Source organism: Pseudomonas citri, from assembly GCF_025336485.1.
GTDB lineage: Bacteria > Pseudomonadota > Gammaproteobacteria > Pseudomonadales > Pseudomonadaceae > Aquipseudomonas > Aquipseudomonas citri.
In genome coordinates this window covers 57,248-287,933 of record NZ_JAODAB010000004.1, presented here as the reverse complement: position 1 = coordinate 287,933, position 230,686 = coordinate 57,248, and the positions used below count along the sequence as shown (strand labels likewise).

General features: G+C 56.4%; 172 protein-coding genes and 28 pseudogenes. 124 read left to right on the top strand and 76 right to left on the bottom strand.

Translation table 11 applies throughout. The features are described 5' to 3' along the window. Positions 1-56: 56 nt before the first annotated feature. From ahpC to N4Q37_RS06870, 3 genes are all read left to right on the top strand, one after another. Positions 57-620, top strand: coding sequence for an alkyl hydroperoxide reductase subunit C (ahpC, locus tag N4Q37_RS06880; protein WP_260956273.1), 564 nt, complete (start codon positions 57-59; stop codon positions 618-620). Between the two features lie 129 nt (positions 621-749). After that, entirely contained in the window at positions 750-2,315 is a 1,566-nt protein-coding gene (ahpF, locus tag N4Q37_RS06875; protein ID WP_260956271.1) for an alkyl hydroperoxide reductase subunit F, read from the top strand. 393 nt (positions 2,316-2,708) lie between these two features. Then, positions 2,709-3,488 (top strand): hypothetical protein, encoded by a 780-nt coding sequence (locus tag N4Q37_RS06870; protein ID WP_260956269.1) that lies wholly within the window; start codon positions 2,709-2,711, stop codon positions 3,486-3,488. Here the strand turns inward: N4Q37_RS06870 and N4Q37_RS06865 are convergent. The 3 genes from N4Q37_RS06865 to N4Q37_RS06855 all read right to left on the bottom strand — a co-directional run bounded on the left by N4Q37_RS06865 (position 3,485) and on the right by N4Q37_RS06855 (position 5,167). Next, positions 3,485-4,081, bottom strand: a complete 597-nt coding sequence (locus tag N4Q37_RS06865; RefSeq protein ID WP_260956267.1) for a hypothetical protein — start codon at positions 4,079-4,081, stop codon at positions 3,485-3,487. The two genes, N4Q37_RS06870 and N4Q37_RS06865, sit on opposite strands and share 4 nt — an antisense overlap. A gap of 40 nt (positions 4,082-4,121) precedes the next feature. Next, positions 4,122-4,469 (bottom strand): hypothetical protein, encoded by a 348-nt coding sequence (locus tag N4Q37_RS06860; protein ID WP_260956265.1) that lies wholly within the window; start codon positions 4,467-4,469, stop codon positions 4,122-4,124. Between the two features lie 242 nt (positions 4,470-4,711). Further along, a complete protein-coding gene (locus N4Q37_RS06855) occupies positions 4,712-5,167 on the bottom strand; it encodes a helix-turn-helix domain-containing protein (RefSeq protein ID WP_260956264.1) in 456 nt (151 codons plus the stop codon). Positions 5,168-5,341: 174 nt separating this feature from the next. Between N4Q37_RS06855 and N4Q37_RS06850 the strand changes: the two genes are divergently transcribed. From N4Q37_RS06850 to N4Q37_RS06840, 3 genes are all read left to right on the top strand, one after another. After that, the gene (locus N4Q37_RS06850; RefSeq protein ID WP_260956262.1) at positions 5,342-6,070 is read left to right on the top strand and encodes a metallophosphoesterase; all 729 of its coding nucleotides are present in this window, start codon (positions 5,342-5,344) and stop codon (positions 6,068-6,070) included. A gap of 207 nt (positions 6,071-6,277) precedes the next feature. Further along, positions 6,278-6,583, top strand: a complete 306-nt coding sequence (locus tag N4Q37_RS06845) for a hypothetical protein (protein WP_260956260.1) — start codon at positions 6,278-6,280, stop codon at positions 6,581-6,583. Positions 6,584-6,703: 120 nt separating this feature from the next. Continuing rightward, positions 6,704-7,162 (top strand): DUF6957 family protein, encoded by a 459-nt coding sequence (locus N4Q37_RS06840; RefSeq protein ID WP_260956258.1) that lies wholly within the window; start codon positions 6,704-6,706, stop codon positions 7,160-7,162. 76 nt (positions 7,163-7,238) lie between these two features. Here the strand turns inward: N4Q37_RS06840 and N4Q37_RS06835 are convergent, their stop codons facing one another. Further along, positions 7,239-7,547, bottom strand: a complete 309-nt coding sequence (locus N4Q37_RS06835) for a hypothetical protein (RefSeq protein ID WP_260956256.1) — start codon at positions 7,545-7,547, stop codon at positions 7,239-7,241. 496 nt (positions 7,548-8,043) lie between these two features. Between N4Q37_RS06835 and N4Q37_RS06830 the strand changes: the two genes are divergently transcribed. The 3 genes and pseudogenes from N4Q37_RS06830 to N4Q37_RS06820 all read left to right on the top strand — a co-directional run. Further along, a complete protein-coding gene (locus tag N4Q37_RS06830; protein WP_260956253.1) occupies positions 8,044-9,264 on the top strand; it encodes a HipA domain-containing protein in 1,221 nt (406 codons plus the stop codon). A gap of 1,589 nt (positions 9,265-10,853) precedes the next feature. Then, positions 10,854-11,027, top strand: coding sequence for a hypothetical protein (locus N4Q37_RS06825; protein WP_260956251.1), 174 nt, complete (start codon positions 10,854-10,856; stop codon positions 11,025-11,027). A 325-nt stretch (positions 11,028-11,352) separates the two neighbouring features. Continuing rightward, positions 11,353-12,537 (top strand): annotated as a pseudogene (locus N4Q37_RS06820) (ShlB/FhaC/HecB family hemolysin secretion/activation protein); the annotation flags it as partial. Positions 12,538-12,576: 39 nt separating this feature from the next. Here N4Q37_RS06820 and N4Q37_RS06815 read toward each other — a convergent pair. Further along, a pseudogene (locus tag N4Q37_RS06815) lies at positions 12,577-12,933 on the bottom strand (3-methyl-2-oxobutanoate hydroxymethyltransferase); the annotation flags it as partial. A 277-nt stretch (positions 12,934-13,210) separates the two neighbouring features. Between N4Q37_RS06815 and N4Q37_RS06810 the strand changes: the two are divergent. Beyond that, on the top strand, positions 13,211-14,179 hold the full coding sequence (locus N4Q37_RS06810; protein ID WP_390897903.1) for a methyl-accepting chemotaxis protein: 969 nt from the start codon (positions 13,211-13,213) through the stop codon (positions 14,177-14,179). A gap of 263 nt (positions 14,180-14,442) precedes the next feature. Here N4Q37_RS06810 and N4Q37_RS06805 read toward each other — a convergent pair whose 3' ends face one another. From N4Q37_RS06805 to N4Q37_RS06790, 4 genes are all read right to left on the bottom strand, one after another. Continuing rightward, a complete protein-coding gene (locus N4Q37_RS06805; RefSeq protein ID WP_260956397.1) occupies positions 14,443-16,617 on the bottom strand; it encodes a DEAD/DEAH box helicase in 2,175 nt (724 codons plus the stop codon). Positions 16,618-16,660: 43 nt separating this feature from the next. Continuing rightward, positions 16,661-17,956, bottom strand: coding sequence for an ATP-binding protein (locus N4Q37_RS06800; protein ID WP_260956248.1), 1,296 nt, complete (start codon positions 17,954-17,956; stop codon positions 16,661-16,663). Next, positions 17,953-20,370 carry a tellurite resistance TerB family protein gene (locus N4Q37_RS06795; RefSeq protein ID WP_260956246.1) on the bottom strand — a complete coding sequence of 806 codons (2,418 nt, stop codon included), beginning with the start codon at positions 20,368-20,370 and terminating at the stop codon, positions 17,953-17,955. The genes N4Q37_RS06800 and N4Q37_RS06795 overlap by 4 nt, the downstream gene beginning before the upstream one ends. Before the next feature lie 302 nt (positions 20,371-20,672). Next, a complete protein-coding gene (locus N4Q37_RS06790) occupies positions 20,673-21,104 on the bottom strand; it encodes a hypothetical protein (RefSeq protein WP_260956244.1) in 432 nt (143 codons plus the stop codon). A 407-nt stretch (positions 21,105-21,511) separates the two neighbouring features. Between N4Q37_RS06790 and N4Q37_RS06785 the strand changes: the two genes are divergently transcribed. After that, positions 21,512-21,877, top strand: coding sequence for a histone-like nucleoid-structuring protein, MvaT/MvaU family (locus tag N4Q37_RS06785; protein WP_260956242.1), 366 nt, complete (start codon positions 21,512-21,514; stop codon positions 21,875-21,877). 322 nt (positions 21,878-22,199) lie between these two features. Here the strand turns inward: N4Q37_RS06785 and N4Q37_RS06780 are convergent, their stop codons facing one another. From N4Q37_RS06780 to N4Q37_RS06720, 13 genes and pseudogenes are all read right to left on the bottom strand, one after another. After that, positions 22,200-22,829, bottom strand: coding sequence for a hypothetical protein (locus N4Q37_RS06780; protein WP_260956240.1), 630 nt, complete (start codon positions 22,827-22,829; stop codon positions 22,200-22,202). A gap of 498 nt (positions 22,830-23,327) precedes the next feature. Next, positions 23,328-23,663 (bottom strand): hypothetical protein, encoded by a 336-nt coding sequence (locus tag N4Q37_RS06775; RefSeq protein ID WP_260956239.1) that lies wholly within the window; start codon positions 23,661-23,663, stop codon positions 23,328-23,330. 162 nt (positions 23,664-23,825) lie between these two features. Continuing rightward, positions 23,826-24,620, bottom strand: a complete 795-nt coding sequence (locus N4Q37_RS06770; protein ID WP_260956237.1) for an ABC transporter ATP-binding protein — start codon at positions 24,618-24,620, stop codon at positions 23,826-23,828. An 11-nt stretch (positions 24,621-24,631) separates the two neighbouring features. Next, complete coding sequence (locus N4Q37_RS06765) at positions 24,632-25,393, bottom strand: ABC transporter permease (protein WP_260956235.1); 762 nt, start codon at positions 25,391-25,393, stop codon at positions 24,632-24,634. A 9-nt stretch (positions 25,394-25,402) separates the two neighbouring features. Then, positions 25,403-26,164, bottom strand: a complete 762-nt coding sequence (locus N4Q37_RS06760; RefSeq protein ID WP_260956234.1) for an ABC transporter permease — start codon at positions 26,162-26,164, stop codon at positions 25,403-25,405. A 202-nt stretch (positions 26,165-26,366) separates the two neighbouring features. Then, positions 26,367-28,829, bottom strand: a complete 2,463-nt coding sequence (locus N4Q37_RS06755) for a TonB-dependent receptor plug domain-containing protein (protein WP_260956232.1) — start codon at positions 28,827-28,829, stop codon at positions 26,367-26,369. A gap of 123 nt (positions 28,830-28,952) precedes the next feature. Continuing rightward, positions 28,953-31,217, bottom strand: a complete 2,265-nt coding sequence (locus tag N4Q37_RS06750) for a TonB-dependent receptor (RefSeq protein WP_260956230.1) — start codon at positions 31,215-31,217, stop codon at positions 28,953-28,955. A 473-nt stretch (positions 31,218-31,690) separates the two neighbouring features. Beyond that, the gene (locus tag N4Q37_RS06745; RefSeq protein ID WP_260956229.1) at positions 31,691-32,749 is read right to left on the bottom strand and encodes an ABC transporter substrate-binding protein; all 1,059 of its coding nucleotides are present in this window, start codon (positions 32,747-32,749) and stop codon (positions 31,691-31,693) included. Positions 32,750-32,882: 133 nt separating this feature from the next. Further along, positions 32,883-33,935 (bottom strand): ABC transporter substrate-binding protein, encoded by a 1,053-nt coding sequence (locus N4Q37_RS06740; RefSeq protein WP_260956227.1) that lies wholly within the window; start codon positions 33,933-33,935, stop codon positions 32,883-32,885. 19 nt (positions 33,936-33,954) lie between these two features. After that, entirely contained in the window at positions 33,955-35,115 is a 1,161-nt protein-coding gene (locus N4Q37_RS06735) for an LLM class flavin-dependent oxidoreductase (protein ID WP_260956225.1), read from the bottom strand. Between the two features lie 363 nt (positions 35,116-35,478). Further along, positions 35,479-37,350, bottom strand: coding sequence for an ABC transporter ATP-binding protein (locus tag N4Q37_RS06730; protein WP_260956223.1), 1,872 nt, complete (start codon positions 37,348-37,350; stop codon positions 35,479-35,481). Next, positions 37,343-39,117 (bottom strand): annotated as a pseudogene (locus N4Q37_RS06725) (ABC transporter ATP-binding protein). Before N4Q37_RS06725 ends, N4Q37_RS06730 begins: the two are co-directional and overlap by 8 nt. Before the next feature lie 130 nt (positions 39,118-39,247). Next, positions 39,248-40,516 (bottom strand): acyl-CoA dehydrogenase family protein, encoded by a 1,269-nt coding sequence (locus N4Q37_RS06720; protein ID WP_260956221.1) that lies wholly within the window; start codon positions 40,514-40,516, stop codon positions 39,248-39,250. A 375-nt stretch (positions 40,517-40,891) separates the two neighbouring features. Here N4Q37_RS06720 and N4Q37_RS06715 point away from each other — a divergent pair, with 375 nt between their 5' ends. After that, entirely contained in the window at positions 40,892-41,947 is a 1,056-nt protein-coding gene (locus N4Q37_RS06715; RefSeq protein ID WP_260956219.1) for an ABC transporter substrate-binding protein, read from the top strand. 14 nt (positions 41,948-41,961) lie between these two features. Beyond that, entirely contained in the window at positions 41,962-42,693 is a 732-nt protein-coding gene (locus tag N4Q37_RS06710; RefSeq protein WP_260956217.1) for a class II aldolase/adducin family protein, read from the top strand. A gap of 159 nt (positions 42,694-42,852) precedes the next feature. Here N4Q37_RS06710 and N4Q37_RS06705 read toward each other — a convergent pair. From N4Q37_RS06705 to N4Q37_RS06680, 6 genes and pseudogenes are all read right to left on the bottom strand, one after another. Beyond that, positions 42,853-43,858: pseudogene (locus N4Q37_RS06705) on the bottom strand (LLM class flavin-dependent oxidoreductase). A 40-nt stretch (positions 43,859-43,898) separates the two neighbouring features. Next, positions 43,899-44,123, bottom strand: a pseudogene (locus N4Q37_RS06700) (hypothetical protein); the annotation flags it as partial. Positions 44,124-44,577: 454 nt separating this feature from the next. Beyond that, positions 44,578-45,484, bottom strand: a pseudogene (locus tag N4Q37_RS06695) (ABC transporter substrate-binding protein); the annotation flags it as partial. Between the two features lie 180 nt (positions 45,485-45,664). Beyond that, positions 45,665-46,873: an LLM class flavin-dependent oxidoreductase gene (locus N4Q37_RS06690; RefSeq protein ID WP_260956213.1), complete on the bottom strand. Its 1,209-nt coding sequence runs from the start codon at positions 46,871-46,873 to the stop codon at positions 45,665-45,667. A gap of 15 nt (positions 46,874-46,888) precedes the next feature. Continuing rightward, positions 46,889-48,112: a lipase family protein gene (locus N4Q37_RS06685; protein ID WP_260956211.1), complete on the bottom strand. Its 1,224-nt coding sequence runs from the start codon at positions 48,110-48,112 to the stop codon at positions 46,889-46,891. A 14-nt stretch (positions 48,113-48,126) separates the two neighbouring features. Then, positions 48,127-49,200, bottom strand: coding sequence for an ABC transporter substrate-binding protein (locus tag N4Q37_RS06680; RefSeq protein ID WP_260956209.1), 1,074 nt, complete (start codon positions 49,198-49,200; stop codon positions 48,127-48,129). A 396-nt stretch (positions 49,201-49,596) separates the two neighbouring features. On the opposite strand from N4Q37_RS06680, the gene N4Q37_RS06675 reads away from it, so the two are divergent. The 10 genes and pseudogenes from N4Q37_RS06675 to N4Q37_RS06630 all read left to right on the top strand — a co-directional run. Continuing rightward, positions 49,597-50,682: a sigma-54 interaction domain-containing protein gene (locus N4Q37_RS06675; protein WP_260956208.1), complete on the top strand. Its 1,086-nt coding sequence runs from the start codon at positions 49,597-49,599 to the stop codon at positions 50,680-50,682. An 80-nt stretch (positions 50,683-50,762) separates the two neighbouring features. Further along, entirely contained in the window at positions 50,763-51,782 is a 1,020-nt protein-coding gene (locus N4Q37_RS06670) for an ABC transporter substrate-binding protein (RefSeq protein ID WP_260956207.1), read from the top strand. A gap of 194 nt (positions 51,783-51,976) precedes the next feature. Next, positions 51,977-52,348, top strand: a complete 372-nt coding sequence (locus N4Q37_RS06665; RefSeq protein ID WP_260956395.1) for an LLM class flavin-dependent oxidoreductase — start codon at positions 51,977-51,979, stop codon at positions 52,346-52,348. An 11-nt stretch (positions 52,349-52,359) separates the two neighbouring features. Next, complete coding sequence (locus tag N4Q37_RS06660) at positions 52,360-52,734, top strand: LLM class flavin-dependent oxidoreductase (RefSeq protein ID WP_260956205.1); 375 nt, start codon at positions 52,360-52,362, stop codon at positions 52,732-52,734. 50 nt (positions 52,735-52,784) lie between these two features. Next, positions 52,785-52,982: a hypothetical protein gene (locus N4Q37_RS06655; RefSeq protein ID WP_260956203.1), complete on the top strand. Its 198-nt coding sequence runs from the start codon at positions 52,785-52,787 to the stop codon at positions 52,980-52,982. Between the two features lie 73 nt (positions 52,983-53,055). Beyond that, positions 53,056-53,382 (top strand): alpha/beta hydrolase, encoded by a 327-nt coding sequence (locus tag N4Q37_RS06650; RefSeq protein ID WP_260956201.1) that lies wholly within the window; start codon positions 53,056-53,058, stop codon positions 53,380-53,382. Next, positions 53,336-53,572, top strand: a complete 237-nt coding sequence (locus tag N4Q37_RS06645) for a hypothetical protein (protein ID WP_260956399.1) — start codon at positions 53,336-53,338, stop codon at positions 53,570-53,572. Before N4Q37_RS06650 ends, N4Q37_RS06645 begins: the two co-directional genes overlap by 47 nt. Continuing rightward, positions 53,572-53,967: an alpha/beta fold hydrolase gene (locus N4Q37_RS06640; protein WP_260956199.1), complete on the top strand. Its 396-nt coding sequence runs from the start codon at positions 53,572-53,574 to the stop codon at positions 53,965-53,967. The genes N4Q37_RS06645 and N4Q37_RS06640 overlap by 1 nt, the downstream gene beginning before the upstream one ends. 354 nt (positions 53,968-54,321) lie before the next feature. After that, positions 54,322-54,543: a hypothetical protein gene (locus N4Q37_RS06635; protein WP_260956198.1), complete on the top strand. Its 222-nt coding sequence runs from the start codon at positions 54,322-54,324 to the stop codon at positions 54,541-54,543. 253 nt (positions 54,544-54,796) lie between these two features. After that, positions 54,797-55,135, top strand: a pseudogene (locus N4Q37_RS06630) (IS66 family transposase); the annotation flags it as partial. Positions 55,136-55,343: 208 nt separating this feature from the next. Here the strand turns inward: N4Q37_RS06630 and gcvA are convergent. Continuing rightward, positions 55,344-56,255 (bottom strand): transcriptional regulator GcvA, encoded by a 912-nt coding sequence (gene gcvA / locus N4Q37_RS06625; protein WP_260956196.1) that lies wholly within the window; start codon positions 56,253-56,255, stop codon positions 55,344-55,346. A gap of 189 nt (positions 56,256-56,444) precedes the next feature. Here gcvA and N4Q37_RS06620 point away from each other — a divergent pair, with 189 nt between their 5' ends. From N4Q37_RS06620 to N4Q37_RS06485, 30 genes and pseudogenes are all read left to right on the top strand, one after another. Next, entirely contained in the window at positions 56,445-57,218 is a 774-nt protein-coding gene (locus N4Q37_RS06620) for an SDR family NAD(P)-dependent oxidoreductase (RefSeq protein ID WP_260956194.1), read from the top strand. A gap of 75 nt (positions 57,219-57,293) precedes the next feature. Beyond that, on the top strand, positions 57,294-57,635 hold the full coding sequence (locus tag N4Q37_RS06615) for a carboxymuconolactone decarboxylase family protein (protein WP_260956394.1): 342 nt from the start codon (positions 57,294-57,296) through the stop codon (positions 57,633-57,635). Between the two features lie 68 nt (positions 57,636-57,703). After that, the gene (locus N4Q37_RS06610) at positions 57,704-58,378 is read left to right on the top strand and encodes a cupin domain-containing protein (RefSeq protein WP_260956192.1); all 675 of its coding nucleotides are present in this window, start codon (positions 57,704-57,706) and stop codon (positions 58,376-58,378) included. Further along, entirely contained in the window at positions 58,375-59,493 is a 1,119-nt protein-coding gene (locus tag N4Q37_RS06600; protein WP_313958317.1) for a flavin monoamine oxidase family protein, read from the top strand. The genes N4Q37_RS06610 and N4Q37_RS06600 overlap by 4 nt, the downstream gene beginning before the upstream one ends. Before the next feature lie 547 nt (positions 59,494-60,040). Next, a pseudogene (locus tag N4Q37_RS27835) lies at positions 60,041-61,162 on the top strand (PDC sensor domain-containing protein); the annotation flags it as partial. A gap of 324 nt (positions 61,163-61,486) precedes the next feature. Then, positions 61,487-62,023, top strand: a pseudogene (locus tag N4Q37_RS27830) (methyl-accepting chemotaxis protein); the annotation flags it as partial. Between the two features lie 672 nt (positions 62,024-62,695). Continuing rightward, positions 62,696-63,004: pseudogene (locus tag N4Q37_RS06590) on the top strand (transposase); the annotation flags it as partial. Between the two features lie 75 nt (positions 63,005-63,079). Further along, entirely contained in the window at positions 63,080-64,705 is a 1,626-nt protein-coding gene (locus tag N4Q37_RS06585) for a methyl-accepting chemotaxis protein (RefSeq protein ID WP_260956189.1), read from the top strand. 261 nt (positions 64,706-64,966) lie between these two features. Next, positions 64,967-65,630, top strand: a pseudogene (locus N4Q37_RS06580) (IS5 family transposase); the annotation flags it as partial. Between the two features lie 373 nt (positions 65,631-66,003). Continuing rightward, positions 66,004-67,548, top strand: coding sequence for a cellulose biosynthesis protein BcsE (locus tag N4Q37_RS06575; RefSeq protein ID WP_260956187.1), 1,545 nt, complete (start codon positions 66,004-66,006; stop codon positions 67,546-67,548). Then, positions 67,545-67,739, top strand: a complete 195-nt coding sequence (bcsF, locus tag N4Q37_RS27825; protein WP_390897902.1) for a cellulose biosynthesis protein BcsF — start codon at positions 67,545-67,547, stop codon at positions 67,737-67,739. The genes N4Q37_RS06575 and bcsF overlap by 4 nt, the downstream gene beginning before the upstream one ends. Next, positions 67,732-69,342 carry a cellulose biosynthesis protein BcsG gene (bcsG, locus tag N4Q37_RS06570; protein WP_260956184.1) on the top strand — a complete coding sequence of 537 codons (1,611 nt, stop codon included), beginning with the start codon at positions 67,732-67,734 and terminating at the stop codon, positions 69,340-69,342. Before bcsF ends, bcsG begins: the two co-directional genes overlap by 8 nt. Next, positions 69,312-69,563 (top strand): cellulose biosynthesis protein BcsR, encoded by a 252-nt coding sequence (gene bcsR, locus N4Q37_RS06565; RefSeq protein ID WP_260956182.1) that lies wholly within the window; start codon positions 69,312-69,314, stop codon positions 69,561-69,563. The genes bcsG and bcsR overlap by 31 nt, the downstream gene beginning before the upstream one ends. Next, positions 69,560-70,282, top strand: coding sequence for a cellulose biosynthesis protein BcsQ (gene bcsQ / locus N4Q37_RS06560; RefSeq protein WP_260956181.1), 723 nt, complete (start codon positions 69,560-69,562; stop codon positions 70,280-70,282). The genes bcsR and bcsQ overlap by 4 nt, the downstream gene beginning before the upstream one ends. Further along, positions 70,279-72,870 (top strand): UDP-forming cellulose synthase catalytic subunit, encoded by a 2,592-nt coding sequence (gene bcsA, locus N4Q37_RS06555; protein WP_260956179.1) that lies wholly within the window; start codon positions 70,279-70,281, stop codon positions 72,868-72,870. The genes bcsQ and bcsA overlap by 4 nt, the downstream gene beginning before the upstream one ends. Beyond that, positions 72,867-75,137, top strand: coding sequence for a cellulose biosynthesis cyclic di-GMP-binding regulatory protein BcsB (gene bcsB, locus N4Q37_RS06550; RefSeq protein ID WP_260956177.1), 2,271 nt, complete (start codon positions 72,867-72,869; stop codon positions 75,135-75,137). Before bcsA ends, bcsB begins: the two co-directional genes overlap by 4 nt. A gap of 5 nt (positions 75,138-75,142) precedes the next feature. Beyond that, positions 75,143-76,252, top strand: coding sequence for a cellulose synthase complex periplasmic endoglucanase BcsZ (bcsZ, locus tag N4Q37_RS06545; RefSeq protein ID WP_260956176.1), 1,110 nt, complete (start codon positions 75,143-75,145; stop codon positions 76,250-76,252). Further along, entirely contained in the window at positions 76,240-79,095 is a 2,856-nt protein-coding gene (locus N4Q37_RS06540; RefSeq protein ID WP_260956174.1) for a cellulose synthase subunit BcsC-related outer membrane protein, read from the top strand. The genes bcsZ and N4Q37_RS06540 overlap by 13 nt, the downstream gene beginning before the upstream one ends. Before the next feature lie 65 nt (positions 79,096-79,160). Beyond that, the gene (locus N4Q37_RS06535) at positions 79,161-81,080 is read left to right on the top strand and encodes a sensor domain-containing diguanylate cyclase (RefSeq protein WP_260956172.1); all 1,920 of its coding nucleotides are present in this window, start codon (positions 79,161-79,163) and stop codon (positions 81,078-81,080) included. A 125-nt stretch (positions 81,081-81,205) separates the two neighbouring features. Continuing rightward, the gene (locus tag N4Q37_RS06530) at positions 81,206-84,193 is read left to right on the top strand and encodes a PAS domain S-box protein (protein WP_260956171.1); all 2,988 of its coding nucleotides are present in this window, start codon (positions 81,206-81,208) and stop codon (positions 84,191-84,193) included. Then, positions 84,190-84,819 carry a response regulator transcription factor gene (locus N4Q37_RS06525; protein WP_260956168.1) on the top strand — a complete coding sequence of 210 codons (630 nt, stop codon included), beginning with the start codon at positions 84,190-84,192 and terminating at the stop codon, positions 84,817-84,819. The genes N4Q37_RS06530 and N4Q37_RS06525 overlap by 4 nt, the downstream gene beginning before the upstream one ends. 489 nt (positions 84,820-85,308) lie before the next feature. Continuing rightward, a pseudogene (locus N4Q37_RS06520) lies at positions 85,309-85,460 on the top strand (methyl-accepting chemotaxis protein); the annotation flags it as partial. Positions 85,461-86,014: 554 nt separating this feature from the next. Beyond that, positions 86,015-86,497 carry a TonB-dependent receptor plug domain-containing protein gene (locus tag N4Q37_RS27820; RefSeq protein ID WP_390897901.1) on the top strand — a complete coding sequence of 161 codons (483 nt, stop codon included), beginning with the start codon at positions 86,015-86,017 and terminating at the stop codon, positions 86,495-86,497. 171 nt (positions 86,498-86,668) lie between these two features. Continuing rightward, entirely contained in the window at positions 86,669-88,033 is a 1,365-nt protein-coding gene (locus N4Q37_RS06515) for a TonB-dependent receptor plug domain-containing protein (protein WP_260956167.1), read from the top strand. Beyond that, positions 88,030-88,563, top strand: coding sequence for a YfiR family protein (locus N4Q37_RS06510; protein ID WP_260956166.1), 534 nt, complete (start codon positions 88,030-88,032; stop codon positions 88,561-88,563). Before N4Q37_RS06515 ends, N4Q37_RS06510 begins: the two co-directional genes overlap by 4 nt. A gap of 4 nt (positions 88,564-88,567) precedes the next feature. Then, complete coding sequence (locus N4Q37_RS06505; RefSeq protein ID WP_260956164.1) at positions 88,568-89,845, top strand: sensor domain-containing diguanylate cyclase; 1,278 nt, start codon at positions 88,568-88,570, stop codon at positions 89,843-89,845. 209 nt (positions 89,846-90,054) lie between these two features. Next, positions 90,055-91,005, top strand: coding sequence for a chemotaxis protein CheW (locus tag N4Q37_RS06500; RefSeq protein ID WP_260956162.1), 951 nt, complete (start codon positions 90,055-90,057; stop codon positions 91,003-91,005). A gap of 95 nt (positions 91,006-91,100) precedes the next feature. Then, on the top strand, positions 91,101-92,405 hold the full coding sequence (locus tag N4Q37_RS06495; RefSeq protein ID WP_260956160.1) for a nitrate- and nitrite sensing domain-containing protein: 1,305 nt from the start codon (positions 91,101-91,103) through the stop codon (positions 92,403-92,405). A 5-nt stretch (positions 92,406-92,410) separates the two neighbouring features. Beyond that, positions 92,411-93,094, top strand: a complete 684-nt coding sequence (locus N4Q37_RS06490; protein ID WP_260956159.1) for a methyl-accepting chemotaxis protein — start codon at positions 92,411-92,413, stop codon at positions 93,092-93,094. Positions 93,095-93,274: 180 nt separating this feature from the next. Beyond that, positions 93,275-96,139 carry a bifunctional diguanylate cyclase/phosphodiesterase gene (locus N4Q37_RS06485; RefSeq protein ID WP_260956157.1) on the top strand — a complete coding sequence of 955 codons (2,865 nt, stop codon included), beginning with the start codon at positions 93,275-93,277 and terminating at the stop codon, positions 96,137-96,139. Positions 96,140-96,721: 582 nt separating this feature from the next. On the opposite strand, the gene N4Q37_RS27815 is transcribed toward N4Q37_RS06485, so the two are convergent. Both N4Q37_RS27815 and N4Q37_RS27810 read right to left on the bottom strand, forming a co-directional pair. Beyond that, positions 96,722-97,510 carry a methyl-accepting chemotaxis protein gene (locus tag N4Q37_RS27815; RefSeq protein WP_390897909.1) on the bottom strand — a complete coding sequence of 263 codons (789 nt, stop codon included), beginning with the start codon at positions 97,508-97,510 and terminating at the stop codon, positions 96,722-96,724. A 69-nt stretch (positions 97,511-97,579) separates the two neighbouring features. Then, a pseudogene (locus tag N4Q37_RS27810) lies at positions 97,580-98,353 on the bottom strand (MCP four helix bundle domain-containing protein); the annotation flags it as partial. A 763-nt stretch (positions 98,354-99,116) separates the two neighbouring features. Between N4Q37_RS27810 and N4Q37_RS06475 the strand changes: the two are divergent. Next, complete coding sequence (locus N4Q37_RS06475; RefSeq protein WP_260956154.1) at positions 99,117-102,575, top strand: adenylate/guanylate cyclase domain-containing protein; 3,459 nt, start codon at positions 99,117-99,119, stop codon at positions 102,573-102,575. A 113-nt stretch (positions 102,576-102,688) separates the two neighbouring features. Beyond that, positions 102,689-103,738, top strand: coding sequence for a patatin-like phospholipase family protein (locus tag N4Q37_RS06470; RefSeq protein WP_260956152.1), 1,050 nt, complete (start codon positions 102,689-102,691; stop codon positions 103,736-103,738). A 49-nt stretch (positions 103,739-103,787) separates the two neighbouring features. Here the strand turns inward: N4Q37_RS06470 and N4Q37_RS06465 are convergent. Both N4Q37_RS06465 and N4Q37_RS06460 read right to left on the bottom strand, forming a co-directional pair. Continuing rightward, a pseudogene (locus N4Q37_RS06465) lies at positions 103,788-104,351 on the bottom strand (IS66 family transposase); the annotation flags it as partial. A gap of 282 nt (positions 104,352-104,633) precedes the next feature. Continuing rightward, positions 104,634-104,816: pseudogene (locus N4Q37_RS06460) on the bottom strand (MobH family relaxase); the annotation flags it as partial. Positions 104,817-105,043: 227 nt separating this feature from the next. Here N4Q37_RS06460 and N4Q37_RS06455 point away from each other — a divergent pair. Next, positions 105,044-105,238 carry a DUF7740 domain-containing protein gene (locus N4Q37_RS06455; RefSeq protein WP_260956150.1) on the top strand — a complete coding sequence of 65 codons (195 nt, stop codon included), beginning with the start codon at positions 105,044-105,046 and terminating at the stop codon, positions 105,236-105,238. A 420-nt stretch (positions 105,239-105,658) separates the two neighbouring features. On the opposite strand, the pseudogene N4Q37_RS06450 reads toward N4Q37_RS06455, so the two are convergent. Continuing rightward, positions 105,659-105,929, bottom strand: a pseudogene (locus N4Q37_RS06450) (LLM class flavin-dependent oxidoreductase); the annotation flags it as partial. A 44-nt stretch (positions 105,930-105,973) separates the two neighbouring features. Next, complete coding sequence (locus N4Q37_RS06445) at positions 105,974-107,446, bottom strand: APC family permease (protein ID WP_260956148.1); 1,473 nt, start codon at positions 107,444-107,446, stop codon at positions 105,974-105,976. A 1,123-nt stretch (positions 107,447-108,569) separates the two neighbouring features. Here N4Q37_RS06445 and N4Q37_RS06440 point away from each other — a divergent pair. The 4 genes and pseudogenes from N4Q37_RS06440 to N4Q37_RS06425 all read left to right on the top strand — a co-directional run. Further along, positions 108,570-108,722 (top strand): annotated as a pseudogene (locus N4Q37_RS06440) (homoprotocatechuate degradation operon regulator HpaR); the annotation flags it as partial. Positions 108,723-108,980: 258 nt separating this feature from the next. Further along, positions 108,981-109,883: a LysR family transcriptional regulator gene (locus tag N4Q37_RS06435; RefSeq protein ID WP_260956146.1), complete on the top strand. Its 903-nt coding sequence runs from the start codon at positions 108,981-108,983 to the stop codon at positions 109,881-109,883. A 127-nt stretch (positions 109,884-110,010) separates the two neighbouring features. After that, positions 110,011-110,637 (top strand): glutathione S-transferase family protein, encoded by a 627-nt coding sequence (locus tag N4Q37_RS06430; protein ID WP_260956144.1) that lies wholly within the window; start codon positions 110,011-110,013, stop codon positions 110,635-110,637. A 55-nt stretch (positions 110,638-110,692) separates the two neighbouring features. Then, a pseudogene (locus tag N4Q37_RS06425) lies at positions 110,693-111,572 on the top strand (pyridoxamine 5'-phosphate oxidase family protein); the annotation flags it as partial. A gap of 203 nt (positions 111,573-111,775) precedes the next feature. On the opposite strand, the gene N4Q37_RS06420 reads toward N4Q37_RS06425, so the two are convergent. Continuing rightward, entirely contained in the window at positions 111,776-112,168 is a 393-nt protein-coding gene (locus tag N4Q37_RS06420; RefSeq protein WP_260956142.1) for a limonene-1,2-epoxide hydrolase family protein, read from the bottom strand. 306 nt (positions 112,169-112,474) lie between these two features. Between N4Q37_RS06420 and N4Q37_RS06415 the strand changes: the two genes are divergently transcribed. Beyond that, positions 112,475-113,527 (top strand): LacI family DNA-binding transcriptional regulator, encoded by a 1,053-nt coding sequence (locus tag N4Q37_RS06415; RefSeq protein WP_260956141.1) that lies wholly within the window; start codon positions 112,475-112,477, stop codon positions 113,525-113,527. Between the two features lie 42 nt (positions 113,528-113,569). Here N4Q37_RS06415 and N4Q37_RS06410 read toward each other — a convergent pair whose 3' ends face one another. The 3 genes from N4Q37_RS06410 to N4Q37_RS06400 are packed head-to-tail and all read right to left on the bottom strand — an operon-like array spanning position 113,570 to position 116,225. Next, positions 113,570-114,373 (bottom strand): SDR family NAD(P)-dependent oxidoreductase, encoded by an 804-nt coding sequence (locus N4Q37_RS06410; protein ID WP_260956139.1) that lies wholly within the window; start codon positions 114,371-114,373, stop codon positions 113,570-113,572. After that, positions 114,370-115,338, bottom strand: coding sequence for a zinc-binding dehydrogenase (locus N4Q37_RS06405; protein WP_260956137.1), 969 nt, complete (start codon positions 115,336-115,338; stop codon positions 114,370-114,372). The genes N4Q37_RS06410 and N4Q37_RS06405 overlap by 4 nt, the downstream gene beginning before the upstream one ends. Next, positions 115,335-116,225, bottom strand: a complete 891-nt coding sequence (locus N4Q37_RS06400) for an isocitrate lyase/PEP mutase family protein (protein ID WP_260956135.1) — start codon at positions 116,223-116,225, stop codon at positions 115,335-115,337. The genes N4Q37_RS06405 and N4Q37_RS06400 overlap by 4 nt, the downstream gene beginning before the upstream one ends. Before the next feature lie 290 nt (positions 116,226-116,515). On the opposite strand from N4Q37_RS06400, the gene N4Q37_RS06395 reads away from it, so the two are divergent. The 7 genes from N4Q37_RS06395 to N4Q37_RS06365 all read left to right on the top strand — a co-directional run bounded on the left by N4Q37_RS06395 (position 116,516) and on the right by N4Q37_RS06365 (position 125,552). Then, positions 116,516-117,085: a VOC family protein gene (locus tag N4Q37_RS06395; RefSeq protein WP_260956133.1), complete on the top strand. Its 570-nt coding sequence runs from the start codon at positions 116,516-116,518 to the stop codon at positions 117,083-117,085. 13 nt (positions 117,086-117,098) lie between these two features. After that, positions 117,099-118,274, top strand: coding sequence for an alpha/beta hydrolase (locus N4Q37_RS06390; protein WP_260956131.1), 1,176 nt, complete (start codon positions 117,099-117,101; stop codon positions 118,272-118,274). Between the two features lie 219 nt (positions 118,275-118,493). Continuing rightward, positions 118,494-122,015: an indolepyruvate ferredoxin oxidoreductase family protein gene (locus N4Q37_RS06385; RefSeq protein ID WP_260956130.1), complete on the top strand. Its 3,522-nt coding sequence runs from the start codon at positions 118,494-118,496 to the stop codon at positions 122,013-122,015. Continuing rightward, on the top strand, positions 122,012-122,530 hold the full coding sequence (locus N4Q37_RS06380; protein ID WP_260956128.1) for a DUF1993 domain-containing protein: 519 nt from the start codon (positions 122,012-122,014) through the stop codon (positions 122,528-122,530). The genes N4Q37_RS06385 and N4Q37_RS06380 overlap by 4 nt, the downstream gene beginning before the upstream one ends. Positions 122,531-122,575: 45 nt before the next feature. Beyond that, on the top strand, positions 122,576-123,760 hold the full coding sequence (locus N4Q37_RS06375; protein WP_260956126.1) for an acyl-CoA dehydrogenase family protein: 1,185 nt from the start codon (positions 122,576-122,578) through the stop codon (positions 123,758-123,760). Further along, positions 123,757-124,527, top strand: coding sequence for an SDR family NAD(P)-dependent oxidoreductase (locus tag N4Q37_RS06370; RefSeq protein ID WP_260956124.1), 771 nt, complete (start codon positions 123,757-123,759; stop codon positions 124,525-124,527). Before N4Q37_RS06375 ends, N4Q37_RS06370 begins: the two co-directional genes overlap by 4 nt. Beyond that, a complete protein-coding gene (locus tag N4Q37_RS06365; protein WP_260956123.1) occupies positions 124,524-125,552 on the top strand; it encodes a phosphotransferase in 1,029 nt (342 codons plus the stop codon). The genes N4Q37_RS06370 and N4Q37_RS06365 overlap by 4 nt, the downstream gene beginning before the upstream one ends. A gap of 90 nt (positions 125,553-125,642) precedes the next feature. On the opposite strand, the gene N4Q37_RS06360 is transcribed toward N4Q37_RS06365, so the two are convergent. Next, on the bottom strand, positions 125,643-127,439 hold the full coding sequence (locus tag N4Q37_RS06360) for an acyl-CoA dehydrogenase (RefSeq protein WP_260956121.1): 1,797 nt from the start codon (positions 127,437-127,439) through the stop codon (positions 125,643-125,645). Positions 127,440-127,837: 398 nt separating this feature from the next. Here N4Q37_RS06360 and N4Q37_RS06355 point away from each other — a divergent pair, with 398 nt between their 5' ends. From N4Q37_RS06355 to N4Q37_RS27805, 12 genes and pseudogenes are all read left to right on the top strand, one after another. Further along, the gene (locus N4Q37_RS06355; RefSeq protein WP_260956118.1) at positions 127,838-129,538 is read left to right on the top strand and encodes an FAD-dependent monooxygenase; all 1,701 of its coding nucleotides are present in this window, start codon (positions 127,838-127,840) and stop codon (positions 129,536-129,538) included. Beyond that, positions 129,535-130,416 carry an SDR family oxidoreductase gene (locus N4Q37_RS06350; protein WP_260956117.1) on the top strand — a complete coding sequence of 294 codons (882 nt, stop codon included), beginning with the start codon at positions 129,535-129,537 and terminating at the stop codon, positions 130,414-130,416. The genes N4Q37_RS06355 and N4Q37_RS06350 overlap by 4 nt, the downstream gene beginning before the upstream one ends. 165 nt (positions 130,417-130,581) lie before the next feature. After that, a complete protein-coding gene (locus N4Q37_RS06345; RefSeq protein WP_260956115.1) occupies positions 130,582-131,694 on the top strand; it encodes an alcohol dehydrogenase catalytic domain-containing protein in 1,113 nt (370 codons plus the stop codon). A 20-nt stretch (positions 131,695-131,714) separates the two neighbouring features. Next, a complete protein-coding gene (locus N4Q37_RS06340) occupies positions 131,715-132,257 on the top strand; it encodes a cupin domain-containing protein (RefSeq protein ID WP_260956113.1) in 543 nt (180 codons plus the stop codon). 177 nt (positions 132,258-132,434) lie between these two features. Beyond that, entirely contained in the window at positions 132,435-134,081 is a 1,647-nt protein-coding gene (locus tag N4Q37_RS06335) for an AMP-binding protein (RefSeq protein ID WP_260956112.1), read from the top strand. A gap of 154 nt (positions 134,082-134,235) precedes the next feature. Next, complete coding sequence (locus tag N4Q37_RS06330; protein WP_260956110.1) at positions 134,236-135,363, top strand: OmpP1/FadL family transporter; 1,128 nt, start codon at positions 134,236-134,238, stop codon at positions 135,361-135,363. 158 nt (positions 135,364-135,521) lie between these two features. Further along, complete coding sequence (locus tag N4Q37_RS06325; RefSeq protein WP_260956106.1) at positions 135,522-137,099, top strand: Re/Si-specific NAD(P)(+) transhydrogenase subunit alpha; 1,578 nt, start codon at positions 135,522-135,524, stop codon at positions 137,097-137,099. Between the two features lie 11 nt (positions 137,100-137,110). Then, positions 137,111-138,517 carry an NAD(P)(+) transhydrogenase (Re/Si-specific) subunit beta gene (locus N4Q37_RS06320; RefSeq protein ID WP_260956104.1) on the top strand — a complete coding sequence of 469 codons (1,407 nt, stop codon included), beginning with the start codon at positions 137,111-137,113 and terminating at the stop codon, positions 138,515-138,517. Positions 138,518-138,651: 134 nt separating this feature from the next. Next, on the top strand, positions 138,652-139,836 hold the full coding sequence (gene bktB, locus N4Q37_RS06315) for a beta-ketothiolase BktB (protein ID WP_260956102.1): 1,185 nt from the start codon (positions 138,652-138,654) through the stop codon (positions 139,834-139,836). Between the two features lie 106 nt (positions 139,837-139,942). Further along, complete coding sequence (locus N4Q37_RS06310) at positions 139,943-140,692, top strand: enoyl-CoA hydratase-related protein (protein ID WP_260956101.1); 750 nt, start codon at positions 139,943-139,945, stop codon at positions 140,690-140,692. Between the two features lie 166 nt (positions 140,693-140,858). Then, positions 140,859-141,881 (top strand): annotated as a pseudogene (locus tag N4Q37_RS27680) (PAS domain-containing protein); the annotation flags it as partial. A gap of 78 nt (positions 141,882-141,959) precedes the next feature. After that, a pseudogene (locus N4Q37_RS27805) lies at positions 141,960-142,164 on the top strand (methyl-accepting chemotaxis protein); the annotation flags it as partial. A gap of 303 nt (positions 142,165-142,467) precedes the next feature. Here the strand turns inward: N4Q37_RS27805 and N4Q37_RS06295 are convergent. From N4Q37_RS06295 to N4Q37_RS06270, 6 genes are all read right to left on the bottom strand, one after another. Further along, positions 142,468-143,907 carry an amidase family protein gene (locus N4Q37_RS06295; RefSeq protein WP_260956099.1) on the bottom strand — a complete coding sequence of 480 codons (1,440 nt, stop codon included), beginning with the start codon at positions 143,905-143,907 and terminating at the stop codon, positions 142,468-142,470. Positions 143,908-143,936: 29 nt separating this feature from the next. Beyond that, positions 143,937-144,338 (bottom strand): YybH family protein, encoded by a 402-nt coding sequence (locus N4Q37_RS06290; RefSeq protein WP_260956097.1) that lies wholly within the window; start codon positions 144,336-144,338, stop codon positions 143,937-143,939. A gap of 124 nt (positions 144,339-144,462) precedes the next feature. After that, the gene (locus tag N4Q37_RS06285; RefSeq protein WP_260956095.1) at positions 144,463-145,359 is read right to left on the bottom strand and encodes a SphA family protein; all 897 of its coding nucleotides are present in this window, start codon (positions 145,357-145,359) and stop codon (positions 144,463-144,465) included. 299 nt (positions 145,360-145,658) lie between these two features. Continuing rightward, complete coding sequence (locus tag N4Q37_RS06280; RefSeq protein WP_260956093.1) at positions 145,659-147,113, bottom strand: amidase; 1,455 nt, start codon at positions 147,111-147,113, stop codon at positions 145,659-145,661. A 210-nt stretch (positions 147,114-147,323) separates the two neighbouring features. Next, positions 147,324-148,256, bottom strand: a complete 933-nt coding sequence (locus N4Q37_RS06275; protein WP_390897900.1) for a SphA family protein — start codon at positions 148,254-148,256, stop codon at positions 147,324-147,326. An 81-nt stretch (positions 148,257-148,337) separates the two neighbouring features. After that, the gene (locus tag N4Q37_RS06270) at positions 148,338-149,303 is read right to left on the bottom strand and encodes a helix-turn-helix domain-containing protein (protein WP_260956092.1); all 966 of its coding nucleotides are present in this window, start codon (positions 149,301-149,303) and stop codon (positions 148,338-148,340) included. Positions 149,304-150,075: 772 nt separating this feature from the next. On the opposite strand from N4Q37_RS06270, the pseudogene N4Q37_RS27800 reads away from it, so the two are divergent. The 5 genes and pseudogenes from N4Q37_RS27800 to N4Q37_RS06250 form a co-directional block, all read left to right on the top strand. Continuing rightward, positions 150,076-150,858 (top strand): annotated as a pseudogene (locus N4Q37_RS27800) (MCP four helix bundle domain-containing protein); the annotation flags it as partial. After that, positions 150,853-151,716 (top strand): methyl-accepting chemotaxis protein, encoded by an 864-nt coding sequence (locus N4Q37_RS27795; protein ID WP_390897908.1) that lies wholly within the window; start codon positions 150,853-150,855, stop codon positions 151,714-151,716. The pseudogene N4Q37_RS27800 and the gene N4Q37_RS27795, both read left to right, overlap by 6 nt. A gap of 145 nt (positions 151,717-151,861) precedes the next feature. Then, positions 151,862-152,787: pseudogene (locus N4Q37_RS06260) on the top strand (LysR substrate-binding domain-containing protein). A 105-nt stretch (positions 152,788-152,892) separates the two neighbouring features. Beyond that, entirely contained in the window at positions 152,893-153,519 is a 627-nt protein-coding gene (locus N4Q37_RS06255) for a glutathione S-transferase family protein (RefSeq protein WP_260956088.1), read from the top strand. A gap of 62 nt (positions 153,520-153,581) precedes the next feature. Further along, a pseudogene (locus N4Q37_RS06250) lies at positions 153,582-154,468 on the top strand (pyridoxamine 5'-phosphate oxidase family protein); the annotation flags it as partial. 78 nt (positions 154,469-154,546) lie between these two features. On the opposite strand, the gene N4Q37_RS06245 reads toward N4Q37_RS06250, so the two are convergent. Beyond that, on the bottom strand, positions 154,547-154,795 hold the full coding sequence (locus N4Q37_RS06245) for an HIT family protein (RefSeq protein WP_390897907.1): 249 nt from the start codon (positions 154,793-154,795) through the stop codon (positions 154,547-154,549). Then, positions 154,746-154,856, bottom strand: a pseudogene (locus tag N4Q37_RS27790) (limonene-1,2-epoxide hydrolase family protein); the annotation flags it as partial. The pseudogene N4Q37_RS27790 and the gene N4Q37_RS06245, both read right to left, overlap by 50 nt. Before the next feature lie 249 nt (positions 154,857-155,105). Here N4Q37_RS27790 and N4Q37_RS06240 point away from each other — a divergent pair. Together N4Q37_RS06240 and N4Q37_RS06235 are read left to right on the top strand one after the other, a co-directional pair. Beyond that, positions 155,106-156,932, top strand: a complete 1,827-nt coding sequence (locus N4Q37_RS06240) for an amidohydrolase (protein ID WP_260956086.1) — start codon at positions 155,106-155,108, stop codon at positions 156,930-156,932. Positions 156,933-157,400: 468 nt separating this feature from the next. Beyond that, the gene (locus N4Q37_RS06235) at positions 157,401-158,411 is read left to right on the top strand and encodes a helix-turn-helix domain-containing protein (RefSeq protein ID WP_260956084.1); all 1,011 of its coding nucleotides are present in this window, start codon (positions 157,401-157,403) and stop codon (positions 158,409-158,411) included. Here the strand turns inward: N4Q37_RS06235 and N4Q37_RS06230 are convergent. Beyond that, entirely contained in the window at positions 158,405-158,587 is a 183-nt protein-coding gene (locus tag N4Q37_RS06230; protein WP_260956081.1) for a hypothetical protein, read from the bottom strand. The genes N4Q37_RS06235 and N4Q37_RS06230 overlap by 7 nt on opposite strands. Positions 158,588-158,829: 242 nt before the next feature. Between N4Q37_RS06230 and N4Q37_RS06225 the strand changes: the two genes are divergently transcribed. From N4Q37_RS06225 to feaR (N4Q37_RS06215), 4 genes and pseudogenes are all read left to right on the top strand, one after another. Then, a complete protein-coding gene (locus N4Q37_RS06225) occupies positions 158,830-160,182 on the top strand; it encodes a DUF1329 domain-containing protein (RefSeq protein WP_260956079.1) in 1,353 nt (450 codons plus the stop codon). Positions 160,183-160,360: 178 nt separating this feature from the next. Beyond that, positions 160,361-161,458: pseudogene (locus N4Q37_RS27785) on the top strand (HAMP domain-containing protein); the annotation flags it as partial. Continuing rightward, positions 161,444-162,316, top strand: a complete 873-nt coding sequence (locus N4Q37_RS27780) for a methyl-accepting chemotaxis protein (protein WP_390897906.1) — start codon at positions 161,444-161,446, stop codon at positions 162,314-162,316. The pseudogene N4Q37_RS27785 and the gene N4Q37_RS27780, both read left to right, overlap by 15 nt. A 36-nt stretch (positions 162,317-162,352) precedes the next feature. After that, positions 162,353-163,318 carry a transcriptional regulator FeaR gene (gene feaR / locus N4Q37_RS06215; protein ID WP_260956076.1) on the top strand — a complete coding sequence of 322 codons (966 nt, stop codon included), beginning with the start codon at positions 162,353-162,355 and terminating at the stop codon, positions 163,316-163,318. Positions 163,319-163,327: 9 nt separating this feature from the next. Here feaR (N4Q37_RS06215) and N4Q37_RS06210 read toward each other — a convergent pair. The 5 genes and pseudogenes from N4Q37_RS06210 to N4Q37_RS06190 form a co-directional block, all read right to left on the bottom strand. Continuing rightward, positions 163,328-164,805, bottom strand: a pseudogene (locus N4Q37_RS06210) (aldehyde dehydrogenase family protein). Positions 164,806-164,903: 98 nt separating this feature from the next. Continuing rightward, positions 164,904-166,736, bottom strand: a complete 1,833-nt coding sequence (locus N4Q37_RS06205) for an amidohydrolase (protein WP_260956074.1) — start codon at positions 166,734-166,736, stop codon at positions 164,904-164,906. 223 nt (positions 166,737-166,959) lie between these two features. Then, complete coding sequence (locus N4Q37_RS06200; protein WP_260956073.1) at positions 166,960-167,754, bottom strand: SDR family oxidoreductase; 795 nt, start codon at positions 167,752-167,754, stop codon at positions 166,960-166,962. A 72-nt stretch (positions 167,755-167,826) separates the two neighbouring features. Next, complete coding sequence (locus N4Q37_RS06195) at positions 167,827-168,864, bottom strand: phosphotransferase enzyme family protein (protein ID WP_260956072.1); 1,038 nt, start codon at positions 168,862-168,864, stop codon at positions 167,827-167,829. A 9-nt stretch (positions 168,865-168,873) separates the two neighbouring features. Beyond that, entirely contained in the window at positions 168,874-170,151 is a 1,278-nt protein-coding gene (locus N4Q37_RS06190) for an aspartate aminotransferase family protein (protein ID WP_313958315.1), read from the bottom strand. A 422-nt stretch (positions 170,152-170,573) separates the two neighbouring features. Here N4Q37_RS06190 and N4Q37_RS06185 point away from each other — a divergent pair, with 422 nt between their 5' ends. The 7 genes from N4Q37_RS06185 (at position 170,574) to N4Q37_RS06155 (ending at position 180,785) form a co-directional block, all read left to right on the top strand. Beyond that, entirely contained in the window at positions 170,574-172,196 is a 1,623-nt protein-coding gene (locus tag N4Q37_RS06185; protein ID WP_390897899.1) for a DUF1302 domain-containing protein, read from the top strand. Between the two features lie 84 nt (positions 172,197-172,280). Further along, a complete protein-coding gene (locus N4Q37_RS06180; RefSeq protein ID WP_260956068.1) occupies positions 172,281-173,381 on the top strand; it encodes a YCF48-related protein in 1,101 nt (366 codons plus the stop codon). Next, positions 173,378-175,828: an efflux RND transporter permease subunit gene (locus N4Q37_RS06175; RefSeq protein ID WP_260956066.1), complete on the top strand. Its 2,451-nt coding sequence runs from the start codon at positions 173,378-173,380 to the stop codon at positions 175,826-175,828. Before N4Q37_RS06180 ends, N4Q37_RS06175 begins: the two co-directional genes overlap by 4 nt. A 110-nt stretch (positions 175,829-175,938) precedes the next feature. Then, positions 175,939-177,600: an amidohydrolase gene (locus N4Q37_RS06170; protein ID WP_260956064.1), complete on the top strand. Its 1,662-nt coding sequence runs from the start codon at positions 175,939-175,941 to the stop codon at positions 177,598-177,600. Next, entirely contained in the window at positions 177,597-178,640 is a 1,044-nt protein-coding gene (locus N4Q37_RS06165) for a CobW family GTP-binding protein (protein ID WP_260956063.1), read from the top strand. The genes N4Q37_RS06170 and N4Q37_RS06165 overlap by 4 nt, the downstream gene beginning before the upstream one ends. 106 nt (positions 178,641-178,746) lie before the next feature. Beyond that, on the top strand, positions 178,747-180,159 hold the full coding sequence (locus N4Q37_RS06160; RefSeq protein ID WP_260956061.1) for an APC family permease: 1,413 nt from the start codon (positions 178,747-178,749) through the stop codon (positions 180,157-180,159). Between the two features lie 191 nt (positions 180,160-180,350). Then, the gene (locus N4Q37_RS06155; protein ID WP_260956058.1) at positions 180,351-180,785 is read left to right on the top strand and encodes an ester cyclase; all 435 of its coding nucleotides are present in this window, start codon (positions 180,351-180,353) and stop codon (positions 180,783-180,785) included. 42 nt (positions 180,786-180,827) lie between these two features. Here the strand turns inward: N4Q37_RS06155 and N4Q37_RS06150 are convergent, their stop codons facing one another. Together N4Q37_RS06150 and N4Q37_RS06145 are read right to left on the bottom strand one after the other, a co-directional pair. Then, complete coding sequence (locus N4Q37_RS06150) at positions 180,828-181,790, bottom strand: PDR/VanB family oxidoreductase (protein ID WP_260956056.1); 963 nt, start codon at positions 181,788-181,790, stop codon at positions 180,828-180,830. Positions 181,791-181,900: 110 nt separating this feature from the next. After that, positions 181,901-183,148, bottom strand: a complete 1,248-nt coding sequence (locus tag N4Q37_RS06145; protein ID WP_260956054.1) for a Rieske 2Fe-2S domain-containing protein — start codon at positions 183,146-183,148, stop codon at positions 181,901-181,903. A 235-nt stretch (positions 183,149-183,383) separates the two neighbouring features. Here N4Q37_RS06145 and N4Q37_RS06140 point away from each other — a divergent pair, with 235 nt between their 5' ends. Continuing rightward, entirely contained in the window at positions 183,384-184,001 is a 618-nt protein-coding gene (locus tag N4Q37_RS06140) for a MarR family winged helix-turn-helix transcriptional regulator (protein ID WP_260956051.1), read from the top strand. A 110-nt stretch (positions 184,002-184,111) separates the two neighbouring features. Here N4Q37_RS06140 and N4Q37_RS27775 read toward each other — a convergent pair whose 3' ends face one another. The 17 genes and pseudogenes from N4Q37_RS27775 to paaF form a co-directional block, all read right to left on the bottom strand. Next, positions 184,112-184,867 (bottom strand): methyl-accepting chemotaxis protein, encoded by a 756-nt coding sequence (locus N4Q37_RS27775; protein WP_390897905.1) that lies wholly within the window; start codon positions 184,865-184,867, stop codon positions 184,112-184,114. A 102-nt stretch (positions 184,868-184,969) separates the two neighbouring features. Continuing rightward, positions 184,970-186,112, bottom strand: a pseudogene (locus N4Q37_RS27770) (HAMP domain-containing protein); the annotation flags it as partial. Positions 186,113-186,396: 284 nt separating this feature from the next. Further along, complete coding sequence (gene paaZ, locus N4Q37_RS06130) at positions 186,397-188,451, bottom strand: phenylacetic acid degradation bifunctional protein PaaZ (protein WP_260956047.1); 2,055 nt, start codon at positions 188,449-188,451, stop codon at positions 186,397-186,399. Between the two features lie 58 nt (positions 188,452-188,509). Then, complete coding sequence (locus tag N4Q37_RS06125; RefSeq protein WP_260956046.1) at positions 188,510-189,763, bottom strand: OprD family porin; 1,254 nt, start codon at positions 189,761-189,763, stop codon at positions 188,510-188,512. 35 nt (positions 189,764-189,798) lie between these two features. Further along, on the bottom strand, positions 189,799-191,445 hold the full coding sequence (locus tag N4Q37_RS06120; RefSeq protein ID WP_260956044.1) for a cation acetate symporter: 1,647 nt from the start codon (positions 191,443-191,445) through the stop codon (positions 189,799-189,801). Continuing rightward, positions 191,442-191,750: a DUF485 domain-containing protein gene (locus N4Q37_RS06115; RefSeq protein WP_260956041.1), complete on the bottom strand. Its 309-nt coding sequence runs from the start codon at positions 191,748-191,750 to the stop codon at positions 191,442-191,444. The genes N4Q37_RS06120 and N4Q37_RS06115 overlap by 4 nt, the downstream gene beginning before the upstream one ends. 130 nt (positions 191,751-191,880) lie before the next feature. After that, entirely contained in the window at positions 191,881-192,957 is a 1,077-nt protein-coding gene (gene paaE / locus N4Q37_RS06110; RefSeq protein WP_260956039.1) for a 1,2-phenylacetyl-CoA epoxidase subunit PaaE, read from the bottom strand. A gap of 33 nt (positions 192,958-192,990) precedes the next feature. Continuing rightward, positions 192,991-193,524: a 1,2-phenylacetyl-CoA epoxidase subunit PaaD gene (paaD, locus tag N4Q37_RS06105; protein WP_260956037.1), complete on the bottom strand. Its 534-nt coding sequence runs from the start codon at positions 193,522-193,524 to the stop codon at positions 192,991-192,993. Then, positions 193,511-194,272: a 1,2-phenylacetyl-CoA epoxidase subunit PaaC gene (paaC, locus tag N4Q37_RS06100; RefSeq protein WP_260956034.1), complete on the bottom strand. Its 762-nt coding sequence runs from the start codon at positions 194,270-194,272 to the stop codon at positions 193,511-193,513. Before paaC ends, paaD begins: the two co-directional genes overlap by 14 nt. A gap of 8 nt (positions 194,273-194,280) precedes the next feature. After that, the gene (gene paaB, locus N4Q37_RS06095; RefSeq protein WP_007943393.1) at positions 194,281-194,562 is read right to left on the bottom strand and encodes a 1,2-phenylacetyl-CoA epoxidase subunit PaaB; all 282 of its coding nucleotides are present in this window, start codon (positions 194,560-194,562) and stop codon (positions 194,281-194,283) included. A gap of 93 nt (positions 194,563-194,655) precedes the next feature. Continuing rightward, the gene (gene paaA, locus N4Q37_RS06090) at positions 194,656-195,645 is read right to left on the bottom strand and encodes a 1,2-phenylacetyl-CoA epoxidase subunit PaaA (protein ID WP_260956014.1); all 990 of its coding nucleotides are present in this window, start codon (positions 195,643-195,645) and stop codon (positions 194,656-194,658) included. A 176-nt stretch (positions 195,646-195,821) separates the two neighbouring features. Continuing rightward, complete coding sequence (gene paaK, locus N4Q37_RS06085; protein ID WP_260956012.1) at positions 195,822-197,147, bottom strand: phenylacetate--CoA ligase PaaK; 1,326 nt, start codon at positions 197,145-197,147, stop codon at positions 195,822-195,824. Positions 197,148-197,249: 102 nt separating this feature from the next. After that, entirely contained in the window at positions 197,250-198,461 is a 1,212-nt protein-coding gene (pcaF, locus tag N4Q37_RS06080) for a 3-oxoadipyl-CoA thiolase (protein ID WP_260956009.1), read from the bottom strand. Beyond that, a complete protein-coding gene (paaI, locus tag N4Q37_RS06075; protein WP_260956007.1) occupies positions 198,454-198,903 on the bottom strand; it encodes a hydroxyphenylacetyl-CoA thioesterase PaaI in 450 nt (149 codons plus the stop codon). Before paaI ends, pcaF begins: the two co-directional genes overlap by 8 nt. Further along, positions 198,890-200,413, bottom strand: coding sequence for a 3-hydroxyacyl-CoA dehydrogenase PaaH (gene paaH / locus N4Q37_RS06070; protein ID WP_260956006.1), 1,524 nt, complete (start codon positions 200,411-200,413; stop codon positions 198,890-198,892). The genes paaI and paaH overlap by 14 nt, the downstream gene beginning before the upstream one ends. Positions 200,414-200,416: 3 nt before the next feature. Further along, positions 200,417-201,208: a 2-(1,2-epoxy-1,2-dihydrophenyl)acetyl-CoA isomerase PaaG gene (paaG, locus tag N4Q37_RS06065; protein WP_260956004.1), complete on the bottom strand. Its 792-nt coding sequence runs from the start codon at positions 201,206-201,208 to the stop codon at positions 200,417-200,419. 39 nt (positions 201,209-201,247) lie between these two features. Then, positions 201,248-202,021 carry a 2,3-dehydroadipyl-CoA hydratase PaaF gene (paaF, locus tag N4Q37_RS06060; RefSeq protein ID WP_260956002.1) on the bottom strand — a complete coding sequence of 258 codons (774 nt, stop codon included), beginning with the start codon at positions 202,019-202,021 and terminating at the stop codon, positions 201,248-201,250. Between the two features lie 370 nt (positions 202,022-202,391). Here paaF and paaY point away from each other — a divergent pair, with 370 nt between their 5' ends. The 3 genes from paaY to feaR (N4Q37_RS06045) all read left to right on the top strand — a co-directional run bounded on the left by paaY (position 202,392) and on the right by feaR (N4Q37_RS06045) (position 205,004). Then, on the top strand, positions 202,392-202,991 hold the full coding sequence (paaY, locus tag N4Q37_RS06055) for a phenylacetic acid degradation protein PaaY (RefSeq protein ID WP_260956001.1): 600 nt from the start codon (positions 202,392-202,394) through the stop codon (positions 202,989-202,991). A 76-nt stretch (positions 202,992-203,067) separates the two neighbouring features. Continuing rightward, the gene (gene paaX, locus N4Q37_RS06050) at positions 203,068-203,991 is read left to right on the top strand and encodes a phenylacetic acid degradation operon negative regulatory protein PaaX (RefSeq protein ID WP_260955999.1); all 924 of its coding nucleotides are present in this window, start codon (positions 203,068-203,070) and stop codon (positions 203,989-203,991) included. Positions 203,992-204,089: 98 nt separating this feature from the next. Next, positions 204,090-205,004: a transcriptional regulator FeaR gene (feaR, locus tag N4Q37_RS06045; protein WP_260955998.1), complete on the top strand. Its 915-nt coding sequence runs from the start codon at positions 204,090-204,092 to the stop codon at positions 205,002-205,004. Between the two features lie 63 nt (positions 205,005-205,067). Here the strand turns inward: feaR (N4Q37_RS06045) and tynA are convergent, their stop codons facing one another. Then, the gene (gene tynA / locus N4Q37_RS06040; protein ID WP_260955996.1) at positions 205,068-207,356 is read right to left on the bottom strand and encodes a primary-amine oxidase; all 2,289 of its coding nucleotides are present in this window, start codon (positions 207,354-207,356) and stop codon (positions 205,068-205,070) included. 363 nt (positions 207,357-207,719) lie between these two features. Between tynA and N4Q37_RS06035 the strand changes: the two genes are divergently transcribed. The 8 genes and pseudogenes from N4Q37_RS06035 to N4Q37_RS06000 all read left to right on the top strand — a co-directional run. Further along, entirely contained in the window at positions 207,720-209,222 is a 1,503-nt protein-coding gene (locus N4Q37_RS06035) for an aldehyde dehydrogenase family protein (protein ID WP_260955994.1), read from the top strand. Between the two features lie 329 nt (positions 209,223-209,551). After that, positions 209,552-210,280 carry a hypothetical protein gene (locus N4Q37_RS06030; RefSeq protein ID WP_260955992.1) on the top strand — a complete coding sequence of 243 codons (729 nt, stop codon included), beginning with the start codon at positions 209,552-209,554 and terminating at the stop codon, positions 210,278-210,280. Positions 210,281-210,584: 304 nt separating this feature from the next. Further along, complete coding sequence (locus N4Q37_RS06025; protein WP_260955990.1) at positions 210,585-211,541, top strand: AraC family transcriptional regulator; 957 nt, start codon at positions 210,585-210,587, stop codon at positions 211,539-211,541. Between the two features lie 175 nt (positions 211,542-211,716). Continuing rightward, the gene (gene benA / locus N4Q37_RS06020; protein ID WP_260955989.1) at positions 211,717-213,075 is read left to right on the top strand and encodes a benzoate 1,2-dioxygenase large subunit; all 1,359 of its coding nucleotides are present in this window, start codon (positions 211,717-211,719) and stop codon (positions 213,073-213,075) included. Continuing rightward, entirely contained in the window at positions 213,072-213,557 is a 486-nt protein-coding gene (gene benB / locus N4Q37_RS06015) for a benzoate 1,2-dioxygenase small subunit (protein ID WP_260955987.1), read from the top strand. Before benA ends, benB begins: the two co-directional genes overlap by 4 nt. 69 nt (positions 213,558-213,626) lie before the next feature. Then, on the top strand, positions 213,627-214,640 hold the full coding sequence (benC, locus tag N4Q37_RS06010) for a benzoate 1,2-dioxygenase electron transfer component BenC (protein ID WP_260955985.1): 1,014 nt from the start codon (positions 213,627-213,629) through the stop codon (positions 214,638-214,640). Positions 214,641-214,672: 32 nt separating this feature from the next. Then, positions 214,673-215,434, top strand: a complete 762-nt coding sequence (locus tag N4Q37_RS06005) for a 1,6-dihydroxycyclohexa-2,4-diene-1-carboxylate dehydrogenase (protein ID WP_260955983.1) — start codon at positions 214,673-214,675, stop codon at positions 215,432-215,434. Positions 215,435-215,495: 61 nt separating this feature from the next. Further along, positions 215,496-215,807, top strand: a pseudogene (locus N4Q37_RS06000) (benzoate/H(+) symporter BenE family transporter); the annotation flags it as partial. A 125-nt stretch (positions 215,808-215,932) separates the two neighbouring features. On the opposite strand, the gene N4Q37_RS05995 reads toward N4Q37_RS06000, so the two are convergent. Continuing rightward, positions 215,933-216,832, bottom strand: a complete 900-nt coding sequence (locus N4Q37_RS05995) for a LysR family transcriptional regulator (protein WP_260955982.1) — start codon at positions 216,830-216,832, stop codon at positions 215,933-215,935. 112 nt (positions 216,833-216,944) lie between these two features. Between N4Q37_RS05995 and N4Q37_RS05990 the strand changes: the two genes are divergently transcribed. From N4Q37_RS05990 to N4Q37_RS05975, 4 genes are read left to right on the top strand one after another with little or no spacing between them, the layout of a single operon-like run. Continuing rightward, positions 216,945-217,574 (top strand): NADPH-dependent F420 reductase, encoded by a 630-nt coding sequence (locus tag N4Q37_RS05990; protein WP_260955981.1) that lies wholly within the window; start codon positions 216,945-216,947, stop codon positions 217,572-217,574. A gap of 20 nt (positions 217,575-217,594) precedes the next feature. Beyond that, positions 217,595-218,422 (top strand): DODA-type extradiol aromatic ring-opening family dioxygenase, encoded by an 828-nt coding sequence (locus tag N4Q37_RS05985; protein WP_260955980.1) that lies wholly within the window; start codon positions 217,595-217,597, stop codon positions 218,420-218,422. Further along, on the top strand, positions 218,412-219,086 hold the full coding sequence (locus N4Q37_RS05980) for an alpha/beta hydrolase (RefSeq protein ID WP_390897898.1): 675 nt from the start codon (positions 218,412-218,414) through the stop codon (positions 219,084-219,086). Before N4Q37_RS05985 ends, N4Q37_RS05980 begins: the two co-directional genes overlap by 11 nt. A 16-nt stretch (positions 219,087-219,102) precedes the next feature. Next, a complete protein-coding gene (locus N4Q37_RS05975; protein WP_260955979.1) occupies positions 219,103-219,501 on the top strand; it encodes a DoxX family protein in 399 nt (132 codons plus the stop codon). 140 nt (positions 219,502-219,641) lie between these two features. Here the strand turns inward: N4Q37_RS05975 and N4Q37_RS05970 are convergent, their stop codons facing one another. Beyond that, positions 219,642-220,553, bottom strand: coding sequence for an AraC family transcriptional regulator (locus tag N4Q37_RS05970; protein WP_260955978.1), 912 nt, complete (start codon positions 220,551-220,553; stop codon positions 219,642-219,644). Positions 220,554-220,656: 103 nt separating this feature from the next. On the opposite strand from N4Q37_RS05970, the gene N4Q37_RS05965 reads away from it, so the two are divergent. From N4Q37_RS05965 to N4Q37_RS05920, 10 genes are all read left to right on the top strand, one after another. Continuing rightward, positions 220,657-221,253 (top strand): carboxymuconolactone decarboxylase family protein, encoded by a 597-nt coding sequence (locus N4Q37_RS05965; protein WP_260955977.1) that lies wholly within the window; start codon positions 220,657-220,659, stop codon positions 221,251-221,253. 22 nt (positions 221,254-221,275) lie between these two features. Next, complete coding sequence (locus N4Q37_RS05960; RefSeq protein WP_260955976.1) at positions 221,276-222,346, top strand: acyl-CoA dehydrogenase family protein; 1,071 nt, start codon at positions 221,276-221,278, stop codon at positions 222,344-222,346. Continuing rightward, the gene (locus N4Q37_RS05955; RefSeq protein WP_260955975.1) at positions 222,343-223,182 is read left to right on the top strand and encodes an ABC transporter ATP-binding protein; all 840 of its coding nucleotides are present in this window, start codon (positions 222,343-222,345) and stop codon (positions 223,180-223,182) included. Before N4Q37_RS05960 ends, N4Q37_RS05955 begins: the two co-directional genes overlap by 4 nt. Then, entirely contained in the window at positions 223,148-224,347 is a 1,200-nt protein-coding gene (locus tag N4Q37_RS05950; protein ID WP_260955974.1) for an ABC transporter substrate-binding protein, read from the top strand. The genes N4Q37_RS05955 and N4Q37_RS05950 overlap by 35 nt, the downstream gene beginning before the upstream one ends. Before the next feature lie 27 nt (positions 224,348-224,374). Then, positions 224,375-225,112, top strand: a complete 738-nt coding sequence (locus tag N4Q37_RS05945) for an ABC transporter permease (protein ID WP_260955973.1) — start codon at positions 224,375-224,377, stop codon at positions 225,110-225,112. Between the two features lie 235 nt (positions 225,113-225,347). Further along, the gene (locus N4Q37_RS05940; RefSeq protein WP_260955972.1) at positions 225,348-226,571 is read left to right on the top strand and encodes an SfnB family sulfur acquisition oxidoreductase; all 1,224 of its coding nucleotides are present in this window, start codon (positions 225,348-225,350) and stop codon (positions 226,569-226,571) included. A gap of 9 nt (positions 226,572-226,580) precedes the next feature. Beyond that, positions 226,581-227,954: an LLM class flavin-dependent oxidoreductase gene (locus tag N4Q37_RS05935; RefSeq protein ID WP_260955971.1), complete on the top strand. Its 1,374-nt coding sequence runs from the start codon at positions 226,581-226,583 to the stop codon at positions 227,952-227,954. Continuing rightward, the gene (locus tag N4Q37_RS05930; protein WP_260955970.1) at positions 227,951-228,616 is read left to right on the top strand and encodes a methionine ABC transporter permease; all 666 of its coding nucleotides are present in this window, start codon (positions 227,951-227,953) and stop codon (positions 228,614-228,616) included. Before N4Q37_RS05935 ends, N4Q37_RS05930 begins: the two co-directional genes overlap by 4 nt. Before the next feature lie 99 nt (positions 228,617-228,715). Continuing rightward, a complete protein-coding gene (locus tag N4Q37_RS05925; RefSeq protein ID WP_260956384.1) occupies positions 228,716-229,486 on the top strand; it encodes a MetQ/NlpA family ABC transporter substrate-binding protein in 771 nt (256 codons plus the stop codon). A 66-nt stretch (positions 229,487-229,552) separates the two neighbouring features. Then, complete coding sequence (locus tag N4Q37_RS05920) at positions 229,553-230,575, top strand: methionine ABC transporter ATP-binding protein (protein WP_260955969.1); 1,023 nt, start codon at positions 229,553-229,555, stop codon at positions 230,573-230,575. Positions 230,576-230,686 lie beyond the last annotated feature (111 nt).

The following is a 230,686-nucleotide window of genomic DNA, read 5'->3' as shown; positions in this document are numbered from 1 at the left end:
GTCGAGTGGGTAAAGTTCTCTCCATCAACTTCACAACCCCTGATGGAGAGTCATCGATGCCTATCATCAACAGCCAAGTTAAACCGTTCAAAGCTGACGCCTTCAAAAACGGCGACTTCGTAAAAGTCTCGGACGCTGACCTGAAGGGCAAGTGGTCTGTGGTGTTCTTCTACCCAGCCGACTTCACCTTCGTCTGCCCAACCGAACTGGAAGACCTGGCTGACAACTACGACGCGTTCCAGAAACTGGGCGTCGAGATCTACAGCGTTTCCACCGATACCCACTTCGCTCACGCTGCCTGGCACAACACTTCGCCAGCCATCGGCAAAATCCAGTACACCATGATCGGCGACCCTGCCCACGTCATTTCCCGCAACTTCGACGTGCTGATCGAAGAAGCTGGCCTGGCTGACCGTGGCACCTTCGTGATCAACCCTGAAGGCCAGATCAAGATCGTTGAGCTGAACGACGGTGGTGTGGGTCGTGACGCTTCCGAGCTGCTGCGCAAAATCAAGGCTGCCCAGTACGTCGCTGCCCACCCGGGTCAGGTTTGCCCAGCCAAGTGGAAAGAAGGCGAGGCCACTCTGGCTCCATCCCTGGACCTGGTCGGCAAGATCTAAGTCCGTGACACGCTCCACAGGGCGGAACTCCGCACCTGCTTAGTAAGCTGCACCGCCCAATAAAACGCCCGGGCGAGATTCGCTCGGGCGTTTTTTTATGCAAAGAATTTGATAAAGGAAATCGCCCGTATGTTGGACGCCAATCTGAAAGCCCAGTTGAAATCGTACCTGGAACGGGTCACCCAGCCGATCGAGATCGTTGCATCCCTCGACGACGGTGCGAAATCCCAGGAAATGCTCGAACTGCTGAAAGACGTTGCCAGTCTTTCCACCAAGATTACCTTACTCGACAACGGTGACGATGCACGCAAGCCGTCGTTCTCGATCAATCGCCCCGGTCAGGACATCAGCCTGCGTTTCGCCGGCATCCCGATGGGCCACGAATTCACCTCGCTGGTACTGGCCTTGCTGCAAGTCGGTGGTCACCCATCGAAAGCCAGTGCCGAAGTCATCGAACAGATCCGCTCGCTCAAGAGCGAGTTCAGCTTCGAGACCTACTTCTCGCTGTCCTGCCAGAACTGCCCGGACGTGGTACAGGCGCTGAACCTGATGGCGGTGCTGAACCCGAACATTCGCCACGTCGCCATCGACGGCGCGGTGTTCCAGGCCGAAGTCGATGAGCGCAAGATCATGGCGGTGCCAAGCATTTACCTTAACGGCGAAGTGTTCGGCCAGGGCCGCATGGGTCTGGAAGAAATCCTCGCCAAGATCGACACCAGCGGCGCCGAGCGCCAGGCCGAGAAAATCAGCGCCAAGGATGCCTTTGACGTGCTGGTGGTCGGCGGTGGCCCAGCCGGTGCTTCGGCAGCGATTTACGCAGCCCGTAAAGGCATTCGCACCGGTGTCGCGGCGGAGCGTTTTGGCGGTCAGGTGCTGGACACCATGGCCATCGAGAACTTCATCTCCGTGCAGGAAACCGAAGGGCCGAAACTGGCCAGCGCCCTGGAAGAACACGTCAAGCAGTATGACGTCGATATCATGAATCTGCAGCGTGCCACCGCGCTGATTCCGGCGAAGAACCAGGGCGACTTGCACGAAGTTCGCTTCGAAAGCGGCGCCAGCCTGAAAACCAAGGCGCTCATTCTCGCCACCGGTGCCCGCTGGAGAGAAATGGGCGTGCCGGGCGAGCAGGAATACAAAGCCAAAGGCGTGTGCTTCTGCCCGCACTGCGACGGCCCGCTGTTCAAGGGCAAGCGTGTTGCGGTGATCGGCGGCGGCAACTCCGGTGTCGAAGCGGCGATCGATCTGGCGGGTATCGTCAGCCATGTCACGCTGCTGGAATTCGACAGCAAACTGCGCGCCGATGCGGTGCTGCAGCGCAAGCTGTTCAGCCTGCCCAACGTCAATGTCATCACCAGCGCGCTGACCAGCGAAGTGAAGGGTGACGGCGAGAAGGTGAATGGTCTGGTCTACAAGGATCGCGATTCGGGCGAGTTCCACACGGTCAACCTCGAAGGCATCTTCGTGCAGATCGGTTTGCTGCCCAACACCGACTGGCTCAAGGGCACCGTCGAGCTGTCGCCTCGTGGCGAGATCATCGTCGATGCCCGTGGCGAGACTTCGCTGCCAGGTGTGTTCGCCGCCGGTGACGTGACGACTGTGCCGTACAAGCAGATCGTGATTGCGGTGGGAGAGGGCGCCAAGGCTTCGCTGAGTGCCTTCGATCACCTGATCCGGACTTCGGCTCCGGAGTAAGTGCCAAGGCTGACCAAGAAGCCCTGCAAGTTCTAGCTTGCAGGTCTTTTCCCATTTCCGACGGATCATATGTATCAAACGGATGAAGCCTTGCCGGAGTGGACTGATGATGGCTTTCGGGTAGCAAAAGGACGTCTGTGATGCTTGCCATTGTCCTGGTTGATTGCGATCATTTTGCCATTATTTGCAGTCAGATTTTATCGAGTAGGCATCGGTGCGAAGCTTGCTGAACTCAGGGGAACTGGTGGGAATGACGGAACGACTCAAGGATGAATTTTTGGCGTCGATCGGTGGCGTAGTCACACCCGATATCGTGGTATCCAGCCCATCGGTCGCACGGTTGTTAGGGTGTGAGTCGATTGCCAATATTACCGCTTGATGGGGAACACTGAAGTGACGCAGGGAGATATACCTCTACGGGATATGGAATCGAACGCTGTGTCTCGATTCTCGAAAGCCTTCGAAGCCAGGTTCGACACCACCCATGGTGAAGAGAGGGCCGGTTGGGCTAACACGACACTTGGAGCGCAGGACGCGGAATTCGCAGATCACCTTGTCGCGGCAAACGCCCGCTTCGCAATCATTGAGTTCAAAGCAACGCTTGAAGCGATAAGGACTGAGGCAGGTAAAGATCTCCGAAAGAAGCTCTTCAACGAATTGGCGCTGAGACGAGATTTTCTCAGGCGTTGCCTGGATCTCCACATGATTTGTTGGAGCACAATTGAAACCCACCAACCGGCAGGATATCCGATACCGATCCATGAAGAGATTGACCTGCTTAACCGCTACGCCGTGAAGGTGGCGCGATTTCTAAAGGTAGACCTCCAACTGAAGGCAGGCCGGGACATGTCGACCGAAAAATTCCTGGATCGATTCATTGGGGCCCGTATAGTCGGCGGTACGTACAAGCGCTTTAAGAAATATCTGGACGAGCTCGGCGCGATTGCCGGCGGGGTGAGCGGGGACAGTTCAACTATTCAGGGTATGGTCTTTGTTTACCTCCCGGGAGACGAAAAGGCCCCTGGGAGATACGCTCATGCCCGATTTCGAGGGCTGGAGGAGCTTAATCTTCTGATGCAGCCACTTGGTATTGAGAAAGATCATCAGCTCCAACGCTCCAAGAACCTCGAACGCGATACGCCTTCTGACAGAAGCTTTGGCCCCAGCTTCTAACGGCTGGCTGGTGGCGCAACAGGCGCAGCGGGTGGGCGGCTCCAAATTTTCTGGAGCTCAGCCTTCTCTTTGGGGGTGGCCTTACTCCAGATTAATTCGAAATGCGCAGCATTTTGCCGAGTCTCCCGTTCAAGAGGGGACTCCCGGAGGCTGGCAAAATAAACAGCACCGAAGATCGCCAAGCCACTGACCACAAGAAATCCGATTCCCAATCTGAAAATGAATTTCCTAGATTGTGTAAAGCTCTGGTCGACCCGATTGGCTGCCAGCTGGTTCGCCTGGGCTGATTGGGCGAGTGCCTCAGTGGCGCCGGTAAGTGACGCCTGCACGCCTCGGAATGCTGCTTCATGAGCGTGCTTTGCAGCGACCAGGGCCACCTTATCCGCATTAGCCCACGCGCGCTCTGCAGTCACAACTTGCTCACCGATTTTTTTACTGGCAGCGTCAACTTGCGCAGTGAATTGTCTAGCCTGGACAAGCACTGCTTTGCTGTCGCGAATCTCATCGTGAAATCGGTCGAGCTCTTCGGTAAGTCTTTCAGAGCAGGCGAGGAAGTCCTCGTAGGTCGCCGTCCAGGTATTTACATTCTTCATTTCTTAACCATTAGCCTTGATTGTCATTGCCGGGCGGTCGTTACTCGCGTGGCCGCTCAAGAGATAGATCGAGACGTTGTGAATTGTCGCAGTGGCGCAAGAGATCTGGGCTGAAATTATGCCTCCCACCAAGGCCGCCATTTTTAAGAGGATCATTTAACCTCAAGGGAAGGCGTCGAACATTTAAGGATTCTTCGACTGAGATGTCGGCCATGACCGGAGGTGTGATGGATTGAATTTCTGCCTGAGGTTCGATATTTGGTGTGAGCGACTGCTCGACTGTTGGGTTACTCGTTGATGCTCCTGAAAAATGCAAGTCGAGAGCGAGGCCAATTTGCTCCATGATCCTCTGCATATGGCGAAGGGAAAAGCTTACATCCTTACGCATTGGATTTGGCACCTGTCTCAGCTTTAGTGAATACTCTAAGGGCCTACTGAAGCACGGAACCTTACCCTTGAATCGCAAGCTCGCACTCTCCAGTATTCTTGCCAGCCGGTCCGCAAGAAAACCCTACCTTGCGATGACTCAATGTTTTCTATGAGAGCCAACCCTAATCGATAGCCACCTGGAGCGGTGGTTGGCTAGACGAGGGAAGAGTACGAGCACTGGCCTACTCTAATGTGCCAAGCTTAAGACTGACGATGCCAATGGCGCCGAACCGTCGACTCCGCCATACCCAGTTCCCGTGCAATTTCAGCTTGCGTAAAGCCTTTATCCTTCAGCTCCTGTACTTCGCTTCGAGCTTTCGCTGCTGCAGCCACTCGAGGGTGTGGCCCTTTCTCAGTTTCCAGCGCAATGGGGGTCTCGAGTAGAGATCGGGAATGAAGGTCTCTTTGGGCAACCTCCAGGACCTCACTCGCCGTCAATTTTTCATGCGCTGCACACACCAGGGTCATCAACGCGACGGGATGTAGCTTCAGAGCATTGCTCAGTTCGATGATCGCCTCAAGGCTGGGCGAGGTCTTTCCACTCTCAATTTGGCTCACGTGTGATTGAGCGAGCGTATCGCTCAGATCATCTTGCTTGATGCCGCGTCCCGTTCTTAAGAGCTTTAGCGCCGCGGCGAATGCGATTCGCACAGACATTTTTCTGTCCCATAAAAACAGAGGTGTATGCCGCGTTTGCTATCCGCCACTCAAATCTATATATTGATATGAGTGGCGGTATCGGATCCTTTGTTCATTCATGACGCATCAAAACCCAGCCCCACTCTCGAGTTGGTTGTTTCAATTTAGCTTTAAATCGAGATCGGTCTACAGATGAAGCTATACGTGCTTTCAGATCTGCATAACGAATTTTCTCCCTTCGAGATTGTGCCCGCGGAGTACGACTTGGCCGTTTTGGCGGGGGATGTTGATGTCAAGTCGAGGGGAGTGGGGTGGGCAAACGAGGCTTTCTCGTGTCCCGTGATTTACGTGGGTGGTAATCATGAGTTTTACGGTGGCCACATCGACTACACGTTGCAGAAGATGAAGGAGGCTGCCCTCAGTCATGTCCATGTTTTGGAAAATGAGGCCTTCGTTTTCAACCAAACACGCTTCCTTTGTGCAACAAGCTGGACTGATTTTTCTGCAACGGGAGACGCAGTGGCTGCTACCCAAATTGCTCAGGATTGGATGAACGATTTCCGAGTTATCCGCGCTGAAAACTACCGGCGTTTACGCCCGTCCGATGTCGTCAGCCGAAACCATTTCTCGCACGAATGGTTAGCGGCGGAATTACGAAAACCGTTTGATGGAAAAACTGTCGTCGTGACGCATCACGCGCCGCTCTACGAACTGGTCGGTGATAAACATGATGGTCATCTGAACGCTGCTTATGCGAACAATTGGCAGGACCTTGTAGAGAAGGCAGACCTTTGGATCTTTGGTCATACCCACCGATCCATTGATGTCCAAATAGGTCGGTGCCGCGTGGTCTCGAATCCTCGCGGTTATCCCAACTCACAGACCGGTTTTAATCCCGCTCTGGTGGTCAACGTCATCTGAGTTGCGTCTTGAAAGCCACTGATAGTCGATGGCTTCTTCTCATTCCCGATTTTCTAATGCGACGGGGATCGCTGTTCAGGCTCAGCGTGAAGGGTGGGCTGGGCGGTACACAATTTGGATGAAATCAGGAGCTGTGAGTGGAATACGGCACGAACGAAAGCAAAATCGCGGTAAATAGTCTGATTGATTGTCCAAGGATATCACAGCATGAATGACCCACTGTGCGTGTCCATTCCAGAGACCGTCACAACGGCAATGGCAATGGATTTTGGTATGCCTGTTACCGCTTACTTGCTGGCAGCTGTCGACAGCCCACCGATACTCATGGGCACGGTGTATGGCGATACCAAAGGACGGTTCAGAGAGGGCGCCAGCATAAGAACATCGAGGATACAGAAGTCCCATTTTATTGAGGGGTATTGGCTGTTTCAGACGATCGGAGGCAGCACTTATGTTGTGGTGAGTTGGGTTCCGCCTGGTGGCAATATTTATATGAATCGCATTTATCACTGACACCTCATGGGAGGTTTGGAGCGATCCAGTCCGACGTGCTGTCGAGTGATGGTAGTACTGGATTCCATGCAATCAAGATCCTGCCAAGCAACAGGCAGGGTAGAGCAGATTAGAGTGGCAATGAAGAAGACGACCGCAACGGATGCCCAGCTACTGGGTGATTTGCTTTTTGGCGCTGCGCAAATAATAGGGGGTTCCAGACTCGATGATGATGAGTTGATCAGGGTCGCCAAAGAATTATTTGTGGAAAGGCAATTTTGTATCGTCCGACACTGGATGTTGGTTGATGTCATGCTGCCACAATTCCACGCACGGGAAATCCAAAAGCAGGGGTTAGAGGCGACCATCTTGTTTGCCCAACAGGCTGTATTCGATAATCAAGGTAAGCATCAGGAGGGGGGCATCATCCTCAGCGACTACCAGCGTGATTTTGACGGCTGCATTTTTGAAAGCAAAGACACGCTGTACATCTTGGCCGGCCGTGGAGCGCGCAAGCATGCGAGCTTGCCTGCAGTCGAGGCGCTCGGGGACTCGATCGATGACTCGTCATCCTACACTTGGAAAACGCATGGCAACTGAAGGTCTGATGAGGCGGTATGTTGAGATTTGAGCCTTCAGTTGATGACTATTGGAGTTTGCTCAGATGTTCCTATCACTATTTTTGGATCGGAAATGCTCCTGATTCTGATAAGTAATAAAATTGAGCTTTTATCCCAATGCTCTGCCCTAAATGATAGTAGTTGTTGCAGAGTATTTCGGAACTGATCAGCGACTCCACTGGAGTTGTGAAGGGGATATAGCCAATGGGCACAGGCTTGTCTGGTTCTGAGGGGTGGGTGTTTAAGTGAAATACAGCAAAAGAGTCCTTATGCTCTTCGTCGGTGGAAAGCTGAATCTCCCAATCGCAATGCTCATTCAGTGTTTTGTTGTACTGCTTGATATATTCCGCAGAGTTGTAGTTCATGACACTCTCCTTTTTTTGTTATGAGTTAATTATAAGAATGGAGCAATGACGGTCGCAACCCTCTATTTCGAAGTTTTAAGAGCCCGGCTGTGGCGCGAGAAAGCATGTGAGTGTGCCTGCTGTTGAAGCGTGACGTGCTTTTAAAACACTGACGTAAATGAATGATTGGCGAGAGCAGCACTGCAAGAAAATCTGCCAGGGCTCGTCTAGTAGGCTTTCGGGAAATTGAGAAAATAGCCCGTTTAGGCGGAACCCCTTGCTCGTACTTGGATTGAGTCAGAGACGCTAATCGAGCACCTATTTCCCGCTGTCTGGGGGTATCGACACCTCCTAGAAACTCTGCGGACTCATATTGATCAAGGCACAGTGAGGCTTCGGTTATTTGCCGATACGTATGGAATCCATCACACTCCAAATTCATTCGGAAGGCCATTGGCACGATGCAGTGGTAGTTAGCTTCGACTCACCTGGAGATAGCCTTCGAAGCCGATGCACTATGAACTACCTGCCCGGATATCTTGTGGATCAGTTCATTCAACTGGGTACGGTAAAAGCCCCGGCCGTCAGCGCGAATATCCCACTGGAGTGGGATATTCGACGAGAGCTTGCCCCAGCTTTTCTGCACGATATCATCCCGGCGGGTGCTGCACGTCGGCACATCTTGTCGAGAATGGTAGTACCACCTGGGGTGTCGATTGATCTCTTTCTGCTGCAGCAATTCGCCGCCGCTCCCATTGGGCACACGCGCGTAAAATGCGCCGCCGAAACGCTGTATCCCACAAGCGAAGTGACTGGTGGGTCTACGCGAGCAGAGGTTGTTCAGGAAGGAATGGGCTTTCTCGACCAGGCCAGGGAATCGGGATGGCCAATAATCGGCGCGCTTGGGGCTGGGGGCGTAGCTCAAAAAATGCTGCTTGTTGAGGATGCATGGGGGCAGTTTTATCCCAACGGAGCGCTAGACGACGCAGATGTGTGTCGACATTGGTTCGTCAAGTTCCCGCGTAACAACGCAACCAAATTAGATCGAGACATCCTGCATTCCGAATACTGCTTTTACCGCGCGCTGGGCGTGTTGGGGATCGACACGATCGCCGGCGAGGGGCTGGCATACGAAGCGGCGAAAGTGCCCAGTATTTGGATGCAAAGATTCGACCGCAAAGTCTCTTCGAGGGGGATTGAGCGTATCGGGGTGGAGTCAATGTACTCGCTCTGTGGCATCACCCAATCGGTTATCCGTATGGATCATGTCGATGTCGTGGATCGGCTAGCGAAAGCATGGATTGCCGCAGACCAAGAATCTGAAATACCGGACATGATTAGCGAGTATCTGCGACGGGATTTGATCAATCTGATTGTCGGGAACACCGACAACCATTGCGGAAACCTCTCGATCCTTCGGAGTAAAGAGCGAGTGAGCTTTGCACCCGTTTACGATCTCGCTCCCATGCTGCTGGATATTGAAGGCATAGTACGACGCACCCGGTGGCCAACAGCAATGGAACGATTAGGTTCGGTCGATTGGGCGGCTGTTTGTACTCACTTTGCTCATTGGGCAAATCCGGAATGGCTGTTGGATCGCTTACGGGCGGATGCTTGTTTGCTGCTGGCGTTGCCGGATCTGCTACTGGATCTAGGACTGCCCCAGGAGGTTTGGCGCTCGCCGCTGATTCCGTTGAGTCGTCTGGAAAATACGTTTCGTAGTTGGAAGTTGATGTGATTGATCCAGGCAACCACTTGAGTGGACTTGGTCGACCAGCAGCTCGTAGAAATCTTCGTCTTTCAGATCCCCCTGGTGCAGCTTTTTTTTCGCAGCAGCGCTGCCAACCAGGTGGCGACAATGAGGTTTGTGTCTATGTTTATCCGTTACTGAAGAAAAGCGTACAGGTCTACCCAGAAGCCCTCCTGACCTCCTAGTGCGAAGTCTTAGCGAAGTGCGATGCAACTGACTGATGAGGCGAATGCGAAAGAATGGGTATTTCTGTATGACTACCTAAAGAGTCTTCAACACACCTAAAAATCCCGCATTCACTCGGGTAATCATCTATCGGTACGAACCCTCGTACTGCCTGAGCAATACCTCGCGGCCGTTTGTGTTCAAATCAAAATCAATCCATGTTGCAGCTCTCTCTATGTGCGGCAAGGTGCTGCATCTCGCGTACCCAGCTCCTGAGGAAGCGACGCCAGTCGCTTGCGTAACTACCTTCAAGCAATCGAGTAGACAAGGCGCTCGCCGCTTCGAATCTGGCGCGCCAGGGCTGGGGTATATGCTGGTCGAGCACAATCATAAAAGGGTAGCCTTCGGTACCCACGTATTGCGTTTCGGGTATCCATCAGTATTTCCCGAGCACAGTAATCGAACTTCAAACCGCAAAATGTCTAACCACATACTAACAGCGTTAGTTCGCTGAGAGCGTTCAGAATTGCGTTGAGCAGTGTCGGGTGCGGAGCAGGAGGGGCCATCTTGGGGGCTGTTCGATCGTGGTTGGCCAGGCTGTATTTCACTGTTTAGTCGTGTTGAAATTTTATTCATTTTCAACCCTTGAATGTTTTTGAGCGAAGGGTCTTTATGCCTGCACGGCGTTCGTTGAACGCCGACTCTCGAATCACTTCATGTTGGTCGCCGGATTGACCTGGCAACACAGCGAAGACTATGCGCGCGAGCCGCGCCCTGTTGTATTTGCATGACACCTTCGATCCTTGGCAAGGAACCTGCCATTGCCGATTGAGCCGATATCGTCATATGCAGATATGCGCTGAGGGATTGAGTCGTCAAGATAAAGCCAGAACACCGACGGCACCGTAAGCCTTCAACACGCAAAACACCAAATGTCGGCGGGATCTCAAACCTGTCGCAGGGATTTAATGCGGGTCAAACCGCTTTCGCTTGGAGAGGCGTGGAGAGGAGATCGAGAAATGGTGCAAGAGGATCCCGGGGGGCATATCCAATAAGAACTCGCTCACCGTGCGTGCCGGTTCTCAGGTCGTGCCACCTTCACCACTTGACGTTCTACCAAAGTTCGAGAAGGCGGATTAAAACTCACCGACTCTGTACACAAAATTATTCCAAGAAAAATTACGGTATGTTCAGTTGAATATTCGTTTTCGACATTATATCAACTGGTGAAAATCAGTGTGACAATGGAGTAGGTATATTCCTGCCTTTAGTAGGGGATTCCTTATTGATTTTCAGAATTACCCTGCTGTTATAGTCGACAGTTTTCGATAAGATATTACCGTCAAGGAGTCCGAGTGGAGCAAAACGCGTCCGAGGGGACGGCTGAGAGAACCCACGCTAAGGAGCTAACCATGTATGATTTTGAGAAGGACCTGATTGACCAGTATCTCAATGAAATTGGCGCTCTCTATGCAAAAGCAGCGAGCGGAGAAAACGTTTCCGAAAGAGTAAAAGAGTTAGCTGCTCAGTACTGCGAACGTATCAAGACTTTAGAGTCCAACATGCTGATGCGAAACACTGAGTAGCTCAAAGCGGTTGAAGAAAAGGCGGCGAGGTCGGTAGCTAGCCAGACCGATTTGTTGAGCCCTAAGTTGGCACCTAGGTAGGCTGCGGCGAAAGCAGGCAGGTTACAGACGGCAAATGGTGCTTGCAGTTAACCTCAGATTAGTTTGCCTTTACAGTTACACAGACGCGGCGGGTATGCTGGTCGATACGGCTAACATCGGTTTTCCTACTGCTTTTTATTTTTTCGAAATAAATAATTCACGAAGCTGTAATTGAGTTTCTAATTGACGATTGCACAGCATTCTCTCCCCAATAGCGGTAAAGAGCCATGTCGAGGGATTGAATATGTACCCATCCGCCCTCGTGGGGAGGCTGTGCCTGGCTTTACTGTGCCTTTCTTCGCTGAATCTTGCTCACGCCGCCCCCACCCCTGGTGAAACCGATCTGATCCGCGAGCGTCAGGATCGCTTGCTCGAAGAGCAGCGTCGGCGTCTGGAGGAACTCAAGGAATTACCCGGAAAGGCAGCCAAACCTACTCAACCGACGGCCCCGGCCGACGCCCGTTGTTTCCCCATCAAGGACATCGAACTCAAAGGCGCCGACAGTCTCTCGGACCGCGAGAAAAATCGCCTGCTCAAGCCATATATCGGTCAGTGCCTAGGCGTCCCGCAGCTCAACGAGTTGCTGAAAGTCATCACCGATCACTACATCGAAAAAGGCCTGGTCACCAGCCGTGCCTACTTGCCGCCGCAGGATTTGTCCGGCGGGCATCTGAAGGTGCTGGTGGTCGAGGGTCGACTTGAAGGGTTGAAGGACGCGCAGGGCAGCCAGCTGTCGGACCGTGAACTGAGGATGGCTTTTCCCGGCAAGAGCGGTGAGCTGGTCAATCTGCGGGAAATCGAGCAGATGGTGGATCAGCTAAACCGTCTGCCATCAAATCAGGCGCAGATGGAGTTGTCCCTGGGCAAAAAGGTCGGTGGCAGCGAAGTGCTGGTCAAGAACACGCCGCAGAATCCGTGGCGTGCCGGGTTGTCGCGCAGTAATGACGGCCAGCGCAGCACCGGCGAGAAGCAGTGGGGCACGACGTTTGATTGGGACAGCCCGCTGGGCCTAGCCGATCAGTTGATGCTGCGCGGCGGTCACGATGCGATGACCGATCACCAGCACACCTCCAACAACGCGATGCTCAATTACAGCGTGCCGTGGGGCTGGTGGAACTTCAATTATACCTACAGCCAGAGCGAGTACCGCTCGCGAGCTCAGGCCAACGGTTTCAATTTCAAGCAGACCGGCGACAGCGAAAATCATCAACTGCGCGTCGAGCGGGTGATCCATCGCGACGCCCTGAGCAAGACCTCCGTCAGCACCGGCCTCTCGTACCTGCGCACCAACAACTTCATCGAAGACAGCAAGCTCAAGCTGAGCAGCAACCGCATCAGCGAAGCGCAGTTCGGCATCAACCACGGTCGGCGGGTCGGCACTGCCTTCGTCAACCTCGACCTGGATATGCAAGAAGGTAGGGACGCATTCAAGGACAAGCATGGCTGCGCCCGCATCTGCCAATGTCATCGCGTCCTCTCTCAACTGACGAGCTTTCAATTCATCACGGCCCTGTACTTTGAAACTGCCAAACACGTTGACTGATTGCAGAGTTAATCCGAGATATGGACACACAGGAATGCCCATTTTGAGTAGTTGTGCGACAGCACTTTTAAGCCATTCACCGCCTTTAATCTTGACCATCTCGGCACTTGCCTGCATGACCGTCATGGCATCTTCCAGCATCCGATTAAGCGATCATGCAGAGCTGAAAGGTAGATCCGCGACGATGAGCGCATTGCTATTACTAGTCGACAGGCACCGAGTGTGGTTAGCGATATCTTCGATGGTCACCGGCAGGGTAGTGGGGCGGCTTTGAGAAACCATACCTAACGAATCTCCAATAAGGAGTACTTCTACACCCGCTGGCTATCCGATGCTGTAGGTAGGCGGGAAATCATTCTGTCTTGAAAAAACGGATAAGGGTCTGCAAAAATCGGATAGTCCCGGCTTTTAACCTCTCGCTAGCATGAATAGCCCTTACGCCTCTTTGAAGGCCTGGGTGCATTTATCTACGCCTGTCCGGCCCGGCTGTTGCGGGTTGTACCTATAACAATAACGAATCGAGTCCGACAAGCCTTACAGGCATGCGGGCCGGGGAATCATGATGCTGAGACTCACGAAGCGCACTCACCTGGCGGCTCTGATGCAGGGCGGCGCGGTAATGGCCTGTCTTGCCACAGGTTTTTATCCCCAGCACCTTTACGTCTGTTTACCGGTCATCGTGCTGGCGCTGATCGCGGCGGGCTGGTTGTATCACTTCGAAAACGTGGAGAGGGTAGAGGTGCGGGTCGAAGTGCCGGTAGAAGTGCCGGTAGAAACCAGGTTGCTGCCAATGGAAACCTCTCTCGAATCCGACGGTAAGCCTGAGTATGAGCCACTAACGCTTCATCCGCTTCTACGCAGTAATATGGGCGAGTTGAGCCTGGCGATCGGAGAGACCGAGAAAGACATGCATTTTGCCAACCAGTTGGCACGCGAAGCGGGTGGTAAGGTTAATGCCAGTTCGCAGAGCATCCAGACCTCAGCCACTATTTTCTGCGAGCTCAATCAGTCTATGGAGAAACTGGCTCAAACGTTCGTCGAGCTGGGTGGCCAATCCGTGCAAATCAGAGGGTTGGTCGGCAGCATCCAAGACATCGCCCGGCAAACCAACCTACTGGCCCTCAATGCCGCTATCGAAGCGGCTCGTGCGGGCGAGCATGGTCGCGGCTTTGCCGTAGTGGCCGATGAAGTGCGTAACCTTTCCAAGCGTGTCGCTGATTCCAGTGCGCAGATCCTTCAGATCGCCCAAGGCCTGGAGCGTACCGCCGATGACGCCCGTGGTGGTATCGATGACCTGAGCGTGTCGGCGCGCAACGGCCTAGCGCAGTCCGATGAGGCGCTGCAGTCGATGCAAAGCTTGCGTGACGCTGCCGTGGCTCGAATGGAGATTGTCGAACGAGTCATGTCGCGGCTGGCCGAGCAGCAGCTGCTGGCAGCTCAGGTGGAGTCGTTGCTGCCTGAGTCGGTGCATGTCGAGCACGTGTCTTATCCGGGACGGGCAAGCCGGCGACCAGCCCGTGTTCAATAAACTATTACCAGCGTCGTCAAAGGGGAAGAGGTAACTCCGTCCTGAGGCGTATCCGGAGCCAAACGGTGTCCTATCTTTGATGGGCCTCGTTCGGGCACAAGGTCACGCTGGGCCATCACTCAAGTATGTAGTGCGGTGATAGTGGGCGCCGCTGCGCAGGACATAGAAGGTTGTGATCGCGCACGACCGGCCGAACTTGAAATGTCTATGCGTTCCAGCCTGGCCTGGTCGGTTCAGTTTCTATTCTGTACTGCCTGACCAGCTTATTTGGTCAAAGTCTGACTCTGTGCAAAAACGATAGCAGTCGAGATATCCAGCGATATAGAAGCAAACGATTTCATCAGCAATGACTCCGGCAATGCCCAATCCCATTTCTCGCGCAGCATGTTCTCCACATTCGCAAGAATCGAATCGAGATCGCCTGCATCCAATCTACCGACATCCTCCAGCGCTGCTAGGGTTCGACTGATGTCGGCGTCAATCTCAATGGCAAGGCCTGAGTTATCACAAGAAAGACCTACACGATTGAGCAGCAGGCGCAGTGCATCGTTGGCATGATCGCCCAGCCAACTGATCAGATAGCACTTGCCACTCGACTCGATGATGTGGCGTTCACCGAGGCCCAATGAGGCAAATGTCTTGCGCGCCTCGTCTAGCAGCTCTTGAGCACCGCCATCAATAAATCGGCAGGGAGTCGTATCCGCCAGCACCGCACGCATTTCTTCGCGCACAGTGTCATGCACCATTGCACCTAACCCATCGAACTGGGGAGGCGCACCGCCGCGCGCGGCTGCCACAATGATCACCTTGGCCTGGAGGTCGACGTCATGCACTTGCCATCGTCGACCCCCAAAGATGATTCGCTGACCTTTGGTAAGCGGGCGGCTTACCGGTACTGACCCCAAGGCTTTCCCATCACACACGAGGCGAAACTCTTCATCGCTGCTGAACGCACTGTAGAACTCGTAGTGGTTTATCAGACGCTCTCCAACCGTCCCGGGAAGCAATAATCCCGAACTGTCTTGAACAATGAGCTCATGCTCTCCCAATGACCTGAGCAGCTTTACGAAGTCGGGCTTTTCGACTGCGGAAAATGCCCCTTCGGCGATCAAGCTTTTCCACAAATCTGCCGCTGATGCGCCCCCACATTGGGCGATGATGGAAAGGACTTGCTGAACCAGAGTAGACGCGTGAACGCCTTGGGCTCTCGGGGGTTCGAACCACCCTCGAATCAGTAGGCGAACCATGGCAATGGTCTGCACCAGGCCTTGGCGAAGTTGATCGGAAAGGCTCGATCCATCTTTGAGAGGCGACTCTTTGCAGTACGCGCGCAGTACCGCATTCTCTCCTGGGCGTCTTCCTGAACGACCTAAGCGCTGACGTAGGCTCGCCACTGAGGGAGGAGGGCCAATTTGCACCACCGTCTTGATGCTCCCGATGTCTATTCCCAGTTCAAGCGTCGTGGTGCAGATCGCCGATGCCGCCTGGTTACCGGCTTTAAGCGCGTGCTCAGCCTGTTCGCGCAAGTTCTTTGAAAGGTTACCGTGGTGAGGCCAGAACTCGTTGGGTACACCGTCTTTCTCGCAGCGACGACGCAGTTGGTCTGCGTACCATTCAACCTGCTGGCGGCTGTTCGGGAAAATCAGGTTATTGCTTCCTCGCAAAACCTTGTAGAGATGATCGGCGATCGCAAAGTCAGGGCTTGCTTTGTTTTCCGTTTCGTCTTCATCGCCGTCCTCATCAGGGGACTGGATGGGAGCCTTTCTGAGCTCGCTCATCGGCGGTTGGATGTAACCACGGACTTGCACCTGGAGAGTCTGATTGGAGTTTTTGGATTCGATCACGGTTACCGTGTTGACACCGGCCGGCCGAAGAAACTCCGCCGCCAATCTCATATCGCCCAATGTTGCTGATAGCCCAACTCGGGGAAGGCGACGTCCTGCTACGAGCTCGACCCGGTGCATCAGGGACTGCAGCTGTTTTCCTCGCTCACTACCAATGAATGCATGGAGTTCATCAACGACGATGTAGCGCAGGTTTTGGAAAACTCCAGCCAGGCTTGAGCCTCGATTGACGAACAATGCTTCAAGGGACTCAGGGGTGATCAATAACACACCCTCCGACGACTTCAGAAATCGATGCTTTTTGCTCGATGAGATGTCCCCGTGCCAGCCGACCACAGGAATTTCCAGTTGCTCGCAAAGACGACTGAGTCTGCCCCATTGATCGTTGATCAAGGCTTTGAGTGGGCTGATGTACAGCACTGAGCCGGGAGGGTCATTGTGGTTGAGTAAATGGGTGAGGATGGGGAGGAACGCGGCCTCGGTTTTCCCCGCAGCCGTTGCAGCGGCGATGATGACATCCTGGTCTGCGTCCACTAGAACAGGCACTGCCCATTCCTGGGCGTCACGCAAGGACGTCCAGCCTTCAGCCCAAATCCATCGCTGGATACGGGGTTCTAGCTGGTCGAAACCCGATGACTCAGAGTGAGAAGGTGGCAAGTTCATCGTCCGCGTCGACCTTCGTGTCCTCTTCTCCGCCGAAGTCTTTGGCTACCTCGACACCTCCCAGCAGCGTCCGCCAGTTAGCTCCCGGGTTTTGTTCCAGGATGGCCAGCAGATTGATGAACGCAGTGATAGTGGTGCGCGGCGTACGGAAGTAGGCTTCACCCAAGCGCTGGTTACAGTGCGCCATAAACAGTGGGAGTGCTTCGTCAGGCAGTAGATATTTTTCAGCATCGCCGCCTGCGTAGACATGACGAAGCTTCTGAAGCAATACATAGAAGTCTTCAGGGGTGAGGCTGGTTAGGCGAATAACAGGGCCCGAAAGATCAACCAACCCTGTTTTTGCGAACGAGTTTTCGGCTAGTCGCGATTGCAGGGCAGGGTAGCTGAAGAGGCCTCGGCGAGTGTCCATCAAGAACTCGGGAGTGCCGCCCAATACGAAGCCAAGCCCCTCAGACGATCCTTGCAACGAATCATTGAGGATACGCAGGATCTGCTCATAGTTAGCATTTCGAGCTTGTGTGTTGGCCAGCTTGTAAAGGTTCACCAGCTCGTCAAGGCAGATCATCAGGCCGCCGAAACCCGCAAGTCTTACGAATCTCGACAGCAGCTTGAGCTGATCGTAGAAGGAGGCGTCATCAATGATCGTTCGTACCCCCAGTGCCGCCCGCGCATCGGTTTTGGTGGTGAACTCACCACGTAGCCAGCGGATGGCGTCAGCCTTGAGTTGCTCATTGCCGTCCTCGAAACCTCGGCAATACGCAGCGATCACTTCAGCGAAATCGTAGCCGTTGACCATCTCGGTCAACTCAGCCAGGTGTGTACGGATGACAGTCTCACTGTCAGTACCCGCTGCCTTGGCTTCCGTTTTGGCTTGGGAGATGAATTTCTCGACGATGCCTTGTATAGCCCCACCGTCAGGCTTTGTGCGTGTCGACATGTTCTTGGCCAACTCGGAATAGAGTGAGCGTGCCTGTCCCCCAGTGGCATGCAGCCTGCGATCGGGGTTTAAGTCAGCGTGCATGGTGACGAGTTTGCGCTCCATCGCAATGGCTCGTACCAGGTTGAGAAAAAACGTCTTGCCGGCGCCGTACTCGCCAATCACGACGCGAAATGCCGAACCGCTTTCAACCAGGCGGTTAACGTCGGTGATCAGCGCATCGAGTTCGCCCACCCGGCCGACCTGAATCAAGTGTTGGCCGACACGAGGGACGACGCCGGCGCGTAGCGATTGGATGACCGCGTCGCGATCCTTGGCTCTGATAGTGGTCATAAGGCTAACTCTTCCAGAATGTCTTTATTGATTTCGATGGGATCATCACCTTCGGTGATGGGCATGTCGAAGCGGTCAAAGGCCATGTCGTTGATTTGCTCCAAAGCACCGTCGAGCATCAGCTCCATGTCGCTCGCAGCGGACTCAAGTTCAGATCGACTCCACTCTGGACGTGAGACCAATAGGCGTAGGAACGCAGAATGTTCCAAGTCGAGGCCCGCAACGTCAGCACTCGACGCTGAAGTCGATTCAGCATCCTCAACAAGCTGCTCAGATTCCCCAACCTGGTCATCAGTGAACACCTGAGCCAGTAGGGCGGATACCTCAGCTGTTTCTCGTTGCAATTCAGCAATTCGCTCATGATCGAGCACAAACCCTTGCTTGGCGTTAACTGGGAGGGGCACCCCAGGCTCGGACTGAGTGGTGTTGGCGGGTGGTATGACGGATGCAACTCTTGCTCCGGATGCAGCACCGTGAAGATCGCTGTAGAGCAGCTGACTGTCCAGTTGCAACGCTTTATACACTCGCTCCAGAAGCTTCACCTCCGATGGGCTGACGGTGCCATCGGCTTGTGCGAGGTGGGCCAGGAAGCTGGCAATCGCGCGCTTTGCTTCGACGGTCAATGGGTCGAGCTTTTTCTTCAAACTTGCGAGTGTGGGAGGTTGCTGAATTTGGATTCGTAAATGCGCCTTGAGACGTTTGCGATGGGCAACACTCAGGTGACTCCATGAGTCAATGTGCTGACCCAGCATGGTGACTTCTTCATTTGAAGTATCCCCATCGGCAGATGCCACTGCACTGGCTAGGTCAAGAGTGACCGAGGCCGCGTTATAGGCCGCCGAAGCTCGCAGTGATCCGTCCTCTGGTTGGGTCACGAACAATGCAATTTGGTCTTCGGCTTTCGGTGTTTTACTGCCTGCCAGAACGTCAGGTTCCATACCGATATGGAGTGACTCCAGCGCGCGGGCAAGTGCCAGTACTTTGTCGCGAGACAACGCCCCTGCGCTCTTGAACCGTCCAGCGAGTTCGCCAAAACTCATGGCGATCAGGTCATCACCGATCCTGTGTTGAAGATCGTCCAATTCTGCACGGGCCGGTGCCGGCCATAGCGCGACAGGAAGCTGCAAAAGGCCCTCCAACGCCTCTGCGCTTTCAGGGTTTCGGCCCAGATAGCGGCTATAGGGCTCCAACTCGCTGGTGCAAAGCTCAACAATCAATTGCAGGTTTTTACGCGTTCCTGACGTAGCCATGACATCAGGAAGATCCCCCAGGTTAACTGCGGGTGCCATTAACACTGCGGAGGCCGGTCGATAGCTTGCTTTAAGCTTGGTCTTGTTTTGCGCGAGGATTAGCCCGGCAGGGTGCATACTCGCGTACTTGAGTTTGAACAATGCAGCGAAGACTTCCTTACACCGAGTTACCGGGGTGCGCTTGCTGATGTTGGGGTCGGCGAGTGCCCATGCCAATGCCCAGTTGGCATCAAGTGGTCGTTTGTTGGAGGCGTGTTGCCCTAACCCTATGCGCAGTGGAAGCGGCATTTCGTAGCCGTAAGCAACGGCATCAGGAGGTGGGCCAAGGTAAAGGTTAGGATCGAGCGCTTGATTGCTCAGGTAATCCAGGAAACCCTCCGCGTACCCCCTGAATGACCGACTCTCCCCATAGATATTCAGAAGTCGCTGGACTTCTTTGGTGATCAGAGGAATCTCCGCCTTCACCTGCGGATCGCTTACTGCATCAACGAGTGCACGGCGCTCAAGGCCATAAAAAAATAAAAAGACGTAGCCGGTGTCTGCCAGCGGATCACGACGTCCGCCTTCTAGCCACTGCAGGTATCCGCGCCGAGCCTCTGGCGAAATGGAGTGAAAACTCGGCCAGTAGGACATCAGCCGCTCTTCGATATCAACGTACGATTTGGCTATCCGCAGTTTGGGATTGATCAGTGATGGTTCTTGCGCATCGTATCGACCCAGTGCGCTTCCTACATAGAGCATTCCACCGGGAAGTGAAAAACCAGACACAGTGACCGATTCGCCCGCCGGAACCCAGCGGGTATCGGATTTCTGCTTGTTTGCATCTGGAATTTTAAAGGAAGCGGAAGGGGGGGAGCCGAGTTGGACGGTATAAAATTCGGAGGGCTCTTCAGACATATTGCTCGACGAAACCTCATGCATGGAGAAGGTCACGTCTTTACTTCGCGGCTCCCGCAGGTGCGTTGTCGCTGAAGCAGACCTTTGAATCTGTTCAAGCTGTCGTTTAGTGCGAGTGGCTAACAACCACATAATGGCGACGATGCAAGCGACGATGCCAATAGCGATCCATGCATTCTTCGGGATCGAAGCGAATGCACCAAAAGCCAGTGCAAAAATGATCAGGATGCCGGTGCCGGTAGAGTTTTTTGCCTTCTTCCTTGCCATGAGTATTTCAACCTTGAAAGGTGGGGGCTGGTGCAATGGCAGTAACCGATAAACGCATCTCTAGAACTATGGACTACGCAGCGCTACTGATCGAAAAAAAATGCCCATCAACGAACCCTACAGCGCTAGCTGTCACAGTCAATCCAGTGATCGAAAGCTTAGACTATGGGTGTTTTGTCTACCGGGATACGTTGTTCAAACCAGTGATAGAGACGTGCGGTTGACCTGAGTAGCCATGAACTCGGGGGCACGTAACAGGCTGGATGATTGAGGAAGCCTCCGGTTAAGCCCCTAGTTCCAGCCTATCGCGGTTCTGTCGTTTGCACAGAGTTAGGTGGTAGAACGGAGCGTAGTTTTCTTTGCTCCAATCGTGTCAACAGAAATATTTTTTCAGAAGGCCCCTTGAAAAAAATTTTCAGCAACGGATCTTTATATTTGAGAGCAACAGAAAAGCAGCGATCTCGGCGCTCCACCTGCCACCGATCCTGCCGGGGAAAAGGTGTTGGTTTGTGCTTTTGCTGTGCTTCTGCTTCTGGCTTTTTTCTTGCGGTATATCCTGCTGACGCTGACGTATGGCCTGCCCCATGGGCATAGCAAAATCGGCCCTGTGCGGCGTAAGCCGCTGCTTTCAGGTTTGATTTCAAACAAAGAGCGTTTTTTTTGAAAAAATACCCGTGTTGGACAACATCTGGATGGGAAATCCCAGTGGACGGGCGATGGGGGGGGAAATGCACGGTGAACTCGAATCTCAAGTGTGGCTATCGGTGCAGAAAACTTGTGACGTCACAGCGTTTGAAGCATTAATTCAGCGAGCTGTGGATAGCTTCAAGAGGCATCCAGGGTTCGACCCCCTTGTGCGGTTGCATGCGTCACATATCGGTCAGCTAGGCTTTCAGGTTTTGCGCGATGTACTGCGCAGTCGTGGGGTTCGTTATGAGTATTCTGCTGATCTTCCTGGTTACCTTGAACTAAGGTCTCGCCTCAAAGAGCACATACGATGCCAGCTGCAGGAATATCTGGTGAGAGGGGGCATTCAACTGAAGATATGCAGGAAGATCAGTTGGGTAGAGATTTAGGTCTATAAAACGCTATATTATGTTTACCCTGCATTCTGTGCTATCCAACCACTAAGGAAATTGCCATGTCTCGTCTCGCTGAGTTCCGCAAGTTGGAACAACAACTGGCCGCCCAGATGGCGGAGCTTGAATCCATGAAAAGTGATTCCGGCCTGAAAAAAGAAATGGAATTTGAGAACAAACTGCGCGCATTGCTGGGTGAGTACGGCTACAGCTTGAAAGACGTGATCAACCTGCTCGACCCGCAGGCCGGTCGTCGCGCTCCAGTCACTGAGTCTAAAGCCGGCACCCGCAAACCCCGCCAGGTTAAGACCTACAAAAATCCGCACAGTGGCGAAGTCGTCGAAACCAAGGGCGGTAACCACAGAACACTGAAAGAATGGAAGGCTAAGTACGGCTCTGACACCGTCGAGTCCTGGTTGATCAGGTGATGTTGATTTGAGTACAAAGGGCCCAGTGGGGCCCTTTGCATTGGGGGTTGTATGGAGATCATAGAAATAGAGCGCCGTAAGCGTCCAGCAAGCACGCCTTTCTGACGCCATCGCTATCCGCGAAAGCCGGACATCGCGTAAGCGTGGTGTTAAAGATTCGACTTAGGTTGCAGTTGATGAGATTCGATCGCGCGCAGTATTGAAGACGGAATTTTGACTGATACTCCTTATCCTGATGCTGCGGCTGAACTCGCCGCACTCAACAGTCGTGAGCACGGCGTCCTTCATTTCAAGCGCTTCCCCATACCTGCTAATAGCAACATCAGCCTTTAGGTATTGAGAGCAGATCAGGACGGCTAGACTTCAAAGCCGCTTCGCTGATCTTGCCTTGAATCGAGCAGGTCAACATGCTTTTGCTGCCCTTGAGATCCCCAGGTGCTGGCTCAACCATGAAAACTCGTTCCGAGGTATCCGTTACCAACTTGCCCGCCGCCTCGCCAGAGATTTCCGGTAGCCACGCCAATTGTTGTTCGGACCAAATCTCCGGCCGCGCAAACACACTGTTGGAGATCAGCAAATCGAGGGAGTGCGACTTCTTCAGCGAGGCCGCGACTTGCTCAGGCGACTGCTGAGAATAGAAGCCCCAACTGATGATGCGTGCCCCCATTAAATCAGCGTCCTCGGCAAAGAAACCGGTTAGAGATATACCGTCTACGACAACTGGCTTATCGAAAATCCAACGCTGGCCCATATCACTCTTGCTACCGCCTTGCAGCTTGATATGGCCATTTTCAAGCTTGTTGGAAATCAGCGATTTGAAAGGCGCTTGCGCAACTACCGAGAACGACTGAGCCCCACAACTTATATAGTCAGACGGTGGTGCGGTAGCGGCGAAGGTATTAGCGGTACCGAGCAATGGGGCAAAGGGGAGTAGCCAAGCGAAAATTTTCATTGGAGAGTGTCGGTCCTGTAATTGTGCAACTCATATCCATAGTTTTGAGTCCGCGGTAGAATGTGTCATTGCCTCGGCGGGGGGGTAATCGCCTGCTCTTGGTCGAAGTCAGCCTTTTGGTGTCAAAATGATATCATTGCGTCCACTGGCAGTTTTTGGCCCGAGTGTGTAAAAACGCATCCCCATTTTGAAGTCTGCGTTGCTATGTAAAATTGGCCAGCGCTCGCGCTCAGTCATCGGGCCTACAATTTGCGTAGGGACACGGTTTCCGGACTGTTTTCGTCCGCAGCCGCTGGTCAAAATTGTTTTTACACAGCCTCGGAGGAGTGGTGACTCTAGGTTTGCCTGAAAATGGGCCCTTCAAGGCGCTGGAACTAGTGTTGATTTGCAGGACTTGAGATCGAAAGGGGGATGCTTAGAAAGCGAGCATCGGCCTCCCGATTTTCGGTTTGACGCTCAATTCAAGTGAAGATCTAGGTCTATCAGGCATGAGTTCCTTCACTCCTCGACATACTCGATAGAATCGAGCATCGCCACCATCTCGACGAGCTCCTTGCGTAATGCATCCAGCAATGGTCGGTTAATGACGTCGATCATCGGCGGTGCACTGCACCCGTATTGGAAGCTTTCAATGCGCTCGGTCACAATGTTTTTAAGAGGAAAGCACACCTCAATTTCGACAGTCTGATAATTTGTCTCATTGGAGCACGCGCTAGCCAGGTCACGTGCGAACGGGAGCAGTTCATCACTGTGATTCGTCAGGTAGGTGCTGCACCAGATCTCTCCATCTTTCAGCTCGGGAGCCAGTGCCAGGTTCTCAAAAAGATGCTTCACACTCCGTGCTCCTTTCAGGTGCAATCAGCGAATCAGCCACTATCAATAAGACCCTGTTGCCGGTCGTGATACATGTATTTCGGCAAGTCTTTCGCCATCAAAGGAGTGGCATCTCCGATTGCCAAGGATATTCAGGCCTGCGACGGGCGACTCTGCTTAAGGTCAATGGCCCACCAATTCCTCCAGCAACTGTTCCTTGTAGCCTTGCAGCATCGTTGAAGCGCGATCCCTGGGATGCGGCAGGTCGACCTGGATCTGGTGCTTGATCCGTCCCGGGTGGGCGTCCATGACGATCACCCGGTCACCCAGGTACAGCGCTTCCTCGATGTCGTGGGTGACCATAATCACCGTGCAACGTTGCTGCACCCAGATGCGTTGCAGTTCATGTTGCAGGTGTACGCGAGTCAGGGCGTCGAGGGCGCCGAGAGGCTCGTCCAGCAACAGCAACTTGGGTTTATTGATGAGTGCCCGGGCGATGGCCGCTCGTTGCGCCATGCCGCCGGAGAGTTGATGGGGGTAGGCGTTTTCGAAGCCTCCAAGGTTGACTAGGGCAATGTGTTCGGCCACCAGCCGGTCCTTTTCCGCTTGGGACAACGGATGGTTCTTCAGCGCCAGGGCGATGTTCTGGCTCAGGGTCATCCAGGGAAACAGGCGATGATCCTGAAACACGATTCCGCGTTCCAGGCTGGTGCCGACCACCCGTTTGCCATCCAGCAGAATCTCGCCTGCATAGTCGTTCTCCAGCCCGACGATCAGCCGCAACAGGGTGGATTTGCCGCAACCGCTGGTACCGACGATACTGACGAACTCGCCGGGGTGGACGCTGAGGTCGATGCACTGCAGCACCGGCAAGGCTTGGCCTTCGATTCGGTAAGCCTTACTCAGGCCGCGAATCTCCAGCGCACCGGACTGCAAGGGTTGACTGTGTTGTGGGGTGTGTAGGGCAATTGCGTTCATGTCTTAGCCTTTCAACGAATGTTGCGCCAGCGCAGCAGATAGCGGCTCAGAAGGGTGAATAGCACTGTCATCAGGTAGCCGCAGAGGCCGATGCACAGGACGCTGAGAACGATGACTTCCATGCGCGAGCCGGCTTCGCCGTTCATCATCAGATTGCCCAGGCCCGCGCCGGACGACAGGAACAACTCACTGCCCACCGCGGTGACCCAGGCGAATGCAAGGGCATGCAGCACGCCGGTGGCGATGCTGGGCAGGGCCGATGGCAGCAGCACATGGCGGAACTGCTGCCAGCGGCTGAGCACCAGCACCTGTCCGACTTCACAATAGCGTCGCTCCACATGGCTGAAGCCTTGATAAGTGTTGAGCACCATGGGGTAGAAAGCGGCGAGACTGACGATCAGCACCTTGGAAAACTCACCGTTGCCGAACCACATCGCGATCAGCGGGATCCAGCCAAGCATCGGCACCTGGCGGATCGAGTGGAACAGCGGTCCGACCAGCCGGTTGGCCAGTGTTGACAGGGCCATCAGCACGCCCAGCAGCACTCCGAAGAACATCCCTAGGACCAGGCCGGTACTGGTGCGGGCGAGACTGGCCAGCAGATTGACCAGCAGCTCGCCGTTGGCCAATAGCTCCAGCAAGGCCGCGCCTATGGTCGACAACGGTACAAAGGCGTAGGCCCTGGCGGCGTCCAGGCGCGACAGGTATTCCCAGCCGCCGATCAACAACAGCGGCAATAGCAGGCCGCGGGATTTGGCGAAAATTCGAGGCATCGACGGCTCCTAGCGGGTCTGCCAGCGGAACAGCCGCTGTTCCAGTTGGCGAAAGGTAAAGTCCAGGGCGAAACCGATGATGCCGGTGACCACTATCCCGACCATCACCACATCGATGCGCAGCATCTGCCGGCTCATTTCGATCATTTGCCCCAGGCCACTGTCGGCGGCCAGCAGTTCGGTGGCCACCAGCACCACCCAGGCGCGGGTCAGGCTGATGCGCAAGCCAGTGATGATCGGCGGCGCGGCGGCGGGCAGGGCGATCTCGCGGACCAGCGTCGGCCAGCGCAGCCGATAGACGTCGGCGACTTCGAAGTAACTGCGCGGGATGGCCTTGACGCCCTCGTTGGCGGCCAACGCCACCGGGAAGAATGCGGTCTTGGCGACAATGACGATCTTGAAGGTTTCATCGATACCCAGCAGCAACACGAACATCGGGATCAGGGCGATGCTGGGGATCTGACGCAAGGTATGGAACAGCGGCGAGCAATAGACCTCGATGTTTTTCGACAAGGCCATGAGCATCCCAAAGGTCAGGCCGCAAAGCGCGCCGATGCCGAATCCCAAACCCAGCCGCGACAGGCTGTTGAGCAGGTGTTCGAGCAACTCGCCACTGGCCAGCAGTGCCTCGAAGGTCTGCCATACTCGGGTAGGAGGTACCAGCAGGTTACGCGGAAATATTCCGGCCTCGGCCACCACCGCCCACAGCACCAGCAGGGCAACGGGGGAGATGATCCAGGTCAGGGAGGACAACAGAGATTGGACACGCATGGCAGGTCTTGTTCTGGCGAAGTACCTCAGGGGTAACGCAAGAGCTGTGCCAGCGGCCAGGATGGGCAGCATCGCCCCGGGAAGTCGGCTCCTGCACGTCCGTAGGAGCCGGCTTGCCGGCGATGATATCACCACAAACACCACTGATTGATGCTGTGCCAGCAGCCATTGCTGCCACAGCAACATCTCGGCAGCAGCCCGCTTAGAAGTCGTAACTGATGCTGGTGTAGTAGAACGCACCCTGGGCGCCTTCAGGGCTGGTGATCGAGTATTTGGGCACGCCAAACAGTTGCGCACCGTCGGCCTTGTCCGGGTGGGTATCGAACAGGTTGATCGCACCCACGGACAGCTTCAGCGCTTTGTTGAAGGTGTACGACACATCCAGGTCCGTCACCCACTGTGGGCTGTAATCCTGGTCCAGGGTCGGGTTGGTGGCGTTGAGGCTTTTCCATTCGCCATAACGGCGCTGAGCCACGGTGACGCCCCAACCGTCAAACAGCCAGTTGGCACTCAAGATCAGCTTGGTCTCCGGGGTGCCATCTTCGATCAGGCCTTGGGTGGTGCGCCCGACAATCTGTGAACCCTTGATGTTGCCGACATCGCGCAGGGCGGTGATTTTCGTGTTGTTCTGACTCACGCCGGCATTCAAAATCAGCTGGCCCCATTGCTGCAGGTCCAACTGATAGTTGCTGGCCAGTTCGATTCCGTCGGTGCGGGTATCGGCGACGTTGGTGTAGAACGCCGCACTCTGGATGTTCGCGAAGGGTGTACCGGCGAAGATCGGCGAGACCACCGAAGCCGGCAATTGGTCGGAGAGGGTGATGCGGTTATCGATATCGATGCGGTAAGCATCCAGGGTCACCGATGCGTTGGCCAGCGGGCGCCAGACCAGACCCAGGGAGTAACTGGTGGACTCTTCCGGTTTCAGTGATTTGCCGCCCAGCAGTGCCGCTTCCGGGCTGTCGGCGCGTAGCGTTCGTTGCTGCACTTCGGCAAAGTTGCCGCTGCCCGGCGGTTGCTCCACCACCTGCACGCTGAATGAGGACAAACCACTCTGTACCAGCGATGGTGCGCGGTAACCGGTGCTGGCCGTGGCCCGTGCAGCGATCTGCGGGGTGAAGTCATAGCGCAGGGACAGTTTGCCGTTGGTGGTATCGCCGAAGTCCGAGTAGTGCTCGGTGCGCACCGCGACACCCGCCTGAAATTTCTCGGTGATCTGGCCTTCGACGTCGATGTAGGCACCCAATACGTTACGGTCCAGCGAGGCCGCATCGACTTGGGTGATGCCCGAGTAGTAACCGGGAATGCGCCGTAGCGTCACCGGGTCAACCGTATTGAATAACGGTCCGTTTTGCCATCCGGCGGCATCGCCCGCGCTCAATGTGTAGTTCTCCTCGCGCCAGGCCAGACCTGCGGAGAGGGTCAGCGGTTTGAACAACAGGTCGTTCGGGAAATCCCGCACCCAGTCCAGGGTCACGTTGGTCTGGTCGGCCTCGCGTTCGCCGGTGAAGATTTTTTCTGGGCTGTTGGCGCCCCAACTGGGGTTGATTGCATGGCGGTCGGTGGACTTCAGGGTGTTGTCGCCATGGTTCACGGCAAAGTCGAATTTGCCCAGTTGCTCGTCTTCGTAACGCAGGCCACCGGTCAGTGCATAGTCTTCCAGCGAGTAACGGGTAATCGGAAGGCGTCCGTCCGGGAAGCGCTGCAACGCGGTGCTGCTGTAGTTATTGCGCAGCGTCGTGGGTGGATCGAAGAAGCCTTCGGCATCGGTGTTTTTATGGGAGTAGGTGGCAAAGCCGTAGGCCGTCAGGCCTTCGCCAATGCCGACTTCACTGTTGAGGGCGACGTTGTACTGGTCCGACACATTGCCCGAGCCCCAGCGCCAGGTGCGGTAGCGGTTGTTCTGCTCGCGGGGCGTGTTGATGCTGGTGGAACCGGGGTAAAAGATCCGGTTGTCCGGGTTGGTGTCGCTGGCCGGGTCCTGGCTGCCGGCGTCGAAGCTCAGGGTCAGGAAGCCGTCATTGGGCAGGGCGAGGCCTTTCCAGCCGCTGAGTTTGCGCTGGATACCGTCGCCCTTGTCGTAGCCGCCGAAGCGATAACCGACATTGCCACCGTCGTCCTTTTCCTTGAGCACGATATTGATCACGCCAGCGATGGCGTCCGAGCCGTATTGGGCCGCCGCGCCATCGCGCAAAATCTCCACGCGCTGGATAGAGCTCAGGGGAATCAGGCTCAAGTCGACCGCCGCTGCGCCACGTCCGTTGACCAGACTCTGGCGGGTAACATTGGCGCTGGTGTGGCGGCGCTTGCCGTTGACCAGCACCAAAACCTGGTCAGACGCCAGGCCGCGCAACGAAGCGCCTTGGGCGATGGAACCGGCAAAGGCGCCCTGGGGTGATTGCGGGTAGGTAAACGATGGCGACAGCGCGGTGAGGGCGCCGGACAGGTCGCTGGCACCGGTCTGTTCCAATTGCTCGGCAGATAGAACGTCGACGGGCGCGGCGCTTTCCAGGGCGCTGACATCGCTACGACGGGTACCGAGTACTACTACGGTGTCCAGATGATCGCTGCTGGCGGTTGGTTGGGGTTCGGCAGCCACGACAGGCACGGCAAGGCTGCCAATGACCAGCGCAATAGCGCCGGCCAACGGAGTGTGGTGGAACATGAAAGGGGTCCTCTCGAAGATACAGAACAAGCAGGAGCTGGCTTGCCAGCGATGACGGCCTTCAAGGCGATGCAAGGCTTGTGAACTTTATCGCCGGCAAGCCGGCTCCAATGATGGGCAAAGTCAGAAGCGGCTGGTCACGCTCAGGCCGACGGTGCGCGGGTCGCCGTAGGTGATGACGTATTGACCCAGGGTGCCATTGGGGCGGCCGTGGACCTGATAGCGTCGATCGGTAAGGTTGTTCACGAACCCGGTGACGCTGAGCTTTTCGTCCGCGCTGAACCAGGTCAGGCGGGTATTGGCCAGGGTGTAGTGCGGTTGGCTCAGGGTTTTGTCGGCGCTGCTCTGGCGGTCGGCAAGGAAGTATTCCTTGTCGCGGAAACTCACATCGCCGCCAGCCACCAGCTTGCCGCCGATTTCCAGTGGGAAAGTGTAATCGGCACCGAGTGACACCACGTTGCGTGGCGAGCGTACGAAGCTGTTGCCACTGTTGTCGCTGGTGACCTCGCCGGTGTTGGGGTTGGTGTTTTTGAAGTCGGTGTATTCGGTGTCGAGGAAGGACACCGCCGCCCGCAGGTGCAGGTAGTCGGTGGGCTGGCCTTCGAGCTCCAACTCGGCACCCTTGACCTTGCCTTTTGCGCCGTTGGTCAACGCGGTGGTCAACACCCCGTTGTTGACGGTCAGCAGGTTTACCTGAATGTCCGCATAGTCGTAGTAGAAAAGGTTGGCATTGGCCGTCAGGCGGTGGTTGAACCACTCGGATTTGACGCCGATTTCATAGGCATCGAGCTTTTCCGGATCGACGGTAGTCAGCTGGGCGAGGCTGGTGGATAGCCCGGTATTGAAACCGCCGGAGCGGAAACCATGGGCATACCGGAAGAATATCAGCACGTTGTCGTTGATCCGGTATTCCGGGGTCAGGTCATAGGTCCAGGCTTCCCAGGTTTTGTTCTCCTGGCGATTGCCGTTGGTGCCGCTGCCTCCCAACGGTATCAACGGGCCGTTGGCCGAGGTACGGGTCAACTGGGTCAGGTCGAGGTCGATGTCTTTCTTTTCCTGGGTCCACCGCAGGCCACCGGTCACGGTGAAGTTGTCGGTGAAGTCGTAGGTCAGGTTGCCGAACAGCGCGTAGCTGTCGGTCTTGTGGTCGTAGTTCAGGCTCCGCAGGTCCGTGGCGCCGATCTGGTTCGAGCCGGTGCCGTTGGGCGTTGGCCCCGGAGTGATGATGCGCTGTGCCGAGCTGTCGAGATCTTCATGGAAATAATGGGCGCCCATCAGCCAACGCAGGGTTTCCTGCTGTGGCGAGGCCAGGCGCAGTTCCTGAGAGTACTGGGCGTATTTGTTATCGGAAATCGCCGCACCGTTGACCTCGAAAGGAGTGAAGTCGGCGTCACTGGTGGACTGGCCACGAATGTAGTCATAGGCACTGATGGAGGTCAGGGTGTAGTCGCCCAGGTGCCAGTTCAGGGTCAGCGATGTGCCGTCGTGATCGAGTTTGGAGTCCTCATTGACGTTAAGCGCGATATTACGCCCATTGGGTCTCTGGTAACCGACATTGAAGTAGCGCCCGACCGGCAGCGAGCCGTTGCTGCCATCGCCCTTGAATTCACGACTGTGGATCTTAAGCAGGGCATCCAGGTCCGGGTTCAACTGGGCGAGGAATTGCAGGCGCACGGCTTTCTTGTTGACGTCGCCGTAGGTGTTGTCGTCGGTGAGGTTTTTCTGAAAGCCGTCGCGTTCTTCGGAATACAGCGAGACCCGTGCGGCGAGTCTATCGTCCACCAGTGCGCCGCCCAAGGCGCCGCTGATGATGCGTTCATTCTTACTGCCGAAGCCGATAGTGCCGAATCCGTCGGTGCCGAAGGTCGGCTTTTTGGAAATGATATTCACGGCGCCGGCTGTGGTGTTCTTGCCATACAAGGTGCCTTGAGGCCCTCGCAGGATCTCGATACGTTCCAGATCGAACAGCGGCCCGCCACCGGCGATCGGCGCATTCAGGTAGACGTCATCGGCATAGATCCCCACCGGAAACACCGTCGCTGCGCCGGTATCACCGGTGCCCAGACCACGGATATACCAGCGTGGCCGGCCATCGCCGTCAGGGTTTTTCGCCGAAGTGTTGGGCACGAAGGTGGTGATATCGCCCATGTTGCGCACGCCGTCTGCGACGAGACTGGTGCCTTGGACTGCCGACACCGCCACCGGAACCTCTTGCAGGGTTTCTTCCCGGTGTTGCGCGGTCACGGTCACGGTCTTGAGTGACGGTTCCGTGTTGGTCTTGTTGCTGTCGGCTTCATTGGATTGTGCTGCCAGCAAGCCGTCGCTGACGCCCCCGGCCAACAGCAGGATCAACCCTATACTTTTGCTGATTGGATTAAGTTTATGCATTTTGATCTCCCCGTTAAAGTATTGCTACAGAGGGCTTGAGCAGAGATCGTGCCAAGTGTTTTTACTTGTTTTTTAGTTTTGTTATGATATTGAATTAAAAGGATTTTTATTTTTTTAAAGTTTGTTTTGACGTCGAGTTTTAAGAGCTCTGTTAGTTGGATAAAGTCTGGCTGAAATTGCCTGTCATTGATTCAGCAGAAGTTGCTTGGCGGGTGCTGCTGGAGCAGCAGTAGCGGGGCGCAAAACTGTTGCTGCACACGCGCCACGGCAGGAGCCGGTTTCGGCGATGACGTGTCATGCGGTTGGTGGGCTGGTCCTGCCAACGAGCCGGCTTGCCGGCGATCAGACCTCTGGAGTTTGCGGTGACCTTGAGAGCGCTATCGCTGGCGAGCCAGCTCCTACAGTTGTGTGTTTTCGGTTCTGCTGTAGGAGCCCGCTTGCTGGCGATTGGCTGGATGGGGTGACGAAATGCCTCAAACCGCAACGCGGGATGTCGAGCCAACGACCTTTTCCAGCACGCTGAAATCAATCCACTCGCGTACATCGAAACGCCGTGGAATGAAGTTCCAGCGATGCAGAAAATCGGTGAAATCCTGCAAGGCTTCGATGGAGCGGGTATCCAGGGTCGTGCGCAGGCGGCGGTGGGCATCTTCGCCGTAGGCCGCCGCCACCCAGTACTCGCTGGTATTGAGTTCGCGGGCGAGAAAGCGCCGGGTTTCATCCGGATTGGCCCATGCCCATTGCTCGGTGCGCAGCACGGTATCGACGATTTTGACACTGGCATCGAAATGCTCGTGTAGTAGGTAGGTGTCCACCGTCAGGGTGCGCGGCGTGCCGTTGTTGGAGCGAATTAGCGGGTCGGGGTGGGAGCCGGTGTCGATCACCACCTGCAAGCCGAATTCATTGGCCAGATGCACGGCGTGAGCGCCCTTTAGGAAGATCGCGTCGATGTCTCCACGCAGCAGGCCGATCAGCTCGTTGTTACGCTGGCTGAAGCGGGTGACGCCCAGGCTGACTTCCGAACCGTGCACGTGCTGCTTCTGATCGTCGCTGTAGGTGCCTCCATAGGGGTAGTCCACCAGTTCCACGTCCGACACTTCCAGACCTTCGAGTCTGAGGGCGTTTTCCAGGCCACGCAGGGCCTGGGCGCGGGTGAAGTCGATCTGCACATTGGCCCATTTCGGCAGGCCGAAGCGGCGGTTTTTAAGATCGCGAACAGTCTTCACGCCGCTTTCCATGGTGGTCAGGATCAGTTGTACCTCGTCGCTCCACGACAGCCCCAGTACCCGGGTCTGCACCCCGCTGGAATAAGCCCAGATGGCCGGAATATTGCCGCCGTGGCGCACCGAGTTTTTCAGATGATGGTCGTAATGGGCTTCGCGAACTTCCCGTTCGCTGGACTCGCGCAAGGACTGGATATTGGTACCGAATGGTTGAAAGGCTTCCGCCAGGCGCCCAGACTGCACGGCGATGCCGAGGCCGGTGGGTACCGGGCTGTGGGTATACCAGAGTGTATCGAGAGGTTTGCTCATAAGGGTCTTCGTTCGAATCCGTGAAATGGGAAACCTTTGTAGGAGCCCGGCTTGCCGGCGATGAGGCCGTATGATCAGTAAAATGCTCAAGGTCGCCACCGCCGGCAAGCCGGCTCCTACCTGCTCCTACAGATCAGCCCGCCAGTGCGGTGGTTCTGTCTTGCAACGCGTCCAGGGGCCGGCGATCGATCCAATCGCGCGCATCGAAGCCGTTCGGAATGAAACGCCAGCGATGCAGGAAGTGAGTGAAGTCCTGCAAGGCATCGATGGCCTGCTCATCCAGCTCCGTGCGCAGGCGCAGGTGGGCATTGTCGCCATAGGCAGCACTGACCCAGTACTCGCTGCTGTTGGTTTCCCGGGCCAGGTAGCGACGGGTTTCTTCCGGGTGGGTATGGGCCCAGTGCTCGGCCCGCAGCACCGAATCGAGGATGCCGCTGGCGACATCGAAATGGTTGTCCAGCAGGTTCAGGTCCACGGCAAGCGTGCGAGGCGTACCGTTGTTGCTGCGAATCAGTGGTTCCGGATGGGAGCCGGTGTCGATCACCGTGTGCAGGCCGAACTCATGGGCTTGTCGGGCGGCGCTGGCGCCTTTGAGAAAGATTGCGTCGACCTCGCCCCGCAGCAGGCCCACCAACTCCAGATTGCGCCCTTCGGCACGTTGCGTACTGACCGGTGTGCCGTTCACGCTACGCACCTGCGGGTCGCTGAATGTGCCCTCGTAACGGAAGTTGACCAGCTGCAGGTCGCCAACCTGCAGCCCCTCCAGTCTGAGGGCGTTTTCCAGGCCGCGCAGAGCCTGGGCACGGGTGAAGTCGATTTGCGCGCAGGCCCAGTCCGGCAGGCCGAAACGGCGCCCCTTGAGGTCTTTGACAGTTTTGATGCCGCTGTCCGCGCGGGTCAGGATCAATTGCACTTCGTCGGCCCAGGACAGGCCGATGACCCGGGTTTCCCGCCCTTGGGCCCGGGCCCAGATTGCCGGGATATTGCCGCCATGGCGTACCGAGTTGCGCAAGCTGTGATCGAAGTGCGATTCACGCACGGCCTTGTCACTAGACTCGCGTAGCGATCGGACCTGCGTGCCGAGGGCGCCGACAGTGTCTTGCAGCCAGCCTTTCTGCACGGCGATGCCAAGCCCGGTGGGGACCGGGCAGCGGGTGTACCAGAGGATATCGAGGGGGGCCGTCATTGTGGATCTCCCGCAGCGCTCAGGCGCTGGCTTTCAAATGGGTCGCCGCGGTCGCAACGGGGCGTTGGTGCACCAGGGGCAGGACTTCCTGGCCAATGCGCAGGGCTTCCTCCAGATGAGGGTTGCCGGCGAGGATGAACGTCGAGAAACCGGCATCGCGGTATTCCACCAGGCGTTCGGCGATATTTTGGTGACTGCCCACTAGGCCAACGGTCGGCCCCGGCTTGGCCTTGGCGAATCCAGCCCAGAGATTAGGGCCGATGATCAGATCGTCGAAGCGGTCGATGTTCTGGTGATAGGCCGTTTGCCGTGCGCCACCAACCGAGTCCGAGCCGCTGCTGAAGTCCTTGGCGACCACGCTGCTCTTGCCTTCGAGCTTGTCGAACTGGCGACGCAGATCACTCCAGGCCAGTTCTTCGGTTTCCCGCGCGAACAGATCGACGCGCAAGCCAAAACGCACGCTGCGCCCTTGTTTGTCCGCCAGTTCGCGCACGCGTTCGATATGGGGTTTTAGCTTGTCGATGGGCTCAGCCCAGTTCAGATAGACGTCGGCGTGTCTGGCGGCCACGTCCAGCGCAGCGTCGGAGAAACCGGAGAAGTACACTCCGGGTTTGCGTTCGTTATGCAGCCCCTGGGGCAGGGCGCCGTTCTCCAGTCGGTAGATATCGCCTTCGTAGGAGAAACGCTCGTTTTGCCAGAGACCCTGGATGATGTCGAGGAATTCGCCGGTACGCTTGTAACGCAGGTCGTGTTCCAGGAAGTCACCATTGGCCCGCTGACTGGCCGGGTTGCCGCCGGTGATGATGTTCCACTCCAGGCGCCCATGGCTGAGGTTCTGCAGGATCGCCGCCTGCTGCGCGGCGTAGGCGGGCAGGGTCCAAGTGGCCTGGAAGGCGATCAGGAACTTGATCCGCCGGGTTTCCCGGGCCAGGGCAGCCGCGGCGATCCAGGGCTCCGGGCCGGTGGGCAGCAGGGCGCCTTCGAAGCCGGCGAGCTCCGCGGCTTTGGCCACTTGGGCGATGTAGTCGATATAAGTGAAACCGTCCGGCTCACCGTTGGGCAGGCGCCCTGGAGCGATATTGCCGGGGCGGTGGTCCGGATTGCCGCGATTATGTTTGTCAGTGGTCAGTTGCGGGCCGTCGGTGCCCAGTGGCAGGCGCCAGAAAAACTCAGTGCTCATGGATGCTCCTGATTCAAGTACGCGTTGCGTCGCGCGGGCGCGAGGATGACTGGTCAAGGCGGTTGCAACGGACATGCCATGGTCGCGGGAGGGTTGCAGACCAATAGGGCTGGGGGGATTTTGTCCTGGGAGAGGGGGAATGGGGGGCAAAGGTGCTTCTGTAGAAGCAGTCCGTCAGCAGTGGTTGCTGAGGACGCAACAGGCGCGTTTCGCTTCAACCTGCCAGTCGTTATCGCCGTAGGAGCCGGCTTGCCGACGATAGGTCCTCGAGCCTTGTGCCGGTCTTGAAAAAGCTATCGCTGGCAAGCCAGCTCTACAAAGGGGGGGCGGGTAACCCAATCAGGGGGAGCGGTGGGGCTGGCTTTACTCACGCCGCAGCGATGCGCAGGTTTCTTCGAGGGTGGCGCGGGCTTCGGCGCTACGCAGGTAGGTCTGGTAGAGGGCCGCATAGGCACCGCCCTGATCGATTAAGCGGCTGTGAGGCCCTTGCTCGACCAGACACCCCTGTTGAATTACCGCAATGCGGTCGGCATCGCGGATGGTTGCCAGGCGGTGGGCGATGATGATGGCGGTGCGGCCTTTGCAGAGTCGGCGAAACGCCCGCTGGATGCGGCGTTCGGTGTGAATGTCGACCGTCGAGGTCGCTTCGTCCAGCACCAGCACCGTCGGGTCCGCAAGGTAGGCACGCACCAGGCATACCAGTTGTCGCTGACCATGGCTCAGGTACCCGCCCAGCGGCCCGACCTCAGTCTGGTATTGATGGGGCAGGCGCTCCAGTACTTCATCCGCCCCCAGCTCCCGGGCCGCGGCGATCAGACTGGCATCGTCGGCATGGGGAGCCGCCAGGCGCAGGTTGTCGAGAATGTTGCCGCTGAACAGCACATTGTCCTGCAATACCACGCCAACACTGCACCGCAGCTCACGCTGGGCGAGATCGCGAATATCGATGCCATCCAGTTTCACTGCCCCCGACTGGACCTCGTAGAAACGCGTCAATAACTGCACCAGCGTGCTCTTGCCGTGACCCGATGGCCCGACGATCGCCAGCACTTCACCGGCGGGTATATGCAGGTCCAGGTCATTGATCACCGGTGTCTGACTGCTGGCGTCATAGGCAAAGCGCACGCGCTCGAAACTCACTTCGCCACGCGCCCGGCCAAGACTGCGGGGTGTGGCGTCGTCGCTGATGTCTGGCCGGGTGTCGAGCAGCAGGAATATCCGTTGCGCCGAGGCCGAGCCGGTGGCGTAGCGCTCGAACAGGTCCGACAGTTCCTGCAAAGGCCCGAGAAACAGGAACACATAGAACAGGCTTTCGGCGATCTGACCCACGCTCATGTTCGCCTGTGCCAGCCCATAAGCGCCCACCAGCAGCAGCACCGCCATGCCGGCGGAGCTGAGCAGGGCGGTGAACGGCGCGAACCAGCCGGTCTGCAGGCTGCCACGGATCAGCGCCTGGTTGAAGTCATCCAGCAGGCGGCGATAGCGGCGCAGGTTCGGCGTTTGCTGGGCGCACTGCTGCAACATGCGGGTGCCACTGACGCTCTCCACCAGATGCGCGGTGAAGCGGCTGCGATTTTCCGCGACCTTTGCCCAGTTGCGCTGGGAAATGCGCTTGAAACTCCAGGTCGCCAGCACCAGCAGCGGCACCGTGGCGGCGAGGCTGAGAAAAAAGCGTGGATCGATCCGCCACAGCATCACCGAGGCCAGCCCGCACCGCAGCAAAGCTCCCAGCAACTCGGGCGGTCCCTGGATCAGCAGCGATTCAAGGGCGTCAACGTCGCGGTCGGCGCGAGAAATGATTCGCCCGGCTTTGGTCCGGTCGAAGTAGCCGACGCTCAAGCTCTGGACATGGGCAAAGACTCGTACCCGAAGATCGTTGAGGACCTGGATCGCCGCACTGCCGGCAATGAACTGCGATGCACCGGCCAGCATGAAGCGCCCCAGCCAGCTGGCCTCCAGCCCCAGGCCAAGCCAAAGCACCAGGCGCTCATCCAGCAGCCATTGGTTGTCCTGTTGAATCAATCCTCGGTCCAGCAGCTCACGAATGAACCAGGGTCGCAGGAACACCGTGAACACTAGCAGCAGCTCGATCCCGATGACGCCGAAAATGTGCCCGCGAATCGGTTTCAGCAACGGCAGCAGGCGACTGAGCATACTGCGATCGAGCGCTTTTTTTGCGAGCATTTCTTCTATTTCAATATCGCTCAGGGCTTTGCCAGCGATTGGGTTAGCCATGGTCGATCCCTAGCAGGTCGCGGTAGTCCGGATGGTTTTTCAGAAGTTCTGCATGGGTGCCGTTGGCAGTGATCTTGCCGTCCTGGAGCATCAGCACGCGGTCAGCCAGGAGAATGGTCGAGAGCTTGCTGGAAATCACCAGCAAAGTGCTGACCCGACCTTGGTCGCGAAGCAGCCGGCGCATGTTGTTCAGCACCTGGCGCTCACTGATGGCGTCCAGCGCGCTGGTGGCATCGTCGAGACAGATAATGTCCGGTTCACCGAGCAGTGCGCGGGCCAGGCTCAGACGCTGGCGTTGACCGCCTGATAGCGTCACGCCGCGATCGCCCAGCGGCGTGCCCAAGCCTTGGGGGAGTCGTTCCAGCACTTCTTCGGAGGCGGCCAGGCGCAAAGCGTGCAACAGCTGTTGATCGCTGGCACCAGGGGCGCTCAGGCGCAGGTTGGCCGCCAATGTGTCGGAAAATACAAAGCTTTCCTGGGGAACCACGTGCACCCGGCGCCGCAGCTCATCCAGGTTCAACTGGTGGATGTCTTGCCAGCCGGCGCTGTCAGAGCCCAGTAGCAGGCGGCCGGAGGTCACATCGCTCAGGCGTGGCAGGAGGCTGGCCAGCAGGCTTTTGCCGGTCCCGGTGGCGCCCACGAGGGCGACGACTTCACCCGGGTCAGCGAGCAATCGTGAAGGATGTCCAGACCGCCACCGGGTGCTTTGACACTGACCTGTTCCAGCTTCAATCCAAGAGGTGTATCGGGCAGCGCTGCGTTGCCGCTACGGATCGCCTCGGGTTCATCCAGCAGTTGCCAGATGCGCTCGGCGCTGGAACGGGCATCGGCGAAGGTCTGCATCACTCGACCGATGCCTTCTATGCGAAAAACCAGGGTGGTGGCGATCAGGAGCGAGGTCACCAGTTCACCGATGCCCAATCGGTCGTTTGCCACCAGATGGGCACCGTAGACCAGAATCCACACATGCCCCAGGGCGACTATGGCCTGGGGCAAGGGAGTCCGCGAACTGGAGTAGGCGAGGGCTTGCCGGGCATGGTCGGCGAACAGCGCCACCTGTCTGGCGAAACGCTGGACGCGGCTGTGTTCGAGGGCGAAGGACTTGATCACTCGCACGCCGCCGATACCTTCGCTGAGGTCCTGATTGACCCGGTCGTAGGCCTCGCCCACGGAGCGGTCGAGGCTGACCAGGCGATCAGTCTGGCGCATGAAAATCCACAGGCCGAATACGGTCAGCAACAGAGGCACCACCCCCAGCAACGGGTCGTACCAACTCAGCAGACCGACCATTGCCACCACCACCAGGGGTGTTTCCACCACTTGGCGCCAGAAGCTGATTAGCGCATCTCGAACTTTGTCGGCATCGCGGGTGGTGCGCGTGATCATTTCGCCCATGCCGTGCTGCCAGTGATAGTCCAAGTGCAGGTTTTGCACCTGTTGCAGGATACGCTCGCGCAGGCGGGTCAGAAGTTCCTGGCTGAGAACCAGGGACAACACGCTGGCGGCGTATTGCAACACACCGCGGCCGAGGGCTACGGCGAGCATCAGCCATAACCAGTACCAGCCAAGGCTGGCGTCCAGGCTGCCATCGGTCTGCCGCGCCACCACCCGTCCGGCGCTGACGTCGTTCACCGCGTGGCCGATCAGCCATTGTTGCCAGACCAGCCCGAGGTTCACCGCGAGGTACAGCGCCGCCACCAGGGCGAAGCGCCAGGGCATTTCCCGGTAAATCGCCAGGCTGCGCAAGAGAGGGTGTTTTTCGGTCATGGAAGAGCTCTGTGCAGTGCCCCGTGGCACCTTCGCCGGACACAATCTCGTAGGAGCCGGCTTGCCGGCGATGGGGTCCTGAATTTCATACCGGTTATGCCCGCTCCTTCAGGGGAGTTGGGTTTGGCGATCAACGTGTCGGGCTGGTCGCGCCCTGTTTTTCCTTGGCGTTGAGGATCGCGGTGTATTCTCCTGGGTCGACGCCGTTGAGGTAATAGTTGCCAACGTGATGCAGGCGCCAGCGGATCGGGTCGTGGGTGGTATGTACCCGGGCATTGCGCCAGAAGCGGTCGAGGTTCCATTTGGTCAGCGAAGAGCTAGCGCCGAGCAGGGAGAAGATGTCGCTGGATATCTTCAACGAGGCGGCATCGGAGTGGGCGCGGGCGGTGGCCACCGAGAGAATCAGCTCGTCCTGCAATTCTTTGTTGTCCGGGTCCTGCTCGTGCTGGTCGAACACCCGCGCAGCATCGCGCAGTAACGATTGCGCCCCGCGCAGGGCGACGGCGTATTCACCGATCTGCTTGATGATGTGCGGCTCTTCATTGGCATGATCGACGCCGCTTTCCACCCAGGGCCGGGCGTGATGCCTGAGGTAATCCACTGCTGCCGTCAGGGCGCCTTCGGCGATACCGGTATCGATGGCGGCATGAAGAATCTGCGGGAAGGTCAGCCCCGTACGCTTCATTGGCCCTTTGTGTTGGGAAACGAAGCCTTCATCGAGTTCGATGTTGTCGAAGATTACCGTGCCGCTGACCGAGTTTTTTTGGCCGAAGGCTTCCCAGTCGTCCACCAGTGTCAGGCCCGGGGTATTGCGGTTGAGCAACACCCCGGCGCCGCCGTCGTCGCTGGCGGCTGTCAGGGAAATCCACTCGGCCAGGTAAGAACCGGTCGAATAGAACTTGCTGCCATTGAGGATCAGCTTGCCGTCAGCGCGGCGTTCGACCCGGGTCTTGAGGACAAATTTGTTCTTGCCGCCGACTTCCGCCAAGGCGTTGCCAAAACGCTTGCCGGCCAGCACATCGCGGATCAGTCGATCGCGGATTGCGTCGGAGTAGCCGCTGAAAATTCCCCGCAGCATGACGTTGTGAATTTGCAGCAACTGACCGACACCACCATCAGCTACTGAAATGAGGCGTACGGTTTCGACAATCGTTTCCACCGACGCACCCAGCCCGCCAAACGCCTTGGGCACACCGATGGCGGTCAGCCCGCAGGTGGACAACAGGTCCGCCTGACGCCGGGGTAACTGGCCGTTCTGGCTCGCATCTGCGGCAATCTCGGCAATCTCCAAGGCCACTTCCCTGGCCGCGGCGATGGCTTGAGCCTCGCTCTGGAGCTGGCGTATCGGCGCCTGTTCCAGCAATGGTTGTGTGGCGGGGTTACGTTCGAGCGTACTCATTGTTCTACCTCTGATAATGGAGCGGGTGAGGGCGCGAAAACTGCACAAATCGTCCTGCAAGGGGATGTGTTCGTCGGGGGTTGCCTCGGGCTTAGGCAAGTTCTGCGCCAGCGTCTGCAAAAGCCTGTTTCGCGCAGGCCTGGATGCAGTGACGAGGCGAGAGGTGTTGCTGGAGCAGCAGCGCCTCGATGGAGGCTGCTCGAACTGCAGCAGTCTTCGCGCAATGCTGCTGGCAGGCCAGCACTGGCCGTGGATGGATTGCCCGATATTCGGCGAAGAGCCTTGTAAGCAGGCGTGTTCAGCTCTTGGCGCGGATGCTGCAATGGCTCTGGCAACAGTCATCGCGACTTACTTGCCCAACCCACGGAGCTGCCCATGACGCTTGCTGCCAAACAATCCCGACCCGCTGCTCAGGCTGAGCTGGAGCGGATCTGGTTCACTCGTTGCCCGGTGCCGACCGCATCCGGGATTGCCTACAAACTCGGTTGGCTCAGTGACGAGTTCGCTGCCGACGGTCTGCCGGTTTCCACTTTGCAGGAGGCCCGGCAGTTAGGCCACCACCATTACGATCACGATCTGCCAGGCCTGTTTCGCGAAGGCGGCAACGTACCGGCGCTGGTGGCACGTGCAGCCGGTGCACCGAGTCGCCTGATCGGTCTGACCTGGATCGAGGAGTGGCAGACCATCCTGGTTCGTCCAGACTCCGGCATCCGTCGGCCACAGGATCTCAAAGGCAAGCGCCTAGCGCTTCCTGCCTGGGGCGAGACCCGTGCCGGGAGTATTGCCCGGGCCATGAGCCTGCATGGCTATAAAGGCGCATTGAGCCTGGTGGGGCTGGGATTCGATGATGTCGAACTGGTGGAGGTTGCCCTGCATGACCAGGAACAGGCGGTGACCCCACAGGAAAGTCTGCAACGCCTGTGGTCGGGCCTCGACTACCTGGTACGTGGCGAGGTGGACGCGGTCTATGTCAAAGGCGCTTCCGCCGCCGATGCAGCGCGTCGTCTCGGGTTGGTGGTCGGCATCGACCTGGACCTGATCGCCGAGCCGCGCTACCGCATCAACAACGGCACGCCCCGTCCTATCACCGTGCACCAGAGCCTGCTGGAAAACCATTTCGACCTGGTGGTGCGCTTCCTGGCGCAAACACTCAGCGCCGCCAATTGGGCAGCAAAAAATCGCGAGGCTCTGAACGCCATTCTTGAAGACGAAACCCGTGCCGGTAGCGCCGGGGTTGCCGAGGCCTACCGGGGTGATTTCCACACCACCCTGGCGCCGGACCTGTCGACGCAGCGCCTGGAATTCCTCGGCACCCAGAAAGACTTCCTTTACCTGCACGGCTTCCTCGAGCGCGATTTTTCCATCGCCGACTGGGTCGATCCGCGCCCGTTGCAAGCCGCCCATGAACTGTTGGCCAAGCGCCACGCCTGAACCGGAGAACTAACATGACCGTCCTCATCAACGAACAACCGATCAGCCAGGAACTGCAAGGCTTTATCGACAAGGTACTGCTGGAGGCGCAGGAGGCCTTCACGGTGTTTCGCGAGACCAACACCATCACCGCCTATGGCACCGTGGGTTTCATCGAGCGGGTACCGGGCCAGGAGTTACTGGTGTCGGTGAACTACGGCGGCCCGTGGAACTACCGCAAGCCGCTGCAGGCTACGGTTACCGACTTTGCCGGCAAGGTGATCCAAGGCAAGGAGAAGGGGGGGCTGGGACGCTACACCAAGCTGTTCCAGCAGCATGCGGACATCACCACGGTGTCCCATGTGCACTCGCCTTACCTCGGGGCTTGGGCCCAGACCCATCGCACGCTGCCGTTTCACTACGTCCCGGTACAGCGTTACCAACTGGCCCGGGAGCTGCCGGTGTACATCGACCGGCGCCAGCAGGAAGTGGATTTCATCCTCGACAAGATCACCGAGAGCCCCTTCAATCTGGCGATCCTGGAAGCCAACGGCGGCTCCACCGTATGGGGCAGGCAAGGGTTGCGTGCCACAGCTGAATTCATCCTGTTGCTGGAGGAGGGCGCGCAACTGCAACTGCTCGCCGACGCCCTCGGAGGCTCCCGTGCTTATGGTCCCGGCGTGCTGACCCAACAATGGAAAATGAGCGGCCTGTACGAACAAGCCACCGAACTCGGCCTGATCCCGGCCATCGACCGTCGTAACTGACTGCGGCTCGTGGCGGTTGAACCACAGGCGCCGGCTTGCCAGCGATAACAGCCGCAAGAGCTATGCGCGGTTCGAAGACTTATCGCCGGCAAGCCAGCTTCTACGGTTCGACGGTTGTGAATCCGAACTCTGTAGGAGCCAGCCTGCCGGCGATGCGGTTTACGCGACGCGGGCCTTGCGGCGACGTATTTCTTCGCGGACAGCGGGGATGATCCAGCGGCCGTAGTCGACAGTGTCGTAGAGCGGGTCGTAGCCGCGGTTGAGGAAGGTGGTGACGCCGAGGTCGACGTAGTCGAGCAAGGCCTGGGCTACGGTTTCCGGGGTACCGACCAGGGCGGTGGTGTCGCCGTAGGCGCCAAGGGCGGTGGCGGTGGGCATCCATAATGCGCGATTGTGGTGGTCACCCAGCACCGCTGCCGCCAAGAGGCGTTCGGCACCAGTCCCCTTGATGCGTTTTTGCCAGAGGTTGCTGACGGCGAACTGTGGATTGGCCTTGATTTGCTCGAGGATCTGCTGGGCCTGTTGCCAGGCCAGTTATTCGGTCGCGCCGAGAATCAGGCGCACCGAGAGGCTGACCTGCGGTGCGTCCACACCTGCCGCGCTGGCTGCCGCGTTCAGCTTGGCTATCTGTTCGCTACACCGCTCAAGGGTTCGCCCCACAGCGCATACAAGTCTGCATGCTTCACGGCGATCCGATAGGCAATGTTCGAGGACCCGCCCAAGGAAATCGGGATGTGCGGTTGTTCAAGGGTTTCACCGGCGAGAACGCTCCCTTGATATTGAAATACTTTCCTTCGAAGTCAAAAGGCTCTTCGGCCGTCTAGGTGCGTCGGACGATTTCCAGGTATTCATCGGTACGTCGGTAGCGCTCGGTCTTATCCAGCAAGGTGTCGCCTTCCTGAGGCTCGGCGGTGATACCGGTAATCGCATGCAGGCGAATCCGTCCACCGCCGGTGGTGTGATCCAGGGTCGCGAAGGTGCGGGCGGCGATCTGCAGGCTGTCGGCGCTGCCCGGGCCGCTGGCGATCAACACCCGGTCGAAGCCGGCATGTTCATGGGTGCGAGCATTGTGCCGGATAAATTCCAGATCGAAATCCGGGCTGAGTACGCCACGGGTCTGGAACCCCTGGCGGGGGAAGATCATGCCGACGAATTCAATGGACATGGGAACACTCCTGATCGAGGTGAACGGAACGGCTGCGGGTTTAGAGCTGGTAATCGACCTGGGCCACTAACGTGCGGCCAGGCATGGGTTGCAGAAAGGTATTGGTGGGCCCGGCCATACCGCTGACGAAGTTCAGCTCGTTGGTCTGGTTGAGTACCCGCAAGGTGGTGCTCGACTGCGGCTGGCGGCAGTACAGCGCCAGGTCGAGGTTGTATTCGTCGGGGATCTTCACGGTCTTGCTCAGGTTCAGGTACCAACTGCTGGTCTCTGAGCCTGGTCTTGAACTCATTGAAGTTCGGCTTCTTGCTCAAGTAATTGACGTAACCGCCACTGCTGGAAACCGAGCCGTAGGCTAGTTGCTGGGCATTGATCTGACTGACAGAGCGTGGGGTATCGAGCAGCTTGGTTTCGGTGCCACCATAGACCGAGGTCGGCGGGCGGGTAGGCAGTGCGTCGTCATCGGATTCGCTGGCACTGACCTGAACGGTGACGGTTTGCAGCTGAGTTTCAGCGGCCAGGAACGGCAGCACCAGGGCCGAAACGATGTCCAGCAGCACCGTATTGCCAGAACCAGGACGAACAAAGACGATAGAGAGCATGACAGATGTGCCTTGCATAATGGATTAATCTGTACGCGCTGGTTTGCCAGCGATTCAGGCAACGCGGCCTCCCTGGTGCGCTGCTATCGCCGGCAAGCCGGCTCCTACAGGGGGAGGGGATTATGCGCTGCCTTTCAACCGGAGCTTTTCAAAGCGCCAGGTACTGAACTGCGACTTTTCCCCCGCCGCGCCGTCCACGCGGTTGGTCACACTGTCGAGCAGTTCGGCGTATCCCCAGATCAGCAAGCCGCCGCGTTCGTAATGGATCCGCTGGACTTGGTGGACCAGGGCCTTGCGTTTTTCCAGGTCGGGTTGGGCCATCGCTGCCAGAAACAGCTCGGTGAAACGCGGATCGTTGAAATGGGTCTTGTTCGCCACGGCAAATGGCGCGTCGGTGTGGATCGCGCTGGCCAGGAACGGCGCGTCGATTCTTGCGCCGGTACTCAAGGTCCAGTCGTTGCGCTGCGGCCCTTGGAAGGTAGCCAGGTCCACCTGCTTGACCCTGAGCGCGACGCCAATGCGTTTGGCTTGTTCGGCCAGCACCAGCGCCGAGGGTCAGACTCGGGCCTGGGGTCGTCACCGGCACCAGGTCGAGGTTTTCGTATCCCGCGTCCTTGAGCAGTTGCGCCGCGCGTTGCGGGTCGTAGGCGCGAGGCCCGAGCGTATGGTTGAAAGTGGGATCGCTCGGCGCATAAAGGTCGTTGGCCACCCGGCCCTGACCGTTGAGCGCGCGGTGCACCAGTTCTTCCCGGTCGGCCAGCAGACGAAACGCCTCACGTACCCGCGGGTCGTTGAACGGTGGCTTGTCCAGGTTCATGTCGAATGACAGCCAGTTGCCGGTCACCGATTTAAGCACCTTTAGGTGAGGATCTCGCTGCAGCACTTCCAGCTGTTCGGTGGGCATCACGTTGGCCATATCGATCTGTCCGGAGCGCAACGCCGCCAGCCGTGATACCTGATCCTTGAAGTCGATGATTTCCAGCTCATCAGTGTAAGGCTTGCCGTCCTTGTAGTAATTCTCGAAACGATGCCCAGGCGCCCACCATAACGTGGCATATCATTGGCGACGATGGCCGTGGGCGGTTTCTCGCTGCTCGGGCCACTCCCGGCGAGCGGGCCGCTATCGAGCAATAGGCTCCCGCCGAGCAGGGCGCCATGACTGAGAAAGCCTTGGCGTGTGAGCAATGTATGATCGTCGCTCATGGCGTCAGGCTCCGGCCGGGCCGTTGGCGGAGCTCAGCTCCAGCGGCGCCTGCGCGGGGCGGTTCAGCGTGGCGCGCTCGCTGCGAAAGTGCGGCAGGATGTGTTCGCCCAGGCGATAGGCTTCTTCCAGGTGCGGATAGCCGGCGAGGAAAAAAAGATCGATTCCCAGGGCGTTGTACTCGCGAATCCGCGCCACGACATTTTCATAGCTGCCCACCAGCGCGCAGCCCGGTGGAATACCGATGTAGCCGAAACCTGACCAGACGTTGGGGTAAATGAAAAAGTCGTCGAAATGTTGGGTCTCGGTCTTTTGCGCGAACTCGCTTTCGTAGCTGAGCTTGCGCGCGGTGCGCAGCCCGGCATGAGCGGCTACCGCCTTGACCGCGCCCTTGGCGATACCTTCGTCGAAGAAGCGCTTGGCTTCGGTGCGGGCCAGCTCTTCAGTCTCGCGCGTGATGACGTCGATCGACAGGCCAAAACGAATACCGGTGCGTCCATGCGTGAGGGCGCGTTGGCGAATATCGGCAATCAGCGCGGCAATTTCATCCGGGTGTTCGGCCCGCATCAGGTAGAAGTCGGCGTGTCTGGCCGCGAACTCCCGGGCCGGGATCGATGAACCTGCGGTGCAGATCAGCGGCAGTTCTGCTTTTTTCAATGGGCCGCGCAGGCCTCCGCCTTCGGCTTTGTAGAATTTGCCGTCGTAGTGAAAATTCTCGTTATGCCAGTAGCCCTTGACCACATCCATGAACTCGATGGCCCGTGCGTAACGTTCATCGTGATCGCTTAAGTCGCCGACCTGACGCTGAATGGCATCCGAACCGCCATTGATGATGTTCCATACCAGGCGGTTGCCGGTGGCGCGCTGATAGGTCGCCGCCTGCTGCACCGCCACCCACGGCGTGTAGTGATAAGGCTGGAAAGCGGTGACGAATTTCAGCGTACGGGTTTCCCGGGCCAGCAGCGAGCAGACGGTCCAGGGTTCCTCGCCTGAGGGCGCATTGACCATCAAGGCGCCGCCGAAACCGTTGATCTCCGCGGCCTTGGCGATCTGTCCCAGGTAGTCGATGTAGGTGAAGTGATCGCCCACACTGAACGCCGAGACTGCTCCGGTGCTCGGGCCACCGTGGTGCCAGTCGCCCCGGTTGCGCGGGTCGCCGGGCAGGAACTGGGTTTCGCCGTGTAGAGGAAGGCGGGTGAAGAATTCAATGCTCATATCGAGGGCTCCGTGTTACTGCACGCTGGGGCTGCAGATTGGGGTGATGGGCTGGCCGTTGATGACCTTGCGGGCGAAAGGCACCGAGTCCTTGAGCGAGGCGTTGACCGTTTCGCTGTGACCCAGCCCTTTGTAGAGGTGGCCTTCGACCACCGTGCCGGTCTTGCAGGCGTCCTGCATCAGCGCGACCTGGGTTGAGGCGGCCGGGGTTTTGTCTTCGGCGCCGGTGCCGATGAAAATCGGCTGGGCCAGTTTCAGGGTTGGGTAGGACACTTGTTTCTGCCAGGCGGCGAGTTGGTCGCCCTTGTACTCCTTATTCGCATTGGCCGGGGTCAGGCCGACGCCGAGCACGTCGCCGACCAGCGCCGCCAGGCAACTGGTGCGGGCCTGCTCGAACAGTGGCAGCGCCTTGTCGGTGTAGAAGTCCTTGGGATCGATGCTTGGGTCGTACTGCTGGGCGGCGAGCAGGGTGTAGAAGCCGTAGGCGAGGGAGGCATCGACTTTGTTCGGGTCCTGTTCGCCGACGTTCTTCGCGCCGATGGTGTAGATCACTCCGGTACCGATGCTGCCCTTGACGCCGAGGTCTGGCGCATAGGTCGGTGCATAGGCCGCCGAGGCGAAGGCCCCGGCGCCGCCCTGGGACTGGCCGATGATTAGCACTTTGTTGGCCAGTCCCGGAACTCCGGCAACCACAGCCCTGGCGGCGTCGAGAATGCCGTACGCTGCCATGCGATTGTTCAGCAGCGGATGGCCACCGGGTACGCCGAGCCCCTGATAGTCGGTGGCGACGATCGCGTAGCCCTCGTCCAGCCAGCGGCTGAGGTACTGCACGTCACGATAGGAGCGCCCTTGCCAGGACGGAGCGCAGACATCCGCCACACCGACAGTGCCATGCCCCCAGCTGGCCACCGGCCAACCACCCTTGGGCGCGGTGCCCCGGGGCAGAAACAGCGTGCCCGAGACCGCGATCGGCGTCTTGCCGTCGATACCGTCGGTGGAGCTGTAGAGAATCCGCTGGGCACTGGCGGCATTGGGCAGGCTCAGGGTCTTCTCCAGCGGTTCGCTACGCAGCAGCTTGCCCGGCGTGGCTGGGATCGCCTTTTGCCAGGTATAGAACGCCGAGACCCGGCCATCACCTTGCAAGGGGTCGGGTTTCGGTGCGTGGGTATCGGCGGCGATAGCGCTCATGGACAGTGCCAGGGCGCTCAGGCCGAAGACGAATTTTTGCGGTAGTTTCATCTGGCTCTCCCTATTCATTGATTGCTGTTGACCTGGCCACGCAGGGTCGGCCAATAGTCTGTGAGTTGCAGATCGATCAGCGCCTGGTTGGTGAAACCGGTGGCCAGCGATGGGGTGATGTCGTAGTTGTCGCTGATCAGCTGGTTGGCCAAGGCATAGGTGGTCAGCGCCTGATAGTGGGCTTTGAGTTGCTGATCGCTTTTTGGCGCCCAGCGATCTTTCCAGGCCACGGGATCGTTCTGGTCGTCGCGGCGCAGAACGCTTTCCGTCATGCCGGCGCGGGAGCTGAGCTGGTAGTAGGCGTCCTGGTTCTGCTTCTGGGAGACCCACCAGGCGGCCTTGACCCAGGCCGTGGCCAGCAGCTGGGTGATGTCCGGGTGCTGGGCGACAAAGCTGTCGGTGCCCCAGAGGTCGGAGACTAGGCGCCAGTCGTTGGCGCCTTGTTTGGTCGACCAGATAATCTTCCCGACGCCCTTGTCTTCCAGGGCATAGGCTTCGCTGAGCAGCACCGCCGCGTCCACCTTGCCAGCAGACACCGCAGCCGCGCCGACTTGCGGGTTGAGGTTGGCGACCTTGAAATCGTCGAGCTTCAGGCCCTTGCTGGCCAGAAAGTTACTGAAGGCGAACTCCCAGGGCCTGCCACGGTGCAGGGCCAGGCGCTTGCCCTTGAGGTCTTCGATGCTCTTGGTCGGGGAGCCGGCCGGGACCACCAGGTAAATATTATTGCCGCTGCCGCCAGGTACGATCAGCTTGCCCGGTACACCACCGGCCCCGGCGATCACCGACGGCAGGTCGCCGCGCACGGCGAAGTCGATGCTGTTGTTGCTGAAGCCTTCATTGATCTGCGGACCGGCGCCGGCATGAGGCAGGGCGATCCAGTCCAGCTTGATCCCGTGCAGGCTCAATTGTTGTTCCAGCCAGCCTTCCTCGATGACCCGCCCGGCGATACCGCCGAATACCGGTTTACCGCCCTGAGTGAAGGCGACGATGGCGATCCTCACCGAAGCCGGTACCTGTTCGGCCAGCGCCGTGGCACTGAGCAGTAGCCCGGTCAAGGCGAACAAGCTGTTGCGCCAGAAACGTTTCATTGAAATCTCCCTAAATGGTATGGCGACATGGACGAAACACGATCCTGTAGAGGCCGGCTCGCCGGCGATCCCCTTTTTAGGGCTCCATCGTCGGCAAGCCCGCTCCTACGGGTTTTCTGCTTGGGAGGTGGGAGAGCAGATTGCATGCCACTGCGCGTGATTTGGGCTGCAGGCCTTAGGGACCGTGGGTTCTGTCGTGGTGACAGCAGCGGCAGGTGGGGCTGAGTGTTGGTAGGCGAGCAGGTCGGTGCTTGCCCATTGCTGCTCCAGCAGCAGGAAAGAAGCAGCAAAACTAAATATGCACTTATGGAATATATAAATATTAATTAATAATTTTTTAGTCTAAAAATCTTGGTGCACTATTGGGCATGCGTTTTTTTCTGCCAGGAATGCACCATGTCGCTGATCACTCATCCAAACGCTCGCGAATTGACCAAGTCAGTGCGGGCCACCGTTCTGGTGTTCAAGGACCCGCGCTCTCAGGAGCTGCTCAGCCGTATCGAGCGCCTGGCGCCCAGTGAAGCCAATACTCTGATCATTGGTGAAACCGGAACCGGTAAGGAACTGGTTGCCCGACATATTCACCATTTGAGCCGAAGGGGACGTGAACCCTTCGTTGCAGTGAACTGCGGTGCCTTTGCTGAAACCTTGGTGGAAAGCGAACTATTCGGCCACGAAAAAGGCGCCTTCACAGGGGCAACCACTCACAAGGCGGGATGGTTCGAAGCGGCCAATGGCGGCACGCTGTTTCTCGACGAAATCGGTGATCTGCCGCTGAACATGCAGGTCAAGCTGCTGCGGGTGTTGCAGGAGCGTGAAGTGGTGCGCCTGGGGTCGCGTACACCGATTCCGATCAATGTGCGCCTGGTGGCTGCGACTAACGTCAATCTGGCGGATGCGGTGGTTGCCGGGCACTTTCGCGAGGACCTGTTCTACCGTCTGCACGTCGCCACGATTCGCCTGCCGCCCTTGCGGGAACGGCCAGGAGACATTCTGCCGCTGGCTGAGTTCTTCCTCGAGGAACACTGCCGGCGCCTGGGCTACAACCGCGCCTCAATGAGTGTCGAAGCGGAACGCAAACTGCTGGAACACAGCTGGCCGGGCAATATCCGCGAGCTGGAAAATGCCATCCACCATGCCTTGCTGGTGTGCCGCAATCAGCAGGTCGCGCCAGCGGACCTGCACCTGGTGGACATGCGCTCCTCGGGCATCCGGCAGGAACAGGTGACTCAGTCGAGCCCCATCCCCATTGGACCGGTGGATCTGGAGACGGCTCTTCACGTGCTGTTCGAACAGAACACTCCCGATCTCTATGAGCACATCGAAGAGACGATCTTTCGTGCCGCGTACCGGTATTGCCACGGCAACCAGTTGCAGACCGGCCGATTGCTGAACATCAGCCGCAATATCGTGCGGGCCCGGTTGGAGAAGATCGGTGAGTTGAACAATAGAGGAGTAATACCGCGGTCGTCACAGCCTTGACTACTTTTGATTATTCCGTAGCAGCGTGCGGGTTTTGATATCGCGTTATTTTTTGTTCCACTACTTGCAGTGAGGATTTCATGGCAACTCCCTTCAAACGCTCAGCATTGTCACTATTGGCGACATCCTTGACTGCGGTGAGTGCGTTACTCAGCGCAGGCGCACAGGCCGAAGGCAAAATCAGCATTGCCCAGCAGTATGGTGTCGGTTACCTGATTCTGGATGTGGTGCGCGACCGGCAGCTCATCGAGAAGCATGGCAAGGCGCAGGGCCTCGAGATAAAGGTTGACTGGAACAGCATCTCCGGTGCCACGGCGATGAACGAAGCACTGCTGGCCGGAGCACTGGATGTGGTGTCGGCGGGCGTGCCGCCGATGCTCACCATCTGGGATCGGACCAAGGGCAAACAGAACGTCAAGGCCATTGCGTCACTTGGGTCGATGCCCAACTACCTGCTGACCAATAATCCGAACGTGAAGGGTCTGAAGGACTTCTCCGAGACGGACCGCATTGCCGTACCAGCGGCCGGGGTAGGGTTTCAGTCGCGTACATTGCAGATCGAGACGGCCAGACAGTTTGGGAATGACAACTTCAAGAAATTCGACAATATCTCGATCAGCCTGCCCCACCCGGATGCCACTTCGGCATTGATTGCCGGCGGTTCGGAGATCAATTCGCACTTTTCCAGCCCGCCGTTCCAGTATCAGGAATTGCAGAGCCCCAACGTGCATAAGGTGTTGAGTTCCTACGACGTACTCGGTGGTCAGGCCACGTTCAACGTGCTGTACACCTCCGAGAAATTCCACGACGAAAACCCGAAAACCTACAAGGCATTTTACGATGCACTGGCCGAGGCCGAGGCCATTATAAAAGCCGACAAACCAGCGGCAGCCCAGACCTACATCCGGGTTGAGGAATCGAAGTTGCCTCTGCCACTGGTAGAGAAAATCGTCGCCGATCCGGAGATCAACTTCACTATCGTACCGCAGCGTACCTTTATCTATGCTGAGAAACTGCAGGAGTTGGGGGTGCTGAAAAACAAGGCGGGTAGCTGGAAGGATTATTTCTTTGAGGAAGCTCACGGCGGAGCGGGCAGTTGAGTGATGGACTGAGCCTATTAGCGAACGCAGTCAGCGTAATGACCGCACCTCTTATGGGCCTTGGGTTTCAATGGGGGGCACCGGAGTATCGTCAGCAGCGGCTAAAAGTTTGCTCAATCGATGGCTTGAAATCTCTATGGATCGATCCTCGCCATAGCCGGTGCCCGAAGGGCGGTTACCGGCGCTTGGCGCTGATGGCGGAGCGCGGCTGTTTCGATGTTCTGTTTCTCTCCGACACCCTGGCCATGCTGTCGGGCAGTTGCCAGGCGCTGAGCCGGATGTCTCGTACCGAACACTTCGAGTCCCTGACCTTGCTCGGAGCACTGGCGGCGGTGACCCGGCGTATTGGTTTGGTGGCGACAGTCACCACCTCCTATAACAGCGTTGACACTGTGGCCCGCGGTTTCGTTTCCCTGGAGGCCCTCAGTGGCGCCCGCATCGGCTGGAAACTGGTGACGTTGAGCAACGCCGAAGAGGCCTTCAACTTCGGGCGCCAAGAGCATTTCGAACACGCTCAGCGTTATGTCTTGGCTCGGGAGTTCTTGGCCCAGGTGCGCGTGGGCTGAACTAGGCGCCGGTGCAGGTACTGGCCGGTACCTCCAGGACCGGTTGCGAGTTTGCCGCGGCCCATGCCGAGGTGGTGTTCACCGCGCAGCCCGAACTGGCCGGTGCCCAGCAGCTCTATCGTGAACTCAAGGGGCTGTTGCCGCGCTATGGGCGTTACGGCGGGCAGCTGAAAATCATGCCCGGGGTCATGCCGATCGTCGCCGACAGCGCTGCCGAGGCCCAGGCGCTGTACCGGCAGTTGCAGGACCTGGTGCAGCCGGAAGTAAGCTTATCGTTATTGGCGGACATCGCTGGCGGCACCGATCTGTTGGCCTACGATCTGGACGGCCCGTTGCCGGAGCTGCCTGTGACCAATTCTGGGGGGGCAGCCGGCGCGAACTGCTGATCGGCATCGCCCACCGCGAAGGCCTGAGCATCCGCCAGCCGTACCTGCGTATGGCGGCGATAAGCAGGCATTTGGTCCTGGTGGGCGAGCCCCGGCAGATCGCCGACCGGCTGGAGCAGTGGTTCATAGAAGAGGCCGTCGACGGTTTTAACGTGATGCCGCCCTATCTGCCGGGTGGGCTGGATCGTTTCGTCGACAAGGTGGTGCCGGAGCTGCAACGCCGCAGGCTGTTCCGCCGCGCCTACTAGGGCCGCACCTTGCGCGATCATCTGGGCCCATCTCGGCCCGACTACCTGGTATCTGAAGAGGTTCATAGCACCCATGGTTGATCTGCATACGTTCTCCGAGTTGCCCCAGGTCCAGGGTGAGCTCTTGGAAATCCATCCCGGACGGCGACTCAGCGTGGCCCATTGGCCCGGCACCTATCAGGCCGACACAGTAGTGTTCTTCGGCCATGGTGGTGGCAGACACAAGGACCAATGGCGCGAGTTGTGGCGCAGCTTGGCCGAGCAAGGCTATAGCTTGGTGGTCTGGGATCTGCTAGGCCACGGCGACAGCGAAAAAGCCACGCGAGCCCGCAGCCTATGCCTAGGCCGAACTGGTGGCAGACCAGTTGGAAATCATTGGCCGTTATGGCGGTCGGCGTAACATGCTAGTGGCCCATTCCTTTGGTACCGGGCTGGCTTTGAGCGCCTTGCTGCTGGGCACCCAGTTGGAGCGCCCCTTGAGTCGGGGCGGCCTGATGGCCTTGCCCACGTGGCTCCTGGAAATACTCCGGCCGCTGTTGTCCAGGGGGGGCGCAAGCGTGTCTGGCACCCCGCGACCGATCCGGTACTAGTGGCCTATGAGGAGCAACTGACCCAGCGTAATCGCCTGTATGTCTTCAAGGCCTTGCTGCAAAGCGCACAATGGCCGGACGCCAAGGCCCTAGCCAACCTAGCCTTGCCGACCTGGGTACTGGCCGGCGACAGCGACGGCTTGACCCCTGCCAGCGGCGGCGAGGCTTTGGCGCGGCAATTACCGACTGGGAGTTTCCAGCTGCTGGAGCAGTGCGGCCATCAATTGATGCTGGAGCGGCCCGTCGAGGTGCTGGCGGCCTTTCAATCACTGCTGGAGAAGCTCGATCAGACGTTAACCTTGTCAGATAACACTATCACCCTACGAGCAAGGTCGATGACTGGTTGCTCGCAGGGACGCGTTTGGGTGCAGGTGGACCGGACATCACATCAATGAAAATGCCTAGGCAATGGTGGTTTGGTCGGTCTCGGAAGGACTTTGACCGGAAACTGACTGGATTTTGCGCATCCAGAACGACTGCTCCTTTTACTTCGACGTAGAAACAACCTCGGTGTGGGCCTGGAAAATCGCCGTCGTCGGTGATTCCGATAGTCCGTTGAGCGTGCGTTGGGTCAAGTCGAATGGGACTCTACAATCTGTTATATTTCGCGCCACGTTCTCTTCCCATCAGGGTGATAGTGAGAAAATAGAAGCCTTGTCCGGCCACGCACCGCCAAGGCTTTGCAGAAGAATGCAACCATCTCCCCCCGGCAGAGTGTTGAACTTTTTTTGAGTTTTTAGGAGTGCGCTATGGACCTCAGCAAACCTGGGCAGGGTCTGAAGCGTGACCTCCAGGGCATTGCCTCGGACCTTAAATGGTCTGCGGTAGAACTGATGCGAATTGCCGAGCGATTGAGTTTGGCCGGTAATGAACCCGATGCTCAGGCCATTTATCGCATGATTACAGTCTTTCAAAGTGATGAAGCCCGACTTCAATCCCATGCAGCCGGGATCGTGAGTGCCCTTACGTAGGTGACCGTTACGGTGCTCAACAAGTCGACGCAAGTCTTGACGCAAGACCTAAAAACCTCGCTCCACTTCGAGCAGGCAACCAACGAAGTGCTAATAAGTTAAGCCCTGACCACGGCAACTTACTCGACGACCTGCTCGACGCTGATATCGCGGCCATCGAAGCCGAGTTGAAAGCGGTCAATCCGCCACATGCACCCGCCAAGCCACGTCAGAAGCCCAAGCGTGCGCCGCTGCCACCGCAGTTTCCACGCATGGAAAATGGGCCGGCTGCCAATGCATAACACTGATCCAGGCTAAACACTGGGTAACGCTAACGCGCCACCTGAACGACGGGGCTGTGCCCATCGACAATAATCAGGTCGAGAATCCGATAAGGCGCGTGGGCGCTTGGACGCTCGAACTGGTTGTTCGCCGAGTCACTTCGCAGCAGCAAGCGGGGCAGCTGGGATCATGAGTTTTATCCAATCTGCGCGGTTGATATGGCCATGATCCGTATGCCTATCTGAAGGGATGCTCTTACACGTCTTCCTACTCGGCGATCGTGCAAAAAATCAATCAGTTGCTGCCGCATAAGTGGCAACCAGCTCAATAACGCTAGACGGGCTGCCCGGGGTGCATATTGTCGACCTTCCTGAAGCCCTGCGGTTATCCCGACTAGGATTCCTAACTGTATCGTGCAGTGCATCCACGCGACTTCGTGCCACATCACTCCAATGTTGATAGCGCTGAGGGGACAAAGTGTCTAAATGCGCCCGAATACTATTTGGCGCAGCACCAAATGTGATCCAGCGACCCTTTGATTAGGTGCGAGCCTCCTCAAACAACCAGTCTCGAAAAGCTTTTAATCTCGGCAGGCTTACACATTCCGAGCGATAGACAACGTAGTAAGCCAATGGAGAGACAAACTGAATGTCCGGAAACAAGCGGATCAACCTGCCAGCAGCCAAATCATCTCGGGCCATGACGCTGCGCGCAAGCGCGACCCCTTGTCCATCTATTGCCGCTTGAAGCACCGCTGCAGAGTTGTTGATCTTCATCCCCCGCTGCGTCGATACGTCTTTCACCCCAACTGTTTTCAACCAGGTAGCCCAAGTTGTGAATCCGGCGTGCCCATCCATCGACAGGTCATGAATCAGCGTTTCATTTGCCAGTTCAGTCAGCGTCTGCAAACAATCTGGGGTGTTTTTCAGTAGAGGTGAGCAAACAGGGTAGATGTCCTCTTCCATAAGTTTTTCTGCGATCAGGCCAGGCCATTGACCGGAACCGTAGCGCACCCCGATGTCAACTCTCTGAGTCAGGAAGTCTACTGCCTTGAGCTGGGTATCAAGTCGGACATCAGTATCTGGCCAAGCGGTTTGGAAGCGTTCAATACGCGGTAGTAACCATTTAGCGGCAAAGGCGGGACTGACCGTGACAGTCAGAACCCCGCTGTGTGAGCTCTCCCTCATGCGCTCTATTCCCAGTGTAAGCCGCTCGAAACCGGCCCGAATGTCAGGAAGCGCACGCTCAGCGGCCTCCGTAGCGACCAACCGTGTCTTGCCACTGGAACCTCGATGAAACAAGGGCGTGCCTAACCACTGCTCAAGAGTGCGCACTAACTGCCCAACGGCTGCCGGGGTGACATTCAACTCTTCAGCAGCAGCAGAAAAGCTTTGGTGCCGGGCACTAGCTTCAAAAGCCCTCAGTGCATTGAGATGGACGGGCGTTGCCATGGCGGTAAACCTTTTCTTTATCGTATTGACACTTTATCTCGTTTGTACCGCCATCGATAGAGGCCAATAATTCGCTCATACCTTAGCAGCACATTATGGGCTGGGATGGTTAGGGGCCGAATTTTAAAGGTTGCTGATGATCGGTTCTCGGTTTCCCGAATAGCCTCACTCACTATCTGGAGTATTTAAATGAACAGTCAATTCACCGGAAAGAAATTATTGGTCGTCGGCGGCACCAGTGGGATGGGCCTGGAAACCGCGCGATTGGTATTACAGCAAGGCGGTAGCGTTGTCATCGTGGGCAGCCGAGCAGAGAAAACCGAGCAGGCTCGTCAGGAGCTGGCAGCATTCGGCCAGGTAAGCGCGCTGACTGCAAATCTGACCGACGCGCAGAGCCTGGCGGCGCTGCTGCAGGAAATTGATCAGCATCACGCTGATGTCGACCTTCTGGTCAACGCGGCGGGCGTATTTTTCCCCAAGCCTTTTCTGGAGCATCAGGACGCCGACTACGATCAGTACATGCAGCTGAACAAGGCGTCGTTTTTCATCACCCAAAAAGTCGCTGCCAACCTGGTTGCCAAGGGGCGTCCCGGCGCAATCGTCAATATTGGTTCCATGTGGGGCAAGCAGGCAATCGCCGCCACCCCGTCATCTGCCTATTCGATGGCAAAAGCCGGCTTGCATTCGCTGACTCAGCACTTGGCGATGGAACTTGCATCCGAGCATATCCGCGTCAATGCCGTATCGCCTGCGGTGGTGCAGACCCCGATCTACGAAGGTTTCATCCCCAAAGCGGAGGTTCATTCAGCGCTGCAGGGCTTCAACAGCTTCCACCCAATCGGACGGGTGGGTACTCCTGAGGAGGTGGCGGAGGTGGTCGCCTTCCTGTTGTCCGAAAAGGCCAACTGGGTCACTGGCGCGATCTGGGATGTCGATGGTGGTGTCATGGCCGGGCGTAACTAATGTAAATCCAAGCATGTCTACTGAGGCAGGCATGCTTGATTGCTATCAACTGAATCTGCTGGAGACTCTGCAATGATGCAAGACTGGAATGCCTATCGCGACGTTCTTCTCGATCGCGTAGGCGAATACGCCAAACAAAGCCCCGATGTTGTGCGCGGTTTGACGACGATGGACGGTGCAGCTGCCAAGACAGGCCATCTGGATGCCAAGACGCATGAATTGATTGCCTTGGCTGTGGCGGTGACTACCCGCTGTGATGGGTGTATCAGCGTCCACACCAAGAAGGCCGTCGAGCATGGCGCAACCCGAGGCGAGATTGCCGAAGCACTAGGTGTTGCCATCGCGCTCAATGCGGGCGCTGCATTAGTGTATTCGGCAAGAGTCTTGGAAGCACACGCTCAACTGCCTGCTGCTTGAGATCCGAATGACGCGGCGGCGGTGATCGCCGTCGCTAACAAATGCATTTAATTTCTTGGAGAACAGACTTGCTCGTTAATGCGGACTTCACCCAGCGTGCCGCTGTCGCTATTCATGACTACCACTGGGTGGCATCGCCACAGCCGGGTGTTGAGCGAGTCATGCTTGATCGAGTCGGCGGCGAAAAAGCTCGTGCGACGAGTATCGTTCGTTACTCAGCCGGTTCCAGTTTTGCCCCTCATCAACATCCCGGTGGAGAGGAAATCCTCGTCCTGTCTGGTACTTTTGTGGACGATGACGACAGTTATTCCGCAGGCTGGTATCTGCGCAACCCTCCAGGTTCCAGTCACGCGCCTTCGAGCCCTGAAGGCGCGGTCATTTTTGTGAAGCTCTGGCAAATGTCTGCGGATGAGCGATCCAAGGTACGGATCGACACGCGGCGACCAGATGCATGGTTACAAGAAAATGGTCGCGAGGTCTGCCCGTTACATGCCAGTGAATCTGAGGCCGTTTGCCTGGTGCGCTTACCTGCGGACGCGCTGTTATTCAATGCATCCATCGAGAACTCCGAGCTTTTGGTCTTGGCTGGAAGCTTGGTCGAAGCCGGACGGCATTATGAGCCTGGCAGCTGGCTGCGTTTTCCGTCGGGAGAACACCCGCAGCTGTATGCCGCAAAAGAGGGGTGCACGATCTATTTCAGACGTGGACGCCTGATCGGTCTCTCAAGCGAGGCATTACCGTGAACCAGGCTCGTATCGCGATCATTGGCGGCGGCATCAGCGGGCTCTACGCGGCTTATCTACTCGAACGCCAAGGTATCTTTGATTATGTACTGCTCGAAGCCCGCGAGAGACTCGGAGGACGGGTTCTATCTGTCGCACTTGATGGCACAGTCGCGGGTCTATCAGATCCCATCGAGCGCTTTGATCTGGGGCCGTCCTGGTTTTGGCCTGATTTCCAGCCGCAGCTTGACAGTCTGGTAGCTGAACTCGGTTTAGAGCGGTTTGTGCAGCCCGTACAGGGCGTTAGTGTGATCGAACGCGTTGCCGGAGCGGTGCCTGTACGCATACAGGGCTACGCCACCTCGCCATCTTCAGTGCGTTTGCTTGGAGGCATGACGGCTTTAGTCGATGCGCTGGCTGCCAACATAAATCCTGACAAAGTGCGCACTGGGCAGGCAGTACGCTGTCTCCGTGCCTGCGAGCAGTACTTGGAAATTGAGAGTGTGAGCGGCAATGGCAGTCAAGAATCATGGTTGGTTGAGCACATGCTGCTAGCCGCTCCGCCGCGACTGCTTGCCCGAAACATAGAATTTTCACCGGCATTACCCCCTTCGGTTGCACAGCTATGGCGAAGTACCCCAACCTGGATGGCTCCTCACGCCAAATACCTCGCCGTATTCGAGTCCGCATTCTGGAACAAAACCGGATTGTCCGGACAAGCACGCAGCGCAGTAGGCCCTATGGTAGAGATTCATGACGCCTCGTCGCCTGGTGGACATTCCGCGCTGTTCGGCTTTATCGGCATCCCGGCGCGGACGCGCAACGTGATGCCTCAAGAACAGTTGCAGGCACTGTGTCGCGCTCAGTTGGTGCGGCTTTTCGGGCCAGAGGCAAGTAAGCCTGTGGCTGAATTCCTCAAAGACTGGGCGCAGGATCCTCTCACGTCTGTTGCTCAAGATTTGCTCGACGGCGGGCAATATTCATTCAGCTTGGAGCCAACTTTCGATACCTCCCCTTGGGCGGGGCGGTTGATTGGAATTGGTAGTGAATGGTCACCTCAGTTTCCGGGGTACATCGCAGGCGCCATCGAAGCCGCTTCGTCAGGCGTGCGCACGATACTCCAAAAACAGAGCTGATCAGGCTCGGCAGACTCGGCCAGGCAAAGCAAAGCTGCGAGTTTGGGGTCGCTTGGGGCGGCTTCTGAAAACATCAGCAATGCCATTCATGACACCAGCTAACAGCTCGTGCGCACCACTCAAGTAATGAGCGACCATTTCAGCCACTTCTGGCATGAACACGTTCTGGTAACCACCATTCGCTCCAGTCCGGTTGTTCCGAGATTTATGTTTCTGTTCAGACTTTGACTTTCGGAGTTTTGGCACTGAGAACAGTCAACCGACAAATACTGTCTCGGAAAGGTGTCATGCCTATTTCGGGGTAAGCAAATGCCTAACAACCCCCACCAATATGCTTAACCAAAAAACAGCGAAATCCGATGTTCCGCCGTTGCGCATTCTCTGCACAATGGAATGATGGCATTTTGATTCTGGTTTTTTCGATGCTGGGCTACTTCTATTGGCGAGCTTATGGCAGCTGGGTGACCAAATGAATCGTCTTCTAGGCCCATTCCCGGTTTGATCCGAACGTCGACTACTACTCACTTAAGGCGTTTTGAGAGTTTCCATGCGCAAACGTTCATTGCATTTCAAGCTTTTCTGTACCGCTCTGATTGGATCTATCGGAGTCATGGCTCTTCTGCTTGGTTCGTTCGCCTACATCGCTTATGGCTCATCGGTAAAAGCAAACACCGCGTTGATAGATGAGATTGTGAAATCGAATGCCAAGGAGGTAGAGGTCGAATTGAGCGTAGCATGGACGGTGGCTGAGTCGGTCGCCAGTCTTGCCAAAGCGATGCAGCAACAGCATCTGGATCGCGCGACAGCCGATGCATTAACGCGTCAACTATTCGAGTCAAATCAACAGATATTGGCCTTTGGTCACTATTGGGAAGCGAATGCTTACGATGGTAAGGATCGTGAGTTTATAAATCAGCCTAACAACGACGCCACTGGTCGTTACATAGTGTACTGGAACCGTATTTCAGGGACGGTAGCCTCCGAGCCTCTTGTCGGTTATATGCCTGAAAGCGCTGACAACCAGTATTATTATCGCCCACTTCGTTCCCGGGTGGCCTGGGTGACCGAACCCTATACCTACAATACTGAGACCGGCAAACAGGTAATGATGGCGTCGCTTGTGTTGCCTCTATTAATTGACGGCAAGGCTCAAGGGGTTGCTGGGCTCGATGTTTCGCTTGAAGGTATCAATCGGCAATTAGCGAACGTCCGCGTTTTTGGAGGTTACGGGGCACTTGTTTCAAGTGATGGTCTTTACGCGAGTCATCCGGACGTGAAACGTTTGAGTCGGCCGGCAGATGATCTGCCGAGCGAAGCGAAAGACGCTATCAAAGCTGGACGCCCTTATGCATTTCAACGTGACGGCTGGGCTTATGTTTTGCGCCCTGTTCATATTGGTAATGCGCCTAATGCCTGGGCATTGATGGTGGCCTATCCATTGGCGGAGGCCATGGCCAATATCAACCATATGCTTTACACGAGCATGGGCATTGGTTTGGCAGGATTACTGGTGCTGGCCATCGTCCTCTGGCAGTTGCTCGCCTGGCAGATACGACCGCTATCCGGGCTTGCCACTGGCATCGAGGGATGGAGTGGGGAGTTGGGCCTACGATTCGAACAGCGCAGCGGCGATGAAACAGGCAAGCTGGCTGGCGCCTTCAATCAGTTCATTCAGCGTTTGGGCAGCTTGGTCGATTCTATTCGTCAAAGCAGTACGATCTTGCTGCAGGTGTCCACCTTGTTAGGGGATACAACCGCAGCAGTGGCAGAGCGGGCAACGTCGCAGCATATAGCCACGGAAGAAATGGCCAGTGGTATCACTGCGCTGGCGCAATCGGTTACCGAAATGTCTCAACAAGCTGAAGATGTGGAACAACTGGCACGCAGCACGGAGATGTTAACGAGCAATATCTCGGACGACATGGCAAGAACGCTCGCTGACATTACCCGCATCGACAAAACCATGGACGCTGTCGCTGAGACAGTGGGTGCTCTTGAGGGGCGATCCCAAGATATAGCAGGCATTATTGCTGTCATTCGCAGCATTGCGGATCAGACCAATTTGCTGGCCCTGAACGCCGCGATTGAAGCCGCGCGAGCGGGTGAGCAGGGCAGGGGGTTTGCGGTAGTCGCAGATGAAGTTCGGCAACTGGCCGAGCGTACCAGTCGCTCGACCGGAGAAATTGGAGAAATGATTGGTGCAATCGGATCAGATGTGCAGAGCACAGTGAGCAACGTTCGGCAGGTGGGGAGCGCCGTCAGGGAGGGAGTGGCTCAGTTGAAGACCTCGGTCGCTGGAGTTGATCAGATTCGTCAACACGCGCAGCACATTCTGTTGTGCATCAGCGAGGTGGCCCGTCAGACCCAGAGCCAAGCCGCGACGGGTGAGCAAATTTCTGTGGCCATTCAAGGTGTGAGCAGGATTTCTGAACAGAACGATTTAGCTATCCAGAATCTGGTCGAGCAATCCGCTCAGCTACGCAATCAGGCAGGGGCGTTGACGCAGCAACTGACACATTTCAAAGATTAAGCAATGCTGAGCTTTTGATCGAGCGAGTACCGTGCCTAATCCGCTTCACGTAGACGGAGCACTAGGCGCTTGGCTTGCTACTGGCCAAGTGCCTCAGTCCTTCTTGCTTGATTGTTGCACATCGATACGGTTGCTTCGTGCCCAGTCGTTCCGAGTTGATGAGCAGTTTCGTCCTACTCATCGGGGTCGTGTCTTTCGAATGCACACCAGACTCCTCGCCATCCTAGCAAGGAATGATGTGCATTTTAATTTTATAATCCGTTAACCCTGCCGGCGGGTAGAGCATCGCCTTATGCAGTATGGTGTCATAGGGTAATGCTTACCTGGCTCCTCTCATAGGCCTATCCATAAATCGGCATAGCCCGATGGCTTGTCATAGTGAGTGAGCAGCATCATGCGTAGTTAATAGCATATGCTTTCTTTTTCAACGCAAGGCTGACGGCATCTCTTAGTAGACCCGGTCATCGGATGGAGAGTCCGCATTGAGAACCCTAACCCCAACAGTAGTTGTGATGGCTGTCCTGTTTCACGCTGCTCTAGGGAAACTCTGAATAAGACTTCCTGATTTTGGCAAGACACAGACTCCACCCGCGGAGCTTTCCGATGAAGCAAATGACTTTCGCCGATGCCGAGTACGCTGGTAAACGCAAGCAGACCCGTAAAGAGTAGTTCCTGATCGAGAGGGAGCGGGTGGTGCCGTGGAAGAGTTTGATTACATTGATCGAACGGCGCTACCCGAAGGGTGATGGTGGTCGTCCGGCCTATCCACTGATGGCGATGCTAAGTGTCCATCTGATGCAAAACTGGTTCGGCTACAGCGATCCAACGGCGGAAGAGGCACTGTACGAGACTACTATTCTGCACCAGTTTTCTGGGCTGAGCCTGGAGCGCGTTCCCGACGAAACCACGATCCTCAACTTCGGTCCCCTGCTGGAAAAGCACGAGCTGGCGGCAGCGATTCTGGGCGTGATGAATGGCTATAGTTCTATGACGTTCAGTCGACAGCGTGGAATTACAGCTACGTAGTACCGATAGCTTTTATTAAGAGAGTAAAAAATGAACGTCAGGACAATGAACCTCGCTCCAAGGGCTGCGGTATTTTTCTCACTCATTATCTTGGTGGTTTTTGCACTGGGCATTGTCGCTGTGCTGCAAATGGGCAAGCTCCGAGAGTCCGAACAAGATGTAGAAAACAATTGGATGGCGGGTGTTCGTGAGATCGGTAAGATGAAGGCGGGTACCTTGCGGCTGCGTTTGGAAAGTATCCGCATTACTTTGACAACCGATGAGCAGAAACGGCAAATCCAAATCGCTGCCTTAAGTGGCTATCGAAACGCTCTCCAGAGCACCCTCACCAATTACGTTCCTTTGATCTCGGGGCCGGCGGAGCGGGAGCTGTACCAGGCGGTCGCAACCGATGCGCAGGAGTACTTCAAACTGCTGGATGAGTTGGTGTCGCTGCTGCGAAGCGGTGATAATGCCGCTGTAATCCCTTTGATCAATACCCGCATCCCCCCTATGGCCGACTCCCTGCAGGAGAAGATGGACAAACTCTCGGACTTCAACGACGAGGGGGCCAAGCGTGCGGGGATCAATGCCTCGTCTGTCTACGGCAGTGGCGTGACGCTAGTGATTGCCCTGCTGGCGGTTACCGTGCTGCTCACCATCGTGCTGGCCACCGTGCTGACCCGCAGCATCACTTCGCCGATCAGTGATGCTCTTGCAGTGGCTGAACGCATCGCCGGCAGTGACTTGTCCAGGGACATTGGGGCCACTGGCCGCGATGAAGCCGGTCGCCTGTTGGCAGCACTGTCGAAGATGCAGGCGAATTTGCGGGAAACCATCGCCCACATCGCCGACTCCTCTACCCAATTGGCTTCGGCCTCGGAAGAAATGATGGCGGTGACGGAAGACGCCAGTCGCGGGCTGGTGCGGCAGAACGACGAGGTCAATCAGGCGGCCACGGCGGTGACTGAAATGAGCGCAGCAGTGGATGAGGTCGCACGCAATGCCGAAGCCGCCGCGCAATCTTCCCGCGAGTCCATGGAGTTCACCCGCTCCGGTATCGAGAACGTGGCGCAGACCTTGAAAGCCATCGAAGGCCTGGCCGGCAACGTGTCCAGCACCGGTGAGCAGGTCAAGGCCTTGTCCGGCAGGGCGCAGGACATCAGCAAAGTGGTTGAAGTGATTCGGGCCATTGCCGAGCAAACCAACCTGCTGGCACTGAATGCGGCTATCGAAGCCGCGCGCGCCGGCGAACAAGGACGCGGGTTCGCGGTGGTGGCCGATGAAGTACGGGCACTGGCCCACCGAACCCAGCAGTCGACCCAGGAAATCGAGCAGATGATCACGGCGATTCAGGCGGACTCGACCCAAGCGGTGAGTGCGATGAACATCAGTACGGAGATGGCCAACAACTCGATCTCAGTGGCGCAGAATGCGGATGTTTCGCTCAAGCAGATTGCTCAGGCCATTACCCAGATCAACGAGCGCAATCTGCTGATCGCCACCGCCTCTGAAGAGCAGGCCCAAGTGGCCCGTGAGGCCGACCAGAACCTGGCCAGCATTCGCGAGCTGTCCATCCAGAGCTCGGCGGGCGCCAGCCAGACCGCCAGTGCATGCGGTGAGATGGCCAATCTGGCGACTGAGCTGAATCGCTTGGTTGCGCGTTTCAAGGTTTAACAGCCGCTTCAGTCTGGCCTGCGGCCGCCCGACGTTAATCATTCTGACGTCGGTCGGGCCGCTGGCCTGTATTCGATCAATGCTCAAGACCGTGCAAATCTTGAGCGGTTATTGCCCTTGCCCTTTCCGCCACTGAATAACCTCCAACATCGGACAACTCTCCCCAGGTGGCAGTAGCTGGCCCCACTCTGAAAAAGACTCCCACCTCTGGTGAAATACCCCTTCTCACGCGAATCGAACAGTTGAGCCCCGATGCAATAGATGTCCTTCGCCGATGCCGAGTACGCCGGCAAACGTAAGCAGAGCCGCCGCGAGCGCTTCCTGATCGAGATGGATCAGGTGGTGCCATGGAAGGGCCTGATTACCTTGATCGAGCCACACTATCCGAAGGGCGAAGGTGGCCGTCCGGCGTATCCGTTGATGGCTATGTTGCGGGTTCATCTGATACAGAACTGGTTCGGTTACAGCGATCCGGCGATGGAAGAATCACTGTATGAAACGACGATTCTGCGCCAGTTCGCGGGGTTGAGTCTGGATCGGATTCCCGATGAAACGACGATCCTCAACTTCCGGCGTTTGCTGGAAAAACATGAGTTGGCGGGCGGGATTTTGCAGGTCATCAATGGCTATCTGGGGGATCGTGGTTTGATGCTGCGCAAAGGCACGGTGGTCGATGCGACGATCATTCATGCACCGAGTTCGACCAAGAACAAGGACGGCAAACGCGATCCCAAAATGCATCAGACGAAGAAAGGAAATCAATATTTCTTCGGGATGAAAGCGCACATCGGCGTCGATGCCGAGTCGGGTTTAGTCCATAGCCTGGTGGGCACGGCGGCCAATGTGGCGGACGTGACGCAGGTCGATCAGTTGCTGCATGGCGAGGAAACTTATGTCTGCGGCGATGCGGGTTGCCAAGGAGTAGCAGGACAAGGTATTCGGCCAATTCAGCGAGGAACAGGTCGAGCATTTCAAAGCGGTGCTCAAGGGCGTGATCAAAGGCGCTTGAGTTTGTATTGACACCGAAAGCAATGAAGCTGGGGCTGCTCTGACGACCGGAAGAGGGTAGGGCGAACCTTACTAATACAGTCAATACGCCTATTTTGAATCAGCATCTGCCGATAGCTGTCGCCTCTTATCGTCTGCATTATGCGCCATCATTTTGATACCGCTGTTGTCGAGTGCGGGATGGGATTGTGTCGTTGATTTTTTGATCCGTCCGAATGCTTGGGTGTGATGCCTGGCTTTTGGGATAGACGAGTCACTCACTCATTGCACTGGAACGGGAGAGCGCACGCTTGAGTCATGTTTCCTTGGCTATCCGGAATCTTCCGGATGAGCAGTTGTTGATGCGTCAGGGAGGACTGTACTGGGTAGCCGTCGATCAGACCCGCGATGTCGAAGCTCTTGCGCTGCAAGGCTTGATCGCATTACCTGAACAGCAGCGGGCCAGCCTGGTGTGGAGTGGTCATTATCCCGAGCAGTTGATTGGCGCGATGAGCGAGCGATCCGGGCCTGGAGAATTGTGCCTGTTCGAAGTGCCTGAGTCGGTTCTCCGCTTGGCGCTCAAGTCGCTGTCGTCCGAACTGAGGCGTGCCGGAATGGCTCCGGGCAGTCTGCTGCTTTTGATGCTGCCGGCTACTGCCTGGCAGGCTTTCGACGCGGCGCAATTGCAGCAGTGGTGCAGCGGACTTAGGCGCTGGTTGCGCGAACAGCGTTGCACGCTCCTAGTGCTGTGCTATGGACAGGCTCCTCAACTGCATACCGAGTTGGTTCGCCTCAATGAGTATCTGTCCGGGTTGGCGCAGTTGTACCGGCGTGATGGCGGCATACGCTATCAATCTCACTTCTGGCACAACGAACAAGGCGTTTGCGGCGCACGGGAGTTCGAACTCGACCTGCAGGCCTCGGGCTTTGGCCAGGTCTGGAGCGAACAGGACAGTCCTGCACCGACACGCACCAATGATCAGCGCATCTATCTTGCCCAGCGCGTTGTGCTGGAAGACGCTGCCGGGCTATCCGAGCAGTGGCGTGTGTTCGAGAGACGTGTCGACCTGCTGCAACAAGCCACCCTGGCACGCGCCGCAAGTGTGATGGTGGCGATCGACAGTGACCAGCAGGTGGAAGCGTTGGCGCGCGAGCTGTATGCGTTGCGCGAGCGTTGCGGTACGGCGCTGAAAATCATCGTGCGGGAAATGGAGCCCTGCCTGCGCTATCGCGACGAGCGCCTATTGATGGCCTGTGGGGTGAACATCATCGTGCCCTTTGGCAACGCGTTGTCCCGGTTCTTCAGCTTGGTCGACAGTGTGCAGGACCAAGTCTGGCGCCGCAGGCAGTCGAGCGCTGACCTTGAGTCGCTTCTTAAACGCCTGCGGGCCCCGACGACGCGCGGCCTGTTGGCTCCCAGGGAGTTCCTGTCGGAGCTGGAGCAGATTTATGGCGGCGCTTCTGGCGAAGTCGAGCACCAACTGCTGCGGTTGCAGCCGCGCACCACGTTAACAATCGAACAGTGCCTGCACCAGGTCAGTCTGCGTCGATTCGGCGATATCGCCAGTGTGGTGGATGGTGTGTTCTACCTTTTTCTGTTCGCTTGCCGTAGCGATGGCCTCGAGGCGGCGCTGAGCAATATCTGTCGCCTGTCGTGGCGCAATCTGTTTAGTGATTGCCAGCCCCTTGTCGAGCTGGACAACTTGCCGCGTGCTGCATTGCGTGAAGCAACGAGCCTGCCGGATACGTTGCGCCTGGCCCCGGATCGAACCGAGACGGCGACGCGGGCACAAGTCGAAACGCGTGCCCATATGCCGCGACGAACCACTTTGGCGATCACGGACTACTGCGAATGAGCTATTACGAATTACTTCAGGTCATTGCTTCAAGCAGCTTGCTGACACTGGCGTTGATCCAGCTGCTGCGTGGTTTTTGGCGCCAGGGGCGAGCCTGGCTTCAGGGCCTCTTGCCGCCCCGTTACTTGAAGCCTCACCGTATGCCTCGGAGCACTTCGCCGCACCTGCCCCCGAGTGCGCCTCATGAGTAAGTTCGAGCCGCTGAACCTTGCAAGCTCGACGCGAGCCCGGCCCGGCCTGGGTTACTGGAACCTGTATTTCATACTCAAGTTCGCATTGCAGTGGGGCGGCTATCTGAACATTCAGGTGCTACCCAATCTGCTGTTCGCGGCTTTTTTGCTGATGCCGTTGAGCAACCGTTTCGCCGCAATCGTGCGTCGGTTGATCGCCGTGCTGGTGGCGGTGGCGCTGCTTTACCGAGACACCTGGCTGCCGCCGTTGAGTCATTGGATGGATTGGCCTTCGGTGGCGGATCTTTCCTCTGGATACCTCTTGGCTTTGGCCGAAAGCGTGGTCGACTGGAACCTCTGTGGCTGGCTGCTGGTGTTGGTGGGGGCGTATCTGTTTGTCCAGCCTTGGCTGCGCATGACCACGCTGACCTTGGCTGGCCTGGCCTGGTTGAGCTGTATCAACCTGCTGACGCTGTACCCAAACCATGAGTCGAGCCCTGCCGCGCTGCGGGATACGGTCCTCCCTGCAAACGCGGCCGTCGACAGTTACTTGCAGCAGTTCTACGGCGCGGAGGCTGACCGACGGGTGGCATTCGAGCCTTCGACTTCTGCTGCTCAACCCTTTGATCTGTTGCTGATTAACATCGATTCCATAGCCTGGGACGATCTGGATTTCATTGGTTTGCGCGACCACCCATTGTTGCGGCAAATGGATGTACTGTTTGACCACTTCAACTCGGCCGCTTCCGATCGGGTACCCGCCACGCTTCGGCTGTTGCGTGCCGGATGCGGCCAAGCGCCTCGCCAACAGTTGTATGCCCCCGCCGCTGAGTCTTGCCTACTGTTCGATGAGCTGGGCAGGCAGGGTTTCGTCGGCGAAACCCTGCTCAACCATACAGGACAGTTCGAGGGCTTTCTCAATGCTGTGCAAACCCTGGGGGCGCTGCCAGGCCCGGAGAGTGATGTCAGCCATTTGCGACCGATATTCTCAGGGCCGGACGGCTCACCAGTGTGGCGCGATCGTGAGGTACTGGACGTCTGGTGGAAACACCGTCAGGAGCAGTCCGAGCCGCGCGTGGCGCTGTTCTACAACAGCTTGACCTTGCATGAGGGTAACCGGCTCGGGACGGTCGATGGCAGCACCCGGCGCGCCGACTACAAACCACGAGCCTTCGCCCTGCTGGACGACTTGAGCGGTTTTATCGAACAACTGCAGCTTAGCGGCCGTCGCGTGGTCGTAGTGCTGGTTCCGGATCACGGCGCGGCCCTGCGCGGCGACCGCATGCAGTTCCCCGGCATGCGGGAAATACCCAGCCCGTCAATTACCCAGGTGCCGGTCGGCATCAAGTTGATCGGCATGGGGCGTAATTCACGCTCAACGCCTTTGCAAATCAGTGAGCCGAGCAGCTACCTCGCCTTGGCGCAAATCATCGAGCGCCTGTATACCGCGCCACCCCAGGCCGAGGGGCAGCAGCCGGACTGGCAACCTGTGCTGGCGGGGTTGGCACAAACCCCGCTGGTGTCCGAGAGCGAAGGCAGCACTGTGTTGGACTACGCCGCCACGCCTTATGTACGGATAAAGGAGAAAGACGCATGGCTTCCTTACCGACCGATGTCCAAATGAGTGCCAGGTTGCTGTCGCGCAAAGAGCGGTCCGATGATATCGCTCGATTGAAGGCCGAGTTGCAATTACCCGCCCTGAAATACGTCGACGTCTCGCTCCAAAAAGAGTTGCGGCGTGCTTTGCAGCGCTGGCCCCTGCTTGCCGAGTTCGAGCAGGCGCAACGGGCACCTGAGGCGCGGGTCTCGCTGGCGCGCCACGGCGAACCGCAGGTGACCACATGATCTCTCTGGGGTTGTACGGACTGCGTGGCGGCGCTGGCAGCACTTCGTTACTGGCGGCGCTCGGTTACGCCCTGCACACCCTTGAACAGCGTGTGCTGCTGGTGGACATGTGCCCGGACAACTTGCTGCGCCTGCATTTCAACCTGGCCGTCACGGAAAAGGGCGGCTGGGCGCGGGCGTTGCTCGATGGTCAGGACTGGAAGGCTCAGTCCTGGAGTATTGCGCCGAACCTAAGTCTGCTGCCTTATGGGCGACTCACCAGGGCCGATCAGGCGCGCCTGGAGCAAGCGTTGCGCCTCCAGTCCGGACTCTGGGCCCGGCGCACGAGCGCTCTGGCCGAGCACTTCGATTGGATACTGTTCGATTTGCCACAACGCCTGCCCAGGCAGGACAGCGCTGCGTTCTGCCAACTGCAGATTCAGGTGCTCGAAGCCGATGCAGCCTGTCACGTGCTTCTACAACAACAGGAGGAGATGGCGGACTATCTGTTGCTCAATCGTTTTGACCCGGCGAGCCAGGTCCAACGCGATCTGATGTTGATCTGGCGTCAACACTACGATGTTCGGCTGCTGTCGCTGATCGTGCACAGTGATGAAGCGATGCGCGAAGCGCTGGCCTGCAAACAGCCCGTGGGCCGTTATGCGCCGGGCAGCCTAGTGGCCCAGGACGTGCTCAGCCTCGCGATATGGTGTCAAGCCCGAGAGGGAGTGGTGGCATGATCGCCCGTTGGTTCCCCTACCGGCATTTGCGCAATGAGTACGGATGCCAGCCGCTGGTCGCGCTGCTATTGGGCGTGTCGAGCGCCTTGGCCTGGTCGGTCTTACGCCTGGAGTCAGCCGCTTGGCGACAGTTGCTGGATCAGCGGCAGCAATGGTATCCACAGTTAGTCGACAAGACGCCGAGCCTCGGTGACCCGTTGCGTTACGTGCTGCAAAGCATCTGGTTGCTACTGATACGACCGGTCGTTCCTGAGCACCGCTCAAACTCTGCGATCTGGTGGTCACGCGCCGCCACTTTCAATCGGGCATTGTGGAGTCGGCTGAGTTATTCGCTTGAACGACAGAGCAAGCGTATCGGTGACCACTCGCGGGTCAATCAGGGGGTCCACTGGTGGAAAGGCTTGGAGCGGCACCGTCAATGGTTGCTTGGCGGTTTGCTGTTCACCCAATTGGTTCTCTTGACGCTGTTGTGCATCACCGAGCCGTTCGGTTATCTGGAGCAATTGGTCTTCGCGGTCTTGCTCTGGGGCCTGACCATGCTGGTGCGCGGTATTCCCGGACGTTTTTCGACCCTGTTAATGGTGGTGTTGTCCACCATCGTTTCCTGTCGTTACCTGTGGTGGCGCTACACCTCGACGCTGAATTGGGACCAGCCCCTGGACCTGGCCTGTGGCTTGGCATTGCTGGCGGCAGAAACTTACTCCTGGATCGTGCTGATCTTTGGTTATATCCAGACCTGCTGGCCACTGAACCGCGAACCAGCGCAGTTGCCGGCCGATACCCGGCACTGGCCGACCGTCGATTTGCTGATTCCAACCTACAACGAGGATCTTTCGGTGGTGCGCGGTACGGTTTATGCCGCCTTGGGCATCGACTGGCCGGAGGAAAAGCTGCGGATTTATCTGCTGGACGATGGCAAGCGTGAGAGCTTCCGGCAGTTCGCCGCCGAAGTCGGGGTCGGCTATATCATTCGTCCGGACAATCGCCATGCCAAGGCTGGCAACCTCAACCACGCCTTGGGCCGAATAGGAGGCGAACTGGTCGCGCTGTTCGATTGCGACCATATGCCGGTTCGCTCGTTCCTGCAGCTGACGGTGGGCTGGTTTCTGCGCGATCCGAAACTGGCGCTGGTCCAGACGCCCCATCATTTCCTGTCTGCGGATCCTTTTGAGCGCAACCTCTCAGTGTTTCGCAACAGGCCGAACGAGGGTGAACTGTTCTATGGGTTGATCCAGGATGGTAACGATATGTGGAACGCCGCGTTCTTCTGCGGTTCCTGCGCGGTGCTGCGTCGTTCGGCGCTGGATGAGATTGGTGGGTTCGCGGTGGAGACGGTGACCGAGGATGCCCATACCGCCTTGCGCCTGCATCGCGCAGGGTGGAACTCGGCCTATGTACGCATCCCCCAGGCGGCCGGCCTGGCCACGGAAAGCCTGTCAGCCCATATCGGCCAGCGCATTCGCTGGGCCCGGGGCATGGCGCAGATTTTTCGTACCGACAACCCGTTGCTGGGCAAGGGCCTGACGGTGTTCCAACGGATCTGCTACGCGAACGCGATGATGCACTTTCTCGCCGGTTTGCCGCGGCTGGTGTTCCTGAGCGCCCCCTTGGCGTTCCTGTTGTTGCATGCCTACATCATCTATGCCCCGGCGTTGATGATCCTGTTGTACGTGTTGCCGCCGATGATTCACGCCAGCCTGACCAACTCGCGCATGCAGGGCCGCTACCGGCAGACCTTTTGGGGCGAGGTTTACGAGACCGTCCTGGCCTGGTACATCGCCCGGCCCACCACGGTGGCGTTGTTCAGCCCGAACAAAGGCACCTTCAACGTCACTTCCAAGGGTGGTCTGATGGAGCATGACCGGTTCGACTGGAAAATTGCCCGGCCTTACCTGATCCTCGCGGGTCTGAATATCCTGGGGCTGGGTTTTGCCTGCTGGCGTTTGTCCACGGGGCCAGCCAATGAGGTTGGCACAGTGGTGGTGAGCTCTCTGTGGGTGATTTACAACCTGCTGATCCTCGGTGCGGCGGTAGCGGTGGCGGCCGAAGTTCGGCAGGTACGCCAGACGCATCGAGTGCAGACCCGGTTGCCGGTGGCGGTGCGCCTGGACGGAGGCCATTCTTACCCAGGCATGCTGCTCGACTATTCCGATGGCGGTGTCGGCGTACAGATCGATGTGCCGTTGTCGCTTCCGGTCGGCGGGCACGTTTCATTGTTGATGCAGCGTGACTCGCGCGAATTCCTGTTTCCCGGTCTGGTCAGCCGTAGCCACAAGCAATTCGTCGGTATCAACTTCGCCCACCTGTCGACCCCGCAGAAAATCGATTTTGTGCAGTGCACCTTTGCCCGCGCCGATGCCTGGTTGAATTGGGGGGAGAATTATGTCCCGGACAGGCCTCTGCACAGCCTGATCGATATTTTCAAACTCGGCGCTAAGGGTTACTTCCAACTCTATCAATACCTGCCTTTGTGGTTCCGCCGTGTGGCGGGACCTCCATTGCAGCTGGTGGGCTGGCTGTTGAGTTACCTGCCGCGGATGCCGTCTTCATTTTTTTCGTCCTCTTCTCGGTCTGTGAGACCATCATGATTCGCTATTTCAGTAAATCCCTGGTTGCCGGCCTGGCGCTCCTGACCCTTGACGGCACCCAGGCTCAAGGCCTCGCAACGCCGCCGCTAGACCCGGTCCCAAGCTGGAGCAATACCTACAACTTCGGGCAGTTTGGCCACGCCGCCGATAACCTGTTGCTGGGTATTCACGACAGCGAGCAGATCGAATTCTCCTTGCGCCGCGACCGCATCGCCAGCGATGCCAGGCTGCGGTTGGAGTACACACCGTCCCCTGCGTTATTGCCGGTGCTGTCACATTTGCGGGTCTATCTCAATGATGTGCTCGTGAGCGTGCTGCCCATCGAGAAGGATCAGCTAGGGCGCAAGACAATTCGCCAGGTGGAGCTCGACCCGCGCTTGATCACCGACTTCAACCGGGTGCGCCTGGAGTTTGTCGGCCACTACACCGACGTTTGCGAAGATCCGGCCAATAGCACCTTATGGGTCAGTATCAGTCGCCGCAGTGAGATCGAACTGCATGAGCAGGCGTTGTCGCTGAAGAGCGACCTGGCCTATTTTCCGTTGCCGTTCTTCGATGCGCGGGGTCAGGACAAACCCAGTCTGAACATGGTTTTCGCGGCTTCGCCCACATTGGGCGAACAACGCGCGGCGGGCGTCCTGGCGTCTTATTTCGGCAGTAAGGCCGGTTGGCGTGGCATGCGTTTTCCGGTATTGCTCGACCGTCTGCCTGGTGCCGGTGCTGCGGCCACGCCTGCGATTGTATTTGCCACCAATGACCGCCGTCCCCCGTTCCTGGCTGACCTGAAGCAGTTTCCAAAGGTTGAAGCACCGGTGTTGCAAATTATCGACAACCCGCAGGCACCTCACAGCAAGGTGCTGCTGGTACTCGGTCGTGATGATCAGGATCTGCTCGTCGCGGCTCGTGCGCTGGCGCTGGGCGGGGATTTGTTGCGCGGTTCGCGGGTGACGGTGGACAAGGTGCAGCAACTGCAACCGCGGCAACCCTACGATGCGCCCAACTGGATTCGCACCGATCGTCCGGTTCGATTCGCCGAGTTGATCAGCTATCCCGGGCAGTTGCAGGTGAGTGGCCTGCGACCGGCGCCGATCAGCGTCGATCTCAACCTGCCGCCGGATCTGTTTGTCTGGCGCAGCCAGGGGATCCCGTTGAAGCTCAATTATCGCTATACCCCCAGTGTGGTCAACGATGAGTCACGGCTGAACATCAATCTCAATAATCAGTTCATCAGCAGCTTGCCGCTGCCAAGCAGCGACAGCTCGAAGCTGCAAGGGCTGAGGCTGGCGGTGCTGCCCAATGACCCAGCCAATCCCAGCGAGAAGGTGTTTGTGCCCGCGTTGCAAATCGGCGAACGCAATAACCTGCGTTTCGACTTCAACTTTGCCAGCACTATCGGCAGCGCCCAGCGCGATCATTGCCAGACGATGCTGCCGCCGAGTAATCAGGCGGCGGTTGACGAAGCCTCGACGATCGATTTGTCCGGCTATCACCACTTCATCGCCATGCCGGATCTGAAGGCTTTTGCCCGCAGCGGCTTCCCATTCAGCCGGATGGCCGATCTGTCAGAAACGCTGGTCGTGGTACCGATACAAGGCAATGCCGTGCAGATCAGCACATTGCTCGAAGCCCTGGCAGCGATCAGCGCGCGTTCGGGGGCGCCGGCGCTGGGTTTGGAACTGTCCGCGGACTGGAGCGTCGCGGCTCGGACGGACGCCGACCTGTTGGTGTTGGGAGGGTTGGGAGCGGGTATTGGTGAGTTCGCGAATACGAACCTGATGCTCAACCAGTTCCACGATTGGTTGTTGGAGCCGTCCAGCCAGACGCTGAATGGTTCTTCAGCGCGTGCCGGGCAGCTCAACGATATCAGGGACCAGGCAGCCCATCGGGTCGAGGTCTCGGCCCAAGCGCCGATTGCTGCATTCGTCGGTCTCAAGTCGCCGTTCCATGAACAGCGCAGCATTGTCGCGCTGCTTGCCAACGATGACGCCGATTACCAACTGCTGCGAGATACCCTCGCCGACGGCGCGAAGATGGATTCCGTGGCGGGTTCAGTAGCGCTGCTGCGCAGTAGCGGCGTAGAGAGCAGACAGGTCGGCGAGCAGTACTTCGTCGGTCATCTGCCCTGGTGGTTGCTGCTCTGGTTCCAGCTCTCCGCGCACCCGGTGTTGCTGGCAATGACGGTGGTACTGATCGTGCTTCTAATCGCTTTTGTGTTGTGGCGCTCGCTCAGTTGGGTCGCCCGGCGGCGGCTGATGAGCCAGGAGTGATACGGGTGAAAGCTTTCCTGGCGCTGCTGTTGACCCTGAGTGTCATTGGCCCGGCGAGCGCGGCCCAGTGCGGCTGGCCGGCCTGGGAGCGTTACAGGCAGGCGCTGGTGAACCCTGACGGACGGGTCGTCGATCCGTCCACCGAGCAACGGATCACGACGTCGGAAGGGCAGAGCTATGGCCTGTTCTTCGCGCTGCTGGCCAATGACCGGGCAAGCTTTGCCCGGTTGTTGCGCTGGACCCAGGACAATCTGGCCGGGGGTGATCTGTCCCGTCAGTTGCCGGCTTGGCAATGGGGCCGAGACAAGGAAGGGCGCTGGAAAGTACTCGACGCCAACAATGCCAGCGATGCCGACCTATGGATCGCCTACAGCCTGTTGGAAGCAGGTCGGCTATGGCGCCAACCCGTCTATGAAAAGCTCGGGCTCAATATGCTCTGGCTGAGCGCGACGCAGAGTTTGCGCAAACTGCCAGGGCTGGGCCTGATGCTGCTCCCGGGAGGGCAGGGTTTTGATGGCATCGACAGTTGGCGCCTGAATCCCAGCTACCTGCCTCCGCAATTGCTGGCGCGTTTTGCCCAGGTCGCGTTGATCTGGCGCGAGCTCGCAGACAATTCCCAGCATCTGCTGATGGAGGGCTCGCCCATGGGGCTGGCCCCCGACTGGTTACAGTGGCGAAATGGGCAGGGCTGGGCAGCCGATAGTGTCACAGGTGCCAAGGGCAGCTACGACGCGATCAGAGTCTATCTATGGCTCGGCATGCTGGCCGAGGATGCGCCCGGAAGGCGTGAACTGCTCGGCCACTTCCAACCCATGCTGGCGTTGACCACTCGTCTGGGGGGCGTGCCGGAAATACTCGACACCCGAACCGGTGCTGATACCGGCAAAGGTCCCGTGGGGTTTTCCGCGGCGCTGCTGCCCATGCTGGCCAGTGTGCCCGGCGGCGCTGAGGCGTTGATGGGGCAACGTGAACGCCTGCGTCGGGAACCGCCCGCGCCCGATGCTTATTACAACCAATCCCTGATCTTATTCGGCCAAGGCTGGGATGAGCGGCGATATCGTTTTGACAAGAACGGACGTCTGATACCGAATTGGGCGGGCGCATGCAAAAAGTAACGGGGTGGGCGTTGCTGTTGGGATGTCTGTGTGGGCCCGCGCAGGGCCAGGCCACCGACCCAATTGATCAGCAACAGCGGTTTCTGGAACAGATGCGTGTCGGCGAAGCGCTTTACCGCGAAGACCTGGTCCGTGACGCGTTGGCGCGCCTGAACCTGATCGCCCCCGACGAGCCCCAAGTGCTGGTCGCCGGGATCCGGCAGGCACTGCTGCAACATGATCAGGCGCAGGCCCAGCTATTACTGGAACGATTGCAGCGCCAGGCGTCGGGCTCCCCGGAATTGCGCCAGGCCCAGAACCTGTTGACGCTGCAAAGCGCAGATGGGCAGAAGGGCTTGCATCAGGCGCGTGAATTGGCAACGGCGGGGAAAGCGCAAGAGGCCGTCAGGGTATACCGGCAATTGTTTGGCGATGCTCCACCGGATCTTGCCAGCGCACTGGACTACTGGCGGGTACGCAGCGGCATGGCCGGGCAGCAGGCAACGGCCATCGAGCAACTGCGGGTGTTGGACCGTCAGTATCCGGGCAACATCGGACTGCGGCTGGTGCTCGCGAACCTGCTTCTGGCGCAGAAAAAAGACGCCGAGGGCCTGGCGATACTGCATCGGTTGGCGAGTGATCCGCTGGCGAGCAACGACGCCGCCGAGCAGCAATACAACTACCTGAACCGTCTGCCGATCAGTCAGAACAGCGTACGGGGCTGGCAGGACTTTCTCGCCCATTACCCGAATTCACCTCTCAAGGGCAAGGCGGCTGGACAGTTGCAGCTTCAGCAGCAGCGCTTGGCCGATCCGGCCAGGCAGGCGGCGGCCAAGCGTCGGCAGCAAGTGCCGAAAACCGTCGACCACTACTCGGTATTGTTGCGCGAGGGTGACCAGGCTCTGCGGCGCAAGGACCTGGCCAAGGCCGGCAAGGCGTACGAGCAGGCCCGCCGAATCAGGCCAAGCGATACCAGGGCGTTACAGGCACTGGTCCGTCTGTACCAGGCACAATCGCCGCACAAACTTGAAGCCTTTCTCGATACGTTGACGCCTGGCGAGCAGCGTGAATTCCAGGCGTTGCGCCAGAGCCTGGCGCTTGCGCGCTTGAAGGCTCAGGCCGATGCCGCCACGCAACGGTCCGATTGGGCAAAGGTCAACAGCCTGCTGTTGAAGGCAAGGACACTTGATGCGGACGATCCCTGGTTGGCCTTTCATTTGGCCAAGGCCCAGCAGGCGCTTGGACAGGCCCGCGCGGCGGATGACACCTTCCGCCAACTGATGCAGCGTCAAGCAGACAATCCCGAGGCGCGTTACGCCCGGGCGTTGTATCTGAGTGCCAATGGTCGCGACAACGAGGCTTTGGACGCGTTGGCGTGGATTGCGCGACCGGCCTGGAGTCAGCCCATGCGTGACCTGGCCGAGCAATTGCAAAGTCGCCTGTTGCTGGCGCAGGCCAATGCGTTGCGCGACGGCGCCAAGTTGATGGCAAGGCAGCAACCTCAATTGGCGTTGGATAAGTACGCCCAAGCGATGGCGGCGACCGGCCTGTTGATCCCCGCCCAGGCCAGTCCCCGGGACGATCGCGCACTGACCTTGGCCAGCCGTGAGCAGGATACCGACCGCGGAATGTCGCGCAGCCTGCGCAAAGAGGTCAATGCCTTGTACCAGCAGCAGAATCCGACCCTTCATCTCTACCACGACATCGCCTGGCGCTCCGACAACACCACACCGGGTATCTCCGACTTGCTGGCCCAGACCTCAATTCTGCGCCTCGACATGCCGATCGCTGAAGGCCAGGGTTTCGTCCAGGCCGAAAACGTCGACCTCGATGCCGGCCGCTTTCATACCGATGCCGACGGCCTGCATCGCGAAAGATTCGGAACCTGCGCGATCCGCCTGCGCAATCGTGCAACCGGCGCAGTGCTGTCTGACGGCTGCCAGAGCGACACCCAACGTGCCCGCGGTAACACATTGGCAATCGGTTGGCGAGATGAGCGTTGGACGCTGGATATCGGTCATTCTGCCGAAGGCTTTCCCGTCTCGAACTGGCTGGGCGGGGTCAGCTTCGCCAGTGATTGGAATTCCCTGGGCTGGAAACTGATGGCCTCTCGGCGCCCCGTGAACGATTCACTGCTGTCCCGTGCCGGGGCTGTCGACTCCGTCAGCGGCGTCCGCTGGGGCGGCGTCACCGCCAATGGTCTGCGCCTCGATCTGAGCCATGCCACCAGCGCAGTGGATGGCGTATGGGCCAGCCTTGGCGCGCATTGGCTGGGGGGTGAGAACGTCGCTGACAACAGCCGTCGTTCGGCGATGGGCGGCTACTACTACAACCTGATCGAACGGGCCGACGAGCGTCTGAGCACTGGCCTGATGCTGATGTATTGGAGCTATGACAAGGACCTGAGCGAGTTCACCTTGGGGCAGGGCGGCTACTACAGCCCGCAGAAGTATTACTCAATGGGTGTGCCGCTCGATTACGCCTGGCGCAACGCTGACTGGTCGGTTCGACTGGAAGGCTCGCTCGGCTGGGCGTATGCGACAACCAAGACCAGCGAACTTTACCCGCTGGAAGGCGGGGGGGCGAAATGGCTGAGCAGTATCGAACAGGCCGGTTTCGCTGCCGAGGATGTGAGCGAGGTTAAGGGCGCAGGCACCACCAGCGGTGCCAACGTGCGCCTGCGAGGTCTGGTTGAGCGCCGTCTTTCGGAGCACCTCGTGCTGGGCGGTGGATTGGCCTGGCAACACAGCGAAGACTATGCGCCAAGCCGTGCACTGCTCTACTTGCGTTACACCTTCGACCCTTGGCAAGGCAACCTGCCTTTGCCAGTCGAACCCCTATCGCCCTATGCGAAAATGCAGTGACTGGTCAGGATTTCATGCGGATCAAGACGTCGTGATCGGGAGATGGCGGCAAAGGAGATCGATAGATGGTGCGAGAAAACCCCAAAGTCGTATCCCATAAGCATTCGCTCACTACGCGCGCCTTGCGTCTTGCCATATTACGCATTGGCCTGGTATCGCTGAGCGCGGGGGCCATCTCCTACTACGTCAACTCCACCTCGATCGAGAGGGAAGTGACCGGCCAGTTGCTTTTGTCCACCGAGCAATCCTTGCAACGTGAGTCCTTACCGTTTCAGGAAATCAAGGATCTGCAGCAGAACTTTCTCAAGGAGTTCAAGGAGACCCTGGCCCATCCTGGCATGCAGGCGACGCTGGTACACGACTTTCAGCAGATTTTTTACCGCCACGAGGACGGCTCTTACACGCAGCGTCCGCAGCTGTTCGAAGGCCAGCCGCTGGCCGACGGACGCCGTTTTGCGGGGATGTCGGCGACCTACGCTCCCGACATTGCGCCCAACGACGATATCCGGGCGCGATTCACCCTGTCTTATCTGCTGTCCCACAAGTACGGTTCCAGCACCAGGGGGCGGCTGTTCAATTTCTACGGCGTGGTGCCTGAAAAAGGTTTTCCTGTCTATCAGGACGCCGATATCGCCAAGGTGTTCGGCTACTCGGGATCGGATGCCCTCAAACTCGAAACCTATGAATTTTATGAGCGTGGCTTCGGTACGCCCGCAAGCGACTCGCTGTTCACCCGCATGTATTGGGATTTTTCCAACAATGCCTGGATGACGACCATCGCCACGCCCGATGTGGCCGATGCGTCCGGTAAGCACCACATCCTGGCGTGTGTCGATGTGCTGCTCGATGAGTTGATGAAACGCACGGCCAAACCCGCCATGCAGGGGGCGTACAGCACACTGTTCATCGCCGATGGGGAGGGCACGCTGATCTATCATCCTGCCGTCATGGAACACGTCAAAAGCAGCGCGGGCAATGCGTCCATCCGGTCCCTCAAGATGACTCAATATTATCCGTTGCTCGAAGCCGCTCCCGCGCTGGCGCCCGGTCAGGCGCGGATAATCCAGACACATGAGGACATCGTCGCGATGGGCCTCATTCCCGATACGCCCTGGGTGCTCGCTGTCCACTACCCGCGCAAATTCATGATCCCGGCAATCTTCGATAACCTGCTCATTGTGGTTGTACTTGGCTTGCTGACCCTGCTGGTGGAGATATTCATCCTGCGTTCCATTCTGCAAAAGCAGGTAGCCGCTCCGCTGTTTCGACTGATCCAGGCCACGCGACTGCTCGGTGTGGGCAAAGAGCGCTTGCCGCCTCAGCAGCTGCCGACTCAGTCCTGCGATGAGATCGGTGAACTGGCTCGCGCCTTTACTAAAATGGCTGAGCGGGTTCAGGACGCGCATGACCATTTGGAACTCAAGGTGAAGGACCGTACCGCCGAACTGGAAAAAGCCAATCAACAATTGTACAAACTGAGCACTATCGATGGCTTGACCGGTATCGCCAATCGTCGGCATTTCGATGAAACGCTGGTCAGCGAATGGCGGCGCGGCTTGCAGGCGAGTACCGTTTTTTCGCTCATGCTGATCGATGTCGACTACTTCAAGAAATACAATGATCATTACGGGCACCAGGCTGGTGATGATTGCCTGCGAAGTGTCGCCCAGGCGCTTAAGGCTCATGTCCAGCGAGTGGGGGATTTAGCGGCACGCTACGGCGGCGAGGAGTTTGTGCTCATTACCACGATCGCCAGTTTCGACAAGGCGATGGAGCATGCGCAAATGGTTTGTCGGGCGATAGAAACAATGGCATTGCCTCATGCGATGTCGCCGTTCGGCGTAGTCACCGTGAGCATAGGTCTAGCGGTCATGGGCATTACCAAGGAAGGGGCGGCGGACGACCTGCTCAGGCACGCCGATCAGGCGCTTTACAGCGCTAAGGCGCGGGGCCGCAATCAGGTGGTGCTGGCGGATATTCAGTGAGCGTATTGCAGTTGATCCCTTGATTGAGATGCCCCACGGGACAGAGATTTTCGTGAGGACAATGTTTGCCGCTACGAGGAGTCACCGACAAGCCCTCCCTATAAGCGACTGTTTGATGAGTGAAGATGATGCTCTCTATGGAAGTGGATGCGTTGAACGCACGAATGGCGCAATCCCCACTGTTCGAGGCTACTTTCGAACTGGTGTCCTGTGCCCTGGTTCTACTCGATGATCTTGGGCGGATATTGAAGGTCAATACCGTTTTTATTGAGCAGTTCGGCTACTCTGCGGCGGATTTGTCAGGCGTTCCGTTTGCCGAACTGATTCATCCGGCCGATCGTGTGGTCCCAAACGCTGAAAAGGGTCACGTCTTGCCATGGCGTCTCGTTGACCAGCCTGATGAACTGTCCTATCGACACAAGGATGGCACTCTGCTTTGTGGTCGTAGCAAGCTGGCGATTGTGGGCGCATTTCTGCTGGTCGAGATCGTCCCGGTTGAAGCCCCTAAGAGCCTGGACGAATTTCTGGAGCAGGATCACTGGCTGCAACGGATCACCGAGACCGCTCCAGGCATCATCGGTACCTTGCGCCTGGGCAGTGATGGCACGTATTCCATGCCTTGGATCTCGCCTGGCTACGAAAAATATTATGGCGTAACAGTGCAGGAACTGGAGCGCGACGTCGGTATTTTATTCGAACGCCTTCACCCTGACGATGGGGTCCGGCTCCAGGAAACGATTGCCGAGTCGGCACGCTCCATGGCTCCCTGGCACTGTGAATACCGGGTGCGACATCCACAAAAGGGTGATATATGGCTCGAGGGCCGTGCCAAGCCGACGCTGGAGGCGGACGGTTCGATTATCTGGTTCGGTTTCCTGCACGACATCAGCGAGCGCAAAGGCGTCGAACAGGCACTGCTCGAAAGCGAAGAGCGGTTCCGCCTTGCTTTTGAATCCACAGCCATCGGCATGGCGCTGCTGGCCCTCGATGGCCGCTGGTTGCGCGTCAATCCTCATCTGTGTGAGATGCTCGGACGCAGTGAGGACGAGTTCCTGCAGACCATCAGCGAATCACTGATTCACCCGGACGATCTGTCCAGAGCGCACGCTGACGCCCAACGCCTGATCATGGGCGAGGTTCCCTACGTGCGTCTTGAAAAACGCTACCAGCACCGCGATGGTCGCTACCTGCGGGTGCACTTGACCGCCAGCATGATACGCGCCAAAGACGACAGTCCTTTGTATTTTGTCATCCAGATCGAAGACCTCAGCCGGCTTATCGAGGCCCAAGAGCGCGTTTCTCTGATGGATTTTGCCCTCAGTCATGTGCAAGAGGCTGCCTTTTTGCTGGATGAACAGGCCCGCTTCCACTATGTCAACGACCAAGCCTGTCGATGTTTGGGATACAGCAGAGAAGAGCTGCTGTGCATGACCGTCGCCGACATAGATCCTAACTGGAGTAACGAGCGGCTGCGGGAGTCTTGGTTCGCTGCTTCGAAGATTTCAGGGCGTTCTCTCGAAATTATCGAGAGCTACCACCGGACCAAGGCCGGTGCCATTTTTCCGGTCGAAATCAGCGTTTCTCATTTCGAGCTTGACGGTCAGCGTTACAACTTGGCGCTCGCCCGTGATATCAGTGAACGCAAGCGACTACAAGCCGCGCAGTGGGACACTGAGAGGCGTTATCGGGAGATTTTTGACAATTCGTCGGACTGTCTCTATCTGTTGGAAGTGACGGAAGATCAACGCTTTCGATGTCTCGAGGTTAACCAAGCGTTCAAACGGTCTTCAGGGTTTCGTCGCGAGCAATTGATTGGCCAATACGTGGGCGAATCAAGCCCAGAGCAAACAGCACGCAAGGTCCTGATTGTTCTGGAACGCTGCCTGGCGAGTGGAGAAAGTATCGAATGGGAAGATGAATTGGAGTTGCCGGCGGGGAACATCGCGGTTCTCTCGACGTTCATTCCTGTTCGAGACGAACAGGGAAAAATCTACCGTATCGTCGGAATCAGCCGTGATATCACCGAACGAAAACAAATGGAAAACCGTTTGCTGACCAGCGAGCAGGAGTTCCGCGCCTTGGTGGAAAACACTCCCGATGTCATTGCTCGCTTCGACCTGCAGAACCGAATCTTGTATGCCAACCCCGCAGCGCAACGCATGTTCGGCTGTCCGCTGAGCTTTCTGCTGGGTAAAAAAACTTGCGAAGTGGCACCTGATTTGGATCAGGCGCGATTTTTTCAAAACAAGCTCGAATACATCATTCGTACCTGCAAAGTTACCGAGGAGGAGATATCCCTGGACGTTCCGGCTAAACAGGGCGCAAAAGTTACCAGCTACCAGGTTCGCCTGGTACCGGAGCGTGATCAACATGAGGCGCTTGTCAGTGTTCTTGCGGTCGGGCGCAATGTCAGCGCCATGCGGGCGGCGGAGCAGCGACTGAAGGAGTCCCATGCGCAACTTCGCCAGCTATCCAGCTACCGCGAAACCACGCGGGAAGAAGAGCGCAAGCGCATTGCCCGGGAAATTCATGACGAACTTGGGCAGCAGCTGACCGCTCTACGTATGGGCATTTCGCTGTTGCGCCTGGAATTCGGCAGTGAACAACCGGCGCTGGTGGAGCGAGTCCAGGTGCTGATGGGGCGGATCGACGAAACGATCCAGGTGGTTCGCAACGTTGCCACCAGCCTGCGTCCCTCTGCACTAAACATGGGATTGATCTCGGCTCTCGAATGGCTGGTTTCCGAGTTTTCGCACAATGCGGGCATTGCCTGCCGCCTGAGAGCACCATCGGCTCGATTGGAACTCGACGACGAGCGCGCTACTGCGATTTTTCGAGTGATTCAGGAGTCCCTGACCAATGTCGCTCGCCATGCGCATGCGAGTCGGGTGGATATTCATCTGGAGTGCAGTGCCGAGCACGTCCTGATCGAAGTGCGGGACAACGGTAGGGGCATCGACCCGAAGCAACTGTCCAAGGGCACGCTAGGTATGCTCGGCATGCGCGAGCGCGGGCATATGCTCGGTGGAACGGTGACTGTAGACAGTGCCCCCGGGCAAGGAGCGTGCGTGCAGGTGAATATTCCCTTTCAAGTAGATCCAGAGGCCCTATGATCCAATTAATGATTGCTGACGATCACGCCATCATGCGTGAAGGTTTGAAGCAGCTGTTTGCGTTGGCCGACGATCTCCACGTCGTGGCTGAAGCGGAGAATGGCGTACTGCTGCTTGAACAGCTACGCCATGAGCGTATCGATCTATTGCTGCTGGACATGAGTATGCCAGGCATTAGCGGTGATGATCTGATTGCGCGAATACGCGCCCATTATCCGCAACTGCCGATTCTGGTACTGAGCATGCACAATGAAGTGCAGATCGTGCAGCGTGCACTCAAGTCGGGAGCCTCCGGTTATCTCACCAAGGACCGGGATCCCGAGACGTTGCTCGCTGCCATTCGCCGAGTAGCCGACGGCGGGCGCTATATCGACGCCGCCCTGGCAGAAAGAATGGCCTTCGTTGCCATGGGCGTGGAACCCTGTAGCCCGCATGATGTGCTCACTGATCGGGAGCTGCAGGTCATGCGGCTGCTCGCCCGGGGCTTGAGCGTCTCGCGGATCGCGACCGAGCTGATCATCAGCCACAAGACGGTCAGCACCCATAAGGCTCGGTTGATGGAAAAGATGGGGTTCCTCAGCACTGCGGATATCGTCCGTTATGCGATGACGCAACAACGGTTCTAATCCGATGGGTACTCTTGGTATCACGGGAAAGGGAGCAGATAAGTAAACGGCTGGCATACGACCTAAGGTGAGCTGGCCAAAGGATTACAACATGAGATCCATCATGCCATGACCCAACTCATGTTGGCTTCCCCGACCGCCCAGTCGTTCGATACCCTCAGGCTGAATCAGCAAATCGACGCGCTCACAGAGCGTGAGTTGCAGGTACAACTTCAATTCATACGCTCCTTATTCCTTCCGGTCCTCCCTGCCCAAGATAATTTGCGACAGCTTCTCCTGTGAAATGCAAACTCCAAAACGCTGCACGTGATCGGAACCAGACTACGAGGCGCGCATGGCCGTGCTCGATAGGACATCATTTCTAACTGTCTTCGCTACTCCGAAAGCGGAATTTCGTTTTTGCATGGGGTAAGTAAATGCTTAGACGCGGTGGCAGAGAAAGTGGCGGCTCTTTAGAAGCGATCGCAGGACATCGCAGCCATTTTTGCGGTCATTCGCAGTATTGCGGATCAGACCAGCTTGCTGGCTCTGAATGCCGCGATTGAAGCCGAACGAGCAGGTGAGCAGGGCAGAGGGGCGCGGTAGTCGCGGATGAAGTCCGACAACTGGCCGAGCGCACAAGTCGCTCGACCGGAGAAATTGGAGAAATTGGAGAAATTGGAGAAATGATCGGTGTGATCGGATTGGATGTGCACAACACCGCGAGCAATGTCCAGCAGGCGGGGGTGTGCCGTTAGAGAAGGCGTAGCTCACTAGACGACTTAGGTCGCAGGGGGTGATCAGATTCGCCAACATGTGCAGCACATTCTGTTGCGCATCAGCGAGGTAGTCCGTCAGACCCTGAGCCGAGCCGCGACGGTTGAGCAAATATCTGTGGTCATTCAGGGCGTGAGCAGAATTTCCGAACAAAATGATTTAGCTATCCGAACTCTGGTCGAGCAGTCTGCTCAGCTACCCGATCAGGCGGGGGCTTTGACGCAACAGCTGGCACAATTCAAGGATCGAACAATTCTGTGTTTTGATCGAGCGGGTTGTCGGCATCACCCTACATGAAGGCGGATTTCCTTACTCCATTATCAGTCTGTCCTTATGGTTTTGCACTGCAATGGGTGGCAATTTGGAATCATCTTCCTTCGAGGTCGTCGCTGTTCGGTGGCTGACCTCGAAGTAAAAAAAACTACCCGTCAGGACAAGAATGCGAGGTCGACCGATATCGACCTCTCGAAGTTGGATCGGTCCGAACGCAGTGACTTTAGCGCAAGACCGAGAGAGTCATACCTCCTACATGTCATTACACCACGCCATCTCGCTGCCGACACGGTATGCCCTGCGAAGTATCTGTCGATGTCTCTGCGCGTCGGGTTTCTGGTTGTTGTCTCGCGCGGTAGCCGCCCAAGATTTGACGGGTGTCCCCTTTGAACAGTTGCTCGAAACCGAAGTCGTCGGTGCGTCGCAGTTCTCCCAGCAACTTATCGACGCGCCATCCGCCGTCTCGGTGGTCACCGCGGAAGAGATACGTCGCTTCGGTTACCGGACGCTGGCCGAGATTCTGAACAATATGCGCGGCTTGAACATCGGTTTCGACGGCGCAACGCGGCGCCCGGCCCTGGCGCGTACTCGACCCGCTCGATCAACGCGGTGTCGAGCAAACCATCCTCACCGAGGTAAATCTGGTTGAAAATGTTGTCGGCGACCGGTTGTCCGTCGATACGCAGCATGACGCGCCCGGCGTATTCGCCGGGTAGGCCGTAGCCACGCCCTCCGGGGAAATAATAAGCGCGGTAATAATGCCTTCCTGGGCGTGATTAACGTTGTGACCCTCAGAGGCCGTGACCTGAATGGCGGTCAAGTGGCGGTGACGACCGGTTCGAACCAGGACCGCACGGCACGCGGCAGTTGGGGCAAGCGGCTGGAAAATGGTGCCGAATGGCTGGTCTCGGCCTCGACATCTCAGGCAGATCTTCCCGATATCCAAGTCGACGGTGACGTCCTGCGTGATGATTTGGACAGCCAGCGATTGTTTGTCAAGGGCTCGCAAGGCACATGGAGCTTGGAAGGCGCGTTCGCAGAGCGTAGTCAGCAAGAGCTGACTATCCCCCTCGGCGCCAGATGGAATTTTTCCGACGCAAATTCCTTCTGGAAACTCGGCAACGATTCCGACTACGGCAGCTTTCGGTCTTCTATCCGGCTTTCCCACGGAAGTTATCGATACCGCAGTGCATATCGTGAGCCTATCGACGATGGACGTCTTTTCACCGAGGACATAAGGGCCGACGGGCAATGGTTTGATCTTGAGGGGAGTGTCAGCAGCGTAGCCTTCACGGGCCACCGTTTGGTGCTGGGTAGCGAATACCGCAACGACTACCGGCAGGACCAGCAGATACGGCGATACTTCCCACGCCGCGACGAACACGAAGAGAAGTACAGCCAGGGTTCCGCCCAGACGTTTAGCCTCTATGCCCAGGACGAGATTGCACTTCCATACGATTTTAGCCTGAACCTCGGGCTGCGTGTTGATCGGCGCAACAGCAGAGACACTGTGGTGCGGAGCGCCCCTCGGGTCGCACTGATCTATACCGGTCTGGCAGACACCACGCTGTCTCTGTCCCATGGTACCGCCACTCGTTTCGCAAGCCGCAACGAGGAGACTCTTCACGAACTCCCCTCCACCGAGTCGGAGCGTGTCACCACCACCGAATTTGTCGCCGACTATCATAGTGGTGATTTTCGTGTGCTGAGCAGCCTCTATCGTTACCGCATTTCAGACCCCATTCAGCGTTTCACCGACCCGACACTGGAGTGGATTGACACTCTCGGGGCGGAGCTCGAAGCACAATGGCAATGGCAAGGTGTTCAGCTACGAGCCAGCCAAACTTGGCAGCGGTCACAAGACAATCTCGATCGCAACCTGGTCAATTCACCGCAGCAGCTGAATAAGTTGCAGGTTTCCGTGCCCTTGCTCGGAGAACATCTGCGAGCGAGCCTTGCCGCTCGCTACGTAGGTAGACGCTTGATAGCGCCCGAAACGAGCGCTGCCGGCTACACGATCGCCGACCTTACCCTGACGAGCGAGGAAGTCTTGCTGGGTGTGAGTGTCAGCGCCGCGGTGCGCAATATCTTTGACCGTCAGTACAAGGACGCTTCGCTCTTCGACGTCGAGAGTGAGCGTGGAGAGCGTAGCCTGTGGTTGAGTTTGGGATATAGGTTCGAATGAAGACCATCTTCCTCCGCGCGTTCATTCTCGTCATCTTGTACCTGCCTGGCCAACTAGTACGAGCCGACGTAGCGGTGGACGAACGTGCGATGAAGGTTGCCTACCTCTATAACTTCACTCTTTTCGCCCAGTGGCCTTCCTTGCCCGACGCCGACTTCCAACTCTGCGTGCTCGGCAGCACGTCCCTGGATGAAGAACTCACCCACCTGGAGGGCAAGCGCGCTCAGAACGGCCTGCCGATCGCCATACGGCGGATCATGTCCAGCGCCTCGCTAACCGGCTGCCAGGTACTCTACATCGACGAGCACAGCCGGCGGTCTCTCGACTCCGTGCTGCAACAGCTTGCCGAGACGCCGGTCCTTACTATCACGGACGCAACTGGCTTTGCCGATCAGGGCATTATGATAGAGATGCGCCGGCAGGGCACACGAATCGTTTTCGACGTCAATCTGGCAGCTGCGCGGCGGGTGAGTCTCGATTTCAGCTCCCGCTTGCTAAAACTCGCCAGTTACGTGGCTAACAGGCCTTAAGCCTATGTATACCGTGCCCTTCAAGGATCGGTCGCTACGTGAGAAGCTCACCCAAACGGGTTTTTTGCTGACCGCCATGATGATGGCTGTCCTGCTGGTGGCACTGCTGACTTACCAATTGATCGTGCAACGTAACGCTTTGGCAGTAGGTGTGAGAGCCCATGCCATGGTGATTGGCAGCAACGGCGCCGCAGCGATCATGTTCCGCGATGCCCAGGAGGCGCAAGAAACGCTCGCGTCCCTGAAGCATATCCCTGACATCACCTGGGCGGCCTTCCTGCTGCCTGGTGGGCAAGAGCTGGCCACCTACCAGCGGGGAGCCTTGGAAGCAGGCATTGAGCACGCACAGACCGAAGGGATCGGTTGGAGTGCTCTACTCGTGCGTGAGCCGGTGATGCTTCACGGCCAGCACATCGGCACTGTCGCGGTGCAGGCGAGTCTTGCGTCCCTGTACAGCGGCCTGGCGTTGCAGACCGGGTTCGGGGTGCTCGCGGCTGCGCTGGCACTATTCTTGTCCCTGGTATTCTCGCGCCGAATGGCCTCCAGCATCGTGCAGCCTTTGCTGAGCCTGGTACAGCTGACCGAGCAGGTACGCGCCAAGCGCGACTTTAGCTTGCGGGCAACCTTGTACGGAAGCGACGAGGCCGGCCGTCTCGCTCGAAGCTTCAATGACTTGATGGCGCAGCTTGAATGGCACGACGCCCGGACCAATGCCGAACTGCAACAGCGCCGGCTGGCTGAGCAGCAACTCAACAAGTTGGCTTACTACGACCTCGTTACCGGCCTGCACAACCGGCATTACTTCAAGGAAAAACTCGAGACTGCGGTGGCAGAGGCCATGCATTACGGAACGTCCTGTGCGGTACTTTTCATCGATCTGGACGACTTCAAGGTCGTCAATGACACCCTTGGCCACGAGACTGGGGACACACTGCTGACCCTCGTCGCCAAGCGACTGCGCGGTACGTTACGCAGTATTGATGTGGTGTGCCGAATCGGTGGTGATGAATTTGCGGTGATTCTGGAGAGTGGTGTCGGCGTCGACCAGGTCAGCCGAGTTGCCTCGAATATCGTCGGTGCGTTGTCCATTCCTTTTAACATTGAAGACCATCAAATAAACATTGGAGCAAGCTTAGGCATCAGCCTGTGCCCCGATCACGCATCAGACACTGTTAGCCTAGTGCGCAATGCGGATATGGCGATGTACCACGCCAAAGCCAACGGCAAGAACAGCTTTTATTTGCACGCGCCGCAAATGGACATCGGTTCGGTCAACCAATAACCATCAAGGCATTGCCTTATGTGGTTCTGCGTCCACTAGGGAATCCCCTATCTAGCTCCTACCCAAGGCCTACCTATAAGTCAGCATAGCCCGATGGTCTGCAATAACGCATTAGCAGCATCATATGCGACTAATGGCACATTGCTTTCTTTTTAAGCAAGGCTGTCGATATGTGTTTAATGGTCCGGTGATTGGATGGAGGGTTCGTATTGGAAGTAACACCCGCTCCCCTCGATTTATCCCCAGCAGGAGTAGCGATAGCTTTCCTGTTGCAGGCTGCTCTAGGTGCTGCTTGCCTGCTGGACGTTGGAGGGTTGTACATTCAGTACTTGGCATTAGCTGTTTTCCTTCTGACATTGGGTATGGCGGCAGCCTTTTACTACCATGCGTGCGTCCGTACGCTGCCCTCAGGTATCGCGACGGAGTGCATCGACAAGCCGATCGCTAGTTGCGAAGAAACGAATGTCCAACCTTATCCGCTGGTGTCAGGTTCAGTAGTCGGAGCGGCGCCTGAGCACACTCATGACGAAAAAATGTTCGAATTTGCCGAAATGATAAATGGACTCGCCGAGCTTACTACGGACCTGCTCGAAAAAAGAGAATATCTCCTGGAGAAAATCATCAATCCGATATCGGCTGCTGACCAAGCAACATCCAATAAACACTATCTCTCTTTTGTCATCGACGACGAGTTGTTCGCGGCAAATATCCTCAATATCCGCTGTATTGTCGAGGCGACTCAACTCTCCACTACTTCGAGCGTGCCGCCGAAGCTTCGTCGAGCGATCAGGCTGCAAGATGTTCTGGTCCCCGTAATCGACTTGGGGATGCATTTCGGTTGTCCACCTGTCGAAGTCAATCTCGGGACTGGCATTGTAATTCTAGACGTCGTCAGAGATGGGCACCGACAAATGCTGGGTGTGGTGGTTGATGCAGTTTGCGATGTACTGCAGATTGCTCCGATGAATATTGAGCCGCCCAAGGCCACCGATAACGAAGTCCGCAACAACTTCACCATCGGTAGGGCTACGGTCGGCAACCTGACATTTACATTGCTGGATATCGATCAAGGTTTTTCGGCGAATGATTTGTTTCTGCTGAGTCCGTCATCCCAAGCGATCGTAAAGCAAGCCTCTCGATATAAGCCTTCGCATGTTTGAACGAGCAGGCTACCGCTAAGAGATTAGATTGCTGCCGCTACAACAACTGATGAGCTTGTAGTATCAGATTCCTTGGCTATGAATGGAGTCCATATATGAGAATGCTAGAACGTCTATCTTTGCCTGGGAAGTTTTTGCTGCTGGCTATTCTCTGTCTGGCGCTTATTGCGACGCCGGCCTCTTTCTACGTGCTGGGTGCCTTGAGCGAGAATCGCCAGGCCGAGCAAGAGTCTCGCGGTGTGCGACCTGTACAGCAATTGCTTAAACTCGTTGAACTGACGCAACAGCATAGCGTCCTCTCATCCGCCGTGCTGGGTAGCGCCCGAGCCTTAAATGGGGCAAGGCAAAGCAAGCAGGCAGAGGTGGAGCGTGAGTTCGAGCAAACCGAGCGTATGTTGCGCGAGTCTCAGGTTCCGTCGAGTATCCTGGATTCCTGGGAGCAGGTGCAGCACCAATGGCATGACTTGGTAGACCAAGTCTCGAAGGCCGCAGTCGAGGGCTCCCAAAGCCTGACGCTACATACTCAATTAATTACCGCTTATCTTCAAATCGAAGACTCATTGCTCGATCACTTCGAGTTATCGCTGGACCCGGTCTTTGAAACCTATTACCTAATCACTGGCACCCTGGTTGAGTTGCAGCGAACCAGCGAGTTGCTCGGACAATTGAACTCCGCTGGAGCACTGTATTTGGCGCGGGGAAGCGTCGAGCCCGAGCAACATGCCGTTCTTGGTAGCTTGACTACTCAAACCCTGAGCAGTTTGGACAAGTTGGACCGTGCCTACACCAAGGTTAACGCTGCCAGCCCGCAGTTTGATGCTCTATTACGCGATCCGCTGGCAGTGCTGCGTACAGAGATCAAGCGGGCGCTCGATCTGACGGACACACATCTAATATCAGCCAGCGAATTGAGCTATCCGGTGGCTGACTATATAGCGGCCTATACTCAAACCGTTGACGCTCTGTTTGCGTTCGAACAACCAGCTCTGAGCGCTCTGGCTGAGGCACTGGCGACGAGGCGCGACAATGCGCGAAAGGCATTTATCGTGATGTCTGCATCCCTTCTGGTGTTCGTACTGGCTGGTGCGACACTGGCAACGTTGGTGATACTCCGATTGCTCAAGCAACTCACCATCGCCTTGAAAGCGACCGAAAGTATTACTGCGGGCGATCTGAGCCAATCGATCGATATTCTTGGCATGGACGAACCTGCCCGCTTACTGCAAGCACTACAGCGTACGCAAGAAGGGCTGCGCGGCACCGTCAGGCAGATCGTCAATTCCGCTGAGCGTCTGGCGACCACCGCCGGGGAGTTGAGAGTGCCATCCATGGACTGCAATTACAAAACGGTGAGCTTGATCAAGCTGCCACTGCGGTCACCGAACTCACCACGGCGATAGAGGAGGTGGCACACAATGCAGCCTCGGCATCTCTGGCATCCCAATCTGTAGATCAACGTTCCCGCCAAGGCCAACAGCAAGTCGACCATACCGTAGGTGCCATCGAATCCCTAGCCGGTAATATCGAATACACAGCCCACGCTTTGCAATCTTTGGCAAGTGAGGTGAACGATATCGGCTCTGTGCTGGATGTAATCAACGGTATTGCCGAACAGACTAATCTTCTCGCCTTGAATGCCACGATCGAGGCGGCCAGGGCTGGTGAAAATGGTCGTGGTTTTGCAGTCGTAGCGGATGAGGTGCGAGCCTTGGCTCGAAGGTCCCAAGAGTCGACCAAGCAAATTGAAAGAATCATCGTCTCTGTGCAGAAGGGTAGCCAAGAGGCGCTCGGAGCCATGCAAAACAGTAATGAGCAAACTCAGAAAACTTTGGCGGTTGCCCGTGAGGCAGGTATCGCGTTGAATGTAATCACCGCAGCCACTAAGCAGATCACCGAGGGCAATCTGAGCATCGCCAGCGCCACCGAGCAGCAATCACAGGTCGCCCGCGAGGTTGACAGTAACCTGATCAACATGCGCGATGTTTCTGTACAGGCTGCCAGTGGAGCCAATCAGATCCATGTCTCCAGCCGCGAACTCTCGAGTTTGGCTGGGGAACTGAATGTCATGGTCAAACATTTCATCTTCTAACGGGCACGCAGTATGCCTTGATGCGTTGCCATTTTGGTCAGCGCGATCTGAAGGCATTGTGCGTGTCAGTCACCTAACCCCAACATGCACAGCCAAACCCTGGCGCGCTGCTCGACACTTCTCTTCAAGGCGGCGCCAAAAAGTGCGACGAATTCTTCACGGTAAAAATAAGTTGGCGACATGAACGAAAAGCTACCTCTCTTCAGCTCGCTCGAAGGTACTCCGCTCACCGAGCGCATGGCGACCTACTTTCGGCTGTATCGTGAGACATTCGAGAATAATGCGGACTGCCTGGGTTTTTACGAATTCGACGAAGACAACCGCTTACGCGTTCTTGAAATTAATCGGGCATTTGAATCGCTGCTCGGTCAGAACAGAGCTGAAGTGCTCGAGCGATACTTGGATGAATGGCTGCCTGAGGCCATGGCGCGCCAAATAGTCTCTGATAGCCACCTATGTATCGCCACCGGCGCGCCGCTCAACGCTGAGCACGAGTTCGATCTGGTCATGGGCCGCAGTTACTTCCTGCACAGTCTGATCCCTTTGCGTAATGAGGCTGAGTGCGTTGTGTGCTTTCTGCACATCCTGCGCGACAACACCGCGATCAAGCTACATGAGCAACGACTGATGAATGACCAGTTTGCATTCCGCACTCTGGCGGAGCATTCCCCTGACACCATCGCTCGGTACGATCGGGATCTCCTGCGTACCTATGCAAATCCCGCTTTCGTGCGCATGACCGGAGTCTCCGCGGAAGACTTACTTGGCAAGAAACCCAGCCACGTTACCAAAACGCCGGAGATACTCCTCTATGAAGCAGCACTGCTGAAGGTGTTGCGCAGCGGTCAGCCCGAGGAACACGAACTGACTTGGTGTGGTGCGGACAATAGTCTTGTTACCAGTCATATCCGGATCGTCCCGGAGCGAGTGGCCAATGGCGAGGTAGTCAGTGTGCTGGTCGTGGGCCACGACATCACCCATTTGCGCCGCACCGAGCAAGAACTGCGGAGCAGAGAACAGGAATTCCGCACCCTGGCGGAAAACTCGCCGGACGTCATCGTTCGCTATAACAAAGAAGGCCTACGTGTCTATATCAACCCCGTCTACGAGCAGTTATATGGTATGTCGACCAGCGAGGTCATCGGGACCCCCATCACCTATAGAAGTCCGCTGCCGATAGAAGCCGTAACCCGCTATCACGAAGGCATTCTGAACATCTTACAGAGCGCCCAGCCCGCTTCTGTGGAGGCTACTTGGACTAGGGCAAATGGCGAGCAGATTGTTCAGCATATCCAGGCAGTGCCCGAGTTCGACCAGCACGGCCAAGTCGTCAGCGTACTCAGCATCGCCCGGGACATTTCCACTCTCAAGGCAACCGAACGGCGTCTCGAACAGGCCGAGACCCTGGCCCGTCTCGGCCATTGGCAGCTGGATTTTCGACTGGGTACCTTGCGGCTGTCAGGGGAACTCTGTCGTATGATCGACAAACCTCGCAACTGGTCCCCGACCCAAAAGGAGGTTCTCGCCATGCTCACGATCAAGGAGCGTGGACAGGTCCTCGATCGTTTCCACCAAGCATTCTCTGAGCGCAGTACATCCTTGGCGCTAGAATACTGCATAGCGGTAGGTGAGCAGTTGCTGCATATGCACTCCCACATGAGCATTGAATACACTGCCGATGGCGCACCCCTGCAAATGCTAGGCACTGCCCAGGACATCACTGAGCTGAAAACTTATCAGAAGCGGCTGCACACTCTGGCCTTTTACGATGTGCTGACCGAACTACCTAACCTCGAACTGTTCAAGGAGCGTCTGCAGCAAGCGCTGCTCCAAGCTGGGCGTAGTGGTCGCGAGGTCGCCGTGGCGATTCTCGATCTCGATAACTTTAAGGTGGTAAACGATACCTTGGGGCATGGGGCTGGCAATGAGTTGTTGCGGGAAGTAGCCCAGCGCTTACGATGTTCAGTGCGCGACATCGACACTGTGGCGCGTCTCGGAGGAGATGAGTTCGCCTTGATTTTCCCCCAGTTCGCTGACGTAATTGAGTTAGACAATCTGGGCGGAAGAGTCTTGCGGTCCATTGCTGGGATCTATCGGATCCGGGGCCGGGAAGTCTTCGTTTCTGGCAGTCTTGGTATTGCCCGTAGCCCCCAAGATGCCGGCAGTATCGGTGAACTCTTGCAGTACGCCGATTCGGCCATGTATCACGCGAAGGCGCGCGGGCGGAATAATGTACAACTCTATACGTCGCGGCTGACCGAGCAGATCACAGAGCGCCTGGCCTTGGCAGCCAGCTTGCGTCATGCTCAGCGCAATGGCGAGTTGACGCTGCACTATCAGCCTCAGATCGACTTGGCGAGCGGACGACTGATCGGCGCCGAAGCGCTATTGCGCTGGAACCATCCTCAACATGGACAGGTACCCCCAGACAAGTTCATTCCTATCGCCGAGGAAACCGGGTTGATTGTAGGCATTGGTGAGTGGGTTCTGGATCAGGCCTGTCGGGTTGTTTCCGATTGGAACCGTGGCGATCGCTATCCACCACTGAAAATGGCCGTCAATCTGTCGCCTCGGCAGTTCCAGATGAACAATCTACTCGACTCTATCCGCGCCACTCTGCAGGATACTGGCTGTAAGCCAGGCTGGTTGGAGCTGGAAATCACCGAGGGCTTGCTATTGGAAAATAGCAGCGCCGTGCATGAAACCCTTGAACAATTGAATGTCATGGGCGTTTCCATTGCCATCGACGATTTTGGTACCGGTTATTCAGCGCTTGGCTATCTGAGTCGTATTCCCATCGAAACCTTGAAGATAGACCGATCGTTCATTCACGAGATCGAATACAATCGCAATAGCGCCGAACTGGTCAAGGCAGTCATTTCCATAGCCCACAGCCTTCGCTTGGCATTGGTAGCTGAGGGAGTTGAAAACTCCTCTCAGCAAGCGTTCCTGCAGCTCCACGGCTGCCACAGCGCACAGGGTTGGTTATATGGAAAACCTATGCCGGAGGAAGATTTTAAAAGCCTACTGCACTCCCAAGTCTAATCAATAGCATCTACGCGAGCGGCTCGGCAGCGAACTGGAACTTTTGCGTCCGCGGCCGCTATGCACCTCGTCAAACTTTGCCTGAGATTGCTATCGCCTCCGGTCCTCTGAGTCTATAGTCCTTAAGCTATTTTCTTTTTGCATGGGCATCAGGAAATGGCTCCTGCCGGCTTTGCGATACCGGGGATCGACCTCAGTTGGTCTGCCTGAAGGATCGACATACTGAAGTCCCTGCGTTGCTTCGGTTTCTGACTATTCTGGAATCACCCGCCCACGTGCTCTTTGCTCGAACGTAATTCAGCGAGTTCACACCTTTTAGGGGGCATGACTCAGTTGATCGTTTAAGGCATCAGCCTTTCAGGTGGTGAGCGTGCTCGTCGGGGGGGCGTGAGTCTGTATATGGCTCAGGTAAGGTGGCTGCGCATTCGCTGGCTGGGTCAGAGTATTGTTCCTCAGCACGCTATCGAACAGCGGTTGCACTGAGTCAGCTGTGAGGAATTATTTAGCCAAATCGTGCCAGATCTTGGCGCGGTGATTTACGTTTACGTCTCGTCACAGTTCCAGGTAGATCAGTTGCGAGGCCTAGACAACGAAGCTCTTCATCATTTCACGCAAGTGCTTGGCCACCTGGCTGAGTTTTTTGGTAGTCGTCAATGACTGCGCCGCTACCTCCTGTGACTCGACGGAGAAATCTCTAATGTTCAGTAAATTTTGGTCCACCTCCTGAGCTACCACTGCTTGCTGCTGCATTACGCTGGCGATTATCTGATTACGCTCTGATATTAGTTCTATAGCATGGGTGATTTCATCCAATGCTCCGCCTGCTGAGCGCGCAACATCGAGCGTGCCATCAGCTTTTTGTGTGCATCGTTTCATCAGAAGTACGGAATCTTCGATATCGCTGCGGATGCCCGTGACCATGTCTTCGATTTCCGAAGTGGACTGCTGGGTGCGATGAGCCAGACCTCGTACCTCATCGGCAACTACTGCAAAACCCCGACCAGCGCTCCCAGCACGAGCGGCTTCTATCGCAGCGTTCAAGGCTAGCAGATTGGTTTGCTCGGCAATCGAGTGGATGACCTCCAGTACCTTTCCAATATCCTGGCTTTTTCGAGCCAATTTGCTGACCTTCAGGGAGGTTTTTTTTACCTCTTCGATCATTTGCTGAATCGCTCTGACGGTCGCTACCACCATTTCTCTCCCTTGCTTCGAGGAGTTGTTGGCGTTTTCCGATGCCTGTGAGGCTAAAAGCGCATTACGAGCCACTTCTTCTACTGCGATGGTCATTTGTGTCACCGCGCTTGCTGCCTGCTCAATTTCCTGAGTTTGACGATGCAACCCTGCTGAACTTCGCTCGGATAGGTTCTTCATGTCCTCTGAGGTATGTGACAGATGGTCGGCGGATGAATAAATGTTTTTGATTGTGTTACGTAAACTTTGCTGCATGCGCTCTAGCGCACCGAGCAAACGCGCTGGCTCATCCTCCCCCTCAATTACCGGTGTCGAGGTGAGGTTGCCGGTCGCGACTGACTCGGCTAGTGCCAGCGCACGGCTCAATGGCTGCAAGAAGCTACGAGCCAGTGCCCAAGCCACACTGCTGCCTAAAACGATAAGCGCGATGGTCAAGCCCCACATCAACAGACTGAACTCACTGGCCACCGTATAAGCTTGATTGGCAGCGAGTTTGCTCATGCCCTCTTCGAGATCGATCATTTGATTGATTGAATACAACCATTCTATGAACGCAGGGCGGGCTTGCGAGAGCAACAAATCCAAGGCCTCGGAAGACTGGCCATTCATGCGCAGTTCTACCGCTTGAGTGACCAGCGGCAAGGTTTTCGCTTCGACATCTTTTATCTTGGCTAGAGCGTTGCGCTCCTCTGGAGTAATGTCGTCCCGGCTGGCGAATAGTCGATCCAACTTTTCGGCGGAGTCGGAATAACTTTCCGTGAGTTTTTTGATTTTTTCGATCTCTACCGGAATTTTTTGATCATCAGTGATTAGCATGATATCGCGCAAAACAATCGCCCGATCATGCACGCTGCCACGAAAATTTATCGCATAGCGGGTTTTGATGTTGTTAACATCATTAATTCGGGATAGGGTGTCTTTAATGTAGGTGACTTGAAAGGTGCTAAGCCCTGTTAGCGTAGTCGATAGTGCTAGGATGAAAGCAAAGCCGAAACCTAGTCTAGTACTAACATTAAATTTCATTGTTGCGATTTCCTAGAGCGTGCTTGCGATAGGTGAGCGAGAAGAAAATTCGGGGAAATACCAGCAAAAGCTTTCCTTGTTACTATATGCAGCATGGTGATGGGATGGCTTCGTTGCTATAGGAGGGCACTGATTCTTAGGTAGGGCTAGGACTATGTGACGTAGTCCGATGGGACGCCAAAGCTGGCACTCGTGAACCACGCCAAGTGCGCAGCGCTCAGGCAATGAGCAACCACTTCCGCCATTTGCGGAAATACCATGTTCTGGCAACTTTTTCACCGAGCCATTAGCTCTATTTCGGTTGTTTCGAGAGGACTATGTTTTCAGACTTTGATCTTCGAAATCATTGGCCTGAGAACAGTCAATCAACAAATACTGTCTCGCTATGGTGTCATACCTAACCATTGCTCGCTGCTGCCGCCACCTGATTCCTGACTGCTTGTTGGGCGCGTTGCTCGACACCGCCTGGCAACTAATACATACAGCCTCAAATCTCAGCCCCCCCAGTTTTGCCCCCGGTTACACGCAATACACAAGAAACCCATCCGGGATTTTTGGAGGAATTTCGCCAGTCAGCATTCGCAGCGGGGCGTATTCGGGCTTCTGTGGAGGCAGAAACTAAACCATCGTTATCAGATCGGGTGCTCTTGCATCTCCGACCGACGTCTTGCCAAAGAAGAGAGCCACATCCGGTCGCGTCTTGCGGCCAGCGGGTCCGGCGCCTAATGTTAATAAGTAGGCACCAGGCATCGGAGGAGGTCGTATGCGCTGTGCAAACTGCGGATTCGAGAATCCCTCCGAGGCCAGCTTCTGTGAAGCGTGCGGCGCCGCCATGCTGTCTCGCAGCTGTCCGCGCTGTGGCCACGACGCCGGTCTTAGCGCTAGATTCTGCAGTGAATGCGGCGCGCCGCTGACCGATGCGCCTGCTGTGTCATCACTGCGCTCGCGGCCTGTTTCAGGGCCTTCTCCAGCGCCGATCCATTACACGCCCCACCACCTTGCCGAACGCATTCGCGCCGAACAGGCAGCCATGGAAGCCCGGGGCGAGACCGCCGGCGAACGCAAGACCATCACGGCGCTGTTTGCCGACATGGCCGGCTCTACGGCGCTGATCCATGACCTCGATCCGGAAGAGGCCCAGCGCCTGATCGAACCCGTCGTCGCGCTGATGATGGAAGCCATCCACTACTACGAAGGCTACGTGGCCAAAACGATGGGCGATGGCATCCTTGCGCTGTTCGGCGCACCCATCGCCCATGAAGACCATCCGCAGCGAGCGCTGTATGCGGCATTGCGCATGCAGCAGGCGGTACACTTGCATGGCGACCACATTCGTCTGGAAAAAGGCATTCCGCTGCAAATCCGTGTCGGCATCCATACCGGAGAGGTCGTCGTACGTTCTATCCGCACGGACAATTTGCACACCGATTACGATCCCGTCGGGCACACGATCCATATTGCATCCCGGATGGAGGGAATCGCTGCACCATCGACGATCCTGGTAAGCGAGTCCACCCACAAGCTGGCGGAGGGCTATTTCGAGTTCAGGACGCTAGGGGCCACCCAGGTCAAAGGCATTCCCGATCCGCTCGTCGTGTACGAGGTGCAGGGGCTCGGTGCTCTGCGCACGCGCCTGCAGGTGGCGGCGCATCGCGGGTTGGCCAGGTTTGTCGGCCGCCAGATCGAGTTGGACCAGTTGCATCAGGCGCTCGAGCAAGCCAAAGCGGGCCATGGGCAGATTGTCGAGGTGGTGGGGGAGGCCGGGGTCGGGAAGTCGCGGCTGTTCCATGAGTTCAAGGAAGACTCGCGGCACGGCTGTCTGGTGCTGGAGACGTTCTCGGTGTCGCACGGCAAGGCCTTTGCCTATCTTCCGCTCATCGAGCTTCTGAAAAACTACTTTCAGATCACTGCCCTGGACGACGAGCGGCGGTGCCGGGAAAAGGTCATGGGCAAGACCCTGACGCTCGAGCGCAGCTTCGAGGAACTCGTGCCCTACCTGCTCTATCTGCTGGGCATTGGCGAACGCAATTCGGCGCTCGCGGAAATGGATCCTCAGATCCGGCGCGATCGCATCTTCGACGCGATTACCCAGCTTCTGGCGCGCGAGAGTCACGATCAGCCGATCGAACTGCTGTTCGAGGACCTGCAATGGCTGGACCGCGAGACCGAAGCATTTCTCACGTACCTCATTGGCCGCGTGACGAGTGCCCCGATCCTGATTCTCGTGAACTACCGGCCCGAGTATCAGCCTGCGTGGACGCGCGCGGGTCATTGCAGCCAGTTGCGGCTCGAACCGCTGGGCCCGGCCGAAGCCCAGGGACTGCTTGGAGCTCTGCTTGGGGACGATCTCACCCTCGTCCCCCTCAAACAGCTCATCCTGGAGAAGACGGAGGGCAACCCTTTCTTCATGGAGGAAGTGGTCCAAACGCTGGTCGAGGAGAAATCGCTGCTCGGCGAACCCGGCCGTTATCGGATTGAGCAAACTCCGACCGCACTGCATATTCCCACCACCGTGCAGGGTGTGCTCGCCGCCCGTATCGACCGGCTCCCCGTTGCGCAGAAGGAATTACTGCAGACACTCGCCGTCATTGGCAAGGAGTTTGCAATCAGTCTGATCCAGCGCATCTGTGATGGATGGGGCGCTTGGACGGACGAACATTTACTCCATCTGCTGGCCCGATTGGAGGCCGCGGAGTTCATTTACCAGCGGCCCGCATTTCCGGAGGTGGAATATTCGTTCAAGCATGCGCTGACCCAGGAGGTCGCGGGCAGCTCGCTACTTACGGAGCGGCGTAACGCGCTGCATGAACGCACGGCGCAGGCCATCGAAGAACTGTTCCCCACCCGCATTGCAGATTATTGCAGCGAACTGGCGCACCACTACAGGTTGAGCGGCAATGTTCCGAAGGCCGTGGAATACCTGCACCGTACCGGGCAACAGGCCCTCCAGCATTCTGCCAATATCGAGGCGATGCGTCACCTCGGCGCGGCACTGGAATTGCTCGAGCATTTGCCCGACACGCCCGCGCGTGCTCATCAGGAACTGACATTGCTACTTGCGTTGGGCCCGGCTTTGATGGCCGTTCGAGGCTATGCCGCGCCCGAGGTGGCGACTACTTACACCCGCGCACTGGCGTTATGCGCGCAACAAGTAGGTGACGACTCAGTGCTTTTCCCATCGCTGTTTGGGCTGGGGACTTACTACTCGTTGCGTGCGCAATACGCAACTGCATGCGAACTGGCTGAACGATTGCTCAATATTGCGCAAGTTGCGCAGGATCCGGATTTGCTCGTAGATGCCCATGCGGCACTAGGGGCTACATTGTTTTTCCAAGGTAAGCTGCGCGATGCCCATGAACACCAGGAGCGAGCGCGTGCCCTCTACTCCCCGGACCGTCATCGCACACATGCCATTACCTACGGCATGGATCCGGGCTACGTCCTGACATTTTCGGCCTGGAGTCTTTGGTACCTGGGTTTCCCCGATCAGGCAAGCACGCGCAGCCGGGATACCCTTGCTCTGGACAAGAAGATCTCTCACCCAATTAGCTTGGCCTTCACCCTGTCCGCTACGTCGATTCTGGGACAGTTTCGGCACGACGTACAACTAGCCGAAGAGTGCGCCGATGCCGCCATCAAGCTTTCACTCGAACGAGGATTTCCGTTTTATTGGGCATGGGGAACTATCGTCCAAGGTTGGGCTCGCGCCGAGCAGGGGAATATTGGCGAGGGAATCGCTCAAATAACCGAGGGTATCGCCAATTACCAGGCAGCTGGAGCAGAGCTTGGATGCTCTTATTTTCTGGCTCTGCTGGCCGCAGCGCACGAGCGCGCCGGGAAACCGCAAGCAGGACTGGATGCCGTGACCGACGCGTTGGCTATGGTGAACAGAACAGGCGAGCACTTTTACGAGGCAGAGCTGTACCGGCTCAAAGGAACCCTTACCCTCCAATGCCCGGGCGCAGACAGACAGGGTTCTGCCGTGCAGCAGCAAGCGCAAGCATGCTTTCACAAGGCGATCTCGGTCGCTCGACGACAAGGGGCAAAGTCACTCGAGTTACGAGCCACAGTGAGCCTTGCTCAGCTATGGGAAACACGAGACAAGGCGGCGGCCAGGCAAATGCTGGCCGACATTTACAGCTTTTTCACTGAAGGCTTCGACAGCGTTGATTTGCTACAAGCCAAGACGCTGCTCGATGCATGGGCATCGGGGGGTAAATGATCGATGACACATAGTGCTGAATCGAGCATCGGCGTGTCGTCGGTAAGTGTATAACGGGGCGAAACACCGCGCCAAGCGCCTGATGCTGCTCAGCACCGGCGAGGAGTCCAAGAATGACCACGAAGAACGGAGCGCATCGGGGTAGTGACGAGCGTAAGCTGGTCGCGCTGGCTTTGCAGGGCGGCGGGATGCACGGCGCGTTCACCTGGGGGGTGCTCGATCGGTTGCTCGAGGACGGCAGGCTTGCCATTGAAGGAGTGAGCGCAACCAGTGCCGGCGCGATGAATGCCGTCGTGTTGGCCTACGGCATGCTGCAGGGTGACGTGGCCGGCGCGCGCCAGGCGCTGCACGATTTCTGGTCCGCCGTGGCGCAGTCCGCCGAGCGTCATAACCCGTTGCGCTGGACGCCATGGTTGAAAGGGACGCACAGCTTCGGGCTGGACCATTCACCCATTTATGCGTTCGCGGACATGGCGCTTCGTATTTTCTCGCCTTACCAGTTCAATCGCCAGAACCTGAATCCGCTGCGAGAGGTGCTGGAGAGTCAGGTCGATTTCGCCGCCTTGCGAAAGCAATGCCCGTTTCACCTCTATCTGTGCGCGACCAATGTAGAGACGGGGAAGATACGCATCTTCTCGGACGAGGACGTCTGCGTCGAAGCGGTGCTTGCTTCGGCCTGTGTGCCAACATTGTTCAGGGCGATCACGATCGACGGCCAGCACTACTGGGATGGTGGCTATATGGGAAACCCGGCCATTTTCCCGTTGATCTACCACTGCAATACGCGCGATGTGGTGATCGTCCACATCAACCCACTCGTCCGCCCGGGCGTGCCTATTACAGCTGCCAGCATCCTTAATCGCATCAATGAAATCAGCTTCAACTCTTCGCTGATGCGTGAGATGCGCACCATCGCCTTTGTCACCGACCTCATCCAGCAAGGCAAAGTCGATCGCGGTGAGATGAAGGAGATGCTGATCCACTCCATTCGATCCGACGCAGCGATGTGCGCGCTCAGCGTGTCCAGCAAGTACAACGCAGGCTGGGACTTCCTTTGCGGACTGCGCGACAACGGACGCCGCGAGGCCGAGGCATGGCTCAGTGAGAACTATCGGAATATTGGCGAACGGTCGAGTATCGACATCCGACAGGAATTTCTATGAGCGTCGTCATGAGTCGGGAAAGGTAGCTGCATCGGTACGAACGGTCCGTCCAGCGCTTGTGGCTGTAATCCATAGCTTTGACGATAGCCGGTCTTTCGGGCACAAGGTCGCGCTGGGCCAACATATTGGTATACAGTGCGTCGATATGGGGTGCCGCTTTTTCCTGACGTATTCGCCAGCGATCTTCGTCGATCATCTCCAGTGCTTACCGTTCAGGTTCGTACAACCCGCCAATTGGGTGCGGCGTATGCTCGGCCGGTTGGCTTTTGTTCGTCGCGTGTAAATCGAAAAATTTGGGGCGGGCTTGGGCCATGCAATCGATGTCGGCGATGCCTTGCCGGAAGCTTGTTTTGTAGCAGGCGAAATCGTCGCAAACCAGCTTGCCATTCCACTGACCAAGATAGTTGTGTGCATGTTCGCTCGCACGGCTTGGGGTGAAGTTGTAACCCACCGTTTTGAATGCCCAATAACGAGTGGTGCAGTAGCCTAGACGCAAGCTTGGTGGTTTTTTCTCTTCCGGTGCGAGTATCTGCACTGGCGTTTCGTCAGCGTGGATCACGCCTTGAGCAAGCACTGTTTCGCGTAGAGCATCGACCAAGGGCTGGAGCGGCACATCGGGCCCGGGGACATTTGGTCGAGGTTGAGCGAGGAAGTCATGCCGCGAATTTTGCCAGAGCAGGCCGTTCTCAGCGATAGACTGATGGGCTAATGGCGGGTGGAAGTCCTGGCGTTAAGGGCTATTGCGTCCGCTTAAAATGATCTGCCCCCCCCCAATGTTGATGTCCAAAATTTCGGGGTCAGATCAAAATGAGCGGACACCATCGCCCTTAATGCTGGAGTTCGGAAGCTGCGTTCCCTGAACGCTTTCTTCTACGTGATGATGGATCGGATTTTAATAGAGTTGGATGAACTGCGCATGGGCGAAGGTGGTGTACTGTCAGATGCGATCTAGCTACTGGCGGTGGTGCTCCGCTGCTAACAGGCTGTGGGCAGACTCGATGGGCAGGTAACTTGCGGCGACGCTCACGGTCGGTGGCGGAGAGGGCTTCTGCCTTTTGTGGCGAAATAGATTGAGCATCGTGACCTCCGGGAAATAGCTGGGACAATAGTCTTTTAACCTTTTCGGATAGAGCTCTTATCCTTGAATCACCATTCCCTTCCGACCCTTACCCGTTCTTTTTGGCTTGTGCCCCCCTATGTGCGGCAATCAGAATATCTACACTACTAAACATCGTTTTGTTGGGAGGGCTATCTCGGCAAAGACAAGAGTCGGTACACTGCCGCGTAAATTTTTTGGGTGCTGCCATGAACCTCACTGACGCCACGCTTGTGCTGCTGCTCGCGGCACGTATCCATGGGACCGACGAAGCCGTCAGGGTTTCGGCGAAGAGCGTGGTCAAGAAGTTGCCGCGCAGTAAACGCGATTTGATCTACAAGGTGATCGACAGCGAGAGCCCTCTAGACTTAGTGGGCTTTTTGATCGAAAACCTCGAGCTGTGAATATCCATGCTGTGTACCCAGCCCCAGTGAGCGCAAGAATCAGGTGGTCCTTACCAGTCCTGTAAAAAAAGCCAGCATCAATTGGTGAGTCTGGATTTGAAGGTGCCACTGAGGACGAAAGTGCAAGTGGTTGAAGTGTTGCGGGACGCGGGGTTGAAAGTGTTTTTCGAACGACCCACATCCGCACCGCTGCTTCTTTAGATGTAAGGATAGATTGAGGTCGCACAGTTGAATCTGGAGCAGGTCCGTGAACAGCCCTTGTTCATTTACGCCCGTTAGCTGGATCAATCTCGGGTCTGTACCTCTGCCCTGCTTCTTACGCTGTATAGTTTTATACGGCAGCGATGGGGCTACCCATGGTCCATGATGTTATTGTCGATCGCTCGGCACATTTTGATAACTTAAGCAGTCGCCTTCGGGCTATAGGTTGCTACCGAGGCGGAGCGAGTCTCCATGAGCAGAATCGGGTAAATGACTGCCGCCATCCTCCGACAGCCTGGGCCTGAAGGTACCACTTTGCGGCTGGGTTCTGTAGAGGCCGCGCTTCAGTAATTCGTGGATGATTAGTTACACAAATTTTAGATGTGCCGGGACTGAACAAGGGATTAATCATGTATCCGCTGGCGCCGGAAATGCTCGCGTGCTCTTCGATTTGGTCGACTACCTTTTGCGAGGTGTCGACCAGGACCAAGATTGGCTGACTGGTACGAGCCCAGTCAGCAAGCTGAATAGATGTTAGCCCTCCGAGTTAACGTTCTGAGCGATTGCGGAGTATACGTCCGGATGAGACTTCTTAAGGCGAATGGCATACAGGCCACCGATGATAAACGCCAGGACAAGCAGGTAGGGCAGAAGAATTACTACTGGGCTCTTACTTCCGGTCAGGAGATCGAAATTTCTTACGGCAAGCGACACTGCCAATGCAAGACCGATGAAGCTTACGATGGGTGCGGTTAGAGTGCGCCACCAATGAGTGCGGCCCTTGCGACGGAAGTAAGCGATGATGGCAAGGCTGGTAAGCGCCTGAAGCGCGATGATACCAACCGTACCGAATCCGATTCCGACTGCCCCCAAGCCTAGTAGGGGATCAAGGCCAAATTCAAAGGTGATGGCGACAACGGTAACAGTGATCAGGGTAATAAGCGCACTCGCATTGTGAGGTGAGGCATGCGTCGGATGTACACGCCCTAAAAATGCTGGGAGACAGCCCTGTCGGCCAAGGGCAAAGATATAGCGACTGGCCACATTATGAATCGCAAGCAAGGTTGCGAACATGCTCGTCGAAAGGAACAGTTCCATGGTATGGGTGGCAAGCTTATTGAGGTATTGGTCCCCGAGATTGAAGTAGAGCGTTGCCAACTGACTCGTCGCGACATTCTGGACATCGCTGCCCACGGCACCAATGGTGATCCACGTGGTCACGAAATAGAACAACGCCGTGAGAAAAACAGCCCCGAAGGTTGCCAGCCCGATACTGCGCGAAGGTGAATGGGTCTCTTCGGAATACAGTGCTGCAGATTCCACGCCGATGAAACAGGTGAACGCCAACATGATGGCGATGCCCGGTGCCCCGCTGAAAACCGCACTCAAACTGAAAACACTGACGGGAAATGCGTCTGCCCCTTTGCTCCAGATAATGCTAATGTTCAGTGCAATCAGCACGGCGAATTCGACCGCCAGCAGAATGGCGAGCATCCGTGAGCTGAAATCGATCTGCCGATAGCCAAGGATCGCTGCGAGTACCACAGCAACTATTGCCGGCACTATCCAGTGCACGTTGATACCGAATAGATCGCTTAACGCAACCTGTGTAAAGAAAGCCACATAACCAACGACCCCACACACGAAAACCGTGTAGGAGAGTATCGCCAGGAAGGCTGAGCCAAGCCCCAATACACTACCGAAGCCACGGGCTACATAAGCGTAGAATGCACCAACATTCACCACCTCCTTGCTCATCGCGTTATAGCCGACCGTAAAAAAGCCCAGAATGACGGCGACTCCCGCGAAAGTGAGTGGTACCCCCAGTCCATTACCAAAAGCAAAGGCGATGGGAACGACACCCAGTACCGCCGCCATCGGTGCCGCTGCAGCGATGATCAGAAAAATAAGACGCAATGTACCTAGGCTCGGGCGGAGCGTATCGGCTTCCTCTGTTGGGAGGCTGGTTCCCAAGCTGTCCAGAATACTTCTGTTTTCAACTTTCATCGCATTCTCCGCGTGCAGCGACTCCAAATCAGGAGCACTACTAAGATTTATCGGTTTTATTGGCTTCAATGACGGGATCACGATGACTGGCCATTTTAAAGTCAGTGCGCAGGCCCGTTGACAGTGCCTTTGTCCTATATCCATTGTTTCCTTCTGAAATGAACTCAGAAGTCAAAGTCCGATAGATCTATCCTACGTAGCCTGGAATGCTAGCGTTAGCCGGAATTGGCACAAACATGTCTTGATGCGAACGGGACCAATGCCAGCTTGGCGAGCACACATAAAAAGAACAATTTGAGTGAAAACCGCATCAGCCATTACTATGGGCATCGCTATTTTACTGGGGGATGCCGTGTTCTTTCAGTAGCGCTTTGTATCCCGCCTTGCGCAGCAAAAATATCGGTTGCCCGTCTGTACGGCAGCAGTCTGCAGGCGGTGCTTATCACTGCCTGGCAAACAGAGACCGGCGTACGCAGTGTCACGGTGGAGACGGGTGGTGCGGAAATAACGCCATGGAATTTGAAAGCTTTGCACCTGCAGATCTTGAACCCGGGAGCTCCCACTGTGTATCGCCACTCTCGGTACTGTGTTCAGGTTTGTATAGCCCGACCCGCGGTATCAGCATGAAATGCTTATGATGTTCCACTCTGCGTAGAGGTTGGCCCCGCGTGTGTCGAGGTTTTGTACGCTGCGGTTCAGGCTCGAGAAGTCATAGAGCAGCGCGCCGGCATTCACGGTCGGGAGACAACCGCATTGAAGCCAGCATGGTGGATTTGGGTATTGATTTTAACAGGGCCTGCATAGTTGCTTGCAACCTCGCCGGGAACAGGTGCCTAGTGCCCGGCCATTGTCGTAGAACATCGGATCGTAGCATTCGGAGGAGCGACTATAGCGATATTTTACTACAGGCTTCATTGGCCGCTGAAGGTCCATCCCGCTTCCAGGTGCCAGGCGCTTTCTCGCCGAGTGTCAGTATGTTCTCAGGCATAAATCAGGTCGATGCTTTCGTTGTCGGTGCTAAGTAGAGGAGGCTTCCCGTTTCTGGTGGAATATGCGTTCCACGCCACACGAGTTCCCCAATGAAGCAGATGACCTTCGCCGACGCCGAGTGCGCGCAGCGGGCATGGATGCAGCCGGCATGGTTGAAGGGCGCAAGGCCGAACAGGATTAGAGGCGGGTGTTGGTGCGAATGACGGAAAAAGGCAAAGCGTGTTCCAACTTGATGAGCCAGAGCATGGGAGAAAATTATCAGAGCCTGCAGACGCAGTTGGGATAAGAGAGGCTGCAAACGCTGTTGGAGCTGCTCAATGACTTGAAAGCGCTCAAGCGCTAATCAATTGCATCATGAGTTAGTGATGACTGGCTCATCATTAGAGCTGTCATCATCTGAATCCACCACTCATGGTGCATATCAGATAGCGGTCGGAGCCGAGCAGGCTTGTTCCGCCAGTGCTGATTGGGTGCAATGCCAACAGGGCTTAGTGAGCCAGTTTCGAATATAAGTGCCGATATGGCAGTAGTAGGAAATTAATCCATGGACCGATTTCAGGAGATGCAGATTTTCGTCACAGTAGCCCAAGTGCAAGGCTTCTCCACGGCGGCACGGCAACTGGGGATGTCGCCGGCCAGTGTCAGTCGGGCAGTAGCAGCACTGGAGGCGCGTATTGGTACTCAGTTGCTGACGCGTACTACCCGCACCGTCAATTTGAGCGAGGCCGGTCAACGTTATCTGGAGGACTGTCGGAGAATTCTCGCAGAGGTACAGGAAGCCGAAGATTCGGCGGCCGGGAGTCATGCCCAACCCCGCGGGCAACTAACGATCACTGCTCCGGTTTTTTTCGGTCAGCTATTCGTTACGCCGATCATGGTGGATTACCTTGATCAATTCCCGGAAGTCAGCATTAACGGCGTATTGGTCGACCGCGTGGTGAGCATGGTCGAGGAAGGCATCGATGTGGCTGTACGCATTGGTGAGTTACCCGACAGTAACCAGCACGCGATTCGGGTCGGTGAAGTGCGGCTGGTGATTTGCGGTTCTCCAGACTTCCTGGCAGCCCGTGGCCGGCCTCAGCATCCCGAGGATCTCTACGGGCTGCCCATAGTCGCGACCTCTGCCATTGGGCAGCAGAGAAGTTGGCTATTTCTGAAGGCAGGAAAGTCGCTGAGCATTCGTCCAGAACCACGACTGGTAGTCACTGCCAATCAAGCGGCCATCACGGCCGCTTGCCTGGGGCTGGGATTAACCCGGGTTCTGTCTTATCAAGTAGCGAGCAATATTGCGGCCGGTGAGCTGGAAGTTGTTCTGGCAGATTTCGAGATCCCCCCTTTACCCGTCCATGTTGTTTACCAAGGTAGGCGCAAGGCCCCAGCGCGGGTTCGTAGTTTTGTGGATTTTATCGTGAGAGCGTTGCGCGAAGATCCTGCCTTGAACGGTTAAAACGCTATTGCGCTGGATGAAATAATGGATTGCATTCTATGAGTACTCTGTTGTGTTGAAAGTGGATGGAAGATAGCTCCCGCGCGTTGTTCACGATGGAACGGAGCCATCACCCAGCGGAGTCGCTATGCCCGCTATTAAGCTCTATCATTTCCCCCGTTCTGGCCACGCACACCGCGTGGAACTGATGCTGTCGCTGCTTCAACTGCCGACTGAGCTGGTTTTTGTCGATCTGGTCAATGGTGCGCATAAGCAGCCGGATTTCCTTGCGCTCAACTCCTTTGGGCAGATTCCGGTGTTGGATGATCAGGGCGTGGTTCTGGCGGATTCGAACGCCATCCTGGTGTACTTGGCAAACAAATACGGTGACGGCCGCTGGCTGCCAACCGACCCGGTCGGTGCCGCCAAGGTTCAGCGTTGGTTGTCTGTCGCAGCAGGGCCGCTAGCCTCTGGTCCGGGCATCGCCAGGTTGATCACTTTATTTGGTGCACCTTATGACGCCGAAGAGGTGATTGGTCGCTCTCATGCCTTGCTCAAAGTGATTGACCAAGAGTTAGCTGATACTGCTTATCTGGCCGGCAACGAGCCAACCATCGCCGATGTTGCGGTCTATAGCTACACAGCGCATGCACCCGAAGGCAATGTGTCACTGGAGGAGTACACCAACGTTCGGGCCTGGTTGGCACGGATCGAGGCCTTGCCAGGGTTTGTCGGTATGCCGCGCACCATCGCCGGTTTGCAGGTAACTGCCTGAAGACCACGGCCTGACTTTTTGTCAGGCTGTTCACATTGTGCGCAGGAGTGGCGTTATGAACCGTTCACCTTGGCATGCCGGCGAGAAACAGTTGCAAGCCCATTTAGGGATTGCCGAGCAGATGGAGGTGTACGGTCGAAAAGCTATACGCAGCGAAATGCCGGACCAGCATCGCCAGTTCTATCAGCAGCTTCCCTTCATGTTGTACGGTGTGGTGGATGCCGATGGCAACCCGTGGGCCAGTATTCTTGAAGGGCCGTTGGGCTTCGCTCATTCTCCCGCACCTTCGCTGTTGCTGTTGGATTGCCTGCCGGCCGCCGATGATCCTGCTCAGTTGCATCCCGGGGCAGCCATCGGCCTGTTGGGTATCGAGCTGCACACCCGGCGGCGCAACCGAATCAATGGCCGGGTTGGGGTCATGACGGCGAGCGGCTTCGGCGTATCGGTGGGGCAGTCTTTCGGCAACTGCCCAAAATACATTCAATTACGGCAATTTCATTCGGTGCCGTTGGCGGATCCTTCGATGCGTATCGTCCAGCATCTCGATGGATTGGATGATGCGGCCAGAGCGATAATCACCGAGGCGGATACCTTCTTTGTCGCCAGCTACGTGGATGTCGATGGCTGACGCCCGGTGGATGTTTCTCGCCGGGGTGGCGAGACCGGTTTCGTGCGCATTGATGGCAGTCGCCTGACGATTCCAGACTTTGCCGGTAACCGGTTTTTCAATACCTTGGGCAACCTGCTGCTCAATCCGCGTGCCGGATTGTTGTTCATCGACTTCAACTCCGGCGACCTGTTGCTGCTCAGCGGCCGCATCGAGATTATCCTTGGCCTCTCAAGTCGAATTCGTTCAAGGGGCTGAGAGAATTTGGGTATTCGAGGTGGAAAGCGTGATACGCCGTCCCGCGGCGCTTGTTCTGCGCTGGCGCTTTCCCCCAGCACCTTAACGACAGGTACCTGTGAGGACTCGTTTGCAAGTTCAGGAGTGACGGGTTGTTGAAGAATGAGCGGCAGTAATATGTGCTTGGCGGGAAGCCGCGACAGCCGCCTGATCAGCCCGGGGTTCGCCAGGCAATGTTCAGGTCGGTGAGTCGGGGCTTTCCTCAGGCTAATTGGAGCGAGCGAAGGTGCAGGCTCAGAGCGCGATATTTGCGCGTTCCGCTTGACGCGTAAGATCGCCGAGATCGAAATAGTCTCGCCATTCGACGATTTCACCGTTTCGAACGCGGAAACTTCCCATCAGTGGAATGGAGATACGTCCGCCATCTTCAGTGATGAAGTCGTCAACCCGCTCTGTGAGCACGACCTCCCCGGCAGCTGCGATTGCGACTGTCTTCCAGCTTGATGTTAGTCGACTGCCCATGCCAAAAGCATGGGCAAACTCGCGAGCAGCCTCTCTTCCATTGATGGGGGGCAGTGGAATGTTGTGATAAAAAACGTTTTCGCTGAGGTGATCCATGGCTTTATCGATCTGCCCTGAGTTGATGTGCTGGATGAAGCTCTCAACGACTTGGATTGGTTCTGACATGATGAGTCTCCTTTGAAGTACCGATGGATACAGGCTCTTTTGTAATACTCTCTAAGTCACGATTTCTGAGTGGCTGTCCTGGCTAGATGCTTGGACGATGCAGGGCGGCTGCACGCGGATTATTTTTGAGGCTGGCAGCAGCATCATTTCAGCACCGTTGAGTGCTCGGTGCAGACTTGCTCGGAGAATCCTTAACCCTGCCTTTCAGTACACGTTATTATTCGCTCAAGCGTTGAACATGGGAAAAACGGAGTGCCATGTTAAGGTGATTCCATCCCGTATCATCCATCCACTACGTGTACCCTAATGACGACAGCAAAAGATCTCGCCAAGCATTTGAATTTGTCCGTATCGACGGTGGGGCGTGCACTTGCCAATGACCCTCGAATCAGTGCAGAGACACGACAGCGGGTCATGAAGGAGGCTGAGCGTTCTGGCTATGTTGCCAACCGCGCGGCCCAAATGATGCGCGGTGGCTCGAGTAAGCTTGTCGGTCTCGTGCTCTCTGATCTAGGTAACAGCCAATACAGTATTGGCGCGCACGCCCTTTCGAAAACTTTGGAGGAGGAGGGCTACCAACTGGTCCTCTCCGAAACCAATGATGATCCCGATGCAGAATTGCGTCAGTTGCGCGAATTGATCAGCGCCAGCGCCGCCGGGATTGTGATTACCCCAACCAAAAATCCGCGTCCCGAAACCATCCGGCTTCTCAAGTCCACGCCGCATGTTCAATGGATCAGGCGACATCCGTCTCTGGGCGAGCAATGGTTTTGTTTCGATAACGTCAAAGCACTTGAGGTCGGTACCGAGCATCTTATCGCCTTGGGCCATAAACGGATTGGTTACATCGGGTTGATGCCAACAACCTTCGCGGGCGAAGAACGCCTCAAAGGTTTTTATATAGCGCAAAAGAACATGGTCATCGATGAGGAACTGATGGTGTTCGGTCCTGGCGCCTCCTCAGAGTTCGGGCGTACGGCCTTGCGACAGCTTCTTGCTTTGAATGAGCCGCCGACGGGTATTGTGCTCGGCTCATTGCAGATCACTCGGGGTATTTTGGATGAGGTGATTGATCAAGGTTTGAGGATTCCCGAACAGTTTTCAGTCGTAGGCTTCGGTGACGAACCTGGCTTCCGCTGGTGGCAGCCCGGCTTGACGACGGTTTCTGTACCGAACGCTCAGATTGCCACGGCGTGTGGCCTTTGGCTTCTGCATCAAATGAAGGTGGGCAGTGCGGCATCGAATACTTCCTTCGGGTCAGTTACGCCCGGAGAGTTAATTGTGAGAGGTAGCTCCGGCGCTCCTAGCAAGTTATTTTCGTCACCAGCTACCGCTCTGGAAAGTCGAGAGCTGCTTTAACGGCTCGGGCATCTCGATAGGTGAAAACACCTATCGAGGCAACTACTGGAAAGCGCGCCCTCCGTCCACGATAAAGTTGCTGCCAATAACGCATGAGGCTTCGTTGCTTAAAAGGAAGACGACAACGTTGGCCACTTCTGCCGCTTGGGACAAGCGACCTAGCGTGTAACGGGAAATGAAGCCTTCCCGGTTCACTCCTTCTCTGGAAAGGAAGCCATCGGTCATGGGGGTTTCGACTGCACCGGGGCAGACACTATTTACCCGAATATCCGGCCCCAATTCTTTGGCAATGGTTCGGCTGTATTGCACTAAGCCTGCCTTGGCGGCGGAATAACCTGCGCTACTGACACCTGGCATTATCGCTGCGAGCGCCGCGATGTTGACGATGGCCGCGCTCTTTCCATTTCCTGCTGCCTCGCGCAAAAATGGAAGTGCTGCCCGACAGGCCAAAAACGGGGCCGTCAGATTAGCCAAGATGCTTTGATTCCAGCGATCCAGGTTGCACTCCTCCAGGGTGCAGACGTCAAGGACCCCCACCGCATTCACCAGTCCGTCAAGACCGCCCATGGATGCGGCACATTCGTAGACGGCGCGCTTGGTTGCATCCTCGTCGCGTAGATCGGCGCATGCGGAATAGCCGCCCGTAACTGCCTGCACCTGAGATAGTGGTGCTTGCCGTCGGCCAATGACCGAGACGATTGCGCCTTCCAAACTGCACCGCTCGGCTATCGCACGACCAATTCCGGTTCCGCCGCCTGTGATAACAATGCGTCTCCCCGAAAGGCGTTGGTGTGCCCCGCTATGCGTCATCGAAAGCGTTTCTGTCTTGCTGAATGGTGAGCTCATACGATTGCCAACAATATTTTTCCGAAGTGTTTGTTGTCCCGCATCAGCTCCTGTGCGGCGCCTGCTTCGGCAAGTTGAGCTATACGGTCTATACGTGGTTTGAGTTTGCCCGCAACGACGAGGGGGATAATGTGCGAGGCAAAAGCTCTGGCGATGGCGGCTTTTTCTTCAATATTCCGAGACCGAAATGTCACTCCGGTAATCTGTGCGCGCTTGAAAGCAAGCATGCCGATATCCAGCGTGTCGCTTGCACCGCCCAGGCGGCCTACTGCAACCATACGGCCGCAAATGGCGAGAGCCTGAAGGTTGCCGTTCAAAGCCCCGCCGCCAACCATGTCGATTATGAGATCTACACCTTGTCCGCCTGTGGCCTCGCGCACAGCTTCGGCCCAGCCGTCCTTCATGGCAAAGGTCTGATCCACTTCCTCGCTCGTTAACTGATCCAGTTTGTCTTGCGAGCGTGCGACGCCAATAACGGTTTTCGCGCCGTTTAACTTGGCTAGTTGCGCAGCAGCTTGACCCACCCCTGAGGTGATCCCCTGGATGAGTACCGTCTCTCCCGCGCGCAATTTACCCTGCGTGATCAACGCGTCATATGCCGTCATGAACCATGCGGGTAACGAGGCGGCAGTCTGCCAGTCAATATCATCCGGCAGTTTTACTGCGATTCTATGGTCGACCTTGGCAAACTCAGCGTGGGACCCGCTTGAAAGCGCCATGACTCGGTCCCCCTCAGAAAAACCGCTGCAACTAGCACCCACTTCGACGACTTCTCCAGCCAGTTCGGTGCCGACGACCGTGTTAGGTGCGTAGTGATCGGGGGTCAGCCCCAGATCTGAGCGATTAAGGCCTGAAACCCTAACGCGAATAAGGAGTTCGCTTTCGCTGATTTTGGGTTTTGGTATATGCGCCAACATGAGCCGGGGTTTATCCGGCGTACTATCATCAACGATGAGCCCTTTCATTCGGTGATACCTCCAGTGACCTTTTCAAGTGATAGCCATTCCTCGGCTTTAACGGCGCTGGCGAGAAGGGCGCGAGCGCGTTTTTCATCCTCCAGCACAGGTGGTGGCGTGCCGTTTATAGCGCTCAAGCGAAGCGCCTGGAGTGCGTCGTCAAACAACGTGCACATTGGCAACAGCAGTGCAAGCGGATACAAGATCTGTGTATAGCCCATACCATGGAGTTCACTGACAGTCAGTGCCGACCAGTCTTTTCCTCCATAAACAACGGCGATAAGCGGCGTGCCACGGAACACCTCTCCGATACGTTCAAGCTCTTCGGGCTTGCGTACGCCTGCGAGAAACAAACCATCCACACCGCTCTTCAAATACAGCTCCGCACGGCGGATTGCGGCATCTAAACTTTGTGCGCCATAGGCGTCGGTGCGCCCGATGATCCACATATCTTTGCTATCACGAGTATCGAGGGCCACCTTCAGTTTTGCCGCGATTTCTTCGTCATGCACCACGCCGACGGCAGCACTCTGGCCGGGACGTTTAAACGCACGTTTTTGATCTTCAAGTACGAGCGCACTGACACCGAGGGCCTCATTTGCACGAACGGTCCGCGCGACGGATTTCACGTCGCCGTAGCCGTCATCGCCGTCGACCATGCAGGGTATTGATGTGGCATCGAGAATGTTGCGAGTTACATCGCAAACGTCTGCAAGACCCGCTATTCCCAGGTCGGGAAGTGCAAAGCGAGCAGCGAGTGCGCCAGAGCCGCTGATCGCGAATGCTGGGAAACCAGCCTGTTCGATCAGTCGCGCAGTGAGCGCATCGTGAGCGCAGGGCATGACCAGCGGCGCTCCTGTGGCGACTAGCTGACTGAAGGTTTGACGCTTTGCCATTCATCACCTCTTGCTTCATTTTTGGTCATGTATCGACCTGCAAATTGCTTAATCTGTGCAATCGTTATAACACACGATTTTAGGATGCTCAAACCTGACGCACTGCAATGGATAGCCCCTATATCTCAAGCTTTTTTGCATATTTATGGACATAAGCGCTCTGAATGCTGACGAATCGTATGGCATTCTCACTTTACAGTTGGCTATAAAAAAACTAACGTTAGCACTGTGCTGAAGGTTTACAGGTCACCCATGCGCTTGCTCAAGCGCAAATCGACAGGAGACAAGTGATGACTAGATGTCCGCGCAATCCCGAATTGCCGCAAATCTTCGGGTTGGATCACGCTGCGTATCGATGCAGGGACGCGCAAGAGACATGTGACTTTTACGAAGGTGTGCTCGGCTTCCCGCTTGAGGTTGCCATGATCAACGAACGGCACCCGACTACAGGGGAGGAGATGCGCTATTTGCACTTGTTCTTCGACATCGGGACCAATGTCCCCGGCGAGTCGTCCTACTTGGCATTTTTTGACGTGGCGGATGTTCCTGATGGTTCAGTCTTTGAATTCAAGCGCCAATGGGGCATGGACCTGCATTTCGCCATCAAAGTAAAAAGTATCGAGGCCATTCATGAATGGCAGGATCGCCTGCAAGAGCGTGGAGTGAAATGCGACGGCCCGGTTGATCACGGAGTCTGCACATCGCTGTATTTTCATGACCCGAATGGCTATCGCTTAGAGTTTATTACTTACTCTGAGGAGAATGCCGAGGCGTGGGAACATCACAAGCGCGATGCTCATAAGTCTTTGAAGGCTTGGAACAAAATAAAGGCGCAGCCTGCCACAGCGCTGAAGGGTTAAGGAGAGGCACATCATGGCAAGCCAAGATCACGTCTTTTCTTGTGAATGGGTACATATAACTTACGAGGAGCGTTCACGTTTCGCCGAAACTTATGGTTACTCGGGCACACAGGGCAAGGTCAATTTAGAGGGCATGCTTCTGCGCCCAACTAAAGGGTCTTCCAAGACCCTCATTATTTTGATGCACCCCAGCTCCACACTGCATTTGCTTCCTGTGCCTCAGGCCTTTGCGCGGTCAGGGTTGCATGTTCTATGCGCGGGCAGTCGTTATCCCAAGAACGATACAGCGCTCATCATGGAGAAAGTTGTTCTTGATCTCGGTGCTTACATTCGCCACGCAAAGGAGTCGTGGGGTTACGAGAAAATCGTCCTCCTGGGTTGGAGTGGTGGTGGATCACTATCGCTGTTTTACCAGTCGCAGGCTGAGACACCTACGATCATCGATACCCCGGCGGGTGACCCTGTCGATATCGCAGGGGCTGGGCTGATACCCGCAGACGCCGTGGTTTTTCAGTCTGCACACGCAGGGCGAGCCTTGAATCTTGCCGAGGTGATTGATCCCTCCGTGCGTGATGAGGCGAATCCGGATGATCGGGATGTGGAGCTCGATATCTACGACCCGCGAAACCCGAACCAGCCGCCATATGCGTCCGAATATGTCGCTCGTTATCGTGCCGCTCAACGGGCTCGTCTTCGCAGGATCACAGACTGGGTGAAAGACACGCTCGAGGAACTTAAGTCCCGCGGCACCGGCGAGCTTGAGCGAGGGTTCGTTGTGCATCGCACCTGGGCTGATCTTCGCTTCCTGGACCCGACGCTCGATCCCAATGACCGTGCGCCGGGCGGGAGACTTCTAGGAGATCCTGAAACCGTAAATTCCGGACCGATTGGTTTGGCACGGTTCTCGACATTGCGTGCCTGGCTTTCGCAATGGTCTCCAGAGGATTCCCGCGCCAATGGTTTTGTATGCGCCGCCGCGATGACCTCTCCGCTTCTTGTGATCGAAGGGAGCGCTGATGATGGTGTTCCTCAGCCCGATTCCAGGCGAATTTTTGAAGCGGCTGGCTCTCAGGACAAAGAAATGCATGTCATCAAAGGGGCAACGCATTACTACGCAAATCAGCCTGAGCAGATCGCCGAGGCGACAAACATTGTCCGTAGGTGGCTAGAGGCTCGCCAGTTGCTTTGAGTCAGCCTGAACGCCGCACGTCCTTAAATGGTTCATAGGGCACCTGCAGCTTTTTCCTATAAGTGAAGTGGCGTTGCAAAGCGCTATCCCACGTGATTTTTCGTTTTAGCGTGTCCTGGGTTTTCGCGGTTTCGGCATGCGCTGATGCCGCCGACTCCGGCGCACGCCGTAACGGCGTGGCCAACAAACTCAAAGCCGTTCACATCTCTGGAGTCCGAAATGGCAGTGTTAGATAAACCACGCCAAACCAAGCTTGAAGATCGCTATGAGCTGCGTGAGGGGGTCGTCGCTCTGTCTGGCACGCAGGCGCTCTCCCGTTTGCCGCTTGAGCAGCGCTGGCGCGACCAGAGCGTTGGTCTTAACACGGGTGGCTTCATCTCTGGTTATCGCGGTTCTCCCTTGGGCTCCTATGACATGGAGCTGATGCGGATCAGAGCCAAGCTGAGCGAGCTGAACGTCGAATTCTTGCCTGGAGTTAACGAGGATCTGGCTGCAACCGCCGTTTGGGGGACGCAATACGTCAACCTCTATCCCGGTGCCAAGGTCGATGGAGTGTTTGGTATTTGGTATGGCAAAAGCCCCGGCGTTGATCGCAGTGGCGATGCCTTTCAACACGCCAACACCGCGGGCACAGCACCAAGCGGCGGGGTGATTGCTCTGGTTGGAGATGATCATGCGGCTAAATCATCTTCTCGATCTGCGCAATCGGACATGCAGTTGAAGGCTTGCGGGATGCCGATCCTGTATCCCTCGAACACTCAGGAAATTTTGGATTACGGTCTGCACGGCATCGCCATGAGCCGATATGCAGGTCTTTGGGTCGCGATCAAACTGGTTACGGATGTCGTGGAAACAACCTCGACCGTCGAAGTCGGCCCGAATCGCGCACGTCCCGTACTCCCCGCCATGCCCACACTGGCGCCGAAGGGGGTGCATATTCTTGCCAACGAGCCGCCGCTTGAAATGGAAGCGCGGCTTTATGAGCATCGAGTTCCTGCTGCCATCGCTTATGCGCGGGCCAATGGGCTCAATCGAATTATGCTGACTCCAATCAGACCCAGGTTGGGTATCGTTTCTGCAGGAAAAAGTTGGACTGATACGCGCAGCGCTATGAGCGATCTGGGGCTGACCGATGAAGTCGCCACGAATGAGGGTATACGCCTTCTAAAGCTGGGCATGACTTATCCGATCGATCCGCAAATCGTTGAAGCGTTTGTGAAAGATCTGGACTGTGTATTGATCGTCGAAGAAAAACGGCCCTTTGTTGAGGAGCAAGTTCGCGCCATCCTGCAAGCGGGAGGGCAGCATGTGAAGGTTTGGGGTAAGGCGGATCCGTCTGGTGCAAGCCATACGTCTGAAGGTGTGCCTTTATTGCCAATGTCGGGAGAGCTTTCTCCCAAAATCATTTCCCGCACCATCGCAGGGCTGGTTGGTCTGAAGGCTCTTGCATCTGACGAGGAGGGTGGCGGGCTTTCACTCGATGTGCCGGCGCTGTTGCGCACTCCGAATTTTTGTTCGGGCTGTCCGCACAATCGATCCACTGTGGTGCCTGATGGCAGTCGAACGATGGCTGGGATCGGTTGCCATGGCATGGCTATGTGGATCCGGCCCGAGACCACTGGCACTGTGACCCACATGGGTGCTGAAGGAATGTTCTGGGTTGGGCAATCACGTTTCACCACCGAAAAGCACGTTTTTGTGAATCTCGGGGATGGCACTTTTTTTCATTCTGGAAGCATGGCGATTCGACAGGCAGTCGCCGCCCGAGTGAGAGTGACGTACAAACTGCTTTATAACGGATATGTCTCGATGACCGGCGGGCAGCTCGTGGACGGTGAGCTAACGGTCCCGCGTGCAATTGATCTGGTCCGCGCCGAGGGGGTGGAGCGGATCGTGCTCGTAACCGATGACGTGACGCGCTATCACGGAGTCAGTCTGGCGCCAGGCGTCGATTTGCGCCCTCGCAATGATCTGGATGCGGTGCAGCGAGAGCTCCGTGAGTTTGAGGGCGTGTCGGTGCTGATTTACGACCAGGCCTGCGCCACTGAGCTACGGCGCCAACGCAAACGCAACCCTGCAATCGATGTGGCGAGGCGTGTTTTGATCAATGCCGAGGTGTGCGAGGGCTGCGGCGATTGTGGTCGAAAATCCAACTGTATGTCGATTGAGCCGCTCGAAACAGAATTGGGCCGCAAGCGAAAAATCAATCAGTCGAGCTGCAACAAGGATCTCACCTGTGTTGAGGGATTCTGCCCAAGTTTCGTGACTGTCCGCGGCGGAAAGCTTAAACGCCAGGTAGGTGTCAGCGCGAATGCCTCAGACAGATGGGGCGATTTGCCGGAGCCGATTCTGCCCGATACCAAGGGCGGATATGGGGTGCTCGTTGCCGGTATTGGAGGCACAGGTATTGTAACCATCGGGGCAATCCTGAATATGGCTGCAACCCTTGAGGGGCGTGAAAGTAGTGTGCTTGATGTGACGGGCATCGCTCAGAAATACGGTGCTGTGATGTCTCATCTGCGTTTTGCTCCAGCAGGCGAGACGCTGCGAAGCTCCCGGTTAGGTTTGGGCGAGGCAGATCTTGTCATCGGTTGTGACCTGATTGTGGCTTCCGGTGAAGAGGCGGTCAGCAAGCTAAGCCTCAGCCGGAGCCATGCCGTCATCAATTCTGTTATAGCGCCAACTTCGGACTTCCCTAAACGACCTGACTGGAAGGCCAATGCCGAGGGGCTAATAGAGCGCTTAAGCGTGACGACTGGAGGGAAGATTCACACACTTGAGGCCAGCCACATAGCGACAGGCCTGATGGGCGATACCCTCGCAGTGAACATGTTCATGCTGGGCTTTGCTTGGCAGCAGGGGCGTGTCCCTGTCGGCCTCAAGTCGCTTCATCATTCGATTGAGCTCAACGGAGTGAAGGTGGATTTCAACATTCAGAGTTTTGAATGGGGACGTCGCATGGCTGTCGATCCAGAGGCTGTTCGCCGCGAGTGGATGAGCCAAGCCAGGTCGGGCAATGAAAGTGTTGTGCGGATCATTGAGCCCAATCCTGGCGTGAATGACATCGTTGAAGATCGCAGCTCGCGTCTCATCGCATATCAGGGGAAGGCTTTAGCCAAGCGATATACGAGCGCTGTGAAACGTGCACAGGACAAAGATGCTGAAATGGGGGCCGAGGGCGCTTTGGCCAGTGCCGTAGCGCGGTATTACTACAAGTTGCTAGCGCACAAGGACGAGTATGAGGTGGCGCGGATTTACTCTTCCCCCGCGTTTCGCGAAGAGGTCGAGAGCCAATTTGAAGGTGACTACCGGCTGCACCTAAACCTTGGGGCGTGGCCGTTTTCAAAGAGGGACCCCGTCACGGGAAACCTACAAAAATGCGAAGTAGGTTCCTGGGTGTTCCCGATCATGCGGGCTCTTAAATCGATTCGAGCCATTCGCGGAACGCTGATTGATCCGTTCCGCTACAACGCGGAAAGCAAATTGGCGCGCGAGCTTCTCAAGAACTATGAGGAGGATTTGGTTCTGATTAATGAGTGCACGGGTAGGCAACAAGGCATTGCTGATGCGTTAGCCCTGGCTTCACTGCCTGAGAAAATTCGTGGCTATGGGCATGTGCGCGCCGACCACGCCAACAAGATTGCTGGTGAACGTGTGACGCTTCGGGAGAGGCTTCGCAATGTGCTCTCCCAGGGCGAGGCTCCGAAGAACACCGTCCTGGAATGCAAGGAGAGCCTATGACAGTTTCACTTTTTGATGCGCTGGTGCCTTCCTGGATACAAGTTCTGGAATCCATGTCCGGTCTGATGGATAAGGCCGAGCACCATTGCGCAGTGTGCGGAGTGGAGCCACAAGTGCTGATCAATGCGCGTTTGGCGCTTGATATGCGCCCGCTGAGCTATCAGGTCAAGGCCGCTATAAGCCATTCCAGTGGCGCTATCAATGCGGTGCGCCGGGGCCGGTTTTCGCCCGACCTTTCGTGGCCTGAAAGCTTCGGTGCAATGAAGGGGGGCGTGGATATAGCGATTGAAGAGCTGTCAGCTTTAGACAAGGATGAAGTCAATGCTTTTGCTGATAAGGACCTTCTCTTCATGGCGGTGGATTACCAAGCCGAGTTTACGGCTGAAAATTTCCTGCTCTCGTTCTCGTTACCGAACTTCTATTTCCACACCTCCATAGGCTACGCCATCTTGCGCGCGCAAGGCCTCGACATTGGAAAGATCGACTACCTAGGCAGACTTCGAAAGAAGTGCTGATAACCCGACGCAACTCGCCATTCCTTGACGCAGACGGATGACATGATGAACTTTAATCTATCCCCTGAGCTTGAAAGCCTGCGTGATCACACGCGGCGATTCATTGCTGACAAGATCATTCCTTTTGAAAATGATCCACGCCAAGGCGCGCATGGTCCAAGCGCAGATTTGCGCCGAGATCTGGTCGAACTGGCCCGCGCCGAAGGACTTTTGACGCCACATGCAGGTAAAGAGCTGGGCGGTTTGGGTCTCAGCCACATTGAAAAGGCGGTGGTATTTGAAGAGGCTGGCTATTCGTGGCTCGGCCCCACTGCAATGAATATTCACGCACCCGATGAGGGCAATATTCACTTGATGGAGGCGGTTGCTACACAGGAACAAAAGGAACGTTGGTTGCGCCCGCAAGTCGCGGGGCAAACTCGCTCTTGTTTTGCGATGACCGAGCCTTCCCCTGGGGCGGGGGCAGATCCAAGCATGCTCCAGACCAGTGCTGTTCGCGATGGCGATACCTTCATCATCAATGGTTTGAAATGGCTGATCACCGGTGCTGATGGCGCCGATTACGTCATCATCATGGCTCGAACGGAGGGCGGTGATGCGACGATGTTTCTGAGTGATATGGACGCCGATGGCATTACGCTAGAACGCAAGATGGATGCGATGGATCGTTGCTTCACCGGTGGGCATGGTGTTTTACGTTTTAGTAACCTACGGGTGCCTGCGGCAAACGTCCTTGGGGAAGTTGGCAAAGGATTTCGCTATGCCCAAGTCCGTCTGGCACCTGCTCGTCTAACCCATTGCATGCGCTGGCTCGGACAAGCACGCCGCGCTCATGATCTGGCAGTGGAATATGCAAGCCGCCGCGAAGCCTTTGGCAGGCCACTTGGCAAGCACGAAGGCGTGGGATTCATGTTGGCCGACAACGACATGGACCTTCAAACCGCCCGGCTTCACATCTGGCATACCGCCTGGATGATGGATCAAGGTAACCAATGCAATTTTGAATCAAGCCGGGCAAAAGTGGTTTGCTCGGAGGCTGAATGGCGCGTGGTTGATCGTGCGGTGCAGATCCTGGGGGGGCAAGGTATGACTGGTGAAACCGCCGCCATGCGCATCTTCACCGATATGCGTGCATTCCGTATCTATGATGGCCCGAATGAAGTGCATCGCTGGAGTATGGCGCGCAAGATCATCAAGGCATTTGAAGATGCGAAGGAGTCGACGCAATGAGCGGATCTGATTGTTTCTCTCTGCTTGGCAAGCAAGCTTTAGTGACTGGCGCATCAAGTGGTCTGGGCGATCACTTCGCTCGGCTTCTCGCGGCTCAGGGCGCACGAGTGGTTGTGGCTGCACGCAGCGTGGAAAAGCTTAAAGCATTGGTTAGCGAAATCTCGGAGAGTGGGGGAGAGGCTCGTGCAGTGGCCTTGGATGTAACCGATCCGGCCAGCGTAAGCCAATGCTTTGACGAAATTGCCGACTGGGGTGTGCCGGACGTTGTCGTCAACAACGCTGGCGTCACTGTTACCCAATCCGCCCTCAAGCAAACTCCGGCTGACTTTGACCTGGTGATGGATACCAACCTCAAAGGAGCCTGGCTCGTCGCCACAGAGGCAGCCCGGCGCATGGTGTCTGTCGGACGTGCTGGCAGTATCGTCAACATTGCCTCAATTCTGGGGGAGCGGGTAGCCGGTGGCGTTGCGCCTTATGCGATTTCCAAGGCGGGCGTTATTCAGGCCACCAAGGCATTGGCGCTAGAGCTGGCGCGTTATGACATTCGAGTCAATGCACTCCTGCCTGGTTATGTCATCACAGCTCTCAATCGTGATTTTTTGCTCGGGGAGCAGGGGGACAAACTTAGGTCACGTATTCCAAGCCGTCGCTTTGTAGAGCTGGCAGATTTAGATGGCCCACTTTTGCTCCTTGCCAGTGATGCAGGTGCCTCGATAACGGGGGCAACGCTGCCGGTAGATGCAGGTCATCTGGTGAGTACGCTATGACTAAGACACTTAATATCCCCGCATTGCAATCCTATCTGTCGGGTCAGGGGCTTGCGGCAGATGGTTTGATCGCTGTTCCGCTCACAGGTGGGCAGTCCAATCCGACCTTTTGCCTTGAAACCAAAACCCGAAAATACGTACTTCGCAAAAGACCCGAAGGCAAGCTATTGCCGGGAGCACATGCGGTCGACCGTGAATATCGTGTCATGCGGGCTCTGGGTGAAACAAGCATTCCGGTACCAGAGATGCTGGCCTTTTGCGAGGACGAGAGCATTCTGGGAGCGCAGTTTTACCTAATGGAATTCCTTGCTGGGCGGGTGATTACCGATCAGTCTTTGCCCGGGATGTCTGCGCATGAGCGCGTTGCGATCTATCGCGAGATGAACAGTCTGATCGCGCGTCTTCATGCGGTTGATTACCGCGCGATTGGACTTGAGACCTACGGCGTGGCGGGCAACTACATCGAACGGCAAGTTCGTCGTTGGTCGCGTCAATGCAGCGAGGCTACTGTGCCGATCACCGCGGACATGCGGCGTTTGATGGATTGGCTGCCGGAGCACGTTCCCACCGACGATGAAACAACCCTGGTTCATGGCGATTTTCGCCTGGATAATCTCGTGTTGCATCCGACTGAGCCCAAGGCGATTGGCATCCTTGACTGGGAGCTGTCCACCTTGGGAGATCCACTGGCGGATTTTTCCTATCACTGTATGGGATGGCACATTCCCCCCACGCTTTGGCGCGGGATCGCAGGGCTGAATCTTGCCAGACTCGGAATACCTGAGGAGTCCGATTACGTGCGCAAATACGTCTTGGCAACTGGCCGCCAGCGTGCGCTCGAACACTGGGATTTCTACATGGCGTTCAACTTGTTTCGGATGGCAGCAATCCTGCACGGGATTGCCCAGCGCGCTGCAGACGGAACAGCAGCAGCGAAGGATGCCACTCAGACTGGGGCTAAGGCGGGTCCGCTTGCGGCGATCGCTTGGCAATGTGCTTTGCGCTATGAGGCGTCGCGTAAATAGTCTGGTATTTGGTTTGGCCGATGCATGAAACACGTTTGATGCCATCTTTCGTGCTTCTGCATCGGCCCTTTTGTTTTTAAAATCGGAACCTCAAAACGTCTTTGGGTTTGCCCTGAATGGAATGAGGTTTGGGGTCTCTAACAGGTCCATCTGGCGATCTGTTTGTGGCAATTCCCATTCAAGGTAATAACGCGCCGCTGTCAGCTTGCCCTCGTAATAGAGTGCTTCGTTTTGCGTCGTATCTTTCTTTTCCTGCGCCACCACTGCTTGCTTCAACCAGAGCCAGGCCACACAGACGCGACCGAATACGTCGAGGTAAATAGTTGCATTGGCCAAGGCCTCGTCAGCATCCTTGGTATGGCGCTCAAGCAAGTCTTGGGTGAGGCGGATCAGGCGTTCCAATCGTTTTTTGAGGTCGCGCGCCAATCCTGGGAGATCTTGGTCCGAGCGTTCCGCTGCCTCGATCGTTGAAGTTACCTGGGCGGCAAATGCATTGACTGCAGCGCCTCCAGAAATTCGTACTTTCCTGCTGAGAATATCCAGTCCATGAATGGCCTCGGCGCCCTCGTGGATTGGGTTGATCCGCTGGTCGCGGAACAGCTGCTCGACGATATACTCCCGCGTATAACCCGCTCCTCCCAATATCTGGATTGCTTGATCGTTCGATGCGCAGCCATATTTTGCGGACCACGATTTGACAATGGGCGTCAGCAGATCAAGCAATAGGCCTGAGCGCTTGCGTTCTTCAATATCTGGATGTGTATGTTGGTCCTCAAACAGGGATGCTGCAAAAAAACACAGTGCCAGTGCTCCTTCGGAATAGCATTTCTGCATCAGGAGCAGACGGCGCACGTCTGCGTGTTTGGTCAGCATCACTTGCGGCGATTTCGGGTCCTTGCTAGACGGCAGCCGGCCTTGCGGGCGTTCGCTCGCATAATGAAGCGAATAGAGAAAACCCCGATAAGCCAGTGCGGCGCTGATGATGCCCACGCCAATCCGTGCTTCATTCATCATCTGAAACATGGCTGCCAGCCCCTTACCTTCTTCTCCTACCAGCCAGCCGACTGCCCCCCCGTTTTCGCCAAAACTAAGGGCGGTAGTGGGCGAGCTGCGCTGCCCCATTTTGTGCAGCACACCGGCAAGGTGCACATCATTGCGCTTCGACAACTTGCCTTCATTGTCGGGAAGCCATTTGGGCGTAAGGAAGAGTGAGATGCCCGCGGCCCCCGCTGGCGCGCCCTTCGTTTTGGCGAGAACCATATGAACTATGTTGTGCGCCACATCCGAATCACCGGCGGAGATATAGATCTTTTGCCCAAAAATGAGCCAGGTTCCATCCTTTTGTGGTTCGGCTCGTGTAGTTATGTCGGCAAGTGCCGAGCCTTGCGCCGGTTCCGTAAGGGCCATGGTGCCGATGGACGTACCGCTGACGAGTTGCGGAATCCATAGCTCCTGCTGCGCCTGAGTCCCGAAGCTGCGAATCAGATTGATGACGCCCTGCGTAAGGAATGGATAGACCGCGAAACTGGTGTTGGCGCTTTGAAAATACGTCTGCACTGCCCGTGAAATGACTTCGGGTACTTGCAGTCCGCCAGCGTCGACGTCGGCGGACATGTCCATGAAGCCACCATCGCAGATCGCACGCCACGCCAAGATGACTTCAGGTGTTGAGACGACTGCGCCGTCCACCATTTGCACCTCCTTCTCGTCGCCCTTCTGATAGAAGGGCAGCAGGTAGCGTTCGGAAGCAGCGCGTGCTGAGCGCAGAATTTCATCATAAATCGTTCGGTCTTGCTCGGCGTATCTCGGGCGCGCATGGAGCGCTGTCGTATCGAGAAACTCATAAAGCAAGAATTCGATTTCTCGATCGCGGACAAATTCAGTCATTTTGGTGCCCTATGGAAGCGTGGACGGATGTGGTTGATCAATGAATTGATCACGTCGTCGCCGGCTCCAGCGTTGCTGGAATCTGGTCTCGTTGCACTGAACTCAACTGCGAGAGGGTGACGACTATGAGTGCTTCATTTGTGCTAACGTTATAGCAGACGTGGTGCGCTTTTCGCTGCTAAATATTTCGGATCTAAGGGGGATTACCTTCTGTTTTTTTGAATAATACTGAGGTGGGGATTTTATTTTGATTTTTTTGTGCTAACGTTAGGCATAACAAGTCAGCCGAAGGATGTCATCCTGGGACTGCTGTAGCGGTGAGCTTCAGGGCTTGCTGGTAGTCCAGGTAGGTCTGTGGCGCGGGCTAACAACAAAAACAATAGTGAGGAGACTTCTGCATGCAGAAAGCTACTATCGATGCGGACGTCGTGGTGGTCGGTGCCGGACCTGTTGGATGTGGTCTGGCTACGGAATTGGGTCGCCGTGGCATAAAATGCATCATTGTCGAAATGACGGACGGTGTTTTCACAGATCCGCGCTTGCACGCGATCAGCATTCGAACCATGGAGTTGGTCCGTACTTGGGGTATTACTGATCAATTGCGCGGTTGCGGATGGCCGGCGGATCACCCTCAGGACGCTGCCTACCTGACCTCCCTCGTTGGGTACGAACTGGCGCGGATTCCATGGGCTGCAATTAGCAAGATGGAGCCGCCGCAAGAAAGCCCGACCTTTGCGCAGCGTTGCCCACAAAGCTGGTTCAACCCGATCCTCCATCGCTTGGCAGGCAGTTTCGATTCGGTTGAATTCCTATGGGAGCATAAATTCCTGGACATGACCCAGGATGAGCATGGAGTGTCGATTGAGGTTCAGCCGCTGAAGGGCGGTGATGTTTTCTCGATCCGCGCAAAATACTTGGTGGGTTGTGATGGCGCTCGTAGCGAAGTACGCCAGAAAATTGGTGTTCAATACCAGTGCTCCGGCATCTATGGGCATTCGGCTGAGGCGATTATCCAAAGTAAGGAAATCGCTGATCTTGCCCGGCCGCGCATCGGTGGTCGTTATACCGCAGTGACAAATAACGGTGTGTCAGTGACCTTGCTGCCCTATGACGGTATTGATCAATTCCGCATTGTGTTGGTCGCCGAACCAGACAAAGTCGACAAGGCACGCATGGATGAGGCCGTCGAGCAAGTAGTCGGACAGAAGGTCGAGTTCAAATATCTGACCGAGCTTTTACCTTGGCTGAATCGAGAGCGGACCGCAGAGCGATTCCGCGATGGGCGGGTTTTCATCGCAGGAGACGCCGCGCACACCATGCCGCCTGCTGGTGGTCACGGAATGAATACCGGAATCTTGGATGGATTTGACCTCGGATGGAAGTTGACCGGGGTGCTCCAAGGCTGGGCCGATGAAGCATTACTCGATAGCTATGAATATGATCGGAAAATGGGTGCGGCGCGGACCGCAGCCATGGCTGGTGAGCTGTATCGTGATTGGGGGAGGGTGAAGCCGACCATCGATCAGCATCTCCCGAATCTGAATCAAGAAGACGCTGAAGGTGACGCATCGCGTAAAGTGATCGGTGAGCTGATTACGAGGGTCTTCAAGCGCGAATACAACTCCTTGGGCACTCCGCTGGGCTACCGCTACTCCGGTTCACCTGTGATTGTAGATGATGGCTCACCCGAACCTGCTGACGATATCGTTCAATACACCCAAGTGGCTCGTCCCGGTCACAGGCTTCCGCATGCCTGGCTAATGGATGGTCGTTCGACACTAGACCTCGTCGATAAGGTTTACACGCTTATCGAGACTGAGGGCGACTCTCTCTCGAAGACCTTTCAAGCCGCCGCGGAAAAAAGAGGGATTCCCCTCGTCATTCATCACATCCACGATCCTCAACTAAGAGAACTTTTTGCATCACGTGCTGTTATTGTGCGCCCTGATCATCATGTGGCTTGGCGCGACAACGGTAAGACGTTTGATGTCGACAAGGTATTTGATGTTCTGACCGGGCGAGCGAAAGTTGTGTCTTCTGATGGGGCAGATCAGATCACCAGTTTTGAATGCGTCAACTCCGAAGAGGGCGTGGCATGAGTGCCTTTAATAAGCCCCTGGCGGGTAAGACTCTATTCATCACTGGGGCAAGCCGCGGAATTGGCCTTGCCATTGCTCTGCGCGCTGCGGCCGATGGGGCAAACGTCGCGATTGCTGCTAAAACCGCCGAACCGCATCCCAAGCTGCCAGGCACGATCTATTCGGCGGCGGAGGCCATCGAGGCGGCAGGCGGCAAGGCACTGCCTCTCATCGTGGACGTGCGCGACGAGGATCGAGTAAAGGAAGCCGTAGCCGAAACCGTTGCACGTTTTGGTGGCATCGATGCATGCATCAACAACGCTTCAGCGATCGACCTGTCCAAGAGCTCGGACATCGCGTTGAAGCGGTTTGATCTTATCCAGCAGATCAATATGCGTGGAACATTCGTGACCTCACGCGCCTGCATTCCGTATCTGCGTCAAAGCAGCAATCCTCATATTCTGGCGCTATCACCGCCGTTGCAGATGCGCGCCGACTGGTTCGCTCAGCACCTGCCCTACACTTTGTCCAAATATGGCATGTCGATGGTGATGTTGGGGCTGGCGCAGGAACTGCGTGAAGAGGGCATTGCCTGCAATGCTTTGTGGCCCCGCACAACGGTGGCGACAGCCGCAGTCGAGTTCGCATTGGGCGGCGATGCCATGCTGCGTCAATCACGTACTCCCCAGATTATGGCGGATGCCGCCTACGCCATCCTTTGCCGCGATGCCCGCATCTTCACTGGAAATTTTGTGCTGGATGATGACGTTCTGTCAGAGGAAGGGGTGAATAATTTTGATCGCTATCGCAATGATCCAAATACCGCGCTTCTACCTGATATTTTCGTCGATCCCAAGGATCCACTTCCTCCGGGGTCCAGATATGAGGTCAATCCATGATGCGGCTCGCTAATCACATCGTTGTGCCTGCGATGTTGCCTGGCTGGTATTTTGAGTAAAGGTTGGTGAGTGCATAACGAACGGAGTTCGCGGGAGACGAGTCTGCGGACCATAAAACAAAAGCAGTCATAACTGCCGATAAATCTGACACGGAGAAAAATAATAATGTTCAAACCAATGATGCGTGCTGCTCGTTTGCATGAACCCGGTGGTCAGTTCCAGGTCGACGAAGTACCTATGCCGCAAATTCGTGATACTGACGTGATTGTTCAGGTGAAAGCTTCGGGTGTGATCCCGAATCTTCCCAACGTCATCCACCATTTCGCTCAATGGTTCCCGTCTTTGCCGATGGCAGAGCTTCCCGCTACCTACGGTTTGGACTCTGCTGGTGTGGTCGTAGCGGTCGGAGAGCGAGTGCGTCAGGACATCAAACCGGGCGATCGGGTTTATGTGAACCCCGGCCTTTCTTGCGGAAGCTGCACAGCCTGCCGCGCTGGGCAAGATGTGAATTGCTCGGCCTATACCTTCATGGGGTATTTCGGCTTCGGTCCGGGCTCGGTTGATATGTTCAAGGACTATCCGTATGGCGGTTTCGGGGAATTCCTGACAGCGCCCGCACGTAATCTGGTAAAGCTTCCAGACAACGTCAGCTATGAGGCCGCCGCGCGATTTGGCTACATCGGCACAGCTTATTCCGGTCTGCGCAAGGCGAACCTGCAAGCCGGTCAAACAGTCATGATCGACGGTGGCACGGGCACTCTGGGTGTTGGCGCAACGATTTGCGCGCTCGCCATGGGGGCGGCAAAAATTTTTGTTACTGGTCGGAATACCGACCTCCTCGCAAGGCTCAAATCCGTCGCCCCAAACCGCATACATGCCTTGGTTGCGGGAGAAGGGGTGGTCGAAGAAATTTTGCAGAATACGCACGGCCTGGGCGTGGATGTGATCATCCAATGCTTGGGAGCCAACGCGCCTGCAAAGTCTGTGGTGACCTCCATAAAAGCGTTGCGTCGTGGGGGCATTTACGTCAACACCGGTGGCCTTTTTGAGCCACTTCCAATTGACACCGTCGATCTGATGACTCACCAGAAGTCCATTCTTGGTTCGCTTTGGTTCACTACCGCTGAAGGGCAGGCGATGGCCGATATGGCCGAGGCGGGTGTACTGAACCTGCAGGTTTTCGAGCATCAGAGTTATTCGATTGAAAAGGTCGATGAAGCCCTTGCAGCGCTCGAAGTTCGGGACGGTGGTTTCACTAACATCGTTATTGTGCATTAACGACTGCGAGGAGAAACCTGATGGAATTTCGCCGTATTGTGACCGGGTACGATGACGCCGGAAAATCAGTCATTTTGTCCGATGGACAGCCAGCGACCAGCCATGATTTCAACCATACCCCAGAGATGCACGTATCACTTCTCTGGACGACTGCTCCTGATCAAAGTGTAGGTAAGCCGGCAACGGACCCTACGGATTCGGTCACCTGCTGGACACCGGCGCCGGGCGGCAGCGTAGCCATGGTCGTGGTGTTTCCTCCTGACTCGGTGATGATGGCGCCGGATTTCGATCCTATGGCTGCGGGGGGGGAGTTCCTTGGGAAACTGCCTGGTTTCGCTTGCAAGTTTGAGGCGCAAAACCCGGGCTTTCATACAACTGACACCGTCGACTACGGCATTTTGCTTGATGGCGAACTGATCATGGAGCTGGATGACGGTACGACCACCCTGGTCAAAAAGCATGACGTTATCGTTCAGAACGGCACCCGCCATGCATGGCGCAACCGATCAGATAAGCCGGTTCCGGTACTCTTTGTGCTTGTCGGGGCAAATCGTATTTCCTGATCAACATAGAGCGCCCGTTCGATATGCCTGAGTCCATTCTCAAGCGGTGACTCACTGTGGAGCAGCATTTCCCCTGTTTCGGCTGCGGGCCGGGACATCGGCAATGTGAGGCTTCCAACACTGATCGGGTTGCAGGTTACAAAGCGATCATGAGCATTGCTCCAAGGAGTGAAAGCTATGGAAAAGTTTGAACACATAGTCCGGTCAGCTTTTGACGACTTTATCCCGGGCCCCGCGAACAAAATCGCGTTGACACCTATAAGCACGCTGGCGCGCGCAGCTCGTGTTTTTCCGACCAAGGCAGCCGTTATTGATGGAAACCGGTGTACTACCTACGCCGAAATGAACAGACGCTGTCACCAGCTGGCCGATGTGCTGTGCAAATCCGGGGTTGGAGCAGGCGACGTGGTGTCGATCATGGCGCCAAATGTGCAGGCCATGATTGAGGCGCATTTTGCTGTGCCAATGGCCGGTGCGGTGCTTAACACTATCAACACACGCCTGGACACCAATGCCGTTATTGCGATACTGCACCACGCCCAGGCGCGTGTTTTCTTTGTAGATGAAGAGTTTGCAGCAGTCGCCAATGCCGTGCGATCCGATAGCTCCCTCGATATCTTGGTCATTGATATTGTGGAAGACGATCACACTAAAGGATATGAAGCGTTCCTGGCGAAGGGAGACCCTTGTGGTGAGCTACCCGAGATCGTTGACGAAGATGCGGCCATTTCGCTGAGTTATACCTCGGGCACGACAGGCGATCCCAAAGGAGTCGTCTATTCCCATCGAGGGGCGGCACTGAATGCACTTGGCAACGCTTTGTCGATGGGGTTCGGACCGAGCAGCACCTACCTTTGGACGCTGCCGCTGTTTCATTGCAACGGCTGGACGCATTGCTGGGCCCTGGCTGTTGTCGGCGGCACTCAAGTCTGTATGCGAAAGACCGAGCCGGCAACGGTCTTTAATCTGATAGCAAAACATAGCGTAACCCATCTGGCCGCTGCGCCTGTGGTGCTGTCGATGTTGATTCATGCGCCAGAGTCCGACCGTCGCAGATTCGATCATGTGGTGCGGATTGCTACTGGTGGCGCTGCTCCCCCAAGCGCGGTGATTAAGGCGATGGAGGATCTGGGTTTCTCTGTCACCCATCTTTATGGCCTGACCGAGACCTACGGCCCGAACCTCATTTGCGAGCCGCAGAAAGAGTGGGCCAATTTACCGCTCTCAGAGCGCGCACGGCTAATGGCTCGACAGGGCGTCCCACATCCTTTGGTCGGGGACGTTTCGGTGCGCAATCCTGATGACATGGTCCCCTTGCCCTGGGATGGCCTGACCATCGGCGAGATCATGGTGCGCGGCAATACAACGATGAAAGGCTATCTCAAGAATCCAGAAGCCACGGCCAAGGCCTTCACAGGTGGTTGGTTCCGAACTGGTGACCTGGGGGTCACTCATCCTGATGGCTATGTTGAGATCAAGGACCGATCCAAAGACATCATCATCTCCGGCGGGGAAAACGTATCGAGCCTTGAAATCGAAGAGGTGCTCTATCTGCACCCGGACGTTATGGAGGCCGCCGTAGTTGCACGTCCTGATCCTAAATGGGGCGAAACACCGATGGCATTCATCACCTTGAAGCCGAACACTGTCAGGCCGACCCCCGAAGCCTTAATCGTTTTTTGCAAGGAGCGATTGGCTGGGTACAAGACACCCAAGCATTTTGAATTTGGAGACTTGCCCAAGACTCTCACGGGAAAGATCCAGAAAAACATCCTGCGTGAACGCGTAGCGGAATTACTTAACGAGGAGAATACTGTCCATTAAAACCGAACATTGTCTTGCCTGAGTTTTCGAATACTTTGGGTCATATGAAAAAATAATCGAGCTTCCGGCTTAGATCGCGATGCGTCGACTGTTGCGTCCTAGAAAATAACCCAATTGCACTACCTGAATAAAAATAATAATTAGAGGGTGAATCATGAAAGTTAAGTACCTGGCCACAAGTTGCGCGGCGGTTCTGCTGCCTATTCTGGGCGGTGAAGCTAGTGCAGTGAACGGATTGCAATTGACCGGTTATGGAAGTAAGGCCCAAGGAATGGGGGGCGCCTCTATCGCTTTTCCACAGGATGCCATGGCCGCGGCGAATAACCCCGCCGGGATGGCTTATGTCGGGGACCAACTTTATCTTGGTACGCAAGCGCTTTGGGATCATACGGACAGTCGTAGTGGACCGATGACAAACCATGGTGCGGGCGTCAGTTTTACCCCGGAGATTGGTTACAACCATGTTCTCAATGAACAGTGGACGATAGGTCTTTCAAACGCCTCCAATGGCGCCGGTTTTGAGTATGACAACAATATTGCTACCGGCGGAAGCGACGGAACGAAGGGAACTGTCATCACACAAATTATATTGCCGACAGTCACCTATAAACCCACTCCGGATTTGGCAATTGGTTTCTCTCTTGCTCCAGCAGTCTCGGCCATTAATCTCGAAAATTTTCCAGGAGTGACACACGACGGGTACGAATTCGCAACGGGACTTGGCTGGCGCACTGGGGTCCTGTGGCGAGCCAATGATATCTGGTCGTTCGGCGCCATGTATGGCTCAAAAATCAAAATGGGTTCCTTCGATGGTTACGGCGAACAAGCTCTCGCCGGCACTAACGGCGCGTTGGATGTGCCGGAGCAATATGGGATTGGCGTTGCTGTTAACTTAACCCCTAAGCTCACGCTGGCTGCCGATTTTCTTCGAATTCGCTGGGGGGGGACGCAGTTTGCCCCCCTGTTTGGATGGAACGATCAGAAAGTTCGGAGGATCGGGCTTAACTATGCGGTGAATGACAGCTGGGCAGTTCGTGCCGGTGTAAGTTACGCGAATCGTACATTTGATTCTGACGATACGGTAAGGAATCTTATGTTGGTTGCGATCAATTCGAAAGCAGCCTCCATCGGGGCGACGAAAACCTTTTCCGATGGTGACGAATTAACATTTGGCGTGGAATACACTTTTGACTCGCCCGCGGTTGGAACTGGAGTGAGTGCGGGCAATAAGATCGATACGGATTTGATCGTGGCATCAGTTGGATACAGTTTTCATTTTTAGCTGGCGGTGGTCTGAATAGGCCTTGTTTGAAGGCAAACGAAAAGACTGATAACAGTTTTTACCTGGTTTTTCTTATCAATAACGCGCTCTCAGCAACTTTCGGGTTTTCCGAAATTGCTTTGTGTCGTGGTTTTTAAATGTACTCGGAGAGTTAAATAATGAATTTGAATCCGATGCGAATAGGTGTTCCGAAGGAGATAGACGAAGGGGAAGCGCGCGTAGCACTGACCCCGGAAGTCGCCAGACAGTTGAAGGCGCTAGGCTTCAGTTTGGCCATTGAAACCGGCGCCGGTGCACTGGCCAATTTCGACGATGATCAGTTTCGTGAAGCGGGCGTGGACATTATCGAAGATCCGAAAGAGCTATGGCGCACATCCGATATCGTCATGAAGGTACGCCCACCGATTGAGCATCCGGAATTGGGTTTTTATGGTGTAGAGCTTCTGGGCAAGGGGCAAACCTTGATCAGCTTCCTGTATCCGGCCCAGAACCCCGAGATGCTAAAAGAGCTGTCCCGTCGAGGCGTCACGGCGTTGTCGATGGACTCGGTACCTCGTATTTCCCGCGCTCAGAAAATGGATGCCCTGAGCTCCATGGCCAACATCGCCGGCTACCGTGCCGTAGTCGAGGCAGCACAGCACTTCGGTCGCTTTTTCACCGGCCAGATCACTGCCGCCGGCAAGATCCCGCCGGCCAAGGTGCTGGTGATCGGTGCCGGTGTCGCGGGTTTGGCCGCCATCGGCACGGCCAAAAGTATGGGCGCCATTGTGCGTGCGTTCGACACTCGTCCCGAGGTCAAAGAACAAGTCGAGAGCATGGACGGCGAGTTCTTGATGCTCAATTTCGAGGGTGAGGACGGCAGCGGCCAAGGCGGTTACGCCAAGACCATGAGCCCAGAATTCATCAAAGCTGAAATGGAGTTGTTCGCTGAGCAGGCCAAGGATGTCGACATCATCATCACCACCGCCCTGATCCCGGGAAAACCTGCCCCTGAGTTGATCACCGAGGAAATGGTTTCCAGCATGAAGCGGGGTAGTGTCATCGTCGATCTGGCGGCGGAGGCAGGTGGTAACTGCAAACTGACGGTCGCCAACGAGGTGGTTGTAAGGCACGGCGTCACCTTGATCGGTTACACCAATCTACCCAGCCGCTTGGCAGCGCAGTCCAGCCAGTTGTATGCCACCAACCTGCGCCACTTGCTGACGGAGCTGTGCCCTGAGAAGAACGGTGAGATTTTCGTCAATATGAATGACGAAGTGATCCGGGGTGCAACGGTAGTCAAGGAAGGTCTAGTGACCTGGCCACCGCCCGCACCGCGCCTGTCGGTCGCCCCCAAGGTTGATACGGACAATAAGGCCAACGCAGTACTGCAAAAAGCCGAACCCAAGCCGGCAAGTCCGCTGACATTTCTTGCGCCGCTAGCACTGGCAGGCATTGCGCTGTTAGGTCTTGGCTCAGTGGCACCGCCGGCGTTCATGGCCCACCTGACAGTGTTCATGCTGTCCTGCTTTGTCGGTTACATGGTGATCTGGGGTGTATCCCATTCGCTGCACACACCCCTGATGAGCCTCACCAACGCGATCAGTAGCATCATCGTCATCGGCGCGCTAATCCAGATATCCAGTAACAGTCAGCCGGTGGTGATACTTGCGGCGTTGGCCGTATTTCTCACCAGCATCAATATCGTCGGTGGCTTCGCCGTTACCCAGCGAATGCTGCGGATGTTCCGCAAATAAGGTTCCCTAAGATGAATACAGGTGTCATCACAGCTTCATACATTGGTGCCAGCGCACTCTTTATCCTGGCCCTGGGCGGTCTGCGCCATCAGGAAAGTGCGCGTCGGGGCAACCTTTACGGGATGTTGGGTACGGGTCTGGCGATAGCAGTCACCGTCTTCGGCTTGGTGGCCCATAACCAATACTTCCTGATCGCCGGCATGGTCGCAGGCGGGGGTATCGGCTGGTATTTGGCAAAAAAAGTCGAAATGACTCAGATGCCGGAGTTGGTTGCGATCCTTCATAGCCTGGTCGGCTTGGCAGCGGTTTTGGTCGGGTATGCCAACGCAATGGACCATGGCAGTGTCATTAACAATGTCGAGAAGACCATCCATGATGTCGAGACCTATATAGGCATTCTGATCGGTGCAGTGACTTTCTCCGGTTCTGTCGCCGCCTACCTTAAGCTCAGCGCCAGAATCAGTGGCAAGCCGCTGCAGCTTCCGGGCCGTCATCTATTCAATGCGGGCATGGCCGTGTTGGCGATCCTGTTCGGGATGTTCTTCATCGAAGGCTCAGTCGCGGGCGATGGTTTAGTCTGGTTGGTGCTGATGACCCTGGTCGCGCTGGTATTCGGTGTACATATGGTCGTTGCGATCGGCGGCGCTGACATGCCGGTGGTGGTATCGATGCTCAACAGCTATTCCGGCTGGGCCGCGGCAGCTATGGGCTTCATGCTCGGCAATGATTTGCTGATTGTGGTCGGCGCCCTGGTGGGCTCAAGCGGTGCCATTCTCAGCTACATCATGTGCAAGGCGATGAATCGCAAGTTCATCAACGTCATCCTCGGTGGCTTCGGTGCCGGCTCAAGCAAGGGCGTTGGCTCGGCAAGTCCGGCAGGCGTAGCCGGCGAGGTTCAGGCAATCGATGCCCAAGAGACGGCCGATCTGTTGGGCGGCGCCAAGAATGTGATGATCTTGCCGGGCTATGGTATGGCAGTTGCCCAAGCGCAGCATAGCGTGTACGAAATTGCCAAGAAATTACGTGAGAATGGCGTCAAGGTGCGCTTTGGTATTCACCCCGTGGCCGGCCGCATGCCGGGCCACATGAACGTTCTACTCGCAGAAGCCAAGGTGCCCTACGACATAGTCTACGAAATGGATGAGATCAACGAAGACTTCCCCAACGTGGATGTCTCGATCGTGATCGGTGCCAACGATATCGTTAACCCGGCGGCGCAAGAAGAGGCTGATAGTCCCATCGCCGGAATGCCGGTGCTGGAGCCTTGGAAAGGAAAAAACACGATCGTGCTCAAGCGTGGCATGAGCTCCGGCTACGCTGGCGTCGATAATCCACTGTTCTATAAAAATAACACACGCATGCTATTCGGGGATGCCAAGGACAGCGTTGATGCAGTGCTGAAATTATTGAACTTCTGAGTATTTTTCTGGCTGCATTGAGACTTCAAAGAGTGAAATTTGGGACTTGGCAGTTGGGCAGTACGGCGGTCGTCATAAATTTGATCATGTCGATTTTTTAGCCGACCGACGTTGGCGCACCGAGGAATTTATTCATGAAAATGCATGAGGTGGTGGTACTGAGTGGAGTACGCACAGCCATCGGTACATTGGGTGGAAGCCTCAAAGCGGAGCCGCCTGGTGAGCTCGCAGGGCTCGTAGTACGTGAAGCGGTCGCGCGTGCAGGTATCGCACCTGAAACAGTCGGGCACTGCGTATTTGGCCATGTTATTTACACTGAGGCTTCTGATGCATACATGGCGCGAGTGGCCGCCCTTAAGGGTGGACTGGCGCACATAACACCCGCTGTCACTGTCAATCGCCTGTGCGGCAGTGGCCTGCAGGCGGTGATTACCGCTGCCCAGCAGATAGAGACCGGCGTTTGTAGCGTTGCGGTGGCGGGTGGTGCGGAGAATATGAGTCGCGTGCCTTACTGGGTACCCAACGCCCGTTTTGGTTACCGAATGGGTAATGGTCAATTGGTAGATGCCATGGTGGGAGTGCTGCACTGCCCGTTCGAAAATGTGCATATGGGGATGACTGCAGAAAACATTGCGCAAAAGTGGACCATCAGCCGCCAGGAACAGGATCAAGCAGCGTACGAAAGCCACAATCGCGCCCAGCGCGCCATCGAGCAAGGCTTTTTCAAAGAGCAGATCGTGCCAGTCGAATTGAAGTCCCGCAAAGGGGTAACGCTGTTCGATACGGATGAACATGTTCGCCATAACTGTACGGTTGAAGATATGGCTGCGCTCAAGCCGGTATTCAAACGGGATGGAACAGTCACTGCCGGTAACGCCTCCGGCCTCAACGATGCGGCTGCGGCGCTGGTGTTGATGGAGCGGGGGGAGGCTGAGGCACGGGGGCTTAAGCCCATGGCCAGATTGGTGGGTTATAGCTTTGCGGGAGTGGATCCTAAATACATGGGTATTGGACCGGTGCCGGCTATCCGGCAGTTGCTGGAGAACGCCAACCTAGTGGTGAGCGATATCGATCTATGGGAAGTCAATGAGGCGTTTGCCGCCCAGGCATTGGCGGTGGCAAAAGAGTTGGGTATTCCCGGTGACAAACTCAACCCCAACGGCAGCGGCATCTCGCTTGGTCATCCTATCGGTGCCACGGGTGCGGTAATTACCGTGAAGGCATTGCACGAGTTGGCGCGCATTAAGGGGCGCTTCGCGGTGGTTAGCCTTTGTATCGGTGGTGGACAAGGCATTGCCGCGCTGTTTGAGCGTCTCTAAATAAAATTGGTTGGCAGTTGGGGTGGCAAGAGTAATCCGTTGAACGCTGGTGGCCATCGATGGCACGGAGTGATTCACCCACTTACCAAAGGTGCGATAAAACGGAATGGACGAGCTTATTCAAAGCGAATGCATTGGAACAATACTTTCGATCACCCTCAATCGAGCGGGAAAAAAGAACGCTCTTAGTACGGCAATGTACGAAGCGTTGACCCGTCTATTCGTGCAGGGTGATAAGGACGATACAGTCGCAGTCATTCATATTACCGGCACCGGTGACAGTTTTTGCGCTGGCAACGATATTGGAGATTTTTTGGCGGCGGCGCGGCATGGGGCTTTGGATAGCCCTGCACGCCTTTTCTTGCAGCAGTTGAATCGTCAGAGAAAGCCGGTGGTAGCAGCAGTGAATGGGATTGCAGTAGGCATTGGGGTAACGATGCTACTCCATTTTGATTTTGTTTACGCAGCAACCGACGCGCGTTTCCGACTTCCATTCGTGGACCTTGGCCTGGTACCCGAAGGCGGGAGCAGCGCGCTGCTCCCCTTGATGTTGGGCCATCGGCGCGCATCGGAGCTGCTGATGACCGGAAGCGGCTTCGATGCTGCGAGTGCCGAGCGATTGGGGATTGTTAATGCCGTTTTGTCGACGGAACAACTGATTGTTCGAAGCTGGGCAATGGCAGAGTTGTTGGCTGGAAAACCGCCACTCGCATTACAGCAGACCAAAGCGATGATGAAATTGAACCCGGGACAGCCCCTTGCCAAGGTCATCGACAGCGAAGTCGATCAATTCATGGACTGTCTTCGCGCGAGTGAAGCACAACGCGCTCTTCGCGCGTTTATGGGCGGTGACTAGTGAGCGGGGCCATTCGCGCCTGCCCCGCGCGGCTGCTGTTCCAGGGATTATTGAAGATAGTGAGCTGCCCTCAGCGAAATCCCGGCTGTATCTATACATAAAATATGTGCTGTGACGGTATCACAAGCACCTGTAGGTGCTTTAGAACTCATCCAATAAGAAGAGCATGCCCACAATGTTCAGTCTTCCAGGTTTGCGCGGTGATCGAAAAACTCGCCTGCAGCTCATCGCGGCTTTAGAGGGTAAGCAAGACCAACCCGAGTTCCGCGCAAGCGCCAGGGATCAAGAACTCAAGCGCGCATGGGAGAGCGCAGCCAGTAGAGAAAAGGGACTGATGACACACGTCAGTTTATTGGAAGCTGAGCTTGAGGCAGCTCGTGCGCTATTGTCAGCGGCTGAGAACAAGATTGAAGCCCAAAGGGAGCGTTTTGACCTTATCAACCGTGCGTCCAACGAAGGTCTGTGGGACGTGGAGGTGGTCGGTGGTGATCCAATGAGCCCGAACAACATCTGCTGGATGTCACAGACATTGCGTGAGTTGCTGGGTTTTAGCGACGAGCGCGAATTTCCCAATGCCATATCCAGCTGGTCTGATCGCATGCACCCAGATGACAGACTAACCGCGTTTGAGGCGTTTGGCCGACACTTGAATGATAAGTCCGGGAAGACACCGTATCGCGTGAATATCCGGATGGCATTGAAGGGCGGTGGGTACCGCTGGTTCTTCTCACAAGGCGAAACGCTGCGCGACCTGCAAGGCGTGCCTATCCGGATCGCCGGATCGATACGGGATATTCATGATGACTGGGAACGCGAAAGAGCGCTGGATGTGACCCTTACCCGGTTCGAGCTTTCCCGCGAGTTGCTAACCGATGGTCTATGGGACATGGAAGTGATCGCTGGCGATCCGGTTAACCCACGAAACCCTATATGGTGGTCTCTGCAATTCCGCCGCCTGCTTGGTTTTGAGACAGTCGAAGAGTTTCCGGATGTACTCGAAAGCTGGACTTCACGCCTGCACCCCGAGGACAAGGAGCGCAGCCTGACGGCATTAGTTGAGCATTTGAATGACCGCTCCGGCAGAACCGCGTTCGACATTCAATATCGGCTCAAGCTCAAGAGCGGTGAGTTCCGCTGGTTCCGCGCCCGTGGCCAAACCCGTAGGGATGAGCGCGGCACACCACTGCGAGCGGTTGGTGCGCTGGTAGACATCCATTTCCAGCACGAACAAGAACAGTTGCGCGAAACCGAAGCCAAGCATCAGCAGAAGCTGGAGCAGAACATTGCTCAGCTGACGCAAATTGTGGGCACTATCCAGAGCATTGCCAGCCAAACCAATTTGCTTGCACTCAACGCTGCTATTGAAGCAGCCCGAGCGGGCGAGGCTGGGCGCGGATTTGCGGTGGTGGCCGATGAAGTCAGGAAACTTGCTACCCGAACCACTGAAGCCACGCAGGAAGCGACCAGCATGATGAGCAAGTGATTCTGCTTCGAGGGGAAGCAGCGGCGGGGCGATGCGTGGTGGGTTTGCTTTATTGATAGGGCGAGAAAGTTTTACAAGAAAACTGAGCTATCCAAAGAGACGACTTTCTTATAGTAAGGGGGAAAGGGGACTAGGTTATATTAGTAGCTCTAGTGACGTACGCTTCCATGCGGTTAGTATTTCGCAATGGATTGGTAGGCTATTAATAGTTAGCTTGTTTCCTCTGATGAAAGGATGGTCAGGCACATCGTTTTTTGCTGACGTGCCCGACTGGGTATTTAATGTTACCTACTCAACGAGGGTCGATCGGCGTTAGTCGACCTGCACTTGCCTCAATGATCTGCGCAGCGTCAAACAGGTCACACTCGCGATAGCGTCGACCAAGCAATTGCACACCGCAGGGTAGTCCGTTCTCAATGCCGACAGGGACAGACATGGCTGGAAAGCCCAGATTGGCGATCCCCATCATCGACCAGTTGGCTTTCATTACTCGACGCATGCTCTCGACACTTTCGATGTCGACGTTCTGCGTGAATGCCTGTTCGGCAGAGACGGGAAGCAATACGACTGGATAGGTTTCCAGCAATGTTTGCAGTTGAGCTATCAGGCTTCCACGTCTTGCGTAGCCGTGCATGTAGTCGCTCAATGTGGGCTGAGTGCCCCACCAATCACTTGCCACTTCAAAGAAGTACTTTATCGCTGTTAACGCGCCTTGGTCTCCCGCTTGCTCCATGAGTGGAAGCATTTCACGAAACTCCTCTAACGCAAGCAGATACCAAAGGCGGTAGGCTTCCTCCAGGAAGGGCAGTTCGATTTCTTCGACGATATAGCCCGCGTCAGAGAGATAATCTGCTGCTCGGTCTAGCGCCGCCGAGACCTCCGGTGTGATTGTTACTTCAGCGGATTTACGCAGTAACCCAACACGCTTCAAGTTCTGCGAGTTTTGTGTGTTGTAAGACAAAGGAAGCGATAACAAATCCTTTGGATCAAAACCACTCATAGCCGAAAGTGCGAGCCGCAAATCTGCGACGCTACGTGCAATAGGTCCGTCGGTCGCCATGACTTGCACACAAAAGGGCTGATCGAGGTTTTTAGGGCCAAACCAACGAGGAACGCGTCCAACCGTCGGTCTGATTCCTGTCACACCACAGCAATAGGCGGGGTGCCGGATTGAGCCGCCAAGGTCGTTACCGATTGCAATTGGCATCATGCCGGCTGCAACGGCTGCAGCAGCACCGCCACTTGAACCGCCAGGCGTATGGCCTTTGTTCCAAGGATTGAGGGTGTCTCCATGCAAGTTGTTATTGGAGAACCAGCGTAGCGAGAAGGCGGGTACATTGCTTCGTGCGGTGAGTACGGCGCCGGCTTGACGCACCTTGGCAATTGATGGGGAGTCCTCGGTGGCGATGTTGCCAGCAAATAGAGTGACCCCGTTGGTAGTAGCGTGGCCACGCTGATCAATGTTGACTTTGGTCGAAAGCGGAACGCCATGCAGCGGCCCAAGCACATCTCCGGAGGCAACGGCGCGATCGGCCTCATCTGCCGCGGCTAAAGCTTGTTCGTGATTGACCTCGGTGAAGGCGTTGATGATGGGGTTTATCGCGTCGATACGCTCAAGACAACTCTCAACAACCTCACGGGACGATAGTTGTCGAGTTCTGATCCCCTTGGCCAGATCTACTGCGCTCCACGACCAAAGGGCGTTTGAGATGTGCTGAGTATCGTTAGTCATCGATTCTACCTTTTGTGTGATCGAATGCGTCATGCCTGAATGTCGTCTGGCAGATGGTCGCGACTCACTACATCTCGGTGTAGTCGCCAGACACCATTGAGACGTTTCCAGGTGACCAGATAACGTCCCGCTACAGCCGTGACGCGTTGACCTTGGGGTGTTTGCGCAAATAATTCGAAAGCACCTATTTCTGTTGCCGCATGCTCATCGCCGTCGACATCCAAGGTTGTGAAGGCGCCACCTATGATGCCTTTGGCAAAAAGCCCTTCGAAGAATTCAGCAATGGCAGATTGGCCTATAAGAGTGGGTGCGCCATCAGGAAGAAAGCACGCGTCCCTCGTGTACAGTGCGGCTACGTTCTGGCTGTTCTGACTAGCTACTGCAGTGGCTAATTCATGTTCGGCGTTCTGGATCTGCTCTTTAAGGTTCATGGTGTTCTCTCTTTTGATCTATATTCGTAAGTGGCCCGATGGCCTGCCCAAGTAAAAAAATCGCTAGAAAATTGGTTTCTTAAAATTTCGGCATTTTCTGAAGCTATGTAGTTGTTGTCTTTACTTAGAAACTTTGCGAGACGCGCACGGCGAAGGTATAGCCTTCGGCGCGATTTCGTGCATCGAACTCTTTATAAAGGTGCGCTGAGATGGGGGGTAGTCCAGGTTTAAAGAAGGCCACCGCTGGACCTAGTGCCGAGACTGCTGCGCGGTTTCCGGTGGTTAGATGGGGAGCGTCATCGTCGCTAATTTGACGGTAATAGAAACCTCCCAAGCCGACCGTCCAGGGGCCAATATGCTGTCCGACCGCAAATTCGTGGCGATATTCGACGCCGTTTTTGTAATCAGTGGCTTTATTTCGGCTGCTGACATCCACCTGAAAATTCGATGAGACTTCAAAGCCACTATCTGTAATGTAGGTGGCGCTCAGCCCTGGTGAATAGGTCCAGTGGTTAATGCCCGGTGACACCAGACGTTTCTTGTCATAATCACCAGTGGGTGCAGTGACAGAAAAATAGCTATTCACGAACAAGTTGGGCGACACATTCCATTGAAGTATCAATGGAACGAAAACCGCATCCGACATGCGAAACGGATCGGCTTCAAGTTTCATGGGGCCGGCAGGCGTCTGAACCTTGAGCTCAGCATCCATTTTGAAAAAGGGTACAATTATGCCGAAGCCGTAATTGGCGCCTAGCAGGGTATTTTCCGTCATCCGTATGTAGAAAGGTACGATGCTCAGCAGATCAAGGTCGACATCATTATCGACGCGATTGCCTTGATTGTCCTTCACGATCCTGGAGGAATAGAAGCCAGTGCGTATGCTTAACGTTCCGTTTGCAGTGGGTGGGGGGGTGAGACCGGCACCGAAATCATTGACGCCGAAGGTCGTGCTCACCACGCCGTTCTCAACGGCCTCTGCTGATGTCCAGACACACAAAAGGCTGAGTGTGAGTGTCATGGCGTGTCTTACGCAGTTATAATTTTTTTTATTCAGGGTGATGTCCTCATTCCGGGATGGTGAAGAGAGGACATAATGTGATGCGTATTTTTTTTCTTATATCCGATTTCAGCACAAATTCAGTATGCCAAGTGCGATGGGCGTTCGCCGAGCATGGAGCGGTAATCGACAGACAAACGCCCTATGCGCCAGAAACCCCAGTGCTCGACAATCGTTTGTATTCCTTGCTCATTAGGTTCCGCACGAATAGTCGCTCAGATGCGCCAGTCAATAGCTGATGTATCTGAGCTCCTATATATTTAGCGAGGGTTGATGGGGGTTAAATAGCCCGCGCGAGCTTCGATGACTTCGGCAGCATCCAGCAGATCTTCATCACGGAAGCGCCGACCTAGCAGTTGCACACCGCAGGGCAGACCTCCTGCAACGCCGACCGGTACCGACATCGCCGGAAATCCCAAGTTCGCAATCGCCATCATCGACCAGTTGGCCTCGATTGCCCGGCGCATGCCGTTAATATTTGCGATGTCGAGGTCCTGTGGGAACGCCTGCTCTGCACTGACCGGCAACAGCAGAATTGGATAGGTCTCTAAAAACGCTTGCAACTGCGCAATCAGGGTGCCGCGGCGCGCGTAACCGTGCATGAAATCAGTCAGGCTCGGCTCGGCACCCCACCAGTCTTTAGCGATCTCGCAGGTGTATTGCATGGACTGCAGAGCCCCTTGGTCGCCTGATTGTTCGACCAGCGGGGTGATTTCTTGCAACTCCCGCAAGGCCAGCAGATACCAGAGGCGGTACGCTTCTTCCAGAATGGGCAGCTCGACCGGTTCTACTCTGTAACCTGCATCGGCTAGATAGCGTTCAGCGTCCTTGAGCGCTGCTTCGACTGCCGCCGTAGGGCGTGTACCTGTATTGCGCAACACGCCAACACGGATAGGCCGTACGGCTGACTCGAGGGTATAAGGCAGCGGTAAGGATAGAGGGTCGCGGGGATCGAAACCGCTCATGACGGAGAGTGCCAGGCGCAGATCGCCAACACTGCGAGCGATTGGCCCATCCGTGGCCATGGCTTGTACGCAGAGCGGCTGATCCATGTTAGTTGGGCCGAATCGGCGAGGTATGCGTCCTACGGTTGGGCGAATACCCGTCACACCGCAACAATGTGAAGGATGACGAATCGAGCCACCAATATCATTGCCAATGGCCAGTGGCATCATGCCGGTTGCCACCGCCGCGGCGGCACCGCCGCTCGAACCGCCAGGTGTGTAGTCCTTGTTCCAAGGGTTGAGGGTGACACCATGCAGCAGGTTACTGGAGAACCATCGCATCGAGAATGCTGGCACATTACTGCGGGCGGTCAGTATCGCACCGGCCTGGCGCACACGAGCCACCGACGGGGAGTCTTCACTGGCTATATTGTTGGCGAACAAGGTCACCCCGTTGGTTGTTGCGCGGCCACGCTGATCGATGTTGACCTTGGTTGACAAGGGAACGCCGTGCAGTGGGCCGAGTGGTTCTCCTGCGGCCAGGGTGCGGTCGGCGGCATCTGCCGAAGCCAGCGCATCCTCGTGGTTGACTTCAGTAAAAGCGTTTATCTGCGGGTTGATCGCATCAATACGAGCCAAGCAGCTTTGCACTGCCTCACGGGAAGAGATTTTCCGTGTTCTGATTGCTTTGGCCAGGTCTACGGCGCTCCAGGCCCAAGGTTCGTTGGATGAAAGAGGTGTATTAGTGTTGCCGGCTGATGTGTTTTTCATTCGGGGCGTACTCTCTATCAAAAAGATTGCTTATGCGTATGAGCGAATTACTCGCTGTATTAACCATTTATGCTGTCGCGGCTAATTACATCCAAGTGCAGTCGCCACTGATTGTCGATTCGTTTCAAGTGACACGATAACGCGCTGCTGTTGCGGTCAAGCGTTTACCGTTTGCCGTTGGAGCTTGAAGATAAGGGCGACCTTTTAGTGTTAGAAGCTTTGCGAGACGCGCACGGCGAAGGTATAGCCTTCCGAACGGTTTCGTGCATCGAACTCTTTATAAATGTGCGCTGAGACAGGGGGTAGCCCAGGTTTAAAGAAGGCCACCGCAGGGCCTAAGGCCGAGACTGCTGCGCGGTTTCCGCTTGTCAGATTCGGAGCGTTATCGTCACTAATTTGACGGTAGTAGAATCCTCCCAGACCGACCGTCCAGGGGCCCATGTGTTGTCCGACCGCAAATTCGTGGCGATATTCGACGCCATTTTTATAATCAGTGGCTTGGTTTCGGCTGCTGAAGTCCACCTGAAAATTCGATGAAACCTCGAAGCCACTGTCGGTGATATAGGTAGCGCTCAGACCAGGTGAATAGACCCAGTGGTTAGTGCCCGGCGACGCCAGACGTTTCTTGTCGTAATCACCCGTGGGTGCAGTGACACCAAAATAGCTATTGACGAAAAAGTTGGGTGATACATTCCATTGAAGTATCACTGGAATGAAAAACGCATCCGCCATGCGAAACGGATCGGCTTCAAGTTTCATGGGCCCGGCAGGCGTTTGAACCTTGAGTTCGGCATCTATTTTGAAGAAGGGTAAAACTATACCAAAGCCGTAATTGGCACCAAACAGGGTATGTTCTGTCATCCGTATGTAGGAAGCTGCGATGCTCAACAGATCAAGGTCGACATCATTGTCGGAGTGATTGCCTTGGTTGTCCTTCACGATCCTAGAGGAATAGAAGCCGGTGCGTAGGCTTAGCGTTCCGTTCTCAGTAGGCGGCGGGGCCATGCCTGCCCCAAAATCATAAACACCGAAGGTCGTGGTTGGGACACCGTTCTCGGTGGCCTCTGCTGACGTCCAGGCACCCAGCAGGCTGAGTGTGAGTGCCATGACGTGTTTTCCGCAGCTATTGTTTTTGTTGTTCAAGGGAGAATCCTCATTCGAATTGACGAAGAAGAGACATGATGTGGTGCGTCTGTTTTTTTATATATCCGATTTCAGCACAGATTAACGGCCCAAGGTTTTCGATGGTCGTTCGCCGAACATGGAGTGATAATCGGCGGAGAAGCGACCCATATGCCAGAAGCCCCAGCGCTCTGCTACCGCTTGTATTGCCTGTGTCGTGTTGCTTTCTCGAAGTTCGCGCCGCACTGAATTGAGGCGTAAAGCTCGAAGATAAGCGACGGCATTGATGCCTAGGGCGTTCTGGAAGCAATACTGTAGCTTTCGTCGGCTTGCACCGATGCTGTTGCACAGATCAAGGATCGAGAAGGGTTCGTTCAGGTGGCTCATGGCGTATTCGCAGGCTCGATCGACTGTATGCTTGCGCGCTGTCGGCTTGAGTGAGAGTGTCTCATCGCTGGTGATCAGGTCGATCAGGTGCATGATGACTGTGTCGCTGATGTCGCTGCGAATGGTTTTCTGCTGAAGTTCATCGCCGCCTGGTGAGGCGCCTGCCAGTTCAGTGATCAACCATTTCAGCTCATGCCAAGCCGGCGTACCGCCAGTTGGGTAACACTTGGGAAAATCGGTAATTCGGAAATTGCTACCCTGGCACTCAAGTGTGTGTTGTAGCGAGCCCTGATCGATCGCGACCAGAAGGATGTCGACAATTTCGGGGACCTTGAGCTCGGGCATGTTGTCGCTATGCGCCACCATTACATAGGGCTCGCTGATCTGATGTCCTGAGCAGTACACATTATCGTGTCTCTTCAGGGGAACGCAGAAGGCAATCGTACCTTCTGCCGCCGCGCCTTTCTTCTTCATGGCCTGATTAGAGCGGTCGCGGACCATCTGAATCTTGTCCGAACGAAACTCGTCGAGTTCACCTTCGAAGCGACCATGGCTTAACTGATCGTAGCTAAGGCGCCAGCCACTCAAGCGATGAGCGTGCTCGTCAGGATCGTGGGTCTGTATGCGGCTCAGGTAAGGTAGTTGTGCTTTCGCCGGCTGGGCCAGGGTGTTGTTGTTCATTTTACGGCACCATTGGATGATCGCTGATTGAAAGAGCAAGTTCTATTCCTCTCCCTGATACCTCTCTGAAATTGTGCCGAAAATGGATAGGTTGACGGGTGGGAGGTTCGATCGGGGTCGATAGGCCAGTCTGGCAAAAGAGGGTAGAGGGGGCGTCAAGTTTCGGAGGTTCAGGCTAAATCGGGAGGTGGTGCTGGATGCCGCTGTCCTTGATGACATGGCGAAGCCCGAAGAGGGTGCTTGAGAGCTGGGTGGAAGGGGCAAAGACCTGCTTTGTACTCGGAAGGCACCATTATGCGTCTTCATGGCAGGCGTTGCTCTGAATTGGTGCGTCTCGGAAGTGAGTTTTTGGAGATGTGCTGAAAATGGATATCGCGGTTGTCTGTTTGTGTTTTAGGATCACTTTGATGATTGAGTTTGAGGGTGGCGTGCGAGGCAGATTAATTCAAGTCGATTTGTGAGCTTTTACGAGGAAAAATAATAATGAGTAGGGTATAAAAAGAGCGTTGCTCCTGGTCGAAAAAAGTCTTGTCTGTCGTCATTTAATCTGGCTTCCTCATTCGAAGCGCTTAAAGTCTGTGCTCGGCACTCGCTCGATATTTTGGCAAGATATAACTTTGCCCTGAAGTTTTGGCTTGCTAGGGCTTGAATATTGCATTTGTGTGTTTTGCGCTGCTCTGATTTTATGAGATTTCGAATTTTTTTTCGCGCTTTGAGTGTCGCTGTTTTTGTTATTGCTCATTTGCGTGTTACCTGAATAAGGAAATAGCCCATGTCATGGTTTCTCAATGCCAAGCTTGCAACCAAGTTATTGGTCGCATTTTTTCTGTGTGCCCTGATAACTCTTATGGTCGGGTTGCTTGGCAATCGTGGAATAACTCGGTTGTCGGCAAGTCTTGAGCACGTTTTTTCCCATAGTATGGTTTCCGTGGTGAAGATTGCTGAGTCTCGCTCCGCCACGATTAGTCAGAATCGTGACCTTTATCTTATGTTGCTGTTGTTGGCAACTAATGCTCCCGCTGCTGACAAGAATTTCATTCTAGATCGGTTGAAGCATACTCGAACTGAAGCTGAACAGGCATTTGCCGTATACCAAAAGACCGCCGTTGCAGAGGACGAGCGTAAGGCAATTGAGCAGGGGGAGAAGGAGTGGGCTGCATATCAGGGTAGTGTGGATCGCGTGCTGCTTCAGATTGAGCGTGGTGATCTCGAAGCTACGCGAGCAATTATGCTCAATGAGGCCTTGCCTGGCTATGAGCGAATTTTGGCTGGTTTCGGTACTATGACCGGTTCCATTCATAGGCAAATTGGTGAAGGTTCCATCGCCGCGCAAGAGGATGCAGCAACCGCTAGTTTCTTGCTTTACTCCGGGATCGTCATTGCTTTTTTTGCGGCTCTTGCCCTAGGCATGTTTATCACTCGCATCATTTCTCGTCCAATTGCTCTTGCCGTCTCTAGTGCAAAGCGGATCGCCAATGGGGATCTGACGGAAACAATCCTAGCCACTCGTCGCGATGAGGCGGGCCAATTATTGGGCGCCTTGGCTGCCATGCAGAGCAGTCTCAAAGGAACTATTCAGCACATTGCGGGTGCCTCCGGCCACCTCGCTTCTGCCGCAGAGGAACTGAGTGCGGTAACCGATGAGAGTCGTCGCGGCCTTGCCCGGCAAAGTGATGAAATCAACTTGGTTGCTACGGCTGTTACCCAGATGACCGCTGCAGTCGAGGAGGTTGCCAGTAATGCGGTCTCTACCTCCCGTGCGTCTCAGGTCGCTAGCGAGGAGGCGCAGAAAGGGCGTGCTCAAGCCCAGAGTGCGATCATTGCGATCAACAGCATGACGGAGGAATTAGATGCATCGGCTGTTCAGGTCGAGACGCTTGCGAAGAATACCCGTGACATCGGTAAGGTTCTGGATGTCATTCGCTCTATTGCCGAGCAGACGAATCTCTTGGCTTTGAATGCCGCCATTGAGGCCGCTCGGGCTGGTGAACAGGGTCGAGGTTTTGCCGTGGTTGCCGACGAGGTTCGAGCTCTCGCACACCGCACCCAAGTATCCACAGGAGAAATCGAAAGTATGATCGATGCTGTGCGTACCAGCGCTGATCAGTCCGTGCTTGCAATGGCCAAGAGTCAGGGGTTGGCCGCTAACACCCAGGATCTGGTTCAGGGGGCTGGGCATATGCTTGAGAACATCGCGGATAGTGTGCGAGAAATCAACGACCGCAACATTTTGATTGCAACTGCTTCCGAGGAGCAAACTCAGGTCGCTCGGGAGGTGGATCGCAATCTGATCAATATCCAAAATGCATCCGCTGAATCTACTGCTGGTGCTGAACGGAGCAATGTGTCGAGTCAGGAGCTTTCCAGATTGGCTGTTTCCTTTAATCAAAGGGTTGCCCAGTTTCGACTGTGACCCCGACGCTGATTGGTAGCTCATACAGCGTCGATGGATGTCTAAGCCGATAGCTCATCTCGCAATAATTCGAATTTCTGGAACAGTGAGATCACCGCGCCTGATTGCTACATGCGGGATATACCCGTCCAGTAGGAGTTGATTCGTGGACCGATTTAAGGAAATGCAAATATTCGTCACTGTTTCCCAGGCGCAAGGCTTCTCTGCGGCAGCGCGGCGTTTGGGGATGTCGGCAGCCAGTGTCAGCCGGGCAGTGGCGGCACTGGAGGCGCGTATCGGTACTCAGTTGCTGACGCGTACTACCCGTACCGTTAATTTGAATGAGGCCGGTCAGCGTTATCTGGAAGACTGCCGGAGAATTCTCGCCGACGTACAGGACGCCGAAGAATCGGCGGCCGAAAGTCATACCCAACTGCGGGGGGCAATTGACGATCACAGCTCCGGTGCTGTTCGGTCAGTTGTTCGTCACGCCGATCATGGTGGATTACCTTAATCACTTCCCGGAAGTCAGCATCAACACTGTGTTGGTTGACCGGGTCGTGAGCATGCTGGAGGAAGACATTGATGTGGCCGTGCGCATCGGTGAGTTACCTGACAGCAGCCGGCATGGAATTCGAGTTGGCGAAGTGCGGCTGGTGATTTTCCGGTCTCCAGCCTTCCTGGCTGTCCACGGCAGGCCTCTGCATCCAACCGATCTCATCGGGCTACCCATTGTCGCCACTTCTGCCATAGGTCAGCAAAGAAGTTGGTCCTTTCTGGAGGGCGGAGAGTCGTTCAGTATTCGTCCAGAACCCTGTCTGGTAGTCACGGCAATCAGGCGCTATCACAGCTGCTTGCTTGGGGTTGGGACTGACTCGTGCTCTGTGTTACCAGGTGGCGAGTAAGGTTGCCGCCGGTGAGCTGGAGATTGTACTGGCAGATTTCGAAGTTGCTCCCTTGCCCGTCCATGTCATTTACCGGGCCGGTGGCAAGGTCCCCGCGCGGGTTCGTAGCTTTGTGGATTTTGTCATGAAGGCGCTACGCGAAAACCCTGTTCTGATGCCCGATAAACTTTTACGCGCAGTGAAATAGTGGTTTGCTTTTTTTGGCTATTCTGTTGTTTTGGTGGTAGATGGAAAATGGCTTCCGCTCGGCGTTGCTCACTATGGAGCGGCGCGATCATCCAGTGGAGTCACTATGCATACGATCAAACTCTATAATTTCCCCCGTTCTGGCCACGCACATCGCGTGGAGTTGATGCTATCGCTGCTGAAACTGCCGACTGAGCTTATCTTTGTCGATCTGGTCAATGGTGCGCATAAGCAGCCGGACTTTCTGGCCCTCAACGCCTTTGGCCAGATTCCAGTGCTGGACGATCAGGGTGTGATCCTGGCGGATTCGAATGCCATTCTGGTGTACTTGGCAAAAAAATACGGTAACGGCCGCTGGCTGCCCACCGACCCAGTCGGGGCCGCCAAGGTTCAGCGCTGGTTGTCGGTTGCGGCCGGTCAACTGGCCTCTGGCCCTGGCATAGCCAGGTTGATCACTTTGTTTGGCGCACCTTTTAACGCGGAAGAGGTGATTGGCCGCTCTCATGCATTGCTCAAGGTGCTTGATCAGGAGTTGGCCGAGACTGCTTATCTCGCCGGCACCGAACCCACCATCGCCGATGTTGCCATTTACACCTACACCTCTCATGCGCCCGAAGGCAACGTGTCCTTGGATGATTACGCCAACGTTCGGGCCTGGTTGGCGCGAGTGGAAGCCTTGCCAGGATTTGTCGGCATGCCACGCACTATCGCTGGTTTGCAGACTACCGCTTGATGCTCACGGTCCAACCCTGTTGGGCCGTTCACATTGTGCGCGCAGGTGCATGGAGATGCATTATGGAGCACTCACCTTGGCATGCCGGCGAGAAACAATTGCAAGGCCATCTAGGGGTTATCGAGCAGATGGAAGCGTACGGCCGCAGGGCGATACGCAGCGAAATGCCGGACCAGCATCGCCAGTTCTATCAGCAGCTCCCCTTCATGTTGTACGGTGCAGTGGATGCCGATGGCAACCCGTGGGCCAGTATTCTTGAAAGGCCGTGGGCTTCGCTCATTCTCCCGCACCTTCGCTGTTGCTGTTGGATTGTCTGCCGGCTGCCGATGATCCTGCTCAGTTGCATCCCGGGGCAGCCATCGGCCTGTTGGGTATCGAGCTGCACACCCGGCGGCGCAACCGAATCAATGGCCGGGTTGGGGTCATGACGGCGAGCGGCTTCGGCGTATCGGTGGGGCAGTCTTTCGGCAACTGCCCAAAATACATTCAATTACGGCAATTTCATTCGGTGCCGTTGGCGGATCCTTCGATGCGTATCGTCCAGCATCTCGATGGATTGGATGATGCGGCCAGAGCGATAATCACCGAGGCGGATACCTTCTTTGTCGCCAGCTACGTGGGTGTCGATGGCTGACGCCCGGTGGATGTTTCTCGCCGGGGTGGCGAGACCGGTTTCGTGCGCATTGATGGCAGTCGCCTGACGATTCCAGACTTTGCCGGTAACCGGTTTTTCAATACCTTGGGCAACCTGCTGCTCAATCCGCGTGCCGGTTTGCTGTTCATCGACTTTAACTCAGGCGACCTACTGCAGCTCAGCGGACGTGCCGAGGTATTCCTCGGCGCACCTCAAGTTGAGTTCTTTTAAGGGGCTGAACGGATCTGGCTGCTTGAGGTGGAGAGCGTAATACGCCACCCAGCAGCTTTGGGTCTGCGTTGGTGCTTACCTGGATGAGCAGCTACCTTGAGTGACCACTCCGGTCAACCGCGCCCTTTCCGGGTGCGGGTACTTACAAGTTCCATCCTTGCGTCAGTGGTTTGAATGAATGCGCTCGACCAAACGCGCTTGCAGCGTTTCGAGCTCAACAGGATCTGCCCTATGCTTCGCATGCTCGCCGGGTTCCTCGCCATCCCAGCGAGGAATGATTTGTACGTGTATGTGGTAGACCGTTTGGCCAGCCGCAGCACCATTGAACTGCTTGGATCGGTATATTTGCCCGCTCTGCCTGACGTGTAAAGTCACTGAGATCGAAATAATCTCGCCATTCGACAATCTCATCGCTGTGAACACGGAAGCTTCCCATGAGGGGGATGGAGATGCGTGCGCCATCTTCAGCGATGAAGTTGTCAACATCAGTTCATGGCGACCCTCAGCGCGGATGAGGCGCAACGAGCCATTCGCGCATTGGTGAACGTTGGTTAGTTACGCAATGGCCACACCAGACGCTGTGGCACACGATGCCAAAACCGGATAACGACACTTTTGCTGCGCTCGTACCCTCATGAGAAAGAGCTGCAACCTTCCCGGATGGCCTTATGGTGGCTGACCGGTTGATTAAGCCCAGAAAGACCTTCATCGAGGACCAAAAATGGAAAGTTCAACTCGTCGCACGCTGATTTTCGGTGGCCCTGTTTTAACTCAGAACCAAAGGCGGGAAACTCATGAAGCCATAGTCCTTGAGGGAGATTCCGTGGTCGCCACCGGAGCGTTGGCAGACATGCGTGGTCTGGCTGGGCCCAGCGCTCACAAAATTGATGTCGATGGCGCCTGCGTCATTCCTGGCATCATCGACAACCATCCGCATTTTCTTCACTTGGCCAGTTTCGATGGGATGTGTGTCGATCTTTACGATGCCCGTAACCATGACGATATACGAGCGCGTATTCGAGAGCGGGCGGCAGTCACTCCTGCCAACGGATGGATCGTCACCACTCCTGTGGGTGAACCCCATTACTTTATCCGCCGCTCTTGGCGGGATTTGCCAGAAGGGCGTCTGCCTAATCGATATGAGCTGGACGTCGCTGCACCGGATCATCCGGTCTGGATTCAGGCTTACGCGCCGCAAGTGCCAAACATCAGTGTCATGAATTCCAAGGCATTGCAGGTACTGGGGTTTGGACGGGATTTGCCTGATGTGGTGGACAATGTCTGGATCGAAAAAGACGATTCCGGTGAGCTGACCGGTGTTTTTCGGGGCAGCGTGATCAATTACTACAATGACAGTGCATTCTGGATGACACGTGTGGTATCGAAGATGCCACTGCCGCCCCAGGACATTTGGTATCACGGTGCGTTGGCAGGCCAAATCAGGGCGGCCAATCAGGGGGTAACCGCCTGTTATGAGGCGCATGTGATGGACGCTTCCCACATCGCTGCTTACCAGCGCGTACGTGATGAAGGTCTGCTGAGCATGCGGGTCATGTCTGCACTTGATGTCGCTCCTACGTCCTGGGATCTGGGGTTGGGTCTGACCGAAGAAAATGTGCGCAAGAACTTCGAATTGGCGATGAAGCTGTCGCAAACCACTGACCCCTTGTACCGTGTTAACGGCATGTCGCTGGCGAGGGGGGGAGGTGCCTGGTCCGGTTTTCTTAGAATCGATCAAACCTACAAAGACCCTTACGGAAAACCAACGAATGGACGCGCATTCGTGTCACAAAGCATTGAGCGCAACGCCATCGAATATTGCCTGCGCAATAATGTTCGATTGAACATGGTGCAGGGCGGCTATCAGGATCACAGGGAGTTTCTGGAGTCCCTTGAGCCGTTCCTCTCCCAGTGGAACGTGCAGGAACGGGAATGGATCATGCAGCACAACATTCTTACCGATGAGAAAACCATCGAGCGCTATGCTGAACTGAACTTCCACCTGACCAGCAGCTTGAGCTTCTGCTGGGGCAAGGGCGATCTCTATCAAGAGCGTATTGGTGAGCATGTGCTTCCAGATCTGGTGCCGATAGGCAAGATGATGGCTTCCGGTGCCAATGTCGGGCTGGGTTCTGACTGGGGGCCAGTCAGTCCTTTCGAGCACATGGCGCTTGCCGAAACACGCGAATTTTCCGGCTCGGGGCGCAAGCATTCCGGCCCTGGTAACACCATCAATCGGCAGCAGGCATTCGACGCCTGGACGGTAAACAATGCTCGACTGATGCAGTGGCAAGGTATTGGTGCGCTGATGCCGGGCTATAAAGCTGACATTGCTATAGTCGATCAGAATATTCAGGCATGTAGCCTCGAGCAATTAGCCAAAACCCAGGTTCTACGCACCGTGATGGGCGGCAATGATGTGTTTGACGCTGGCGTGATACCTCGCCTTGATGTGGATGAGTTATCTGCTGAGCGTTCGCGGCCACTGAAGCGCGGATCGACGAAAGGACATGTCTGCGGGGTGGGTTGCAATCATGCCCATGAATAGGGCATTTCCATAGAAAAATGCTCCTTTTGGCGCGGATCGGGATCGGCCCGCACGCTTAACAGTCGTCTGGTCGATCCCTGTTATCCGCTTCCCTGTCATGTCTTCAGTTCTGTTCCTGGCTTTTTTGCGCGGTTTCTTGAGTTCAGTGGGGTGGATTTTGGTTACACCACAATGAAGACGCGAATTTTGGTTACAGTTTCTTTTAAATACTGAGTCTGAAAAAGGCTTAGGTGTTGAGGGCTAGGCAGAGTCTGAGTGTCTGGTAAATGCCTCGGTGCGATGATCGAACCGTTTTTATAACGTGATTATGATTTTTTTTCTTTGGAGATAGCCGCCCGTCATTTTGAAAATGCGGGTGGTTTTTTTAATTCTATTGGGATCCCTGGAACGTATTTTGCTTGTCATTGTGTGCGTCCGGATTTTTCGGTGCCTTGGCAAAAGTAGTAGCTTCCGAAGGTTATAAAAAAAATGAAACCAGAGAATGTTTGCCGTACCAATGATTATTATGTTCACACAGGTGATCATTCGGATCCTTTCACCAATTCTGTAGCGTTCGATGGCTGGGATCTGGAATATGTCCAGCTTTCTCCGGGTCAGTACCATTGTCAAACCAAGGAATTATGGATCTCCGGCTTACAGATCTATACGGAGATTGGCAATGTCACTAGCCATCAGTTTGGCATTGCATGGGCTGACTCCTTTGTTTTTGCGCTGCCTTGGAGCATGGCGCACGAAGGGCGAGTAAACGGTCGAAGCTGGATGGCCAGGGAACTTGTTATGTTTCGCGGCGAGAATGATTACGATGCGCTGGTGCCTCCTACCAAACTGCTGATTGTGGCCATATCTCGTAAAATCGTTGCCGAATACATGGAGACGGTCGAGCACGTAGCCGTGCACGATTGGCTGAAACGTGGAATGTTTTTGGTTAACGACACGGCGAGTATCGCGAGCATGATCGAGGTGTTCATTGGGATGCTTGACGTTTGTCATGAGGATCCCGAGGTGCTCAGTCATCCTGAAGTGCGCTCGGCTTTGATGCAAAAGGCGATGGAGACTCTGGCGCCGTTGATTTTGCAAAACTTCAAAGTTCCGGCGATTGTTCATCGAGAGTTCAATCATGTACAGATCGTGCGCCGAGCGCGTGAGTTTTTACTGGATAACATTTCCGAGCCCACGCAGATTATCGATGTTTGTCGCGAACTTCGTATTTCTCGGCGAGTCCTGCAATACAGCTTTCAGGACTTACTGAATATCAATCCTGTGAGTTATCTAAGATTGCTCAGGCTGAACGGTGCACGGCATGACTTGGTGAATGCCAGTGACTGCACGGTACAAGTAAAGGACGTCGTTGCCAGTTGGGGGTTCTGGCATCTTAGCCGGTTCAGTTCCGAGTATAAAAAAATATTCAACGAACTGCCTTCTGAAACATTAAGTCGCGTGAAAAAAGGTGTGCAAAGCAATTTTTCGAGCGGTTATTGATACTTGCTTTTTCGGGTCGAGGCTGCGAGTTGTCTTCTATTGAAGTTCGCCTCGGCCTGAATGATGCGCTTGCCGGTGGAGTCGCCAGCTTTCTTGCTGGCGTCAAGCGGGCGTATCGCCGACTGAATAACACCCTGTGAAATCTCTGATGCGAAAGCTGTCGCCTTGGTACTCATGGAAGGGGCCGCGATCGTGACCTTTTGTCGGGGCGGGGTGGCATTTCGGGTTGTTTCGCATCTTTAGCTCATGCCAAATTTGGCTAACACAACACTTCTTCAGTTCGTACTCTGGATAGGCCTCGGCGTTGCCATGAGGCGCAGTTCCATTGCGTGCCGAGAACATCGCTTCCTTATAAGAAATCGCTCAGGGGCGCTACCAGTCAGTCGCTCCATTGCAAGTTAAAACCAGGAGCAAACAGATGAACAAACAATTACTCGCCCCACTATTTGCAAGCTTGATAGTGTTCGGTCCTGAGGCATTTGCAGGCGTCTCTGCCCAAGAGGCATCGAAGCTGAACAAAGAGCTCACCCCTTTGGGGGCTGAGAAAGCAGGGAACAAGGACGGCACGATCCCGGCTTGGACGGGCGGTTACACCAAGCCCATCCCTGGCGACGAGCCTGGTGGGCGTCGGGGTGATCCCTTCAAGGATGAGAAACCGCTGTTTTCCATTACGCCCGCGAATGTCGGCCAATATACCGATAAGCTGACCGACGGGACGGTGGCACTGTTGAAGAAGTATCCGGACAGTTTCAAGGTCAATGTCTATCAGACCCATCGAACGGCAGCGGCTCCCCAGTGGGTGTATGACAACACCTTTAAAAATGCCACCAATGGAAAGATGAATGGTGACCTTCCTGAAGGCGTCTACGGCGGTGTTCCTTTCCCCATTCCACAAAGTGGTGCGGAGGTGATGTGGAACCATGTGTTGCGCTGGCGGGGTATTTCAACATCGCAAATGTTTAAAGGATACCAACTAACGGCTAATGGTCAGGCGGTACTGGTTTCCGACATGGTTCAGAACATAGAGATGCCGTATTACCTGCCGGACAGCAATCTTGAGGAGCTGGCCAAGACTAATAATTACTGGCGCTCGCGTCTGGATACAACAGGGCCAGCCATCCGTGCAGGTGAGGCGCTTGCGGGCGTTGAAAACCTGGACGGTGACAAGACTCAGGCCTGGGTATATCTCGTTGGTCAGCGTCGGGTCCGTAAATTGCCAAATGCTTGTTGCGACACTCCATCACCGGCTACAGCTGGGGTGATGAGCTTTGACGAGGTCACGACCTTTGCAGGTCGGCTCGATCGGTTCGACTGGAAGATTATCGGCAAGCAGGAAAAATACGTCCCTTACAACAGTAACTCCGCACTTCAGGTCAAGGACGATAAAGAGCTTTTGTCCGCGCATCATCTCAACCCTGAGCATGTGCGTTGGGAGCTGCACCGGGTTTGGGTAGTGGAGGCCTCCTTGCGCAACGGCAAGCGCCATCAGGCAGTGAAGAGTCGCTACTACTGCGATGAGGATAGCTGGATCTGCTTGTTGGGGGACCGCTGGGATGCCAATGGTCAACTTTGGAAGACGCTTCATGCGGACGCCATCGTTGCACCCGACGCTCCTGCTGTGGTCATGTCCAGCTTTGGTTTCAACGACCTTATATCGGGTACAGGCTTCGAGGTCCTGATCAATAACAAACCTAAGCAGTATGCGCTCGTGCCACGCTTTGCCAAAGATGCATTTTCTGCTGACTCACTGGTCGGGGATAGTTTGCGCTAGATAACTGTAGAGACTGAGCATCGTCGCTGCACGAATGCTGATCAAGGAAAGGTGCCCTCGTGAGTGGGCACCCTTTCAAGCGTAGCTCCATGCAGCTGACATCTGACGGCTCCTTCTCTGCTGTTCCCCCCCATTGGCTAATTCAGCCATCAAGTACATAACAAGAGGGGTGGTTAAAATGTTTGATTTCTTCAGACGCTTTTTAGCGGATCTTTCTGTCAGCAGGAAATTGCTTTGTGGTTTTGGACTGGTTCTTTTCCTGACTAGCGCAGTGACCGTTACAGGATTCTTCGCTGTGAAATCGGTGCTCGGGCACTACCAGCAGGGAATGCAACTCTCGGCCGTCGACACATTGATCTTGCAGACCCGGCGTAGTGAGCGGGATTTTGCGATAAGCCGTGCCGAGGTTCATGCTCAAGCGGTGCGCGAGGGGCTTTCCCGAGTGCGGGAGTTACTCAAGCAATATCTTGAATCGGGCGGGGAAGAGCAAAAAGTTCGGTTGCGGGCCATGGATCAGGCCGCACTGGTCTATCTCGAACAATTTGAGATGTTTGTCGAGCAGCAGGGTAAAGCCCTTGAGGCGCGACAGCAGATGACTCAAACCGCCAACGAGGCTCGCCGGCAGTTCGAGGCGATCGAACTGGACATGTACGACGCTTTGCGTGAAAAGGGGCTGCGCAACGAATCATCCGATGACAGTGATCCGCTGTCCCTGGCCGAAAAGGTATCCGCGATGAGCAAGCGTATGCTCGACCTGCGCAGCAATGAAAGTCTTTACATCATCGACGGATCCCCCACGGCCCTGGAGGACTGGACCTCCATCAACACCGAGCAGGAGGCACTCGCGCGTAACCTGAGTATCTGGTTGGATGAGAAGCAGCGGGGCAGTATCGATGCCGCCCTTGCCGCGCTCAAGCGTTATCAGGACGCGTTCTTCAATTATCAGCGAGTGGGCAAGACGACTGCCGAAATCGAGGCCACGATGCTTGAAAGGGCCCGTTCTGTTCTGGGGCTGGCCGAAGAAGCGAAAAACCTGCAAGGTCAAGCGATGAACTCCGGCAGTCGCCAGGTGCTATTTGCACTCGGCTTGATGGGCGGTGTTGCCGTGCTGATCGGAGTAGCCGCTTCGCTGTTGATCACGCATCAAATCGTCTTGCCCTTGCGTCAGACGGTGGCGCTGGCCCAACGTATTGCCGAGGGTGACCTTAGCCAGGACATTACACCGCAGCGCAGTGATGAACTGGGTCAACTGCTTGACGCCATGCAAGGTATGACGCTTAGCCTGCGCAGCCTGGTCGGGCGTATAGGAGCAGGTGTCACGCAAATCGCTGCCTCCGCCGAACAGCTTTCAGCGATTACCGCACAGACGAGCAGCGGCGTGCAGACACAAAAGCTGGAAGTCGAGCAGACAGCCACCGCCATACACCAGATGATTACGACCGTGGAGGAAGTAGCCCGCGACGCCGAGCGCGCATCGCAAGCGGCCCAGGAGGCTGACCTTGAAGCGCAGCAGGGTAATCGGGTGGTACAACAAGTGGTGGGTCAAATGGGCGCGTTGGCGGCTGAAGTGGAACAGTCTTCCGAGGTTATCTCTACGTTGAATCTGGAAAGCACGCGGATCGGGAGTGTGCTTGAAGTCATTCGCTCAGTGGCTGAACAGACTAATCTGCTGGCGCTCAACGCGGCTATCGAAGCGGCCCGCGCAGGTGAGCAAGGGAGAGGGTTTGCAGTGGTGGCCGATGAAGTGCGTGCTCTTGCTCGTCGTGCCCATGACTCCACAGAGGAAATCGAAAGGCTGATAGCCAGCCTGCAAAACTTGGCGAACCACGCCATGCGGCAGATGGGCAGTAGCTGCAAGCAAACTCAACGCACCGTCACTCTGGCGGGCGAAGCGGGTGATGCTTTGATCCGTATTACCCGTTCAGTGAGCACTATCGAGCAAATGAACCAGCAGATCGCCGCCGCGGCTGAACAGCAAAGTGTCGTTGCCCAGAATATCCATGAAAGTGTCAACCGGGTCAGTGGCATTGGAGAACAAAGTGCCGATGCCAGTCGGCGTACTGCGTCTTCCAGTGCAGAGCTTGCTCGATTAGGGGGAGAACTCCGAGCGCTGGTTCATCAATTTAATATCTGACTTTTTACGAGCGCCAGTTTTGGTGGGACGAGTACGATGAGTTTCAACTCATTAGGCCCAACTGCGGCCTTGGATGCCTGGATGCGCGAGATCAACCGGATTTGCGGAGCATTTGCCGGGCGCCATTTGAGTGAAGGCTTCTATGGACAGATCAAGTCATTTTCCAGTGGACCGTTAAGCCTCAGCGTCGTACAGGCGCGCGAGGTCAAACTGTGGCGTACGTTCAAGGAAATTGCCAAGGACGACAACGACAAGTATTTCGTAGTTTTTCAGCTCGATGGCAAGGGGAGGCTGGAGATGGGCGGCTGCGCCTCTGAACTGAACCGTGGTGATATGGTAATCATCGATGCGTCTAGTCCTTTCAGTGCCTCTTATGAGGCGACGTCGCGGATGATCTCCGTGATCCTCCCGCGTCGCGATGTCGAACAACGTTTTCGTAATACGCGTGTGCGCTGCGGTGAAGTGATTTCTGCCAAAAGCCCGGGTGTTCGGCTTGCTCTCCAATTGATCCAGTATGCAGCGACTCAGCCAGACATGGACGCGCGGGATGGAGAGGCTACTCTGGAGGCGCTGTTGGTGCTATTGAGCCCGGCAATTGAGGTGCATGAAGAGCAGGACAGCCGCGAGCGCCTGTTTCAAAAGGCTATTGCTTACATCGATACTCATATCCATGAAGTCGATCTGTGTCCAGAACTGATCGGTCGTCAGATCGGCGTTTCTGTTCGAGGTCTTTATCGGCTGTTCGCTCGCCGCGGACTGATGGTTTCTCAGCACATCAAGTGTCATCGGCTGGATCGTTGTGCCGAGATTTTGCGTCGGGCGCCTGCAGGGAGAAGTCTTTCGGCGCTCAGTAGTGAATGGGGATTCGGTGATTACAGTTACTTTTCTGCGGCCTTCAAGGCGCGCTTTGGTATCAGTCCTCGCGAATACCGTAAATCCTACAGTTGTTCTGACGCCAATCATCGGAAGACGGCAATCAAATTACCGATTCAGGCGGGGTAATTTCCGGTGTTAGTGACGCAAGCACACGGACTTGGTTTCAGTGTAGGCGTCCAACCAGTCGACGCCGAAGCCTCTGCCCAGTCCAGACTGTTTGTAGCCACCAAACGGCATATTGGCATCAATGACCGTATGACTGTTCACCCAGACGGTACCCGCCTGAATTTTGGGCGTCAGGTTCATGGCCTGATTCAGGTTCTGAGTCCATAGGCTCGCAGTCAGTCCGAGGTCGCTGTCGTTGGCTTTCACCAACACCTCTTGCGCATCTTTTACGCGAATCAGATTCAGCACCGGGCCGAATACTTCTTCGCGAACCAGGCGAAATTGATCCTGCGGATTAACTACTAAGGTCGGTGAAACGTAATAGCCCTGCGTCGGCGCCGCTTGCCCTTGAATCACTTCGCTGCCTGCCTCGGCCAGGTAGCCCAACACTTTTTCCTGGTGCGCCTTCGACACCAGCGGATTGATTTGTGCCGCAGGATCGAGCCCATGATCGAGGGTCAGGCTCTTTACGGCAGTCTCGAAATCGTCGACCAACCGGTCGAAAAGCGGTGCTTCGATGTACACCCGTGAGCTTGTCGCGCACACCTGTCCCTGATTCAGGAAGCTTCCTGCCATCAGCCCTTCAATCACGTGCGCTGGATCAGCATCGGCCAACACAATGGCAGGATTTTTCCCTCCGAGCTCCAGGGTTACACGCAACAGGCGATCCGCTGCCGACCGCGCGATGGCTTTACCTGTGGCGGTCGACCCGGTGAAACTGACCTTACTGACCAATGCGTGCTCGATCAGTGCTTGCCCCGTCCCGAAGCCGCGTCCGTTCACCAGATTCAGCGCGCCAGGCGGAATGCCCGCCTCACTGGCCAATTCGACCATGCGCATCAGCGTCAACGGCGTCACCTCGGAAGGTTTGACTACCATGGTGCAACCGGCCGCAAGGGCTGGCATCACCTTCCACATGCCAATCATCAGCGGGAAATTCCAGGGAACGATACCGGCCACGACACCGATGGGTTCTTTGCGGGTGTAGGCGGTATAACGTGCGCCAGGCGGAAAGGCGATGGAGAGATCCATCGAGCGACCGTCGTGTTTGGTGGCCAAACCTGCCACGTAACGCATCCAGTCGAGCGTGGCACCCACTTCGAACATGCGCGAGACATGAATTGACTTGCCCTGTTCCAGGGTTTCCAGCTGGGCCAGTTCCTCGCCGTTGGCTTCAAGCAGGTCGGCGTAACGCAGAGAATGCGCTCTCGTTCCGCAGGTGATTTGTTCAACCAGACGCCGCTACTGAATGCCTTGTGTGCCGAGCGCACTGCACGGCCAACATCGGCAGGGGAGGCTTCGCCAACGTGGGCAATAGCGTTTCCCGTAGCGGGATCAAACACCGGTAGGGTTTCATTGGAGCACGGCGATCATTGGCCATCGATATAGCAGCCGTGCTCCTTAGCGAGAAAAGCGCGGACATTGGGAAGAACTTCAATTTGAGACATGCTTTAGACCTCATTGATAGAGGGAGGCGAATCGCTGCACCGCCACACTTGCCTTGCGTGTCGAAATGGCGAAGTGGGCGGTGCAGGCGACTGATTTTTTATGCTGAGTGATTGCAGTTCGGGCCACATTTATGCGCGCCGTATGACGATGCCGTGTACGTCTCCAGGGGTTGCAAACGCTCAGGCGCCAGTTCGGCATCATCCATACGTCGAATGACCTGTGCGTCGAAAATGTCCTTACCGCCCAGCACTGTTCTCAACACCTTGGTTTCGGATAACTCATCGATCGAGCAGGTGAGTGGGTTTTGGTCGACGATGACAAGGTCCGCCTTGAAGCCGGGTTTCAGTGCCCCGATGCCGTCCCATTGCATCAACCTGGCATTGTGTATCGTCCAGCCATCCAGAGCCTGTTGACGGTTGATGGAATAACCCGGGCCTTCATGCCGGTATCCGGAACCGGCGAATTCGCGTGTCTGCGCAAGGGCGATGTGTTCGAAGACACTGCTCGGTCCCCAGTCAGTGCCCAGCCCCACATTGGCGCCGGACGCATACATCTTGCCGACAGGGATTAGCTCCTTGAGTGCCTGTTCACCCATTCGATCCCGATACATATCACCCTTGCCGAAACAGAAGCTCAGGCTGGTGGTCAGGTGGAACTGAAGGTCTGCGTAGCGCTCGAGCGTGGCATCATCGATGAAGATGTTGTGCTGCATGATCCATTCCCTTGCCCGCACATCCCATTCGCCGAGAAAGGGCTCGAGGCTTTCGAGGAACCGTCGATGGTCCCGCCCGCTCGTGGGCATCAGGTTCAACCGAACATTGTTGCGCAGGCAGAATTCGATCGCTTCGCGTTCGATGGCTCCCGACACGAAAGAACGGCCTTTGGTCAGTCGTCCAAACGGGTCGCTGTAGGGATGATCGGTGGGCATTTGGCCTGACCAGCCAGGACCGCCGACACCGAGGGTCAGACCGTTGACCCGAAACATCGGGTCAACGGTCTGCGTCAATTTCGCCGCCAACGCAAAATTCGCTCGCACGCGTTCGTCAGTAAGACCCAATCCATAGTCGAGCGCGACCGATCCCGATTCCAGTGCCGCGAGCACGCGCATGGACAGTTGGCCTTCATCCCGGGCACGCTGATAGGCTGCTATGTGTTCCGGATCCATCGAATGCCCTTCGTAAGCACTCGTAACACCACGCTGAGCCGCTGTGACCTGTCCCGCCAAGGCGCCTTGATACCAGAAATCTTCACTCGGACGCAGCACCTGCGCCACTACCCGCGTCAGCCAGAAGAGGCTGCTGTTGTAGTAGTTGGTGACGTAGCCGCTGAAGATACCGGTCAATTCACCGTTTTCGTCTTTCTCGATGAACACATCGTCGATGAAGTTTGGCAACTCACGGGTGAACCCGAGCATCTGCAGCGCCTTGGAGTTCATTGCGCAGACATTGGGTAACTTTGGTGCGTAGGCTTGAATCCATACAGGATGGTCCGGGGCGGCGGCATCCAGCTCGAAACGGTTTGGCAAGCGGCCTTCGGGCAAGTCACGCCAGGATTTACGAATGAAATAGTGTGGTTCGCCAACTGGCGTCGTCACGATCCATTGACCAGGTGGTGTGACCTGCGCGCGCTTGCGGATGCGCGCGCGGATATCATCATGGTCGCGGGCGTCATACAACTTGACGCAGTTAGCATCGAAACTGCCGAAATGCAGGGAGTGCGGGTGATTGTCGATCAAGCCAGGCATCACGCAGGCCCCTTGCACATCGACCTGCAAGGCGGACGCGCCTGCGAGTGAACGCATTTCGTCGTATCCGCCGGTAGCTACGACGGTGTCACCCTCGAGCACTATCGCTTCGTGAGTTTCACGTCTTTCGTTCTGGGTTAAAACGGGCCCACCAAAAATCAGGGTACGCTGCGCAGTCTTGGACATGGCAATTCCTCTATGACATTGGGTTTCGGTTTGTGACGCGAAGACTTGGGCTTCCCGGCTCCTGCACAAGTGCTTGCAATCAAACCTGGAAAGATCTTTTGCCGGCCATTGTTTGAGTTTTGCAAAAGAGGGCCAGGGAGCCGCCACATTGAAGGTATGGCGGCTTTGGGCGGATAGGCTCGATCAGAGCCCATCGCCCAATGCGTTGGCTATCGGTGGCTCATCAGCCACGTTCGGTGTAGAAGCCCTGCAGTTGGACGGAGCTTTCCGGGGTGCAGGAGCCACCATCAACGATGATGCTCTGTCCAGTCACATAGCCCGCCTCATCGCTCGCCAAGTAGAGCATGGCGTGAGCGATATCGTGGGGATGGCCAAGGCGGCCGATCGGCACCTGGGTCGCCATTTCGGCCTGTTCCTCACGACTGACCAGTTGGTCCATCGCTTGGGTGAGGATGTAGCCGGGCTCTACGGCGTTAATGGTGATGCCTTCGCGTGCATATTCAAGTGACGCTGCGCGGATGAACCCGTTCAACCCGGCCTTGCTGGCCGCATAGTGAGCCAACAGTGGCATGGCCACACGGGGGCCGGTAACGGACGATGTAAAAAGAATGCGGCCACGGCCGCGTTCGCGCATCGATGGGGTCACCGCCTGAGTCAACCAGAACGCGGCCTTCAGGTTCACCGACAAGGTTTCTTCAAGTTGTGCGTCGGTCAGGTCGTCGATCGTCGCCATCGGGAACACTCCGGCGTTATGCACCAGGATATCCAATACGCCGTGCTCGGCGATGACGGCCTCGACCAAATGCTTGGCGTTTTCGGCTGTGCTGAGGTCCGTCTGTAGCCATTGCGCATGGCCGCCGCTGGCGACGATGTCGGCGACGACCTTGCGACCTTTTTCAACATTACGGGCAGCCACTACGACGTGAGCACCCGCTTTGGCGAATACCTCGGCAATGCCCTGACCGATGCCTTGGCTGGCGCCGGTTACCAAGGCCACTTTTCCGGTCAAATTAAACATAAATCACCCCTTTGGTTATAGGCCCACTGTTTGAGCTCTTGTACATCAATTGGTCATTTAATTAGCTTTAGTTCAGGCGCCATGGGTCTCGACAAACTCGGTGGCAAGGTCGCATGCCAGTTCGGTCAAGAAGGGCGTCAGCTCCTTGGCGACGTCCGAGCCCTCTCGGGTTTGCACCCAGCCCAAGTAGGTGAAGCCGCGCGCCATCATGAAGACCGGCAGTTTTGCCAGAACTTTTTCCGGCAGTGCCCGATAGGCTCGGTAGCCTTCGATCAAGGCGTCTTGAGCAATCTTGAAATGGGTATCCTGGCGGATGAAGTAGAGTGCTGTAGCGAGTTCGAACAGATGCCATCCAAAACCGGAATCGTCGAAGTCCAGCAGGCGCACGGTATCGCCTGATACCATCAGGTTTTCCGGTACGAAATCGGCGTGGATCAGACCGTAATAGTCGTCGTGCTCAGGCGTTTGAATCATTGCTTGCAGTTCGTTGCGCACAATGTCCCGCGCCGTCAGGATCAGGCTGCGTTGTTCCTCGCTGAGGCTGCGCAACTCCCAGAAACGTCCCCAGAAAGGAGAGTCGCCGACCAGACCTTCGGTGTCCCAGGCGTGGCGCTGGAAGCCCTCGGGACGATGCCATTGCCTGCCGTGCTCATGAAGGCGTGCGGCAATGTTTCCAATAGTTCGGTAGGTGTGTTCGATCTGTTGTACATCCTCGCCGAGGCCGCCCTCAGCCGTGCCAAGCTGATTACCTTCAATCCACTCGAACAAATCGACCTGGAAGGTTTCACCGGTGGAGGGGAGGGTAGACAGAATGAACAGCTCACCTTTACCGGTCGGTACCGCCATTGGAACGTCGATTCCGGATTGCTGTAGTGCAGCCATCCACTGCAGTTCGGAGCGTAGCGCTGCATCCGAATGATAGCCGCCACGGTGCACACGAAGGGCATAGCGGTTTCCATCGGTGGTATCGACTTTGAATACCGCGTTTTCGCGGTATTTGATCAGCGCGATATTCAGGCAGTCCTTGTCCCAGTGATGCAACGATGCCTGTGCCAGATCCTGCAGATTTGCCAGCATCTGCTCCTGGCTGATCTCAATATGTTCGCTCATGGGCGGCTCCTACAGGGTTGCCAGGCAATCGTCGAGGGTGTTGATGAGCAGGTCGGCGTGTTCGGTCGTGAAAGGCAGCGGCGGGCGTACTTTGAGTACGTTGTCATTCGGTCCCAGGCGGCTGATCAGAACGCCGCGGTCTTTCATCAGGTTGACCACCTGCTTGGACAAGTCCCTTGCGGGTTCCTTGCTGTTGCGGTCCTTCACCAGTTCGATGCCGAAGAACAGCCCCGATCCACGGACATCGCCGATGAGCTCGTGGCGTTGCTGGAGTGCGATCAATCCCTTGAGCGTATACTCGCCAACCTGGGCAACATGCTCCAGCAGACGTTCTTCCTGAATAACGTCCAGCACTGCCAGTCCTGCTGCACAGGAGACCGGATTTCCGCCAAAGGTGTTGAAGTACATAACCCGCTCGCGGAAGGCGTTGGCGAGATCGGCTCGAGACACCACCGCGCCGATAGGGTGTCCGTTGCCCATGGGTTTACCCATGGTGACGATGTCCGGAACAACGCCAACCAGATCCTGGCCCCACATGTGCCCGGTGCGAGCGAAGCCCGATTGGACTTCATCGAAGATCACCAGACCTCCGGCTTCGCGAACCAGGCGCGAGACTTTTTGTACGTAGCTTGAAGGCGCGCCGGGCAACCCTTCGTTGGCGAAGATCGGGCAAATCAAAATACCGGCGAAACCCACGCCGTCTGCCTTGAGCGCCTCAATGGCTTTTGCGACTTCGGCTACGTAAGCATCGATCAAGGTTTCGCCTTGCAGGCCGTTGAGTGGGCGGTAGAGATCGGGGAACGGAACCGAGCGTACATTGGGACTCTTGGTGATGCCGCCGGTAAACATGGTGGACAGTTCGTCCACCGCCGCCGTGTTGCCGTGGTAGGTGCAGTTCGAACAGATGATGCCCTTGGCACCGGTTGCCATCCTGGCCATGCGCAAGGCCAATTCATTGGCCTCGCTGCCGGTGCAGGTGAAGATGGCCATATCCAGCGACTTGTCAAAAGTTGCTGTCAGGCGCTCGGCATAATTGACTACGTTCTCGTGCAGGTAGCGGGTATGGATGTTGAGGTTGGCAGCCTGTTTGCACAGTGCGTCTACCACCTTGGGGTTGCAATGCCCCACTACCGGTACATTGTTATAGGCATCCAAATAACGTTTACCGTCGGCATCGAACAGCCAGACGTCTTCGCCGCGCACAATGTGCAGCGGTGTGTCATAGAAAAGCGGCGCGGCTTTACCTAATAGCTGATTTCTGCGCTGCAGCAATTCGATGTTGATCACCGTTCGCTCCTTTTTAATATCGTTTTCGCATGTGCAGAGGATTTCAGTCGACCAATCCTGATCAATCTCTGCGAGAAAATTTGATGTTGATTTTGGTGCTGAGGAACAAGATACAAATTGAGGGGCGGGGGTGTTATCCAATATTGGCATGCACCAAATTCGCTGGACTACTCTATAAATGGAGTCGACAGAAATGGGGCATCTTGCGATCCCCCAATGGTTTCTGAGTGAGTCGGGTTTGCCAAGGAGGGATTTCGATGCTTCAGCGTTTGTGATGCCAAATTAGGCTAACGGACGCCGCTATGCCTTCGTAATCTGATTTCCGTGGGGATGCTCTGACACAGCTCTGGCTTTTGCCAGCGAGTGACGGGGCGCTCCATTGGTCGATGACTACGAAATCAGGCCCTAGCGGAACCAATAAAATGAATAAAAATAAAGCCTTGCCTCCACTCGCTATCTCCATCATGGCTATCATTTCGCCGAGTGTTTATGCATTCGTGATCGATACTGATAATCCAGATCTCAAGCTTCGGTGGGACAATACGGTCAAGTACAACAGCGCTTTTCGTGTCGAGGGTGAGTCAGATAAATTGACCTCCTCGGTCAACCAGGATGACGGAGATCGAAACTTCAGCAAGGGCTTGATCTCCAATCGTTTCGACATCCTTTCGGAGATGGATGTGAGCTACCAGGGCTTCGGCGCGCGGGTGTCGGGCGCGGGCTGGTACGACACCGTCTATAACGAATCCAACGACAATGACTCTCCGAGCACTGTCAACTCGTTCTCGCGTCCCTACGACGAATTCACCAGTGACACCGAAAAGCTGCACGGACGTAAAGCCGAGTTGTTGGATGCTTTTGTCTACGGTCGGATGCCTATTGGGGATTCCAAAGCTTCTTTTCGCGCAGGCAGGCACGCCCTTGTTTGGGGTGAGAGCCTGTTCTTTGGGGCCAACGGCATTGCCGGCGGGATGGCGCCGATCGACGCAGTGAAAGCGCTGTCGGTTCCCAATACCCAATTCAAGGAACTGATTCGGCCGGTTCAACAGTTTTCGGGGCAGCTTCAAATAACTCCGGACATCTCTATCGGTGCTTATTACCAATGGCGGTGGGAAGAAACGAAGTTGCCGGCTGCCGGCAGCTACTTCTCCACGCTGGATGTCATCGGCGACGGTGCAGAGCGAGTGATTGCCGGCCCTCCCGTTGTGCCTGGTGGCGGACCACTGGCGTTCTTCCGAGGGAAGGACATGAAGGCCAGGAACTCCGGGCAAGGCGGTGTGCAAGTGCGCTTCAGTGTCGATGAAACGGACTACGGTCTGTACGCGATCCGTTACCACGACAAGACTCCCCAGCTGTATCTAAGGCCTGGCGCTGTCAATCCTGCCAGTGGGCAGATCGGTGAGTATTCATGGGTTTATCCGGAAGATATCACCGCCTATGGGGCGAGCTTCAGCCGTACGTTTGGTGACTACAACATTGCCGGCGAAGTATCCGTACGTCGCAACACCCCATTGATCAGTGGTGGCGCGCTCGATTTGACCGGTACTGGCGATAACGATGGCAATCCACTTTATGCCGTGGGTAATTCCCTGCATGCCCAAGTGTCCTGGTTGGCGACCCTGGGGCCATCATTCATTGCCAACGAGGCCAGTTTTCTCGGTGAAGTCGCTTGGAACCGGCGCACGAGTATTACCAAGAATCCTGATCTTCTGAGTCCCAATGCCGATCGGGATGCGGCCAACATCCGTGTGCTCTACGAGCCGTCTTACCGTCAGTTTTTTTCTGGCGTAGATATTTCCGTGCCGGTTGGCGTGGGCTTCGGTATTGGCAATTCCTCTGTAGTCGGTTCCTTTAACGGCGACCATGTCGGAGACGTAAGCGTCGGATTGAAGGCGACCTACCTCAACGATTGGAAGGCGGGGTTGACGTATACCCATTTCTTCGGGCCGGAAGGAACATTCCTGGATGACACAAGCTTCCCGTCATACAAACAATCGATGAAAGATCGCGACTTCGTTTCTCTTTCACTGCAACGCACGTTCTAAAGAAAAGTTTATTGCTCGCTGGCGTTTCGGCTTTGTTTGGCGGACGCCAGTCTTTAAGTAAACAGCAAAAAATTACGATTGTCGGTGAGTAATGAACGAAGTATGGAGTTGATTATGCCAGTCATGAATAGTGTTCATCGACATGTAGCCTGGTGCCTTCTTTGGGGCGTGCTGCTTATGTCCACATTGTCGATTGCCAAAGGGGCGCCAGTAGAGTCTGCGTTGGAAAGACCCTCTGTTGCCACCGCAATGGCGGCACATTCGTACCTGCTCGGTATCGCGCAGGCGGGTGCTCGCCTCGTCGCGGTGGGCGAGCGCGGAATTGTAGTGTTATCCGATGATTCGGGAGCGAGTTGGCGGCAGGTGCAGACCCCCGTCAGCGTGACGTTGACGGCGGTACGGTTTGCCGATGCCAGGAACGGTTACGCCGTTGGGCATGGGGGCAGCGTACTGGTCACCACTGATGCGGGTGAAAGCTGGACGCTTAGTCTCGATGGTCGGCGGATTGCTCAGCTGATTCTGGCGACCGCCAGAGAAAAAGGCGAAGCCCGGCCGATCGCTTATGCCGAACGCATGGTTGAGGAGGGGCCGGACAAGCCTTTGCTCGATGTTTTGGTACGCGCCCCACTTAATGCCGTAGTGGTAGGTGCTTATGGGATCGTCCTATCAACCACCGATGGGGGCAAGACCTGGTCGTCCTGGGGAGATCAAATTCAGAACCCGGGTGCGCTTCATTTGAGCGCGATACGTGGCGAGGGACAGCAGATCGTTATCGTTGGCGAACAAGGGTTGGTTCGCATTTCAGAGGATGGTGGTGCGACTTTTTCCGTCGCCCAGACCCCCTATAGGGGGAGTTATTTTACTGCCGAGATACCCTCGGGTCGTGAAATTGTCGTTGCTGGCTTGCGTGGCAATGCCCTGCGGTCCGAGGATGGTGGCAAGACTTGGACACCTTTGATTTCTCCGGACGAAGCTTCCATTACCGCTTCTGCAATTCAATCTGATGGCCACTTGGTTCTGGTGAATCAGTCGGGGTTGATCATGCGTGAGCGGGGAGGGAAGTTGGAGCCCATCAATAGCCGACCTTTCCCACCGCTTAACGGTGTGCTGCTCACGTCGGACCTGAAAATTTTCGTGCTCAGTCAGCTTGGTGTAACGACGGTAAAACCTGGAGAAAAGCAGTGAAGATCCAATCGTCAGGCCTCTCTGGGAGTGCTAATGATTTTGACCGCCGTTCGGGCTCCTTGCTGGAACGAGCCTTGTTCAATAACCGCCTTGTAGTGGTCTTTCTGTGTGCCATCGCGACTGTTTTTCTGGCGTGGCAGGTGACCAAGCTGGAGCTCAACGCCAGCTTCGAAAAAACCATTCCAATGCAGCATCCTTACATTCAGGTGTTCACCGAGCATCAGAGTCAACTGACAGGGCTGGGCAATGCTGTTCGCGTTGCAGTGGAGAGCCCTAAAGGAACGATTTACGATCCGAAATACCTCGATGCATTGCGTCGTATGTCGGATGAAATTTTCCTTTTGAGTGGTGTCGATAGAGCGAACATGAAGTCGTTGTGGACCCCCTCGACACGCTGGACGGGCGTGACCGAAGACGGTCTCGAAGGTGGACAGGTAATTCCCGAGGGATACGACGGCAGCCCGGCGAGGCTTGAGCAACTGCGGGCGAATATTGCCCGTTCCGGTGAGATCGGTCAGATCGTATCCACCGACGGCAAGTCATCGGTGATCTACGTTCCATTGCTGGCCAAGGATGGCGAAGGACATCCGCTGAACTACGCAGTATTCGCCGAACAGCTGGAGCAGTTGCGCCACAAGTATGAGGCCGAAGGCTATGTGGTGCATATCACTGGGTTCGCCAAAATTATTGGCGATCTTATCGACGGCGTGCGTTCAGTCTTGTTGTTCTTCGCCATCGCTGTCGGTATCGCCACTGTCACGGTGTTTTGGTACACCCGTTGTGTGCGTTCTACATTGCTGGTGGTTACAGCATCGTTAATCGCCGTGGTGTGGCAGCTTGGTTTGTTGCCAACGCTCGGCTATTCATTGGACCCCTATTCGATTCTGGTGCCATTCCTGGTGTTCGCCATAGGGATGAGTCATGGCGCGCAGAAGATGAACGGCATCATGCAGGACATAGGAAGGGGCGTGCCGAAACTGCTCGCTGCACGTTTTACCTTCCGCCGTCTGTTTTTGGCCGGTATGACGGCGCTGTTGGCCGACGCGGTTGGCTTTGCGGTATTGCTGGTAATCGACATCCAGGTCATCCGCGAGCTGGCTATTGCTGCCTCGATTGGTGTAGCGGTACTGATCTTCACCAATCTCATTCTGTTGCCGATCATGCTGTCCTACGCGGGCGTCAGCGCGGTTGCGGCCAAGCGCAGTCTGCATGCCGAGTCGGCTGATGAAAACGGGCAGGGCAAGCATCCGCTCTGGGCGTTTCTGGACCGTTTCACGCAGCGCAAGATGGCTACCTGCGCGTTGCTGGTGGCAATGGTTATCGGTGTGGTCGGTTTTGCTGTCAGCACTCACCTGAAAATTGGTGATCTGGATCCAGGTGCACCGGAACTGCGCTCTGAAAGTCGTTACAACCGCGATGTCGCTTTCATGAACGCCAGTTACGGTGCGTCAAGTGATGTTCTTGCCATCATGGTCTCGAGACCTGCAGGGCAATGCTCCCAGTACGAAACGCTCAACAAGATCGACTCGTTGGAATGGCAATTGCGCCAGCTCCCGGGCGTTGAGACGACCAACTCCCTTGCCCTGCTGAATCGCAAAATGCTGGTGGGTTTGAACGAGGCCAACCCCAAATGGTACGAGTTTCTTCCTAACCAGAGCATGCTGAACACTGTTACGGCCGGGGCACCTCGCGGGCTTTACGATGATAGCTGCAGCCTGCTGACGCTTTATATCTACTTGCGCGATCACAAGGCTGACACGTTGTCTTCCGTGGTCCGATTCGTTGAAGCATTTGCCCGAGAGAACGACACAGACGACACCAAATTCCTGCTGGCTGCGGGGAATGCCGGTATCGAGGCGGCCACGAACATCGTGGTCAAACAAGCCTGGTGGCAAATGCTGTTTCTGGTCTATGCCGCCGTTGCATTACTCAGTTTGATTACCTTCCGATCCTGGCGCGCGGTCGTCGTGGCAGTTCTGCCACTGATGCTCACCTCGATACTCGCCGAGGCATTGATGGTCTCTCTCGGCATGGGCGTGAAGGTTGCGACATTGCCGGTCATCGCTTTGGGGGTTGGCATCGGTATTGACTATGCGCTGTACATTCTCTCGGTGACTTTGGCCCAACTGCGTGAAGGCAAGAGTTTGTCTGAGGCCTATTACCGAGCCCTGTTGTTCACCGGCAAGGTCGTGATGCTGACAGGTGTCACGCTGGCTATTGGCGTTGTTACCTGGGTGCTCAGCCCTATTAAGTTTCAGGCGGATATGGGCCTGCTGCTGGCCTTCATGTTCCTGTGGAACATGTTGGGGGCACTGATTCTTCTGCCGGCACTAGCACATTTCCTGCTAAGGCCAAGCGACATAGCGGCCACTGAATCGACTCAGTCCGCAGATTCAGCTGATGAGCATCAGGACCACCCAGGCAGCCATCTGAAAATCTCGGCTTGAGTTCCAGACGGCGGCGGACGATGTCCGGGCTGCGTATATCAATCATTACAAGGTCGAGGGACTGATATGTCAGACCTCGAACTTGCCAACTTATAGAGAAGGTGTTTGTCATGGCAAATCAAGGAAATGAACTTGTTCTGGTAAACGGTGTGATCTACACGATGAATGCCGATACGCCTTGGGCTCAAGCGCTGGCGGTGCGTGACGGTCGATTGGTGGCGGTGGGCAGTGAAGAGGTTGCAAGGGCTGCTGTAGGCAGCGGCGCCAAGGTCCTCGATCTGCAAGGGAAGATGGTTATGCCTGGCATGATCGACGTCCATAGCCACTTCGTTCTGGCCGGTCGGGCTGAACTTTACGATGTGAATTTTCTGCCGACAGCCAGCCTGGACCAAATCATCGAGCAGGTCCGTGAGGCGGCTAAGGATCGTCCGCTGGATCGCTGGATTGTCGGTGGTATCTGGGGCAGTACGTTGCTCGAGGAGCTGACTTATGAAGCGCGTCTTCGTCTGGACGACGCATCTGGCGGGCGCCCGGTCATGCTGCGTGATGATTCCCATCACAACCGCTGGCTCAACCTTGCCGGTTTGAAAGCTTGTGGAATCGATAACAGCACCCCCGATCCTATCAACGGCACCATTGTCCGGCATCCGCAGACCGGTGAGGCGACCGGCTTGTTGTTGGAAACCGCATCCGCCCTAGCTGAAGCTGCCGTCTCCAAATCATTGGCAGCGGAGCCGGAGCTCGATGTGGCAGCGGCCGTTCACGCCGTAAAACGGATGAATGCCATGGGTGTCACCGGGCTTCAGGACGCCCTGACCGCACGGATGATGATGGAGGCAATCAAAACTGCGGCTGATCGTGGGCAGTTGACTGCCTGGGTCGTCGGGTCCATGCCGGCACTGGAAGGCGGTCCGCTTGCCGCCGAACAATGGGGCAAGGAGTTGTTCGAGCTGCGTGACCAGTACCGCAGTCAATACTTCCGTCCGGACTTCGGCAAGATCTTCCTCGATGGCGTGCCCACCACCCGCACAGCATCGATGTTGGAGCCTTATCTGCCGGATACCCTGCATGGCTGCTGTTTCCGCGGAGCGACATTCCTGACGGTGCCACAGCTGGCACGTGTGATTGCCGAATGCGAAGAGGCTGACGTCAGTCTGAAAATCCATTGCACCGGCGATGGTTCGGTGCGGGTGGCGCTCGATGCCTTCGAAGTCGTGCGCACTTTCAATGGCGGTAACCGCATGCATCAGATCGCGCATGCTGGTTACTTGCACGACGATGACATTGCACGTTTCAAAGAGTTGAACATCGTTGCAGATCTTTCTCCGATGATCTGGTGCCCGGGGGTGATTGTCGACCAGCTCAACTCAGTCTTGCCTCCAGAACGTGTAACCCGCTCGTACCCGAATCGCAGCATGGATGAAGCCGGCGTTTTGCTCGCAGTTGGCTCGGATTGGCCGGTAGTGCCTGACCCAAGCCCTTGGATCAGCTTGCAAGCGATCATTACTCGACGAGATCCTAGTGGCGCCTTCCCAGGTGAAATGTGGCCCGAACAAGGGCTTGACCTGGCCACCGCGTTACGTGCCTATACCATCGGCCCTGCTACGGCGATGGGCTTGAGTCAGGAAACCGGCTCGCTCGAGAACGGTAAGTCCGCAGATTTCATTGTGCTCGATCGTCATCTGTTCCAGATTCCGCTGGACCAATTGGCAAAGACCCAAGTCCTGCAGACCTACTTCGCCGGCAGCCTGGTGTACGAGGCTCAGGTATGAGTGATGTGGGCGATAGTCGGTTACCGGTCACGCTGTTGACCGGTTTTCTTGGCAGTGGAAAAACCACGACATTGAATCGCCTGCTGGAACTGCCCGAACTCGCTGATACCGCGGTGATCATCAATGAGTTTGGGGAGGTCGGAATTGACCACCTGTTGGTCGAGCAGGTGAGTGAGAACCTGCGATTGCTGCAGAGTGGGTGTTTGTGCTGCACCGTACGCGGTGACTTGGTTGACACCTTGGTGGACCTGTACGAACGGCGCGAGAGTGAAGAGCTTTCGCCATTCACCCGCGTTGTCATTGAAACGACGGGGCTCGCGGATCCGGTACCCGTGTTGCAGACCTTCATGATCGATCCTCAGGTCATGCAGCGTTATCGTCTTGAGCAGGTGGTCACCACGGTGGATGCGGTCAATGGCGCAAGCACCCTCGATCGACACGTTGAGGCGGTCACGCAGATCTCGCTGGCCGATCGGTTGTTGTTAACCAAAACTGATCTGGCGTCTGATCAAACGATCGCAAAACTGGAAGCCCGACTGCGGGAGCTGAACCCCGCGGCCGGGTTCAAGCGGGTTCTCAATGGGCGCGTGAGCGCAGTCGATGTGTTGGGAGACGGGCACCATGGTGTGCTCGACATCGATGCCTACATGAAGGAGGCCGAGAGTCGTGGTAGTGAAAACAGCTACCACGACGGCAAGGTCAAGTCTCATTGCCTGATTCTGGATCAGCCCGTTGAACAGGAACGCCTCGCGTATTGGTTGGAGCTTATCGCCTCCATGAGGGGAGAGCACCTGCTGCGAGTGAAAGGAATCGTGCAGGTGGTCGAACATCCCGATCAGCCGATGATTGTGCATGGTGTACAGCAGGTCTTTCACCCACTGAAGCCGCTTGCGAAATGGCCCTCTACGGATCATCGCACGAGAATCGTATTTATCGTGCAGGGGATTGAATACGCCGAAATCACTCGTACCTTCGAGAGGTTCGTCGGGATGAGCCTTCCTATGTTTAAACCGACGTCCCGGGTTATGCCGAGTCGGTAGAAAAGAATACCGGCATCTTATGGACAGGGCCAACAGGCCTAAAATAATTAAAAGAACGGAACTTTGTAACTGTGTGTTCACGAACGCCTCTATGAGGAAATAAAAAATGAGCCAGATACGCGTGCAAAGTGATGTTCCGACAAGCACTTTTACTGAAACAAAAGTACCGTCTATTCCCAAGAAGAAGTTAGGTTTTTTGACGATGATGGCCATTTGTATGGGGGTCGTCATCGTTCAAGGTTCAATGATATCGGCTACGCAAGGCGTTGGTCTCGGTGGTGTGGGTTTCATTGCCGCTTTATGCATAGCGTTCTTGTTGGCTCAGTTCAATGCCATGTCTTTTGCCGAACTCTCCTTAATGTTTTCCAATGCAGGGACGTTAGGCACTTATACTCAAAAAGCAATTGGCCACTTTCCAGCGATCGTCGCGGTCTTCGCAGGGTACGTCGTGGTAGCGATGCTGGCATTGCCGGCCGAAATGTTTCTGGTCGATGCGGTGATCGCCAAACTCCTTCCAGGCATGTTTCCGGAGAAGTCCGTCCCGTTGGCGATCCTGCTATTACTGACCTTGGCCAATCTGGTGGGCGCGGATGTCTTCGCCAAGGTACAAAACCTCTTGGCATTCATTCTCGTCACCGCGTTGGTGCTGTTTAGTCACAGTGCCTTGACGGAGATAGCACAGCCAGTGCCGTCGATCATCGGTACGTCTGTGGAATGGAGCTTGTCGTCAATACAGGACGGCAGCTTTCTGGGCCTGATCGTACTCGTGATGTGGCTGATGGTCGGGTCAGAGTACATCTGCCCGATGATTAATGAGGTCCACAGGCCAGAAAGTAATATTCCGCGAGTGATGAGCTTGTCTCTGGTGGCGATGTTGGTGATTTTCTCAGCATTTGCGGTCGGGGCCGGCCACTACTTGAGTGTAGAGACGCTGACGACCTCGCCGCTACCGTACGCGGATTACGCGAGCGCCGTTTTCGGTAAGGGAGGTCTCCTGATTGCCGCGGTAATGGGGGTTACCGCGACTTGCAGCACCCTCAACACGGTGCTGGCAGCGATACCTCGGATGTTGCAGGGAATGGCTGAAAACGGTCAGGTGTTTCCACAGCTTGCGCTCACGAACAAGCGTACCGATACCCCTTGGGTCGCTATTCTTTTCATTTCGGGCATTATCCTGCTGCCATTTCTGTTCTTCACCATGGACTCGCTGATTACGCTGGTGATCGCAGCCTCCACGAGTTGGTTGTTGGCCTATGTGGTTGCCCATCTCAATGTCATTGTTCTGCGTCGCCGTTTTCCTGATTTCCACCGTCCGTATCGGGCACCTTTTTACCCCCTGCCGCAGATCATCGGAGTCCTGGGCATGGTGTATATCGCCTTACACAACTCTCCCTCACCGGATATGACCGCAATGGTTTACAAGATCACCGGAAGCATACTGTTATTGGTCAGTGTGATCGCTGCTGTCTGGGTCAAGTGCTTTATGAAACGCAGCCTGTTTGAGGCTGATCTCGATTAACGTCTGCTGAAGAGTGCTGAGCGCTGACTTGTATGTAGGCGATTGAGTTATGGGCTCATTCACTCGGTGGGCTGTTGGGTTTTTTGCGGTTTGCAGTGAGTGGATATAAATTAACTTAGCGAAAGCGTAATTGTTGGGAGCTCAGTTGGCGGGTCGAAACCGATAAACTTACGCATTCGGAAGGGAAACAGATGAGTAATTATTTAGATGAGCTGGAACTCCAGCAGCTGGAGTCCATTCGTTTATGGGCGAAGTATTGGTCGGATCACGATTCAACGCGTCTTTTAGAAGTTTTTATTGAGGATCTCGTTTACGAAGATGTACCGACTCAGCGGGTTAACCTTGGTGCTGCGCAGTTGGTGAGTTTCTCAGAGGAGGTCTTTCACATGTCCTCAGACGTTGAGTATGAAATCACCGACGCTTTTGTTTCACTCAATAGAGGCGGTGCAGAATGGGTGATGCGCGGAACGCATCAGGAGGCGATGGCTGGTTTGCCTGCAACAGGTAAAAAATTCGAAGTGCGCGGTAGCTCAGTTTTTGAGTTTGAAGGTCACAAGATCCGTCGCTGCTCAGACTATTGGTGCATGGCTACCTTGTTTCACCAATTGACCGCAGCGACTGAGTAAATCCCCCTAATGGTTCGGTGGCCCTGGAAAAGGGCCGCCTGATTACAAGTCCAACACCAATCGATTGCCCTGAGATCCTGAGCAGCAAACGAACATGGTTTTACCCGCCTGCTTTTCCGAATCGCTCAGAATGGAATCTCGATGGTCCGGCGTACCTTCCAATACCCGAACCTCACAGGCGCCGCAGATACCTTCCCGGCAGGAGTTCATGACTTCGATACCTTGGCCAAGCAGCGCATCGAGAATGCTCTGTCCGGGTGTCACCTCGATCGACTTGCCGCTGCGTGCCAACTCAACAACGAATCCGCCTTCCAGGGATGCCTCGTGCTCGGCACTAAACGATTCGAAATGCACGCGTTCGGCGGGCACCTCTCGAGTCGCCTCTTTGAACGCCTCCAGCATGACCGCTGGGCCGCAGCAGTAGAAATGCATGTGTCCATCGTCTCGAGCCACGATGGCTTTCAGGTCCAGAAATTCAGCCTGTTCACCCTCGGAGTAGCAAGTGTGGATCGCCCGGCTGTACGGATGGTTTTCCATCACCTCCAGAAGTGCGGCGCAATCCCTGCTTCGAGCGCCGTAATGCAATTCCCAGTGGGCATCTATTTCGGTCAGACGCTGAGCCATGGACCAGATTGGTGTAATACCGATACCGCCCGCAATGAGGACGGAGTGTTTGGCATCTTCAGCCAAAGGAAAATTGTTCCGTGGCCCGGTAATGATCAAAGAGTCCCCGCAATGCAGGTTCTTATGGATATGAATGGACCCACCACGCCCTTTTTCATTCAGCGAAATGGCGATGACATAACGTGATCGGTCAGAAGGCGAATTCAAAAGGGAGTAACTGCGTACCGGCGCCGCCTCCATACGCAGATCGATATGTGCTCCCGCCGTGAACGGCGGCAAATCTTCGTCGTTGCGACTGCGTAACTCGTAGGCCAATATCCCTTTGGCTTCATGGGTGACGGATTTTACATAAACTTCAAGACTTTCATTGAGCGCAGGCATAAGTAAATCTCGGTCATACACTTTGGAACGCTTGGCGCCGAAAGCGCCCAGCCAGGTGACTCTTCTCAAGACAGCTCGCTCGGCGAGAGCCGGCGAGCTACTGATATCAGTCAGATGAGTTCCACCTGGCGTTGCTTGCGCTTCTCTTCGGCGAATATTTTTATGTCTTTGTCCGCAGGGATTACTTCGGCAAGGGCGCGCAGCGAGCGATAGTCGGTTTCCTCTGCCTGAAGGCAGTCTTCTCCGGCTTCGGATTTCCTGATGCGTTCCATCAACTCCCGACGCAGTCGCACTATCGCGAGATCGCCACTTCCGAGAAATTCCCGGGTGCGGTCCACGATCGGAATGCTTTCCGCGACCGCGTAGTCTTCGAAGATGACACCAGGTACACCGCTCCAGCTTTCTCCTCTGCGCATGGCATCGCGATCCTGACCATAGTTGGGAGTGCCTTGACGGGAAGCAGCAAAATTATCATCGCTTTCATCGGTACACAGCAGCGCGAAGTCTGGCAGGTTGCTGTCGATTGGTTGGCGTTTGTCCCAGTAGACATACCATTGCAGTGAACGGGTGTTGTTTACCGGGATGACCATGATCATAAAGCCGGCTTCTGCCTCGGTGGTACCGATAAAAGCAGTGCCTGGCGCAACGAATTCGGTCACTCGCAGGTAGTGTTTGGCTTCGGGCATCGTGCGAATCGAGAACGAACTCAAGCCATAGGGTCTGGATTCAAGAACGTATTTGGGTGTGTCGTTCCCGGTTACCAACTGCAGACCTGCTTGAGGTAGGCTCTTGTCTGCCGTCGTGTCGTTATGCAGCAGACCAATGTGCGCTGAATCGAGTAAGGTCTCGACGTTCTGTAGCCAGTTTGCTTCGTTGTAAGAAGCGCGTGGGCGGGTGTACTCGCGAGTCAGATAAGTAAAAGCGTAATCACTGAACTTGGGAGGTTCACCTTCGCCGAGGTACACCCAGACGATGCCGCCTGCCTCTTTTACAGGGAATCCCTGGCCTTTCACCTTGCTGCAAAAGCTCTGGTCCTGTTCGGTCGGCATACGCGTGCAGTTGCCTTCGGCATCGAAGCTCCAACCGTGGAATATGCAGGTCAGGCGGTTGTTTTCATTGCGTCCGAGCGCCAGTGAAACGCCCCGGTGAGGGCAGGCCTCGAATAAAAAACCTACCTTGCCATCGTCGCCTCGAAAGGCCACGTAGCGCTCGCACAGCAATTCAACTTTCTGTGGTGTTCCGCCTGCTTCCAGAGCCTCACCTCGAAGGGCGGGGAGCCAGTGTTTTTTCCAGTAGCGATGCAGGGGGGTACCTGGGGAGACGTCAGTCACCAGGCGGTTTTGCTCAGCGGTCAGCATGGGAGTTCTCCTTATTTTTGTGGTGTTGCTGCTGGCACTTCAACGGCAAGTTGAGTGCCAGAGCAGAGATTTTGGATTAGCGACTAATAATCTTAGTTATTAAGATAAAATCAGGTTACGCCCGACCTCTGTAAGCGTCAAGAGGATTGGTTAACATGTTAATAAGGGTGTCGCGGCGTGAGTCGGTGAGTGAATCCTGAGGTATCATTGCCTTCCGCTATCCGATGGAATTCCGATGAACGATATTCTTTTTCCCGCCGCGAGCCCTGAGGCGATCGCCCAGGCGTGGCGCAGAGAACGCCCTGATCTCAATCACGACGGATTGGCGATCACGTTGCGTATCCGTAGTCTTTCCATGCTCATCGACCGGTATATTTCTCAGATAGCGGACGATCTTGCGTTGGACCACAAGGATCTGATGCTGCTGTTTGCACTTAGGAGAAGCGGCAAACCCTATTGCATGCGACCGACGGATATTTTCCGATTACTGCGGGTGACTTCGGGAGCCGCCACTTACCGGGCGGATCGGCTGGTAGAGAAGGGTGTGGCACAGCGTATTTACGATCCCGAGGATCGACGCAGCCAACTCATTCAGTTGAGTGATGAGGGAATGCGCTTGGTGGATATCGCGATCACGCGACTGGCCGAGACAAGTCTTGAATGTCTGGAGCAATTGGCCAAGGAATCGGACGAGCTGGATCAACTCGGTCATCTGTTGCACGTGGTCGAAGAAGGGTGGTTGCAGGCGACTCCCGCGGGTAGCAACCCGCTGGCGCGAACCGAGAAGCCCGCGCGAAAAGGTTCGGCAAAGTCGAGTGGCAAAAAGTCCGCAGAGACTGCGGGGGGAAAGTAATGATGGTTTAACTCGATCTCCCTAAGTGAGCGCGAAGCGCCGGCCCTGCTGGCGTGTGGAAATTGGAAGTGGCAGCCTCCTGCATAATCCGCACAGGAGGCTGTTTGGCCTCAGACACGAAATTGCTGCATCAACCCTTGCTGATGACTGGCCAGCTTATTGAGCTGACGACTGACCTGGGCAGCCTGCTCGGCCTGGCCGGAAAGTGACTCGGTCACATCGCGGATAGCCTCGACGTTTCGATTGATTTCGTCTGCGACGCTGCTTTGCTCTTCTGCTGCACTGGCTATCTGCAGATTCATTTCAGTGATCACCGTGACTCCCTGGTCAATACGTTCCAGAGCGGCCACAGCCTGTTGAACCTGATTGACGTTTTCCAACGCCAGGGCATGACTGCTTTGCATGGCCAGAGTCACGTCGTGGGTTCCGTTCTGCAAGTTGTCGATCACCTGGCGGATTTCCTCCACCGAGGCCTGAGTACGGCGGGCCAGTCCACGTACCTCGTCTGCTACCACGGCGAATCCGCGTCCGGCGTCACCGGCGCGGGCAGCCTCGATGGCCGCATTGAGGGCCAACAGGTTGGTCTGTACGGCAATTGAGAGAATGACCTCCAGCACCGAGCCGATCTGTTCACTGCTTTGCGCGAGGGTTTGGAGCCGGGCCATGGCTTTGTCCATGTCCTGTGCCTGGGCCTGGATAGCATGGGTGGTGCGCGTGATCACCTGCAATCCTTCGCGACTGGCCTGGTCGGCCTGATGGGCGGCATCGGCGGCCTGGGCAGCGCTCTGGGCCGAAGCTATGGCTGTGGCGGACATTTCGTGCAAGGCCGCAGAAACCTGGTCGATCTCGCGAAATTGCTGCTGCATGCCCTCGCTGGTCTGGAGGGCGATTGACGAGGACTGATCAGCGGTATCACGGGCATCCCGCACTGAGGCCTGAACCTTGCCAATCACGGGCTGCAGTTTGTCGAGGAAGCGATTGAAGGCGAGGGCAAGGCGTCCCAGCTCGTCGCGGCGGTCATAATTGAGACGGCGAGTGAGGTCGCCTTCACCGTCGGCGATGTCTTCCAGCATGGCGGCCAAACGCAACAGCGGACGAGTCACGCCGCGAGCCGCCAGCCAGATCAGCACGATGCCGAGCAAGGCGGCAGCCGACCCCAGGCCAAGTTCGAGTCTCGAGCTCTGTAGACGCTCCTCATCCATCTGCTGCTTCAGGGCGTCGGCGGGAGCCAACAGAACTTGTTGTGGTACCTCGACCAATACACCCCAGGGTTTCGTCCCGGCGATAGGGGTGATGGGTTCAAGCATGCTGATCTGCCCTTTTTCGTTCAGGGCGTGGGACTCGTTGCGGCTCAGGAAGTTAAGGATCTCGGCTGTTTGATCCGGCATGACTGTTTTCAGCTGTTTGCCGAGTTGATTGGCATCCTGGCTGTGACCGGCGACGACTCCGGAAGGGCTGATGATACTGATTCGTCCATTATGCCCGTACAGCTTGCGGCTGCCGATAATAGCATCCTGCTGCAGGCTATCGAGGCTGATATCGAAACCGATGACCCCTACTACTTTGCCGTTTTCAAGCAGAGGGAAGGCGATGCTGGTAACTAGCTTGCGACTGCCTGAAGAGTCGTCGAAGTAAGGCTCCAGCAGGCACAGTTGTCCGCTGTCGCGCGGACAGGTGAAAAAGGCGTTGAGGGGAGCACCGCTGGGGCCAGGTGTGGTATCGGACAGGAGTTTCTCGTCGCCTGGCACGGCCTGCAACTGTCCTGGTTTCGCTTGTAGCCAGTAAAGGGCGAAGCGCCCGGCATCGTTACTTCCGATATCGTTTCGGCCACGGAAATCGGCGTCTTGCCCGCCGAGAGCATCGGGTTGGAATATCAAGTACAAGCCGAGTACATCGGGGCGTTGTTCCAGGGCCTTGCGTAGTTCACTGGTCAGTTCGGCCCGCAGGGATTCTGCGCTCAGCTCTCCGCGGCTGGCATGTTCTCGGAGATAGAGCAGGTGACGCGCCAAGCCCTGGCCGTACTCATGAGTGCGGGTGAAGCTGCGTTGAATCTGCAGCGCCTGCACTTGGCTTTGAGCTTGCAGATTGAGGCTCGCCGCCTCGGACAGCATGCGTCCACTGGCTTCCTTGACCCGCTCGTTGCTGGTGCGGGTCTGGTGGAGTGAAAGGCCGACCAGCAGGCCGACCACCATAATCAGGCCGATGCTCGTCAGCAGGGTAATCTTGCTTTGGATGCTTTGGTTAAAGATCTTCATGGGGTAAGTCACTTTGGCAGAGACATGCACCACCAGCGCCAGCCTTTTATAGAGACTGACGCCCGGCCTTTGATAGGCCTGCTTTTAAAACCCTCAGCGGAGGCAAAAACAGGCGCTACCGTCTAGGGTCTTGAAGCAGACTACTCCTCGCGCTTCACCACCAAGGTTAGAATGTCGTAGCTGGCAACCAACTCACCCAACTGGTTAGTGACCTCTACATCCCATGCCACCACGCCTTGTGGGACGCCCTGCGGGCTCTTTTTGCCTTGATCGATCTTGCGTTTGCAGGTCAGGCGTGCCTGGATTGTATCGCCAATGCCTACCGGGTTGATGAAGCGCAAAGTGTCCAGGCCATAGTTAGCCAGGACTGGACCAGGTGCCGGGGACACGAACAGACCGGCCGCCGCCGACAGCACGAAGTAACCGTGGGCGATTCGCTTTCCGAATTGCGTTTCCTTGGCTGCGATCTCATCGAAGTGCATATAGAAGTGGTCGCCGGACAGGCAACCGAAGTTCACCAAATCAGCTTCGGTCACGGTGCGGCGATGGGTCAGCAGCGATTCGCCAATTTGCAGGTCCTGGAAGAATCGACGGAACGGATGCACGTCGGTCTCGATGACCTTGGCGCCGCGCACATGTTCGCCGGTGACCGCCGCCAGCATGGTCGGCGAGCCCTGAACGGCCGCGCGTTGCAGGTAGTGCTTCACCGCGCGCAGACCACCGAGTTCCTCACCACCACCGGCGCGTCCCGGGCCGCCATGCTTGAGTTGTGGCAGCGGCGAGCCATGACCGGTGGATTCGGCGGCGGATTCGCGGTCCAGCACTTGCAAGCGGCCGTGCCAGGCAGCTGCGATTGGAATCGCCTTGGCTGCGATTTTCGGATCCTTGGTGATCAAACTCGCCACCAGACTGCCTTTGCCGCGAGCCGCAAGAGTCAGGGCTTCATCCAGATCGTCGTAGGCCATCAGGGTGCTGACCGGGCCGAAGGCCTCGATGTCGTGGGCACCGCCTTGCGCGTGCGGGTCGCGGGCTTGCAACAGCGTCGGGGCGAAGAACGCGCCTTGGCTAACGTTTTCACCGTGTGGTTCGAAGCCGTCGCGGGCGCCGAACAACATATCGCTGCTCTGCAGCAGGCTTTCCAGGCGTTCGGCGACGTCTTTCTGCTGGTCATGGGAGGCGAGTGCGCCCATGCGCACGCCTTCGACCGATGGGTCTCCGACCATGACTTTTGCCAGCCGATCCCGTAAGCGGGTGGCGACCGCATCGATGTGTTTGGCCGGAACGATGGCGCGTCGAATGGCGGTGCATTTTTGCCCGGCCTTGACGGTCATTTCGCGCGCGACTTCCTTGACGAACAGGTCGAATTCTTCATCGTCCGGGGTCACGTCTGGTGCGAGGATCGCGCAGTTCAACGAGTCGGCTTCGGCGTTGAAGGGGACCGAGTTACGGATCAGGTTCGGGTTGACTCGCAACTTGGCGGCGGTGTCCGCCGAGCCGGTGAAGGTCACCACATCCTGGCCCTGCAGTCGATCGAGCAGGTCACCGGTACTGCCGATGATCAACTGCAGACTGCCCGCAGGCAGCAAACCGGATTCGTCCATCAGACGTACTGCGGCTTCAGTCAGGTAGCTGGTGGCGCTGGCCGGTTTGACGATGCATGGCATGCCGGCAAGAAAGCAGGGTGCGAATTTTTCCAGCATGCCCCAAATAGGGAAGTTGAAGGCATTGATATGCACCGCCAGGCCGCCACGAGGCACCAGGATATGCGTACCCGCGAAGGTGCCGCGTTTGCTCAACTGTATGGCCGGGCCTTCGTGGACGATATTGCCCGAGGGCAGTTCTCGAGAACCCAGGCTGGCGTAGGTGAACAGTGTGCTGTTGCCGCCTTCGATGTCGATCCAGCTGTCGGCACGGGTGGCGCCGCTGTGATGGGAAATGGCGTAAAGCTGCTCTTTGCGTTCGCTCAGGTACAGGGCCAATGCCTTGAGACGCTGGGCCCGCTGTTGGAAGTCGAGCGCCATCAGTGCGCTGACGCCCTGGCGGCGACCGTGCTCGACGGCTTCGGCGAAGTCCGGGCGCTCGTCGTGGGTGCGCGCAATCTCATGGCCATCGATGGCGCTACGCAGTACCTGAGCACCGTGTTGACCGATCCAGCGACCGGCGATGAAGCTTTGCAGGGTAGGGGCGTGAGGCATCACGATTCCTCCGGGTTATGGAAAGTATTGGCGCGGCCGTGACCGCGCCATTCAGGGGTTACCAAAGCGCCACGGTGTAACCGATAATTAGCCGGTTCTCGTCAATGGCGGTATTCAAGCCATTTCCGGAACGGAAAGTCACATTGCGCCAGCGAAGGCTGACGTCCTTGAACATGCCGCTCTGGATGACGTAACCGATGTCGGTATCGCGCTCCCATTCGCGGCCGTTGTCAACGCTGCCGGCCTTGACGTGGCGGCCGTCGGTGTAGCGGGTCATGAAGGTCAGGCCGGGGATGCCTTGCGCCGCGAAGTCATAGTCGTAACGCAACTGCCAGGAGTCCTCGTCGGCTCGGGTGTAGGTGTTGAAGGTCACCAAGTTGACCACGTACGGATCGCCGCCGTTGAGGAACGGAAAGGCGCTGTCGCCGGACAGCTGCTGGTACGCGGCACTGACCTTGTGGGCTCCGTGGGACAGGGTGAACATGCTGTTGAAATTGCGATTGTCGATACGCCCGGCCCGCTCGGCTCCATCACCCCTGCTGTCGAAATAGCGCAGATCGCTGCGCAGGTTGAAACCGTGGCCCAGCGGTTGGGTGTGCACCAGCCCAACGAACTGCTGGCGATAAATCTGCTCAAGCTTGCCGTAGTAATAGCTCAGGTTCAGTTGTGGACTCAAGGCGTAGCTGCCGCCGGCGAAGTCGAAGTGATCGCTGCTGGCAGCCCCGTAGCCGATATCATCGTTGCTGGAGGAGTTCCTCAGGTTAGTCTTGGTCAGACGCCCGGCATTCAGCGTCAGACCACTGATTTCCTGAGTGGTGAGCAAGCCGCCTTCAAAGGTCGAACCCAGCAAGCGGGTGTCGTTGTAGGTCGCCACCGGTAGCAAGGGTTGGAGGGTGCCGAGTTTCAACACACTTTTGGATACCCGCAATTTACCGGTCAGCCCCAGCTCGCTGAACTCATCAGCAGGCTCATGGCTATTCGGGCCAAACGGTAGCAGTCCGGTGCCTCGGCGATCCAGGCTGGAGTCGAGTTTCAGCCCCAGTTCCCCAAGCGCGTCGAGGCCGAAGCCGAATGTCCCGTCGGTGAATCCGGACTCGATGCGTGCGGTGAACCCCTGTGCCCATTCCTCAGCCTTGGATTGCGGCGCGTTGCCCTGACGGAAATCGCGATTGATGTAGTGGTTGCGCATGTCAATGCGCGCTTTGCTGTCGTCGATGAAGTCGGCCATGGCGCAGGGGGCAACCATGGGCAGGCTCAATACGGCGGCTAATGAAAACAATGATTCGCGGGGTACAGTACGCGCGGGCTTCATTACTTTTTATTCCCTGCCATCAGATCGATCGTTGTTTAGTGTTTGCTGGCGCCGGAGGCACCAATGCCGGTCATCGAGCGGATGAACTGCGCCAGATAACGGTCACGCTCAAGGGCGGCTCGGTGTGAGGTGTCGGTGACGGAAAACACCCAGGCACTGAAGAACGCCAGGCTCATCGAGAACAGCGCTGGGTTGGAGTAGGGGAAAAGGGCCTTGTCGTGATGCAACACGTTGACCCACACCGCCGGGCTCAATACCAGCAGGACAATTGCCGAAACCAGCCCGGCCAGACTGCCGCTTACGGCGCCACGGGTGGTCAGGCCCTTCCAGAACATCGAAAGGAACAGCACCGGGAAGTTCACCGAGGCGGCGATGGCCAGCACCAATCCGGAAAGAAAGGCGATGTTCTGCGACTCGAACAGCAGGCCGAGTACGATCGCCAGTATGCCGATGCACAGGGTGGCGATACGCGATACGCGCATTTCGTCCTTTCCGCTAGCTTGGCCCTTGCGCATCACACAGGCATACAGGTCGTGGGACACTGCCGAGGCGCCGGACAACGCCAGGCCGGCGACCACCGCGAGGATGGTGGCGAAGGCCACGGCGGAGATGAAGCCGAGAAACAGGTTGCCACCCACTGCCTGGGACAAATGTACGGCGATCATGTTACCGCCACCGATGATCGCGCCGTTTGCGTCACGGAACGCAGGATCGGTGCCGACCATGACTATCGCGCCAAAGCCGACAATGATCAGCAGCAAGTAGAAGTAGCCGATGAAACCTGTAGCGTAGAACACGCTTTTACGTGCTTCTTTGGCATCGCTGACGGTGAAGAATCGCATAAGGATATGCGGCAGACCGGCCGTGCCAAACATCATGCCCAGCCCGAGCGATATGGCATCGATGGGGTTTGACAGCAAGCCACCAGGGGCCATGATCGCGTTGCCCTTGGCATGCACGGCGGTGGCGCCGGCGAACATCGCCTCGGTGCTGAAACCGAAATGCTTGAGCACCATGAACGCCATGAACGTGGTGCCCAAAAGCAGCATCACAGCCTTGATGATCTGCACCCAGGTGGTGGCGAGCATGCCGCCGAAGGTTACGTAAAACACCATCAACACACCGACCAGCATCACCGCATAGAGGTAATCGATGCCGAACAGCAATTCGATCAGCTTGCCGGCGCCGACCATCTGCGCCACCAGATACATCAGCGCCACGGTCAGGGTGCCAAAAGCCGAGGTCAGGCGCACCGGGGTTTGTTCCAGGCGATAGGACACCACATCGGCAAAGGTGTATTTGCCGAGGTTGCGCAGGCGTTCAGAGATCAGGAACAGAATGATCGGCCAGCCCGCCAACACGCCCAGCGCATACAGCAAGCCGTCGTATCCATTGAGGAACATCATCGCGGAGATGCCGAGGAAGGACGCCGCGGAGATCATGTCGCCAGCGATCGCAAGGCCGTTCTGGAAACCGCTCATGCCTCCGCCTGCGGTATAGAAGTCGCTGGCGGAGCGGGTGCGCGATGCAGCCCAACGAGTCACTCCGAGTGTGAACAGCACGAACACCACAAACATGGCGATCGCGTTCCAGTTCAGCGGGCGAGACGCGCTGTCAGCGGCTGCCGCAAAGTCCGCGACAAAGATCAGAGGCAGCAGCAATAACGTTGGAAAACGGTTCATCGGGCGCACTCCTGTTTCAGCTTTTCGTTGAGTGGATCGATCACGTTGTTGGCGCGATAGACGTAGAAACCGGTTAGGGCGAACGCCAACATCACGATAGCTACACCCACCAGCATGCCCACGGTGGTCACGCCACCACTCAACGATCGGCCGAGGGAGCTAGGGGAAAACGCCACCAGCAATACGAAGCCGTAATAGACCACCAGCATTACCAGGCTGAGTGACCAGTAAAGATTCTTTTTACGGCGTACCAGCTGAACGAAGTCGGGGTGCTGGCGTATGAACTCTATGTCTTGGGGGGTCATAGCACGCTCTCTGTTTTTGTTGTGGGGTGGAACGGGTTTACGGTTGCAAGCTGAAGAAGACCCTGCGACCTTTATCAGAGGCAAGCCACGCTCCCGCAGGTACAGCACAGGTCCTGAAGGAGCGCGTTGATCAGAGCTGGTCGAAGTCGAGCACCACCTTGTCGCTAACCGGAAATGCCTGGCACGACAACACATAACCGGCAGCCACTTCGTAGTCTTCCAGGGCATGGTTGCTGTCCATGTCCACTTCGCCTTCGATGACCTTGCATTTGCAGGTCGAGCACACGCCGGCCTTGCACGAGTAGGGCAGTTCGGCGCCTATAGCATTGCCGGCATCGAGGATGCTCTGGGTGTTGCGCGGCAGATCAAAGGCCAGGGCGCGGCCGTCGCTGATGACGGTGATCTGGCTGACCGCGATATCCACCAGCCGGGCTGCTTCACGGGCTTCGCGTTTTTGCGGGCTGCCCGCGGCGGCAAACAGTTCGAAGTGAATACGTTCAGGTTGCATGCCTTTGGCTTTCAGACTGTCGCGTACGGTTTCGGTCATTTCCTGTGGACCGCAAATGAAGGCCGCGTCGAGCGCTTTCACGTCGAGCCAGCGGGAGAACAGTTGTTCGCATTTCTCGGCATTGATCCGGCCGTTATACAGGTCGACATCCTGCTGCTCGCGACTGAACACGAAGATCAGATTCAAACGCTGCAAGTAGCGGTTTTTCAGGTCTTCCAGCTGTTCGCGGAACAAGGCGCCGGAGCTTGAGCGGTTGCCATACAGCAAGGTGACACAGCTATGGGGCTCGGTTTGCAGGGTGGTTTTGATGATCGATAGGATCGGTGTGATACCGCTGCCCGCCGCGACCGCGAGGTAGTTGCCATGACGGGCCGGATCGAGTTCGACATGAAAGTGGCCGGCGGGTGGCATCACTTCCAGGCTATCCCCGGCTTTCAGTTGTTCATTGGCAAACGCGGAAAAACGTCCGCCGGCCACGCGCTTGATGGCAATGCGCAGTTCACCGTCGTTGACCCCAGTGCAGATCGAGTACGAGCGGCGTACTTCTTCTCCGTCCAGTTGGGTGCGCATCACCAGATGCTGCCCCTGGGTGAAGTGAAAACTGTCTTGCAGGTGCTGCGGAATCTCGAAAGCGATGGACACCGCGTCACGGGTCTCGTTGCGCACGTCCTTGATAGTCAGGCTGTGAAATTTACTCATTTTCGTTCTCCAGCTGGGACGGCCGATCGCCGCTCAGATGCACTTGAAATAGTCGAACGGTTCCCGGCAATCGCAGCAGCGATACAAGGCCTTGCAGGCGGTGGAGCCGAACTCGCTGAGCACTTCGGTGTGTGTGCTGCCGCATTGCGGACAAACAATTAATGGGCTTTCACCGAGCAGGCTGCGTTTGCTGGTGCTGCCGTGGGGCGGTGCAATGCCGTAGGCACGCAGGCGCTCACGGCCGCTGTCACTGATCCAGTCGGTGGTCCAGGCCGGGGTCAATTTGCGTTCCAGGTGCGGTGCCCTGAACCCGGCGAGCTCCAAGGCGGCCCGGATATCGTTTTCGATCACTTCGGTTGCGGGGCAACCGGAGTAGGTTGGCGTTACCACTACATGCAAGTGCCCGGCGTGCCAGTCGAGAGCGCGCACGATGCCCAGATCGACGACGCTGACCACCGGCACTTCCGGGTCCATGACGTGTGCCAAGGTTGCCCACGCGCAGGCCAGGTCGGTCGGTTGTGCCGGCCGCGCGCCCAAGTCGCTGGCGATCAGCTCACCAGGTTGCATCGGGGTACGCTCGTGGCAGTGATTGCATCTCGGCCAGCAGAATGCCTAGGTGTTCGGTGTGCAAACCACGACGCGCGTCCAGGTAGAAAGGGCTTGGCGCGGCAGGCACGGGTAGGGTGGCGCTGGCAAAAACTTCGTTGACCTTGGCTTGCCAGGCAACGGCGATTTGTCCGGTGTCCGGGATGACGCCTGCGTCGTGCAAACGTTGTTCACTGTCGTCGGCGTTGGTCAGCTCGACAGTGAAACGCCAGACTTCCGGGATGGCCGCAAGCATGCGCCGGTGGCTTTCCTCGGTGCCATCGCCCAGGCGCTCGACCCACTCGCTGGAGCGGCGCAGATGGTAGGTGACTTCTTTCACCGCCTTGGCCGCGATACCGACGATGCGTTCGTCGCCGGACTGGGTCAGGTCCTTGAGTACTTCCAGATGCCAAGCGTCGTAGAGGAATTGCTTGAGCATGGTCACGGCGAAGTCGCCGTTGGGTTGTTCGACCAACAACAGATTGCGATAAGCTCGCTCGTCACGGCGAAATGCCAGGTGATCGGCATCGCGACCGTCGTTCAATAACTCGGCGCCATACTCCAGCCAGTTGCGTGCCTGGCCTACCAGGTCGAGGCCGACGTTCATGAGCGCCAGCTCTTCTTCCAGCGCCGGCGCGCGACCGCACCATTGACACAGGCGCTGCCCCTGGACCAGGGCACTGTCGCCGAGACGCAGCAGGTATTCGATCAGATCAGTCTGGTTATTCATGGTCGACCTCACATGTGCCCGACTTCGGCCGGCAGCTCGTAGAAGCTGGCGTGGCGATAGACCTTATCGTCCGACGGGTCGAACAGAGGGTCTTTCTCATCGGGCGACGAGGCGGTGATCAGCGCCGAAGGCACGACCCACAGGCTCACACCTTCGCTGCGACGGGTGTACAGCTCGCGCGCATTCTCGATGGCCATGGTGGTATCGGCAGCATGCACACTGCCGACATGCTTGTGGTTGAGACCGTGCTTGCTGCGCACGAAAACTTCGAAAAGAGTCCACTCGGACATGACATCTACTCCACATCTGTTGGCAGGTGGTTGGCAGGGCGAAGATCAAGCATTCGCGCCCTGCATTAGCGCCTGCACGGGTTTTCGGGCCGATCAGGCGGCGTTCTTGTTCTGTTTCTTGTGAGCGTGGACGACAGCGGCCTCGCGCACCCAGGCACCGTCTTCAATGGCCTTGCGGCGGGTAGCTACCCGCTCCTGGTTGCACGGGCCGTTGCCTTTCAGTACCTCGTAGAACTCGTTCCACTGAATTTCGCCGAAGTCGTAGTGGCCGCGCTCGGCGTTCCACTTCAGCTCCGGATCCGGGCAGGTACAGCCCAGCAGTTCCAGTTGCGGAATGGTCTGGTCAATGAAGCGCTGGCGCAGTTCATCGTTGCTCTGGCGCTTGATTTTCCAAGCCATGGACTGGGCGCTGTTCGGGGAGTGTTCATCGCTCGGGCCGAACATCATCAGCGATGGCCACCAGAGGCGGTTGATCGCGTCCTGGACCATGTCTTTTTGCGCCTGAGTGCCGTGGCGCATCATGGTCAGGAGGATTTCGTAGCCTTGACGCTGGTGGAAGCTCTCCTCCTTGCAGATCCGCACCATGGCACGGGAGTAGGGGCCGTAGGAGGTGCGCTGCAGGACGACCTGGTTGACGATCGCGGCGCCATCGACCAGCCAGCCCACTGCCCCCATGTCGGCCCAGTTCAGCGTCGGATAATTGAAAATGCTCGAGTACTTGGCCTTGCCGCTGTGCAGTTTGGCGATTTCTTCGTCGCGGTCGGCACCCAGGGTTTCCATAGCGCTATAGAGGTACAGGCCGTGGCCAGCCTCATCCTGGATCTTGGCCATCAGTTGCAACTTGCGCTTGAGCGAAGGTGCGCGGGTGACCCAGTTGCCTTCGGGCAGCATGCCGACGATCTCGGAGTGGGCGTGCTGGGAAATCTGTCTGATCAAGGTTTGCCGATACGCATCTGGCATCCAGTTTTTGGCTTCGATCTTTATTTCCGAATCAATTTTTTCCTGAAATGCGCGCTCCTGTTCGGACATCTCCGACAGGTCCTTGATGCGCTTCACTCCGGTGTCTACAAGCTGTGCGTACATGAGGTTTCTCCCGCCACGAAATTATTCAAGGGCATGATTAATCTTATAAGCGATACAAAAACCAATATCAAACAAAAAATATCGTGTCGAATATGTTTTTGTATCGCTTTACGCCGAACGGTCTTTTCGGAAGGCAAAAAAAACCCCGCAAAAGCGGGGTGAGAAAGGTGCAGCAGTCATGCTTTTGGACGTTTGTCCACGACGTGGCAAGCCTTGCCTTCGGAGCGTTTGAGGGCGTGTGCTGGCTGCAAAACGATACGCGAGCTGATGCCGATGTAGGTTTTGATGTGGCGACTGAGCTCGGCGGCTACGGCTTTCTGCTGCTCGTCATTGAAATGTTGATGCTCAGGCTTGAGTTCGACATGTACCTCGACGCTGTCGAGGTTGCCGTTGCGATACAAGTGAATCTCATAGCATTCCGCGAACTGTTTGATCTTGAGCACTTGCTCCTCGATCTGCGTTGGGAAGACGTTGACACCACGTATGATGAGCATGTCATCGCTGCGCCCGGTGATCTTGTCGATACGCCGCATCGGACGCGCAGTGCCGGGTAGCAGGCGCGTCAGGTCGCGAGTGCGATAGCGGATCATTGGAAGGGCTTCCTTGCTCAAGGAAGTGAACACCAGTTCCCCCATCTGGCCGTCCGGTAGCACTTCACCAGTGACCGGGTCGATGATTTCCGGATAGAAGTGGTCTTCCCAAATGGTCGGGCCGTCCTTGGTCTCGGCGCATTCCATGGCGACACCGGGGCCCATGATTTCAGAGAGGCCATAGATGTCCAGGGCGGTGATGCCCAGGCGCGCCTCGATGGCTTTGCGCAACTCGGCGGTCCACGGTTCGGCGCCGAAGATACCCAGTCGCAAGGCCAGTTTGTGCGGATCTATGCCCTGGCGCTCGATTTCATCGGCAATGTTGAGCATGTAGGACGGTGTAACCATGATGATGTCCGGCTGGAAATCCTTGATCAACTGCACTTGCTTCTCGGTCTGCCCGCCGGACATCGGGATCACCGTGCAACCCAAGCGTTCAGCACCATAATGGGCGCCGAGGCCGCCGGTGAACAACCCGTAGCCATAGGAAATATGCACTTTGTCGCCACGGCGACCACCCGCTGCGCGGATCGAGCGGGCGACGACATTGGCCCAGGTGTCGATGTCGTTCTGGGTGTAACCGACGACCGTCGGTTTGCCGGTAGTGCCACTGGAGGCGTGCAGGCGCACCACGTCTTGCATCGGTACTGCGAACATACCGTAGGGGTAGTTGTCGCGCAGATCGGATTTCGTAGTGAATGGAAATTTCGCCAGATCATCCAGGGTCCGAAGGTCGTCTGGGTGGACACCCAATGCATCGAAGCGTTGACGGTACAGCGGTACGTTCAGGTAGGCGTGGTTCAGGCTCCAGCGCAGGCGCTCCAGCTGGTGCTGACGAAGTTCGTCGATGCTGGCGGTTTCCATTGGGTCCAGCTGTGGATTAGGCACGGCTTTGGCAATTGGCATGTTCATGACTTCACTCGAGTTGTTTTTGTGTTACAGCCCTTCCAAAGAAGGGCTTTGAGTGCATGCCCCAAGGATATACCTCTCGGCTCCCCCGGGAATCGCGATTCTTTAGTTAGGCAGGCGCTCGATGATCAGAGCGATGCCCTGGCCGACGCCGATGCACATGGTGCACAAGGCATAGCGGCCCTGACGTTCTTCCAGCTCATGCAGGGCGGTGGTTACCAGTCGCGCACCACTCATGCCCAATGGATGTCCGAGAGCGATCGCACCGCCATTGGGGTTGACCCGTGGGTCGGTGTCGCTCAGACCGAGCTCGCGCAGCACCGCCAGACCTTGCGCGGCAAAGGCTTCGTTAAGTTCAATCACATCCATGTCGGCCAGGCTCAGATTGGCCAGTTCCAACACCTTGCGTGCTGCCGGCACCGGGCCGATGCCCATGATGCGCGGTTCTACACCGGCGGTGGCCATGGCTAGGACCCGGCCGCGAGCCGTCAGGCCTTGGCGTTTGGCGACTTCTGGGCTGGCGAGCAGGAGCGCGCAAGCGCCGTCATTGACCCCGGATGCGTTGCCGGCGGTGACGCTGCCGCGTTCGCGAAAGGGGGTGCCGAGCTTCTGCAGTTGCTCCAGGGTGGTGTCACCGCGCGGGTGTTCATCGTGCTCGATGACTTTGGCGGGACCTTTGCGTTGGGGGATTTCTACCGAAACGATTTCCTTGGCCAGACGCCCGCTGGCCTGGGCGGCGACGGCGCGCTGCTGGCTGCGCAGGGCGAAGGCGTCCTGATCGGCGCGCGAGATATTGAACTGTTCGGCCACGTTCTCGGCGGTTTCCGGCATGGAGTCGATGCCATAGGTTTTTTTCATCAGCGGATTGACGAAGCGCCACCCGATGGTGGTGTCGTAAATCTGTGCTTCACGGGAAAACGCCTGCTCGGCCTTGCCCATCACCAATGGTGCCCGGGACATGGATTCGACACCGCCCACCAGCATCAAACCGGCCTCGCCACAGCGGATCGTCCGGGCTGCAGTGCCGATCGCATCCAGCCCAGAACCGCACAAACGATTGATGGTGGTGCCGGGTACGCTGACCGGTAAGCCGGCCAGCAGGGCCGACATGCGCGCGATGTTGCGGTTGTCTTCGCCGGCCTGGTTGGCGCAGCCGTAGATCACATCATCGACCGCATTCCAATTGACCTGTGGGTGACGGCGCAGCAATTCGCGCAGCGGCACCGCGCCGAGGTCGTCGGCGCGCACGCCACTCAGGGCTCCGGCATAGCGGCCGATTGGGGTTCGCACTGCGTCTATTATCAAGGCGTCATTCATTTGAGGTCTCCTGCGCCAGCACAGTGCCGCGCACTTTGTAGGATTGGCCATGGAACAGAGCTATTAGATGGCCCAATTGGTTTTCAATGCGTACGGCATAGTTGCCGGTGCGACCGGAGCGGCTTTGCTCAATGCAGTCGGCTGTCAAGGTATCGCCCAGAATGGCCGGGGCGACGTAGTGGATGTTGCAACCGAGGGCCACCGTGGCATCGTTGTAACTGTTGCAGGCAATGGCGAACGCTGTGTCGGCGAGGGTAAACAGGTAACCGCCATGGCAGGTACGATGGCCCTGGATCATGTCGGCGCGAACGCTCATGCCCACGCGGGCACAGCCAGGTCCAGCCGAAAGCAGGCGCATGCCCATCGCCTGGCTGGCGGCATCGCGCTTGAACAATGTTTGCGCGCAGTCGCTGGCTAGGTTCATCGCCTCATGATTTGTCATGAAACGTCCTCCCTTCGGCGACTCGGCGACGTAACGCCAGCGACGGCCGATAGCGTTCTTCGCCGTAGCTGGCTTGCAGGTTTTCCAGCACCTTGAGCAAGTGCGAAAGACCGATGGCATCGCCCCAGGCGAGCGGGCCTTGGGGATAATTGACGCCAGCGCGCATTGCCAGGTCGATGTCGGCGGCCGAGGCCACGCCTTGCAGCAGGGCGTCGGCTGCTTCGTTGGCGAGCATGGCGACCGTGCGTAAGACGGCTAGGGCCGGGCTGTCGCTGAGCGGACTGACGTTGAGTCCGGCCCGCTGTAGCACGGCGACACCTTGTTCGAGTGCTGTCGGATCAATGTCTGCCGTGTAGCTGATGGCGATGCGGCTGGCTTTGCCATAGTCAAATGCCAGGTCCAGCAAGATCAAATTGCGCAGGCCATCTTCCCTTGCTCGCTGGCAGGCCATGCGCCCATCGCTTAAGGCCAGAACGGCATCACCGGTGCGCAGCAAACCTTGGCCGTCGCGCTGAATGATTTCCACGCCCTGTTCGCGCAAGCGCGTGATCAGAGGCTGAGCGATGCCAAGGCTGCCTTCCACAACGCAGGTGTCAATGGATTGTTCGCTGCTAATGTGTTTGGGTTGCGGGCGTTCTGCGCCTTCGGCGTAGCTATAGAAACCATGACCGCTTTTTCGTCCTAGGCGCCCGGCATCCACCAGCTCTTTCTGAATCAATGAGGGCAGAAAGCGGGTGTCTGCGTAATAAGCGTCAAACACTGAGCAGGTCACGGCATAGTTGACGTCGTGACCGATCAGGTCGGTCAGTTCGAATGCGCCCATCGCAAAGCCACCAGCATCGCGCATCAGCGAGTCGAGGGTCGGGCAATCCGCGGCGCCTTCCTGAAGCAGACGCAGGCTTTCGGCGTAGAACGGTCGAGCCACGCGGTTGACGATAAAGCCCGGCGTGGATCGGGTATGCACCGGTTTTTTGCCCCAGGCCTTGGCGGTATCGTAGAGGCATTCGGCCAACCGTGGATCGCTGGCCAGGCCCGAGACAATTTCCACCAGTGCCATGATCGGCGCAGGGTTGAAGAAGTGCAGGCCGAGCAACCGTTGTGGATGGCTCAACTGCGCAGCGATGCTGGTAATCGACAGCGAAGACGTGTTGCTCGCCAGAATGCATTGCTCTCCGCAGATGCCTTCCAGTTGTCGGAACAAGGTGCGTTTGGCTTCCAGATTTTCGACGATGGCTTCGATGATCAGCTCACAATCGGCCAGTGCTTCGATGGCTTCCACGGCTTGCAGGCGAGCGATGGTCGCGGCCCGTGCCTCGGCAGACAGCTTGCCTTTTTCGACGCGTTTGCCCAGTTGCCGGTCAATGCCATCGATGGCTTGAGCAGCAGCCCCCGGACGATTGTCCAGCAGTAACACCGGATGGCCTGCCTGTGCGGCGACCTGCGCGATGCCTGCGCCCATGGCGCCGGCGCCAATCACCGCGATGCGTGCGTTGATATTCAGTGCAGTCATGACTCAGCGCCCCTTGAAGCTTGGGCTGCGTTTTTCCATGAAGGCGCTGACGCCCTCACGGTAATCTTCGCTACGCCCGGCCAGGCATTGCAGGTCCTTTTCCAGTTCCAGCTGTTCATCGAATGTGTTGCTCAAACTTGCGTTCAGGCTGCGTTTTATCAGCGCCAAGCCGTAGGTTGGTTGTGTGGCCAGGTGACGGGCAAGCGTTAGGGCTTCACTGCGCAGTTCGGCGTCATCCACGCAGCGGTAAATCAGGCCCCATTGCTCGGCTTGTTCGGCTGTCAACCGATTGCCCAGTAAGGCCAGTGCCTTGGCGCGAGCCATGCCGACCAGGCGTGGCAAGGTCCAGGTGCCGCCAGAGTCGGGGATCAGGCCAATTTTGCAGAAGGCTTGAATGAAGCTCGCAGAGCGCGCTGCCAGTACCAGGTCGCAGGCCAGTGGAATGTTGGCGCCGGCACCGGCCGCTACGCCGTTGACCGCACAGATCACCGGCAGCGGCAGGTCGCGCAACTGGCGAATCAGCGGGTTATAAAACTTCTCGATGGACTCGCCCAGATCCGGCACGGCAGTGCCTGGCGCGACATTCCGGTCGCTGAGATCCTGTCCGGCGCAGAAGCCGCGGCCTTCACCGGTCAGGAGCAGAACCCGCACATCCGGGTTTTGCCTGACCTGTTTTAACGCTTCCTTCACCTCGCCGTGCATCTGTGCGTTGAAGCTGTTCAGTTGGTCCGGTCTATTGAGGCTGAGCAGGGCGACGCCCGCCTCGACGGAAAACAGGATGTGTTCGAAGTTCATGGTCATGCGCTCTCTGAGAGGTCGTTCGAATTCGGTGGGTTATTCGCCGATAAAGGTCGGCGTGCGCTTTTCCTGGAAGGCGCGAATACCTTCATCACGGTCACGGGAGCCCGCCAGCACGGTGAAGGCGTGGCGCTCGAAACGCAGGCCGCTGGCCAGGTCGGTGTCCATGGCCTTGAGCAGTGCTTCCTTGGCCAGGCGCACGGCGAGCGGGGCTTTGCCGGCAATGTTGTGGGCAATTTGCAGAGCGCGTTCGACGGTGAGTTCTGGTTGAGTCACTTCGCTGACCAGACCGGCGCGTTGGGCCTGGCGGGCATCGATCGGATCACCGGTGAGGACCATCTGCATGGCCATGGATTTACCAACGGCACGCAGCAAGCGCTGGGTGCCGCCAGCGCCGGGCATTATCCCGAGATTGATTTCCGGCTGGCCGAAGCGCGCGTCTTCGCTGGCAATGATGATGTCGGCGTGCATCGCCAGTTCGCAGCCGCCACCTAGGGCGAAGCCGTTGACGGCGGCGATCAGCGGTTTGTTGAAATGGGTGATGGTCTGCCATGACGCCTGACGCGGGTCATTGAGGATGCCGACCAGATTGCGCTCGCCCATTTCTTTAATGTCGGCACCGGCGGCGAAAGCCTTACGGCTGCCGGCCAGGACCACCGCGCGCGTGTCTGGATCGGCTTGCGCGGCGTTCAGTTCATCCGCCAGTTCACCGAGTAACTGGGTGGTCAGGGCATTCAGTGCTTGTGGGCGTTGGAGGGTAATCAGGCGAACGCCAGGCTCGATGAATTCGACAGCAAGGGTTAGAGGCATGGCGGATGCCCTCAGGTGCGCGCTCGGCTGTAACGCCGGCTCATTATTGGATCGGCTCGGTAGGCCAGTTTTTCCCGAGTATACCTCTGACATGATACGTAAATGCAATACAAAAAATTGTATTGTGTGTCTCATTCGTCGCCTTTTTATCCCGATACGTTGGCCGGACGGTCTATATTTAGTCGATTTTTAGCCAGTATTTGTTGGTTTTTATGCGGGTTCGGAAGGGCGGTCAAACGGTGCGGGTTAAGAGACAAAAAAATGATACGGTTTTATGAATTTGGCATTAAGAATTTGATGTGATACAAGAGGGTCCTGTATTCGCATCGCTTTGTGGATGTATCAATATCTGCCCTTGAAGGGAGCTTTCATGACCTGTTACAGCCTCGATGGTCTGACCCCGGTGGTCGATCCCAGCGCCTATGTTCACCCGTCGGCCGTTTTGATCGGTGACGTGATTGTCGGCCCCCGTTGCTACATCGGGCCGTTAGCCAGCCTGCGTGGCGACTTTGGTCGAATAGTGCTGGAGGAGGGGGCCAATCTTCAGGACACCTGTGTCATGCATGGTTTTCCCGACAGTGACACCGTAGTGGAGTGCAATGGCCATATTGGCCACGGTGCGGTGTTGCATGGTTGCCGGATTGGTGCCGATGCTTTGGTGGGCATGAATGCTGTGGTGATGGACAATGCACGCATTGGTCCTCGCTCATTCGTCTCTGCGGCGGCCTTCGTCAAGGCAGGCTTCGAATGTCCCGAGCAGTCACTGATTATGGGAGCTCCGGCCAGTGTGAAGCGCAGTCTCTCTGACGAGGAAGTTTCGTGGAAGCAGGCTGGGACTCTCGAATATCAGGAACTGGCCAAACGCTGTCTCGAGCAGATGCGAGCATGCGAACCTTTAAGCGAACCGGAACCCGACCGTCCACGCATCAGTCGCAGCGACTTGCGGCCCAAGGGGGCTGCGGGGCTGTGAGCAAGCAGCGCGGCAGCGATGGCCACGAGGTTAGCTCAGCGGGTATATTTCAGTCCTTTTACTAATCGGTACGCCTATGTCGTCCCTTGCTCCATTGAATTCTCTGATCACACGCTTTCAGGAACAGACGCCGATTCGGGCCAGTTCGCTGATCATCACGCTCTATGGGGATGCTATCGAACCTCACGGCGGTACGGTCTGGCTGGGTAGTCTGATTCAGTTGCTCGAGCCCATTGGCATTAATGAGCGGCTCATCCGCACGTCGATTTTTCGGTTGACCAAGGAGAACTGGCTGACTGCCGAAAAAGTAGGTCGTCGTAGCTACTATAGTCTGACCGGTACCGGTCGGCGTCGCTTCGAAAAGGCCTTTAAGCGAGTCTATAGCTCTACCGTGCCGGCATGGGATGGTTCGTGGTGTCTGGTCATGCTTTCGCAGCTTAAGCCAGACAAGCGCAAACAGGTGCGTGAAGAGCTTGAATGGCAAGGGTTTGGTGCGATCTCGCCCACGGTATTGGCTTGTCCGCGTAGCGACCGGGCTGATGTGAGTGCGACCTTAACCGACCTGGGCGTCCACGAAGATACCATCATCTTCGAGACGGCCGCCCAGGATGTTCTGGCTTCCAAGGCGCTGCGCTTACAAGTGCGCGAAAGCTGGAACATTGAAGAGCTGGCGACCCATTACAGTGAGTTCATTCAGCTGTTTCGTCCGCTTTGGCAAGCGCTTCGCGAACAAGAGAACCTGCAGCCATCCGATTGTTTTCTGGCAAGGGTTCTGCTCATTCATGAGTATCGTAAATTGCTCTTGCGCGACCCGCAGTTACCCGATGAGTTATTGCCTGGTGACTGGGAAGGTCGCGCTGCCCGACAGCTGTGCCGCAATATTTACCGATTGATTTTCGCCAAGGCCGGGGAGTGGCTGAACAGCGTGTTGGAAACAGCCGATGGCCCGCTACCGGATGTCGGTGAAAATTTCTACCGACGTTTTGGCGGACTTAAATAACCTCCGTCGCTCAGGGAGATTCATTTTTCAGGGTTCGAAGCATCCTGTTTCATTGTGGATGGCGTGGATAATAAAAATAAACCTGCGTGAGACCTGACATGATTTCTACAGCTGCGCATCGCCGTGATGGGTTCGATCAGTGGATCCATCAGATCAATCAGATTTGTGGGGCCTTCAACGCAAAAGCCTTGGGTTCTGAGTTCTCCGGAGAGATCAGGGAGTACCAGAACGGCGCGCTGAAGCTCAGTTTTGTCGATGCCTGCCAGGCTCGACTGTATCGGACGTCGTCGGAAGTCGCCGCCGGCGATGGTGGAAAATATTTTGCTGTATTTCAGCTTGACGGCACAGCAGGTATGGCTCAGGGCGACAATCGAGTTTCGCTGTCAGCCGGAGACATCACGTTAATTGACGCTTCACGTCCCAGTGACTTCATTTACAGCCAGAATTCTCGGCAATTGTCGCTGATTCTGCCGTATTGTCTGGTCGAACAGACCTTGCGGTTCTCTCAGGTCCAGTGCGCTCACCGGATTGTGGCGACATCACCCATCGCCAAGCTTTCTCACCATCTGATAATGGATGCAACTTGCCAGAAGAATCTGACCCAGCAAGAAAGCGAGGCAACCCTCGAGGCGGTTGTAAGTCTGCTGCGCCCTGCCATCAGTCATGCTGGAGACCAGATAGACTCGCATGAACGCATCTTCCGTAAAACCCTCGATTACATCGACGATCATATCCGTTCAGAAGAACTGTGCCCTGAATGGCTGGCGCAAAAGGTGGGTGTATCCTTACGCAGCCTTTATCGAATGTTTTCCAGGAAGGGACTGGTCGTTGCACGATACATCAAGGATCGACGTTTGGATTTGTGTGCTGAGTCCTTACGCCAATCGGGAGCGGAACAGAAATTGTCAGCGCTGGGTTATTGGTGGGGCTTTTCCGATTCGAGCTACTTTTCGACTGCGTTCAAGGCGCGCTTCGGGGTTTCTCCAGGGGAATACCGTAAGAAGCATGCCTGATGGCATGAGTGTGAAAGTCGAGGCAAAAAGGAGATGCCGCACTGGTATCTCCTTTTTTGTTGCTTACTTTGGATCGTTCAAATTGAGCGTGGGCGTTTCATCAAAAAAGTTCCAGGGCTTCAACAGTACGTTAACCCACTCGGTCGGCATGATAGGCCATTCTTCGGCCCGGGCGACGTGAGTGGTGCCGGTGGTCAGCCAGACAACATCATCGGTGTTTTCGATTGGCTGGTTATCCTTGGTGAACTGACCAAGCCCAGCGTCTTTGTCCGAGCGATTAGGGTACTTGCCCTCTGGATACTTCTCTTCAGGACTGTAGCGCGTTACCCAGAGTTGCTTGTCCATAAAGCTCAGGCGGTGATAAAGCCATTCGTCTTTACCGAAATTGGCGCCTTTGGCAACTGGGTGAGTCCCGCCGGCATAAGGAATCAGCTGGTAGGAAACCGGGTTGCCGACTTTATTTTCCTTGCTGGTGTTGCTGATCAGGCGAACGGTCGCGGGATCGAATTTCTGCGCCGCCTCTTGTTCGGTACCGACGACATGCTGCTCGGTTTGCATTGTGCTGGTCCGAGGTCCACTGCGGTCGTTGGGAGCGACCACCGGATTCACTTCGACCAGCGAGTTGTTTTCACCGTCCACATCCATATCCAGGCGGAAGTTGTAGATGTGCTGGTGGGTGGTGCCGACGATGTTGTGATCCAGAAGTGTGCCGTAGCGGGTGTCTTCCTTGGCCGTTTCTTCATGCATGGTCTTGGATTTCACGCCCTTGACCGCCTCGATCCCGGTGGCGCCGGCATTGATGCCAATGGTGCCGTTTTGCTGAAAGACCCAATCGAAGATGTAATCGTAGTTGCCAACGGTGCTGATCCAGCGAACCACCAGTTCGCGACGCTCGGCACTGAGGTTGGGCTGGCCCATCTCCTGGTGTTTGTATTCCGGTCCGGCGTAGCGTTCAAACACCGCCATGGCGCGTGGAATCGAAGTGGGTGCGCCGGTGTAGTCAGCGATGGTGGCGTCCAGCAGCACCGCATTTTCAGGGGCGTCTTTACCGCGTGCAATAGGGGAGGTCAACGTGCCCATGCCGTAGTCGCCGGAATCTAGGTAGGCTTTGAAGTACCAACCGCCGTCGGGATCGCCGTACGGTACGATCATGCCGCCGAGCGAGCCTTCATACATGATTTTGCGTTTCTTGCCCTTGTCGTCATAAGTGACTGTGGACAGGATAGGGCCGACCCGCGAATCGAGGCGAATGTGGAAGTCCCAGTTCTGCCAATGAATGCTGTTACCGGTAATGGTGTAGTTTTTTCCTTCCGGTTCGATGATTTCCAACGGTTTGACCGTTACGCCTTTGCGCCCGCGTCCATCATAGGGCGTCGACTTCATTGGCACCGGAATGACACCCTCGTCTTCGATATTGATCAGCTTTTTCTGTTCCAGGTCGACGATCGCGACCAGGCCTTCGATCGGATGAGCCCAATAGTTGCCGTCATCGGTATTGAGATAACTGACGATCTTCAGTAGTCGTTTGTCCTGCGCCAATCCGTCCTTGCCATCGAAGTAGCCGACCGTCAGCGGCGTGGCCACGACCTTCTTCACGTCGGTGATGCCACGTTTGGCCAAGGCTTGCGAGTATTCAGGGCTCGCCTCGATGGCGGACTGTACGGTCGCGAAGTCGTCCAGCAAGACCATGCCGTGAGCACCTTCGATGGGTTCCCACGATTTGAGGGTGTTGCTGCTGAGGTCCACCAGTCCTTCGATTACGTGCTTACCGTCCAGTACCACAATACTGGCCTGGCGTGGCTGAGAAACAGTTTGGCCTGTATAGACAAAGTCCCAGACTTGGTCCTTGGGCGGCTCTTTGACGGAGACTTCAGTGAAGCGGAAATCGGGCTTGTAATGCTCCGATTGTTTGACGATTTCCACTGCCCGTTTGATCTCGTCCGCGCTAAGCGGGTTGAGCGGGTTAGGCCGGGTTTCGATGACGAACGTCTTGTCCAGGCCGGATTGGAAAACCTGGTTGATAAAGTCTTTGGGCATGTAGGCCGTTTTGCCTTTGAACACCACCGGTACCGCCAGCTCCATCCGTTTGCCATTGAGCATGGCCACACGACTGTCTGGTTTTACCTTGAGGTAGACGCCATCCTTGGCAACGATGAACAGATTGGCATAGCTGTCCCATCTGACGGTGGCGCCGAACTCCTCAAGGGTCGATTGCAGAGGCACCATTTCGGCGGCTCCACCGTGGGCATGGGCGGTGGGCAGCCAGCCAGGCAGCCCGAGGGTGCTCAAGGCAACTGCTAGTGTGAGTCGAGCAAGCGATTTTCTTTTTGTTATTGCTAAGGGCGTGAACATTTCTGAGTACCTTGAGACGAGCCGAAGACAGTGACGTCCTCACTTTGCTATAGCTGGCCAATCGCTTCTTTTTGATTCCTGCCAAAAAATTTTTACTTTGTGCCTAAATCGGTTTTTCCTGACCGACAATGCTTTATTAACTTAAGAGTAGACGGGAGGGAGGAGGGCTTGGAGGACGCTCCTACACCTAGTGCCAAACAATTTGGATCCTGTTTTGGCAGAGATGCAAAGCTGTCTGGCACGGGCAAAAAATTAAAGGTGCAATGACTGAATTAGGCTCTTATTGACTATTGTTTTAATTGTGGCGTCGATGAACATCACTGGTGTTTCGGCGCTTTCGACACTCAGCGTGAGGTAAGGGGCATGAACCAGGTCAATAGGGTCGCGACGCTAGAAAGGGTCAGCTCTTTCTTGAAGCGAAACCATGGGTTGTACATCGACGGCGGGTGGATCAGTGCCCAATCCACCGATACCCTGCCGATCTTCGATCCTTCAACCGGTCAGCAAATTTCCACCACCATCGACGCCAATGCCTACGATGTCGAGCGGGCAGTGACGTCAGCTCATAAAGCTTTTGTTTCCGGTGTTTGGTCCCGTCGTCTGCCGGCAGAGCGCGAACGTATTCTGCTGCGTTACGCTGATTTGCTTGAACAACATGCTGAAGAGCTGGCTCAACTGGAAACCCTGGAACAGGGCAAGTCGATCAATGTTTCGCGGGCTTTTGAAGTGGCCTGCACGTTAAATTGGATGCGTTATACCGCAGGGCTGGCCACCAAAATTTCAGGGCGTACTCTCGACCTTTCGATTTCTGTTCCAGAGGGGGCTCGTTATACCGCCTATACACGCAAGGAACCGGTGGGTGTCGTTGCCGGCATTGTTCCATGGAACTTCCCGCTGATGATTGGCATGTGGAAGGTCATGCCTGCTCTGGCGGCTGGTTGTTCGATCGTGATCAAGCCATCGGAAATTACCCCTTTGACGTTGATGCGCATGGCTGAGTTGGCCACTGAAGCCGGTGTTCCGGCTGGAGTGTTCAACGTGGTGACTGGCAATGGTGCCGTGTGCGGTAAAACGCTGACCAGTCATCCGCTGATCAGCAAAATCAGTTTCACCGGCTCGACCGCAACGGGTAAGGGCATTGCTCGCAGTGCAATCGATCGGCTGACCCGAATTACCCTTGAGTTGGGTGGTAAAAATCCGGCTATCGTACTCAAAGATGCAGATCCGAAGCAGGTGGTTGAAGGCCTGATGATGGCCAGCTTCCTGAATCAGGGGCAGGTGTGCGCCGCGAGTTCACGCATTTATGTCGAGGCTCCTATTTTCGACCAACTGGTGGGCGACTTTGAGTCGGCGGTCAAGGGGCTTTCGATAGGGGCGGGTATGGATCCAACCAGCCAAATCAATGCCGTTGCTTCCAAAGCACATCAGCGCAAAGTCGAGTCGTACCTGGCAGAAGCCAATGCTCTCAATGCTGAGCTTATCAGGGGTTCGGCGGCGCCGAATAATGAAGGCTTTTATGTTTCACCGACGCTGGTCATCAACCCCGACGACGATCTTTCGCTGACTCGAGATGAGGTCTTTGGTCCTGTTGTAACCCTGACGCGTGTGGCTGACGCAGAGGAGGCACTGGCCAAGGCTAACGACACAGAGTACGGCCTCACCGCAAGCCTTTGGACCAATAGCTTGTCGACGGCGATGGATCTGACACCGCGTATCGAGGCCGGCACCGTCTGGGTCAATAGTCATACACTGATTGATGCAAACATGCCTTTTGGTGGATTCAAGCAATCAGGGACTGGACGAGATTTCGGCGTCGATTGGCTGGACGCGTTTACTGAAACCAAATCCGTTTGCATACGGCATTAATCGTTTTGAACGATTCGAAGGGTCCGCAGTTTGATTGTGGTGGACCCTTCGTCTTTTATTTCAGGGCTTGAGACTTTAGGAAGGTATAGGGAATTAATTTAAGCTTGTTGGCTTTGTATAGGATCCGCTTTCGCGCGGTTGTATTTTTGTGGGTGATTTAAAAGTTTGGATTTAAATATCTATTAACTTGATTGAGAGGTTTAAAGATAAAATGTTGATGTTGTTTTGCCATTATTCGTACTCATTGTATGATTAAATCAAAATGTCGTTATATTCGGCAAACATCAAATTTATGGGCAACTAGGGAAGGCTGCTGAATTGAGGTTGAAATGCAGAAGCGAACAGCTAACCCACTCTTAACATCCTTCATGATTTTTGGCGGTTTGCTTGCGACTGTTGGTTGCGGACCCTTGCTCGCCGAAACGCTCGCGCTTCACGTCCCGTTGCCTGAGCCTCTCCCGCATTTAAGAGTGCTGACCCTTCTTGTGGGTTTGCATTTGCTTGGCCTGTGTTTTGGTCTTGGCGGTGCGACGATGCTAGACCTTTGGGTTCTGCGCTGGATCCGTAGGGGAAGTCTGCCGGTAGAGGTAGGGCGTACCTTCCACTTCATCAGCGATGCGGTCGCCATAGGGCTAGGTCTCCTTTGGCTCTCTGGCTTAGGGTTTCTCGCTCTTTATGTAATGGAGTCGCCGGAGAAACTTGAGAATCCGAAGCTTTGGGCGAAAGTATTGGTAGTGGGTGTACTGACCATTAATGGCATGATTATTCACGCCTTCGCGTTGCCAGAGGTTCTGCGTGACTTGAGCCGTCCTTTGTTGCATGGGGTTTCTCGTAGCAAAGTTGCTGTATTTCTGGTCTCGGGTGCTATCTCTGGCGTATCTTGGTACACGGCCTTCGCCTTTGGTATTTTTCGAGAGCTGAACAACAACGTCACATTTACATTGTTAATCATTATGTGGTTCACCGCCGCAGTCGCTGCTTCTCTGGCGTTGGGTTTGCTTTGGTGGAAACTCTTTGGCTGGGGAAAGAGAGACTCGCTGCTCCAAATCACCGATTGAAGCCGTGAATTGACACTTGGGTCGGGATAGTTTGTCTGCCCCTTGAGAGAATTATGCGCGTCGATTTTCAACGTCAATCGGGCGAAGGGGCAACCTTTCAGAAAACTGTTCGATAATCGCTCATATGCGCGCCGAGCAATCGATTTTCGGTCTTTTGCCTGTTTAACGGGCTAGAGGAATGAACCAATAGTCGGATATCGTTTCGGTACGGCCAAGTTTGCGTACTATGGCTGTTAAAGAGTCAGCACACGTCCTGACCGGCGTGTGTGATGACCATAATAATTAGATCCCGAGTGCCTTGCCGATGGATAGTCACCTGCTGAGTGAGCGCAGTAGTGTGTTTCGAAACGCAGACCCCTACATGGTTTCCGACTATGTGAACTTGCATGTCGGGCAGCACTGCATCGGTCTGTCCAAGACGACGCACCCCCGCGCCAGCCTGAATCATCGAAAATTTGCTGATCTCGATCTGTGCCGTATCAGCTATGGCGGAAGCGTACGGGTCACTTCTCCTGCTCTAGAGACCATTTATCATCTTCAGGTGCTGCTGAGTGGCAGTTGTCTTTGGCGAGGGCATAAACGCGAACATTGTCTTTTGCCGGGTGAGTTACTGCTGATCAACCCGGATGACCCGGTCGATCTGACCTACTCACAAGATTGTGAGAAGTTCATTCTCAAGGTACCGGTAAAGGTCCTCGAATCGGTGTGTGACGAGCAACGCTGGTTTCGTCCTGTCGATGGCATACGTTTCTCGCGCAATCACTATCGTCTGGACGAGCTCGAAGGTTTTCCGAGCTTGCTGGCGATGGTTTGTCAGGAGTCGGAGGTCAGCGACCCGCTCCCGCGGGTTCAGGAGCATTACACCCAGATTCTCGGCAGTAAACTGCTGTCTCTTTTGAAAACCAACATAAGCCGTGAATGCCTCGGCTCCCCCGCGGTAAGCTTCGAGCGTATTCTTCAGTACATCGAGCGCAATCTGAAGCAGGATCTGAGTGCAGAACATCTGGCCGAGCAAGCTCACATGAGCGTGCGCTCGCTTTATGGATTGTTCGAACGCCAGTTAGGCGTTGCGCCCCTGCAATACGTTCGCCAGCGCAAGCTGGAACGCATTCATGCCTGCCTGAACGATTCGAACTGTCCGGTGCGCAGCCTTACCGAAGTGGCATTGGATTACGGCTTCCTGCACCTTGGACGATTCTCTGAAAGCTACCGTTTGCAATTCGGCGAGCTTCCTTCCCAAACGATCAAGCATCGCGGCTAAGCGTTCCTGTTTGCCTGGATGGTGCGCCAGAAGGGAGGGGGGCGTCGGGAAAATTTCTATGGCAGCAGTCGTTGGCTGCGCAATACGGATAGCGATCTGCAGAAATTGGATATTGCCAATTAAGTCGTCTCCCTAATCTGTTCAAGCCTGAACAATAACAACGGAGGCCCTGGCCATGTCCCTGGGAATCGACTATCTGAATGCCCTGCTCGAGGAAGACAAGGAAAAGGGGGTCTACCGCTGCAAGCGAGAGATGTTCACCGATCCTGCGCTTTTCGAACTGGAGATGACCCACATCTTCGAAGGTAACTGGATTTACCTTGCCCACGAAAGCCAGATTCCGAACAAGAACGATTTTTTGACCGTCACCATGGGGCGCCAGCCGATTTTCATCGCGCGCAACAAGGATGGTGAGCTGAACGCCTTTCTTAATGCCTGCAGTCACCGCGGCGCCATGCTTTGCCGGCACAAAAGCGGCAATCGTTCCAGTTATACCTGTCCGTTCCACGGATGGACCTTCAACAACAGCGGTAAGCTGCTCAAGGTCAAGGACCCGAGTGAGGCGGGCTATCCAGCAAGCTTCAACTGCGAGGGGTCTCACGACCTGACCAAAGTCGCTCGTTTCGAGTCCTATCGCGGCTTTCTGTTCGGTAGCCTGAATCCTGACGTAAAGTCGCTGGCGGACCATTTAGGCGAGTCGGCCAAGATTATCGACATGATTGTCGACCAGTCCCCTGACGGATTGGAGGTTCTGCGTGGTTCGAGCTCCTATATCTATGAAGGTAACTGGAAGCTCACTGCCGAAAATGGTGCGGACGGCTACCATGTGAGCTCCGTTCACTGGAACTACGCCGCTACTCAGAACCAGCGTAAACAGCGCGAGGCGGGCGAAGAGTTCAAGACCATGAACGCTGGCGGTTGGGCCAAACACGGCGGCGGATTTTACTCTTTCGACCATGGACATTTATTGCTCTGGACCCGCTGGGCCAACCCGGAAGATCGGCCGGCCTACGAGCGTCGGGATGAACTAGCCCGCGACTTTGGGCAAGCCCGCGCAGACTGGATGATCGAGAACTCGCGCAACCTCTGCCTCTACCCGAACGTGTATCTGATGGACCAATTCAGTTCGCAGATCCGCGTTGCCCGACCCATTTCCGTCGACAAGACAGAGATCACCATTTATTGCATAGCCCCCAAAGGTGAGAGCGCCGAAGCGCGTACCAGGCGTATCCGTCAATACGAAGATTTCTTCAATGTCAGTGGTATGGCAACGCCCGATGACCTGGAAGAGTTTCGCTCTTGCCAGACCGGTTACGGTGCCGGACGTGGCTGGAATGACATGTCCCGTGGCGCTACCCATTGGGTGGAAGGTGCCGATGCGGCTGCCCAGGAAATCGAGCTTAAACCTCTGCTTTCCGGCGTGCGCACCGAAGACGAAGGCCTGTTCGTGCTGCAACACAAATACTGGCAAGAAACCATGCTCAAGGCGGCCTCAGCCGAGCAGCAATTGATTCCCGTGGAGGCCGTGCAATGAGTACCTATGAAATTGTGCGTGACTTTCTCTATCGCGAAGCGCGCCTTCTGGACGATGGCCAATGGGACGAATGGCTGGAGCTGTATGCCATCGATGCCAGCTTCTGGATGCCGTCCTGGGATGACAACGACACGCTGACAGAAGATCCGCAAAGCGAAATTTCGCTCATCTGGTACGGGAATCGCGGAGGCCTGGAAGACCGCGTGTTCCGTATCAAGACCGAACGATCGAGTGCGACGATGCCCGACACTCGTACTTCGCACAATCTCAGCAACATAGAGATCGTCGACGAGGAGGGGAGCTTTTGCCATGTGCGCTTCAATTGGCACACGCTGAGCTTTCGCTACAAGACCACCGACAGTTATTTCGGAACCAGTTTTTACACCTTGGACCTGCGCGGCGAACGGCCGTTGATCAAGGCTAAGAAAGTAGTCCTGAAAAACGATTATGTCCGTCAGGTCATCGACATTTACCACATTTGATCGATGGGGTGACGAGTCGCTGTCGGTACCTTCGGTTACCGAGACTCGTCATCCCGGGCGAGGTGCAATATGAGCTTCCAGATCGCGCTGACTTTTGAAGACGGGGTGACTCGTTTTATTGAGGCGGCCGGCCACGAAACCGTAGCCGATGCCGCTTATCGCCAGGGCATCAACATTCCTTTGGATTGCCGAGATGGTGCCTGCGGTACCTGTAAATGCTTCGCCGAAGCGGGTCGTTACGCGATGGGCGACAATTTCATCGAAGATGCGCTGAGCGAGGAAGAGCTCGCCCAAGGTTACGTTCTGACGTGCCAAATGCGTGCTGAAAGCGATTGTGTGGTGCGCGTGCCGGCGTCTTCTGAGGTATGTAAAACCCAGCAGGCAAGTTTTGAGGCGACTATCAACGATATCAGACAGTTGTCCGAGAGCACTATCGCGCTGTCCATTAAAGGTGAGTCCCTGAGCAAGCTCGCTTTTTTGCCGGGCCAGTACGTCAACTTGCAAGTACCGGGCAGTGACCAGACCCGTGCCTATTCTTTCAGCTCACTGCAGAAGGACGGTGAGGTCAGCTTTCTGATCCGCAACGTGCCAGGCGGACTGATGAGCAGCTTCCTTACTGGATTGGCCAAGGCAGGTGACAGCATGTCCCTGGCAGGTCCACTGGGCAGTTTCTATTTACGGGAAATCAATAGGCCACTGTTGTTGCTGGCCGGTGGTACCGGGCTGGCCCCCTTCACGGCCATGCTTGAGAAGATTGCGAAGGAGGGCAGTCCGCATCCCCTGCATCTGATTTATGGCGTCACCAACGATTTTGACCTGGTCGAACTCGATCGCTTGGAGGCTTTCGCCGCTCGGATCCCCAACTTCACGTTCAGTGCCTGTGTGGCCAACCCACTGAGCCAATACCCGCGCAAGGGCTTTGTCACCCAGCACATCGAGCCGGGCCACCTGAACGAAGGTGACGTGGATGTATACCTTTGCGGCCCACCGCCGATGGTCGAGGCGGTCAGCCAATTCTTCCGCGAACAGGGCATTACGCCCGCGAACTTCTATTACGAAAAGTTCGCGGCTGCCGCAGCCTGACCCCCTGAAAGGCTCTTGAATTCGAGGTTGCCATGAGTAACAGATTCGACAACAAGGTCGCGCTGGTCACAGGCGCGGCTCAAGGTATTGGTCGCAGCGTTTGCGAACGCTTAATCAATGAAGGTGCACGGGTTGTTGCCGTGGATCGTTCTGAACTGGTTCATGAACTGCGGCGAGAGGGCGTGCTGACATTGACGGCCGACCTGGAGCTATACGAGGACTGTGCGCGGGTGATGGCGGTCGCTGTAGAAACCTTCGACGGCCTGGACATACTCATCAATAACGTCGGCGGCACTATCTGGGCCAAACCGTTCGAGCATTACGAGGTGGAGCAGATCGAGGCGGAAGTGCGCCGTTCGCTGTTCCCCACGTTGTGGTGCTGCCATGCGGCACTGCCTTATATGCTGCAGCAAGGATGCGGCGCCATCGTCAACGTTTCTTCGATCGCCACGCGCGGTGTCAATCGTGTCCCCTACGGCGCAGCCAAGGGGGGGGTGAATGCCCTGACCGCCTGCCTGGCATTCGAGAACGCTGGACGCGGGATTCGCGTCAACGCCACAGCGCCCGGTGGCACGGAGGCGCCACCGCGACGTATTCCTCGCAATAGCGCGCAGCAAACCCCGCAGGAAAAAGATTGGTACCAGGAAATCGTTGATCAGACGATCGACAGCAGCTTGATGAAACGCTACGGAACGATCGATGAGCAGGTTGGAGCCATTCTTTTTCTGGCTTCCGACGATGCGTCCTACATCACCGGTGTGACCTTGCCAGTAGGTGGTGGCGATCTCGGCTGACCTGCTTGTTTAAGCCGATGTCGGTTCCGGCTGACATCGGTCAGCACCAACTGACGCAGTTTCAACGCTTAATCTGGCAGTGCCGCTGGTTTTGGTGGCGCTCACAGGTCAGTTGATGCCGGGCATGGCAGTGTTGCCCAAGCAGGCTTCAGCACTTCGGCCACTCCAATCATTAGCGCCAGCGCGATCGGCGGAATGTTGTTGGTACCTTTCGGTTGTCATGGCATGAACCTGGCTCACTTTCCTGGTGACCGCTTCGGGTGTTTCATTTCTTGGACTGTCCGCCGCGCTCTGGGGACTGATGTTTGGTTTGCTTGGGCATTTAATGGTGGTTGCCCGGCGGCCATGTCATCGAGACTGTGCCCAGCCGTAATCCTTGTCAGGCGTAAATCAGAGCGCGCTCAAGGTTCATGAAACTGCACCCACTGCCGCGGGACCCTGTGCCGATGCAGCCCTGGCGTCAGCCTGTTTCGTCGTGTTCCTGTTAATAACGCTTGATCATTGTCCCCAGCGCGGATAGGCAAACCGCTCCACCAAAAAGTTAATGAACACGCGCACCTTGGGGGCCAGGTGCTTTCGGCTGGGGTATACGGCGTAAATTCCTAACTCTACAGATTTGTACTCAGGCAGGACCTCTACCAGTTCTCCGTTGCGGATGTCTTCGGCGACCATGAAGCTGGGTTGCAACGAAACGCCACCTCCCGCCAGGGTGATGCTTCGACAGGTGTCTCCGTTATTACATCGGATGACCGAGCGCGTACGCACGCTTTCACGGCCATTGGGTCCCTCAAAGATCCAGTCACTCCCACCAGAAAAGTGGGTATAAGCCACCACCCCATGTTCCGTCAGGTCGGCCAGCGTACGGATCGGCGCATGGCTGGCGAGATAGGAGGGTGAGGCACACAAGCACATCCGGGTGCTGGCAAGCCGACGCCCAACCAGCGATGAGTTCTCCATTCGCGTAATACGCACAGCCACATCGAATCCTTCCTCGACCAAATCAACGAGTCGGTCATTCAAGCTGATGTCCAACTCGACTTTTGGATAGGCCCTCATGAAGTCAACCCAAACGGGCCCGAGGTGCAGGATTCCAAAACTGACAGGCGCATTTACTCGGAGCACCCCATTCGCCTCTGGTGCCACTGATGAAACGGATTCCTCCGCTTCCTCCATCATCGCCAGTATTTCCTTGGCCTGATGGTAGAACTGCCGCCCTTCTTCAGTGAGAGAAAGTCGGCGAGTCGTGCGGTGAAGTAACCGCGCCCCGAGGCGCTCTTCCAGGCAGCTCACGTACCTCGAAATCGCCGCCTTCGACATTACTAAAGGTTCAGCTGCGCCTACAAAACTGCCCTTATCAACCACTGCGCAGAAAACCTGCATCTCAAGCGCTCTGTCCATGATCATCTCAGTAAATGGAACTATTTATCCCATTCAGCATTATTTATCTCGGATTTTATACTTATAAACTGATCCCATTCAAATGAGTCAACCCAACTGAACGGGGGTAGTTATGAAAGTCACCGTAATTGGTACCGGTAATATGGGTTCAGCTTTTGCCAAGCAGCTTTCCAGCGCCGGCCACACTGTTCGAATCACTGGTCGCGATACCGAGAAAGCGAAGGCTCTGGCTGATCGGTTTCCAAACGTCAACGCATACACAGCATCCGAGGCGCTGGGGGACAGTGATGTAGTTATCGTTGCGACTGCTTACAGTGACGCTGCACAGGCCTTGCAAAGCCTGGGAGATCTGAGCGCGAAGGTGATCATCGACATCACCAATCCATTGAGCGCCGACTACATGTCCCTGACCATTGGTCATGTGACTAGCGCCAGTGAAGAAATCGCCAAGGCGGCACCTCGGGCTCATGTCGTGAAAGCCTTCAATACCCTGTTTGCTCAAGTGCTTGCAGATGGCCCTGGCTTCTCCAACGACCAGCGTGGACATGTATTTGTCGCTGGTGACAACGACCGAGCCAAACAGACCGCTATCTCGCTGGCACAGAGCATGGGGTGGAACACCTTGGACGCGGGCGGAATCGTCAACGCCCGATACCTTGAGCCTCTGGCGGGCTTGAACATTTACCTGGGCTACGGTGCAGGACTGGGCACCTCCATCGCGCCGGTCTGGCTCAACAGGTAACTCACACCGGCGCAATCACCATGAATGCTTCACTTCCATCGCTGTTTGTGTCTCATGGGGCTCCGACGTTCGCCATCGAGCCAGGAGTAGCAGGTAAACAACTGGCTGAACTCGGTCGTGAACTTCCACGTCCTGATGCAATCGTGGTCATCTCGCCGCACTGGATGACCTGGGGCGAAGTCTGCGTCACCGCGAGTACCGCCCCCAAGACTATTCATGATTTTGGCGGTTTTCCCGAGGCCCTGTACGAGTTGAACTACCCCGCACCAGGCTCGCCAGCGCTGGCGCAGCACATTGTTGATGGGTTTGTCTCTGAGGGCTGGAAGGCACGGCTGGACACGAATCGAGGGCTCGATCACGGAGCATGGGTGCCGTTGATGCACCTCGCGCCGCAAGCAAGTGTGCCGGTGGTGCAAGTGTCGATGCCTATGCCCATGGATACACGCAGCGCCTTGAAATTTGGCGAGGCATTAAGGCCATTACGTGCTCTGAACGTTTTGATAGTCGCCTCCGGATGCATCACTCATAACTTGTATGAATTCCGAAGCACGCCCTCTCATTACGTTGACGTTGACTACGTAAAGAACTTTGCCACCTGGACTGCGCAGATGCTTCTGTCTGGGGGCACTGAACAACTGCTGAACTATCGACGCCTTGCTCCAGCCGCCGAGCGTGCCCATCCGACTGACGAACATTTCCTGCCTTTGTTCGTAGCGCTCGGAGTGATCGGCAACGAGTACCGCGCGCGCGTTCTGGAGGGAGGCATTATCCACGGGGTGTTGGCGATGGATAGCTACCTCTTTGACTCGGCTCAATTCATACAAGGCATTCCCGATCATGTTGCATGAATCCAGTTTTTCAGAAGTGACACGAGATCCCGAGTCTGGCCTTCTCTTTCGCAAGAGTAGCAACGCCTCGAGACCTAAAGCACGTTTGCTATTGCTCCACGGTGTCGGCTCCAACGAAGCCAATCTGGCAAGCCTGGCTGCATCGCTGCCCCAGGAGTTGGAGATTTTGTTGCTGCGTGGACCGGTGCTGGCGGGAGCGCAAGGCTTCGCCTGGTATCAGGTCACCTTTACCAGTGATGGCCCAAGGTTTAATCAGGAACAGGCCGAGTCCAGCCGGCGGCTGTTGCGGCAGTTCATCGAAGGGTTGCCTGCGTTGCCGACCGTCATCGCAGGCTTTAGTCAAGGAGGAATCATGAGCGCCAGCCTCGGTGTAACAGAGCCTGAATTGGTTGCAGGATTCGGTGTACTGAGCGGAAGGATGTTGCGAGAAATCGCTCCACAGATTGCCTCGCGAGATCGCCTCAGATCGGTTTCTGCATTCATTGCCCACGGACATCGAGACAGTGTGCTGCCCGTCGACTGGGCAAAGGAAGCCGATGAATGGCTCGACACAATCGGCGTCGTGCATCAGACCCATTTCTACGACATGGCCCACGAGATTATCGCCGCTGAACTGGCCGATTTCTCTCAATGGCTAACAAAAACGCTGCTAACTGATAATTGAAAAAAGGAACTGCTCGATGATTGATTCACGTACCGCACCTTACGCTGCATTTGTCATGCGCCTGGCTCTCGGCATCATGTTCATTGCTCATGGCCTGACTAAAGTCTTCGTCTTCACCCCGGCAGGTACTGCCGGATTTTTCGAGTCCATTGGCTTTCCGGGTTTCCTGGCGTATCCGGTCATGGCATTTGAAGTCATTGGAGGGTTGTTGCTGGTGCTCGGTGTCTATGTACGCTGGGTGGCGGCGATAGCGGTAATTCAGTTGTTCGCAGCAGCGACCGTCCATTTTGGTAATGGCTGGAGCTTCACGAATGCCAACGGTGGTTGGGAGTACCCGATCTACCTTGGCATGACGGCTTTGGGTGTTGCATTGCTGGGCGAAGGTGCTTTCGCTGCCAGATCCGCAAAAATATAGATTTATCCTCTTTCCTCAACGATGAAGTCTTGGAACGATGCTCCAAGGCTTCATCGTATTTACCGTGATTGTACAAGTGCATGGGCAACTGCCATTTTCAACAATGCATCAAGTGATATAACGCTACCTTTGCGTGTTGCTCAGCGAGTCTCATGCTGCTTGCGATAAGCTCCCGGCTGCACGCCGACCGCCTTGGCAAAGGCACGGGTAAACGCCGCGATCGATTGGTAACCCACCGCAGCGCAGACCTGCTCCACGGTGTGGTTGCTCTTGAGCAATTGACAGGCATGACGAATCCGCAGGGCCAGTAATACCTGGCCAGGCGACATACCCGCCAATTCGTTGAAACGCTTGAAGAACGCCGAACGCGAAAGCCCGGTGTGGGTCGCCATGCTTTCCAGTGACCACGGCTGTTGCGGTTGTTCGATCAACTGACCCAGCAACGAGGCGAAAGCCGGATGCCGGGCCAGCGCCACCATGCCTCCGAGGTTCTGGTTGTCTGCTACTTGCTGGCGCAGCACGTAGAGAAACAGCAAATGGCAAAGGCGCTCAAGCAGCGCAGGGGAAGGGACCGGTAGCCGACGGCATTCCTGCAAAATCAGCTCGAACAATGCTCGAGCCGCACTCAGGGATGGATCGCCAGCCCGCAGGATAATCCAGTCAGGCAAGCCCTCGATGATCAACGACGACACTCCAGGCCTGAAATGGAAGAAACCGCAGACCAGGCCGACGCCATCCTCGGCCTGGCTGTCCAACGCAGTCATGGTCACGCGCGGCAGCGCCAGCGCGGTGACGGCGTCTTCGGCGCTGGACAACCGGTAATCCAGATCTCGCAGTAGAAACAGTGCATCTCCGGCAGACAGGCGCAGAGGCTGCTCATGGCCGTCAAGATGTAGCCAGCACTGTCCATGCACGATCAGGTGAAAGCTTGCGCGCGCCAGACCATGGGTAGTGGCGTGCCAACCGCCGCAATAACGACCGACATGAAACAGGCTCGCATCGAACTCGAGGCTTTCTAATAACCAATCAACGACGGGGCTGGACGAAATCATCTAATGGAAACACTCAGGAGCAAGTAAACGCTACTTTAGAATATGGATCGAAATTTTTATAACCAACAGACTTGTCGGACACTCAACAGCAGGAGTCCACTCGATGTCGCGCCTCACGTTACACACTTTGCAAAGCGCTCCTGAAGCGGCCAAACCTTTTCTGGAAAACGCTCAAAAAAACTCAGGGTTCCTCCCAAACCTGCTGGCGCTGCTGGCCAATGCGCCAGCAGCGCTGGAAACCTACGTTACGGTATCAGCGCTCAATGGCAAAGCCGAACTCAGCCTTGCCGAGCGCGAGGTGGTGCAATTGATTGCCGCAACCACGCACGGTTGTGATTTCTGTGTCGCAGGGCATACATCGGTGGCAGTGAACAAGGCGAAGTTGCCTGATGAGGTGGTCAGGGCACTGCGTGAGCAAGCGACCGTGCCCGAGGTCAAGCTTGAGGCCCTAGCAGCCTTTGCCCGGGAAGTGATTGCGACTCGTGGCAATGTCAACGATACCATCTACAGCGCTTTCAAGACTGCCGGCTACAGCGAGGGTAATGCATTGGAAGTCATCCTCGGCGTGAGCCTGGCGACCTTGTGCAATTTTGCCAACGTGTTTGCCGGCACCCCGCTCAATCCGGAGTTGGCCAAGTACCGTTGGCAATCGGGCAATGACTCAGCAGGGTCAATTCGTGCGCTGAAATACGGTCGATGAGGCGTTATAAGGAGGAAACGAGATGCTCAACGAGGCATTGAGTCGATGGCTGGATACTCAGGCCCAGGCACTGGATCTGGGGGATTGCAATACACAGCAGGTGCTGTCGCAACTGGCGGCCGCCGACGTCTTGCGCATCGGCATCAGCCCCCGGCTGGGTGGCAGCGACGGGACTATTGCCGATGCCGTGGAAGCGTTGGCTGAGGTCGCCGGTCATTCCCTGGCAGCGGCATTCGTGTTTTGGGGGCAGCGGGCTTTCATCGAGTATGTGCTGCAAAGCCCCAACACCGCTTTACGCGAACGCCTGTTGCCGTCCTTGCTCAGTGGCGAGTTGGCGGGGGCGACCGGTTTGTCGAACGCGATGAAGTTTCTTTCCGGCATCGAGGCATTGCAAATGCGGGCCCGTGCCAGCGCCGCTGGCTGGATATTGAGCGGACGACTGCATTGGGTGACCAATCTGCGTAAAAGCGGTTTCGTGGTGGCTGCGGCGATTGAGCACGAGGAGGGCGGCTCGCCCTTCGTTCTGGCGATCCCGGACACGACACCTGGGCTACAGCGCTCTGCCGATTTGCAGTTGATGGGCCTGCAGTCGAGTAATACTGCGGCGCTCGATTTTGCCCAGGTGGATGTCGGTCGTGAGTGGTTGCTGCATGAAGACGCTCGAGTATTTCTGCCGGCGGTGCGTCCGTCGTTCCTGGGTCTGCAATGTGGCCTGGCAATCGGTCTGGCACGGCGGGCGTTGCTGGAGGTCGAGGCACATTTGCAGGAGGGTCGTTCGATCCTGCTGGAGCCCTTACAGGAACAGCGCGAGCACCTGGAACATACGGTTGGCGCACTGAAGAGTGGGATACTCGATGGGCGCTTTCTGACACAGCCTGCCGAGCTGTTCCGGTTGCGCATTGCCCTGGCTGAGTCAACTGCCGATGCCATGCAGTTGGAGTTGCAGGCCAGCGGTGGAAAAGCTTATCTGAGCGAGTACGGCAGTAGTTTTGCCCGACGCTGGCGGGAGTCGGCGTTTGTACCGATCGTCACGCCGAGCCTGGTGCAACTGCGTGCTGAACTGCAACGCCGTGGACGGGAAGCGGTGATATGAACGGTCCGGTTTTAAGCGCCACGAATATCAGCCTGGGTTACTCGGGCACGCAAGGCTGGCAAACCGTTCTGGAAAATTTCAACCTGCAATTGCAGCCCGGTGAGGTGGTGTCGATTCTCGGACCCAGCGGCGTCGGGAAATCCAGTCTGTTGCGGGTGCTTGCCGGTTTGCAGGCGGCCCGTGGCAGCGTAAGTTTGCTCGGGGAGCCGTTAACCGCAGCTCACCCACGTGTCGCCGTGGCGTTCCAGGATCCAAGTCTGTTGCCTTGGCTGACGCTGGAGAAAAATGTGGCTTTCGGCCTGGACTTCATCCGTCAGCCGCATTTGGACCCGAAGGAGCGCAAGATCCGAATCGACCGCGCCATCGCCGCCGTCGGACTTGAACACGCCAGGCAGCATTATCCGGCACAACTCTCTGGAGGCATGGCCCAGCGCACGGCAATTGCCCGGTGTCTGGCACGCCAGCCACAGGTTCTGTTGCTCGATGAACCCTTCGGCGCGCTAGATGAGGTGACTCGTGCCGACATGCAACAACTGCTGTTCGATGTCATTACCGAACACGATACCGCGGCGGTGTTGATCACCCACGACATTGACGAAGCCCTGCTGCTCTCCGACCGGATTCTGCTACTGGGCAACAGCCCAGCGCGGATCCTCGACGAATGGCGCATCCATCTGCCTCAGCCTCGTACCGAGCGGGTGGAAGAACTGGGCGCACTGCGTATAGACATTCTCAAAACCCTTCGGCGGGCGAGCCGCGATCCTCTTATCCAACACTTGCCTGAAACGTCGGAGACTGATTATGTGCCTGGACGACTTCACTCACACACGTCGTGACATCCTCAAACTCAGCGCTATGCTGACCGCCGCCGGTGTATTGCCGCTGCTCAACAGCCTGCAGGCACGCGCTGCCTCCGAGCCTGACGCACCGGTGCGTATTGGCTATTTGCCTATCACCGATGCCACGCCCTTACTGGTGGCTCACAACAATGGCCTGTTCGAAGCCGAAGGCATCAAAGCCGAGCGTCCGGTGCTGTTGCGCAGCTGGGCGCAGGTGATCGAGGCGTTCATTTCCGGGCAGGTCAACGTGATTCACCTGCTGACACCGATGACGGTGTGGGCCCGATATGGCAGCAAAGTCCCGGCCAAAGTCGTGGCTTGGAATCATGTTGGGGGTTCCGGGCTGACCGTGGCACCGGGTATTACGGAGGTCAAGCAACTGGGCGGGCAGTCTGTAGCGATTCCGTTCTGGTACTCGATCCATAACGTGGTGGTACAGCAGCTGTTTCGCGATAACGATCTTGTACCGGTGAGTAAACCGGCCAGCGCCGCTCTAGCGCCAAACGAGGTCAATCTGGTGGTGCTGCCGCCATCGGACATGCCACCGGCACTCGCCTCCAGGCGCATAGCCGGCTACATCGTGGCCGAGCCTTTCAATGCGTTGGCCGAAGAGCTTAAGGTCGGTCGAGTACAACGCTTCACCGGGGATATCTGGCGAAATCACGCCTGCTGCGTGGTGTTCATGCATGAGCAGGACCTGAACAACCGCCCGGAGTGGTCGCAGAAAGTGGTCAATGCCATCGTCAAGGCTCAGTTGTGGACGCGTGATCATCGCGCCGAGGCGGCGAAGTTGCTGTCCAAGGATGGCAACAATCGCTATACGCCCCATGCCCAGCCGGTGCTGGATCGCGTACTGGCGCCAGCCACGGCGGATCGTCAGCAGTACCTGGCCAGCGGTGCCATTCAGCACAGTCATTGGGATGAGCAGCGTATCGATTTTCAGCCGTACCCGTTCCCGAGCTACACCGAAGAGCTGGTCAAGCGCCTCAAGGATACGTTGATCGAAGGAGACAAAGGTTTTCTCGCCAACCTGGACCCGCAGCATGCGGCTCGTGATCTAGTGGATGACCGCTTTGTGCGCAACGCCATTGCCTCTGTCGGTGGCCTCAAGGCATTCGGCCTGCCAGAGAGCTTCGAGCGCAGCGAGGAGTTCAGTCTCTGATGGGCAAGCAGACCTTATCGATCCTGCATGGGGGGGGTGGGCGTCTCAGGTCTGGTTGGCCTGCTGTTTCTATGGTGGCTGGGTGTGCACCTGTTTGGCAGTGCCGATGGTTTGGCCGCGCGCTTTTCTCCCGAGGCGACGTTGGTCAGCCTGGTGGAACTGTTGGGGCGTCCTGAGTTCTACGAGCATGTGTGGGTCAGCCTCAAACGCATTCTGGTGGGCTTGTTACTGGCCTTGCTGATTGGTGTGCCGTTGGGTCTGCTAGTCGGCAGTTACCGATATCTGGAGGCTGCGACCACACCGGCGTTTCAGTTTCTGCGGATGATTTCGCCATTGTCCTGGATGCCGGTGGTCGTGATGCTGATGGGTGTAGGGGACCAGCCGATCTACTTTCTGCTGACCTTAGCCGCGATCTGGCCGATTTTACTCAACACAGTGGCAGGCGTACGCCAGCTCGACCCGCGTTGGCTGCAACTGAGCCGTAGCCTCAGTGCCACTCGCAGAGAAGCTCTGCTCAAAGTTATCCTGCCGGGCGTGCTTGGCCATGTACTGACCGGCGTACGCTTGGCTATCGGTATTCTGTGGATCGTCCTGGTTCCGTGCGAAATGCTTGGAGTCAGCGCCGGGCTGGGCTACTTCATCCTCGATACTCGGGACCGCCTGGCTTATTCAGAACTGATGGCCATGGTACTGCTGATCGGTGTGTTGGGGTTTATTCTGGACGCCTTGGCTCGTGGTCTGCATCGGCGCTGGGCTCCGGCCTGACACGGTGCAGTGACTCGAACGTTGACTCTCTATCTGGGCACCGCACGGTGGGTTTGAATGACAGGCCTGCCAGGCGACTGTTGCGGGAGCAACATAGGGGCAACATTCTGCTGATCGAGCGCACAATGGTTTGTTCGTTTTTTATGATTATGTTGTTGATTTTTAATAAATAAATACTCTGGCATGGGGTGTGCAAAAGGGTATGTGCTTTTGCACTGCCAACTTCGAGGAACCCATGTCCACTTCCGTCATATCCGCTCACTACGACATCCGCCATCCGGATGCCCACACCATTCGCGACGATGCCGAGGCCGTCGCCGTCGCCCATCACGTTGCCGCGCTACTGCGCGAAGGTGCCGCCGAGCGTGACCGCCGCCGCGAGGTGCCGGTGGACGTGATCGATTCCTTCTCCAACAGCGGCCTGTGGGGCATCACGGTCCCGCGCGAATACGGTGGCGCCGAGGTGTCTTTCTCTACCTTGGCCCAGGTGATCGCCATCGTCTCGGCGGCCGACCCCTCGCTCGGGCAGATCCCGCAGAACCACTACTGCTTGTTGGAAGACATCCGCCTGCAGGGCACTGTGGAGCAGAAGCGCTTCTTCTTCGACCTGGTGCTCAAGGGCAACCGCTTCGCCAATGCTCTGTCAGAAACCGGCGGCAAAAATGTAGCGGATATCCGCACCCGTCTGGTCATTGAGGGCGATCACTACCGAATCGATGGCCGCAAGGGCTACTGCACCGGTTCGCTCTACGCCCATTGGCTCGGCGTGCTGGCCCTGGACGACCAAGACCGCGCCCAGTTGGCCTTCGTGCCGCGAAACACCCCGGGCCTGGTGGTAATCGACGACTGGGACAGTATCGGCCAACGCACCACCTCCAGTGGTACCGTGCTGCTCGACGGCCTGCGGGTGCCAGCCTTCAATCTGTTCCCCAGCTACCGCTCCTACGCGAGTCCGACCCTGGCCGGCCCTTTCGCCCAGTTGACCACCGCCGCCATCGATGCCGGCATCGGTCGCGCAGCGTTGGACGACACTATCGCTTTCGTCCGCGAGCACGCCCGTCCCTGGATTGATGCCGGGGTGGCGAAGGCCAGCGAAGACCCGCTGACGATCATACAGATCGGCTCGCTGGAGATTCGTCAGGAAGCCGCTGAGGCTTTGCTGGAGCGCGCCGGGCGAGTGCTCGACGCGGCCAAACCAGAACCGGACGAGGACAACGTCGCCGCCGCTTCGGTGGCGGTGGCCAAGGCCAAAGTGCTGACTACCGAGGTGGCGATCGAGGCCAGCAACCGTCTGTTTGAGCTGGGCGGCACACGTTCCTCGCTGGTTCGCCACAACTTCGACCGTCACTGGCGTAATGCCCGGGTACACACTCTGCATGATCCTGTGCGCTGGAAATACCACCTGGTCGGCAACTGGGCCCTGAACGGCATCAAGCCGACGCGTCACGACTGGAACTGAGGTCGCATCATGCCCAAGCAGATTCGCCTCAACGCCTTCGCCATGAACACCGTGGGCCACCTGTCCCCCGGGCTGTGGCGGCACCCGCGCGACCAGGCAACGCGCTACACCGACATCCACTACTGGATCGAGTTGGCCAGGACCCTGGAACGTGGGCGCATCGACGGCCTGTTTATCGCCGATGTGCTGGGCGTCTACGACGTCTACGGCGGCAATGCCGACGCAGCCCTGAGCAGCGCGGCCCAAGTGCCGGTCAACGATCCGCTGCAGTTGGTGCCGGCCATGGCGGCGGCCACCGAACACCTGGGGTTCGGCGTCACCGCTTCGGTGTCCTTCGAACATCCATTTCCTTTCGCCCGGCGCATGTCCACTCTGGATCACTTAACCCGCGGACGCGCCGGCTGGAACATCGTCACCTCCTATCTTTCCAGCGGCGCGCGCAACCTCGGCCAGCGCGACCAACTCTCCCATGTCCAGCGTTACGCTCTGGCCGAGGAGTATCTGCAAGTTTGCTACAAGCTATGGGAAACCAGTTGGGAGGAGGGTGCGGTACGCGCCGACCGCGGCAGCGGGGTTTATGCCGATCCGGCCAAGGTTCACGCGATTGAGCATGAGGGCACGTATTTCAAGGTGCCCGGTTTCCACCTCTGCGAGCCTTCGCCACAGCGCACACCGGTGCTCTATCAGGCCGGTGCGTCGAGCCGCGGGCGGGCCTTCGCCGCTGCTAATGCCGAGTGCGTGTTCGTGGCCGCGCCGAGCAAGGCTGTGCTGAGAAAACAGGTCGGAGACTTCCGTGCCGCTGCTGTTGCTGCCGGGCGTGCGGTCGACGATGTCCTGATCTTCGAACAGCTTACTGTAATAGTCGCTGAGACCGACGAAGTGGCCTTGGAGCGCCTGCGCGAATATCGCGAGTATGCCATCGCCATCGGGGCGCTGACCTTGATGGCCGGCTGGACGGGTATCGACTTCTCCCTGTACGCGCCGGATCAAATCTTGCGTGAGATGCCCAGTGAGGCGATCCAGTCCACCGTGGAGGCCTTCACCCGTGCCGACCCAACGCGCACCTGGACGACTGCTGAGATCGCCGACTACTGCGCCATCGGCGGGGACGGTCCGGTGTTGGTCGGCTCGGCCAAAACGGTGGCTGACCAGTTGCAGGAGTGGGTCGAAGAGACCGATGTCGATGGCTTCAACCTGGCCAGTGTGGTTGCTCCCGAGACCTTCGAGGCGGTAGTCGACCTGCTGGTGCCGGAGTTGCAGGCGCGCGGCCTGTTCAAGCGCGAGTACACCGAGGGCACACTACGCAACAAGCTGTTCGGCCAGGGCGACCGTCTGCGCGCGCCCCATCCGGTGGCCGGGCTGCGCCGGGAGGCCGGGCGATGAACGAGCTGCTCGCCAATCTGGACTGGAGTGAGATAGGCCTGGCCTGCCTCGACACCCTGAGCATGCTCGCCGGCGCGCTGGCCTTCACCGTGTTGCTCGGCCTGCCGCTGGGCGTGCTGCTGTACCTCACCGGGCAACGCCAACTGCTGGCCAGCCCGCTGCTGTATCGCGGTCTGTCGGTGGTGGTGAATGTGCTGCGCTCACTGCCCTTTATTATCCTGCTTATCGTGCTGATCCCGTTGACCATGCTGCTCACCGGCACTTCGCTTGGTGTGCGCGGCACCATCCCGCCACTGGTGGTGGGCTGCACGCCGTTCTTCGCGCGACTGGTGGAGACCGCGCTGCGCGAGGTGGACCGCGGCTTGGTCGAGGCTAGCCAGTCCATGGGCGGCAACACATGGCAAATCATCAGGTACACCTTGCTGTCGGAGGCCCGCACCGGGTTGATCGCTGCCGTCACCGTGACTGCCATCGTGCTGGTGGATTACACGGCGATGGCCGGTGTGATTGGAGGTGGTGGCCTCGGCGACCTGGCCATCCGCTTCGGCTACCAGCGTTTCCAGACCGACGTGATGGTGGTCACCGTGCTACTGCTGATCCTGCTAGTGCAGGCCCTGCAGATGAGTGGTGACCGCCTGGTGCGGCGTTTTACTCGCCGCTGAATGTGTTTTAACCCGTCAGCGGCAGCCGGGTTTCGCTGCCGCCTCGGCCCCACGTTCGCCCGACGACGGCCTCTCTATCCGATTAGGAGTCACATTATGTTGAAGCAGTCCCTGGCGGTTTTTGTCGCCGTTCTCAGCCTGTCCACCCATGCCAGCGAAAAGTTGGTGGTGGGCGCCACCCCGGTGCCCCATGCAGAGATTCTCGAGTTCATCAAACCTGCTTTGGCCAAGGAAGGAGTAGACCTGGACATCAAGGTATTTACCGACTTCATTCAGCCCAACCTGCAATTGGCCGAGAAGAATCTTGACGCTAACTATTACCAGTACCGCCCGTTCCTCGACGACTTCAACAAGACCCGCCACACCAATCTGGTGCCGGTGGTCGGTGTGCACATCGAGCCGTTCGGCGCCTACTCGACCAAGATCAGGGACCTCAAGGACCTGCCCGACGGTGCCAGTGTGGCCATTCCCAACGACCCTGTGAACACCGGCCGCTCCCTGGTGCTGCTGCACGAGGCTGGTCTTATCAAGCTCAAGGATCCGAGCAACACCCTGGCCACCACCCGCGATATCTCCGAGAACCCGAAAAAGCTCAAGTTCCGCGAACTGGAAGGTGCGCTGCTGGCCCGTGCAGTCAAACAGGTGGACCTGGCCTTCGTCTTCGCCAACTACGCCCTGGAAGCCGGTATTGATACCAACAGCGCATTGATCGTGGAGAAGGGCAAAGACCTCTATGTCGAGTTCCTGGTGGCGCGTCCGGACAACATTCAGGATCCGGGCATACAGAAGCTGGCCAAGGCCCTAAACAGCCCGCAAGTGCGCGAGTTCATCCTGACCCGCTACAAGGGTCAGATCGCACCGGGCTTCTGATCCCTACCAGATGGGCGCCGGAGTCAGCCGGCGCTCTTTGTTATTCATCGATTGGGATTCTTCGACGTGACCCGCTTTTCTCAAGAAATACTCGCCAGTACGGCGCAGTTACAGCTGCGAGGCATTGGCAAGCGCTACGGCGCGCTGAGTGCCCTGAAGGGCATCGACCTGCAGATCCACCGCGGCGAGATTTTCGGCATCATTGGCCGCAGCGGTGCCGGCAAGTCGTCGCTGCTGCGCCTGATTAATCGCCTGGAAAACCCCAGTGAAGGCCAGGTACTGATCGACGGCCGGGATATCGCCATTTTCGACGGCGCGCGTCTGCACGCGTTGCGACGCCAGGTAGCGATGATCTTCCAGCACTTCAATTTAATGGCCACCCGCACCGTGGCCGAGAACATCGAACTACCGCTGCTCATGGCCGGTGTGCCGCATACCGAGCGCACTCGCCGGGTCGAGGAACTGCTACAGCTAGTAGGTCTGGGCGAGCGCCGCAACGCATACCCGGCGCAGCTCTCCGGCGGGCAGAAACAGCGCGTCGGCATTGCTCGAGCGCTGGTGCTGCAGCCGGACATCCTGCTGTGCGACGAAGCCACCTCGGCCCTTGATCCGGAGAGTACCCAGACCATCCTCGAACTGTTGCGCGACATCAACCACCGCCTGGGCCTGACGATAGTGCTGATTACCCACGAGATGGAGGTGATCCGCGACCTCTGTCACCGCGTGGCTGTCCTGGAGCGGGGCCAGGTGGTGGAGCAGGGCGAGGTCTGGCGGGTATTTGGTGGCCCGCGCCACGAAGTCAGCCAGATTCTTCTGAATGGAACGGGGCGGACTTGCGCAGTTCCAGACACCAATAGTCAAGAGTTGTTGTTGGAACTGCACTTCACCGGCGAACGGGCGCTAGAGCCCGATCTGGCTGACCTGGTGGCTACGTTGGGACAGGGACTGCGTTTATTGCAAGGCGGCATCGAGCGCATCCAGGGACGTGCGCTAGGACGACTACGGTTAGCGTTGCCCTATGTCGATGACCCCGAAGCACTGATTGCGCGTGCCAGGCAACTGGCAGATCGTGTGGAGCGGCTGCACTGAAGAGGCGCGGGTCAGAAGTGCCCGGACCAACAGACAGCGTTGCAGTTCACCGACTCTGAAAGACGCTTACCAGGTAAGCTGATGGAGGTAGGGGTAGCCCTACAGATTTAA

Excerpts from the sequence above, each read along its gene's own strand:
- N4Q37_RS06830 (WP_260956253.1), top strand. The coding sequence starts at position 8,044 with ATGAACTACCTGCCCGGATATCTTGTGGATCAGTTCATTCAACTGGGT.
- N4Q37_RS06230 (WP_260956081.1), bottom strand. The coding sequence starts at position 158,587 with ATGAGTACCAAGGCGACAGCTTTCGCATCAGAGATTTCACAGGGTGTT.
- N4Q37_RS06435 (WP_260956146.1), top strand. The coding sequence starts at position 108,981 with ATGGACCGATTTCAGGAGATGCAGATTTTCGTCACAGTAGCCCAAGTG.
- paaD (WP_260956037.1), bottom strand. The coding sequence starts at position 193,524 with ATGCAACCTGGTGAGCTGATCGCCAGCGACTTGGGCGCGCGGCCGGCA.
- feaR (WP_260956076.1), top strand. The coding sequence starts at position 162,353 with ATGAGTTTCAACTCATTAGGCCCAACTGCGGCCTTGGATGCCTGGATG.
- N4Q37_RS06150 (WP_260956056.1), bottom strand. The coding sequence starts at position 181,790 with ATGCCTGCGCTCAATGAAAGTCTTGAAGTTTATGTAAAATCCGTCACC.
- N4Q37_RS06835 (WP_260956256.1), bottom strand. The coding sequence starts at position 7,547 with ATGAACTACAACTCTGCGGAATATATCAAGCAGTACAACAAAACACTG.
- N4Q37_RS06680 (WP_260956209.1), bottom strand. The coding sequence starts at position 49,200 with ATGAAACGTTTCTGGCGCAACAGCTTGTTCGCCTTGACCGGGCTACTG.
- N4Q37_RS06650 (WP_260956201.1), top strand. The coding sequence starts at position 53,056 with ATGGTTGATCTGCATACGTTCTCCGAGTTGCCCCAGGTCCAGGGTGAG.
- N4Q37_RS06780 (WP_260956240.1), bottom strand. The coding sequence starts at position 22,829 with ATGAAAATTTTCGCTTGGCTACTCCCCTTTGCCCCATTGCTCGGTACC.
- N4Q37_RS05965 (WP_260955977.1), top strand. The coding sequence starts at position 220,657 with ATGTCGCGCCTCACGTTACACACTTTGCAAAGCGCTCCTGAAGCGGCC.
- N4Q37_RS06030 (WP_260955992.1), top strand. The coding sequence starts at position 209,552 with ATGCAGAAGCGAACAGCTAACCCACTCTTAACATCCTTCATGATTTTT.
- N4Q37_RS06005 (WP_260955983.1), top strand. The coding sequence starts at position 214,673 with ATGAGTAACAGATTCGACAACAAGGTCGCGCTGGTCACAGGCGCGGCT.
- N4Q37_RS06340 (WP_260956113.1), top strand. The coding sequence starts at position 131,715 with ATGGAATTTCGCCGTATTGTGACCGGGTACGATGACGCCGGAAAATCA.
- N4Q37_RS06200 (WP_260956073.1), bottom strand. The coding sequence starts at position 167,754 with ATGTTTAATTTGACCGGAAAAGTGGCCTTGGTAACCGGCGCCAGCCAA.
- paaX (WP_260955999.1), top strand. The coding sequence starts at position 203,068 with ATGTCGTCCCTTGCTCCATTGAATTCTCTGATCACACGCTTTCAGGAA.
- N4Q37_RS05930 (WP_260955970.1), top strand. The coding sequence starts at position 227,951 with ATGAACGAGCTGCTCGCCAATCTGGACTGGAGTGAGATAGGCCTGGCC.
- N4Q37_RS06140 (WP_260956051.1), top strand. The coding sequence starts at position 183,384 with ATGAACGATATTCTTTTTCCCGCCGCGAGCCCTGAGGCGATCGCCCAG.
- N4Q37_RS06295 (WP_260956099.1), bottom strand. The coding sequence starts at position 143,907 with ATGACTAACGATACTCAGCACATCTCAAACGCCCTTTGGTCGTGGAGC.
- N4Q37_RS06310 (WP_260956101.1), top strand. The coding sequence starts at position 139,943 with ATGGACGAGCTTATTCAAAGCGAATGCATTGGAACAATACTTTCGATC.
- N4Q37_RS06330 (WP_260956110.1), top strand. The coding sequence starts at position 134,236 with ATGAAAGTTAAGTACCTGGCCACAAGTTGCGCGGCGGTTCTGCTGCCT.
- N4Q37_RS06120 (WP_260956044.1), bottom strand. The coding sequence starts at position 191,445 with ATGAACCGTTTTCCAACGTTATTGCTGCTGCCTCTGATCTTTGTCGCG.
- N4Q37_RS05935 (WP_260955971.1), top strand. The coding sequence starts at position 226,581 with ATGCCCAAGCAGATTCGCCTCAACGCCTTCGCCATGAACACCGTGGGC.
- N4Q37_RS06320 (WP_260956104.1), top strand. The coding sequence starts at position 137,111 with ATGAATACAGGTGTCATCACAGCTTCATACATTGGTGCCAGCGCACTC.
- N4Q37_RS06245 (WP_390897907.1), bottom strand. The coding sequence starts at position 154,795 with ATGAGATTGTCGAATGGCGAGATTATTTCGATCTCAGTGACTTTACAC.
- N4Q37_RS06420 (WP_260956142.1), bottom strand. The coding sequence starts at position 112,168 with ATGTCAGAACCAATCCAAGTCGTTGAGAGCTTCATCCAGCACATCAAC.
- paaE (WP_260956039.1), bottom strand. The coding sequence starts at position 192,957 with ATGAGTAAATTTCACAGCCTGACTATCAAGGACGTGCGCAACGAGACC.
- N4Q37_RS06185 (WP_390897899.1), top strand. The coding sequence starts at position 170,574 with ATGAATAAAAATAAAGCCTTGCCTCCACTCGCTATCTCCATCATGGCT.
- N4Q37_RS06795 (WP_260956246.1), bottom strand. The coding sequence starts at position 20,370 with ATGGCAAGGAAGAAGGCAAAAAACTCTACCGGCACCGGCATCCTGATC.
- N4Q37_RS06225 (WP_260956079.1), top strand. The coding sequence starts at position 158,830 with ATGAACAAACAATTACTCGCCCCACTATTTGCAAGCTTGATAGTGTTC.
- N4Q37_RS06405 (WP_260956137.1), bottom strand. The coding sequence starts at position 115,338 with ATGAAAGGGCTCATCGTTGATGATAGTACGCCGGATAAACCCCGGCTC.
- N4Q37_RS06760 (WP_260956234.1), bottom strand. The coding sequence starts at position 26,164 with ATGCGTGTCCAATCTCTGTTGTCCTCCCTGACCTGGATCATCTCCCCC.
- N4Q37_RS06385 (WP_260956130.1), top strand. The coding sequence starts at position 118,494 with ATGGCAGTGTTAGATAAACCACGCCAAACCAAGCTTGAAGATCGCTAT.
- N4Q37_RS06365 (WP_260956123.1), top strand. The coding sequence starts at position 124,524 with ATGACTAAGACACTTAATATCCCCGCATTGCAATCCTATCTGTCGGGT.
- bcsG (WP_260956184.1), top strand. The coding sequence starts at position 67,732 with ATGAGTAAGTTCGAGCCGCTGAACCTTGCAAGCTCGACGCGAGCCCGG.
- N4Q37_RS06690 (WP_260956213.1), bottom strand. The coding sequence starts at position 46,873 with ATGAGCATTGAATTCTTCACCCGCCTTCCTCTACACGGCGAAACCCAG.
- N4Q37_RS06195 (WP_260956072.1), bottom strand. The coding sequence starts at position 168,864 with ATGAGCGAACATATTGAGATCAGCCAGGAGCAGATGCTGGCAAATCTG.
- N4Q37_RS06400 (WP_260956135.1), bottom strand. The coding sequence starts at position 116,225 with ATGGCAAAGCGTCAAACCTTCAGTCAGCTAGTCGCCACAGGAGCGCCG.
- N4Q37_RS06710 (WP_260956217.1), top strand. The coding sequence starts at position 41,962 with ATGACCGTCCTCATCAACGAACAACCGATCAGCCAGGAACTGCAAGGC.
- N4Q37_RS06290 (WP_260956097.1), bottom strand. The coding sequence starts at position 144,338 with ATGAACCTTAAAGAGCAGATCCAGAACGCCGAACATGAATTAGCCACT.
- N4Q37_RS05980 (WP_390897898.1), top strand. The coding sequence starts at position 218,412 with ATGTTGCATGAATCCAGTTTTTCAGAAGTGACACGAGATCCCGAGTCT.
- N4Q37_RS06855 (WP_260956264.1), bottom strand. The coding sequence starts at position 5,167 with ATGTCTGTGCGAATCGCATTCGCCGCGGCGCTAAAGCTCTTAAGAACG.
- N4Q37_RS27775 (WP_390897905.1), bottom strand. The coding sequence starts at position 184,867 with ATGCAGCAGCAATTTCGCGAGATCGACCAGGTTTCTGCGGCCTTGCAC.
- N4Q37_RS27820 (WP_390897901.1), top strand. The coding sequence starts at position 86,015 with ATGCGAGGTCGACCGATATCGACCTCTCGAAGTTGGATCGGTCCGAAC.
- N4Q37_RS06235 (WP_260956084.1), top strand. The coding sequence starts at position 157,401 with ATGAAACCAGAGAATGTTTGCCGTACCAATGATTATTATGTTCACACA.
- N4Q37_RS06765 (WP_260956235.1), bottom strand. The coding sequence starts at position 25,393 with ATGCCTCGAATTTTCGCCAAATCCCGCGGCCTGCTATTGCCGCTGTTG.
- paaI (WP_260956007.1), bottom strand. The coding sequence starts at position 198,903 with ATGACAAATCATGAGGCGATGAACCTAGCCAGCGACTGCGCGCAAACA.
- N4Q37_RS06730 (WP_260956223.1), bottom strand. The coding sequence starts at position 37,350 with ATGGCTAACCCAATCGCTGGCAAAGCCCTGAGCGATATTGAAATAGAA.
- bcsA (WP_260956179.1), top strand. The coding sequence starts at position 70,279 with ATGATCGCCCGTTGGTTCCCCTACCGGCATTTGCGCAATGAGTACGGA.
- N4Q37_RS06160 (WP_260956061.1), top strand. The coding sequence starts at position 178,747 with ATGAGCCAGATACGCGTGCAAAGTGATGTTCCGACAAGCACTTTTACT.
- N4Q37_RS06240 (WP_260956086.1), top strand. The coding sequence starts at position 155,106 with ATGGAAAGTTCAACTCGTCGCACGCTGATTTTCGGTGGCCCTGTTTTA.
- N4Q37_RS06475 (WP_260956154.1), top strand. The coding sequence starts at position 99,117 with ATGCGCTGTGCAAACTGCGGATTCGAGAATCCCTCCGAGGCCAGCTTC.
- N4Q37_RS06825 (WP_260956251.1), top strand. The coding sequence starts at position 10,854 with ATGTATGATTTTGAGAAGGACCTGATTGACCAGTATCTCAATGAAATT.
- N4Q37_RS06620 (WP_260956194.1), top strand. The coding sequence starts at position 56,445 with ATGAACAGTCAATTCACCGGAAAGAAATTATTGGTCGTCGGCGGCACC.
- N4Q37_RS06655 (WP_260956203.1), top strand. The coding sequence starts at position 52,785 with ATGGCGGCGATAAGCAGGCATTTGGTCCTGGTGGGCGAGCCCCGGCAG.
- ahpF (WP_260956271.1), top strand. The coding sequence starts at position 750 with ATGTTGGACGCCAATCTGAAAGCCCAGTTGAAATCGTACCTGGAACGG.
- N4Q37_RS06125 (WP_260956046.1), bottom strand. The coding sequence starts at position 189,763 with ATGAAGCCCGCGCGTACTGTACCCCGCGAATCATTGTTTTCATTAGCC.
- N4Q37_RS06285 (WP_260956095.1), bottom strand. The coding sequence starts at position 145,359 with ATGACACTCACACTCAGCCTTTTGTGTGTCTGGACATCAGCAGAGGCC.
- tynA (WP_260955996.1), bottom strand. The coding sequence starts at position 207,356 with ATGTTCACGCCCTTAGCAATAACAAAAAGAAAATCGCTTGCTCGACTC.
- N4Q37_RS06685 (WP_260956211.1), bottom strand. The coding sequence starts at position 48,112 with ATGAAACTACCGCAAAAATTCGTCTTCGGCCTGAGCGCCCTGGCACTG.
- N4Q37_RS06755 (WP_260956232.1), bottom strand. The coding sequence starts at position 28,829 with ATGTTCCACCACACTCCGTTGGCCGGCGCTATTGCGCTGGTCATTGGC.
- N4Q37_RS06470 (WP_260956152.1), top strand. The coding sequence starts at position 102,689 with ATGACCACGAAGAACGGAGCGCATCGGGGTAGTGACGAGCGTAAGCTG.
- N4Q37_RS06670 (WP_260956207.1), top strand. The coding sequence starts at position 50,763 with ATGGCAACTCCCTTCAAACGCTCAGCATTGTCACTATTGGCGACATCC.
- benC (WP_260955985.1), top strand. The coding sequence starts at position 213,627 with ATGAGCTTCCAGATCGCGCTGACTTTTGAAGACGGGGTGACTCGTTTT.
- pcaF (WP_260956009.1), bottom strand. The coding sequence starts at position 198,461 with ATGAATGACGCCTTGATAATAGACGCAGTGCGAACCCCAATCGGCCGC.
- N4Q37_RS06115 (WP_260956041.1), bottom strand. The coding sequence starts at position 191,750 with ATGACCCCCCAAGACATAGAGTTCATACGCCAGCACCCCGACTTCGTT.
- benB (WP_260955987.1), top strand. The coding sequence starts at position 213,072 with ATGAGTACCTATGAAATTGTGCGTGACTTTCTCTATCGCGAAGCGCGC.
- N4Q37_RS06540 (WP_260956174.1), top strand. The coding sequence starts at position 76,240 with ATGCAAAAAGTAACGGGGTGGGCGTTGCTGTTGGGATGTCTGTGTGGG.
- N4Q37_RS06255 (WP_260956088.1), top strand. The coding sequence starts at position 152,893 with ATGCATACGATCAAACTCTATAATTTCCCCCGTTCTGGCCACGCACAT.
- N4Q37_RS06380 (WP_260956128.1), top strand. The coding sequence starts at position 122,012 with ATGACAGTTTCACTTTTTGATGCGCTGGTGCCTTCCTGGATACAAGTT.
- N4Q37_RS06530 (WP_260956171.1), top strand. The coding sequence starts at position 81,206 with ATGATGCTCTCTATGGAAGTGGATGCGTTGAACGCACGAATGGCGCAA.
- paaZ (WP_260956047.1), bottom strand. The coding sequence starts at position 188,451 with ATGCCTCACGCCCCTACCCTGCAAAGCTTCATCGCCGGTCGCTGGATC.
- N4Q37_RS06375 (WP_260956126.1), top strand. The coding sequence starts at position 122,576 with ATGAACTTTAATCTATCCCCTGAGCTTGAAAGCCTGCGTGATCACACG.
- N4Q37_RS27815 (WP_390897909.1), bottom strand. The coding sequence starts at position 97,510 with ATGAAGAACCTATCCGAGCGAAGTTCAGCAGGGTTGCATCGTCAAACT.
- N4Q37_RS05970 (WP_260955978.1), bottom strand. The coding sequence starts at position 220,553 with ATGATTTCGTCCAGCCCCGTCGTTGATTGGTTATTAGAAAGCCTCGAG.
- N4Q37_RS05960 (WP_260955976.1), top strand. The coding sequence starts at position 221,276 with ATGCTCAACGAGGCATTGAGTCGATGGCTGGATACTCAGGCCCAGGCA.
- N4Q37_RS06170 (WP_260956064.1), top strand. The coding sequence starts at position 175,939 with ATGGCAAATCAAGGAAATGAACTTGTTCTGGTAAACGGTGTGATCTAC.
- N4Q37_RS05955 (WP_260955975.1), top strand. The coding sequence starts at position 222,343 with ATGAACGGTCCGGTTTTAAGCGCCACGAATATCAGCCTGGGTTACTCG.
- N4Q37_RS05945 (WP_260955973.1), top strand. The coding sequence starts at position 224,375 with ATGGGGGGGGTGGGCGTCTCAGGTCTGGTTGGCCTGCTGTTTCTATGG.
- N4Q37_RS06865 (WP_260956267.1), bottom strand. The coding sequence starts at position 4,081 with ATGAAGAATGTAAATACCTGGACGGCGACCTACGAGGACTTCCTCGCC.
- paaY (WP_260956001.1), top strand. The coding sequence starts at position 202,392 with ATGACCTGTTACAGCCTCGATGGTCTGACCCCGGTGGTCGATCCCAGC.
- N4Q37_RS06485 (WP_260956157.1), top strand. The coding sequence starts at position 93,275 with ATGAACGAAAAGCTACCTCTCTTCAGCTCGCTCGAAGGTACTCCGCTC.
- bcsR (WP_260956182.1), top strand. The coding sequence starts at position 69,312 with ATGGCTTCCTTACCGACCGATGTCCAAATGAGTGCCAGGTTGCTGTCG.
- paaK (WP_260956012.1), bottom strand. The coding sequence starts at position 197,147 with ATGAACATGCCAATTGCCAAAGCCGTGCCTAATCCACAGCTGGACCCA.
- N4Q37_RS06345 (WP_260956115.1), top strand. The coding sequence starts at position 130,582 with ATGTTCAAACCAATGATGCGTGCTGCTCGTTTGCATGAACCCGGTGGT.
- gcvA (WP_260956196.1), bottom strand. The coding sequence starts at position 56,255 with ATGGCAACGCCCGTCCATCTCAATGCACTGAGGGCTTTTGAAGCTAGT.
- N4Q37_RS06455 (WP_260956150.1), top strand. The coding sequence starts at position 105,044 with ATGAACCTCACTGACGCCACGCTTGTGCTGCTGCTCGCGGCACGTATC.
- bcsF (WP_390897902.1), top strand. The coding sequence starts at position 67,545 with ATGAGCTATTACGAATTACTTCAGGTCATTGCTTCAAGCAGCTTGCTG.
- N4Q37_RS06745 (WP_260956229.1), bottom strand. The coding sequence starts at position 32,749 with ATGAGCAAACCTCTCGATACACTCTGGTATACCCACAGCCCGGTACCC.
- N4Q37_RS05975 (WP_260955979.1), top strand. The coding sequence starts at position 219,103 with ATGATTGATTCACGTACCGCACCTTACGCTGCATTTGTCATGCGCCTG.
- N4Q37_RS06665 (WP_260956395.1), top strand. The coding sequence starts at position 51,977 with ATGGCGGAGCGCGGCTGTTTCGATGTTCTGTTTCTCTCCGACACCCTG.
- N4Q37_RS06155 (WP_260956058.1), top strand. The coding sequence starts at position 180,351 with ATGAGTAATTATTTAGATGAGCTGGAACTCCAGCAGCTGGAGTCCATT.
- bcsB (WP_260956177.1), top strand. The coding sequence starts at position 72,867 with ATGATTCGCTATTTCAGTAAATCCCTGGTTGCCGGCCTGGCGCTCCTG.
- N4Q37_RS06370 (WP_260956124.1), top strand. The coding sequence starts at position 123,757 with ATGAGCGGATCTGATTGTTTCTCTCTGCTTGGCAAGCAAGCTTTAGTG.
- N4Q37_RS05985 (WP_260955980.1), top strand. The coding sequence starts at position 217,595 with ATGAATGCTTCACTTCCATCGCTGTTTGTGTCTCATGGGGCTCCGACG.
- N4Q37_RS06355 (WP_260956118.1), top strand. The coding sequence starts at position 127,838 with ATGCAGAAAGCTACTATCGATGCGGACGTCGTGGTGGTCGGTGCCGGA.
- N4Q37_RS06025 (WP_260955990.1), top strand. The coding sequence starts at position 210,585 with ATGGATAGTCACCTGCTGAGTGAGCGCAGTAGTGTGTTTCGAAACGCA.
- N4Q37_RS06840 (WP_260956258.1), top strand. The coding sequence starts at position 6,704 with ATGAAGAAGACGACCGCAACGGATGCCCAGCTACTGGGTGATTTGCTT.
- N4Q37_RS06860 (WP_260956265.1), bottom strand. The coding sequence starts at position 4,469 with ATGCGTAAGGATGTAAGCTTTTCCCTTCGCCATATGCAGAGGATCATG.
- paaF (WP_260956002.1), bottom strand. The coding sequence starts at position 202,021 with ATGCCTCTAACCCTTGCTGTCGAATTCATCGAGCCTGGCGTTCGCCTG.
- ahpC (WP_260956273.1), top strand. The coding sequence starts at position 57 with ATGCCTATCATCAACAGCCAAGTTAAACCGTTCAAAGCTGACGCCTTC.
- N4Q37_RS06735 (WP_260956225.1), bottom strand. The coding sequence starts at position 35,115 with ATGAGCACTGAGTTTTTCTGGCGCCTGCCACTGGGCACCGACGGCCCG.
- N4Q37_RS06445 (WP_260956148.1), bottom strand. The coding sequence starts at position 107,446 with ATGAAAGTTGAAAACAGAAGTATTCTGGACAGCTTGGGAACCAGCCTC.
- paaC (WP_260956034.1), bottom strand. The coding sequence starts at position 194,272 with ATGAATAACCAGACTGATCTGATCGAATACCTGCTGCGTCTCGGCGAC.
- N4Q37_RS06510 (WP_260956166.1), top strand. The coding sequence starts at position 88,030 with ATGAAGACCATCTTCCTCCGCGCGTTCATTCTCGTCATCTTGTACCTG.
- paaA (WP_260956014.1), bottom strand. The coding sequence starts at position 195,645 with ATGTACGCACAGCTTGTAGACACCGGAGTGAAGCGCATCAAGGACCTG.
- N4Q37_RS06850 (WP_260956262.1), top strand. The coding sequence starts at position 5,342 with ATGAAGCTATACGTGCTTTCAGATCTGCATAACGAATTTTCTCCCTTC.
- N4Q37_RS06280 (WP_260956093.1), bottom strand. The coding sequence starts at position 147,113 with ATGAAAAACACATCAGCCGGCAACACTAATACACCTCTTTCATCCAAC.
- N4Q37_RS06205 (WP_260956074.1), bottom strand. The coding sequence starts at position 166,736 with ATGTCCAAGACTGCGCAGCGTACCCTGATTTTTGGTGGGCCCGTTTTA.
- N4Q37_RS06325 (WP_260956106.1), top strand. The coding sequence starts at position 135,522 with ATGAATTTGAATCCGATGCGAATAGGTGTTCCGAAGGAGATAGACGAA.
- N4Q37_RS06810 (WP_390897903.1), top strand. The coding sequence starts at position 13,211 with ATGATGCTGAGACTCACGAAGCGCACTCACCTGGCGGCTCTGATGCAG.
- N4Q37_RS06390 (WP_260956131.1), top strand. The coding sequence starts at position 117,099 with ATGGCAAGCCAAGATCACGTCTTTTCTTGTGAATGGGTACATATAACT.
- N4Q37_RS27795 (WP_390897908.1), top strand. The coding sequence starts at position 150,853 with ATGCAGAGCAGTCTCAAAGGAACTATTCAGCACATTGCGGGTGCCTCC.
- N4Q37_RS05990 (WP_260955981.1), top strand. The coding sequence starts at position 216,945 with ATGAAAGTCACCGTAATTGGTACCGGTAATATGGGTTCAGCTTTTGCC.
- N4Q37_RS06770 (WP_260956237.1), bottom strand. The coding sequence starts at position 24,620 with ATGAACGCAATTGCCCTACACACCCCACAACACAGTCAACCCTTGCAG.
- N4Q37_RS06415 (WP_260956141.1), top strand. The coding sequence starts at position 112,475 with ATGACGACAGCAAAAGATCTCGCCAAGCATTTGAATTTGTCCGTATCG.
- N4Q37_RS06585 (WP_260956189.1), top strand. The coding sequence starts at position 63,080 with ATGAACGTCAGGACAATGAACCTCGCTCCAAGGGCTGCGGTATTTTTC.
- paaG (WP_260956004.1), bottom strand. The coding sequence starts at position 201,208 with ATGAACTTCGAACACATCCTGTTTTCCGTCGAGGCGGGCGTCGCCCTG.
- N4Q37_RS06145 (WP_260956054.1), bottom strand. The coding sequence starts at position 183,148 with ATGCTGACCGCTGAGCAAAACCGCCTGGTGACTGACGTCTCCCCAGGT.
- N4Q37_RS06430 (WP_260956144.1), top strand. The coding sequence starts at position 110,011 with ATGCCCGCTATTAAGCTCTATCATTTCCCCCGTTCTGGCCACGCACAC.
- N4Q37_RS06495 (WP_260956160.1), top strand. The coding sequence starts at position 91,101 with ATGAGAATGCTAGAACGTCTATCTTTGCCTGGGAAGTTTTTGCTGCTG.
- N4Q37_RS06410 (WP_260956139.1), bottom strand. The coding sequence starts at position 114,373 with ATGAGCTCACCATTCAGCAAGACAGAAACGCTTTCGATGACGCATAGC.
- N4Q37_RS06270 (WP_260956092.1), bottom strand. The coding sequence starts at position 149,303 with ATGAACAACAACACCCTGGCCCAGCCGGCGAAAGCACAACTACCTTAC.
- N4Q37_RS06800 (WP_260956248.1), bottom strand. The coding sequence starts at position 17,956 with ATGACCACTATCAGAGCCAAGGATCGCGACGCGGTCATCCAATCGCTA.
- N4Q37_RS06525 (WP_260956168.1), top strand. The coding sequence starts at position 84,190 with ATGATCCAATTAATGATTGCTGACGATCACGCCATCATGCGTGAAGGT.
- N4Q37_RS05940 (WP_260955972.1), top strand. The coding sequence starts at position 225,348 with ATGTCCACTTCCGTCATATCCGCTCACTACGACATCCGCCATCCGGAT.
- N4Q37_RS06350 (WP_260956117.1), top strand. The coding sequence starts at position 129,535 with ATGAGTGCCTTTAATAAGCCCCTGGCGGGTAAGACTCTATTCATCACT.
- benA (WP_260955989.1), top strand. The coding sequence starts at position 211,717 with ATGTCCCTGGGAATCGACTATCTGAATGCCCTGCTCGAGGAAGACAAG.
- bktB (WP_260956102.1), top strand. The coding sequence starts at position 138,652 with ATGAAAATGCATGAGGTGGTGGTACTGAGTGGAGTACGCACAGCCATC.
- N4Q37_RS06715 (WP_260956219.1), top strand. The coding sequence starts at position 40,892 with ATGACGCTTGCTGCCAAACAATCCCGACCCGCTGCTCAGGCTGAGCTG.
- N4Q37_RS06720 (WP_260956221.1), bottom strand. The coding sequence starts at position 40,516 with ATGAGTACGCTCGAACGTAACCCCGCCACACAACCATTGCTGGAACAG.
- N4Q37_RS06675 (WP_260956208.1), top strand. The coding sequence starts at position 49,597 with ATGTCGCTGATCACTCATCCAAACGCTCGCGAATTGACCAAGTCAGTG.
- N4Q37_RS06505 (WP_260956164.1), top strand. The coding sequence starts at position 88,568 with ATGTATACCGTGCCCTTCAAGGATCGGTCGCTACGTGAGAAGCTCACC.
- N4Q37_RS06360 (WP_260956121.1), bottom strand. The coding sequence starts at position 127,439 with ATGACTGAATTTGTCCGCGATCGAGAAATCGAATTCTTGCTTTATGAG.
- N4Q37_RS06335 (WP_260956112.1), top strand. The coding sequence starts at position 132,435 with ATGGAAAAGTTTGAACACATAGTCCGGTCAGCTTTTGACGACTTTATC.
- N4Q37_RS06035 (WP_260955994.1), top strand. The coding sequence starts at position 207,720 with ATGAACCAGGTCAATAGGGTCGCGACGCTAGAAAGGGTCAGCTCTTTC.
- paaH (WP_260956006.1), bottom strand. The coding sequence starts at position 200,413 with ATGACTGCACTGAATATCAACGCACGCATCGCGGTGATTGGCGCCGGC.
- N4Q37_RS06740 (WP_260956227.1), bottom strand. The coding sequence starts at position 33,935 with ATGACGGCCCCCCTCGATATCCTCTGGTACACCCGCTGCCCGGTCCCC.
- N4Q37_RS27780 (WP_390897906.1), top strand. The coding sequence starts at position 161,444 with ATGCAAGGTATGACGCTTAGCCTGCGCAGCCTGGTCGGGCGTATAGGA.
- N4Q37_RS06635 (WP_260956198.1), top strand. The coding sequence starts at position 54,322 with ATGGACCTCAGCAAACCTGGGCAGGGTCTGAAGCGTGACCTCCAGGGC.
- feaR (WP_260955998.1), top strand. The coding sequence starts at position 204,090 with ATGATTTCTACAGCTGCGCATCGCCGTGATGGGTTCGATCAGTGGATC.
- bcsQ (WP_260956181.1), top strand. The coding sequence starts at position 69,560 with ATGATCTCTCTGGGGTTGTACGGACTGCGTGGCGGCGCTGGCAGCACT.
- N4Q37_RS06750 (WP_260956230.1), bottom strand. The coding sequence starts at position 31,217 with ATGCATAAACTTAATCCAATCAGCAAAAGTATAGGGTTGATCCTGCTG.
- N4Q37_RS06785 (WP_260956242.1), top strand. The coding sequence starts at position 21,512 with ATGTCTCGTCTCGCTGAGTTCCGCAAGTTGGAACAACAACTGGCCGCC.
- N4Q37_RS06165 (WP_260956063.1), top strand. The coding sequence starts at position 177,597 with ATGAGTGATGTGGGCGATAGTCGGTTACCGGTCACGCTGTTGACCGGT.
- N4Q37_RS06535 (WP_260956172.1), top strand. The coding sequence starts at position 79,161 with ATGGTGCGAGAAAACCCCAAAGTCGTATCCCATAAGCATTCGCTCACT.
- N4Q37_RS06615 (WP_260956394.1), top strand. The coding sequence starts at position 57,294 with ATGCAAGACTGGAATGCCTATCGCGACGTTCTTCTCGATCGCGTAGGC.
- N4Q37_RS05950 (WP_260955974.1), top strand. The coding sequence starts at position 223,148 with ATGTGCCTGGACGACTTCACTCACACACGTCGTGACATCCTCAAACTC.
- N4Q37_RS06395 (WP_260956133.1), top strand. The coding sequence starts at position 116,516 with ATGACTAGATGTCCGCGCAATCCCGAATTGCCGCAAATCTTCGGGTTG.
- paaB (WP_007943393.1), bottom strand. The coding sequence starts at position 194,562 with ATGTCCGAGTGGACTCTTTTCGAAGTTTTCGTGCGCAGCAAGCACGGT.
- N4Q37_RS05995 (WP_260955982.1), bottom strand. The coding sequence starts at position 216,832 with ATGGACAGAGCGCTTGAGATGCAGGTTTTCTGCGCAGTGGTTGATAAG.
- N4Q37_RS06845 (WP_260956260.1), top strand. The coding sequence starts at position 6,278 with ATGAATGACCCACTGTGCGTGTCCATTCCAGAGACCGTCACAACGGCA.